This is a genomic window from Adhaeribacter terreus, assembly GCF_042657365.1.
Classification (GTDB): domain Bacteria; phylum Bacteroidota; class Bacteroidia; order Cytophagales; family Hymenobacteraceae; genus Adhaeribacter_A; species Adhaeribacter_A terreus.
On sequence record NZ_JBHSKT010000002.1, the window covers coordinates 57,672 to 288,357 of the forward strand.

Sequence of the window (230,686 nt, forward strand, 5' to 3'; positions counted from 1 at the left end):
GCTACGACGTTTTTGTTTCGGATATGGGCCAGATCAAGCCGGAATACCGCGAGCAATTAGAGCATGCCGGCATTTCGTTTGAAGAAGGTACGCATACCGAAAGCCTGATCCTGGATGCTACTGAAATTGTGAAAAGCCCCGGAATTCCGGAAAAAGCTCCTTTGATCAAAGCAGCACACGCCAAAGGAATTCCTGTTATTTCTGAGATCGAATTTGCGGCGCGTTACAGCAAAGCGAAATTCGTTTGCATTACCGGCACCAACGGCAAAACCACCACCACGCTTTTAACTTATCATTTGCTAAAAAGCGCCGGTTTGAACGTAGGTCTGGCCGGAAACATTGGTATAAGCCTTGCAAAACAGGTAACTGAAGATGCGTTCGATTATTATGTACTGGAGTTGAGCAGTTTTCAGCTTGATAATATGTACCGTTTTCGAGCGCACATTGCGGTTTTGCTTAACATTACGCCCGACCACCTGGACCGCTACGAATACAAAATGGAAAACTACGCGGCTTCGAAATTACGTGTAACCCAAAACCAGCTCGAAGGCGATTATTTTATTTACAACCAGGAAGATCCGCTTATCGCGCAATTCTTTAGAGCGGCAGTTTTTGCGGGCCAAACCATACCGTTTTCTTTAGAGAAACACCCACATAGCAAAGTCTGGTTCGAAGGTAAAAATGTGGTTATGGGTTTTGCGCCTCAAAACCCTACCGTTTCTACCGAAAAGTCGCCTTTAATTGGCAAGCACAATCAATATAATTCCCTGGCTGCTATTTCGGTGGCGAAGCTTTTAGGCCTTTCTGAAAACCAGATCGAAACGGCTTTGGCAACTTTTAAAAATGCGGAGCACCGTTTGCAGAAGATCGGCGAAAAAGATGGCGTGCTGTATATTAACGATTCTAAAGCCACGAACGTGGAAGCGGTTTGGTTTGCGCTCGAAGGTATTAAACAACCTATTGTCTGGATTGCCGGCGGCGTAGATAAAGGCAACGACTACGAAACCCTGAAGCCATTTGCCAAAGACCGGATCAAGGCGTTGATCTGCCTGGGAGCCGACAATGAAAAACTGAAGATTTCTTTCGGGGGCATTATTCCGGAAATTAAAGAAACGCAACGTGTAGAAGAAGCTGTGGAAATGGCAAAAACCTTAGCCGGCAGCGGCGATGTGGTATTGCTTTCGCCGGCCTGCGCCAGCTTCGATCTTTTTAATAATTACGAACACCGCGGCCACCGTTTTATGGAAGCCGTGCGGGAAATAGCTTTGAAATAAGCGTTGAAAAAAGTTGAAAGTTATGAGTTCAAAGTTTAAATTGATTTTTGCTCAACGCATAACTTTTAACTCTTAACTCATAACTGAATAAAAAAACGGTAGCAAAACTGGAGGAAAAAGTATGAACGGATTGAAATTGTGGCTCCGCGACAACCTGAAAGGCGACCCTGTTCTATGGGGAATTGTGATTGCTTTTTCATTGATCAGTATTCTGGTGGTTTACTCGGCTACCGGTACGCTGGCTTATAAAAAAATGAGCGGAAACACTGAGTATTTTCTTTTTAAGCATACCAGTCTGATCTTTGTCGGGCTGGCATTTATGTGGTTTGCGCACAAGCTCAATTATAAGTATTACTCGCGTATTTCGTTGCTGGCGCTCATTCTTTCGGTGCCGTTACTTTTATTTACCTGGCGTTTTGGTTCCAACCTCAACGAAGCTTCCCGCTGGATCATGATCCCGGTAATTAACCAGACCTTTCAGCCTTCCGATTTAGCCAAGTTAGCGCTTATCTCACATTTAGCCAGTATGTTAAGTAAAAGGCAGATGAATATTACAGCTATCCGGGAAACGTTGGTGCCGCTTTTATTATGGTGCGGCGGTATCTGCGGACTTATCATGCTCTCCAATATTTCTACCGGTTTGCTGCTTTTTGCTACCTGCATGTTGCTCATGTTCATCGGCCGCGTACCCATGAAATATATCCTGATGCTGGTTGTGGTAGGTGCTATCTTTGGCAGTGTGGCTTTGGCCGTTGGCCAGCGGATGGGTACGGCGATAAGTCGTATCGAAAAATTTATGGATAAGGATAAGCCGGTTTTTCAGCTGGAGCAATCTTACATTGCTATTGCTACCGGCGGGGTGGTGGGCAAAGGTCCGGGCAATTCCGATCAGCGTAATTTTCTGCCGCACCCTTATTCCGACTTCATTTACGCCATTATTATTGAAGAATACGGCATTATAGGTGGCGCCGTAATTCTGTTCTTATACCTTGCTTTGTTGTATCGTGGCATGATTGTAGTAGCCCGAAGTTCCGGCGCTTTCGGCGGCCTGCTTTCGGCGGGCCTCAGTTTCAGTCTCGTCATTCAGGCCATGGTAAACATGGGCGTAGCGGTAGGTTTGGGTCCGGTTACGGGTTTGCCTTTGCCGCTGCTTAGTATGGGGGGAACTTCACTTATTTTTACCGGAATTTCTATGGGAATTATTCTCAGCGTGAGCCGCAACGATTACGAAAGCAACCAGCCGAAAGAAAATTCCCTGCCGAAACCGAAACAAGTAGCTGAAAACGTATTGGCCCATGCCTGATCCGATAAAAACGTACCGATTGATCATTAGCGGCGGTGGTACCGGCGGACATATTTTTCCGGCCGTAGCCATTGCCAACCAGTTTAAACACGTTTTTCCAAACGCTGAAATTCTGTTTGTGGGCGCCAACGGCCGCATGGAAATGACGCGCGTGCCCGAAGCCGGTTACAAAATTGTGGGCCTGAACATTGCCGGCCTGCAACGCAGCCTGACTTTGAAAAACCTGAGCTTCCCCTTTAAGGTGATCAATAGTGTTTTAGCCGCCAAAAAAATAATCAAAGAATTTAAGCCCGATGCGGTGGTAGGAGTGGGAGGTTATGCGAGTGCACCGGTGTTATTTGCCGCTACTTCGCAGCATATTCCGGCCCTGATCCAGGAGCAGAATTCGCATGCAGGCATTACCAATAAACTGCTGGCCAAACGGGTGCATAAAATTTGCGTGGCTTACGAAGGCATGGAAAAATATTTCCCCTCCAGTAAAATAGTTTTGGCCGGTAACCCGGTGCGGAAAGATATTATTGGTTGTGCTGGAAAGCGCGCCGAAGCAGTACAATTTTTCAGCCTCGACCCAAATAAAAAAACGGTTTTGGTAATTGGCGGAAGTTTAGGCGCCCGCACTTTGAACGAAAGCACCGCGCAAAGCCTTAACAGATTGATCAACTCCGGTTATCAGCTGATCTGGCAAACCGGAAAAAGCTATTACCACACGGCCGTTGGCCTTACTACCCATTTAACCGACAATGGAATCCGGGTTTTCGAGTTTATTAAGAACATGGATCTGGCTTATGCCGCATCTGATCTGGTGATTTCCCGCGCGGGTGCATTGTCAATTTCAGAGCTTTGCCTGGCGGGAAAACCGAGCATTTTAGTACCGTCGCCGAATGTAGCGGAAGACCATCAGACGAAAAACGCTATGGCTTTGGTGCAAAAAAGTGCGGCCATTCTGGTAAAAGATACTGAGGCAAATCACGTTTTATACGAAGTGGCGCTCGAGCTTCTACAGGATGAAAAGAAACTGCAGGAACTGAGCACCAACATCGGCAAATTGGGTAAGCCAAAAGCCGCTGAAGAAATTGTAAACGAACTGATAAAACTGCTTTAGTCCCGAATTTTTGATTGGTCGGATTTGGATATTCGATCAAAAAGTAAGATCTGAAAACTGAACTTTGAAAATTCAAAACAAAACACTAGGGTTTTGAGCCCGAAAACTAACGAAAGAAGAAAGCGAAAATTCGAACCATCGGACTTCGGACGATCTTGAAAATGGAACCAACTATGAACAACCAGCAACCAGCAACGAACTACAAGTACATTTACTTTTTAGGTATTGGTGGAATTGGTATGAGCGCCATTGCGCGATGGTTCAAAGCGAATGGCAAACCGGTTTGGGGTTACGATAAAACCGATACTGTGCTCACCCAAAACCTGGCAAAAGAAGGCATCAACATTCATTTCGAAGACAATATTGACCTGATCCCGAAGGAGGTTTTGGAAAATAAAACCGAAACGTTGGTAGTGTTAACGCCCGCCGTTCCGCAGGATCATGCCGAACTGAATTTCTTCCGCGAGCAAGGTTATACTATAAAAAAACGTTCCGAAGTTTTAGGCATTATTACTGCCAACGCTTACACGATTGCAGTAGCCGGAACCCACGGAAAAACCAGCACCAGCAGCATGGTAGCGCATTTATTGCACGATGCAGGAATTGATTGCTCCGCGTTTTTAGGCGGCATTGCTGTTAATCTGAATTCGAATTTAGCCATTGGCAACGCTGAAAAAGACGGAAAACAAATTGTAGTAGTGGAAGCCGATGAGTACGACCGTTCTTTTTTAACGCTGCACCCGGATATTGCCATTGTAACGAATTCCGATGCTGACCACCTCGATATTTACGGCGACAAAGATCACCTTATTCATTCTTTTCAGGATTTTATTGGCCAGATTAAACCCGGCGGCACGCTTATACTCAATAAAAACACTGATCCGCGTTTAACCGAAAAAATGCAGAAAGGCGTGAATCTGATAACCTATTCGCTGGAAAACGGCGATCTGCACGCTTCGGAAATTCAGGTTAGCGGCCGCACGTTCGGTTTCGATCTGAAAAGTGTTGATAAAGATATTCCGGATCTGGCTTTAAAAGTGCCCGGTTTTCACAACGTTGAAAATATGTTAGCCGCTATACAGGCTTGTCTCATCCTGAACGTGCCGGAAAACGCTATCCAAAACGGGGTAAAAACCTATAAAGGCGTAAAACGGCGCTTCGAATACATTTTTGAAAATGATAGTAAAGTTTACATCGACGATTACGCCCACCATCCCACTGAAATTGAAGCCTTTATTCGTTCCGTTAAGGCGCTTTATCCCGGCAAAAAACTGAAGCTTATTTTTCAGCCGCATTTGTTTACCCGCACCCGCGATTTTGCTGACGGCTTTGCTGAAAGCCTGAGCCAGGCCGATGAAGTGGTGTTGCTGGAAATATATCCGGCCCGCGAAAAACCGATTCCCGGAATTACTTCAAAAATTCTGCTCGAAAAAATCACTTCTTCGCAAAAAACATTGCTGACCAAAGAAGAAGTCTTGCTAAATTTGCAGTCCGATAAAAGCTGGGATGTACTTGCCACTGTAGGTGCCGGCGATATTGACACCTTGGTGCAGCCAATAAAAAATATTTTAGAAAAACTTTAAAAAAAACATTGGTAATGCCATTGAACCGTAAAATAAAATCGCTAATTTTTGCCTTCTGTTGCGTGGCGGTTTTCGGTGCATTGGTAGTTTTTGCCGGCGAACGTCAACAGCAAAAAAACTGTGAAAAAGTAAATATTTCTATTGAAAATGAATACAATAATTACTTTATTAGCGAAAAGGAAGTTACCGAACTTTTAACCAGGGACGGAGCTGAAAAAATTGCCGGGCTGAACCGCAGCGAGATAAATCTTAAAAATCTTGAAATGCGGATCAAAGCCCATAAATTTGTAAAAGATGCCCAGGTATCGCGCGATCTGAAAGGAAATTTAAAAGTAAGCATAAAGCAGAACAGGCCTATAGCAAGACTTATACACGAAAACTCCGATAACGATGTTTACATCGACGATGAAGGAAACATCCTGCCATTATCGGAACGCTTTACTGCCCGCGTAATTCCTATCACCAAATCGGTGCAATCTCCAGCGCTTAATAACGCATTCTTTCAGGACTCAGTAGGCCATGCTTACCTGTCCCTTTTGCAGTTTATAGACCACGATGCCTTCTGGAAAGCGCAGCTTGCCCAGATGCACATAGAAGCAGACGGAAAAGTAACCTTCCAGCCTCAGGTCGGCGACCAGAAGATCGAATTCGGCTTGCCGGAAGACATCGAACGGAAGTTCAAAAAACTGATGATCGTTTATAAACAGGTACTGCCGCAAATGGGGTGGAACAAGTATAAACGGGTTAATATAGAATTCAATGATCAGATTATCTGTGAATAAAATACAGCTATGCAAAACGATAAAATAGTAGTAGGCTTAGATATAGGAACAACCAAAATTTGTGCACTGGTTGGCCGCAAAAACGAATACGGGAAGCTGGAGATTCTTGGTATGGGCAAAGCCGTTTCGGAAGGTGTAGTAAGAGGAATTGTAAGCAACATCGATAAAACTGTAGATGCCATTAAGAAAGCGATCCGTCAGGCAGAAGAGCAAAGTGGTATTAACATTGGCGTAGTAAACGTAGGCATTGCCGGGCAACATATTAAAAGCTTGCAGCACAACGGCTCCATTACCCGCGCTACGGTAGATAACGAAATCACCCTCGAAGACGTGAACCGTCTGACCAACGATATGTACCGTTTGGTAACGCCTCCAGGCTCCGAGATCATTCACGTAATGCCGCAGGATTATAAAGTGGATTACGAAGAAGGCATTATGGATCCGGTGGGTATGAGCGGCGTGCGCCTGGAAGGTAACTTCCACATCATTACCGCGCAAAGCAATGCCATCAACAACATTAACAAATGCGTAACCCGCGCCGGCCTCGAGATCGATAACCTGATCCTGGAGCCGTTGGCATCTTCTATGTCTGTGCTGAGCGAAGAAGAAAAAGAAGCCGGTGTTGCGTTGGTAGATATTGGTGGTGGTACCACAGATTTAGCTATCTTTAAAGATAATATTATCCGTCACGCGGCGGTGCTTCCTTTTGGCGGCAACATTATTACTTCCGATATTAAGCAGGGCTGTATGGTAATGCAAAACCAGGCCGAAGCGCTGAAAGTGAAGTTTGGTAAAGCCATTGCCGAGGAAGCCTCTGAGAATGAGATCGTTTCGATTCCAGGCCTGCGCGACCGGACTCCGAAAGAAATTTCTTTGAAAAATCTTGCATATATTATAGAAGCAAGAATGGAAGAAATTATTGAACTAGTTTATTCAGAAATTGTTCGGTCAGGGTACGCCAATAATTTAGCGGCTGGTATCGTGATCACGGGTGGTGGCTCGCAATTGCAGAATCTGGTGCAGCTGGTTGAATACTTGACCGGCATGGATGCCCGCATTGGTTATCCGAATGAGCATCTTGGTAAAAGCAAGATAGATGCGGTGAAAAGCCCCATGTATGCAACCTCTGTTGGCTTGGTTCTTGCTGGTTACCAGTCTCTGGACGACCGTATGAACCGGTACATGGAAAACCGCAACGAAGAAGGCGTACGACGCGAAGAGCCTCGCAACAATGCGAAAGCCACTAGCAGCAGCCACAGTGGCGGTGGCGATTTCTTCAAGAAGATCATCGACCGTACCAAAGGTTTGTTGATAGACGATTTCGACGATAAACAACAGAATTACTAATTTACTTTTTAAGCGGCAATCATTATGAGTTTTTCTCCTTCTTACAAATTCGATGTTCCTTCCCAGTCCAAATCCATCATTAAGGTGATCGGAGTTGGGGGCGGCGGCAGCAATGCTGTAAATCACATGTTCGGGCAAGGAATTAAAGATGTGGAATTTGTAGTCTGCAATACTGATGCTCAGGCTTTGAAAAGCAGCTCGGTACCAAACAAACTGCAAATTGGGGTAGACCTTACAGAAGGTTTAGGTGCTGGCGCCAACCCGGAAAGAGGCAAACAAGCCGCAATTGAAAGTAAAGAGCAGATCCGTGAATTATTAGGCACCGATACCAAAATGGTGTTCATTACGGCAGGAATGGGTGGTGGTACCGGAACAGGTGCTGCGCCGGTAATTGCCAAAGTTGCCAAAGATCTGGATATCCTTACCGTTGGTATCGTTACGGCGCCTTTCATGTTCGAAGGCCGTAAGAAACGTACTGCTGCTGATAATGGTATCAAAGAACTTTCTGAGAACTGCGACACCGTACTGGTAATTCTGAACGATAAGCTGCGCGAAATTTTCGGGAATCTGCCGATCCGTTCTGCTTTCGCAAAAGCCGATAACGTATTAACGACCGCTGCTAAAAGTATTGCCGAGATCATTACGGTAACTTCCGAAGTGAACGTTGACTTTGAAGACGTGAAAACGGTAATGAAAGACTCCGGTGCCGCCGTAATGGGTTCTGCTATTACCGAAGGGGAAAATCGTGCTCTGCGTGCCGCCGAAGAAGCGCTTTCTTCACCATTGCTGAACAACACAGATATTCACGGTGCACAGAAAATTCTTCTTTCTATCATGTCCGGCGACCAGGCGGAACTTGAAATGGACGAACTGACCGAAATTACCGAATATATCCAGGAACAGGCGGGCGAAGAAGCGGAAGTGATCTTCGGTCACGGAATTGATCCGGACCTGGGCCAGAGCATTAGAGTAACGGTAATTGCTACCGGTTTTGCCAGAGAAGGTAACAGCATTGTGCAGATGCCCGCCATTAAAAAAATAATGGAAAAGGAAGCTCCGGCTCCGGCGCCGCAAAACGATATTTTCAATACAGATTATAATATGGTAGCGGAAGCGCCGGTAAAACCCGTAACGCCGCAACCAACTTTTACGCCGCCAGCGCCACAATTCCAGGCACCAGCTCCGGAGCCGGTTCGTGCACCGCAGCAGCAATATGTGCAGCCAGTTCAGCATCAGCAAGTTCCGCAGCAGCCGGTTCAGCCGCAAGCTCCTGCTTATCAGCCTGAGAATAACATTTATTCGGAGCCGGTACCTGCGCGTGTAATCTACGACTTAGGTGTAAGCCAGGACGTTGTGAATCACGATGTACCGAATCTAGGTCAGCCGCAGCCGCAATACCAGGTGCCCAATGCCCCGGTTGCGCAAACCGTAGATATTTACGAAACGCAGGAGCGTATTCCCAGCCTTGAAGAACGTCGCCGACGTTTACGCCAGTTAAGCAGCGAAATTTCTAACGATGCGATAAAGGAAAAACTGGAAGTGCCGGCTTATCAGCGTCGTAACGTGGTTTTAGAAAATGTAGTGCCTTCGGCAGAGCGTAATATTTCCCGTTTCAGCCTGAACGACGACAACGAAATTTTAGGCGATAACCGCTTTCTGCACGATAATGTAGACTAAAACGGTAGCGTTTTCAGCATAAAAAGTAAAAGCCTTCTGTAGCAATGCAGAAGGCTTTTTTATTTACATATTTCACCAGAAAAACAGGTAAAGGGTACGAATACTCAACCCGATAATTACAAGCCCAACCACGATCATCAGTTTTTTAGGATTAATTTTTTTACACAGATAAGCGGCAAATGGCGCCGCAATTACGCCGCCTGCAATCAACCCTAAAATAACGTTCCAGTCCGGAATACCCATAAAAATGGTAAAAACGCTGGAACTGGATAACGCTACAAAAAACTCGGCCAGGTTTACGGATCCAATGGCAAAACGCGGATGCTGGCCTTTACCAAGCAAGGTGGAGGTAACCACCGGCCCCCAGCCGCCACCGCCAACCGAATCTATAAAGCCCCCGGCCAGACCTAGTAATGCCATATTCTTTATTTCACTTTCGGGCTTAATAATGCCATAAGCTTTTTTAATGATCAGTAAACCCACAAAAATGAGATAGATAGCCACAAACGGCTTAATGATTTTCATATCAACAGAGCTCAATAAATAAGCACCTGTAATCGCACCAGCCACGCCCGGTATTACTAATTTCTTGAAAAGATCCCGGTGAATATTGCCAAACCTGATGTGTGAAAGTCCGGAAACGCCCGTTGTAAAAACTTCGGCTAAGTGCACGCAAGCGCTGGTTATAGCCGGTGGAACGCCAAAGCTCATTAAAAAACTCGCAGCACTTACGCCGTAAGCCATACCCAAAGCACCATCAATTACCTGGGCCAGGAATCCGATCAAGAGGAATTTGAGAAACTCTTTTTCCATCAGATTCGCAAAAGCAATGTGAAAAGACCATTCGCCGTAAACCTTTCTGAAATCGTGAAAAAGCATGATCAGCAGCGTAAAAAAAAGCAGACAAACTAATGTTAATACCAACCATTTTATGAAAGGTGGCAAGCTGTAAAGGTCTGGTTTCATTATCATCGGATTTTTCCTGCGCCGCAAGTGGCCCCGTAATCTCATTTAACGGTTATTTCCGGAATATGGTAAGGCATTTATATTCAGTTGCATAAATTTATTCAGGGCTTATTTCTGAACAATTGTTGTGAAAATTTCCAAAGTGCTATGGCTTCGGGCCTGAAAAGTATGGGTGGTTGCTGGTACCAGTTTTGAAAATTCTCTGATAATTCAGTTCAAATTTCTGCCTTAAAATTTCAGGAATCCGTATGGGTGCTTTAGGTTAAACTGATTTTGAATTTCCTGCTTTTAAGCCTGGATCTAATATGAACAACAATAAAGAATTTGTAACCGAACCCCGCGTAGTTTTAATTGGGGCGGGCATTATGAGCGCTACTTTGGGCGTAATGATGAAAGAACTGGTACCAGACCTGACCATCGAAATTTTTGAACGCCTTGATATGGCTGCCGCCGAAAGTTCCGATGCCTGGAATAATGCCGGCACCGGCCACTCGGCTTTCTGCGAACTAAATTACACCCCGGAAATGCCGGACGGCTCCATCGATATTACCAAAGCCATAAAAATTGCCGAAGCCTTCGAAATTTCTAAACAATTTTGGGCTTACATGATTCACCACAACCACCTGGCGCTGCCCGATGCTTTCATTCGCAGCGTGCCGCACATGAGTTTTGTCTGGGGACCGGAGAACGTAAATTTTCTGCGGAAACGCCACGCGACCTTAACTCAAAATCCCTTGTTTAAAGGCATGGAATATTCCGAAGACCACGCCACCTTAGCTAAATGGATCGCGCTTATTATGGAAGGCCGCAATAATGCCCAACTGGTAGCCGCCACTTGCATGGAACTTGGTACCGACGTAAATTTTGGGGCTTTGACGCGCTGCATGTTCGATTATCTGAAGAAGGCCGGCGGGGTGAATGTACATTTCGGGCAGGAAGTGAGACGGTTGAACCAGGAAAGCGACGGCCGCTGGCGGGTACGTTTGCGCGATATGAAAACCGATGAACGCCGTGAAGTGGTGAGCAAATTCGTGTTTATCGGAGCTGGTGGCGGTGCCATGGGTTTGCTTGAGAAATCGGGTATTCCGGAAGGAAAAGGCTACGGCGGGTTCCCGGTAAGCGGACAATGGCTGGTTTGCAATAATCCCGAAATCATTGAAAAGCATCACGCCAAAGTTTACGGCAAAGCTTCAGTTGGCGCGCCGCCTATGAGTGTACCGCATTTAGATACCCGAATTATAAACGAGAAAAAAGCTTTGCTTTTTGGGCCGTATGCCGGTTTTTCCACCAAATTCCTGAAACAAGGTTCTTACTTCGATCTGCCTAAATCCATTCATTTCAGTAACCTGAAAACAATGCTTTATGCCGGCGCGCGGAATTTAGAACTGACCAAATACCTGATCGACCAGGTTCGCCAATCGCCGGAAGATAGGTTAGCCGCCTTGCGCGAATTTTTCCCGTATGCCAGAATGGAAGACTGGGATCTGGAAATTGCCGGCCAGCGGGTGCAGATCATCAAAAAAGACGTGGCGCTGGGCGGAATTTTGGAATTTGGAACGGAAGTAGTAAGCTCCGCCGACGGCACCATTGCCGCCCTTTTAGGTGCGTCGCCGGGGGCTTCTACGGCGGTTTCCATTATGCTTACCTTGCTGGATCGTTGTTTCCCGGAGCGTTTCCGGAGCGAAGCGGCGCAAGCCAGAGTAAAGCAAATGATTCCATCTTATGGCAAATCGCTGGCGCAAAATCCGCAACTGTTAGAGGAAATCAGGACTTTTACCAGCAGTGTGCTGGGCCTGAAAAGCGTGGAATCGAAGTTGTAGAACCAGGGCTGCAAACGCTATGGTTAGAGCCCGAAAAAGTCAGGAGCTTTTAAAAGCCAACCCGGCAGTTGCCAGCGCGTCCCGCAATTTCGGCAACGAGGTTTTTCCTATGCCGTGAAGCTCCAGTATCTCTTTTTCGCTAAATTCCGAAAGTTGCTGCAAGGAAGTAATGCCCTTGTTTTGCAAAGCCCGTCGCGCCGGCGCCGCTATTGCCGCCATAAATCCGGATTCCGGTTTATTTTCTTTTTCACAAACCGGGCAGGTTGGGCACTCAGAAGATTTGTAAAACTGGTGGCCGTTTTCGCAGGTTTTGAGTTTTGGTGTGCTTGGCATAGGCTTAGAAGTTTGGCTTCAATTTATCAAATTATGCAAAAAAGTCCCCTTCGGATGGAAAATGGTAGGACCAGCTTTATTAATATTTTCAATCGCTGGTGCGAGCCTCCCGGCTCGTATCGGATTTAGCTGATCGAATAAAGTGAGGTACGAGTTGGGAGGCTCGCACCAACGCATGAGGATCACAAAATGATATCGCTGTTTAGGAAATCTGTGTTCGGAACTAAACCTAAACCTGCTGCGGAAATCCTTGTCTTCGTACCCAAAATGAGGATATGGATATCCCGGCAGAATGATTCCGGACACAGATGTCCGAAAGAGCTTTAGCGAATTTAATATATCAGCTTTGCTTTTTACTTATTTTCTTCGCCGGTTTTTCAGAATTTCCTTTTATCAGAAACAACACAATTTTAGTGATCAGATCCAGCGGTATTGGTTTATCTAAGGGAAATTGCACCGAGCCTTTGCCGGTTTTATAAGCAGCAAACGCATTTTCAAATGCTTCCATGCCTACGGGTGTAGGATAAAAACCGATATGATTGGCGAAGGCAGCAAAATGAACGAGGTTATGACCGCGCAGCTTGAAAGTTGGAATGGCATAGCTGATCGCTTCTTCCGCTTCCGGCGCCAATTCTTTTATCGTTTCCCGGATCTGTGTGAGTGCCCGCTGCGTTTCCGCGGGAAACCCTGCAATGTATTCGTCTATGTTGCCTGGTTTAGCTGTTGCCATACAATTCTGATTTAACTTTAAAAGTCGGGTTAAGATTTCAGGTTAACCTGATTAAATTGATTAGCGGTTATATTTACGCGCGTGTAAGATGCTTATCTCCCTTCCCGAGCTGAATTTTTTACTCTAAATTCCTGGCGATCCGGAAGCCGAGATCGTCTATTTTGAAGGAAACGGGGTGGCTGCGGCGGCGGTTGGTGGCTAAGATTCCGCGTTCCTCATCTGCCCAGCCGCCGCCGCGAAAAATGCGGTAGGAGCCGTAAACTTCTTCGTCGTAAATATCGGAGCACCATTCCCAGACGTTGCCCAGCATGTCGTACAAACCCCAGGCGTTGGATGCTTTTTGCCCGACGTCCTGCGTGCTGCCGCCGGAGTTTTCTTTGTACCAGGCAATGTTCGTTAGTTCGCCGTAACGGGGTGCCGGGTTGCCGGCTTTGCAGGCATATTCCCATTCGGCTTCGGTGGGCAGGCGGTAACCGTTGGCTTGCGGGTTAAAAGTTATGTTTTCGAAGTTGGCAGGAATGTGGTAGCAGGGTTGTAGTTTTTCCTGCGAGGAAAGGGCGTTGCAAAACTGCACGGCTTCTACCCAGGAAACGGTTTCTACGGGTTTTTGCGGGCCTGGAAAGGTGCTCGGGTTTTGCTGCATCACCGCGGCATAAAGCGCCTGCGTTACCGGAAATTTCGCCAGCAGAAAGGGTTTGATGGCTACCGTCCAGGTTAGTTTTTTCCGGTCGTCGCGCAGTTCAATCTGGCCGGCGGGGATGGGGGTGAGGGTAATCGATGGCAATGGAGTAGCAATTTAAAATTGGTGAAAAATGATGTTAATTTTAAAATGCTTTATTGATTTGTCTTAGACTCTTTCTGAATTAAATAGTTTATGAAAGCACTACATGCTATAAGCATGAATTTTGCATCTTCCTGATTTAATTTATCTTCTTCTAATAAAGCGTGTCTTATTCCATTGGCATCACTTGTGTAACCATAAAGGCTGCTAAAGGAACTTCTTAAAGCCGTATGTAAATTGTGGGCTTTTTCAATTTGCTTTAGTGCTTGTCCAAGAGTTGCTTTGGGGTTACCTGTTATAATGGAACAATATGATTCAACAGCGCTTATTGATTCCTTAATTGAATTTCTATAATCTGGCGATTTTTTATCTGAATACAATTCCAATGCCCTATTTAAATGAGTTTTTACAGGTTTGAGATAATCAGTGTTTGCTAGTGCTTCTTCAATTGCTTCAATCTCAACCTTAGAACTTATTTGGGTTAATAATTTATTTACAAACCTGTAAGCTGATAACTCTCTCTCTAAAATTATATTGCAGTATTCAATAAAATCCTCATTTACTTGATCATAACCCTTAGAGTGATAGCTATTAGGAACAAATTCAATAAAATTATAGATTTCGAACCAATCAGCTTTTAAGAAGAATTGCTTTATATTCTGGTGAAGTTGTTCAAAATACATAGGCTTTTCATCTAATCGTTTTTTGAAAAAACTCCCCCAAATTGATAAAAGCAAAACCTGAACTTCATGAGTATTGTCAGTAATCCTATCATATTTAATCAGGTTTTTCCAATAATAAATTGTTAAACCATTCCAAAGAGCGTTCTTTAAATCTTCGTCAATAGATTCTAATTGAACTATGTTCTTAATTGGAGTTATGCCAATTCTTTGGGAAAATGAAAGCATTTATAAATTATTAGAGTTTTAAGTTTAATCACAATTTAGTATAAAACTCCAGATAATACACATATTACAAACAAAAAACGCTACCATTTTCCCCCTAAAAACTACTCAAAGCTAAACTCCCAATCCGAGCTTTCTTTCTTCGCTTTTTTCTGTGCTTCATTCGCCCGCAATTCCACCCGCCGGATCTTCCCGCTGATGGTTTTGGGCAGTTCTTCTACAAACTCGATGAGGCGCGGAATTTTGTAAGGTGCCAGGTTTTGCCGGCTGAACTGGTAAATTTCCTGCGCCAGTTCGCGGCTCGGTTGGTGCTCCGGCGCCAGAATGATGAACGCCTTTACTTGGTAGCCTTTCACTGCGTGCGGACTGCCAACCACTGCCGATTCAACCACAGCTTCGTGTTCAATTAAAACGCTTTCCACTTCAAACGGGCCCACGCGGTAATCCGAAGCTTTTATCACATCGTCGTCGCGGCCGATGAACCAGATGTAGCCGTCGCCGTCTTTGTAAGCTTTGTCGCCGGTGAAGTAGAGGTTGTGTTTAAAAACGTCCTTCTTCTTTTCCGGATCGCCGAAATATTCCTTAAAAATGCCGTTTGGGCGGCCGGTATCGGTGCGCACGCAAATGTGGCCTTCTTCATGCAATGGCAGTTCGTGGCCTTCGTCATCGGCAATAATAATGTCGTAGAGGAAGGTGGGTTTGCCCATGCTCCCGAATTTCAGTTCGTCGCCCACCAGGTTGGCCACCATGCAGGTGCTTTCGGTCTGGCCGTAGCCGTCGCGGATCATGATGCCGGTGCCTTCGTGCCAGGTTTCGATAATTTCGGGGTTCAGCGGTTCGCCGGCCGCCACGCATTCCCGGAAACTGAAGTTAAACGCTTTCAGATCTTCCTGAATGAGCATGCGCAAGGCCGTTGGCGGCGCGCAAAAGGTGGTAATTTTATGCTTTTCGAGTTGCTCTAACTGCGCTTTGGCGTTGAACCTGCCGGTTGGATGATAGGCAAAAACTGTCGCGCCCACGTTCCAGGGGGCAAATACGCAGCTCCACGAAAACTTGGCCCAGCCGGGCTGCGAAATGTTGTAATGCACGTCGCCTTGTTTCAGCCCGATCCAGGAAGCCGTGGAAAGGTGCCCGAACGGATAACTCAGGTGCGTGTGCGTAACCACTTTGGGTAAACCCGTAGTGCCGGAAGTGAAAAACAAAAACAGCGGATCGTCGGCTTTAGTTTGGGCAGCTTCGGCAGTTTTGGGCTGGTTTTCGATAGCGTTTAAAGGCTGCCAGCCGGTTTTTTCGCCGTCTACAATTATTTTGAGCTTTACGTTTTGGCCCAAGCTTTTTTCAGCTTCATCAATTTTACCGGCATTTTCCAGGTCGGCAAGTACCACGTTGGGCAGCAGCTTTTCGAAACGGTATTTTATGTCCTGCACGCCCATGATCGTAGCCACCGGTACCATTACCAAACCACCTTTCATGGCCGCGAAATACGCAAACCAGTTGGCCGGCAGCAGCGCCAGTTGCAGAAACATGCAATCGCCTTGCTGCAAGCCGTTCGCCCGGAAAAAGTTGAGCAGCTGGTTTCCTTTTTCGGCTATTTCGGCGTAGGTGTAGCGTTCCTCTTTTTCGCCGTCGGTCCAGAGCAAGGCTTCGGCCTGCGGGTGCTGCTTTAAATTTATGCCTTCAAACACTTCAGTTACCCAGTTAAAATATTCAGGTTTTTCTAGAGGCAGTTCGCGCAGTTGCTGGAATTGGTGGCTGGCAATTAAATTCCGGACGTTTTCGAAATAGGAGGTAAGGCTCATGGCAGTAATGGTTTGAAAGTGATGACTTTTTAGCCGGAAAAGGATAGCGTTTTTTCGGGTTGAAAAGGTTGAATAAGTTACGAAAAGCTAAGGGAAAATGCGAGCGGAAATTTGACCCCATCCACCCCCCTAAATCAGGGGAGGGCTTTTATCTGTAGGAGTATCGTTAGTTGAAGCAGACGGAGATGGATTTGCTTATGTCGCAAGTTTAGCGCAGCGTAACTTGTGAAAGGATTAGCCAGTTGTAACTGGCGGAATCATTGCTACTTTTTTGCTTTAAAACCCTATCGTTTTTCATAGAAAGCTTGTCTGTTGCCTTGCAGGCAAGGTCAATTGCAAACTGACCGAATGATTACCCACAACTTACGCTGCGCTAAACTTGCGGGATAATAAAATATTGCGTCAAAAGTCCTGCCTTGTTTTTAGGGGAGGATTTAGGTGGGGTTAAGCTACCATCATTCTTTCCCTTCTTTCTCGCAGCCTTTCCAGTTTTTCTTGCTGATACAGATATTTCCGGGCAGCTTGCGCCATGGTTGCAACACTCGCACCAAGCATGATCACATCTTTTATCACCAATCTGCCGGAGCCGCTTAAATACGGAAAACCGTGGTGGGCATCACCGAGCGGTTGTACCCAGGTTTCGGGCGTGGTTATCAGGAACGAAAGCGTAACCAAACTCATGCCGAAGGCCAGGAAACTACCGAAGGCGGAAACGCCCGGCCAAACCGGATAAGTGGCGATCAGCAAACCGATCATGACGATGACGAAGCCCAGGCCGTAGGAAAACGCGTAGGTGTGGTTTTGTTCGTGCCAGGCTACGTTTTCGGGTTTTAGTTCGCCTTCTTTGTTCATGTGGGTTTTGTAGTCGGGAGCCTCGTATTTGTAAAAGAAACTCATGAACGGACTGTTGGCTACAAAGGGTACAATGCCGTGCGCCTCGTAAGGAAATGCTTTTAAACCGCCGATCCAGACGAGTACGATGATAAGGCCGAGGCGGGCCAGATGCAGGCCGGTTTCCTGGAGATTCGCCGCGAATTGAAAGAATTTATGCATGGTTCCGAAATTTGGTTTCCTTCAAATTTCGCGCTTTTAAGGCCGGCACACCATGCACCAAAGGGCTTAAGGAATAGACAAAAAGCCGCTCCGCATGTTCCACTCCGTTTGCCGGAAATGGCTGGGAGAGAGGCCGATGTGTTTTTTAAAGAAGCGGCTGAAGTAAAATTCGTCTTTGAAGCCGAGGCTGGAAGCTACGGCTTTAACCTGTGCATCGGTGTGCAGCAATTCCCATTTGGCTTTCAGAATGATCTTTTCGGCAATGAGCAGCGATAAGCTTTTATGGAAATGTTTTCTGCAAAGGTTGCTGAGCGTTTTTAAAGGGAAATGCAGGGCTTCGGCGTAAAAAGCGGGTTGGTGCTGTTTAGTGAAGTTTTCGTTTATTAAGTTCTCGAGTTGCGTTAGAACAGCCGGAAGCTTTATGCCTGGGTTACAACCCGGGGTTTGGGCGGTTTTGAGGCGGGTGAGTTTTACCAGGAAGATCTTAAGGTAAGAGAAAACCAGTTCGCCGGTAGCCAATTCGCCGCTTTTCATTTCCGACTGCATGTTTTTCAAGAGTTGGCTTAGTTCGGAAGCGGTTTCAGAGTCAACATTAATGGCTTGCGCATTGTAAACCTGGTTGAAAAGTACGCCGTTGCAGCCCACTTCGTGCTGATACGTTTCGATGCAGAAGAAATTCGGATGGAAAAGCAGAAGCTGGGCCTGGGTTTCGGATTCCGGATGCAGCGCAAAAGCCTGGTAAATATTGAAGCAGAAAACCTGGTTCGGGGCGTATTCGGTTGTAGAAAAATCGGTTTCCAGCAGGCCCTGGCCTTCGATTATCCAAAGCACGCTGAAGTAATTCGTATGGTTTTGCCAGACCTTCTCCCGCACAGCTACCTCCGAAATGAGCAACGGCGCAACTTCCTGGTTGGCTTTGTAAACGTGTAAGGGCAGTTTTCCGGTGAGCATGGTGCAGGTGTTGATTTAGTTACCTTTAAATTAAAGGTTTTGCATGTAGAGACTATATTACGTCTCCTTCATGATTTTACGCTCTATTCGGGCTACCCATATTTACTTTTAAATGAAAATGTATTTTCAAGCCTGAAACTAAACCCGACCATTTAAAACAATGCTTTGAAAATTGAAACAATTTGTCGCAATGCTGTAAGAGCCGCAATATATTACGTCTCTACGGGAGAACCAAATAACTTCAATCCTGAAAAACGCTATGCCTAAAAGCTCAAAAACTGCCCGGCTTGCGCTTCCATCAGTTCGAGATAAAACGGCGTAACCACGCGGCCATCCTGAAAATGATTTTGGATTTGTGGAATGCGGACTTTATTGGCCAGCACATGCATGCCGAGGTAATTGAAAATATCGGTTAGATGGCTCATGGCTAAAAGTCCGCCTTGCGTACCGTTGCTGATGGCTACCATGGCGGCTTTTTTGTTCCGGAACGTGTTGGGATATGCCAGGCCGTCGATGAACGCTTTGAGAACGCCTGGAAAGGAACCGTTGTATTCGGGTAAAACAAAAATGAGTTTTTCGGAATGGGATATGAAGTTGGAAACGGCGTTGAAGGCTTCGTTTTTGCCGGTGTGTTCATAAAGCGCAGTGCTGATAAAATCCACGGGTAATTCCTGCAGATCGAGTAATTGCGCGGGTTGCCCGAATTTTTGTTGCAGCATTTCGGCGTACTGTTCGGCCAGTTTTCGGGAAATTGCGTCCGGGCGGTTTGTGCCTACAATAATCGTAATCATGCTGAAAAGTGGTTTTGCTGTGCCAAAGTTACTTTAAAATTCCTGTTCGGGCTGAAATTTTGGTTTAACAGCTTTTAGGGCGAAAAGGATATCGTTTTTTTTAATAAGAGAATGATTGAATGCGAGAATTGGTGAATAAGGAATTGCAGATTGCATGATCGTCTCTGCTACTATTGTCATTCTGAAAGAACCTTATGGGCTAATAGCACAGAATTCAGAAGTTTCTTCCAGAATGACAGGGAGGGAGAAAGGTTTTAAAATTTCGACATAAAAAAACCTGTGAGGTCTTTAATTCCTCACAGGTTTCTCTGCTTCTGAGTTTCAATTTCTTATAACCAGTTGCTCCACGGCAGACGGCATAAAATAAAGATCAAACCGAGCGTGAAGAAAATGAGGATCTTTTTGTAGCGGGCGTTGCTATCGGTTAGTTTTTTGGCTTTGGAATAACCGATGGTAACCAACACAGCGGCGATGATCATGGTGAGCGGGTGCTCCAGCATGAGTAAACGGGCAGAGCCATCTTTCATGTTTCCGCCGGAAAAATTGCTGATGCCATACGGTGAAACGAAATACAGGATCAGGCCAATAAGCACCTGGATATGTGTGGCGATCAGGCCGATGAGGGCTACTTTGCGGTTTCCTTCGGTGAAAGGTTTGTTGCCTATAAACCCGATCAGGGTGTAAACAATAGCAAAAATAATGGCGGCCAGTAACACGTAGGCTAAACCTGAGTGCGCATGCAAAAGTCCGGTGTACATAGTTTTAAAGTTTGTTTGGTGTAGCGGCCGGGTTTCCGGCGTTTCATTTACTGGCTAAATTAAGCAATAATTGCCGATTCCGAAGCAAAACTCCGGTTTAAATTTAAGCTGATGAAGACTGTTTCCTGAACCATATATGCGAAAAGTCAGGAGGATAATTTCTGAGTTTTTAGGCCGGAATCCCTATCGTTTTTATTTAGAATGTTAGAATGTTCGAGGTTCGTAGGTTCGATTTAAATTAGAAAGTTTTTTGGGTTTATACCCCTAGCGTTTTCAGCATAAAATTAGTTTGACTTTTGGAGCCCAAACCCCTAGCGTTTTTGCATAAAAAAACCTGTGAGGTCTTTAAGACTTCACAGGTTTCTGTAAAAAAGTCATCCCCTGAATTAGGGGAGGATTCAGGGGGGGTTATACGTTCTGCGACGTCATTTTGGCGCCTAGATATTCGCGGTTCAGGATCGCAATGTTTTCCAGGGAAATGCCTACCGGACATTCTGCTGCACAGGCACCCGTGTTGGAGCAAGCACCAAAACCTTCGATATCCATCTGGGCAACCATGTTTTCGGCGCGGGTTTTTGCTTCTACTTTACCTTGTGGCAACATGGCCATCTGGCTTACTTTAGCCGAAACGAACAGCATAGCCGAAGCATTTTTACAAGCTGCCACACAGGCGCCGCAACCAATACAAGTTGCCGCATCGAACGCTTTATCTGCTACTGACTTCGGAATTGGAATAGCGTTCGCATCTGGTACACCACCGGTATTAACCGATACGTAACCGCCAGCCTGCTGAATACGGTCGAAAGCGGAACGGTCAACGCTCAGATCTTTGTGGATCGGGAACGCAGTTGCACGCCAAGGCTCAATCACAATGGTATCGCCATCGTTGAATTTACGCATGTGCAGCTGGCAAGTGGTAGTGCCTTGCTCCGGACCGTGCGGACGGCCGTTGATGTAAAGCGAGCACATCCCGCAGATACCTTCACGGCAATCGTGGTCGAAAGCAATCGGATCTACACCTTTGTGCGCCAGGTTTTCGTTCACTACATCCAGCATTTCCAGGAAAGACATTTCCGGGGAAATATTTTTGGCTTCGTAGGTTTCCAGGGCACCGGATGCCTTATTATTTTTTTGCCGCCAAACCTTTAAAGTAAGGTTCATGGGCTTAAGATTCGGGTTATTACCTGCCATATCTTTTATTTCAATTAGAAATTAGAAATTAAAAATTAAAAATTTTTGAAATTGTAAATCCGACTTTTTGAGCCTTAAACCCTACCATTTCTAATTTCTAATTTTTAATTTCTAATTCACTGTACATTTCTAATTTTTAATTTCTAATCTTTAATTAGCGCTTACTTGTAGCTACGCTGCGTCAGCTTCACGTTCTCGAACTTCAGTTCTTCCTTGTGCAGGTTGGCTGGCTGGTTCGGGCCGGTGTATTCCCAAGCGGCTACGTAGGCATAATTCGCATCGTCGCGAAGCGCTTCGTTTTCCGGGGTCTGGTATTCTTCGCGGAAGTGACCACCACAAGATTCGTTACGATTCAAGGCATCGTCAACCATCAATTCACCTAGCTCCAGGAAGTCAGCTACGCGGCCGGCTTTCTCTAAAGTCTGGTTGAATTCTTCGTTTACGCCCATCACTTTCACGTTTTTCCAGAAATCTTCGCGTAGCTCACGGATCTTACCTTTTGCATATTTCAGGCCTTCGGCGTTACGGGCCATACCGCAGTAATCCCACATCAGCAATCCAAGCTCTTTGTGATATTCATCTACCGTTTTGGTACCGTTAATTGAAAGCAGGCGGGAGATCATGCTTTTCACATTGTTCTCAGCTTCAGTAAAGGCCGGGTGAGAAGTTTCTACTCTTGCAGCAGGCATTTGCGCCAGGTAATCGCCGATGGTGTAAGGAATTACGAAATAACCATCTGCTAAACCCTGCATCAGCGCCGAAGCACCTAAACGGTTCGCACCGTGGTCGGAGAAGTTACACTCGCCGGTTGCGTATAAGCCTGGAATTGTAGTCTGTAAGTTGTAATCTACCCAAAGGCCACCCATGGTGTAGTGAACCGCAGGGTAAATGCGCATTGGAGTTTCGTATGGATTTTCGCCGGTAATTTTGGCGTACATATCGAACAGGTTACCGTATTTGGCAGCAACTTTGGCTTGCGTATCGCGCTTAATTGCATCAGCAAAATCTAAGAATACCGCTAAACCGGTCGTTCCTACGCCACGACCTTCGTCGCAGGCTAATTTCGCGTTACGCGAAGCTACGTCGCGTGGTACTAAGTTACCGAAAGCCGGGTATTTTCTTTCCAGGAAGTAATCGCGATCCTCTTCTTTAATATCAGAAACGCGGATCTCGTTGCGGCGCAGTTTTTCCGCCATTTCCTTGGTTTTAGGAACCCAAACACGACCATCGTTCCGGAGCGATTCCGACATCAGCGTCAGTTTAGACTGATAATCGCCGGAAACCGGAATACAGGTAGGGTGGATCTGGGTGAAGCAAGGGTTTGCAAAGAAAGCACCTTTTTTGTGTGCTCTCCAGGCCGCGGTAGCATTACAGCCCATCGCGTTGGTAGAAAGGAAGAATACGTTACCGTAACCACCGGTTGCCAGAATTACTGCGTGTGCAGCATGTTTCTCGATCGCGCCGGTTACCATGTTTCTGGTGATGATACCACGGGCTTTACCGTCAACCATTACCAAGTCCAGCATTTCGGTGCGTGGGTACATTTTTACTTTGCCGTAAGCGATCTGGCGGTTAAGCGCTGAATAAGCACCTAAAAGCAACTGCTGTCCGGTTTGGCCACGGGCGTAGAAAGTACGGCTAACCTGCGCGCCACCAAAAGAACGGTTGGCTAAAAGTCCGCCGTATTCACGTGCAAAAGGAACACCCTGCGCCACGCACTGGTCAATAATATCTACAGAAACCTGCGCTAAACGGTAAACGTTGGCTTCGCGGGCGCGGTAGTCACCACCTTTAATGGTATCGTAGAATAAACGGAAAACGGAGTCGCCGTCGTTCTGGTAGTTTTTAGCGGCGTTTATACCACCCTGGGCAGCAATAGAGTGCGCACGGCGCGGGCTGTCCTGGTAGCAGAAAGCGTGCACGTTGTAGCCAAGTTCGGCCAGAGAAGCAGCAGCAGAAGCGCCGGCCAGACCAGTTCCAACCACAATTACATCGTATTTCCGTTTGTTAGCCGGGTTCACCAGCTTTACATTGAATTTATGCTTGTCCCATTTTTCGGCTAAAGCACCTTCCGGGATTTTAGAATCTAATATCATATCAAAAAAGCGAATGAATTACTTGAAAAGGAAGAAATAAAGCGGCATGGCAGCAAAACCAAGGCACACCACAATAGAAAACACATATCCGAACGTTTTAATAGCAGGCGTGTATTTTTTGTGGTTAATACCCAAAGACTGGAATGCGCTCTGGAAACCGTGGATTAAGTGATAAGCCAGCGCAATCATAGACAGCACGTACAGGGCCACATACCACCAGATCTTGAAAGATGCGGCAACGCGGGTATAAAGATCGTCAATCAGCATACCGTCTACCGTAACCTGGTCAAGACCACCGGTTTTGGTTGGCAGAAAGAAGTTGTATAAGTGAATGATCAGGAAAACTAAAATCACAGTTCCGAGTAAACCCATATTGCGGGAAGACCAGTTGCTGTTATCCTGCGGGCGGCTGTAAGCGTAACCTACGGTGCGGGCTGCTTTGTTGCGTCGGGTCAGGGCAACGGCATCCCAGATGTGGAACACGAAACCAGCCAGGAGTACAAATTCTAAAACCCGGATAACCGGATTGTGACCCATAAAATGCGAGTAAACGTTGAAGGCAGCGCCTCCATCGTCTTTGAATAGTTGAAGGTTGCCGATCAGGTGAATAACCAGAAAGGAGCAAAGAAAAAGGCCGGTGATCGACATCACGATCTTGCGGCCAATGGTACTGGAGAACGTTTTAGTAAACCAACTCATTTGTAGTTTTTAAATTTTAGGAACAGGTAGCGTAAAGATTGAATAATTGCCAAAGGTAAGGGCAGTTGTGGTATAAAGCAATTTCAGATACATATTTTGAATAAATCTAAATAGCATAGCAACACTGCCTTTTGGAGGCCGGTATAAGTACCAGTCGGAAAAATGGTTAGCGGGAATTAGCAGTTTTTTTTAAGTCTGCTTTAATTTCTCCCAATACATTTGTTATTTGCTATATACATTGACTTTTATGAAGAGAATTGATACCGTTTGGTATAAATATTTAACGTTTTTTCTGGCTTTCATATTGTTACTGGCTTGGGTGCCTGAAGCTTCGGCAACCCACATCCGGGCCGGGGAAATAACGGCTAAAAGCGATACCACTGCCAACCCGAATCCATTGCGTTATCATTTTAAGTTAGTTACTTACGTGGTTACCGCTGCCAATATTCCGGATCTGGAGGCTACTTTTTTCTTCGGCGATGGCCTGAGTTTCAATGCGCAAAAGGCTTCTGAAATTCAGTTGCCTAATAATATTACCCGGCGGGTATTTTACGCTTCGCATACATATCCGGCGCCCGGCGTTTACAGCGTGGGTTACAGCGAGCAGAACCGGAATTCCAGCGTTATTAATATGAGTAGTCCGGGCACTACCAGTTTTCACGTTCGCACCATTATCAGTATCAATCCGCAAATTGGCATTAACCGTTCGCCGCAATTCACCGTGCCTCCCATAGACGTGGCCGCGCAGAACCAGATATTTATTCACTTTCCGGGCGCTTACGATTTAGACCAGGATAGTTTGTCTTATAAAATGCGGATCCCGCAGCAAAATGTAAATACTCCTTCCGCGCCGGTTTCGGGCAACGTTTCCGGTTACCGTTCGCCTGAGTCTTTTGGGGGAACTACCGTGGCCGATCCTTTAAAAGGAACGCCCGCCGGTTTGCCAACAACTTTTACCCTGAATGAAGTTACCGGCGAAATACGATGGAATACGCCTAACGTAACCGGTGAATATAACATTGCTTTTGTGGTGGAAGAATGGAAAGTGATTCCGGGGCGATCGCCGGTAAAGCTGGGAGAAGTATGGCGCGATATGCAGATAAAAGTGGAAGCCACCCTGAATATAAGGCCTACGCTTATTATTCCGAAAGATACGTGCGTGGTAGCTAAAACCTTTTTGCAGGCAATTGTAAGCGGCACCGATGGTAATACGCCGCAGGATCCTTTAACTTTCAATGCTTTTGGCGGAATTTTTCCACCAGCCACCTTTGTGCAGAACGGCCCGAATACCGCGCTTTTCCGCTGGACTCCGCAATGCACCGATATCAGTGAACAACCTTACCAGGTAATTTTTAAAGCCACTGATACCCCGCCGGCCAATACCAACGAACCCCGCCTGATCGATATGCAGGCCTGGAACATAACGGTGGTGGGGCCTAAACCAACGGGACTAACCACAACGCCTTTACCCGGCAAACAAATGCGCCTCAACTGGGACCCGTATTTACAGAATGGCTGTGGCAATGCACAAAAAATAAGGATATACCGCCGTGAGAACCGGGCTAATTTTATTCCAAGTGCCTGCGAAACCGGTGTGCCGGCCTCCACGGGTTATGTGTTTATTGCTGAAGTTGACCCTAATGTTACCACTTACACCGATACCAATCAGGGACAAGGTTTAAATGCCGGCGCTGCTTATTGCTACCTGATCTATGCAACTTTCCCGGGGCCGAAAAATGGCGAAAGCCTGGCTTCAGATGAGGTTTGTGCGGAAATACCTTTAATTTCTTCGGTGCTTACTAATGTTTCGGTAACGCAAACGAGCAAAACTGCCGGCCAGATCCAGGTGCGCTGGACCAAACCGGTAGGAGGGATCAACAACTTTCCGGGGCCACACGAATACCGTTTATACCGGGCTACCGGTTTTAAAGGCGTAAATGGTTTTCAGCTGGTTCACAGCACTACTAACCCGGACGATACCCTTTTCACCGACCAGAACCTGAATACCCAGGATAGTGTGTATCGTTATAAAGTAGAATTTTACTTTACGAATAACGGTGCGTTGCAGCTGCTCGATTCCAGCCCGATCGCCTCTAGTGTGCGGTTAGATGCAGTTTCTAACGGGCAAAACATGGAACTTACCTGGCGATATAATGTGCCGTGGAATAATGAAGGACGCCTGCATATTATTTACCGGGAAATTAACGGATCTTTTGTGGCGATAGACAGCGTGGAAGCCGGCCGGGAATTGGGAGTTTATGTAGATAACGGCACTTTCAATAACGAACCGCTGAAGTTTGGCCAGCAATATTGCTACTTTATTGAAACGGTGGGAACGTATACGAACAGTAAACTGCCGCCGGTAGTGCACAACAATTCCGAGATATTCTGCCAGATTGTGCGCGATACTACGGCTCCTTGTCCGCCGGTGCTTAGTTTAACTTTGCTCAACTGCGATTCTCTGGAACGCACGCCGTTCAAAGCGCCTTTCCAAAATAAACTGAAATGGCAACCTGCTACCGGAAACGGCTGCGGCAACGATGTGAAAGAATTTAATGTGTATTACCGCCCGACCGATGATGCTGCATTTACATTAGTTGGCACGACGCCGGGAACTTCTTTTGTGCACCAAAATCTGCAAACGCCGGCGGGCTGCTACGTGGTTACGGCCGTAGATTCTTCCGGGAACGAAAGCCGCTTCAGTAATATAGAATGCCAGGATGTTTGTTATTTCCTGGAGCTGCCCAACATCATTACGCCAAACGGCGACCAGTTGAACGATACGTTCCGGCCAAGAAATTCGGCTTTTATTAAGAGCGTGAAATTTACGGTCTATAACCGCTGGGGCGTAAAAGTGTTCGATAAAACTACCGGACCGAATATTGACTGGGGTGGAGTAACTGATAGCGGCGACCGGCTTTCGGATGGGGTTTATTATTATTTAGCTGAAATAGAATTTGCCGGCCGCAATCCGCAGGCGTCGCGGCGCACGTTTAAAGGCTGGGTAGAAATTGTAAGCTCCAAACCGAGCGGAAAGTAAGCTTTACCAGATCTCGGAAAAACGGTAGGGTTTAAGGCCTGAAAACTAAAAGTCCGGTTTGCAGAAGCAGGCCGGACTTTTTTGTGCCTGAAACATAGCGTTTTTATTTCTGGTATAGGAGAGATGTATAATGCGTGGTTTCGCACGCGATCTTTCAACCATTAATCGTTTTTACTATGAAAAAAGCAATGCTACTTACCCTCAGTTTCTGTTTTGTGGCGGTACAGCTGGTGCTGGCTCAAAGCGATAAAGATATTCCGGCCGCTGTAAAAAATGCCTTCAATGCCAAATACCCCAACATGAAAGTAACCGACTGGGATTGGGAAGAAGATAAAGATGCCTACGAAGCCGAGTTTAAAATGAACGGGCGGGATTCGGAAGCTTATTTTTCGCCGGATGGCACCTGGAAGAAAACCAAAACCGACCTGAAGCGCGAACAATTGCCTGCTGCGGTAGGCAAAGCCTTAACTTCCGGCGAATACAGTGCCTGGAGTATGAGCGATTATGCCGAAATGGATACGCCGGAAGGCAAACGCTACAAAGTAAGAGCCCGGAAAGGCGTAGATTTTGTGTACCTGAAATATGATTCCAACGGCACGCTGCTGGAACGGAAAGATAAAAAGAAGTAAAGCTAACCGGAAGCAGCAATTTGCCTTCAGTTACCTGCTTGCATAAAAAAAAGCCGCCATGTATAAAACGGGCGGCTTTTTTTTGTGAGAGTCTGATGATATGTACTGTATTACAAAACTTACGCTTTTTTCTGGTTCTATCTGCAGGAAATACGTGCCGTTGGGTTACTGGCTTACGTCTATCGTATTGGCAGCTTCGAAATATAGAAAAACAATAATATTTATACTGCCGGACTTCGGAAAGTTAATTTGGGTAAACGCCCGTTTATTTCCGTGAAGGAAAATTATGGCCTAAGTTATTGGTTTACATGGTGTAACTATCCAATACTTTCCAGGAAACCTTGCCGCTTTCTACAGTATATTTTAAGATCATGTTGCCTCCGTTGTGCCCGTCTTCAAAGTAAGCCAGCGCATAACGGTCGTTCAGAATCCGGATGTCGCGGAAGGTCATGGTGCCGCCGGCGGTACCTTTTACCGGGATCAGGTTTGGGCTGCGCATCAGGCTGTTTTTCAGGTCCACTTCCGGATTTTTCAGGCCTTTTTTCTGCAAACGGTTCACATCGGCTTCGCTCAAACTTCCCAGTTCATCCATAAATTGCGCGGAAGGCGGCGTTACCAGTTCTATCGTGTCTTCATCGGAAACGGTAGTTGGTTCGCCGGAAAGTTTTTTCTGCAGGGAATCTACCAGTTTATCCTGTTTGTAAATGCGGGTGTCGCGGTCGGTGATGCGCTGGTTTTGCAGGGCCAGTTCGTTTTTTGTGGTATCGAGTTTCCAGTAAAAGAAAATGGCCAGGAACGCAAAAGCCGCAATGAGTAAAATAAAAAGCAGGTTTTTCATAATTGGGAAGGAGTTTTTTCAGGGAAAAGGGTAGCGTTTTTAGAAAGCCGAATTTAGGAAGAGTTCAGGAATTGCGGGTATAAATGCCGGAAAATAAAAAAGTCTCCCGAAATGCATCAGGAGACTTTTTTGTATCAAAACGATAGCGTTTTTTGGTTAAAAACTAGATCGTGGTGTTCATGTCGAAGGCTTCTAAATAATCAGCAACTTTGCGAACGAACATGCCGCCCAGGGAACCATCTACCACGCGGTGGTCGTAAGAGTGGCTCAGGAACATAAACTGACGGATACCGATCAGGTCGCCTTGCGGAGTTTCGATAACCGCTGGTTTTTTCTTAATCGCACCCAAAGCCATGATTGCCACCTGCGGCTGCATGATGAGCGGCGTACCCATTACGTTACCAAACGAACCTACGTTCGAAACGGTGTAAGTAGGGTTGGCCAAATCGGCAGGGGTTAATTTGTTTAAGCGGGCGCGGTTGGCCAGGTCGTTCACTTTTTTGGTCAGGCCGTTCAGGTTCATCTGGTCGGCGTTGTGAATTACCGGTACAATTAAGTTTCCGCTTGGCAAAGCTACAGCTACACCAATGTTGATGTCGCGTTTCTTGATGATGCGATCGCCGTCTACGCTAACGTTGATCAACGGGAAGTCTTTGATCGCTTTCACGATGGCTTCGATGATGATCGGGGTGAAGGTCAGGTTTTCGCCTTCGCGTTTCTTATACACGTCCTTCATTTTGTTGCGCCAGTTCACGATGTTGGTCATGTCGGCTTCTACGAAAGAAGTTACGTGCGGCGAAATGCGTTTGGTATCTACCATGCGTTGCGCGATCATTTTGCGCATGCGGTCCATTTCGATGATCTCTACATCGCCGGAGTAAGAAGCAGCCGGGGCAGCAGAAACCTGTGGCGCCGGAGCGGCAGCAGCAACCGGAGCAGCTTGGGCCGGAGCGGCCTGCGGAGCCGGAGCTTGGGCAGCACCATTTACCTGCGGCGCATTACCACGGTTGGCAACAAAATCGAGAATGTCTTTCTTAGAAACGCGGCCTTCTTTACCAGTTCCCGGAATGTATTCCAGTTCCTGCATTGAAATGCCTTCTTCGCGGGCAATGTTGAGTACCAGCGGCGAATAGAAACGGCCTTCAGCAGGTTTATCTAATTTAACAGCCGTAGAAGTTGCAGCAGCAGCCATGGCCGGAGCTGCAGCAGGAGCTGATTGAGCCGGAGCCGGAGTTGCAGCAGCAGCCGGGGCAGCAGTAGCCTGACCGTTGTCGCCGCCAGTGCTGATGATGGCAATTGGTTTACCAACCGCAACCACTTCGCCTTCCTGGGCCAGAATTTCTTTTAACACACCTGCCTGAATGGCCGGCACTTCGGTATCTACTTTATCGGTTGCAACCTCCAGTACCGATTCGTCCTGTTCGATGGTGTCGCCAACCTGCTTCAACCATTTCAGAACCGTACCTTCCATGATACTCTCACCCATTTTGGGCATCAGCATTTCTACAAGAGCCATATATTTTTGTTATTCGTTAATCGGTTTTCGTTATTCGAAGGAAATCAGAATATTGGCGCAAAGGTAATGATTTTAGCTAATTAACCTCGGGTTAGTAGGTTCGAATTTTTGAGATTCGATGGTTTGAGTTTTTGGGACGGGAGGGATAGCGTTTTGGTTTTGTTGGAATAACTAAAAGATAACTGAGTTTTTAATGCCAAAATGATAGCGTTTTTCTTATATTTAGGAGTTGTTAAGGTTTTGCTATGAAAAAACTATTGTTTTTTGTTTTCAGCTTCTGCTTTTTGCTTCAGGCTCATGCCCAGCAAATCGTTCGGGAATGGGTATATAAACCAGATAATACAAGCAAGAGCTTTACTGCAAGCTTACTTACTAGAAATGGAGATGTATTGCTCACAGGAGCTTACGGTCCTAATGTTGTTGGTGCAATTTACCAAAAAATATACATGCTGGTTAAGCCCAATCTTGACACTATCTGGGTTAAGAATGGATCCTCAATCTCAAGGGGTGGAAATGATGGTATTATTCAAACTCCGGACAATGGTTTTGCTTATTATGGCGGCCAACAGTATTCCAATCCTAATGCCGCAGGCCCCAGCCTACATCGATTAGACGCAAATGGAAATACCAGATGGACTAAGCAATATCCTACTGGTTATTGGGAATTCGGGCAAAAGATTTTATTGGCACCGGATAGCGGTTTCTTCTTTGGCGGCTGGAGCCAAATGGCTGGCACTCCCAGGTCTTTTACTTTAGCGCGGGCGGATAGTTTAGGAAACTTAAAATGGCGGAAGCATTACAACTGGCACCTCAACGATAATCTGTCTGATATTCAACATACCCGAAATGGTAATATCATCATGTATGGGACGACAATTACCAATACAGAGCGAATAAAATTGTTACTCGTGAACCAAAATGGCGATTCTGTATTAGGACGGACATTATCCATTATTGGAGACCCAAACCGACATGAAAGGATATTTTGGGACCGTTGTACTATAACTTCTTTATCTGATAATGGTTTTTTAATAGCGGCTGAAATTGATACCATTCCAGCGACAGGGCAAAAATTAGGCATGATGGTTAAAGTAAATGCCAATCTACAACCGCAATGGCATTACATTCATCGCTCTATGCCCAATAATGTTTTATTCATTAAGGCAAAGGAATTAACAGATAGTTCAGTTGTGGTATTAGGGTTTTCGAGACAAGTCGCAGCGGGAACAACTCCAAACAACCAATTCTTTCTCTATCATTTGGGTAAAAAGGGGGGATTACAAAATATCTATACCTTTACAAGTGCATTAGGCCAGAAAATATTTCCCATAGTTATGGAAGCACTACCTGACAGTAGTTTTATTATTGGAGGCTATGCTATAATTACTTCTCAATCATATCCTATGGCTTTTTATTTGGCCAAAGTGAAAATCCCAGGATTGCCACCTGCTATGCCTGCACCAGCAATTGTATCAGGTATTAAACCTGATTTTTCTCTTTATGAAATTAACTTAGGCCAAAGCTATCCCAACCCAACAGCTTCCGAAGCTATTATTCCTTATTCCCTGCCGAAAAATTACAACCAAGCCAGCATTACAATTAAGGAAATCGCAACCGGTAAAGAGATACGGAGATACGAACTGAAAAAGAATAGCAATTCTTTAACTATTGATATCAGTAATTTAAGCAATGGTTTATATTTGTACAGCCTGGAAATAGATGATAAACCGGTGGCTACAAAGAAGCTGGCCGTAATGAAATAGCTTAGACTTTTTTACCCTGAAAGAATAGCGTTTTTTAATGGAAAAATTCACCTTGTTGAATTAAAGTGCTTTCCTGAAATGCACCTTGGAAATTTCTTCTTTCATTACTCTGCCATTTTCGCCTATCGTAATATGCGTTATAATGGAATCGCCTTCAATTGTTTCATTGCTTTCCAAACCGATAAGTTCGCTTTCAGATTCTGCACTTTTAATTTCGAATTTGTTCTTAGCCAGTAATTTTCCGGAAGATTCGTAACCCCAGCCTCCGTCTCCGCAACGGGAAGCGATGATGAAACTGTCGATGGCCTTGCCATTTTTGTCGAAAATGCAATACTGCAGTAGATCGCAGTAGCTGCTTTCTTCTTGGGTAAGGATTACAAATTCTATTCTATCGGGCGTTTTTGTTTGCCACGAATAAAGGTAATCCCGGTTATTTCCTTGCCCAATGAATTTCCTTTTTGTATGCTGCCAGACCAGTTTGAACGTTTGAGAATCTAGCTCAACATAATTGCCAGGCCTGGTTTCCCAGTTAAAAGTGTCTATTTCAAATGCAGTTAAATGTCTGAATTTAAAGTCCTTTTCCAGCTTTACCAAAGGACTTTGCACTTCTATTTTTTCGACGGGTTTTTCAGCTTTTTCTTGTTTGGATTCGTGTTTATTACAGCCTGAGAAAACCAGAGTAATGAAAAGAAAGCGGAGTAATTTTCTCATTTTAACTTTTTTTCACATTTAACAATCAAACCCTGAACAATCGGACCTATGAACTACGGCAAACTCTGGCGCACTAAATTCAGCAACGTAACAGCGGTAAACTCAATGTTCAGTTCGCGGCCTTTGTTGAAAAAGAGTTTTTTGCTGATGGTTTTGGTAGCGTCGGAGTAAGCAATGCAGAGCGTGCCGACCGGTTTGTCTTCGGTTCCGCCATCCGGGCCGGCAATACCGCTGGTGGCAATTCCTACGTCAGTACCCATTATTTTACGCACGTTTTCGGCCATTTCACGCACTACTGCTTCACTCACGGCACCGTGTTGTTCTATGGTTTCGGGTTTTACGTGCAGTTGTTTGATCTTTACGTCGTTGTCGTAGGCAATAATGCTGCCCATGTAATACATAGAGCTGCCCGGAATGCTGGTAAGTTTGTGCGCTACGTGGCCGCCTGTGCAGCTTTCGGCGGTGGAAATGGTCAGGCTGCGGGCATTCAGCAACATGCCAATAGTTTCTTCTAACGTAACTTCGCCGTAGGCATAAATGAATTTGGAAATGAGGCTGGCGACGGCCGTAAGTTCTTTCAAAAGCTGGTCTTCCAGTTCGTCGGCATTGGTTCCGTGGCCGGTTAAACGCAGCCGCACCCCTGCCAGATGTGGTAAATACGCCAGCTTGATATTGGCCGGTAAAGCATCTTCCCACTCTGTAAGTTGCTCCGCCAGGAAAGATTCGCCGATGCCAATGGTCTGAATTACTTTATGAATGATAACCGGAAACTCGAATGAAGCCTGGATCTTTGGAAGCACTGTTTCCGTCATCATGTGCATCATTTCGTAAGGCACGCCCGGCATAGAAACAATTATTTTGCCTTTATGCTCAAACCACATGCCCGGCGCCGTACCCAGGTGGTTGCGGACCGGGGTGCAATTTTCCGGCAGAAAAGCCTGCTGGCGGTTCAACTCAGTCAGTTCGCGGCCGCGTTTCTGAAACAGGTCGGCTACATCTTCCAGCGATCGCTGATCCAGTTTCAAACCAACGCCGAAATATTCGGCCAGCGTTTTCTTCGTAATATCGTCGCGGGTTGGGCCCAGGCCACCGGTTATCAGGATCAGATCGGCTCGGGTTTGCGCTTCAATTAATGCCTGCGTAATGGCTTCGGCATCGTCGGCAATAGACGAAATTTGTTTAATGCGAACCCCGATCTTTCCGAGTTCGGTACCTAACCAGGCAGAATTTGTATCTACGATCTGCCCGTAAAGGATCTCGTCGCCAATGGTAATAATTTCAGCTAAAACCGGTTTCATAATCTGGCAGGGTTTGTGCAAAGCATTGCGTAATATTGCGCTTAATATTTTACATCAAAGTTAACGACCTGAATACGTATGAAAAAGTTAAGTTTCTACAGTTTTCTGATTTTTTTTGGATTTCTCACTTCCTGCGCCTCCGGCCAGTTCCCGAACCTGAGTAATTTACCCAATCTGCCAACCACCGTGGGAAGTCCTTCCGGTGCCCGACCAACCGACGCCGAAGTGGCCAACGGCTTAAAAGAAGCCCTGATCCAGGGCACGACCAAAGGCACGGCCCAAGCTTCGCAAACCAATGGTTATTTCGGCAATTCGCTTATTCGTATTCCTTTTCCGCCGGAAATTAAAAAAGTGGAAACCACGCTGCGCAACGTAGGCATGGGCCAAGAAGTAGATAAATTTGTTTTAAGCCTGAACCGCGCCGCCGAAGATGCCGCCATCAGCGCCAAACCCATTTTTATTTCTGCCATTAAAAGTCTAACCATTAAAGATGTATGGAATATTTTAACCGGCGAAAAAGACGCGGCTACGCAATATTTAAAACGCACCACTTCTTCACAGCTAACTACAGCTTTCAAACCGATCATTCAGAAAAGCCTCGATAAAGTGAATGCTACCAAATATTACGGCACCGTCATTACGAGCTACAATAAAATTCCGCTGGTGCAAAAAGTGAATCCGGATCTGAATGCCTATGCCACCGATAAAGCTATTCAGGGTTTATTTACGCTCGTAGCTCAGGAAGAAGCCAACATCCGCGAAAACCCGATAGCTCGAACCACCGACCTGCTGAAACGCGTATTTGGTTATAAAGGCTAGTTTAAATAATTAATAATTCCGTACTGCAAACCTGTGAGGTTTTTAAAACCTCACAGGTTTTTTTGTGCCCAAACGGTAGGGTTTTTAGGTAGAAAATTATAGCGTTTTTCAGGCCGAAAATGCTATGGTTTGGGGCAGAAAAAGTGCTTGGCTGTAAGTTTCATAAATCTTATTGCGGCTGTTTTCAGTACAAAGTCAAATATTAGGTTTAAACTATTTTATGGAACACGTTTTTGAATGGCGGCGCATTTTTTTTAACGATTTGCCGCTCATTTTTTTAGCCGAAGTGGTTTTTCGTACGCTGGTCATGTTCTTTTTTCTGGTGGTAACCTTACGGTCGGCTGGTAAAAGAGGCGTGAAGCAGCTTTCTATTTACGAAGTGGTAATTATCGTGGCACTGGGCTCGGCGGCCGGCGACCCGATGTTTTACGAAGACGTGGGAATTGTGCCGGCTTTGCTGGTTTTCCTGATCGTGATCGGGCTTTACCGTTTCATAACCTGGCTGGCGGCGCGCAACCGCTGGTTCGAAAAAGTGGTGGAAGGCCTGCCGGTTTACCTGATAGAAGACGGGCAATTTGCCATTGAAAAGTTTGGAAAAGAACACCTCAGCCAGGACGAATTCTTCAGCGAACTCCGCGAACAGCACGTAGAGCATCTGGGGCAGGTGCGCGTGGCTTTACTGGAAGCCAGCGGAGAAATGAGCGTGTTTTTTTACGCAGATAACGAGGTGAAACCCGGCCTTCCCATTTTACCCAACCTCTACGATGAACAATTCCAGACAATTCCGGCAACCGGTATTTATGCCTGTGCTTTTTGCGGCAACATAGAAGAAATACCGGCCGGCATCAGCCCCTGCGACCGCTGCGGCAAAACTTCCTGGGTAAAAGCCATTAATACCCGCCGCATAGCCTGAGAAAAGACCCACCTAAATCCTCCCCTGATTCAGGGGAGGACTTTTCTTCGCAGGTGTAATCTGTCAGCTAAAGCAAACGGCAATGAATATTTTCTGAACGGTAATTTATTTGATTCTTGTGATTCTTGTGATTTTCTAAAATATGATTTCACAATTCCGCCAGCGCAGCGTCACACGAAAATCACGTTTGCTAGAAAGCTAAACTAAAAAAAGAAGCTGACTACGAAGGGAAACTGACACCAGTTTCTGTGAGAGCGGCCTCCAAGCTTACCGGTTCCGTCAGGAAAGCCGCCATGCGGCTAGGTAAGGTTGCAGCCGCGAATGCAGAAACGAAGCCCACCCGGTTTGAGGGTGAAGATTGCCGATGGAAGTTAGAAACCAGATGCTTAGCAAAAAGGTGTTTCAAAAAACGCTAGCACTTTTGGTTAAAAAACTGCTGTCCGCCGACAAGGTCTTTCAGAGCTACGCTCGCAATCTTCGCGCTCCCGCGCTCAATTGTGCTCAGGATGATAAAAATGGTATGCTTTTGAACTAAAAAACTCAAAATGCGGCTTCATAAGTTTCCTCGACTTCGCTCAGAATGACGAAAAACGGTATCCTTTTCGGCCTGAAAAGTCAATAGCCAACGCAACTACCAACCCAAAGAGATCTCTCCTTACGTCGAGATGACAAAATAGAGTTTATAAAAACAACTCACATTAAAACATCGCTATTAAAATATATATAACCCTGTAAATAAGCGAGTAAAACCAATTTCGGCTAGAATAGTATGTAAGGTGTGCCACCCATAAAACCCTGAAAGCTATGAAAAAGATATACGAAACTCCTTTCCGGCATTATCCCCTCGAAGATGCGCAAAGCCTGGACCCGTTAATGGCGGCCATTGGCGATGCCCGGTTTGTACTTTTAGGCGAAGCTTCGCATGGAACATCTGATTATTATACTTGGCGCACGGCTATATCCAAACGCCTGATCCAGGAAAAAGGCTTCAATTTTATTGCTGTAGAAGGCGACTGGCCCGATTCGTACCTCGTAAACCGCTACATAAAAGGCTACCCCGATGGCAGTAATTCGGTGCAGAAACTTTTACAGCATTTCAACCGCTGGCCAACCTGGATGTGGGGAAACTGGGAAGTGGCTGCTTTGGTAGAATGGCTGAAAGAATACAACGAAATTCAGCCGGTGCAGAAGAAGGCCGGTTTTTATGGCCTCGATGTGTATAGCTTATGGGAAAGCCTGGACGAAATTCTGAATTACCTCGAAAAACGCGACCCTGACCTTACCGAAGCGGCCCGCAAAGCCTTTAAATGTTTCGAACCTTTTAATAACGATCCGGAAGAATACGCCCGTTCGGTAGCATTTGTGCCTGAAGATTGCGAACACGAAGTGCTGGAAATGCTGAACCGCATCCGCGCCAAAGCCAATGCATTTGAACAGGACGCCGAAGCTCATTTCAATACCGAACAGAACGCCTTGGTAACCGTAAACGCCGAAAAATATTACCGGGCCATGGTACGCGGCGGCTCAAGTTCCTGGAACGTGCGCGATGAGCACATGATGGAAACCCTGAACCGCCTGATGGATTTTCACGGGCCCGAAAGTAAAGCCATAATCTGGGAACATAATACCCACATTGGCGATGCGCGCTACACCGATATGGCTCGCAGCCGCATGATAAATGTAGGCCAATTGGTACGTGAGCAGCACGGCCGCGAAAATTGCTTTCTGGTAGGTTTCGGGTCGTATAAAGGCAGCGTAATTGCCGGTAAAAACTGGGGCGCGCCCATGCAGAAAATGGACGTTCCGGAGGCCGAGCCTGGTAGCTGGGAGCATTATTTACACCAGATAAGCGAAATGGATAAACTGATTCTTTCGGATGATATCCGGAATATCAGCGAGCTCCGCGACGTGATTGGCCACCGGGCTATTGGCGTGGTTTATAACCCAAAAACCGAACGTTTCGGAAACTATGTGCCATCGGTAATTCCGGAACGCTACGATGCCTTCATGTTCATAGACGAAACCGAAGCCGTACACCCAATCCTGACCCAGGTTGCCGGCAATATGCCACCAGATATGTATCCGTGGACTTTTTAGTGAATTATTGATTTGTTGAATGAGCGAATGATTGAATAACGTTACTACTTCACTCATTTATTTTAGATTTCTGAATTTCAGGATCAGATCGGTTTTGAGTTGGTGTAAGTTTGCTTCGAGACCAACGGGATAGGGGTGCGGATTCAAGAACCGGCGGATGCTGGGGTCTAAAGATTGCAGTTGCGATTGCGTACGCTGTTGAATTTCCGGGAGAGTAGGTAAGCGGTAAACGAGTTCCCCATTTTTGAAAACCGGCTGAAGCAGGTCTTCGAAGGGCGTTTCGGGGGCAATCGGTTTTTGTTTGGTAATGTCAAGCGGGTGCACAATTTTCATGTTTTCCGGCAGGTTTTCAGCTTCGTTATAGATCATATCAGCCACAAATTTTCCGTTCCCATCCAGAAATCTTCTAACCTGTTGCACACCGGGCGTAGAGGTTTTAATTAGCTGTTCTGAAAGTTTTAATTTGTATTGCCAGTTGCCTTTTTCGTCTTTTAAAGCTCCAAGTTTATACACACCTCCCAAAGCCGGCTGGTCGTAAGCGGTTACGAGCTGGGTGCCGATTCCCCAGGTATTTATTTTAGCGCCCTGCTGTTTTAAACTGGCGATCAGATTTTCGTCGAGGTCGTTGCTGGCTACAATATTTACTGCCGGAAAACCGGCTTCGTCGAGCAATTTCCGGGCTTCAATGCTTAAGTAAGCCAGATCGCCGGAATCGAGGCGGATGGCGGACAATTCTGAACCGTTTTCGCGCATTTTCCGGGCAACTTTTATCGCGTTTCGCACACCTTCCAGCGTATCGAAAGTATCTACCAGGAAAACAGAATCGTGCGGGAAGGCTTCGGCATATTTTTCAAACGATTCCTCCTCGCTGGCAAAGGTCATTACCCAGCTGTGCGCGTGCGTGCCTTTTACCGGAATGCCAAAAAGTTCGCCGGCCATTACGTTACTGGTTGCTTGTACACCGCCAATAAACGCCGCACGGGTAGCACTTAAAGAACCATCTACACCCTGCGCCCGCCGCATACCGAATTCCATTACCAGGTCGCCTTGCGCGGCTTCGGTAATGCGGGCAGCTTTAGTGGCAATTAAGGTCTGGAAGTTTACGAGGTTCAGTAAAGGTGTTTCTACCAGCTGCGCCTGCAATAGTGGTCCCGAAACCCGGATCAAAGGTTCATTCGGGAAAACTACCGTGCCTTCCGGAATGGCTTCTACGTGGCAGGTGAAATGTAAATTCCGGAGATATTCTATAAAATCGAGGTCGAATAATTCGTCGCCTTTGGCATTGCGCAAGCTGGTTAAATATTCGATGTCGTTATCCGAAAATTTCAGGTTCTGCAGAAAATGGACCGCGTATTCCAGACCGGCACAAACTGCATAACCGCCTTCAAACGGGTTTTTCCGGAAGTATAAATGAAAGACAGCTTGTTGTTCGGCACGGCCGGTTTTCCAGTAGCCATAGGCCATGGTAAGCTGATAAAGATCGGTGAGTAAACTAAGCGAAGTACCGTAAAGGTTGCGGGTAAAATCCATGCGGAAAGGGTTGCTGCTGCTGCTTTAACGGCAAAGAAATCGGTAACGTTTTACGTTGTTCTTTGATGACTTTTTCGGGTGGAAACCCTACCGTTTTTTAGGTATCTGTTTGCTTAATCGGTTATTTCCGGGGGTAAAAATACAGGTTCACCGGTGCATTGATAAAACCTTTTTCGCTTAAAGTAAAGAAACCGGAATTGTTGCCGGCAAACGTAACGGCTTCGCCCTGGGGCTCCACTTTATACGGAATGTCTACGGGCTGCTGCTGCAGAAAACTTTCGAGCGGTTCGCCGGCTTGTTGTTTGTAGTAATTTAACCCGGAATAAGTTTTCAGAATGGCTTCAGTACCGTCTGGCGAAAGGGCGGCGCTTACCACTCCTGTAAAGGTAATTTGCCCAACGAGCTGCGCAGTATCGATGGTAGTATATTTAAATGGAGCCGAAATTTTATAAATACGCGAAGGATCGTCTTGTTTGGTAATAATCAGGATGTCGTTAGTTTTAGGATCTACGAGCAGCGCTTCGGCATCGTGCGAACCATCCGGGTACCGGAAACGGATCTGCTGGATCGTATGCACGGTATCGGTTGTCGGAGATGGCTCGGTGAACTGGTAAATGGTGTAGGAAGTTTGCTTTTTGTTGTTGTCGCCTGTGTCGGCTATATAAAGCTGGTTGCCGGAAAGCGCCATGTCTTCCCAATCGCGGTTCTTAATGCCTTTCAGATATACTTTTTTCGAAAGATTTCCGTCGTGCCCGATCAGATGCAATTGTGTAGGGTTACCGCTGTCTTCATGCGCCCATAAAAATCCCGGATTAGATTTGCTATCAGCAATGCCGGAAATCTCTTCAACTCTGGGGTTTAGCGTTCTGCTCTGCGGATCGGTGCTGAAAGGCTGACCGTTTACAGATGGCGCTGCATCGTCGTTTTTGTTACAGGCGGCAAATAAAAGCAGGAACAGTAAATAAAACGGAATTCGGAAGAGTCGTTTCATTGGGCTGGCATGGTTTAGAGCGCGTAGAAAAGTTTAAAAAACTCTTACGGGTTTCAGGTCATGCTGTTTAAGAATGAAAGCTTTTATAGGTAAACTACCGTATCTGAAAAGCCGAAGGAAGTTTTTTAGGTGGAAAGGATAGCGTTTTTTCTAAAATAAGAATTAATGCTAGGGCGAGCTTCGATGCTAATAAATTGATTTTTTGCAGGGCTAAATGAAATGATTCTTAACCTTTTCTTGCTTCAGATACCTAATTAGCAGAATAATTGGTACAGACCAAATCAAAGCGCCGATTATATGATCTATTCCTAGTTTCCCATTATCGAAAAAATTATGAGGTGCAATAAATATTGACTGACACCACACAGAAACAAGGTATAGAGTGGCAACTACCTGAAGCAATACTCTGGCCCAATTTCTATAACGAATTAAGAAAACCCCAATTACTAAAAATGACAAAGCAAAACCTATTGAAATTATTGCAATAGGTTTTACAAATTCAACCGTTTGGTCATAGAAATGACTCTTTTCTATATTGTATTCCACTTCAATTAAGTAGTCAAACATGAATAGGCCACTTATGGTACTTAGTATTTCTAAAGTCGAAATTATAATAAGTACAATTCCGATGATTTTTATTGTTTTAGCTTTGCTTTCCACCATATTTTTTGTCCTTCCCATTTGTTAATTTACTAATGACGTAACTAATCTATTGATATAGAAGAACAAATCTAGTTTCCAAAAAAGAACCAAAAACGCTATCCTTTCCGCCCCAAAAACTATTTTTTCGGAGCCGGATGGTAATCGGTAATATGCAAACGTTCGTCGGCGAAGCTGTATTCGTGAGAAATGTTGGAACCGATGATGACGATGCGGTCTTTTTTGTTCAGGCTGAGATGTTCGAGGTACCAGTCAATGCCTTCCTGATCGAGGTTGGTGGTGGGTTCGTCTAAAAGCAGGAGGGGAGCCTGGGTGTAAAGGGCCATGCCAAGCTTTAAACGCTGTTTCATGCCGCTGGAAAAATCCTTTACAAACTTGTTGCGGGCTTTTTGCAGGCGCATACGGTCAATTAATTCCGGCACGGTTACGCCATTCAGCTGCTTGAACTTCATGTGAAATTCCAGCACTTCAGTGAGCGTAAATTCTTCTACGGTTTCTAAATAAGGCGCGGCGTAGGAGAGGTAGCGGTAAATTTCTTCTACCGGAACGATATGGTTTTGAAGGGAAAAAGTCAGTTGGCCTTCGCTGGGCAGCAGAAAGCCGGAAATAGTATTCAGCAACGTAGATTTTCCGGAACCGTTATGACCAAGAATGGCGTACGTATTGCCCGCCGTAAATTCGTAAGTCAGGTTCCGGAAGATCCACTCAAAATTGTAGCGTTTTCCGAGGCCGGAAAGCTTAACCTGCATCGCGGCCTTGTCCTTTTATTACGCCTCTTTCTGAACTGCGGAAGAAATTCAGGATCTCGTCGCGCTCCATGCTCGAAGGCATTTCCATTTCGATTTTCTCTAAAGCCGCAGTATAGTTCAACCCGCTTAAGAAAAGAATGCGGTAAACCTGCTGAATTTCGTTGATCTGCTCGTTTGTATAACCGCGGCGGCGCAAACCAATAGAGTTGATACCGGCGTAAGAAAGTGGTTCACGCGCAGCTTTAATGAATGGCGGCACATCTTTCCGCACCAGACTTCCGCCCGAGATCATGGAATGCGCGCCAATTTTTACGAATTGGTGCACTGCCGTAGTACCGCCAATAAATACATGGTCCTGAATTTCGATATGGCCGGCCAGCTGCACGGAATTGGCAATAATTACGTTATCGCCGATAATGCAGTCGTGAGCAATGTGCACGTAAGCCATAACCAGGCAGTTTTTGCCTACGGAAGTCGTGTTTTTATCTAAAGCCGTGCCCCGGTTCATGGTTACGCACTCCCGGATAATAGAATTATCGCCGATCACGGCCGTGGAAGCTTCGCCCTGGTATTTCAGATCTTGCGGCGGCGCCGAAATTACCGCCCCCGGAAAAATTTTGCAATTCTTGCCAATGCGCGCGCCTTCCATAATGGTTACGTTCGGACCGATCCAGGTGCCTTCGCCAATTTCCACGTCTTTATAAATGGTGGTAAAAGGCTCTACTACCACATTCTGGGCAATTTTAGCTTCCGGATGAATATATGCTAACGGTTGAGTCATTAGACTTTGGGTTAATTAGAAATTAGGAATTAGAAATTAGAAATGGGTTTTTATGCTTAGAAGACTTTATAAAAACCAACTCCGTTGCTGGTAGATAAAATAAACTTTGAAACTGAATCTGATTTAAGTCGCCAGGTCAATTTCTAATTCATAATTTCTAATTTCTAATTAAAATTTAAACGTTCTCTTTTCTTACAATACTGGCGCTCATTTCAGCCTCCATTACCACTTTGCCGCCTACAAAAGCCTGGCCTACCATTTTGGCAATACCGCGTTTTACCGGGGCTAACAGCTCGCATTTAAAAATAATGGTATCGCCGGGAAGTACTTTTTTGCGGAAACGGCATTTTTCAATTCCCAGGAAGTAAGTCCAGTAGTTTTCCGGATCCGGAACGGTATTTAAAACCAGGATTCCACCGGTTTGCGCCATAGCCTCGATCTGCAAGACGCCTGGCATAACCGGGTTACCCGGGAAATGACCCTGGAAGAAGGGCTCGTTCATGGTTACATTTTTTATACCCGTAACCGTATTTTCGTCCAGATGAATGATCTTGTCAATAAGCAGAAAAGGGTAACGGTGCGGAAGGGTAGCGGCAATTTTGTTGATGTCCATTACCGGCTCGCGCTTCGGGTCGTAAACCGGCACGTTCTTGATGGCGGCTTCGTTCATCGCTTTCTTGATCTTCTTCGCGAAAGCAACGTTGGCCGCGTGGCCCGGGCGAGCTGCCAGGATCTGACCTTTCAACGGACGGCCAACCAAGGCAAGGTCACCTATTAAATCTAGAAGTTTGTGGCGGGCCGGTTCGTTTTTGAAGCGCAGTTCGGTGTTGTTCAGAATGCCTTCTTTCTTAACTTCTACTTTCGGCTTGTTCAGTAGGGTAGCCAAATGGTTTAATTCATCGTCCTGCACTACGCGGTCTACCACCACAATGGCATTGTCCAGGTCGCCGCCTTTTATCAGGTTTTGCTTGAAAAGCATTTCCAGTTCGTGTAAAAAGCAGAAGGTGCGACAAGGTGCGATCTGCTCTTCAAACTGGCTTATATCGGTAATAGAAGCGTGCTGCGAACCCAGCACCGGCGAATTGTAATCTACCATTACGGTTACGCGGTAATCGTCTAAAGGCAAAGCAGCTAATTCTACTTCGCGGCCGGCATCTTTAAAACTGATACCCTGAGGAATTTCGAAAAAGTTGCGGAGTGCGTTTTGTTCTTCAAAACCAGCTTCGCTCAGTGCTTTCACAAAATCTATCGAGCTGCCATCCATGATCGGCGGTTCCGGACCATCGAGCTGAATAAGTACGTTATCGATCTGCAAACCAACCAAAGCGGCTAAAGTATGTTCCACGGTATTTACGCGGGCGCCGTTTTGCTCAATGGTAGTTCCTCTGGAAAGGTCTACTACGTTATCTACGTCGGCATCTATAATGGGCTGGCCTTCCAGGTCTATGCGCTGAAATTTATAACCGTGGTTTATCGGTGCCGGCACAAACGTCATATTGGCTACAACGCCGGTGTGCAGGCCAATGCCCGAAACCGTTACCGGCGCTTTGATGGTGTGCTGTTTTTCGTTCATTAATAAGTTCTTAATAAAAAGAATGCGCGAAATTAGCGCTTTTCTTTTAGTTCGTCTATTTCTTTTTGGAGTTCAGGCAGTTTCCGGAAAACGGTAAGCGCCCGCAGGTTTTGCTTGTAATCGAAGGCCGGGGAACCCTGAATAATAGTGCCTTCTTCTTTTATAGATTTGGAAACGCCGCTTTGCGCGCCAATAATGGTTTTATCGGCAATAGTAATGTGGCCTACAATACCCACCTGACCAGCCACGGTGCAGAAATTACCCACTTTAGAAGAGCCGGAAATACCGGTTTGCGCCGCAATTACGGTGTGCTTGCCAATTTCTACGTTGTGCGCAATTTGTACGAGGTTGTCTATTTTGGTGCCTTCGTGAATAATGGTTGAACCCATGGTGGCGCAATCGATGGTCGCGTTGGCGCCGATGCTCACGTTATCTTCCAGAATTACGTTACCTATTTGTGGAATTACTTTGTAGGTGCCGTCTTTCTGCGGGGCAAAACCAAAGCCATCGGAACCAATTACCGCGCCTGCGTGAATGGTGCAGTTGTTGCCAATTACGGTATCCGGGTAAATTTTAGCGCCGGCGTAAATAATTACGTTGTCGCCGATCTTAACATTATCGCCGATGTAAACATGCGGAAAAAGGCGGGCGTTAATACCTATTTTACAGTTCTTGCCGATATAAGAAAAAGCCGCGCGGTAGAAATTTTCGCCAATGGTTGAATTTTCGCCCATAAAAGCCGGTTCTTCCACGCCGGTCTTAAAAGCGATCAGCGCTTTCTGATATTCTTCGAGCAGTTTGGAAAAGCTGGTATAAGGATCGTCTACGCGGATAAGCGAGGCATCAGTGTGTTGCTTTAACTGCAGATTCTTGCCCACAATTACAGCCGCCGCACTGGTAGTATATAAATAAGGTTCGTATTTCGGGTTCGATAGAAAGGCCAGGGTTTTTTCGCCGGCTTCTTCTATTTTGGCTAACGCGCTGATCTTCCGGTCGGGGTTGCCCTCCACGGTTCCGCCCAGCATGTCGGCTATCTGTTGAACAGTAAATTCCATGATGCAAAAATAGGGAATAATTTAAACCGTTATTTTTTTAAGCGCGCAAAGATGGAATAAATTTCCGGATGTTCTGAAAGGAGGGAAGATTATAAGATAGGTTTGCAGTTTTTGGAGTGAAAAGGATAGCGTTTTGGTTAATTGTAGAGACGTAATATATTACGTCTCCCTGGAAAGCACAGAAATGATCTGCAGTTAATGGTAACCGGAATGTAGCAATATCAGAAAAAAGAAAATCGTGAAATGTAAAAACGTACAATATGAAAATCGCGAACGTGAAAATCTTAATGCGTGAAAGAGACGTAATATATTACGTCTCTACAGTTTTATCCCGCAATTTCCTTCGGATAGCAAACAAAAAACTTTTCTACTTTATTGCTCAGCGCCCGGATGTTTGGCAGATCGGAAGCTTCGGCTAATTCTACTACTTTGCCGTATTTGGTGAGCACGTTAATGGCTTCGTTGGTTGTGTTGTAGGCGTTATTGCTTATTTTCCCGGAAATCATGATGTAAGGCAGTTCTTCTTCGGTAATCCCGAATTTTTCCATGACCAGTTCGGCAATACCCAGGCGGAAATCTTCTTCCAGCGGCTCTGTGGTAATGATGATCTTGAACAGTTTGCGGTCGATGATGCTGGAAGAAAGGAAGGCCAGAATTTTATCTTCGTGGAAAACCCATTGCTTGATCGCGGCCCAAACATCCATATCGTCCAGAGCTACGAAATTGCGCATGATCAGCGGATCTTCCTGAAAATCAGAAAATCGGATGTTGTTGGCCAGGAAAAGTTTCAGCGACGGACTGGCGGCTACGTCAATTCCCTGCAGCATGAGTTGGCGGGCGCGTTCTACGGCTTTTAAAACCATATTTTCGGCGCTTAAAACCGTTTTGTGCAAATAAACCTGCCAGTACATCAAACGGCGGCTTACCAGGAAATTCTCGATGGAATAGATGGCTTTTTCTTCCACCACCAGTTTTTCATCTACCACGTCCAACATTTTCAGCAGGCGGCTTGCGCCAATTTTGCCTTCCATTACGCCGGTATAAAAACTGTCGCGGTTCAGGTAATCCAGGCGGTCTACGTCAAGCTGACTGGAAACCAGTTGATGGAAAAACGGCCGTTCATAATCGCCTTTGAAAATTTTTATAGCCAGATCCAATCTTCCGTGAAATTCCTGGTTCAGCAACTCCATGATGTAGGAAGAAATATCTTCGTGGTGCACTTCCTTGAAAATGGCGGTTTCCAGGGCATGTGAAAGCGGACCGTGACCAATGTCGTGCAGCAAAATGGCAATTAAAGAAGCTTCGTATTCGGCATCCCAAATAAAAGTACCCTTCGCGCGCAGCGTATCCAAAGCCGTACTCATTAAGTGCATGGCACCTAAAGCATGATGAAAACGCGTATGCAAGGCTCCGGGATAAACAAAATCGGTGAGGCCAAGCTGCCGGATGCGGCGCAAACGCTGGAAATACGGGTGCTCGATTATTTCGAAAACCAGGCCCGAAGGAATGGTGATGAAACCGTAAACGGGATCGTTGAAGATTTTTTTCTTGCTCAAAATGCTGTTCGTAATGAAAGTGCAAAGATGCGGAAATGGTACGGATTTGAAGGGAAAAAGTGCTCGTCTTTTCAGTCACCTCCGGCTTGAAAATAACCACCCCCGGCCCCTCCTTGAAAAGGAGGGGAGCTGCTCACTGCTCCACGTTGAACTTGTACTTAATAGAGAACAGTAAAAAAACGGTATGGTTTCAGCCTCAAAAAGTTAAATAGAAGCAGGAAAGAAAAGCTCCCCTCCTTTTCAAGGAGGGGCCGGGGGTGGTTGTTTTTTAAGTGCGGTTGAATTTTCTTAACAACGCCATTCCATAGAATGATCTAAATATTCGTATTTTTGAATTCTTATTTCTTTGCAATAAAAAGTAACCTTTCGCGTAATTAAACGTGCTTAAGGCAGTGCCCGGATGATCCGGATTTTTACTGAAAAAACGGTAGCGAAATAGCACCAAAAACCCGATAAATAATTAACATGCAACGATATAGTATTCTGTGGGCCGATGATGAGATCGATCTTTTAAAACCGCATATCATGTTCCTGCAAGACCGTGGCTACGATGTAACGCCGGTGCCGAGCGGAGCCGATGCCATTGAGAAATTCAACGAACAGAATTTCGACGTGGTTTTTCTGGATGAGAACATGCCCGGAATCAGTGGTCTGGAAACGCTTAACGAACTGAAAGCCAGCAAGCCAACCATTCCGGTTATCATGATAACCAAGAGTGAGGAAGAGCATATTATGGAAGAGGCGATCGGTTCTAAAATTGCCGATTACCTTATTAAACCTATTAACCCGAACCAAATATTGCTTTCTATTAAGAAAATTCTGGATAACAAACGCCTGGTTTCCGAACGCACCAATATCAGTTATCAGCGCGATTTCCGGCAGCTGGGCATGGCTTTCGGCGACCGTCTGAGCCCGAAGGAGTGGGCAGATGTATATAAGAAACTGGTTTACTGGGAGCTGGAAATTGACGAGACCGAAAACAAAAGCATGAGTGATGTGATCACGATGCAGAAGGACGAAGCCAATTCCAATTTCTCGAAATTCATTATCGATAATTACGAAGACTGGCTGAATAATCCGGATGACGAAACGCCGCTCATGAGCCACCAACTGTTTAAGCAGCGCGTTTTTCCGCTCATGAAAGAAAGCAACGTGCCGGTTTATTTCGTGCTGATCGATAATTTGCGTTACGACCAGTGGAAAATTCTGGAGCCGATCATTGCCGAATATTTCACGGTAGATAACGAAGAAATGTATTATTCCATTTTGCCAACCACTACGGCTTACGCGCGGAATGCCATTTTTGCGGGTATGATGCCGGGCGAAATTCAGAAGAAATATCCGAATAAATGGGTTTGGGACGACGACGATGAAGGCAAAAACCTGAACGAAGCTGACTTTATGGAGATCAATCTTCAGAATAATAAGATCAGCGATAAATTCAGCTACAACAAAATTACCAACTTAACGGCCGGCAAAGAGCTTATCAGCAAGTTTAATAATTTGCAGAATAACAAGCTGAACGTGATCGTGTATAATTTCGTGGATATGCTTTCACATGCGCGGACCGATATGGCCATGATCCGCGAACTTGCTTCCGACGAATCGGCTTACCGGTCGTTAACGCGTTCGTGGTTTTTGCATTCTCCCTTGTTCGAAACCTTGAAAATGATCTCGGAGAAAAAAGGGAAACTGGTTATTACCACCGACCACGGCACCATCCGGGTAAAGCGTCCGTTCAAAATTGTGGGCGACCGGAGTACCAATACCAATCTGCGTTACAAGCACGGTAAGAACCTGGGTTTCACGGAGAAAGATGTGTTTGTGGCGCGCAAGCCGGAGCATTTGGGATTACCGAAAGAGAATATTTCTACGGCCTACGTTTTTGCGCAGGAAGATTATTTCTTTGCATATCCCAACAATTATAACTATTATGTGAACTATTACAAAGATACTTTCCAGCACGGAGGTATTTCTTTGGAAGAGATCATTATTCCGTTTATAACTTTAAGCGCGCGTTAAATGGCTGCAATTGCCGAAACCGGTAAAACGCTGCACGTGGCTTCGCTGGAGAATTTACCACAAGCTGCGGCAGCTTTTCATACTTTTTTAACCGAAAACCCTACCGTTTCGGTGGTGCTATTTGAAGGCGAAATGGGGGCGGGAAAAACCACCTTCATTAAAGCCATTTGCCGTGAACTAGGCGTAACCGAAGCGGTGAGCAGTCCTACTTTTTCGCTGGTGAACGAGTACGAAGGCCGCGACGGAAAACGCATTTATCATTTCGATTTTTACCGCCTGAACGAAGAACGCGAAGCGCTGGACATTGGCATTTACGAGTACCTCGATTCCGGAAATCTGTGTTTAATAGAGTGGCCTTCCAAAGTAGAAAACCTTTTGCCCGAACACGTACTTTTGGTGAATATTGAAGCCGACGCCAACGGACAACGCACGATTACCTTGAAACTTACCTGATTATGACCAGTAAAACGCCGCCGGGTTTTGCCGCCATTGCTGCTAACCCGGTTCTCAGCCCGAAAGAATCGATGCTGGCCGTGGAAACCAAACGGAAACGCCTTTTTATTGGCATCCCGAAAGAATCTTCGTTGCAGGAAAACCGCATTGGCTTAACGCCCGCAGCCGTAAAACAACTCACCGATCAGGGCCACGAAATTATTATTGAAAGCGGCGCCGGCGAACCCAGCAAATACTCCGACCACGATTTTTCGGAAGCCGGTGCGCAGGTGGTTTATTCTACCAAAGAAGTGTATGAGGCCGATATTATTCTGAAAATTGCGCCGCCTACTTACGATGAAATGGAATATCTGAAAACCGGGCAAACCTTAATTTCGGCGCTGCAATTCGGGAGTTTAACCGCCGATTACGTGCTGGCGCTTTGCCGCAAAAAGGTAAACGCCATTTCGTTTGAACTTATAAAAGACAAATCGGAAACCAAGCCCGTAGTGCGCGCCATGAGCGAAATTGCCGGCAGCACGGTTATGCTCATTGCCGCCGAATATTTAAGTTCCAGCAACGAAGGCAAAGGCGTAATTTTAGGTGGCATAACCGGCGTTCCGCCCAGCAAAGTAGTAATTATAGGCGCCGGCACGGTGGCTGAATATGCCACACGCGCGGCCATTGGTTTGGGTGCCGAAGTTAAAGTTTTCGACGATCAGATCTACAAACTGCGCCGTTTGAAATACAACATTGGCGCGCAACTTTTCACGAGTACCCTGGATGGCGTAATTCTACACGATAAGATCAGAACCGCCGACGTGGTGATTGGAGCGTTGAGTCCGGAAGATAATCGCGCCAATTACATGGTTCCGGAAAGTGTGGTGGCGCAAATGCAGCCTGGTTCGGTAATTATTGACGTAAGCATTGATCAGGGTGGTTGCTTCGAAACTTCAGAAATGACTTCGCACAGCCGGCCGGTTTACCGCAAATACGACGTGATCCATTACTGCGTACCGAACATTGCTTCGCGCGTGCCGCGCACGGCTACCAATGCGCTGAGCAACATTTTTACGCCTATTCTGCTCGAAATTTCGCAGTACGGTGGCATTAACGAGGTGCTGTTTACAAACGAACATTACCGCAGCGGCGTGTACATTTATCGCGGCAGCTTAACCAATGCGGCTATTGCGAAGAAATTCGGGATGCGGTATAAGGAACTGGGGCTGATGATTGCGGTGCGGAATTAGAAAACGCTATGCTTTTAAGGTGAAAAAGTGCTGTGATGGAAGTCACAGCACTTTTTTCGCTGAAAAAGATATCGTTTTATTCGCCGGCGTTATACCATTTTAACGTTTTTATGTTTTCTAGTTCAATGTTTTTTATTTTCATGCTATTTAAAACATTCATTGCTTTTTCAGTACACAAAATATGCATTGTTGATCCTGTTATAAAAAAATCACTCCCATCCCAAGTTGAAATGTCAAAGCTATAGCCAGTAATAAAACCAGTTTGCTTAGGTTTAAAAGCAGGACCACATTTTCCTATACATTGGAAACCATAATACTTAGTTGGCAAATCTTCAGATTCTACCTGGTAGGTTTTCCAACCAGTAAGGTTTGCATTTTCTAGTGCGTTTTTTAATTTCTCAGAGATTAGAAAATTCCAACTGTCCTGAAGGCGTACAACATCATAAGCTTTTTTGCCTTGGCTCTTTTTAACCACAATTTTATCAGAGGAAAGGTTGCCGGTTTTTAAAAGTTCATAATCATAAACTCCGGAAACTTCAACAAATAAATCTATATTATTTGATTTAAAGCCGAAGCTAAAAAACTCTTGGTTCATTAAGGTATGGTTAATTTATGTAAATCAATATCAGTAAAGTGGCTTCTTAATCCCAGATCGCATTCATAGCCGTCAGAATGATTGGCTCGTTGTCAGTGATGACAATGGTATGTTCGTGCTGGGCCATAAATCCACCTTTGTTTCCAACTAAAGTCCAGCCGTCTTTCAGCGTGTTGGTATAAGTAGACGTGGTGGAAATAAAAGTTTCGATGGCTACCACGGAATTCTTTTTGAAGCGGCGCCGGTCGAAGGTGTTTTTGTAGTTGAGCAACTCATCCGGTTGTTCGTGGAGGCTCCGGCCGATGCCGTGACCGCCCAGGTTTTTGATCACTTTGTAGCCCATACGCTTGGCTTCGGTTTCCATTAAATACCCGATATCGGCAATGCGCACGCCGCCTTTTATGTTGCTGATGGCTTTTTTTAAGATGGTTTTGGAAGCGTTTACCAGGTTCTGGTGGTTGTGAATGTCTTCGCCCAGCACAAAAGAATTGCCGTTATCCGACCAGAAACCGTACAGTTCCGCCGAAACATCGATGTTCACCAGGTCGCCTTCCTGTAAAATGCGTTTGTCGGAGGGAATGCCGTGGCAGAATTCGTTATTCACGCTGATGCAGGTATAACCGGGGAAACCATACGTAAGAAAAGGAGCAGATTTTGCCCCGAAATCAGCCAGAATTTTAGCGCCATGCTCATCCAGTTGTTTGGTGGTAATGCCGGGCTGCGCAAATCTGGTCATTTCTTTTAAGGTATAAGCAACCGCTTCGCTTACCCTTTGCATTCCCTCTAACTCGGCTTCTGTAGTTATAGACATGGTTCTTTTTCAGTTTCAAAATTTATTGTCAAGCTATTTTTTACCTGACCGTTAATTCCCGGTAAACAAAGTAATTTTAGTTATCAGCGCTTAACGGGAAGATCTTTCATGAATTCAACAAAATGGATCAGGCTTCGGTTCTAAGCACTTTTTCTGCCTGAAATCCTAGCGTTTTTACTTGCCGGTGGTATAGGTTTTGGCATCTTTGGTGGCGCCCCAATATTGCAGCAGTTTGCCTTGCGCTTCAGAATTGCCGGGCCAGGTTATTTTTTCCCAGAACATAACTGTACAATCGGTTTCCAGGGAAACGTGTTGCTCCGGCGAATTAATAATGGTTTCGAGGGCCGCTTTTTCGCAGTTATAAGCGGTATGGTCGGGCGTTTCTGCACTACTGAAAATGATGGCAAAAAGTACCAGGCCCGCTATGTAGAGTTTCTTATAACGGAAGTTCAGGTTTAAAAGAATATGCCAGCAGGTTAGCCCGAAGAAATAAACAAGTACCAGATAAGCGGGTAAAAACGTATGGTTTACAATAATGTAAGGTCGGTAATGGCGGTAGCCGCCTAAGGGAAGCAGTAGTACGTAGATCGCACAGAAGATGAGCGCCACACCCAACATTTTCAGTATCCGTTTTCCGGTAACCAAATCCTGACGGAGTAAAATTGCATTCACGATCAGGGTTAAGAAAATGAGAGAAAACGCCGGGCCAAATTCATGTCTGAAGCCATAAAACAATTGTTGATTCAGGCCGGTCGGAAGCAATTTATAACGCTGTAGTAAAGGTACACTGTAATCATTTTCAATATTGAAAGTGCCCAGGTAAAATGAGTAGAGACTTACCAACGATATAAAAATGAAATAAAACAATACCGGTTTCGGAATGGCTTGAATTGCTTTTAAGGTTTTGGAGATTAAGTTTTTAGCTTCATTTTTACGGAAATGCTGCCACCATAAATAAAGCAGTACCGAAGGACAGATGATGAGGACCAGCGGAGCATTCAGCGGACCGTTCAAAGGCACAATTAGCGTTAAGATAAGCAGAAGCAAATGGTGCCAAAAATTAAATTTCAGTGGTTTATTGTGATAAAAAGCGCGGTAAAACGGTAGGAAAAACAGCATTAAAACTGCTACCGCAAAGGCGTAGAAGAACATGTAGGTAATGGAACCGCTTATAATACTCAACCGGTAGAAAGCACCGTGCGTCTGAAACAACGGAACTATAATTGCGGCTGCCAGAATAAATTTCGGTTTCCAGAATTTGCCGGTGCCGGTAATATAAGTGCCCAACAACCAAAGCAGCAATAAGTGTGTACCCCAACGCGCCAGCGCAGAAGCCAGGTAAGACGCAGAAAGCGGATCGGTGAAATGCTGCAGAAAAAATGGCACCGTTTTAAAATACGTGCTCATCGACCAATGCACAAAGAAACGGTTGGGGGCAGCATATTTTTCGCCGGAAGTAAACACGCTGAATCCCAGCGGATCTTCCAATACCCGGGCATACCACTTCACCGGTAAAATTACCGGAGCCATATCGCCATCGTGGGGCAGATAATAGAGCTGATAAAAGGTGTAAGCAGCATCCAGGATCAGGAAAAGCGCCAGCAGGTACGTTAGCTTTTTATTCAGTTTCACAGCCGTATTATCGGGGGGTAAAGCAGTTTTTGTGGTTAAAAGCATACCGTTTTATAAAATAAACCTCACAGATTTTGTGGTCTGTGAGGTTCTGGGTAAGATTTTTTCTGTAGCACTTTTCAGGGCAAAACCATAGGGTTTTTACTTCACTTCGCCGGCCAGAAGCAACACTTTCCAGGCTTCGGTTACTTTGTTTTCTTCCAGCATTTTTTTGCCGAGTGTTTCCAATTGATTCCGAAGTTCCATAGGCTGGATTTCAAACTTGCTCCAGATCTCAGAAACCTGCGGATCAGATTTGAAAGCATGTGCATCTTCCTGCGTTGGAACCTGTTCTTTTTCGGTGTTGCCTAAGCGGCCTAAGTTATTGCCGGTTAGTAAATTGCTGCAACGAATGTGTTCCGGAAGCTGATCTACGCCAATACCTTTGTTGCGTACCGGTTTCGGAAGTTCGAAAAGGCAATCGCCGTTGGCGCGCAGGTACCAGTCGCCTCCTAAACGAGCTACGGCATCGAGCTTGAACGGATCGATGGTTTTGCCGTCAGCGCTAAGCACATTTTCGTTTACATGCATTAAAAGCACTTCGCAGATAATCAAATTCGCCGCGCCTCCCTGGTCGCCGATGGAAATTACTTCGCGCACTTTGCACTCAAAAGAAGCCGGTGCTTCGGCCACACGCGGCGGTTTTATCATTACCGAAGGCACAGGCGTCAAGCCCGATTTTGTGAATTCGTTAACGCCTTTATCATATTCTGTGCTGGCCAGCGAAAGCTGCTCCACCATGTTGTAATTCGCAATGTTGATCACCACTTCGCGGGTTGCCAGCGCATTTTCCAGCGTGTGTTTGGTGGTATTATCGCGCACCCGGCGGGCCGGCGAAAAGATGAGAATTGGCGGATTGGAACCAAACGCATTGAAAAAACTGAAAGGGCTCAGGTTCACGTTGCCATCGGCATCTAAGGTACTCGCAAACGCAATGGGCCGCGGCGCAATGGCCCCCAGCATATAACTATGAAATTCGCCCGTCGGAATTTCCTGCGGGTTTATAGTTTTGATCATAATGAATTAATGTGCTAATTTTTTAATGTGCTAATGTGCTATCTTTTAATGTGAAATGAGCTAATTCAGAATTAAAATTTATGAATTAAGAATTCATTCAAATGCCCGGTAAAGTGAAACCATTACCAGGCACAAATTATCTGAAATAGCACATTAGCACATTAAAAAATTAGCACATTACTAAAGCGCTGGCAAAACTTTCGCGGTGCAGTCGCCGAAACCGATGCGGATGCCGTTTTTCTCGGCGTAGCCACGCATGGTTACCGTGTCGCCGTCGTTGATGAATTTACGTTCGGAGCCGTCGGGTAATTGCAGCGGTTTTGTGCCTTTCCAGGTCAGTTCCAGCATGGAGCCGTAAGAGGTTTCATCTTTGCCGGAAATGGTGCCCGAAGCGTACATATCGCCGATCTGTAAATTACAGCCGTTGCTGGTTTGGTGCGCCAGTTGCTGGTTCATGTTCCAGTACATGTATTTGTAGTTCGAACGGCAAATAGTGGTTTCCTGTCCGCCTTCCGGTTTCAGTAACACTTCCAGGTTAATGTCTAAGTTCTTGTTGCCTGAATATTGCAGATACGGTAAAACCGCCGGTTCCTGTTCCGGACCAGCCACACGGAACGGCTCCAAAGCATCTAACGTAACCACCCACGGCGAAATAGTAGAAGCAAAGTTTTTGGCCAGGAACGGACCAAGCGGCACATATTCCCAACGCTGCATATCGCGGGCGCTCCAGTCGTTGAAAAGTACCATTCCGAAAATGTAATCTTCGGCTTCGTCTGGCGTAACGGTGCTGCCTAACTGGGTTTCGCGTCCGGTAATAAAAGCAACTTCCAGCTCAAAATCCAGCTCTTTAGTAGGGCCGAAAGTAGGAGCGTTGTCGCCAACTTTGGTCTGGCCGTTCGGACGGATCACATCGGTGCCGGAAACGGTGATGGACGAAGCGCGGCCGTGGTAACCAACCGGCAAATGTTTCCAGTTCGGCAGCAACGCATTGGCCGGATCGCGGAACATCATGCCGACGTTGGTAGCGTGTTCTATAGAAGAATAAAAATCGGTGTAATTCGGAACGCGCACCGGCATGAGCATTTCCACTTCGCTGCGTTTAATCAAACATTCGCGCACCGCTTCTTCGTTATCGCGGAATTCGCCGTTATCGTTGCGCAGCAGCTCGGAAACGCGTTCGCGGGTCTGGCGCCAAACCGGTTTGCCCAAGGCAATAAAAGCATTCAGCGTATCGCGGAACAGCACAGTATGATCCGGAATATTCACTTCTTCGAAATAACCGAACTGGCTCAGCGCATACAGATCGAGCACGTATTCGCCAATGGCCACGCCCACGCGCGGATCTTTAAAACCCGCTTTAAAAATGCCGAAAGGCAGGTTCTGGATAGGAAATTCGCAATCTGGCGCAATGGTGATCCAGGAATGCAGGTTCGGGTCGTTGGCTTTTATCATAGTGTTTCAGAAATTCTAAATTAGCAATAGGCAAATATAAAGAATCCGCACCGGAAAGCCCGAATTTGCTTGCAAGCTTTGAAAAAACGATAGGGAAATTAAGGGAAAAAGTCAGAAGAGAAGGGGAAAGCGGTAGGGTTTTGAGGTGAAAAAGTCGATGAAAGGTTGTCGGAATAATTATGGCGGAAAAACTTTACCTCGGTCTGTGCCCTCACAGACCGAAGCAGGGCAGTAAAAATTTAGCAGTGAATTTGACGCTGCAACAAGGTGGTCTGTGCGCCACAAACCACGGTAGAAGGTAGCAGAAAAACGATATGGTTTTGAGGCTAAAAAGTCAATTAAAGGTCGTCGGGAATATCAAAGGAAAATTGTAGAGACGTAATACTTTATGTCTTTCACAGCATTGCGACAAAACGGTAGATGAGGGTAACAAAAAAAGGAAATTTATCCGGTCATCCTGAGCTTGTCGAAGGAACTATCGCATACCGAACCCGCACGATAGGAATTTATCGCTCAGTCGCTCAAAATTCCATAGTAGTATGTATAAGTTTCCTCGACGTTGCTCGGAATGACGCAAAAAATTTTGTTTAGCCGGAAAGTTAATTTAAAAATGCAAACAAACGCAATCAACCCAAAAATCAGCGAAATCCTTTAATCCGATTAATCCGCGAATCAGAAACGATATCATTTCTGGATCAAAAACCGGCTGGTTTCGGAAAAATTTTCGCCGGTGGCTTTTAAAATGTAAAAGCCGCGGGCCAGGTCACTTACTTCGAAACCGGCTTCCAGCACTTCTGTTTTTTGAAACGATTTCACTTTCCGACCGAGCGCATCGTACATGGTCAGTTCAAAATTCTTCACCGGAGCTTTCAAACGGAAATTCACTTTGTTGGTGCCTGGATTCGGGAAAACGGTGAAATTGTTGTGCGCTTTTTTAGTTGGATTGGAAAGCACAAAAAGCCCGTATTTCATATCCGAAGCGATCAGATTTCCGGAAGGGAGGAATGGGTAAACGCCCCAGTTGCCATCCCAAGCGCCGTTTTCGTAGCTGTTGCCGTTATCCGGAAACGTATCGAAATAACCTACGCGGCGAATGTTGCTGGCATCGGAAATATCGAAAAGTTGCAGGCCGTCTTTGTAATAAGCCACCACTGCCAGATCGTTGCCCACAATAAAACAGTTATGCGGCGTAGCCCCAGGGTTCGATTCGAAAGAAGCGCGGTAAAGTGGCGCGGCCGGGTTGGTGAAATCGAACAATTTTACTGGCTGACCGTCGGGCATTTCATCGGTTACGATCAGCTTTTTAGAATCTTCGGAAAGCCAGGCAGAATGGTTGTAGCCAGCGCCCGGATAGTTTCTTAACGAACTGATGAATTTTATAGCAGCCGGGTTTTTCACATCGTAAACCGCCAAACCTTCCCAGGCCGCCGAAAGATATGCCGTATCGTTTTTCACGAATAAAGCATGCGAACGCCAGAACGTGGTGTCCTGCAAAGTGCCCATCAATTTCGGCCTAACCGGGTCTTCCAGCGACAAAATATCCAGCGAATGTCGTTCGGTGGCGCGGGTGTTGGAAACGAGGTAAAGTTTGCCATTCTCGATAAAACAGGTGTGTGAACTGGTGGTCAGTACATCAGAATCATACACTTTTACCACTTTTTCGGGCAGGTATTGCAGGTCGAAAATTTGCAGGCTGTGGTCGTTGGAACCGCCATCGGCCATGCCGTACGCATAATGGCCGAAGGTTTTAAAATCGCGCTGCCCTTCGCCGCGGCCTTGCTGCCGGGAAATAAGTTTGGGCTGAAACGGATCGGTTACATCTATAAAATACGTGGCAAAACGGCTTCCGATAATGGCATATTCGCGGCCGTTGGCAGCGTAGCCCCAGATATCGTTGTAGGTAAGGGAATGATCCGGATCGCGCCAGGTAGAAAGCAAATGCATGTTTTCGGACTGCTGCTGCGCAAACAAAACGCTATGCAGAAGCAGGAAAAAACTAAAAAGGAAGGTTCTTTTCATGCGCGCTCCGGAATTGGTTTTCAGAAATAAAAAAGCCGGAGTCTAATTTAATAAACTCCGGCTTAAAAATCAAGTTTTCAGGTAATTAGAAAGTTGACATTGGCGCTACATTCAGCGCTTCCACGGCTTTAATTTCCGGCACGGCTTTCAGAATGGCCTGCTCTACGCCGGCTTTCAGCGTCATGGGAGACATGGGGCAAGTGCCGCACGCGCCAACCATTTCCAGTTTCAGCACCATTTCCGGGGTTACTTCCAGCACTTTTACGTCGCCGCCATCGGCCTGCAGATACGGGCGTATCTGGTCTAAAGCCGCTTCGATGCGCGCTAAAAATTCCGGATTGATATTCATTTCTTCCATGCTTAAAATTAAGTTCTGGTAATCTCTACAACCTTGGTCTGGGCCAGCTCCGCGTTGCGCACCGAAACCTGACGGGCCACTTCCTGGGCTATTTCCTTGAAAATGGCCGCGCTAGGCGAGTTTTGCTTCAGTACTTCCGGCAAACCGGTGTCGCCGCCTTCGCGGATGGATTGCACCAGCGGGATCTGTCCGATAAATGGAACGCCTTTTTGAGCCGCTAAGTTCTCTCCGCCGCCTTTTCCGAAGATAAAATATTTATTTTCGGGCAGTTCTTCCGGAGTAAAGTACGCCATATTTTCGATAACGCCCAAAACCGGCACGTTAATTTGCGGCTGCTGGAACATAGCCAAACCTTTCTGGGCATCGGCCAGGGCTACTTTTTGCGGCGTAGTTACAATAATAGCGCCCGTTACCGGTACGGTTTGCACCAACGTTAGGTGAATATCGGAAGTTCCAGGAGGAAGATCGATCAGTAAATAATCAAGATCGCCCCAGTCGCATTCGGTAATGAACTGTTTTAAAGCCGACGAAGCCATTGGTCCGCGCCAAACCACGGCGTGTTCGGCAGGCGTAAGGAAACCGATGGAGATCAGCTTTACGCCGTGACTCTTAATGGTTTCGATCATGTTTTTGCCGTCGGCCGTCTGGAATACGCGCGGTTTGGCATCTTCCACGTTGAACATTACCGGCATGCTTGGTCCGGAAATATCCGCATCGATCAAACCTACTTTCGCACCAGACTGTGCCAATGCAATTGCTAAGTTCGCTGTAACGGTAGATTTGCCTACGCCGCCTTTGCCGGAAGCAATTGCAATGATATTTTTAACGCCTTTCAGAACCGCCGAAGCATCCTGACGACCGGAGGTAACGCGCGAGGTCATGTTCACGGTAACTTCGGCTTCTTTATCTACCATGGTATGGATGGCGCGCTCGCAGGCGGTACGGATCAGGTCTTTCAGCGGACAAGCCGGGGTGGTAAGAATTACGGTAAAGCTTACTTTTCTACCATCAATCGCCACATCTTCAATCATATTTAACGTAACCAGATCTTTGCCCAGATCGGGTTCTTCTACGTAGCTCAGGGCACGTAAAACGTCTTCTTTGGTAATTGCCATAATGTTAAATGCAAGTTTTTTGCTATGCAAAGATAGCGTTTTATGGCGGGAATAGAAAGTGATAAATGGCAGCGGAATTGGTGATAAACCCCACCCAACCCTCTCCTGATTCAGGCGAGGGCTTTTGATCGGAAGGAGTTTTGTCTTGAACAGGATTTTCAGGATTTTCGGGATGGGCAGGATTTTTTTTATTAGATAAAGTAATCAACCACCCCCAACCCCTCCTGTCCAGGCGGGGAGTTGCTGCAGTGCTTATTTCTAATTTCACTGCCTATAGAAAACGATAGGGTTTGGAGCCCCAAAAGTCAAAACAAATGCTGCTTTCATTGTCGTCTGCTTCAGTTGCCGGTTTCCACAGTATCTAAATTCATGCATTTCGCCAGCGCAGCGCCCTTGAAACGCTATAGCCGATAAAAAGCCAGCTACGAAGGAAAACGTTCCCAGTTTCTGCGTGCGCGGCCTCCGCACTTTCCGACTTTTGCGCAGCAAAATTGCGCAAGCAAAGGAAAAGGTGAGACGCGAACGCAGAAACGAAGCCACCCGGCTTGAGGGAATAAATTGCCCATGAAAGTTAAAAGTCAGCTGTTTAGCAGAAATGGCGTTTCAAAAACGCTAGCACTTTTAGTTAAAACAACTGCTGCCCGGCGACAAGGTCCTTCGCTAACGCTCAGGATGACAAAAAAACGATATGCTTTCAAGCCTAAAAAGTCAATAGCCAACTTCACTACTAACCTGATGAGATCTCTCCTTACGTCGAGATGACGTAGAAAAAGATTTTTTGTGCCATAAACCATATCGTTTTTTCTATTAAAATCCTTCCGGAGGAAACCTTATCTTTGTAATCCTCAATTCCTCGAACCATGGCTTTAATCAGTAAAGAAACCGTCGATCAGATCATGCATGCGGCCGATATTGCCGAAGTGGTGGGCGATTATGTAACGCTGAAACGAAAGGGCCAGAATTTGTGGGCGCCGTGTCCGTTCCATAACGAGAAATCGCCATCGTTTTCGGTGGCGCCGGCCAAGGGTATTTATAAGTGTTTTGGCTGCGGCAAGGCGGGGAATTCCGTGAATTTTATCATGGATCTGGAAGGCGTGAGTTATGTGGAAGCGCTGAAGCACCTGGCCAAAAAGTACGGGATCGAGATTGCCGAAGAAGCACCGAGTCCGGAAAAACTGCAGCACCAGCACGAGCGCGACAGCCAGTTTATTATCTCTGATTTCGCTAAAGATTTTTACCAGCATAACCTTCACAACCACGAACAAGGCCAGAGCATCGGTTTGCCGTATCTGAAAGAACGGGGTTTGAGTTTGAACACCATCAAGAAATTCGAGCTGGGTTATAGTTTAGAGTCCTGGGATGGGTTAACGAAAGCGGCGCTGGAAAAAGGTTTTCAGGAGAAATTTCTGGAAAAGACCGGCCTTACCATTTTCAAGGAAGACGGCAAAAAATACGACCGTTTCCGCGCCCGCGTGATGTTCCCGATCCATAATATTTCCGGCCGGACCATTGGTTTTGGGGCGCGAACTTTAAAAACCAACGATAAAAGCACGCCGAAATACCTGAACTCGCCGGAGTCGGAAATTTACCACAAAAGCGATGTTTTATACGGCATGTATCAGGCGAAGCAGGCGATTCGTATGGCCGACGTTTGCTACATGACCGAAGGTTACCTGGACGTAATTTCTTTGCATCAGGGCGGGATCGAGAACGTGGTGGCCAGTTCCGGAACTTCGCTCACTGAAAACCAGATCAAGCTTATTTCGCGCTACACCAAAAATATTACGGTGCTTTACGACGGCGATGCAGCGGGTATTAAAGCTTCTTTGCGTGGAACGGACTTAATTCTGGAAGCCGGCCTGAACGTAGATGTGGTGATTTTCCCTCAAGGTGAAGACCCGGACAGCTATATTCAGAAAGTGGGCGACAATGCGTTTCGGGAGTACATAAAAAACCAGGCGAAAGACTTTGTTTCCTTCAAAACTGAACTTCTGGCAAAGGAAGCGAAAGACAATCCGGTGAAAAAAGCCGAAGCGATTCGGGAGGTAGTGCAGAGCATTGCCAAAATTCCGGATTCCATTAAGCGGTCGGTGTTTTTGCAGCGCTGCAGCAGTTTGTTTGGTATTGATGAACAGGTTTTAATTTCGGAATACAATAAAATTGCGCTGCAGGAAAATAAAAAGCAGCAAAACCAACAGCAGCCATCTACTAAACCTTATTCCGGAAACAAAAGCAATTTCGCGCCGCTCGATGAATTCGATATGGCGGCTTTGGAAGCCGAAGCGGAAGCGGCAGCTTATGAAGAAGCCGAGGAAGAAGTTGATCCGGATGTTAAAATTCTGCATCGCTACGAGCGGGAAATACTGCGTTTGCTGCTGAATTATTCCGATCAGACTTTGCCGGAAGGGCAGAACCTGGCGCACTACATTTTTGAGCAGCTGGAAGATATTGAATTTAAAACGCCGGGTTATGCCAGTTTATATGCCCTGATCTCCGAAAAAGTGCAGCAGGGGATTTTAAACATCGCCGATTATTTCATCCGCGAAGAAATCGACCAAACGCTGAAAACCGAAGCCATCGACCTGCTCACCCAGAAATACGAACTCAGCGAAGCCTGGGCCACGCACCAGATCTTCGTGCCGAAAGAAGTGGACCTGTTGCAATACGCCGCCGATACCTCTATTCTGCGCTTAAAATGGCGTAATGTACAAGCTATGATCAAGGAAAATCAGGACGAACTGCAGAAAGAAACGAACGTAGATGAGATGATGAAATTGTTGCAGGTGGCTAAGGCGCTGAAACAATTTGAAATGGAGATTGCCGGTGCGCTGGGGATTGTGGTGGCGCGGTAGCTTGGTTGTTAGTTGCTGGTTGTTCGTTATTGGTTTTTTGGAGTTCAGACTTTTTCAGCACAAAACCCTACCGTTTTTCAGGAATTTAGTTTCTTTGTAGTAAAATTAAACTCCTGCCTATTTTAGTCACCCTCACCTGAACCAGGGGAGGGCCGGGGTGGGGTAATCCTTTTGCCTTGAAAATACTTCAGCTTTGTCCGCGCATTCCGTACCCGCCTCACGATGGTGGCGCCATTGCCATGTACGACGTTACCAGCAATCTGCACGCGGAAGGGCACGAAGTAACAGTGCTGGCCATCAACACGCCCAAGCATTTTCAGCCGGCGCAGGTGCTGGAAGATAAAGCGCACGTCATTGCCGTTCCGGTAAACACCGATCTTTCCAAGCACAAGGCTTTTTTCAACCTATTTAAGGCCGTTCCTTACAACATTGAGCGGTTCATTTCCAAGGATGTGGAGCGCGCTTTAACCGAATTGCTGCAAAAAGAAACTTTCGATATTATTCAGGTGGAAGGCTTGTTTGTGGCGTATTACGTAGACTTGCTGAAGCAATTGAACAAAGCGCCGGTTATCATGCGGTCGCATAATGTGGAATATTTGATTTGGGAAAGACTGGCCGCGAACGAGCCAAATTTGCTGAAGAAAATTTACCTGAAATACCTGGCAAACGGTATCAAAAACTTCGAAAAAACCTACCTCAATAAGTTCAGCGCCATTGCCGCCATTACTGAAGAAGACAAAAACCGGATGCGCGAATTGGGCTGTACCGTTCCAATAGAATTTATTCCGGCGGGCGTAGAGATTTCGCGCTTTCAAACCAACCCGGAAATTAAGCCGAAGTCGCATAGTTTGTTTATTATCAGTTCGTTGAATTGGTTGCCGAACCTGGAAGGCATTGACTGGTTTTTGGAAAATGTCTGGAAAACGGTAGCCAAAACGCTGCCAAAACTCGAGCTGCATATTGCCGGAAAATCGCCGCCCAAACATTTGCTGGAACTGAATTTGCCGAACGTAACGGTACACGGTTTTGTGCCTTCCGCGCCGGAATTCATGCAGCAATATGACCTGATGCTGGTGCCTTTGTTAAGCGGCGGCGGCATGCGCATTAAAATTATTGAAGGCATGGCTTTGGGCAAATGCATTTTAACCACGCCGGTTGGCGCCGAAGGCATTTTCTGCGAAAGCGGCAAAGACATTCTCATTTCCGAAAAACCGGAAGCCTGGGTAAAATTCATAACGGACTATTACGAAGGTAGTTTGCCGGTAAAAACGGTAGGCGAAAACGCTCAAAAACTAGCCGCGCAGGTGTACGACAACAAGCGCATCATCCGCAAATTCCTGAAACTTTACGAACAGCACCGCGCATGATCCTGATCGGAATACTTTTCTGGGTTTCGGTTTTGCTAGTGCTGCACACGTACCTTTTTTTTCCGCTGCTGTTAAAAATGCTTTCTGCCGGGAAAAAACAGTACCAATTGGTATTTTCAGAAACGGATGAACTGCCGGAAGTTGCTGTTTTGCTGGCCGCTTATAACGAAGAAGCCGTGATCGAAGAAAAGATCCGCAGCACGTTCCGCACCAATTATCCACGCCTTAAAATTGCGCTTTACATCGGCTCCGATAATTCTACCGATGCCACAAACGTTATTGTAGAACGCTTAAAAACCGAGTTTCCGGAAATTCAGTTTTTCCCGTTTGCGGCGCGCACCGGTAAAATTGGCATCATCAATCACTTAGCGCAGGAAACCAAAGCGTCCATCCTGATCCATACCGATGCCAACGTTTTCTTCGATGAGCACACCATTTTTCAGCTGGTAAAGCATTTTAAGAATCCGGAAATTGGTTTGGTGGGCGGCAATATTCTGAACCAGGAAGTAAAGCGCGAAGGCATTTCGGTGCAGGAAAAAGCGTATTTGCAGCGCGAAAACCTGATGAAATACCAGGAAGGCGTGCTTTGGGGAACCATGATGGGCGCTTTTGGCGGTTGTTTTGCCATGCGCCGCGCCAACTTTGTGCCTACGCCGCAAAACTTTATTGTCGATGATTTTTACCTTTCACTCAAGGTGTTGGAGCAGGGCAAAAAAGCCATAAACGAACTTCAGGCCGTTTGCTACGAAGACGTTTCGAACCAGCTTTCCGAAGAATTCCGCCGCAAAGTGCGCATTTCTACCGGTAATTTTCAGAACCTGCATACGTTTCGACATTTGCTCTGGCCGCCGTTCACAGGGCTGGCTTTTTCCTTTCTTTCGCACAAAGTGATCCGCTGGTACACGCCATTTTTGCTGCTCCTGATTTTTTTCAGCAATTTTGCATTACTTTCCGAAGGCTGGCTTTATAAGTTGACCTTTGCGGGGCAACTGTTGCTGCCGGCAACTATCCTGCTGGATTGGTTGTTGAAAAAAAAGAATATACACGTCCGGTTGTTCCGGTTTATTACGCACTTCTACGGCATGAACCTGGCCCTTTTGCAAGGCTGGCTCCGTTACCGCAGCGGCGTAAAGACCAGCGTCTGGACCCCAACAAAACGTAACCAATAATACAATGCTCAATACCATAGAAGAAGCCATTGAAGATATTAAGGCTGGAAAAGTTATAATTGTGGTGGATGATGACGACCGCGAGAACGAAGGCGACTTTGTTTGCGCAGCCCGTTCGGTAACCCCGGAAATCATCAACTTTATGGCAACCCACGGCCGCGGCTTGATTTGCGCGCCGCTGGTAGAAGAACGCTGCGAAGAACTGGGATTGGAGCTGATGGTTGGCCGCAATACCGCTTTGCACGCCACGCCTTTCACCGTTTCTATAGACCTGATCGGCCACGGCTGCACCACCGGTATTTCCGCTTCAGACCGCGCCAAAACCATTCAGGCGCTGGTAGACCCGAATACCGATCCGGAAAGTTTAGGTAAGCCGGGCCACATTTTCCCGCTGCGTGCTAAGAAAGAAGGCGTTCTGCGACGTGCCGGCCACACCGAAGCAGCCGTAGATCTGGCGCGTTTAGCTGGTTTCGAGCCGGCTGGTGTATTGGTAGAGATCATGAACGAAGACGGCACCATGGCGCGTTTACCAGACCTGGAAAAAGTAGCCGAACGTTTCAACCTGAAGCTGATCTCCATTAAAGACCTGATCCAGTACCGTTTGCAGCAGGAAAGCCTCATAAACCTGGAAATTGCGGTTCAAATGCCAACCGAACACGGCAACTTCGATCTGTATGCTTTCACGCAGAAAAACAACGGTGTAAAACATTTGGCTTTAGTAAAAGGCACTTGGGAGAAAGACGAACCTGTAATGGTGCGCGTGCACTCCAGCTGCGTAACCGGCGATATTTTCGGTTCGTGCCGTTGCGATTGCGGCCCTCAGTTGCACAAAGCCATGGATATGATCGAAAAAGAAGGCAAAGGCGTAATCGTTTACATGAACCAGGAAGGTCGCGGCATTGGCTTGCTGAATAAACTGAAAGCCTACAAACTGCAGGAACAAGGCCGCGACACCGTAGAAGCAAACCTGGAACTTGGTTTCGGGATGGATGAACGCGATTACGGCGTGGGTGCCCAGATTCTGCGGGAGCTTGGGGTTAGTAAAATGCGCTTAATTTCGAATAATCCGAAAAAACGTACCGGCCTGGTGGGTTACGGCCTAGAAATAGTGGAATCGCTGCCAATCGAAATTAAACCTAACGAGCATAATAAAAAGTATTTAGCTACGAAGCGCGATAAACTGGGCCATACCATTTTAGGCGCTTAAATTTTTGTACAAGGAAACACTTCAAACTGATGGCACTACTTTTTGAAGCGTTTTTCCTAGCATTTTGTATTGTATAATTTTTTTGAATTGCCCCGGGTTTTTACCTGGGGCTTTCTTTTTTCGCTATATTCAGATTACTGTTAAGAACTAAACAAGAGCCATAAAAGTTAGTAAATAACAGGTAAGAATCAGCCGGATTATTCGTTTATTGAAAGAAATTCAGATTACTATGCGATCCAGAACCTCAGATATTTATAAGATACTTTTCTTACTTTTTGCCGCGTTTTTCCTACCGTTTTCAGGAATAGCGCAGCAGAATCAATATGAAATAACGTGGCGTACCGGAACCTTGGTTTTAAATTCCGGCGATACCATTCAGGGCCCGATTACCCTTACTTTACCGAACGATATTGTGCGGATCACGCAGGCTAATGGCAGTGTGAGTACCTTTACAGCGGTGAATGTAAAAAGCTTTGCGGTGGAAAATGAACAGGAAACGAATCGGTTTTTTCGCCGTCGGAGAAACAGCCCGCTGGATTTTAAGCGCGAATACCGGAGCTTGATGTGGAATCACGACAAAGATTACAGTAATTTTAAGTCGCCGGCGTTTTTTGTGGCGCTGCAACCTGGCAATAAAACGCTGCTGCTGCGCGAACAAATAGAGCGGCGGGTCGATAATTTTTCGGCGTATGCCAATTATCCGGGTACGCGACAGGCGGTAGAAACCAGGGTGGAGAAATTTTATCTGCTCACCGCCGATGAACGCATTATTCCGCTGCGTAACCCCAAAAAGGACCTGCCGGCCGCTTTCCCGAAAAAGGAAAAACAAATTACCGCTTTCGCTAAAAGCAACAAACTTGAATTTAACGATCCCATTGATCTGAGCCGCATTGTGGCGTATGCTAACAGCTTGCCGTAGCCAAAAAAAAATTTAATTCCCATCAGAGTTATCTGTTTTTCTGGGTATTTTCTGCTGTTCTTCATTATTTTTCAGAGCCCGCTCAAAAAGCAGAAGATTTTCTTTCCGGCCGAATACATAAAACAAATCGCCGGCTTGTACTACCGTATCACGGTTCACTTCTTCTATTAAGGCATCTTTTCGTTTTATGGCCAGAATGGTAATGCCGTAGCGCGTCCGTAAGTTTAATTCTTCGACGGTTCTGCCAATGATCTGTTTGTTTTCCGGGGAAGTTTTCAGGGCGGCTGTGGTCATGCCGGACAGATCTAGAGAGGAGATGAAAGGTAAAAATTGCTCCGTTGCAAAAGAACGCATCATGCTATAATTCCCCGACCGGATGCGTTCTATAAAAGTTATGATCTCATCGCGGGGCACCAGGTATTTATCGAGCACGCGGGTAAAAATTTCGATGGAAGTTTCTAGTTCTTCAGGAATCACTTCGTCAGCGCCCATCCGTAAATTTTCAGTCATTTCCGATACAAATGAAGTGCGCGCAATAATATGAACGGTACTGCTCAGGCTCCGGATATTGGCAATGGTTTGCTTCGTGGCTTTAGGATCGGAAATGGCAACTACTGCTACCCGCGCCCGCTGAATACCCAAGTGGTTAAGGATAATGGCATGGACCGCATCGCCGTAAAAAATGGGTTCGCCTTTTGCCCTTTCGCGCCTTACCGTTTCTGAATTCAGTTCTAAAATATTGTAGGGAATACCCACCTGACGTGCCACCCGCGCAATGTGCTGGCCGGTAAGCCCATACCCGATGATCACAATATGGTCGTTGTACTCGTCGGCCATGCTGGTTTGTTTTTCGGGGCGAGCCCAGCCTTTGGGTAAATGGCGCAGCACCCAGGTAGCAAACGGATTGGCTTGCGAAATTACGAACGGCGTAAAGGCCATGGTCAGCACCGAAACGGAAAGAAAATACTGGTAGCTCAGGCTGTCCATCAAGCCATTTTCAAGACCTACTTTCGATAAAATAAAGGCAAATTCCCCCACCTGAAACAGCGAAAAACCAACCAGAATAGTAGTGCGCGTCGGGAAACCGAGTACGAAAGCTGCAATGCCGCCCATAAAGCTATTTGTCACAAAGGTTAAAACCGTAAAGAAAAGTACCCAACCAATGTGATCGGCCAAAAAATGAAGATTGAGCAGCATACCGATGGAAACAAAGAAAAAGCTGCTGAAAACTTCGCGGAACGGAATAATGGTGCTGGTAGCCTGGTGGCTGTATTCAGATTCGGAAATAATGAGACCGGCCAGAAAAGCCCCCAACGAAAGCGAAAGCCCCATGCTGGAAGTAAGTCCGGCTACGGCCAGGCAAATTACAATGGTACTGAGCAGAAAAAGTTCTTTGCTGCGGGTTTTGGTGATTTGGAAAAGCAATTTCGGGACGATGTAGCGTGCAGATACATATACAATTGCTACGATTAGTAAGCCTTTCAGTACCAGGAAGATAACGGAAAAAAGAATGTTGTCCGATTTGCCGGCCATGAGCGGCGTTACCAGCATCATGGGTACCACAATAATATCCTGAAAAATAAGAATGGCCAGGATCATTCGTCCGTGCGGACTATTTACTTCCCGGCGATCCTGAAGAAGTTTAAGGACAATGGCCGTGCTGCTAAGCGAAAATAAAAAGCCCAGAAATAACGCTTCGGAAGTTGAAAAACCAAGTGCGTAGCCAATGAGATTTACTACCAGAATAGTGGAAAAAACCTGGGTTGCGCCCCCGATCAGCACATATTTCTTAATGGCCATCAGTTCTTTGAGCGAAAACTCCAGACCAATAATAAAGAGCAGCAGAATGACGCCGATCTCCGAAAGCATTTCTACTTCGTGCGATGCTTTTACCAGGTTGAGGCCCGACGGACCCGCAATTAAACCGGTAATGAGCAAGCCCAGGATGGTTGGCATCCGTAGTTTCTGAAAGATCAGAATTACGAATACTGCCAAACCCAGAATTACAATAATATCGCCTAGTAAAGGAATTTCCATATAGTATGCAGGAACAGGAAAATTACCGGCCTTGCTTAAAACTGATGAGCAGGCTTAGACTTTTTCCTTCTTTCCCGATACCGTTTTTAGGCATTACAGGTTAGGGTTGTGCAGAAATAAATCGCAAAAATCAGGAAAATATTTTTTTCAGGATTTTCAGGAAAAAAGGTAGCGTTTTGGTGTTAAAAACTCAATTTATAAGTCGCGGGATTTGAGCAGGAAATAAGACGCGGCTACCAGCAAAACGATATACAAAACGGCCGGGAAAATGGCTTGCTGGGGCGTAAGTGCTGTCGTTGTAATTCCAACCGCCGAATCGATGAGAGATTGGGTTGGGTTAGGAGCGAGGCTGTTTAAAACTTTGCCCGGAAAATACTGGTTCACGGAATCGTCAACTTTGAAACGAATGATCCATTCTACGAAGAAATACAGCAGGAACGCGATGATGGCCAGGCCGTTTTTCTTTACCAGAAAGGCTACGAACATAGCCAGCGTCATATAACCCAGCGTTTGAGCGAAGTAGTAAATCAGGTACATCATATTGCCGGTTATCTGCTGCGCCGATGCGTTTTCTGTAGCCGAAACCCCGAAACCCAGCCCAAGCGAAGTAACCACCAGCGTTGCAAAAAGCGCGATGGAAAGCAGTACCAGCAGTTTGGAAGCAATCACATCCGTCCGGAAATAACCGTCTATAATTTGCTGCCGGAGCGTGCGGAAACTGTATTCGTCGGTAATGAGAATGATGACCAGGATGCCAAGCAACAAATTGAAGTAACTCGCAATATACGTGAGCCGCTGCCAGATATCGGGGAAGTTGTAAAGCTGCGGACCTGCCGTTTGTCCGTTTATGGTAATGCTGGCTGCCGAGCGCACGATCAGGAAAAGCAAACCCGTGAAAATGCCGAGAATGACCCAGAAAGTACGGTAAGGCAACAGTTTCCGGTATTCGGTGCGGAGGAGCGTGAGCATAGTTTTAGGATGTTAGATTAGGAACCGGAAGTTCGTAAAAAAATGCTTAGCGGCAATATCTTTTTATGTAGCCATCGGCTTTTTCCAGGCCTAATTCCTTCGCTTTCCGCCAATCGGCGCAGGCGCCCGGCGCATCTACCACAATGCGTTTCAACACGCCGCGGTTAAAATAAGCTTCGGCTAAAGAATTATCCAGTTCCAGCGCTTTGTTGTAATCGTTCAGCGCCGGCCGGTATTCTTTATTTTTGAATTTGATGTTCGCGCGGTTCATGTACGGGTGCGCGTAGCCCGGATCGGCTTCAATGGCTTTGTTGTAATCGGCCAGCGCGCCTCGCGTATTGCGCATGCGCAGTTTGCACAAACCGCGGTTATTGTAAGCCGCTTCGTAATTCGGTTTCAGAGAAATAGCTTTGTCGTAATCGGGCAGGGCTTTTTTATATTCTTTGTTTTTAACGTGAATGTCGGCGCGGGTTTTATAAGTTTCGGCATCGGCGGCGTTGTACATTTCCGCGGAATTCAAATCAGAAAGCGCACCTTCCAGGTCTTTCAGTTCAAATTTGAGCATGCCGCGTTTACGGTACAGATCACCGTCTTCGCGTTTCAGTTTTATGGCCCGGTCGAATTGCGCAATTGCGCCTTCCGGATCGTTGGCTTCCAGTTTGGCTTCGCCTTTTTCTTCGTGTACTTTAGAACGGACCCGCGCGCAGCCGGCCAGTTGCAGGGAAATGAGGAGGAATAATAGTGTTTTTTTCATGCGTAAGGAATGGCTCCTTTGGTTTGAGCTATTTACCTGAAAACGCTGAATTTGGTTATTTAATGTGCTAATTTTTTAATGTGCTAATATGCTATTTGGAAATGCATCAAAAATAAATTATCTCATAAATCAATTTTTTCCTGTAGCGTCCTGTAGCAGGATGCTACAGGAAAATTAAAAATTCTCAATTGACTTTTATAAACCTAAAGTCTACCATTTTCCAGATGAATAGCACATTAGCACATTAAAAAATCAGCACATTAAACTACTTCCCCACAATCTCCAAAAACTGGCTTTCCAGGCTTTTCTTACGCACGACCAACTGGCTGGCTACGAGGTTGTTTTCGAAGAGCGAACGGTTTACATCGGCGCTGGAAAAACCTTGTTTCAGGGTTAGTTTCAGCCATTCGCGTTCCGGAATAATGTTCTCGACAAACGGTAGGGTTTTGAGCAAAGAAAGTGCGATTTCAGTCTGTGCCACCGAAACCAAAACCTGATCCTGCTGCGCGAGAATTTCCGAAACCGGGCCGGCAGCTTTTAAAACACCTTTCTGCAAAACGGCTACGTGCGAACACACTTTTTCAACTTCGTCGAGCAAATGGCTGGCAATGATGATCGTTTTTCCTTCCGAAGCAATTTTCCGGATCAGTTCGCGCACATCGGCAATTCCCTGAGGATCGAGGCCATTCGTAGGTTCATCCAAAACCAAAACTTCCGGATTTCCGAGCAAAGCTGCCGCCAAAGCCAAACGCTGTTTCATGCCCAGCGAAAAACTTTTGAAAGGAGAATTCCGGCGTTGCAGCAAACCCGTTATATCCAGCACTTTTTCAATTTCCCGGTGGTCGGCTTTTTTAATATCGGCCACGATCTGCAGATTTTTGTACGCCGACAAATACGGGTAGAAATTAGGCGTTTCCAGAATGGCGCCAATACGACGTTTGCTGGCCGAAGAATACGGTTGCCCGAACCACTGAAAACTGCCGGAGGAAGCGTTCAGCACGTCGAGCACGATGCCGAGCGTGGTGGTTTTGCCGCTGCCGTTCGGCCCCAGCAAGCCATAAATGCTACCCTGCGGCACCGAAAAACTGACGTTCTGCAACGCCGCCACCGATCCGTAGTTTTTCGATAAACCCTGAATTTCTAAAACGTTTGCCAAGTGAGTTTGTGTTTTTTGCAAAAGATAGTTTTTCTGGTGAAAACGCTATCGTTTTTGGGTGGAAAAGTGAGTAATTTAAAAGGGGATTTATTGCGTCATCCCGAGCGAAGCCGAGGGAACTATCGCATACCGAACCCGCACGAAAACTAATCTCAGATTTAAAGCGATAGGAATTTCTCGCTCAGGCGCTCAAAATTCCATAGAAGTACCCATTAGTTTCTTCGACAAGCTCAGAATGACGCAATAATTTCTTTTACCTAATGGTTTTGAAGATTTTTTTCCTTCTCCAATTCATCATAAGGAATACATCTAGATTCTTTAAAGTCATATCTACCTCCACCTTCTGCGCATGCGTACATCAGAATTACCTTCGGCATTAAATAATATGCACCTATACCTAAAGTAAAAAGAATAAAAAGAAAAATTAAAAGTTTCTTCTTCATTTCAACCGAAACTTTTCCTACCCAAAGCGCTACCGTTTTCCTCCTAAAACCTGCCGCAATTCCGATGCTTCTTCTACCCGAACCACCGGATAACGGAGGTGCGTATTTTCGTAATGTTCGGAGCGCTGGTATATGAAATCGAGTTGGGCGTAGGCGTCGGTTTTGAGTTCCGGTTTTTCGGCGATCGCTTTTTCCAGTTCGGCTTTCAGTTGCGAATTCTTTTGCAACAATTCGGCGGCGGTGTCTTCAAAAATGTAGGGAGAAAAATATTCCTTGCGGCCTAAAATGCTGTCGAAGAAATTCCAGGCGAAAAACGAATCGGAAGCCTGAGGTTCAAGCGTTTCCAGGAGGTAGCGCACGTTTTGCTGATCGGTGAAAACCACGTAATCGCCTTCGTAAAATTGCCAGTTCTGATCTGTGGTGCGCACCTGCACGTTGTAGTTCAGGTAATGCCCTTCAAACGGACGTTTCAGGTTTTCGTAGCCGGTTATGTAGTAAGTTTTTACCGCCAAAAACCTATCGTTTTTCAGTTGCTGCATTTTAATGCCGTTGCGTTTCAGGCGGTCAATTACCTCGGGCCAGGCTTGCGGAATAATGTAAGCTTCTGGTTTGGAAACGGTTACATTCGGCTCGTAGGTGTTGAAATAAGAGATCTTGCGTTCGAAAGGTTGGTTGCGGTCGTAGTACAAACGGTTCTGGCCGGAAACGTCGCTTTTTTTGTGGCCGGCTTCAAAACCTTGAAACGGTATCTGCTCCGACTTTTGCTCGTTCAGTTTCCAGTTCAGCGGGAATTGCGTTTGCTTCAGCGTTTCAGCCCAGGCTTGCGCGCGCAGTTTGCCGATTTTTTCGGCGTCGCGGTTCACCATTTTGATGTAGATCTCCAGCAGTTTGTACGTGCTTTCCACGCGCTGTTTGAAGGGCTTGAGCATGTGCGTTTCCGGCATAAACCCAATGGTGTTGAACAGCGCAGCATAACCCGTGCTGTATCTTGGGCTTTCCAGAAAATCTACGATCCCGCTTTCCGGCGTTTCGGCTTTAGAATTCACGTACGGGATCATCGGGAAGCCGGCTTTCTGCATTTCGGCGTAAAGTTCGGGTAGCATTTCGTTATGCATGTAATTGCCCAAAACCGGTTGCAGTTTGTCTTTCTGCGTGGCAATTAAAGTCATCACGTACTGGTAATCGGCGCCGTTGGAAGTGTGCGTTTCCACGAAAATATCGGGCTGCCATTCCTGAAAAATTTCCTGAAAAGCCTTCGCGTTGCCCGATTCGGTTTTAATGTAATCGCGGTTCAGATCCAGGTTTCTGGCGTTGCCGCGGAAGCCGTAACTTTCTGGCCCGAGCTGGTTGGCGCGCGTGCCCGAATTGCGGTTCAGCATGCCATCGATATTATAAACCGGCGTTACAATAATGACTAAATTCTGCAAATGCTGCTTCCACTCAGGCTTTTGCAACAGGTCACGGAGCAGCATCATGCTCGCATCAATGCCTTCGGGTTCGCCGGGATGAATGCCGTTCTGAATAAATAAAATGCGCTTGTTCTGCTTCCGGATCTTTTCCGGCTCAAACACTTTTTCCGTGGATAAAATAACCAAATGCAGCGGTTTGCCCACGTCGGTTTTGCCGTATTCGCGCAGCTTTATTTCCGGAAAAGCCTGGTCGAGTTTTTTGTAATAGTCAATGCATTCGGCGTAGGTTGCGGTCTGGTTGCCGTTGCCTTTTTCGTAAGGCGTTTTCAGGTCAGGTTTTTTAGTAGCGTCAGCCATAAAGGGTAGGGAAATGCAGGTGAAAAGTAAAAGCAGTTGCCATTTCATGGCCGGAATTTACGAAAAAACGATAGGGTTTTGCGTGGGAAAAGTCAGGTATAGCCATTTACAGAAATATTTGAGCAAGATTTTGTAGATAAATTAATTTTTAGATTGAAAAAGCAATTCCCGCCATCCTTAACGTGGATGATTTCTTTTTTCCAATTATGGTCTAATGGATCGCAAAATCCATTTATCCAAACTTCTTTCTCCCCTTTATTATTAACTACAGCTACGTATTGCAATTTGTAGTTGTAATTTTTGAAATCGATTTTGTAAGATTTTTTTACAATTTCTTCAAGCTGTTTATTGTAGTTATTAGCACATATATGAAGGAGGCTGTCAATTACAATAAGTTCGTTTTTTGAAAGTGAAATGGGTTTACAGCTATTATCGAATGGCCAATTTCCTGTTTGATCAAATTCTATTACTGCAATTTTTGACGTATCAATTGGTGATTGCTTTATTGGCGAAGGTATCTCAGTGATATCTTGCTTAGCATAAGTAGCTTCGTTCTTACTCTTCTGTGTGCATGAAATTATTAAAAGACTTAGTAGTCCGAAGAAGAATTTGAATTTCATAGAAAGAAGTAGTTTAATTAGATTATTGAAGGAAAAATGATAAGGTTTTAGATAGAAAAAGTATGAAAGAATACGAGAACATAAATCCGATACGCGTAGAGACAAGGCATTGCCTTGCCTCTACGTTATCTGATCATTTTTCTATTCCCGATCAATTTATCTACCGCAACGGTTCCCCTGGAAAATATTTCGCATCTAAACTGATCCTGCCTGGTCCAATGAAATACAAGCTGAAAAACAAAATGCCCAGTTCTACCGCGTGTGAATAACCTTTAAAACCATCGCCGGCGGCGCCGTGTTTCAGTGCAGCCACAATCATAGTAATGGTAAGCAAAACGGTAACCGGCCGGAAAAACAAACCCAAGATTATGAGCGCGCCGCCAATTAATTCGGCGAAAGCCGCCATAAATCCCCAGAACGCAGGCATAAAATCAATGCCCACCGTTTCCATAGAGCCGCCAATAGCTGTCCATTTTTCCAGGCCGCCGGTCATTTTGGGCAAGCCGTGCAGCATGAACATGATACCGATACCGATCCGGAGAATGAGCAAACCAAAATCGCGGGCAGGGTAGGAGTTGCGGAGGAGTTTCATGTTTTCTGAATTGTTTAAAACAGCATAATACTCGTAACCTTCGTAGAATCCGGAATTTCATCTTGCGAAATGCGGTCCAAATGTTTGGGAGGGAAATTGGTAATATCGAGCGTAAAGGTCATTTTATTCGCATCGGAAACCGCCACAAAATCCGTTTCACCCAAGCCTACGAACGACAGCGCATACGCATTTTTCACTTCAGCAAATGTAGAACCCACCCGTATTCCTTTTTCGGTTTTGAATTTCGGGCTCAGCACCCGGATCCGGAAAATGGTGCATTTGTCGTTGGCGCAACTTTCTTCGGCCAGCAATAACAGGTTATCGCCGGTTTTGGGGTTGCGCAATTCGAAAGCCGTATAAGGCACGCCTTCCAGTTCACGCTGCACCGCTTTCAGATTTTCGGCCGAGATCATTTTTTTCAGCGAATCGGAAGACATATTTACCTTTATTTTTCCGGCCCTTCCCGGTGCCAGCGAATATTGTTCGGCTTCAATTACTTTCGGGTCAATGGCAGGAGTTTCCGGAACGGGTACCGGTTGGGTTTTAGAATGATCTATTTTAACGGTTTCGACCTTTTTAGAATCTGTTGAGCAGGAGAAAAGCAGGGAAAAAGGTAAAAATAGAAGCAAAAATTTGTGAAAACGCATTTTTTCGGAAGTAAAAGGGTAATTATAACGGGTTCGGGTAAATATAGGTCTTTCGTTGTTTTTTAGGAAATTGATTGCGGAATTAGCACCCTCATAAATTGAAAGTACGCATATCTGGCCGGCTGGTTTGTTTGCTGTTGCCCTGCTCCGTTCACTTTTTCACCTCGAAACCCTATCGTTTTTACAGTCTCAGTTTTATTGGAAATTTTTAACTGTTGTTCTTTTATTGCTGTTCCGGACAAAGATGTCCGGAAGAGCCTTCGGGCAGAAGTTTAAAATGGACGGTAATGACTTTTTCACCACGAAACCCTACCGTTTTTTTGCAATTTTAATACCAAACCTTACCAGCCGCCCAAAGCAGGAAGATCTTGTTTTTGGCGTATTTGGCTTTCAGTTCATACAGTTTTACTTCGTTGGCCAGCAAACTCATTTCCCGCGAATTGGTAAAGAAAAGCGAGCTTTCCCCGGCGGCAAAACGGGTTTCTTCGGCGTCGCGCAGTTGCTGCGATTGGTTTACGAGCTGTTCCTGCTGTCTGATCTGTTGCTCCAGCAACTGCCATTGGTTGTAAGCGGCCAGCACCTGGTTTTGTACTTCGCGGCGCGTTTGCTGGGTTTCCAGTAAATTATCCTGCAGTTTTAGTTTGGTAAGCTGGTATTTGCCACGCTCGGCCCGCAACAAAAGCGGGTAACTGAAATTCAGTCCGAATTTGTAATTATCCAGCAGGTAGCCGTTGCTGAACATTTCCGGATTATCGGTGAGGCGACGTCGGAGCGCGTAATATTCGGCATTCAGTTTTGGTTTGAATTTATCCGCGGCCAGTTTTCTGTCGAATTCCAGTTGCTCGCTTTTGGCTTGAAGTTTTAGCAGGTCGGGATGCTGGTTCTGGGCCAGTTGCATGAGGCGCTGCAGCGAATCAGGCGCCAAGGGTGTAAGGGTGCTGCCCAGGTCGGCGGGCAGCGCATTTTCGGGTAGCTCGGCTGGTACTAAATTTTCGCGCCACAAATGGTTGGAAACCAGCAGCCGCGCATTCTGTAAAGCTACTTCCGCTTCCTGAAACATAATTTCCCGTTTCCGGGCTTCTATGGATGCTTCTACGGTATCGATGGCCGCCAGATCGCCGGTTTGGGCGCGTTCGGTTACGGCTTTTAATCGGGTGCGGGCAAAGTCTAAACCCCGGGCGTACAAATTCCGCTGCTGGTAGGCAAAAAACCAGTCCCAGTAATCTTTTGAAGCTTGTAGCAGCAGTTTGTTTATGGTTTTGATGCGTTCGGCTTCCAGCATGCCTTGCGTCAGTTGCGCCTGCCGCAACGTAGCCCGTCGCTGGTCAATGAGCAAACCCTGGCCAATTGGCACCGAAAGCCCGGCATAAAGCAAACCTTCTTTCGGAACGTAATTCTGTGGGTTGAGGTACTGGCCGCTGTTGTCTTCAAATCCGGCTTTTATTTCCGTTCCGAACCAGGTTGGTATTTTCAGGTTGCTGTCCCAGAGTTGGTAGTATTCTTTGCCGGTGTATTCCTTATTGTTGTAGTAACTGCTAAGGCTCGGGTCGAAGTTTCCGCGGGCGATGCGTATTTCCTGGCGGGCCTGTTCGGGTAAAAGCGCGGCCTGCCGGGCAACCGGGTGGTGGCGCATGATCTGATCAAAAAAAGCATCGAGGGTAAAAACCAAAGCAGTTTCTGAGGCCTGCGCCCTACCGTTTTCTGCCCTGAAAAACAGCAAAGACCAGACAAATGCAAGGAGCAGATATGCCTTTTTATTTTTCATCATCCTTTGCTTCTTCGTCTTTTTTAGGCTTTAGTTTTTCTTTGTAAGGGTCGGTTTGCGGACCGTTACGCGGGAAGTCTGCCGGGAAACCGTTCAGCTGCCGCCAGATCTCGTACCAGACCGGCACATTGCCCAAAAGCGCCCAGCCGTAAACTCCCGAGCCCACGCGCAAAGCTACCGGCCATGCTTCTTTTTCCGGATCGGGCGTAACCAGAATGCGGTATTTGCCTTGCGTATCGAGGTTATCTATTACGGCTACTTTGCCCGCAAAGGTACCGGTGCTCACTGTTGGCCAGCCAGAAAAAACCAGCGTAGGCCAGCCTTCGAACTGTAACCTTACGGATTGGCCAATACTTAACAGCGGCAAATCCAGTGGATTTACATACAATTCGGCGGCTAAATGCGGTTGGGCAGGAACGATGGTTGCCAGTGCTTCAGCTTCTTTTATGATCTCGCCAATACCGGCTTTCAGGGTTTTTACCACGTAGCCCCGCTGCGGCGCCGTGATCTGGTAGAAAGAACTTCTTACAGCTGTGCTGCTTAATTCGCTTTGCGCTTTGGCAATATCGGAGGCAGTGCTGAAAGCGTAGGAACGGGTGGCATTCTGTTCGGCTTCAGCTTTGGCAATTTTATCGGCGTATTCGGCTTGCAAACTACTGAGTTCCAGGCGGGAATTTATGAGTTCGTTCCGTGAAGTACCCAGTTTGTTTTGCGTGGAAACGAGCTTGGCTTGGGTTTCCTGTTGCTTCAGCTGGGCAGATTCTACTTCCGTCAGCGATTTTAAGCCCTGCCGGTATAGCGTTTCCTGGCGCTCGAGGCGGGCAGCGGCAATCTGTACTTCGTTGCGCATGGCAATTACGTCGGCACTGTCGCTTTGCACTTTTAAGCGGGTTTGCTGCACTTTGTTGCGGGCTTTGTTCAGGCTAACCTGCAAACCCTGGCGCAAGGCTTCCAGTTGGCGGCCCATGTCAGCTGCTTTCTGATCTGTGGCTTCCAGCGCTTTTTCTTTGGCGGAAAGTTGTTCCCGAAGCCGGTTCAGCAAAGCAGGGTCCATGTATTTTTCTTTCACTTCGGTAAGGCTTACAATGGTGTCACCTTTTTCTACGAGCTGGCCTTCGCGCACGTGCCATTTTTCGATGCGACCGGCAATGGTGCTGTTAATGGTTTGCGGGCGTTCTTCGGGGCGTAGAGTGGTTACGGTGCCGTAGGAATTGATATTCTGGGTCCAGGGAAGGAATAGCAGCAGGAAGAGCAAGCCGAAAATACCGGCACACCAAAGCGCCAGGGTTTTGCCCCAGCGGGGTGTGCGGGCCAGTTCCAAAGCCTGAAAACCGCGGATAGGCGCATTTTCTTTTTCTGTAAGTTTCATCAGCTTAGCGGTTTTCCAATTAATTCCTGAAACAATTTATTTTCGCTGATCTGGCTGAAGGTGCCTTCGGCGGAAACGGTGCCTTTGGTAAGCAGCAGCACGCGGTCGCAGCGTTTCATTACTTCGGGGTCGTTGGAAATGAGCAGTAGGGTCCAGGAGCGTTCCGGCGAAAGCAGCAAATTCAGCAAACGGTCTTTTTCGTGTTTGTCGAAGCCGGTGATCAGTTCGTCCAGGATCAGGAATTTGGGGCGTAAAACCAGGCTCCGGGCTACAATTAATTTCCGGGCCAGCGACTGCGGCAACTGGTAACTGCCGGCGCTTAAATAGGTGTTCAGGCCATCTGCAGATTGTTCCATAAAATTTTGTAGACCAGCGTTTTCCAGCGCCCAGAGCACATCTTTTACGGGTACCTGCCTTCCCAGCGTTAAGTTCTCGAGCAGCGTGCCGTCAAATAATTGTTCGTGCGAAAGGTTATCGCCGATGTGGCGGCGCAGGTTGGCTTTGTTCAGGTTGCGCAACGGCAGATGGTTGTAGGCAATGCTGCCTTCGTAGGAAGAGTATAGTCCCAGAAGCAGGTGCAGCAAGGTGGTTTTTCCGGAATCGTTGGCGCCGGCCAGGCAAACCCGTTCGCCGGGCTGCAGGGTAAAGCTTACATCTTTGAGCACCGGTTTTTTACCTTCCGGATAACCGAATTTCAGACTTTTTACGGCTACCAGCATACCGTTTTGGCCCTGCAGCGGCTCCAGTTTAAAGCCCGAAGCATTTTCGATGGGCAGGTCGGTAACAATGCCAATTTTATCGAGGCTGGTCAGTACATCGTACACGTTTTCCAGCTTAATAATGATCTTTTCCACCGCCGTCATGATCAGGATGATGATAATTTCTGAAGCCACAAACTGCCCGATGTTTATTTCCTGCTGAATTACCAGCACGCAACCCAGAATTAAAAGGCTGCCGGTAATAAAGGTTTTAAAACCCACAAAACTGAAATACTGGGTCATGAGTACGCCGAAGTGTTGCCGGCGGGCATGCAGGTAATTGTTCACGAAGCCGTTGGCTTTATCTAAAGGCAGATTAGAGTAACCCGAAAGCCGGAACGTACTTTGCGTGCGGGCCACTTCTTCGAGCCAGTTCACCAGCTTGTATTTGTATTTCGATTCGGAAAGGCTGCTTTTGATGCCTTTCGGGCCGGTAATGCGCAGAATTAAGCCCAGCACGAAGATCAGAATTATGCCCAGGAAAATAAAATACGGGTGGTAAAACGATAGCAAAATCAGGCCAAAAACTATCTGAATTACCGCCGTAGAAAAATCGACCAGGATCTTGGCAAAGCCTTTCTGCAACGAAATGGTATCGAAAAAACGGTTTACGAGTTCCGGCGGATAATACTGGCGCAAATATTCCAGTTTCAGGCGCGGAATGCGGAAGGCAAATTCAAAGGCGGTTTTGGCAAAAATGCGTTGCTGAATGAATTCTACGAGCCAGAGCTGCATAACCTGCAATCCGCCTGTTATCAGAATACCCAGAATCAGCAGGGAAATCAGCAAAACCACCGAAGCCGAAACCTGGCCTGTAGCAATAAAACTCACAATACTTTGAATTCCCAGCGGCAGCGACAAACTGATCAGGCCCATGAGCACCGCGTAAATATACAGGTAACCAATGGCGCTTTTTTCGGAAGCAACCAGTTGCAGGAAACGGGTAAGCGGTTTGGTTTGTCCGGGTTTTCGGGTGTTTTCCGGTGTGTACAACGACCGGTGCGGAAAGCAGAGCGCAAGCGTTAGTTCCGGGCCGGTTTCGGTATTTTCGGTTACCAGCTTGCTCAAAAAATCCTGTACGGTGGCTTCGGTAAGGGTTTGCAGGATATTTCCGGATGGAGCAATGCTGTGCGCGAGTACATTTCCCTTTTTCGGCAAAAGCACTACGGGCGTAAATTTCCCTTCCACCGGCAGAAAACCCAGCAAAGGCATTTGTTCCTTCAGTAGCAATCGGCGGGCTTCGGTGTGCGGTACGTTTTGGTGAAAATATGAAAGTTCCAGCGCGCTGCCGGTTTCGGCCAGATCGAGCATAAAGGCCGGTATGTTGCTGACCAGCGGTGCTTCCGGCGTAACGGCAGTTGCTGAAAACTCATCTTGGGAATAAAAACCGGAATGTTGCCTGAACAAGTGGTGGATGCGTTGTAGCAATGGTGTGTACATAACGGTTCTTTACTTTGACCCAATTGCGAAGGTGGCTTCTAAAGATTAAAACCAGATTAAAGCCCGGTAGTTTTTTCTTTGCGACCTTAAAATATCCGTTTCAATTCAAGGCAATTACTGGCTAGTGCAGAAAACCAAACAAACCCGAGTTTGTTAACTCTGGCAATTAATTTTACTTTTACAGCTCAAAACCATAGCATTTTCCCATGGCCAAACCTCTTATTTTAGTTTCGAACGACGATGGTATTACCGCTCCGGGAATCAGGACGCTGGTAAAAGTGATGAAGAAAATCGGTGAAGTGGTGGTAGTGGCGCCAAATAGTCCGCAATCGGGCATGGGGCATGCTATTACCATCGGCGAATCGTTGCGCCTCGATAAGTCAATGGCTTTCGATAAAATTGAAGCCTGGGAATGTTCTGGTACGCCAGCCGATTGCGTAAAACTTGCCAAACATCATGTTTTAAAAGACCGCAAACCAGATCTGGTAGTAAGCGGCATCAATCACGGTTCAAATTCCAGCATCAGCGTGTTGTATTCCGGCACCATGTCGGCGGCAATTGAGGCAGCCATAGAAGGTTTACCGGCAATCGGTTTCTCGTTATGCGAATTCGGGCACGACGCAGATTTCAGCCACACCGAAGAATTTATTGAGCAAATTGTGCGCGAAGCCCTGAAAAAAGGCATTTTACCGGGTGTGGCGCTGAATGTGAATTTCCCGAAAAAAACGAAGCAGGCTTTAAAAGGCATCAAGATCTGCCGCCAGGCGCGCGCCAAATGGCAGGAAGAATTCGATGAACGCATTGACCCGCACAACCGCAAATATTACTGGATGACGGGCTCTTTCGTGAATTCCGACAAAGGCGATGATACCGATGAATGGGCGCTGGCCAACAATTACGTTTCGGTGGTTCCCTGCCAGTTCGATATGACCGCCAGCCACGCCATTGCCCTCATGAACAACGAATGGGACCTGGAACCCGAAGTGAAACTGAATCCGAAAGTAAAAGACAACTAACCTTCAAAAAACGCTATGCTTTCAGGGTCAAAAAGTCTGAAGCATACAATTTTGAACAAAATTTATTTCGGTTTGGCAGTATAATTATTTCGGATCAGGTAAATTAAACTGCAATTTTTCAGGTAACCGGCCATTTTTATGAGTTTTACTTCCGCAATTTTTTTACGCCGTGCAATTTTTGCGGCATCACTTTTTTTCTTCCTCAGCAGTTTTCTCCCGGTGCAGGCACAGCAGAAATTCTGGGTTGTGCTGAAAGATAAAAAAGGCGTTTCCTTCGATCCGTACCAGTATTTCGATGCCAAAGCAATTGAACGCCGTCAGCGCCAGCATCTGCCTTTGTTCGACGAAACCGATAAACCGATCAACGCAAAGTACCGGCACCAGATAATTTCCCTTTCCGATTCTGTTTCCGGTGAAAGTCGCTGGCTGAACGCCATTGCCTGTTTTGCTAAACCTGCTCAAATTGAACAACTCCGGAAACTGGATTTTGTGCGCGAAATAATACCGTTTCAGCAGCAACCGGCAATTCTGGCCGAAATTCCGGAGAAATATAAAGTAACGCTGAAGGCCGATGAGCTGGAAATTCTGCAAAACCAGACGGCGAGTTTAGGCGCTGCCGTTTTCAAAGAGAAAGGCCTGAACGGTAAAGGAATAAGAATTGCTATTTTAGATGCCGGTTTTAAAGGAGTGAATAATACCGCTGCTTTCGAACATTTATACAAAGAAAAGCAGCTCATAAAAACCTGGGACTTTGTAAAACGAAACGAATATGTTTACAGCTACGCCACGCACGGAACCCTGGTTTTAAGCTGCATAGCCGGTAGGTTAAATGGCCATGATATTGGTCTGGCAACGGGTGCTGAGTTTTTGCTGGCCCGCACCGAACGCATGCATTCCGAGCGTTTTTCGGAAGAAGAAAACTGGCTGGCTGCTATGGAATGGGCCGATAAAAATGGCGCCGACATTATCAATTCTTCGCTCGGTTATACCAACGACCGTTATTTCCGGGAGCAAATGGATGGCCGCTACGCTTTTGTAGCCCGCGCTGCCAATTTAGCTGCCCGCAAAGGTATTCTGGTAGTAAATGCCAACGGAAACGACGGCACCGCTGACTGGAAGATCTTAGGCACGCCCGCCGACGCAGACAGTGTATTAGCCGTAGGCGGCATCGATCCGAAAAGTTTATTTCATGTGAATTTCAGCTCTTACGGGCCAACCGCCGATAAACGCATGAAACCAAATGTAAGTGCGTTCGGCATTGTGGTTGGGGCAGGGCCGAAGGGTTTTGAAAATACGCAGGGAACTTCGTTTGCGAGTCCGTTGGTGGCAGGTTTTGCGGCTTGCGCCTGGCAGGGCAACCGGGCTTTAACCAACATGCAGCTTTTCCGGGAAATTGAAAAATCAGGCGACTTGTATCCGTATTTCGATTATGCACACGGTTTTGGTATGCCGCAGGCGGGTAATTTACTGAACGGAAAACCTACGGATCTGAAACCAACCATGCAATTCGAACCTGGCAAGGAGGAGGTGAAAATCGTGATAAAAACCGAATTTATGCCCGATACAACCGGCCCTGTTTTAACCGATACAACTGGCCATGGTAAAAATGGTGTTTACCTGTTAAAAGCCAAAAATCCAGCCGCCAATTATGTCTATTACCACATTGCCAACCCGAAAGGATTTTTAGATCGCTATTACGTAGTTGAAGTGCAGGACGATCCGGAGGTGGCAGTTGTAAAGTTAGAAGCGCTCCGCCCGGGCTCCATTATCCGGGTTTTCTACAAAGGTTACACCGGCTTTTACGCACATTAATTTCAGATTCAGAATTTTATGAAAAAATATATACTGTTTTTCGGATTGCTTGCTGCTTGTATCACAAATGTTCCGGCCCAGAAAGTATTGCTGGCTCAGGACGTTACCAAAGATACGGTTGAAGAGAAATTCGGCCCGAATAAAAAATATTTTGGCCACATGTATGTGGGTTATGGCTTAGTGGCCGGCCCGGCAGAAAATAAAGGCAGCGCCGTGGAATACGGAGATTCGCACGAATGGCTTTTTGGCTACCGTTTTAAATACAAAGTAGGCAATGTTTATGCACTGGGTTTTGATGTAACTGTAAACCCAATCACGTATTACATGAAGCAAAAGGAAGGAAAAACGCTGCCTAATTCTTTCCTTTTCGACGAAGAAAAATTCAAGTTTACCAATTTCGGCTTAAACGTTTACCAGCGCTTTAACTGGGATAAACGCGGTAATTATGTCGGCAATTTCGTGGATATGGGCGCTTACGGAAACTGGATGCCCGTGAAAGTGCACATTTACGAAGACGATGACTTGTTAGGAACGAACGGTTGGTTAGCTGGCGTAAAAGACGTGAAAGTGCGGGAAACTGGCCTGCGCTACGTTTCAGATTTTAATTATGGGGCATTGCTGCGCGTAGGTTTTAACCGCTACGTTTTCTACGGTTCTTACCGTTTGTCCGATCTTTTCAATACCGGTTATACGGTTACGGATGGCAACGGCGAAAACATGTTCGACTTTGCCGAATTACCACGCATCATGGTTGGTTTTCAGCTAAGCATGCATAAGTAATTTCAGTATTTGTAATGCGAAGTGAGCCGGCCGAATTGCAACCCTAAAAGTGCGCCGCCATAAGGCTCTTTCGTGTTCAGGTTACCAAACGCATAAACCCCGATGCCGAAGTATCGCGTTGGCGTCCAGAAGATCTGGCTTTCCAGCGGAATACCTACCGTACCAAAATCGGAAGGCGGCCCCACGTACCCTAAACCAGCCGAACCCGAGATCATGGCGTTCCGGGTTTTGTAACTGCGGCCGTAAAGTACACCAACATCCCAGGCCTGCGTGCCGCCACCGTCAAAATCGTAATTGCGAACGAAACGTGCGGTTAAAATATGTGGCCTGAACTGATGCGATAAGCCAAAACCTACCGAACCGCCCTGGGTGCTCAGACCGCCGCCGCCAACCACCCACCATAAATTCCGGGCTTTATTGGTTTCTACAGCCTGGCCATGCACAGCCGAAAAGATCAGGAAAAAGAACAGCAGAAATGGTATGGTTTTCAGCTTAAAAAGTAAGGCTCCCGGTTTCATAAGCAAACATTAAGTTTCGGTAATATAGCCTTACGAAAAACAGCCAATTGCAGATAAATAATTGCTCTAAATTACAACGGGTTTTCAGGTCAGTTTAGAAGTCAGTTTCCGGGAATAATTTTATTTGGTCGGTTTAAGAGGAAATTCAAAAGTAAAGCAGATGTAGGAAGCTCAAATAAAAACGGCCGGAATAACTTTCCGGCCGTTTTTTTATAGAAAGGATAATTGTAATGGGTTTACTGTATGATCTTTAACGCACTCAATTTATAAGGAGTAGCTAACCAGCGTTCTTCGGGTTTTATTTCCTTTACATCGCCGCTGAACTGAATTTTCATACCGTCTTTCTTGATCGATTGGGGCATGTTGCAAGCTGAGAACCGGCGGTTTTGTTCCGGTATTGTGATCACATACATAATGCCATCCGGTTCGGTAGCATTGGGCAACGCCATGATCTGACCGATCTGGTTCTGATGTTTTTCTACCGTAACCCGGTCATCGAAACCACAAGGCAAAGCAAGCATTTCGTTATTGCTCGCATCAGAAACAGTGGCTTTTAACGAGGCTTCTGCATCTGTGGCGTTAGAGGTAAGATCGAAACAACCTGAAAGGGAAAAAGCAGAAATGGTAAGTATTGCGAACGTACTTAAGACAGAGTTTTTCATAGCTTTAGCGTTTTAGTTTAACAAGAATGTGCGTATCTGTTTTACTATACGCCTGCCTTTTTCGCAAGTGCCTGAATATTAAATTTGTATTATTAAAGTGCTATTATTTTATTTTAATTTTTATAAAAAAGCAGGTAATAAACCTTAAAGTGCAAATTGAACATCTGTTTTTGGCGGCCTGATTCTTTAAAATATAGTTGATGCTTTTCAGTTATAAATTAAGATGTTATCCATTTCTGAAAACTAAAAATAGCTACCTTTACTACCTGTTTTTTTCAAATTGAATACATGAGAAAATTTTTTACCCTTGCCGTTTCCATATCACTTTTTGGCGCAATGCAAACCGCATCGGCCCAGGTTACTTCCGATAGTCTTGTGATCCGGAAGATTTACGATGAAGCCCTCCGCAACCGCACCAGTTACGACCAGCTAGCCTATTTAAGCAACAAGATCGGCGGACGTTTGAGCGGCTCTCCGGAAGCAGAAAAAGCGGTGAACTGGACTAAAGCTGAAATGGATAAAATGGGGCTGGACCGCGTGTACTTGCAGGAAGTGATGGTGCCGCATTGGGTTCGGGGCGAAAAGGAAGTTGGAAAAATGGTAGGGAAAAAAGGCAAAAAAGTCGAAGTTGCGGTTTGTGCCTTGGGTGGCTCGGTTGGAACGGGTAAAAAAGGCATTACTGCCGAAGTAATAGAAGTAAAAAGCCTGGAAGAAGTAGGGAAACTGGGAAAAGATAAAGTTGCCGGCAAGATCGTTTTCTTCAACCGCCCGATGGAGCCTTCGCACGTAAACGCATTTCACGCGTACAGTGGCGCGGTAGATCAACGCAGCCGTGGCGCGATAGAAGCTGCAAAATTTGGCGCCGTTGCCGTTATTGTCCGTTCCATGAACCTGGCGCTCGACGATTTTCCGCATACCGGCGCGATGCGCTACGATGAAAATGTAACCAAGATTCCGGCAGCCTCCATCAGTACCAACGGCGCCGAATTGCTGAGCCACCGTTTAAAAGACGAGCCCAGCCTGCAATTCTATTTAAAGCAAAACCCGCAAACCCTGCCCGATGCAAAATCTTATAACGTGATCGGCGAAATTAAAGGCTCCGAAAATTCCGATGAAATTATTGTAGTGGGCGGCCATTTAGATAGCTGGGACTTAGGCGACGGCTCGCACGACGATGGTGCCGGTTGTGTACAAGCCATAGAAGTGCTCCGCATCATGAAAACACTGAATATCAAACCAAAACGCACTATCAGAGCTATTATGTTCATGAACGAAGAGAACGGCGTGCGCGGCGGTTTTAAATATGCCGAAGAAGCTAAAACGAAAAATGAAAACCACGTTGCGGCCATCGAATCGGATGCAGGTGGCTTTACGCCGCGCGGTTTTGGTATTGCTGGCCTGCCCAAACATGTTTCCCAGATCCAGCAATGGAAGCCTTTATTGGAGCCTTACGGCCTGCACGATATTGGCGCCGGTTACGGTGGCGTAGATATCGGTCCTTTAGCCAAGAACAGCAACGAAACCGCCTTGATTGGCCTGGAACCAGATTCACAACGTTACTTCGAAATACACCACGCCGCTTCCGATACTTTCGATAAAATAAACCAGCGCGAACTGGCTTTAGGTGCCGCTTCCATGGCTGCCTTAACCTATCTGCTCTCCGAATATGGTTTGTAATCCTGAAAGCATTTAAACAAAAAATGGTGCACCGAAATTTTGGTTTCGGTGCACCATTTTTTTTGTCATCCTGAACGAAAGTGAAGGACCTTGTTGAGTTTTTAGTAGGAACTTTTCTACAAGAATACAACAAGCCAAAATTAGGCTTTCCCTTTTCCCTTGGTTTGTGGCGCACAGACCAACCTACTGCTGTTTGCCTTTATACTACTTTCAGCACCAATGCACCGGTCTGTGCGCTACAGACCGGTGAAGGGAAGAGAGCCATAGACCAGTGTAAATGCCGGCAACCTTTGAAGGTTTAGAATTGGAAAACGCTATGCTTTTAATGCCTGAAACTCATGCAAACCAAATTACTTCCGTTTCCAGAGCGCGCCGTTTTTGCTGTTGAATTTTTCGATCTTGCCGGCTTTTTCCAGTTCCAGTAATTTCGCTTCAGAAGTTGCTTTCGAATAATTTCCCAGTACGGCAAACTCTTTCAGCATCAGCGTCGGGAATAAACGAAACAGGTTTTCGCCGTCGGTATTGATCGGCTTTTTAACGCTGTTCGGTACCAGTTTTTGCACCACGCTTTCGTAGCTGTCGTACGGTTTGGAACCGTAAACCAACGTGCGGTTATTATCCTGATCGTAGAAGAAAATGGTGGGGAAACCGCGCACACCTGACTGACGGGCCAGGGCCAGATCGTCTTCAAACAATTGTTTACCTTTGCTGCTGTAATCATTTAATAACTGGATCGGGTCGAGGCCAACCTGCGAAGCGGCGTGTTCCAAATGTTTCCATTTCGTGATGTTCTTCTTTTCCAGGAACAGCATTTCGCGCATGCGGCGCAGGAAATTTACGGCTTTGTCTTTGTCCTGAAGCTGCGCGGCTTTAAAAGCAATGGAAGGCGGGTACGAAGAGCTCAACGGGTCTTCCAGCCACACGTCACCATCTATCGGAACCTGGTAGTAAGCACTTGCTTCGTCCCAGTGATGCGCCACATCGGTAGGATTGGAAACATCACGGCCACCATACGAAGCCCAGCTTTTCAGCAGGCCGCCCATGTGGTATTCAATTTCCAGGTATTCGCCGTATTCGTGTTTCAGCTTGCGTAGTTCCGGCTCAATTCCCCAGCACGAAGAACAGATCGGGTCGGTAAAATACACCAGGCGCACCGGTTTCCGGGTTTTTACGGGTTCAGCTATAGCGTTCTCGGTGGTTGCAAGACCTGGAATTTCGCAGGAACCAGCGGCTGTGTCGCATAAAAGTGGGTTATTATGTTGGGCAACTATGTCGGTTTTATTGGTTTGTGCGTTCATACAGTTAGTAAGTAAAAGGTTAAAAAGAATAAGCGTAAGCGTTTTATGAATAACTTGCCTCTTTGTTCCGGTTAATGATTGAGCCACTAAAATTCTCATTATAAGGTTTTTAGCTGTTGTAATTTATTTAATACAAAGGTCGGGCAAAGAAGAACGCTTGTCAATTAGTCAGAAAAATATGACCACCCTGAACGATTTTTCGGAGCCGGAAAGCTGCCCGGCTACCAACCTGCTGAAACTGCTGGCCGGCAAATGGAAACCGGAAATTTACCGCCTGGCTTTGGCAGGACCGTTACGCTTCAACACACTTTTGCGACAGTTGCCAAGTTCTAACAAACAAAGTGTAGCGGTGGCTTTAAAAGAACTGGAAGAAGCCGGGCTGTTGCAGAAAACCGTGGTAAAAGAGAAACCGCTGCACATCGAATACGATCTCACTGAAAGAGGGCTTTCGCTTGTACCGGTTTTTAAACAATTGGAAAACTTTTCAGCGAAATAGACTTTGCCGCAATAAAAAAAGCAGCCTGAGAATAACGCAGGCTGCTTTTTTTATTTATTATGCAGGAATATTTCAGAACCGAAATTAAAAAACGCTAGGGTTTTCAGCTTAAAAAGGCGATTAAAACTGTTGCTGCGTTCTTCTATTCAATATCGCAATTTCAGATGAAGAATTTATTCGCTGAGATGATCCCAGTCAATGTCATCGATCATGGCCAAGCCTTCGCGGAGCACGCCGTTTAATTGAGCTTTATTTTCTGCTTCCAGGTTTTTTTCGAATAATTCCAGAATGGCTTCGCGGTCTTTGTTCACAAAAACATCGGTATATAGATTGTCGAAAGCAGCTACGCCATCGTGCATGATCTTATCAATTTCCTCAATCGATTTTGCTTCCAGCGCTTTTAAAAGCAGATCTGTTACCTGCTTGCTTTCCGGATTTTCTGATAAACGCACAAAAACCTGGATCAGGGCCACGCCAATTCCCAACCGCAGCCGCTCAAAAGCAAAGGCCAGGTTTTCGTCGAAATCTTGGCTGGTGCGTTGGCGGTGTTTGTCTTCGGCGGCAATAAAATTTTCGTACAGGTTTTTCTGTTTGATCTTTTTGGTTACCGCGTCTTCCGGTCCAAAAGCGTTTTCAAGGATATATTCGAAGCTGGCTGCTGACATTTTTTGCTGATTTGAGAGTTTGGAGATTTGAAAATCGGGCAATGAATTTTCAAACGGGATTTACCTGCGAAAGTAGCGATTTTTAATCTGCTTTTGAGTTTTTCAAGCTAAAAGCCTACCGTTTTTCAGCTATTTTCCGGCATGCCAATGTAAATACCATCGCTACGATTTTCTACCGGAAACGTTTGTGCGTCGCGCGTCCGGTTTTTGCATTCTGCTCCGGAAATTAAATGATAACGATAGCTATGCCACGGACAAACCACTTCGTTCAGGTAATTGGTAGTGCCTTTGCTCAGGCTTTCGCCTAAATGTGGGCAGGCATCAGCCACCGCATAAAAGCCGGTTCTGGTATGCGCCAGACAAATTTTCCGGCCATTGAGCTCAATTTGTTTCGCCTTGGTTAATGGCAATTCCCGGGCAGCTTCCTCCTCCGAATCAAAGATCTTTATCCAATCCATTTTTTTAGTGATTAATGATTATTGATTACGGTGAAGGCTTTTTTTAAGTCGTGTCATCCTGAATACAATTGAGCGCGGGAGCGCGAAGATTGCGAGCGTAGCTCTGAAGGACCTCATCGGCGGACAGCTGGAAAGCCAGAAATAACTGTACAGCAAATCGCCAACAAGGTGTTTCGCTATCACTCAACATGACAATCCGTTTTTTTACAGCTCAACAATTTACCAATTTAATCTTTCATTAAAAGCGAACTATCGCCGTAACTCAGGAAGCGGTAATTATTAGCTAAAGCGTGTGCATAGATATTTTTCCAGTTTTCGCCAACCAGTGCGGCTACCAACAATAAAAGCGTGCTGCCCGGCTGGTGGAAATTGGTAATTAAACCAGCGCAAATTTTAAAATCATAGCCCGGCGCAATAATAATTTGCGTAGAAGCCGGCAGAAAATCGGTATCGTTTTGGGCTAAAAAAGTCAGGATGGCCTGCAGCGTTACAGTAACCGGAAAAGCTTTTTGGGTTTCGTAGGGCTGCCATTGGCTCACTTCCAGTTCCGAAATTTTAAGATCAGGATTTTGCAGCAATTTTACGCCCAGCCAATACAAGCTTTCCAGCGTACGCATAGAAGTAGTGCCCACCGGAATTACCGGATTCGGAAAATGCGCCAGCAATTGTTCAATTAAGGCTTTCGAAACGATGATCTGTTCGGCGTGCATATCGTGGTCGGCCATTTTTTCTGCTTTTACCGGTTTGAAAGTACCGGCGCCCACGTGCAAGGTCAAATAAGCGGTTTTAATGCCTTTTGCCGAAAGCTTTTCGAAAACCTTGGGCGTGAAGTGTAAACCAGCCGTAGGAGCCGCTACGGCGCCTTCCTGTTTCGCATACACGGTCTGGTAACGGCTTTGGTCGGCTTCGGTCACGTCGCGTTTAAAATAGGGGGGGAGGGGCAAATTTCCGGCTCCGGACAATACTTCTGCAAAAGTCAGTTCTGCCGGTTCCCAAGTGAATTTTACGAGGTAGCTTCCGGCTTCCTGGGCAGTTTTTTCGGCCTTCAGGGTAGCGTTTTGTCCGTTAAAAGTAAACTGCAATTCCAGTTCCGGCTCTTTCCATTTCTTCGCATTACCAACCATGCAGCGCCACACACAACTGCTGGTTTGCTGCATCGCCTGCTGGATTTCCGAAGTAGGTGCCACCGGTTCCAGGCAGAAAACTTCAATTACGCTTCCGGTTGGCCGAGTGAAAAACAAACGCGCCTGTACCACTTTGGTGTCGTTGAAAAGCAGCAAACTGTTTTCCGGCAGCAATTCCGCAATTTCCTGAAAGGTATGATCGGCTATTGCGCCCTGCTTAAAATAAAGCAATTTCGATTGGTCGCGTTGCGCCAACGGAAACTTCGCGATCCTTTCGTCGGGCAGGTCATAAACGTAATCGGCAATTTTCAGGTCTTTGGGGTGTAGCAGCATGGTTTCAATTTCAAAAGCTTCCAAAATTACGGCCTATTGTGTAATAAATCAGTTTTTTGGCCCGAAAGCGTAGCGTTTTTTACCTGAAGCATCTAAGATCAGGAAATTTCTATATAAAAGTTTGCGGCGCTAAGTGCAATTACGTTCTTCTAAAATTTATAAACGCAGTCTCCAATAGGGGCGTTAAAGGATTATAAATTGCAGGAAAGACGAATTTCAGTGCAATTTTTAAGAAAGCATTTTAAGTATCATTTAATAAATTATTATGAAAAAGATTTTCCAAATTTCGCAGGTGTGGGTAGTGGTAATGATGTCGGTTTTCCTGTTCTCTTGTGAAAAATCTGAAATGGACAGCATCGTGCCAACGGCCAATGCGGAAGCAAAAAAATTTAATAAACCAACGCAAATGAACTTGCCTGCTTCAGCCGCTCAAACCGCCGATACGGCTTATATTGTTACTTTTTACGGCTCTACGCCGAATTTAAATACCGAAACCGACGTGCAGAATTTAGCTACCAGCATTGCCGGAGCCATCAATTTCGACATCACTTTTTTTGAAGACACCAAAGGATTTGCCGCCCCACTCACTGTAAATCAGGCCAATGCGTTCCGCAACGATTCCCGCGTAGAATTTGTAGAAATCGATGGTCCGATATATCCTGTTGGGTCAAATTAGAGTATAAAGAATTTTCATTGTGTAGTAGTTATTGAGGACCATCTCCGGTAAGGCCGAGAGATGGTTTTCTTTTTTACGCCGGATCAACATCTACCACGACCCGCAAATTTTTAAATTCCTTCTGCTGTTTTATTTGCTCAATCGCCTGTATAATTTGCTTCTTCGTTTCCTTGGCAGCCGTATGGTTGCGCGGCAGTTTAATATGAATTTCGTTCAGAAAATAATTCCGGATCTTGAAAATATAAGGTGTTTCTGGCCCCAAAACCACTGGACCAACCAATCGGTTTTTCAACTCAGCCGCCAAATGCAAAGCGCCTTCATCCGCCGTTTTTTCATCTAAATGCTTTACCGTGATCTTGATCAGTCTCACGAAAGGCGGAAAACCGTGCAGCTGCCGTTCCGCAATTTCCTGCTCATAAAGCGCTTGGTAATCATTCTCTATTACTTTCTGAAAGATCGGTTGTGCTACATTTCCGGTCTGGATTATTACTTTGCCTTTCTTACCTTTTCTACCCGCTCTTCCTGAAACCTGCACAAACATACTGTAAGCCCGCTCATGCGCCCTGAAATCTGGGTAATTGATGATGCTATCAGCATTAATAATTCCTACCAAGCTCACGTTCTCAAAATCCAGGCCTTTGGTTACCATTTGTGTTCCTACCAAAACATTGGTGCGGTTCGCTTCAAAATCGGAAATGATCTGGTGGAAAGCGTTTTTGTTTTTGGTCGTGTCCAGGTCCATCCGCTGAATATTGGCTTCCGGCAGCAGAATTTTCAGTTCGTCTTCTATTTTTTCGGTGCCAAAGCCTACCGTTTTTAGATCGGTAGAACCGCAGGCCACGCAGGAATAAGGCATCCGTTCGTGGAAACCGCAGTAATGGCAACGCAGTTCGTGGCTGAATTTATGGAACGACAAACTAACCGCACAGCTTTTACATTTTGGGATCCAGCCGCAATCGTTGCAGTTAATATAAGGCGCATAACCACGGCGGTTCTGAAACAAAATAACCTGCTCTTCGCGCTTCAGCCGTTCCTGAATTTCCTCCAGCAGCTTGGCTGAAAAGTGGCTGTGCATGTTCTTACGTTTCTGCTCATCGCGCGTATCTACCAATTCGGTTTCCGGTAACGTGGCAGTTCCGAAACGCTGGTTCATGGTTACTAAGCCCCAACGACCATTTTTCGCATTATAAAAACTTTCCACGGAAGGCGTGGCCGAACCAAGCAACGTTTTCGCGCCGTGAAAATTAGCCAGCATCAAAGCTACTTCGCGGGCGTTGTAGCGCGGCGCCGGGTCGTATTGCTTGTAGCTCGATTCGTGTTCTTCGTCAACAATTATCAACGACAGATCGTGAAACGGCAGGAAAATGGAAGAACGCACGCCCACCACAACCTGAAAACGCCCGCTCAAAATGCCATTCCAGACTTCCACACGTTCATTATCCGAGAATTTCGAATGATACACGCCCAACCGGTCGCCGAAAACTTTCATTAAGCGGCCTACAATCTGTGCAGTTAACGCAATTTCCGGCAGCAGATACAAAACCTGTCCGCCGCCTTCCAGTGCATTTTTAATGAGGTCAATATACACTTCGGTTTTGCCCGAACCGGTTATGCCGTGCAGCAAAACGGTATCCTTTTCAGCAAAAAAACTCAAAACCTGGTTGCGCGCATTTTGCTGGTATTCCGACAGCGGGAACGCCAGCTGCTTCACCGAATCATCGACCGGAAACCGTGAAACGATCTGCTCAAATTGCTCTAAAATGCCTTTTTTCAGCAACGAATTAATAGCCGAAAGCGAAAGCCGCGGATTAGAAGTCAGCAGGTTTTTATCGAGGCCTTTGAAGTTCAGGTTGGGGTCTTGGTGCACCGGCGCTTTCTGCAAATAATACATCAGCACATCCACCTGTTTCGGTTTGGAAGCCAGTTCATCGAAAAGCCGTTCCAACGATTCCGGTTCGTTTACCAGTTCCTGGTTCAGGCGCACTTTTTTCACCACTTTCGGGCTGTACTTCTCCGCAATTTCCTCGAAAATAATGATGATCTCCTTTAGCAGCAGCGATTTGATGTACTTGTGAAAATGGCTGGTCTGCAACAAATTCCCAACTTCGGTAAACGTAAGCGTAGGGTTCTGGGAAAGGGCGTACAAAATAGCTTCTTCCGGACCGGAAAGCGGCCACTCGTTTGTTTCGTCCTGGTAAGCCGGGTGCAGCTGGATACGCGATTCCGAGCTTAATTTCAGAGCCGCTGGCAAGGCCGCATTGATCACTTCGCCCAACGTACACATATAATATTCGGCCATCCAGGTGAAAATGCGCAACTGCGGCGGCGTAACTACCGGCGTCTCGTCGATCACTTCCATCACGTACTTGGCCTGGTAACCCACCGGCGGATTTTCGTGCACGGCGGCCACAATGCAACTTAGTACTTTTTTCGCCCCGAACTGCACAATTACCCGGCCGCCCACAAAAACCTGGTCGTTCATTTCGTACGGCACGCGGTAGGTGTAAAGCTTCGGCAAGGGCAAGGGCAGAATCACATCCACGAACAGCGTAAGCCGGTCGGCGGGTAATTCTTCTGGGGAAAAAAGCAAGGGAGAATCCAAGGAAAAAACGCTAGGGTTTGGCGGCTAAAAAGTAAAACAGCGCTGCAAAGGTCGGAAAAGGAGGGGAGAATTCCTTGTGGGAATGGATGCTACAATATACTAACTTACATATTTGAAATGATAATGTTTTTTAGGATGTAATAATAGTTAAAGCACTAACTAATTATGTTCAGGCGAATAGTTCTAATAAATGATTTTGGTGTAAAATGTTTTTTCTGTTTAGACAAAAAGCACCATATTTACAGGCAAAATAAAACTTTATGAAAAAGATATCTTCAATTGTTCTTCTATTCTCGTTGTTATTGACAAGTTGTAAAGCATGGGATCCTTCTATGCTTTCTGTAAAGAAAGAGCCAATTACTCCAAAGCTTCTAACCCTTGAAAAGAGAATGGAAGATATGGCAAACACCACTGTCGTATCAAGTGGTGATGAAATGAAAATTTTTACACAAGAAGTTGAAGAAAATCTAATGGATCCTTATGGTGATAAGTATGGTTACATTGCTTTGAAAAGGAATGTAGTTGAACTTAAAAGTGGTGCACTTTATCCAATTGTTTCTGGTTTATTTTTATTTACACCAAATTTACTTGGGTTCCCAATGGGTAAGTTTAATTTAAAGCTAGAGGTTGAGTTAAGAATTTTAGATAAGAATAATAAATTAATCGGAAAGTACTCGGCTATTGGAGAGTCGAATACAACCATGGCTCTTTATTATGGTTACGGAATGACAAGTGCTGGTAGAAAAATTTATCCTGATGCATTAAATGATGCTTTGAATAAAATTAGGCCTCAAATTCAGGCAGATGCCTCAAGAGTAAATGCTAAGCTTAAGGAAGCAGGAACATTACAGTAAATTGTAATAGTTAAGTTTTTTTGACATTTTAAAGAGGTATAGTTTCAGCTATACCTCTTTTGTTTATATGTTACTTAAAGTAGTTCGTTAAAACTATTATGCAAATCTCTGAAACTACCACCCTGGAACCCCTTTCCGAGCACCACACAGAACCGGTTTTCAATCTCATCCAGCAGAACCGCGAACAATTAAGGATCTGGCTACCATGGGTAGAAAACATGAATGAAATTACCGACTTCCAGAATTTCCTGAACGGAGCCCGGCAGCGCGTAGCCGATAAACTGGCGGTAGCATTTTTCATCCGTCACGAAGGGAAAATTGCCGGCAACATCGGTCTATACCACATCGATCATCAGAATAAAATTGCGGCTATCGGCTATTGGTTAGGCGAAAAATTTCAAGGGAAAGGCATTATTACCATCGCCTGCCGGAAAATCACTGACTTCGGTTTCAACGAGCTTAACCTGAACCGGATCGAATTAAAATGCGGCACCAGCAACCATAAAAGTCAGGCTATTCCGGAACGTTTAGGTTTTACCAAAGAAGGCATTTTACGGCAGGCAGAATTGCTCAATGGCAATTTTCACGACTTGTATCTGTACTCCATGCTTAAGCAAGATTGGGAAAAGCGTTTGTAGCCATATTAGCTGGTGAATCTAACTGCGCCAACGCTTCCGGCACCGTTTTAACCGGCAACTGACAGGTTTTATTGAAGCACACATAGATCAGCGTTTCCAGATTCATATCCAATCGGCCTTCCAGCAAAGGTAAAGTACTTTCGGTTTTTTCGCTTCCAGCCAGAATGGCATTCGGTAAGAAATGCGCGCTTAATTCCTCCCGTAATGTTTCTGCTTCCGTGCCGGCAATCACAATCTCAGCGGCAGGTTTTAACTGCTGCAAATAAAACGAAGCCCAATTAGCCAAATAACCCGGTTCTTTCACCACCAATTCCTGCACTTTTTTAAGCATGTTTACGGCGCGTTCCGTGTATTCCGGCTTATCGAAAAATAAACCGAGTTGACACAGATTTTGCGCCATTACTGAGTTGGAAGCTGGCATTACGTTGTCGAAAACTTCTTTTTTGCGGGCAATCAGTTTTTCGGCACTTTGGTCAGTGTAGTAAAAATGATAGTCTTTTTCGTCGGAAAAGTGCTTCAATACATATTCAGTTAGAGCCTGCGCTTCCAGCAAATATTTTTCTTCGAAAGACGCTTCGTAAACGCCAATCAGAGCCTTAATAAAAAGCGCATAATCTTCCAGAAAAGCCGGAATGCTGGCGTTGCCGCGTTTGTAATTCCGGTAAAGCTGCGGCCCGATCTTCATGTTTTGCAGCAGAAATTCCGCGTTCACAATGGCCAAATCCAGAAACTCCTTTTCGCCGAAAGCTTTGTAAGCATCGGTTAAACCACGCAGCATCAGCGCATTCCAGCCCAGCAAAATTTTATCATCCAGACCCGGACGGATGCGTTCCATGCGCGCCAGCAGGATCTTTTTCTTCCAACTCTTCACCAATTCCTGCAAAACCGGAAGTTCCAGCTCATTTTCCTGCGCAAAATATTCATCGCTCTGGCGCCGGTGCAGAATATTCTGGCCGTGTTCCCAATTCCCGGCGGCCGTAACATTGAAATATTTCGAGAAAAGCGGTTCTTCGTCGCCTAAAAGCTGTGCCAGTTCGTCTTTGGTAAACACGTAGAATTTACCTTCCACGCCTTCGCTATCCGCATCTAAACTCGAGAAAAAGCCGCCTTCGTGGTCCATGAGTTCGCGCTCCACAAAATTGATGGTTTCATAAACCACATCCTTGTAAAGCGGATCTTTGGTAACCATGTACGCTTCGGAATACAAACTTACCAGTTGGCCGTTGTCGTAAAGCATTTTTTCGAAGTGTGGTACCAGCCAGTTTTCATCGGTGCTGTAACGTGCAAAACCGCCGCCGGCCTGGTCGTAAATACCGCCGTAAGCCATTTCGGTGAGCGTTAAATGAAGCTGCTTCAGCGCTTTTTCGTCTTTGGAATGATAGTAATAGCGCAGCAAAAACTGGTAATTGACCGGCATCGGAAATTTCGGTGCCTGGCCCATGCCACCAAGTTTCAGGTCGAATTTTTTGCAGAAAGCGCGGTACAAATGCAGCATTTCTTCTTCCGAAAAGCTACTTTCTTCGGAAAATTGCAAACCGAATTTTTCCAGTTCATCGGCGTTCAGGTGCTGCACAAATTGCTCGGCGGTAGCATCCAATTCTTCCCGCTGCTTGTAGTACGCATTTGCCACGTTTTCCAGCACCTGGATCCATTGCTCCGGCGGAAAATATGTGCCGCCGTAAAAAGGTTTCGCCTCCGGATTCAGGAAAACGTTCAGCGGCCAGCCGCCCTGCAAACCCATAGCCTGCAGCGCATCCATGTACACTTGATCCACATCCGGCCGTTCTTCACGGTCCACTTTAATGCACACGTAACGCTCATTCATTACCTTTGCTATCTGCTCATTTTCAAAACTCTGGTGTTCCATTACGTGGCACCAGTGGCAAGCCGCATACCCGATACTCACAATGATCAGTTTATCCTCGTTTTTGGCCTTCTCCAGCGCTTCTTTACCCCACGGGAACCAATCTACTGGGTTGTAAGCGTGCTGCAGCAAATATGGGCTCGATTCGTGAATTAAACGGTTGGATTTTTTCTGAGCGTGAGGCATAATGCTGAATTTAAGGGCAGATAGTTTTACGGCTTTTTACTTTTCAGGTCCGAAAATATACCGTTTTTAAAAAGAAAAACCTCACCGCTTATAAAAACAGTGAGGTTTTGTTGTTGGCTGCAAGGCTTAAGCTTCAGGTATGGCCTTTTTCTTCCGTGCTGGTTTTTCTGTGGTTGCTTTTGTTCGGCCTGTAGTTTTCTTTACCGGTTTCGCAGGCTTTTCTGACTTGGTTCCCGGCTCACTTATCACATTTTCAGCTAAAGTTTCAGGTTTAGCTGCTTTTGTTCTGGCTGGCCGTCCCCGTTTTTTACCATTATCTGCAGGAATTGCAGGCGCTGTTTCCGGCGTTTCCAGTTCGGAAACCGGTAAAAATGGTACAGCTATCGTTCCCGATTCATCTAATGCCGTAGCAGGCAAAAAAGGAACGGCAATCGTTTCAGCAATGGTCTCTTCAGATTTAAAGAGTTTTACCGTTTTAGTTCTGCGACCAGCGGGCTTGGGTTTTGCAGTCTTTTTAGCTACCGTTTTCGAAACTGGTTCATTAGCGCTTTCCAATGCAGTTTCTGGTAATGTTTCTGCCAATGTTTCAATGGTTTTCTCCTCTGGAACTTCAGCCGTTAAAACAGGTTCAGCAGATATTTCCGGAGCAAATAATTCCGGGAAAGCATTTTTCTTTTTCCTGCCGCCGCCCTTTTTCTGCTTAGGTTTTTCCTCCGGAATTTCTTCCGCTTTAACTTCCGGTATTTCAACTGCGACTCCCACAGTTTTTTCTTCCGAAACCATAGCGTTTTCTGCAGCAAAACTTTGTTCAGGAATGGCAATTTCTTCCGTTAAAGCGGGTGCATTTTCTTCCTGAATCGGCGCAGCTTTAGCCTGTTCAAGTGCTTCCAACGCTTTTTTCCGGCGACGGCTTTCACGGCGTTTAGCTGATTTTGAAAGTGGCCTTTTTATTGGATATTCAGCAAGTGTTTCGCCGTAATGCGCTATGTTATGATCCGGATCCGCCAAAATTTCGGCTAATTCTGCCGCAGGTTCCGATGGTTCTTCTGCAACTTCAGGCGTTTCTGATACGGCCGCAGAACCAACTTCCGAAAGTGAAACGTCTTCTGTAATTCCCGGCTTTTTCTTTTTGCGGCGCTGCTTTTTCTTGCGTTTGCGCTGTTCAGCCTGCTCAGTGGTTTCGGGCGTTTCTACCCACAGGCTGGATTCAGCAATTTCTTCTGCTTCCTGTTCTTCTATTTCTTCAGTAAAATATCCTGGAATTACTTCTTCTTCGGCAGCCGCTTCTTCTAATTCTTCCTCTTCTTCATCTTTTGGCTCCGGCAAGACTACAACCTGGTTTTCGAAGTAAGCAATTTCATCGGTTACGTTTACTTTTTCCTGCAAGGTCTGCAGCTTTTCCAGTATATTCTGGACAAAAGCCTGATGTTGAGCTGATTCCGGATGAAACGGTTTGTGAGCTTTGGCGCGTAAAACGGTATCCCATTCGGCCGTAAAAGTCATAAAACTGTCTTCAAAGTAGGCACCGGTAAATTTCTCCCAGATATAGTTTTCAGCTAAAGGGGTAGGGTGAAGCAGGTCTTCCTGGTAAAAACGGTAATCGCGCAGATCGTCCAGCAGCAATTCGTATGCCGGGAAATAAGTAATATCGGGCAGGCTTTGCGTTAAAAAATGCGTGGCCAGTCGCAGAACCGATTTGCTTACGCTGTTCAGTTCTAAAGTATCTTTTAAATGTCGTACCGGGCTAACCGTGAGTACCAGTTTCAGATTCGGGTTAAGCTCGCGCAGCAAACTGTGCGTTTCGGCAACAGCCGTAATAATTTCTTCGGGCAGCAGTGTTTCGCGCGTAAAATTAGCTGCAGGCAATTTGTGGCAATTAGCTACCGTTTCGCCGGTAATATTCAGCCGGAAAATATTGGCTGTGCCCAGCGTAAGGATCAACACATCGGCTTTCTTCAGGAAGCGACGGGTTTTTACAATGGCTTCGTCAAGCTTCTCATAAAGGTCTTCTTCGGTTTCGGCTGAAAAGGAAGAATGAAAATCGTAGGAATACCAGCGGCCGTTATTTTCTACAAAAGATTCAGCCAGTTCCACATCGGCACCGGCGCAGATCTGCAGTAATTTACAAGCCGAAAGCGGGTTGAAAAGTGTGCCAAATGGGTTCTTAAGCGTTTCAACCCTGTATTTTTCCAGTTGGCTGCCTATTACATCCGAAAAGCAGGAGCCTACCGTAACTACTTTCGAAGCCAGGTTTAGTTTATATGGGGCGGGCTTGGGGTGCAATTCGGTTCTAAAATTCATGCGCAAACGGTATGGTTTCGGGGCGTAAAAGTAAAAAACTGTTATTAATCTTTCGGATAAAACCGGCTTAAAGTTACCTTAAAAAACAAAAAACGCCCTGTTTTTTAACAGGGCGTTTTTTATTTATACTGGTAAATGCTTATTCAGCAACCACGTTAAATTTAACCTGGTGTTTAACTTCTTTGTGCAGTACAATAGAAGCAGTGTATTCACCGGCAGTTTTAACTTCGCTGTCGAAAGAGATTTTCTTACGATCAACGTCGATGCCTTTGTTTTTCAGGGCTTCAGAGATCTGCAGGGTAGTTACAGCACCGAAGATCTTACCGGTTTCGCCTACGCGGGCCGGAATTTCCAGGGTCATATCGCCAATTTTATCAGCAATAGCCTGTGCTTCAGTTTTGATCTTTTCAGCTTTGTGAGCAGCCTGACGAATGTTCTCAGCCACTACTTTTTTATTAGACTTGTCAGCAATAACAGCCATTCCTTGCGGAATCAGGTAGTTACGGCCATAGCCAGGTTTTACAGTAACGATATCGTTTTTAAAACCTAAGCCTTTCACGTCATCTTTCAGAATTACTTCCATTTCTCTTAGATCTTCTTATTTTAACGAATCTGTTACGTAAGGTAAAATTGCCAGGTGACGGGCACGGGCTACTGCCTGAGATACGCGACGCTGAAATTTCAGGCTGGTGCCGGTAATACGACGTGGTAAAATTTTACCTTGCTCGTTTACGAACTTCAGTAAGAAATTACCATCTTTATAATCGATGTACTGGATACCGTTTTTCTTGAAACGGCAGTATTTTTTGCGATTGTCCTGTTTGTGGACTCTTTCGTTTACTAAGCTCATGCTGGTTGTGATTCTTTTTGTTGTTTTGCAGCTTTTTGCATGTTCATTTCACCATTGCGGCGACGCTCGTTGTAAGCAACAGCGTGCTTATCCAGAGCAGTTGTCAGGAAGCGTACAACGCGCTCATCGCGGCGGTAAGCCAGTTCCAGGGTATCTACAATGGTAGATGGGGCTGCAAATTCCACGAGCATATAGAAACCGGTAGATTTCTTCTGAATTGGGTAAGCCAGTTTTTTAAGGCCCCAGTTCTCTTCGTGAATAATGTCGGCGCCATTTTCCTTAAGCACCTGTCTGAACTTCTCGACCGTTTCTGTCACCTGAGCCTCGTTCAATAACGGGGTCAGAATGAAGACCGTTTCGTAATTTTTTAATACCATTTTATTTAAATGTGTATGGTTATGGTTATAAGGGTGCAAAGATAAAAGCTTTTTTTATTTTCTGCAAACAATAAAAGGTCTTCCTTAAGCTATTACTTTTTTTTCGCAAAACCATACCGTTTTTATTCGCCGCAAAACTATAGCTTACTCCTTATATATATAAGCTGTAAAAAGGAAGTTGTATTGAAAGTGGAGGGTAAGAAAGAAATATCGGAAGATATATAAAGGCAGGGGAGGGCACAACCAAGCTATAACGAAAAACAGGGTTGAAATGTTTTAAAACTATTCCGGTGAAAATACTTTTTATGAAAAATCAAAACGCTTAAAACAATTCAAAAACAAGGATTTTTTAATTTAAAAACATTCTAAATAAGTGAATTGATTCTATGTAAATTATTGTATTTCAAATTGTTACTTCATTGTTTTTGCTCAATATTAAATAGCTGCTAAAAATCAGAAATATTAAGTTTGAATAATAAAAAAGGGGTAGTAGATTTGTGCCCGTATTGAAGTTTCAAGTTGCCAAATAATAACAAATCGAAGCTATGATTAGCTGTACCCTTAGAATGAAGTACAAGCCCCTTTTTTCGTTTCTCATTGCCCTCTTCTTCGCGTTCACTGCTTTCGCCCAGGGCGAGCAGGCTGAAGTTGCTAAAGAAGGCGTAACCGCTGCTCCTGCAGCCGGTGGCGATGCTGCGCTGGCCTCTGCCGGCGATGCTCTCTTTAAAAATAACTGTGCTTCCTGCCATGCTTTAGATGAAGTAGTGGTAGGTCCGGCCCTGAGAGGAGTTGATAAAAAGCATTCCGAAGCCTGGTTGATCAACTGGATCCGGAATTCATCGAAAATGGTGCAAGCCGGCGATAAAGAAGCTGTAAAGATCTTTAACGAATTCCAGAAGCAGCAAATGCCAAGCTTCGCAATGTCAGATGAAGAGATCAAATCGATCCTGGCATATGTGAAAACTGCACCTCAAGGTGGTGCAGCCCCTGGAGATAAGCCTGCAGTAGAAGGCGCTGAAGGTGCAGATACCGGTGCTTCCAACGAAGCAGGTAAATACCTGGATCTGTTACTGGTAATTCTGGTAGTAGTGCTTATCGTAATGGTAATTACTTTGGTTATCATCGCTACAGTATTAAGCAACTATCTGAAAAAGAACCGTCAGCTGTCTGAAGAAGATGAAGAAGTGCTGAATCAGCGTTTCGATATCGGTAAGATCCTGAAATCGAAAGCAGTTCGTGGTTTAGCGTTGGCTATTTTTGTAGTAGCACTGTTAAATATCACGCTCGATAAAGTAATGGGCGTAGGTGTTCAGCAGCATTATCAGCCGAAACAGCCAATTGCATTCTCGCATAAACTGCATGCCGGAGATCATAAAATTGACTGTAACTACTGCCATACTTCGGTTTATAAAGGCAGAAATGCCAATATCCCTTCGGCAAACATCTGTATGAACTGCCACAGCCAGATCAAAAAAGAGTCTCCGGAAATCAAAAAGATCTACACTGCTATCGAGAAGAATCGTCCGATCGAATGGGTGCGTATTCATAACCTGCCAGATCTGGCTTACTTCAACCACTCCCAGCATACCAAAGTAGGTGGCGTAGAATGCCAGACCTGCCACGGACCTATCGAAACTATGGATGTAGTTTATCAATATTCTCCGCTTACCATGGGCTGGTGTATCAATTGCCACCGCGAAACTCCACTGAATACGCAAGGCAATGCCTATTACGATAACCTCGTGAAACTGCACGATAGCGAGAATAGCGGCAAACCATTCACAGTGTCATCTAACGGTGGTACAGAGTGCTCTAAATGCCATTACTAATTAATTTTTAAAACTGTATCTGAGAATTCTATATATAGTATGCAAGAATCTAAAAAATACTGGAAAGGATTAGAAGAGTTAAATAATACTCCGGAATTCGCCCAAGCTGCTCATAATGAGTTTGCTGAATTCCTTCCGGTAAAAGAGACTTTCGGCAGCGATGCCATGGAGGCGGAAGTTGCTCCCCGTCGCGATTTCTTGAAATTGCTTGGTTTTGGTTTGGCTGCGGCTACTCTGGCATCCTGCGAAGCGCCTGTTCGTAAAGCAATTCCTTATCTTAATAAACCAGAAGATGTTGAGCCGGGCATTGCTAACTGGTATGCTTCTACCTATTTCCAGGGTGGTGACTACAACAGCGTATTGGTTAAAACCCGCGAAGGCAGACCGATCAAATTAGAAGGTAACCCACTTTCTAGCGTTACTAAAGGCGGTCTGAGCGCGAAAGCGCAGGCATCTGTGCTGAGTCTTTACGATAATAATCGTCTTTCTGCTCCAATGAAAGCTGGTAAAGCTAGTAACTGGAAAGATATTGACAGCGAGATCATGAAACGTTTGTCTTCTGTAAAAGGCAAAGTGGTTCTAGTTTCTTCTACTATCATCAGCCCAACCACTAAAAAGGCTATTGCAGAATTTGGTGCTAAAACTAACAGCTTTGAACACGTTGTTTACGATGCAAATTCTGCATCTGGCTTAGTTAAAGCCAACAATGGTGTAATTCCGGGTTATGATTTCAGCAAAGCAAAAGTTATTGTTTCCGTAGCGGCAGATTTCTTAGGTACCTGGATCTCTCCGGTAGAGTATGCGAAACAATATATTCAGACCCGTAAGATCACAAAAGATAAGTCAGACATGTCGCGTCACTTCCAGTTCGAGAGCAACCTCTCGCTTACTGGTTCTAATGCTGACGTTCGTGTAGCTATCAAACCTTCAGAAGAAGCTTTAGTTGTTGCAGCTATCTACAATAAAATTGTAGGTGGTTTAGCTGCACCGGCATATTCAAATAAAGCTTTAGATAAAGCTATCAGTGAATTAACAGCTGCTCGTGGTGCTGCAATTTTAGTTGCCGGTTCAAACGACCAGGGTGTCCAAACATTAGTTCGTGCCATTAACCAGGCTTTAGGTGCAGAAGGTACAACTATTAATACCAATGCCCCATCTTACCTGCGTCAGGGTGATGACGCTCAGATGATCCGTCTGATCAATGACATGAAAAATGGTCTGATTGGAGCAGCATTCTTCTACGAAGCTAACCCGGCTTACGATCATCCAATGGCTGAAGACGTGGTTAACGGACTGAAGAATGTGGAGTTAAAAGTTTCTTTTGCAGACCGCATCAACGAAACTGCTAAACTTTGCGATTTTATCTGCCCTGATAATAACTTCCTGGAAAGCTGGAATGACTACGAACCGAAGAAAGGCTTCTTAAGCTTATCACAGCCGGCTATTTCTCCTATTTTCAAAACCCGTCAGGCGCAGGAATCCCTGCTGAAGTGGAGTGGTAACAATACCGATTACTATACTTACCTGAAAAATAACTGGTCTGGTTTTACTGGTGGCGGTTCAGGTTGGGACAAAGCAGTTCATGACGGTGTTCTTGAAAATGTAACGACTACTGGCCAGGCAATGCCGAATGTAACGGCAGTAGAAGCAGCTTCTGTAGGTGCAGCGTTAAAAGGTGCTCAGAGCGGAATCGAATTAGCTATTTACGAAAAAGTTGGTTTAGGTACTGGTTCAATTGAAGCTAATAACCCTTGGCTACAGGAATTACCAGATCCGATCACTAAAGCTACCTGGGATAACTATGTAACTATTCCGATTTCCATGGCGAAAGAAAAGGAGATCGAACAAGGTGATTTAATTAAATTAACTGCCCGTAACGGTCAATCAGTAACCTTACCAGCGCTTATTCAGCCAGGTCAGGCAAAAAATACTGTTGGTGTTGCAATTGGTTACGGCCGTAAACTAGCTGGTAAAGTTGCCGATAATCTTGGCGGGAATGTTTACCCGTTAGCTACAGTAACAAAAGAAAGTGTTGTTTATAACAATATTGTCTCTTTAGATAAAGTGGGTGGAAGCAGAGAGATCGCACAAACCCAAACTCACCAGACGGTGATGGGCCGTATTGTAGTGCAGGAATCTACTTTGGATAAATACAAAAAAGATCCTAAATCAGTAACTGAATACGTTAAGATTGCTACTCCTGCTGGTCCTAAAAAACCGGCTGCCGTATCGCTGTGGCAGGATTACGAATACAAAGATCACCACTGGGGTATGGTTATTGACCTTAACTCTTGTATTGGTTGTGGTAGCTGCGTAATTGGTTGTAATGTTGAGAACAACGTAGCCATTGTAGGTAGACAGGAAGTAATCAACCGTCGTGAAATGCACTGGATGCGGATTGACCGTTATTACAGCACCGATGCTACTCGTGAAGATGGCTTTACTGAAATGGAAAACCCTGCTGAGAACCCTTCAGTTATTTTCCAACCAATGCTTTGCCAGCATTGTAATCATGCTCCTTGTGAAACAGTTTGCCCGGTATTAGCAACTACGCACAGCACTGAAGGTTTGAATCAGATGACTTATAACCGTTGTGTAGGTACCCGTTATTGCGCAAACAACTGTCCATATAAAGTTCGTCGTTTCAACTGGTTCTCTTACCCTGATAATGAGAAGTTTACTGACGTAAACACTCCGCAAACTACAGATTTAGGCCGTATGGTTCTGAATCCGGATGTAACGGTACGTGCGCGTGGTGTAATGGAGAAATGCTCATTCTGCGTGCAGCGTATTCAGGCTGGTAAGCTGGATGCTAAGAAAGAAAAGCGTCGCGTGAAAGATGGCGAAGTTGTAACTGCTTGTGCCCAGTCTTGCCCTACTAATGCAATTGTTTTCGGTGACCTGAAAGACCCAAACAGCCAGGTTCGTCAGATTATGGCACGCGAGCAAGGCGAAAGAGCTTTCACTGTTCTGGAAGAGATCAACACACAGCCGAATATCAGTTATTTAACTAAAATCAGAAACCTAGCTTAGATTACTTAATTATAGAATTATGCAGCACGTATCTCCTATAAGAGAGCCTTTAGTAACCGGCGGGAAAACGTACCATGACATTACGCACGACATTAGTCGTCACGTAGAGTCGAAGCCGAATATGCGCTGGGCTGCCGCCCTGGCCGTATCGCTGTTTTTCCTGGGCGTTTTCATTTATTCCGTTTACCGCACCCTTTGGTATGGAATCGGGGAGTGGGGTTTGAATAAAACCGTAGGCTGGGCCTGGGATATTACCAACTTCGTATGGTGGGTAGGTATTGGTCACGCAGGTACTCTTATTTCTGCTATCCTTTTGCTTTTCCGTCAGAAATGGAGAAGCTCTATTAACCGCGCAGCAGAAGCGATGACCATTTTTGCGGTTATCTGTGCAGCGATGTTCCCAGTACTTCACATGGGCCGGCCATGGTTAGCTTACTGGGTACTTCCTTTACCAAATACTTTTGGTTCTCTGTGGGCAAACTTTAACTCCCCGCTGCTTTGGGACGTTTTTGCGATCTCAACTTACTTTTCAGTATCATTAGTATTCTGGTATATTGGTTTAGTTCCTGATTTCGCTACTATTCGTGACCGTGCAAAAGGACCAATTGCTAAAACTGTTTATGGTATGCTTAGCTTAGGCTGGGTAGGTTCAGCCAAACACTGGTCTCGCTACGAAACAGTTTCCCTGATCTTAGCAGGTGTTTCTACACCACTGGTACTTTCGGTTCACACAATTGTATCAATGGACTTTGCAACTTCAGTTATTCCAGGCTGGCACACTACAATTTTCCCTCCTTACTTCGTTGCGGGTGCGATCTTCTCAGGTTTCGCAATGGTACTTACGCTGATGATCATCACGCGTAAAACTTTCAAACTGGAAGATTATATTACTTTGGAACACGTAGAGTCAATGAACAAGGTAATTATCCTTACCGGTTCGATTGTAGGTGTAGCTTATATTACTGAATTCTTTATTGCTTGGTACTCAGGTGTAGAATACGAACAATATGCTTTCATTAACCGGGCAACTGGTCCTTACTGGTGGGCATACTGGAGCATGATGACCTGTAACGTAATTACGCCTCAGCTATTCTGGTTCCGTTCTATCCGTCGGAGCTTAACAGCAACCTTTATCATTTCGATCTTCGTGAATATTGGTATGTGGTTCGAGCGTTTCGTAATTATCGTTACTTCGCTTCACCGCGATTACCTGCCTTCGAGCTGGGCAATGTTCTCTCCAACTATTATTGATATTGGAGTATACGTTGGTACCATGGGCTTATTCTTTACTTTGTTCCTGTTATTTGCTAAATATTTCCCGGTAATTAACATGTTTGAAGTTAAAACAATCCTGAAATCATCTTCCGGCGTTGCACATCCAACGCATCATACCTCGATGCATGCTAACGACCCTCAACACATTAACCATCCAAAACATGACTAATAAAAAATATGTCCTCGGCGTTTTCGATGATGAAGAAGTTTTGCTTCACGCGATACCGAATGTAAGGGCTGCCGGAACAAAAATTTACGAATGCTATACGCCGTTTCCGATCCACGGTATAGATGATGCTTTAGGCATTGAACGTTCAAAATTACCTATAGCAGCCTTCTTTTTAGGTTGCTGCGGTCTGGCTTTCGCCTTATGGTTACAGATCTACACATTAGGTGTTGACTGGCCAATGATTATCGGTGGTAAACCACATATTGCATTACCGGCATTTATTCCGGTTTCTTTTGAGCTTACTGTTTTCTTTACTGCTCATGGTATGGTAATCACATTCCTGACTATATCCGGGTTGTATCCTAAAATTAATACGCCGGTAATGGATCCCCGCTCAACAGATGATAAATTTGTAATGGCTATTGAAGTAAAAGAAGGAAAAACGGATATGGCACAATTAAGCAACCTGCTCCGCACGAATGGTGCAGTAGAAGTTAACGAGAAGGAGGTAATAGCATAATGAATAAGTTTTATAAAACAGGCCTCCAGGTATCTGCTATTCTTTTTTCTTCTGTTTTAATGGTTGCCTGCGATATTAATGCGCAAGCTGACCGTGATATGAGTAACGATCCGGGTTCGGAATATGCACCCCAAATGTATAATTCTATCCCATACGAATCGCTAAAGCAAGAGGAAGATAATAAATATAATCCGGGTGGTATGAATATGCGGGTTCCGGCTCGTAACACTATTGCTCGCGGGAAAATGGCATTTATCGACCATTCTGCAGATTCAAGTAATATGGATGTAATGGGAGCTGGCCTGGTAAATCCAGTGCACTCTAACGCTGCTGTTCTTGAAGATGGTAAGATTCTTTATACACGCATGTGTGCCCACTGCCACGGTGAAAGTGGTGCAGGTGATGGTTTAGTTGCTCCTAAGTTTAAAGGTGTTGCAAACCTTACTTCCGCCGGTATCAAAGTAAAATCTGAAAGCCATATTTACCAGGTAATTACCAAAGGAAAAGGTCGGATGATGCCACACAACACGCAGGTGAATCCTGAAGAACGTTGGAAAATTGCCATGTATGTAAAACAGGTAATTCAAGGCGAAGGTGCTCCAGCTGAAAGTGTTGATCAGGCTGGTTCTGCTGATAAAACAAATGCTTCTGCGGATGTAAATTCCAATGAATCTACTAACCCAGTTAAGTAATTAGAAGGATAAACGATTTTAATAATGATTGCAGAAGAAAGACTCATTATTCCAAAAAAGACAAGTAACCGGTTCCTGATGATGATCGGTCTGGGGCTTGTACTCTTGGTGCTTGGTGTAATATTAATGATGACGGCAGGTCCTGCGCATCACGATGCTCATGGGGCAGCGGCTTCGGGCCATCATGCAGTTACCTGGTACGAACGTTTGATGTCCAACCTTTGGTTAAACAGCGTTTATTTCACAGGTATTGCAGTAGTAGGTTTGTTTTTTACTACAGTACAGTATGTAGCTTATGCCGGTTGGTCTGTATTGATTAAGCGTGTTTTAGAAGCTTTAGCATATTTCCTTCCTGTTGGTGGGGTGATTATGATCCTGGTATTTCTTTTACCAATTGTTTTTACAGGTCACAACCCACTTTTTCACTGGACAGACCATACTTTATATGAAGTAGGTCATGAAAATTACGATCCAATTATTGCTGGTAAAGCAGGTTTCCTGAACTTGCCTTTTTACGCGATCCGGATGGTTGCATATTTCGTTCTCTGGATCTTTTTTGCCTGGTGGTTACGTAAGCAATCTGTTGCAGAAGATCTTAATGGAGGTTTAACTTATTACGATAAAAGCATCCGTATTTCTGCAATGTTCCTGGTAGTATTTGGTGTGACTTCATCATTATCAGCCTGGGATTGGGTACTTTCAATTGATACGCACTGGTTCTCTACCATGTTTGGCTGGTATGTATTTGCAAGCTGGTTTATTTCTGGTTTAGCTGCTACTACGCTTACTGTAATTCTGTTGAAGCAGGCTGGTTACATGAAAATGGTTAATGCTAACCACTTACATGACCTTGGTAAATTTGTGTTTGCTTTCAGTATTTTCTGGACATATGTTTGGTTCTCACAGTTTATGTTGATTTGGTATGCAAACATGCCGGAAGAAGTTGGTTACTTTACCGAACGCTTAGGAGGTTATGGCGGACATTATACCTGGATCTTCTTCACGAACCTGGTTGTAAACTTCGCTTTCCCATTCCTGGTATTAATGACTCGTGATGCTAAGCGTCAGATGATCATGCTGAAAATTGTATGTATAGTGGTTCTGTTTGGTCACTGGTTAGATTTCTACCTGATGATTATGCCTGGTACTTTACGTGGCGAAAGCGGTTTCGGCTTGATTGAACTGGGTACTGCATTAACGTTCTTAGGTTTATTCCTGGTTCGTTTCACCAAAGGCCTTACCAGTGCTTCGCTTGTTCCGGTTAATCACCCATTCCTGGAAGAAAGTATCCATCATCACGTTTAGAATAAGATTTAAAGCGATATATAATGATTAACTTAGCTGTAGCCATATCAGTACTCTTAGTAGTAGTGGTATTAGTTTTACTGTTTAGAATTCAGACTCTGGCTTCCATTTTTACGGGTAGTTCGCAAAAACGCGTTAGCCATAGCAATAAAGTAAATGCATTATTAATGCTGTTATTCCTGTTGGTTGGCGGCGCTGCATTTATTTGGTCCTGGGTTAAAGATCAGGATAAATTTATTCTTCCGGTTGCATCTGAACACGGTGTATGGATAGATGAAATGTTCTGGCTGACCATGGTGATTTTGGGTATTGTGTTTGTAATTACCCAAATATTACTTTTCTGGTATTCTTACAAATTCCAGCACCGCGATGACAAGCGCGCTTACTTTTTCCCGCACAACAATAAGCTTGAAATTTTCTGGACAGTTATTCCAGCAATTGTAATGGCTATATTGGTTTTCAGAGGCTGGAAAACCTGGACTACTATTACCAATCCTGCTCCTGAAGATGCTGTTGTTGTTGAAGTTGTTGGTAAGCAATTTAACTGGATGGTTCGTTACCCTGGTGCTGATAACAAACTTGGAAAAGTAAAGCACACGCTGATCGATGGTACCAACGAACTTGGTATGGACTTTTCAGATAAGGCTTCAATGGACGATTTCATTGTGAATGAGATCCATATTCCGAAAGGCAAGCCGGTTCTGTTCAAAATCAGATCACGCGATGTAACGCACAGTTTCTACATTCCATATTTCCGCGCCCAAATGCACGCTGTACCAGGTATGCCAACTAAATTCTGGTTAGTACCTACTAAATCTACAGCAGATATGGCAAACGAAGTTGGAAATCCTGATTTTAAATACGAATTGGTTTGTAACCAGATCTGCGGACGTGGTCACTTTGCAATGCGCGCAGTGATCGTGGTAGATGAGCCGGAAGATTACGAAGCTTGGGTTGCTAAACAGAAATCTTTCATTGAGTCGAACCCAGATTTATTGACTAACATGAAAGGCTCTGTGCCAGCTTTAAAAGCTGCACCGGCAATAGAAACTGAAACACCTGGCGATAAAGCTGCTGAGAATGCAGAAGAAATTGTTAAGGAAGAAGCTACTTTATAAGAAATAATTACAAGTATTATGGCGAATACAAATATTACAGCAGATACAGACGTGCACGCGGCACATGCTCATCATGAGCATGATGATCATCACGATGAGCACTGGCTTTTCAAATACGTCTTCAGCCAGGATCATAAAATGATTGCCAAGCAATTCCTGATCATGGGTATTTTCTGGGCTTTCATTGGTGGTTCTTTATCAAGTTTATTCAGAATTCAGTTAGGCTGGCCTGAAGCATCTTTCTCATGGTTAGAGCCAATTCTTGGACAGTGGGTTGAAGGTGGTAAACTTAACCCTGAGTTTTTCCTGGCTTTGGTTACGATGCACGGTACCATCATGGTATTCTTCGTATTAACTGCTGGTTTGAGCGGTACTTTCAGTAATTTCCTGATTCCGTTACAGATCGGTGCCCGTGATATGGCTTCCGGTTTTATGAACATGCTTTCTTTCTGGTTCTTCTTCCTGTCCAGCATTATCATGTTCTTTTCCTTGTTCCTGCAAACTGGCCCAGCTGCAGCTGGCTGGACGATTTACCCGCCATTAAGTGCTTTGCCTCAGGCTATGCCAGGTTCGGGTGCAGGTATGACCTACTGGCTGATCTCAATGGCTTTGTTCATTATTTCACAGTTATTGGGTGGCGTAAACTATATTACTACCGTAATTAACTTGCGTACCCGCGGTATGTCTATGACGAAGATGCCTTTAACAATCTGGGCTTTCTTCCTTACCGCAGTTTTAGGTTTGCTTTCTTTCCCGGTTTTATTCGCAGCAGCGTTATTACTTATTTTTGACCGTAGCTTTGGTACCAGTTTCTATCTATCTGATATCTATGTTGCCGGTCAGGCTTTATCAAACACTGGTGGTAGCCCGATCTTATTCCAGCACTTATTCTGGTTCCTGGGTCACCCGGAAGTTTATATCGTAATTCTTCCTGCTATGGGTATCGTATCGGAAGTATTAGCGACCAACGCCCGTAAGCCAATTTTCGGTTACCGTGCTATGATCGGTTCTATTTTCGGTATTGCGGTACTTTCTCTGGTTGTATGGGCTCACCACATGTTCGTATCAGGGATGAATCCGTTCCTAGGCTCGGTATTCATGTTCTTAACGCTGATTATTGCGGTTCCTTCGGCGGTTAAAGTATTTAACTGGCTGGCAACGCTGTGGCGTGGTAATATCGTCTTCACTACGGCCATGCTTTATGCTATTGGTTTCGTATCGATCTTCATTTCCGGTGGTCTGACGGGTATTTTGCTGGGTAACTCAGCTGTAGATATTCAGTTACACAACACTTATTTCGTAGTAGCTCACTTCCACTTAGTAATGGGTAGTGCTGCTTTCTTCGGTATGTTCTGTGGCGTTTACCACTGGTTCCCTAAAATGTTCGGCCGGATGATGGATGAGAAACTGGGATATGTTCACTTCTGGTTAACTTTCTTAGGTGTTTATCTGGTATTTATTCCAATGCACTATGTGGGTATTGCTGGTTTCCCACGTCGTTATTATTCATTCACCGCTTTTGAAACTTTTTCTCAGTTTGCTGACCTGAATACATTCATTAGTGCGGCGGCTATCCTGGCGTTCTTAGGACAGTTTATTTTCCTATTTAACTTTATTTACAGCATTTTCCGTGGCAGACGCGCAAGCATGAACCCATGGCACTCAAATACGCTTGAGTGGACTACTCCGGTTATTCCGGGTCACGGAAACTGGCCGGGCGAAATTCCAGCTGTTTATCGTTGGCCATATGATTACAGCAAGCCGGGTGCAGCCGAAGACTTTATTCCGCAAACGGTACCGTTCTCACAAACGGAGTCTTCTAACCTGCCAAACGAAAGAGATTTTGAATAATCCTTCAGGCATTTTATTGAATTTTTAAGCGAATGACAGACTTTGAACTTGTTTCGAAGTCTGTCATTTGACTGAATGGGCTTTCGGTTTTCTGACTTTTAGAGGTAAAAAGCATACCGTTTTTCGGTAATTGTCTGGACAGTTGGTTAATTCTAGCATTTGAGGTTATTGTTTTTTACCATTGACTTTTTAGGCTTGGAAGCGTACCGTTTTAGCGGATTGTATTGGATTGAGCATGTACCTGAAGCAGGTCAGTGAACATGCTTATTTTGCAGATTGTATAATAGTTCATTGGTATTACCCGGTTGCTTCGATCTTAATAGTAAGTTTTTTGAAATACTGTTGTAATATTTAAACCGGTAGGGATTTTTAATGGATTGTTTGCAGTAAAGAGTTCAGATTTACAATTTTATAACGTAATTTTACGCCACGAAATTTATTGCAGAAATGCCGGTAGAGCCCAAGAGAAAGATATGTTGACGCAGCGAATAGAAGAGGAAGTTTCCGTTTCAGGTTTTGGACATAAAGCAATCGCTTATTTTCAATTATTGAAGTTCCGATTGTCTCTTACAATCGCTTTTTCCTGTGCGATCGGTTATTTGCTTGGTAGCCCGGAAAGAGATTGGTTCCAGGTTTTTCTTGTTGTGATCGGTGGCTTACTGGTTACGGGAGCTGCAAACATTATCAACCAGATCATTGAGAAAGACCATGATAAGTTGATGAAGCGGACTGCTAAAAGACCGTTACCAACCAACGCTCTTTCCAGAAAAGAAGCCGCTATATTTTGCATTTTTCTTGCTGTAAGCGGCTCCGTATTAATGGCTGTGAATTTTAACCTCATCAGCGCCGTTTTTTCTCTGCTTTCCCTGATTCTTTACGGTTTTGTTTATACACCGCTTAAACGTATTTCTCCGATCTGTGTATTTGTAGGTGCATTTCCTGGTGCTTTTCCTCCCCTGATTGGCTGGGTGGCAGCAACCGGCGTTCTTTCTACTGAAGCCTGGGTGTTGTTCGGAATTCAATTTATCTGGCAGTTTCCGCATTTCTGGGCAATTGCCTGGGTGTTGGATGATGATTATAAAAAAGCAGGGTTTAAAATGCTGCCCATGGCAGGAGGAAAGAACCTGAAAACGGCTTTTCAGATCATGATCTATACGCTGCTTCTAATTCCTTTGGGAATGTTGCCGCTACAGTTAGGAATGACGGGAAAAACTTCAGCCATAATTGCAGTAGTTTGCGGGGTTCTATTTCTAATGCAGACGCTTTACTTAATGCAAACCTGTTCCAAGAAAGCAGCTATGAATATTATGTTTGGTTCGTTTTTATACTTGCCGATCGTGCAGATTGCTTATGTTTTAGATAAAATTTAATGACCATGATGTCTCAATCTTTAGATCATACATTAGCGGCAAATTTTGCTGCGAAACCTGTTGACAGAACGCTTCCGCTCAGAATGCTTACCTGGCTTTTGATCGTAAGTGTCATTATGTTGTTTGCAGCTTTTACCAGTGCTTACATCGTACGTCGTTCAGAAGGTAACTGGCAGGAATTCGAATTTCCGGCTGGTTTGCTTTGGAATACAATTGTTATTGCGTTAAGCAGTGTTGCCATGCAAATTGCTTATTTTGCGGCTAAAAAAGATAAATTTGGTACTCTAAAATTTACTTTGTTTCTTACTTTTGCATTGGGTATCGTTTTTCTGGCCGGTCAATGGTTTGTGTGGGAAGACCTGGTTGCGAATAAGATCTTTTTTGGGGGGAATAATGCTAATCCTTCCGGCTCTTTTATTTATGTATTAACCGGCGTGCATGGTTTTCACCTGATCACCGGTTTAGTTTTCCTTTTGATTATATTACTTTCGACCTTTAAATTTAAGGTACATGCTAAAAATATGCTGAGCATAGAATTATGCACTACGTATTGGCATTTTTTAGGAGGACTCTGGATTTATCTTTACGTTTTTTTAACCATCTTTAAATAATTAACAGCCGTAAAACATAAAATTTTAAAACGAATACGAATTACTAAACTATGAACACAACAACACTGGAGCAGCCACGCACAGGAACCTGGGACGGCGGCAACGAGCCATTCAAGGCCAGCTACGGAAAGCTAATGATGTGGTTTTTCCTTTTATCGGATACCTTCACCTTTGCGGCTTTTCTTACCACTTATGGCTTTATCCGTCACAGTCACCATGCTTTTACCGGAAGCCACGATACCTTTAAATTTTCTTTAGATTACTGGCCTGTTCCTGATAAAGTATTCAATGCTTTCCCTGGTTTACACGGTATGGATCTGCCACTAGCTTTCGTAGCTTTGATGACCATGATCCTGATTTTAAGTTCGGTAACCATGGTACTTGCAGTGGAAGCTGGTCATCGTATGGATCAAAAAGATGTTCAGAAATGGTTATTATGGACTATTTTATTTGGTACCTGCTTTATTGGTAGCCAGGCATGGGAATGGACCCACTTTATTCATGGTACGGATGCCGGTATGACCCTGATTGATGGCACAAAGATCTTTGGCGCTAATCTGGTTCAAAACCAATACGGACCTCCATTGTTTGCTGACCTGTTCTTCTTCATTACCGGTTTCCACGGTACGCACGTATTGTCTGGTATTGTATTGCTGATCATCATTTTCATTAATACTGTAAACGGTACGTACGAACGTCGCGGACATTATGAAATGGTTGAGAAAGTTGGTTTATACTGGCACTTTGTAGATTTAGTGTGGGTATTTGTTTTTACCTTCTTCTATCTGGTTTAATTTTATTAGTAATTAAAAATTAAGAATTAGAAATGAATTAATGATTAAGAATTAATAGTACCAAAACGATAGGGTTTCAGGTTGAAAACTCAAATTCTCCGGTTTAGAAGATTATTAATTCTTAATTATTAATTCTTAATTAATAAGACTATGGCTTCACATTCCCATCACGATTCACATCATGAGCCAGGCGTTATTCCGCCGGCTCAGACCAAAGCGATCTGGCGTACATTTATTGTGCTTTGCGTTTTAACGGCTATCGAGTTTGCTTTTGCTTTTGCAATGGAACCTAGTATGCTGCGGAACAGTATTTTTATTATTCTTACTATTTTTAAAGCCTTCTTTATTGTGGCTGAATTCATGCACTTAAAGCATGAAACAAAAAGCCTGATCTGGACGATCATGATCCCAACTTCTTTGCTGATCTGGTTACTGATTGCCCTGATTACTGAAGGTACTTCTGTAGGCGATTATATTTTTACTTATTTTAAATAACTATGAATACCAAAAAGGTACTGTTTTTAGGGTTACTATTAATAGTACCTGTTTTGGTGTTTTTGTTACTGAAAGGCTTAGGATCTAATCATTACGATCTGCGTTATTTTTATCCGGAAGTTACGGATGAAGGTGAAGCCCTGGTTCAAAAAGGCGATACTGTTTTCCGGAAAGTTCCTGATTTTAAGTTAATATCGCAGGAAGGAAAAACCGTTACGCAACGCGACCTGGATGGTAAAATCTATGTCGCTAACTTTATTTTTACATCCTGCCAGGGCATTTGTAAGAAAATGACTTCCCAAATGACCCGGGTACAGGATCGTTTTAAGAATGACTCTTCTATAAAGATCGTTTCATACACAGTTGACCCCGAACGGGATTCTGTAGAAACGCTTCAGCAATATGCTTCCCTGTATAATGCCGACCCTAAGATGTGGTATTTCCTTACAGGACCTAAAAAAGAAATTTACGATCTGGCCCAGCACGGGTATTTATTACCGGTACAGGAAAGTAGCGACGGTACTGTTGATTTTGTTCATAGCGAAAAATTCATGCTTATAGACAAGGATAAACACGTGCGCGGTATTTACGATGGTACCATTCAGAAAGACGTGGACCGCCTGATCACTGAAATTACGGTGCTGCAGCATGCGTATAAACAAAATGAAAAATAACGATTCCCGTTACCTCGCTTTAATTGCCGTTCTTTCCATTGCTGTACCGGTTTTAGTGGCTTATTTGTTTTACATGCCTAAATCGGGCGATACTACACCGGTAAACGTTTCTTTTCTTCCGAAACTTCATGCCATTTTAAATTCCTTAACGGCATTAGCGCTTATTACGGGGTTCTATTTTATAAAGAAAGGGAATCAGGTTGCACACCGCGCCGCTATGTTCACCGCTTTTGTACTTTCATCCCTTTTCCTGATCTCTTACGTAACCTATCATTATTTCGGGCAATCTACGGCTTATGGGGGAGAAGGAATTATGCGGAGTATTTATTTCTTTATTCTTTTAACGCATATAATTCTGGCGGCGGTAATTGTGCCACTTGTTTTGCTTACTATTTATTTTGCCATATCCGGTCAGTTCCGTAAACATACCCGTTTTTCCCGCTGGACATTTCCAATTTGGTTATATGTGTCGGTTTCTGGAGTTCTGGTTTATTTAATGATCTCGCCGTATTATAATTTTAATTAGCACTAATTTTTATAGAAATTTTTTAAAAGGTCGATTATGAAAAAGTATATTCAGGCGGTTTTTTTTAGCTTATTTCTGGCCGTTTCTTTAAGCTTATTTTCAGTGGATGCTAATGCTCAGGGTTGCGTAATGTGCCGGGCGCAGGTTGGTGAGAATAAAGATAACGACCATGCCAAAAAGGTAGGAACGAGTCTTAATACCGGTATCCTTTACCTGGTTTCCATTCCTTATATATTGGTAGGAACCGTGGGCTTTTTATGGTACCGTCAGAATAAGAAAAACCAGGCTGCTTAATTCTTATTAAGTTAACCTTTACTTTTCAGGACTAAAACCATAGCGTTTTCTATTCGTTTTTCGTTTGCAGTTCAGGCTGTTTAGGAAAACGAATAGAAAACGCTATGGTTTTTCTGTGTAAAACTGCTTGTTTCTTAAATTAAGCCATTGTTTTTACGAATTGCATGGTTTTTGTTTAACTTGGCCTGTAACTCATTTCCTGCGCGTTGAATCTTACTCCCAAAACTTTTATTCTGATAATCAGCGTTCTGCTAAGCTTGATGTTTGGCTCGCTTTTTCACCGGCCGTCCGGCGTAGGTTTACTTACTTCTGAAGAATCGGTATCGAAGGTGGAAGTGAAGATCGATTCTGTGCTGGCCCGCGCAAATCGCAGCGCTAAACATTTAGAAGGTGAGTTACTGGCCGGTAATCATGATTTCAAAAATTTACTGACACATACGCAATACCCGACGTTTATTTTTGAAAGCGGTAAACTGCTTTTCTGGTCCGATAATTCTACGCTTTCTGATTTTGAGAATATTTATGACCTGAAAGAAGAACAGTTGGTAGAGAATAAATTCGGGAAATTTCTGGTGGTAAAGCACCCCGTGGAACCTGATTTTTTAGTGCTGGTTTGCGTTCCGCTGGAGATAAATTATGGCATTAATAACCGCTACCTGGTTTCCGGCCTGAATCCAGATATTTTCGGCGACCTGAAAACGAGCCTGGTAGTGGATCTGGCGGCAAAGCTTCCGGAAATTTATTCGCCGCGCGGTAATTACTTATTCTCTATTCTCCCGATCAAAGATGATGTTGTAGCAGTTCAGCGTAATTTGCCGGCTTTTTTTCTTTTTTCAATAGCCGTGATTTTTACGGTTAGTTTACTGCATTCTTTCCGGAAACAATTGTGGGCAAAAGGTAAGCATTTGCGCGCGGTACTGTTTTTTATCTCCGGCATTCTGGTGCTCCGGATCGTACTGCTATTTTTTAATTTCCCTTCAGATATGCTGCGAATCGGGCTTTTTGACCCGAAATATTATGCTGCTTCTTTCTGGTCGCCTTCCATCGGTGATCTTTTGCTGAATGCGTCGCTGGTGCTGCTTATCGGTATTGAGCTGATAGGTTTGCAACGCAACAAAACGGATTGGTATACCAAACTTAAACTCAATGAAGAAAGTGCTATTTGGCTGAAGATCGTTACGTTGGTAGCATTTTACTTTCTGCTTTGGCTCATGTATCAATTTTATGTGAGCATTTACACTAACTCCCTGCTTGTGTTGGATATAACTCAAAGCCTGGATTTCGATTTTTATAAAATTGCGCTGCTTACCGGCATCCTGATCAATACAGCGGCTTTCATGTGCTTCAGTTATTTGCTCATGATCGCTTATTTCAGTTTGCCGCGCTTTTCGTTTTATCCGAGTTTGTTTGTGCTTTTCGGTTTGGCTTTCGTGTTCACGATCACCAATTTTATGGAGCTATCAGGTTCTTTCCTGGTATTTGCAGCGTTGCTTTTCACGGCCATTCTGCAGGTTTGGGAAGCACGCGTTACTAGTGATACACTTTTACCAGACCGCCAATACTTATTCGGGATCCTGATCGTGGCACTTAGTGCCTGGATCGGGAGTATGGCGCTTTTCCGGCATTACCATGAGCAGTTACAGGTACACAAACAGCAATTTGCTAAAACGCTGACCCAGGAAAACGACGTAGTGAGCGAGTTTTTGCTTGAAAAAGTTGCTACCGAAGTTCTGGCCGATCCACTGATTCGGAAGAAAATGTCTGGCGCGTTGGTAGATCCGGAATTCATTAAGCAGAAGATCCAGAAATATTACCTGCGCAATGATTTTGAGAAATACGAAACCGTAGTGAAAATATTCGACGTTGCGGGTAAACACATTGGTTCGGCAGATTCTATCAATTCGGTGGTGAAGCAGCGCATGTTGCTCGTTACCCGCGCTGAAAGAACCAGTTACCCGAATTTGTTTTTGTTGCGGTCTAATAACGAACTGAACAGCCGCAGCTACGTGAAAATTATTTCGGTGCCGGTTTCTAATAAAGCCAAAGCCACGATCATTATTGAATTGCATCCGAAAAAGCTTACGCCGCGCAGCGTAATTCCGGAATTGCTCGTCGATCAGAAATCTATTCAGCCGTTGCAATCTAAATCGCTGAGTTATGCCATTTATAAAGACAAGGAATTGCGCACCAGTGTCGGCGATTATGATTACGGTTACCAGTTCGACCCGACCTGGCTGGAAAGCGAGCGTATTTTTACTACCGGCCGCGAAGGCAAACGTCGCGATCACCTGGCAATCCGACAGGTGGAAAATACTGTGCTGGTTATTTCTACCAACAAGTATCTGCTAAGCGATATCTGGTCGAATTTTTCGTTTTTGTTCCTGCTGCATTTAGCCTTTTTCCTGACCGTATTAAGTATTTACCTGCTGGCAAGAGGCGAATTTTTTATGCGTTTCCGGTCCAATTTCAGTACCAAGATCCAGATATTCCTCAACTTCGGGATCTTTGTGCCCTTGCTGCTCATCAGTATTTCCATTGGCAGTTTAATTACCGATTCGTATCAGAAAGACCTTTCCGAAACCTACGAGAAACGCGGCCAACTCATTCAGGATAACTTAACAGCGGCCTTGAAAAACGGTACAGATTTTACCGATAAAACTCGTTTGGAAGGAATTCTGATCGATTTTTCGAATCTTTCGGAAGCGGATATCAACTTTTACAGCGCCGACGGAAAGCTGCAGGCCTCGAGCCAACCGCTTATTTTTGAAGCTGGCCTGCTTTCTAAACTCATTAATCCGCAGGCTTACGCGGCGCTTACCGAAGATAAAAAGAAGCATATTCTGGTAAACGAAAAAGCAGGCTTGCTTAATTTCAGTTCGCTTTACCTGCCGGTTTATGGCAACGGCAGCCAACGACTTTTAGGCTTCATTTCCCTACCGTTTTTCGATTCTGAAAAAGAGCTGAACATTAAACTGATCGAGCTGGCTACCACCATTCTCAATATTTTCACGCTCATGTTCATTGGGTTTATGGTGCTCACATATCTGGCGGCCCGCGTACTTACCGTGCCACTTAACCTGATAACCGAAAAACTGAAGCAAACTACTTTAACCGGCCAGAACGAACGCATTATTTATAATTCCAACGATGAGATCGGATTACTGGTGAAAGAATATAACCAGATGATCTCGAAGCTGGAAGAAAGTAAGGAAGAGCTGGCTGTAAAAGAAAAAGAAGCGGCTTGGCGTGAAATGGCGCGGCAAGTGGCTCACGAAATAAAGAATCCGCTAACGCCCATGAAGCTTTCGCTCCAATATCTGCAGAAAGCTATTGCCGAAAAACGGAATAATGTGGATGAGCTGATCAGTAAAATTTCCCAGACGCTTATTACCAATATTGATATTCTAAGCGATATTGCAACTTCATTTTCGTCGTTTACGGCTTTGCCGGAGCTTAAACCGGAACGCATAAACCTGGCCACCGTACTGAAGCGCAGCGTAGATCTGAACCATGACCCGTTAACGGCGAAGTTTGAAACCAGCCTGGCGGTGGATGATGTTCACGTAATGGCAGATGAAAAACTGTTGATGCGTACCTTTAATAATTTGTTTCTGAATGCGCTGCAGGCAATACCGGCGGGCCGCGAACCGTTTATTCAGGTAAGCCTGCGCGAAGTTCCGGGAAATAAAGTGCTGGTAAGCATAAAAGACAACGGTAGCGGCATTCCGGCGGAAGTGCAGGACAAAGTTTTTATTCCGAATTTCAGTACCAAATATTCAGGTTCGGGCATTGGTTTGGCAGTGGCTAAAAAAGGCATTGAAGGCGCCGGTGGCCGGATCTGGTTCGAAACCGTAGAAAACGAAGGCACCACATTCTTTATTGAACTACCTTTGGCGTGATATGCAAAAGCGGCTTAGCTTATTTTTTTTTCTTTTCCTGCTAAGTCAGTTCGCAATTGCCCAGATCTCGAGCCGGCGCTGTAAATGGGTGAAGGTTACCGAGAAGAGTTTTGCGCTCGATTCCCTTACCCTTTTACCCAATTCCGTTACGTTTTTCAACAACGCGCAGGAAGTCCTCGATTATACCTACGATGTAAATACCAACCAGTTCACGTTTAAAAATGTGCTCTGGGAAGACTCCATACTGGTTTGCTACCGGGTTTTGCCGCTTAATTTAGGCCGCCCATATTTCAAGCGCGATCTGCTCCGCATGGATTCCGTTTCCTTTGAAAGGGCTTATGCCTTTGAAGATTTTTCGGTGAAAGAAGAGCTTTTTAAAACGCCCGGCCTGAATAAAAGCGGTAGTTACACCCGCGGACTTTCTTTCGGCAATACCCAGAACGTTTTCGTGAATTCTGCGCTGAACTTACAACTGGAAGGAAAACTATCGGAAGACATCAACATCATTGCTTCGGTTACCGATCAGAATATTCCATTTCAGCCGGAAGGCAATACGCAGCAATTGCAGGAATTTGACCGGGTTTTTATTACGCTGCAACACAAACGCTGGGCACTTACCGGCGGCGACGTGGTTTTGCGGAATAAGCCATCCAACTTTCTGAGGTTCTATAAAAATGTGCAGGGCGGCGCGCTGGAAGTTTTTTCGGAACCGAACGAAAAGAAAAGCTCTACCACGACCATTGCCGCGGCAGTTGCTAAGGGAAAGTTTTCTTCGCAGAATATTACACCCATAGAAAGTGTGCAGGGACCTTACCGGCTCAATGGCATTGGCGGCGATAAATTCATTATCGTTCTGGCGAATTCGGAGAAAGTTTATCTGGACGGACGATTGTTGCAGCGCGGTTTCGATTATGATTACGTGATCGATTACAACCAGGCCGAAATTACCTTTACGCCCAAGTACCTTATTACCCGCAACACCCGCATCCGGGTAGATTTTGAATATTCGGACCAGAATTACAGCCGCAGTGTAACGCACGCCAGCCATTACCAAAGTTATAAGAATCTGAAATTTCAGCTGAATTATTATAACGAAAGCGATAACCCGAATAATCCGAACCAGGTAGATCTGAAGCAAAATCAGAAACGGCTGCTTTCCCAGATCGGCGATGATCTGAGTCAGGCGGTAGTTTCTGGCTCCGATTCGGTAGCGTTTGATGCCAAGCAGGTTTTATATGCGCGCCGGGATACGGTGGTGAACGGTGAAGTTTTCCAGATATTTATCTTCTCCCAGGATCCGGATTCGGCGCATTTTACGGTTCGGTTTTCTGATTTCGGAATTGGGAATGGTGATTATGTGCAGGAAAACACCTCGATAAACGGTCGGGTTTTTAAATGGGTAGCCCCTATAAACGGTGTTCGGCAAGGCCGATATTTACCGGTGCGACAGTTACCGTTACCCATTAAAAAGCAAATGATCACGGCGGGCGGCAGTTACCAGGTTACCAAAGAAACGGCTGTTTTTGCGGAATTTGCTACGTCGCAGTTCGACCGGAACCGTTTTTCGGAGCTGGATTCCGAAGATGATAAAGGGCGCGCCATGAAAGTTGGCTACGAAATGCTGGATAAAGTTATTCCGGCTTTAAAGAATTACCGCCTGCGCAGCACCCTCAATTACGAATATACCGACGCCGATTTTGAAGCCATTGACCGTTACCGGGACATAGAATTTGACCGCGACTGGAGTGTGAACACAGATACGGCGCGCCGCAACGATAATATTCTGAATTTTTCGGCGGGCCTTTTTAAAGACGAAAAGAACCTGGTGAACTACCGTATTTCGCGGCGCTACCGGCAGGGGCAGGTAGATGGTTTGCAGCATTGGGCCGATGTGGCGCAGCAATTTAATAAGCTGGAACTGAAAGGCAGTTTTTTCCTCCTAAACAATACCGTTTCGGAATCGAAAAGCGATTGGGTGCGCGGCGATGCGGGTTTTAAATACAATATGAAATACGTGGTGCCGGGTTATGTTTATCGTTTCGATAAAAACCGGCTTTCCTTAACCAGTGCGCCGGATTCGGTGATCGGTTCGGCAAATTTTTTCGATGAGCACGTATTTTTCCTGCAAAGCAACGATACTTCTGCCATACGCTACCGGCTCGATTATACCCGCCGCGACGACCGCCAGCCTATAAACGGTGAACTGCGCCCGCGCGATCTTTCGAACACGTACAATGCAACTTTGAACACGAGGTTGGGTGAATTTAATGACCTGAATTTGCTCTTGACCTACCGCGATGTAACTACCAGCGACACGATCAACGAGAATACAGTTTTATCGAAGATTGACTGGACCGGCGATTTCCTGGACCGGCATTTACGATCGGAATTGAGTTATGCGGTGGCCACCGGAAGGGAGCAGAAGCGGGAATATGTTTTTGTGGAAACGGTTCATGGCCAAGGCACGCATTACCTGCGTGAAGGCGGCGACCCGAAAAACCTGAACGATTATTTTGAAGCCCAAAGCCCGGAAATTGACCGCCGCACGCACATTAAAGTTTACCTGCCCACGGATGAATACGTTACGGCTTATTCCAACCAGTTTTCTTACCGTTTAAGCGGGTCGATGCCGCGGAACTGGGAAGGGCAGAAAGGCTGGCGGGATTTTGCTTCGCGGTTTAACTCGCTGACTTACATTAGCATCGATAAAAAAACGACGGATAAAAATATTCTGAACCGCCTGAATCCTTTCAGCCTGGATATTGAAGATCTGTTCCTGATCTCGCTGGCAAAATCTTTCCGGAATACGCTTTATTTTAACCGCAGCAACCCGAAATATGGTTTGGAATTTACTATGCAGCAAAGCCAGCAGAAAGTTCTTTTAAGCAACGGCACCGATACCCGCAACCAGAATACGCAAAGTTTTACGGCCCGGAATAACCTGAACGAAGTTCTGGCTTCGAAGGTACTTTTAGAGAGGAATATCCGCGAAAGCCAGTCGAGTTATTTAACTACCAAGAATTTCAAGATCGAAAGTTATACTGCCACGCCGGAATTAGCGTATCAGCCCACCACGAAACTGCGTTTCACGGGTAACTATTCGTTCTCTAGAAAGCAGAATTTGTTTGCACCTCAAACGGCTCCCGGCCAGGAACCCGGCGAACGGGAAGAAGCGGTTTTCCATGAATTAGGGCTTGATTCACGCCTGAGCCAGGTTAGCAAACGCACCGTAACTGCCACTATAAAATACATCCGCATCGGTTTTACCGGCGACGAAAATTCGGCGGTTGGTTACGAAATTCTGAATACGCTGCGGCCGGGAAATAATGCTACCTGGAATGTTTCGGTGCAGCAGCGTTTGAGTAATGGCCTGAATATTTCGCTGATCTACGATGGGCGGAAACCGAACGCGGTGCGCGCCGTGCATACCGGCCGGGCGCAGGTTTCAGTATTGTTTTAAGCGGCCGAAAAACGGTAGGGTATAAGCCTGAAAAAGTCACAGTTCTGTCAGATCCTCACTGCGGTTGATCAAATGAACATGAGAAAAAATTGCTCTCGCTGACTTTCAATTATTGTTAAGTTAGAGTTGGGATATTGTATTCGCCACGAAATATATAATAGTTATTGAATGTTAATTTTCGTTGGCGGATAATGCTTGATGTTATCTTAAATTTTTCCTGAAAAGAATAAATCCCTTTTCTACCTTTGAACCGAAATTCAAATGTATACCAAACGGATATTCTGAATAAATTTAAATAATACCTGTTCCCGCGATCAACCTGGTTTTTAAGGATAAACCAGTTTGCAATTAGTCTGGATAAGTGCCTGAAGTACAAAGGCATTTTAAAAAATAGCACCAGAATCTACCAGTAATCGCTTCGGGAAGCCATCTATGTTCCACTTCAACTCCATTTCTTTTAGCCTGGAAGTTAGCCGCGAAGTACGGTTAGCCCGCTAAGATATTGCTCAAAAAAATAATCTCTCACAAACCAATTTAATAATGCTTAAAAAAATTACGTTCTGCTTTACGCTAGGAGCGCTGCCTTTTATGGCTGTGCAGGCACAAGATGAGGCACAGCAAGGAGATTCTCTGCTTAGCCGTTTAGAAGAATCAAGAGGTGCGGGCAAACTGCTGAACGAGGTGATCATTCAGGAAAACCGCATTCAGTTGCCATTTGCGCAGCAGAACCGCAACATCCGCATCATCGATCAGGCTATGATCAAGACGTTGCCGGTACGTTCGGTAAATGAATTACTAAGCTACGTAGCCGGCGTAGATGTGCGTCAGCGCGGCCCGAAAGGCGTTCAAACCGACGTAAGTTTAGATGGAGGAACCTTCGACCAGACCTTGCTTTTGCTGAACGGCGTGAAAATTTCCGATCCGCAGACCGGCCACAACATGATGAATATTCCGGTGCTGCTGGATGCCATTGAAAGAATTGAAATTCTGCGGGGTTCGGCGGCCCGGATCTACGGTGTAAATGCGCTGACCGGAGCCATCAATATTATTACCAAAACGCCGGAAAAAACCGGTGTTTCTGCCCAGACTTATGCCGGAAGCAGCTTTAAGAAAGACGAAAGTAACGGCGATACTTATGCCAGTTACGGCGTGCAGGCTACCGGCGCATTTGTAAAAGCGAACAACAACCATGTATTGTCGCTGAGCCATGATGCCGGAAACGGGTACCGTTACAATACGGCTTATAAAAATCAGAAAGCGTTTTACCAGGGCAGTTTTTCAACCAAAAACCATAGCGAATTAGGCGTTTCCGGCGGGTTTATACGGAGTAATTTTGGCGCCAATGCCTTTTATGCCGCGCCTGGCGATAAGGAAGCAGAAGAAACCGTGGAAACTGCTTTGGCAGCTATTTCCTACAAAACCCGGATCAATGATTTCTGGATTTTGAAACCGCGCATTAGCTACCGCCACAATCAGGACGATTATCTGTATATAAAGCAAATGCCTGATAAATTTCACAACAACCATAAAAGCCAGACGCTGAACGCAGAACTGAATAATACGCTGGAAACCGGGATCGGAACGTTTGGTTTGGGCCTGGAGGCGCGCAAAGAAGATATTAACAGTACCAATTTAGGCGAGCGGGAACGAACCAATCTGGGCGTTTTCAGTGAATATAAATTCGATAAAGTAGAAAAACTGCTGGTAAATGTAGGAGCTTATACCAATTATAATTCCGATTACGGCTGGGAAGTTTTCCCGGGAATGGATGCCGGTTACGATGTTTACCAGAACTGGAAAGTATTTATGAATGTTGGTTCCGGCCAACGTTTGCCGACCTATACCGACCTCTATTACAAAGGCCCGACCAACATTGGGAACGACCAGCTAAAACCGGAAACCTCGAAATATGGAGAAGGCGGATTGAAATACAACAACCGGTTTTTATTCGTAAACGCCAGCTATTTTTACCGCCGCATCGATAATTTTATTGATTGGGTACGTAACGATCTCAGCCAGCCGTGGCAGCCGCAGAATTTTCAGCAGATAAACACGCAGGGCTACACGTTCAGCGCCGATTACCGTCCTTTTGGTGCAGAGCAGAATAGCCGTAATTTCAATTTTACCGCAGGCCTGGCTTACACGTATCTCGATCCTGAATTCCGGAAAACCGGAGAGCAATCGCAGAAAATATCGCGGTATGCGCTGGAAAGTTTACGAAACCAGCTTACAGCAACGGTTAATCTTGAATTATACCGTAATTTTAACGTAACGCTGGCTGCCCGCCATTGCGAACGCATCAATTACAAAACGTATACGCTGGTAGATTCCCGCCTGGAATTTAAAGCGAAATATTACAGCATTTATGCCGATGCAACCAACCTGATGGATGTAAGTTACATAGAAGCAGGCGCAGTGCCGATGCCGGGCCGTTGGTATAACCTGGGCTTACGGTTTTCGATGTAATTTCCAACATAAAAACGGTAGGGTTTTAAGTAGAAAAAGTGCTTTCAGGTAATGCTGAAAGCACTTTTTGTTTTATGAACTTCAGCTAACGAAAGGAAAACCGGTTAGTTGAAAAATTTCAGATAAGGAATTAAAAATATATTGCTGCTATTAGTTTTCAGGCTGAAAACCATACCGTTTTCTGACCAGAATTTTGAAAAAGCTTCTGAAATCAGAAAGGCTGTTCTGAAGGTGAATTGCTATCTGTTGGCGCAGTTTTTTCGGCTACTGAATTAACTTCGGTATGCCGGATCTCACCGCCTTTTTTTCCGGTCCAGGCCATTAAACCGCAGGCAAACAAGTTACCGAAAAGCACTAATAAAACGACCAGCCAGGTTTTAGCAGCGTTCTTCCGGAACAGATAAAGTGCAACTGCCGCGCCAATTCCTGTGGCCAGCATCAGCCGGAAAGCCCATTCGGCCATTTCTTCGTGGTCATGGATCGCATCGTGCGAATAACCGGCCATGTGTTCCACAAATTCTTCTGCTTCTTCGCCGGTATGGTTAACTACAATGGTAACCAGGGCCAAAGCTACCAGCAGATAAAGCGCCGCCTTCGTAATGCCTTCATTTTTCTGAATATAACCCGAAAACAAAAGTACCAGGGCAATAAAACTACCCACTATGGGGAAGTGCGTGAGCGTGAGGTGGAGATAGGTATCGTTCATGGTTTGGCGTTCGTTGAGCGGTGAAGAATGCAGAGGGAATTTACCGGTTTATTCTGAAATATAAAGTGATGTTTGTCATTTTTGAAAATCTTTTTTCAGTTGAAAATACGAATAACCAAAAAGCTTAATCTAAAACGGTTAAAACGAAAGATCGCGGGCAGAAAGGTCTATTATAACCTTGCTGCCCGCGATCTTTTGAAGCGGCAAGTATGGCTTATACCTTTTTCATGAATTCGGTTTTTAAAACAATTACGGTGCCGCCAACTTTGCCTTCAATTTCGTTTGGGCTGTTAGTCAGGCGGATATTTTTTACAACCGTACCGCGTTTAATGGTAGAAGAAGAGCCTTTCACTTTCAGGTCTTTGATCACGGTTACCGAATCGCCTTCGTTCAGAATATTGCCGTTGCTGTCTTTTACTTCCATAGAGATTTTGATATTAGTAATTATAAAAAATGGTGCATTCCGGTTTTACGGGGCATTTTATTCCTAAAAAAATAAAATGCTGATTCCCGGCGGTACCGGTAGAAGCGCGAATTTAACTTTTTTCTGCAACTTCTTTAATCTGCACTAAAATCGGATTCCAGCCTTCACCGTTGTTGTAGCTTTCCTGGTAACGGCGTTCGCCTTCCGCAACGGTGTTGTAATCGCCTTGCGTTACTTTCAGCAGCGTTTGGTTGTTTTCCGGCGTTAGTTCATAGGTTACAGTCAGGTAGTTTTCCGGAATATCGGCCATGCTGGAATTTGGGTCGAAAACGGTATAGGCCAGGAATTTTTCCGGCTGAATTTCTTTGATGTTTCCTTTTACGGCTACAAAATCCTGGCCTTCGTGTTCCATGCGCCAAAGCAGTGAACTGCCCGGTTTCCAGTCGGAAACGGTTTCGCAGCCGAACATGTATTTTTTGGTTTGCTGCGGGTTTACCAACGCATCCCAGACTTTCTCCGGCACGGCGTTTATGGCAATGGTATTCTGAATTTCGAGTTTTTCCATGGTTTTGGGTATCGTTTTGAAGCTAAAGTTTGAAAGTGCAGCCGCCTTACTTGTTTAGTTTGGCCACCTGAATGGCAATAAGTTCGGGTAAATAATTGGGTGTACAGTTTCTGGGCACCATATCGTCTTTGTACAAACCTACGCGTTCACCGAGCGCAATGCAGCGGGAGCGGTGTTCAGGTTGAAAAATGCCGATCTGTGCCGCCGTAAAATTCATGGCCCATTGCACTTCCGGTACTTCAGTTTCCAAGCCATTTTCGATAGCGTTTAGCAGAGTTTCGGTATTAGGTGGCGGCGTTTGCCCTACCCAGCGCAAGCGGCCCTGGTAATACCAGAAAATGCGCCGTTGCAAAGCTGAAGGACTATTTTCCCACGATTCCATGAGCGCAACGGTTTTCTTGTCTTTGGAAAGCTGGTTAGCCATAAGCCAGTCGATCAGTTGCGTTTGCTCTTCCTGCGGGTGGCGCTGAATGTCCTGATCCAGTTTATCGATCACTTCCTGCGTGAGCAGTTTTTTATCCATGATCAGGATGGCCAACTGCCGCGGAAAATATGCTCCAGTACGCCACAGTTCCATCGCTAATCCGTGATCTTGTTTGATATCTTTGGCCAGGTTGCGTAAATCGCCCAACTTGGTTGTTTGGCTGATTTGGGATAAGATATTTTCTGCTTTGGAAGGGAGGTGCATTTAGTTTAATATTTCCTGAATATTATTAACGTTTAGTATAAACGACGGGCGAGGCCGTCGGCCGAAGGCTGACGTTTATGTCTTGTTGGCTATTGTCTTTTTCTTTCTTCTGCTGTTCCTTTTATCCATTTTGAGGTTCTTTCAGAAATTCGGTTGCCAAGTTCCAATCCTTCTTGGCCAGCAAAATCATCCCAAGCCCCTGTCGGTAAAAACCATTTGTGAATTTGGGTCAAGTCGGTTTTATTGTTGTATTCAATCCAGTCTATTTCATCTTCTAACGCCTCCCTGAATTGCTCAACTGAGTCAAAGTCGCCCGAATATCCGCCAGTTTTATTCTTAAGAATTCTTTCGGCTATATGAAGGTCGTCTAGTAGTCCGTAAAAGTCCCACTTTTCATAATATTCAAATTTGGTGAGTTGCTTCTGTTTCTTACCAAAGAGCCAATTAAACATTTTTCATTACAGATTACACCAAACTACTGAATAAAAAGCTGATTTAAGATTATTTACTTTATGGGCGTAGTTTACCCTAATAATACTTCCCCTCCAGCAAATAATTCTTCACATAATCCTGCACGCCTTCTTCCAGCGTATGGAACGGTTTATCGTAGCCAATGCTGCGGAGTTTCTGCATGTTGGCTTCGGTGAAATACTGGTAGGTGTCGCGGATATCGGCGGGCGTATCTACAAAATCGATTTCGGCTTCGCGGCCCATGGCCTGGAAGGTTTGGAAAGCCAGATCGAGGAAGGTGCGGGCCTTGCCGGAACCCAGGTTGTAAATACCGGAATTTTTGCGGTTCTGCATTAAAAAGTAGCAAACTTCCACCACATCTTTCACATAAATAAAGTCGCGCATCTGTTCGCCGTCCTTAAATTCCGGGTTGTGCGAGCGGAAAAGTTTCAGTTTGCCGGTTTCTTTTATCTGGTTAAAGGCATGTAGAACTACCGAAGCCATGCGGCCTTTGTGGTATTCGTTCGGGCCGTAAACGTTGAAGAATTTCAGACCAACCCAGAAAAACGGTTTGGCAGTTTGCTCCAGCACCCATTTGTCGAAATCGTTTTTGGAATCGCCGTACGGGTTGAGCGGGTGCAGCAACGGGATTATGGCTTCCTCGTCGTCGTAGCCCAGTTTGCCGCTGCCGTAGGTTGCCGCGCTAGAGGCATAAACCAGCGGAATCTGGTATTCGGCGCAGGCGTTCCACATTTGTTTGGAGTAGTTCAGGTTCAGCAAGTCGAAAATATCCTTGTTGAACTCGGTGGTATCGGTGCGGGCGCCGAGGTGAAAAATGAATTCCACTTCCTCGTAGTTTTTCTCCAGCCATTCGAAGAATTCCATGCGGTCCACGTATTCCCTGATCTTTTTGCCTTTCAGGTTGTTTTCCTTTTTGGCAATCGAGAAATTATCTACAACAACAATATCGTTGAAATTGGCTTCGTTGAGGCGGGTTACTAAACAGCTGGCAATAAAGCCGGCCGCTCCGGTTACTACTATCATGGGTGCGTTTTTAGGTGCCTGTTAAAATTTGCCTAAATTTACGAAAATTTAAAAGCCTGACTAAGGTAATCTTTACGCGTCATCCCTCAAGGTTGCTCGGGATGACGCAAAAAATAACTGTCATGTTAAGCGCTAGCGAAACAACTTGTCAGCTCTTTGTAGATACGTTTCTACTGGCAGCCAACAAGGTCCTTCGCTCTCGCTCAGCATGACAAACTGCTGACTTTTTATGCCCGAAACCCTATCGATTTTCCGAAGCTATTTCAGCAAAATGTTGCTGCTGCTTTTCCTTTTCGGCTGCGGCGGAAATCCCGAAAAAACGGTATCAAATTCAGTTCAAAAAGCCGGAGCAGACAAAATAACCGTAACCGACGATTTGGGCCGCAAACTCGGAATTCCGGAAAACCCGCAACGCATCATGGCGCTTTCCGCGGCTATGACCGAAATGCTTTACGCCGTGGTTCCGGATTCTGTGATCGTGGGACGCACGCAGGTTTGCAATTTCCCGGAAGCGGTTTTGAAGAAACCGATCGTGAATTCGTATCCGTTGGATCTGGAAGGTTTGCTGGCGTTGAAACCGGAAATCGTTTTCACCGAAGACGGCATTACGCCCATGGAAACCGCAGCTAAAATTGAACAACTCGGCATTCCGGTTTATTTTCAGAAGTACGAAAGAGTAGCTGATATTTTCCGCGGTCTGAATGATATTGGCCGAATCATGCACCGCGAAACCGAAGCCAGAAAACTCACCGATTCGCTGCAAACCGAACTAAACGCTAACCTAAACGAGGTAAAAACCCACGAACGGAAACGCGCGCTGGTCATCATCAACACCGATCCGATCTACGTGTACGGCCGCAACACCCTCATGACCGATAAACTGGAAAAAGCCGGCGGCGCGAACGCAATTCAGGAAATTTTCCCGCAGCAATCGCCGCAACTTACCCGCGAATATGTGTTGCAACTAAACCCCGATTTTATTTTCGGTACCAGCAAACCACAAAACGAAACTTTTTTCCGGCTTTATCCCGAACTGCAAAAAGTGAACGCCTTTAAAAACAAGCGCATTTTTATACTAAACGACGACCTGGCTTCCCGCCCCAGTCCGCGTGTGGTAGAATCGATCCGGGAAATCAGAAATTACCTGCAAAAGTGAACCGCCCGCTGCTCTATATATTTTTAATGTTGTTACTCATTTTCGGGGTAACCGTGGTCGGCCTCAAACTGGGCAGTTTTGAGACCGATTTCCCTACCGTTTGGAACGCCCTTTTCAATCACAATCCCGAAGATCCGGCGCATTTTGCGGTGCTGCATTTGCGTTTGCCGCGCCTACTTTTAGCGCTATGCGTGGGCTCATCGCTGGCTTTTTGCGGTTACCTTATGCAGGCCATGGTGAACAATGCGCTCGCCGATCCTTACATTTTAGGCACGGCTTCGGGCGCATCATTCGGAGCTTCGTTCTGCTTTTTTGCCTTTACCAACCTCACCGTTTTCGGAATCTATTTACCACCGTTTGCCGCGTTGCTCGGTTCGTTTGTGGTAACGATTATCGTCGTAGCGCTCGGCACCCGTTCGGGGCAACTTATTCCTTCGCAAATGTTGCTTGCCGGCATTGCCTTAACTTCGCTCATCGGCGCTTTAACTTCGCTCATTACCTTTCTTTCTTCTTCCGAAGGTAAACTGAAATCGGTTATTTTCTGGGCGATGGGCGGTTTTGAGAAAGCGAACTGGGAATATCTGCCTTACCCGGCGGTGGCATTGTTGCTGGCGTTGCTGGTTTTCATGTTCATGCAAAAGCGCCTGAACGTGTTGCTGCTCGGCCCCGAACGTGCCCGAATGCTTGGCGTAAACATAGCGCAAACCCGCTGGATCATCTTAATTACCGTTTCGGTAGTAACCGGTTTTGCCGTAGCGCTTTCCGGACCGGTTGGTTTTGTAGGCCTCATTATTCCGCACGTTACCCGCGGCCTGCTGAGCATAACCGGAAAATTGAACCTGCTTTTCTGCGCCTTAACCGGCGGTTTGTTCATGCTCATCTGCGATCTGCTGGCCCGCATCGTTTTTCCTCCCGCCGGATTACCGGTTGGCGTAGTAACTTCGCTGTTCGGGGTGCCTTTTTTCGTATATTTGCTGCTGAAAAAGAATTATAAATTCGGTTAATGTGCTAATTGTTTAATGTGTTGAGGTGCTAATGAATTTTGGAAAATGCGTTTTTGAGCTTTCAGGTCAGTTTCTGCTGACTTTTTCAGCCTAATACCCTAGCGTTTTTTCGGAAGAATCGGCACAAATTATCACATTAAATCATTCAGAAATAGCACATTAGCACATTGAAAAATTAGCACATTAAATTAAATGATCTACGTAAGCCGGACCGAGCATTTTAACGCCGCCCATAAATTAAATAACCCAAACTGGTCGCAAGCCAAGAACCAGGAAATTTTCGGTCCCTGCGCTAACGCCAACTGGCACGGGCATAATTACGACCTGATCGTAACCGTAAAAGGCAAACCCGACCCGGAAACCGGTTTCGTAATAGACCTGAAAAAGCTCAGTACCCTGATCCGCGAAAACATCATCAAAAAAGTAGATCATAAAAACCTGAACCTCGACGTAGCTTTCATGGAAGGCAAACTCGCCAGCACCGAAAACCTGGTGATCGAATTCTGGAACATCCTGGCCCCAAAGATCGAAAAGATCGCGTCCCCGGCTTCCGGCGCTAAACTGCACTGTCTCAAGCTCTACGAAACGCCACGGAATTTTGTGGAGTATTACGGTGAGGTTTAATTTACGAATTACGATTTTAGATTGTAGTTGATAATTGGTGATAGGTAATTCTAAATATTCCTGTCATCCTGGGCGATAGCGAAGGACCTCGTTGGCTCACAGCAGAAACGTTATTTTCCTGCAGTAATTTTTAGAGCCAATTAGGTAACGATTTACTTCATATAGCTAATTTTTATGCTGCCCGCCGACGAGATCCTTCGCTGCGCTCAGGATGACAGAATTTATTATTCAATCATTCAATAATTCATTCACTCACTCAACAATTCAATCATTAACCCTTGAAATACTACCTCATAGCCGGCGAACGTTCGGGCGATATGCACGCTTCCAATTTGATGAAGCAACTCAAACTTCAGGATCCGGAAGCGGAGTTCCGGTTTTGGGGCGGGGAGCAGATGCAGGGCGTGGGAGGGGAGCTGGTTACTCACTATCGCGAAATGGCCTTCATGGGTTTTGTGGAAGTAGCCAAAAGTATTTTCAAGATCAGCCGTTTCCTGAAGCAATGCAAGCAGGATATTCTGAACTGGCAACCCGACGTAGTGATTCTGGTAGATTACGCCGGTTTCAACATGCGCATTGCGAAGTTCGCCAAGGAAAAAGACTTCAAAACCTTCTACTACATTTCCCCGAAGATCTGGGCCTGGAACCAGGGGCGCGTGCACGGCATTAAAAGATCGGTAGACCGCATGTTTGTGATCATGCCCTTCGAAAAAGATTTTTACCAGCGCTTCGATTACCAAACCGACTACATCGGCAACCCCGTTTCCGACAGCGTAAATGCACACCAGGTTTCTGCAGATTTCCTGCAAAAAAACGGCTTAGGCGGAAAACCGATCATTGCCGTTTTACCGGGCAGCCGTAAGCAGGAAATAGAAAACATGCTCCGCATCATGTTGCAGGTCATGCCTGATTTTCCGGAGCACCAGTTTGTAGTAGCCGGCGTTTCAACTTTCAGCGAAGAATTTTACGCGCAATTTACGCAAGGCACCAACATCAGAATTCTCTACGAACAAACCTACGACTTGCTTTCTCACGCCGAAGCGGCTTTGGTTACTTCCGGCACGGCCACCTTGGAAACCGCTTTATTCAACGTGCCGCAAATTGTCTGCTATAAAACCAGCTCCATTTCCTACGCCATCGGCAAAATGGTGATCAAAGTGAATTTCATTTCGCTGGTGAATTTAATTGCCGGCAAGGAAGTCGTAAAAGAACTGATCCAGGAAAACCTGAACCCGCAGCAAATTTCCGCAGAACTGAAGCGCATTCTTTTCGAAAAGGAATATCGGCAGGAAATGCTGAATGGTTACGCTGAAATAAGAGCTAAATTAGGAACTGCCAATACCGCCGAGCAGGCTGCGAAATTAATGGTAGGGTATCTGAAGGAAAAGTAGGGTAGGGAAGCGTAGGTTTAAACTCTATGCTACATTTTTTATACTTTTTCTGCTCAAAACGCTATCGTTTTTCGATTGGTAAGTCAGAATTTCTGCGTCATCCCGAGCAACGCCGAGGGAACTATCGCATACCGAACCCGAACGAAAGGCAATTTTAGCTTCTCGTAATTGACATAGCAGTACCCAATAGTTTCCTCGGTGTTGCTCGGAATGACGCGATAAATCTTTAAATCCAATCATCTGACGAATCCAAATTCAGACAAACAAAAAAAGCTCCGGATCTCTCCAGAGCTTTCCATCGTAAATCTAAAATCGTCAATATTACGCTACTTTCAGCTGTTTCAACGCCGATTTCTCGAATTTCTCCCGGGCATAATCCAGGTCAATGATCAGTTCTTTGGTATCAGCTTCCGAAGGCAGGTCGAACATGGCATCGGTCATAATGCTTTCGCAGATGGAACGTAAACCACGGGCACCTAATTTATATTCCGATGCTTTTTCTACGATGTAATTCAACGCATCTTCTTCGAAGGTAAGCGCAATATTTTCCATTTCGAACAAGCGTTTGTATTGCTTCACAATGGAGTTTTTCGGTTGCGTTAAGATCAGGCGCAACGTATCTGAGTCGAGAGGATTCAGGTGCGTTAAAACCGGTAAACGACCGATCAGTTCCGGAATTAAACCAAACGCTTTCAGATCCTGAGCCGAAATGTATTTCAGGAAATTATTCTGGTCTGTTTCTTCTAAATGCGTTTTTGCAAAACCAATTGGCTTCGTATTTAAACGACTTTTGATGATTCTATCGATGCCTACAAAAGCGCCACCGCAAATGAATAGAATATTTTCGGTATTGATGGAGATCATTTTCTGCTCCGGGTGTTTGCGGCCGCCTTGCGGTGGTACGTTCACGGTAGAACCTTCCAGCAATTTCAGCATGGCCTGCTGCACACCTTCCCCGCTAACGTCGCGGGTAATGCTTGGATTATCGCTTTTACGGGCAATTTTATCTATCTCGTCAATATATACAATACCGCGTTCGGCTGCTTCTACATTATAATCGGCGGCTTGCAAAAGGCGGGTTAAAATGCTTTCCACGTCTTCGCCTACGTAACCGGCTTCGGTTAAAACGGTAGCATCGGCAATGCAAAAAGGCACTTGCAGCATACCAGCCAGCATTCTGGCTAAAAATGTTTTTCCGGTTCCGGTTTCGCCAACCATAATAATGTTCGATTTCTCAATCACCACATCGTCGGCTTTCGGAGTCTGCATGAGGCGTTTGTAGTGGTTGTAAACCGCCACGCTCATCACTTTCTTCGCTTCATCCTGACCCACCACGAACTGATCGAGATACTCTTTCATATCGCGTGGTTTTACCAGGTTGAATTTAGGGGTTTTATCTTTCGAACGGATCTTATTTTCCTCGTTCAGGATCTGCTGGGCCTGGCCAACGCAACGCTCGCAAATGTGCGCGTTCACGCCCGAGATCATTACGGAAACCTCTTTTTTCTGCTTGCCGCAAAAAGAGCAAATAATTTCTGCCATATAAAAACGTGGTATTTTAGGGCATTTTTTTAACCCTTAGTTTACAAAGGTAATAAATTGAAGAAGTATCCGGTTATAAAAAATTTCAACATGCTGTTGATAACTCACTGCAAAAATTACTATATCTGAAAATAAAGATGAAAATATATAAGTTACTGTTGCATTGTAGGCGCATATTTGGATGAAAACTTTAATTGAAAAGCCTGATACAGATAAGCATATTTTTTTTTGAAAACGCTATGCTTTTACCTTCTAAAACTAAAATCAAAATTCTATAACTGCTAAAATTGAGCCGTTCTGCAGATATTTATCTGGTTACCCTTTGAATGATTCGGATAAAAAATTGCAGCCTTGTAATAGATTTTCTCCGAAGCTCTATATGGCCATTCCCAGTTTTTTCTGTCTACTTTATCTTCTCTCAATCCTGTCTTTTTCAAATACATCGTGCCGCCGCGCTCAAAGCTTAGGCTTGAAATAACGCCGGGCCATATTCTAAACCATCACGAAATAAATCATATCCCGGAAAATCTGTTGTGGCAATATAGAAAGGTCAAAGTTGTATTGTATTTATTGTGTTAAAACTAAAATTGTATTTAGGCATGTTTAATTTATTGCTTTTGCTGCCTTTGTACAAATGAAAAACCATAAAGAATAAGAATTTTTTTATCGAAAGCTTTTAATAGTTCGTCGAGTAAAACCGGACTTTGGTCGAAATAAAGAAAAAATTGAACAGTAGCGCGGTAATTTTAACTGAAATTTAAGACTAAAGCATATGAATTTATTTCCTGTAAAGAATAAACGGGGGAATTTTAAGAAGGCTTGGGAAACCATTGCCTTACTGGTTTTGATCACTTTCACCCAACAATTCCATGCTTTCGGTCAAACCAAAGGCCTGATTGTAAAATCTGCTTCTGCCGCTACAGCAGGTGTGGGCAGAGCAGTATTAGATCCGGATGGTGATGGCTACGTTTCTGTTAAAACCAATGGTATTCAGCGCGGCTTTCAGAGCAACGATCTGTTGGAAAGCGAAATCCCGTACCGGCCTTTGCCGGTGCCAACTGCCGAACCTATGAACGACCTGAATCGTGGCCCAGGCGGTGGCTTTTCCGATTTTGCTGACATGAACAGTACCGTTTACCCGGTTTCATCTTACCTTTCGCCAGCGGGTAATTTAATGTTCCGTTTTCGTTTAGGTAACATTGCGCCGAATTCCAAGGGTTACAGTGTGTTGGTAGATGCCGACGGAAAGTTTGGTTTTTCCGGTGCCAATGCCGATCCGGAAGCCAGTGTAGATAATCCGGGTTTTGAGTTTGAAATTGTGCTTGCTACCAATTTTGGGGTGCGGCTTTATGATGTAAACAATGCTACCGGTACCGCCACACAGAAAGGAACAGATGCCGATCTGCCTTATTCAGTTTATGCGCAAAAAGCTATAGCGTTTACCACCAACTCCGGTGATGCCGATTACTTTTACGATTTCTACATCCCTTTTTCCAAGATCACCCAATACTTTCCGACCGTTACAACTTCTACGGCTTTAAGAATGGTAGCCAATACCGTTATGGCCCCGCAGAGCTCCGTTAAAGGTCCTATTTCTGATATCAGTGGCATTGATGCTTCATACAATACTGCTTCCGCCTGGACCAAGATCATTTCCGGTTTCGTTCCTACTCCGGCTTCCGGCACCACTTCTTCCAACTTTCCGGCAGTGCGCTCCGATGCTCCGGTGGTTACCAGTCCGTTTTTTGCCGGTACATCCATAAGCGGAACTTCCACAGAAGCAGCGGGAACGGCAATTAAAGTTTACAAAAACGGTATCATTTTAGGTAATACAACCGTGCTTTCGGGCGGAACCTGGACGATGAATGCTGTATCTGTAGCATTGAACGATCATATCACGGCTACCGCTACGGCTTCTTCTGAATCAATTTCCGATCTTTCCAATTCAGTTATTGTAATTGAAAACTGTACTTATAGCAGAACCCCGGAGTTAGCGTGTGCTTCCGATAAGGGTTTTTCGGGCAGAGTAATAGGTGTGGCTGCAAATACCCGCATCAATCTTTATAAGATCGGCGATCCGAATACCATTGTAATAACTGTTTATACCGGGGCAAACGGAATGGCGGCAGACGAATTTAAATATTTGTGTTCCGGAACTTACAACAATACTTCTTACACCAACTGTAATCCGGGTGGTGGTTGTGTGGGTGTTTCCTTAGGAACCGGTTCATATTATGCCCGCGCGGTAGAAACTGTAAACGGCGTTACTTTGTGCGAGTCGCCAAGATCTGTTCCTGAATGTGTAGGCAACAGCGGTAACTCTACAGCTCCGACACTTACCACAAACCCAATTAAGCCGGCAACAACTTCCATTTCTGGTACCGGTATTGCAGGTTCCCGTATTGTAGTTTTAGCCGATAATATGTTTATTGGGGCCGTTAATATTCCGGCAACCCCAACCGGAACAGCCATAAGCTGGACGCTTTCCGGCATTGCAGTTGGTGCCGGTAAAACCATTCAGGTACAGCAAGTAGAGGCCGGAAAATGTGCTTCCACATTTGTATCCAGAATGGTAACCGATCCAACTACAACGCCGGTCGTAAACGGCCCGATCCATTCAAACTCTACTTCAATATCCGGTACTTCAATAGAACCTGCCGGCACAGTAATAACGATCTATAGAAATGGTACCTCCATCGGTACGGCAACTGTAATGGCTTCCGGAACCTGGACATTGACTGGAGTAACGGGGCTTGCTGCCACAAACACAATAACTGCAACAGCTTTAGCCGCAAATAAAACCATTAGTGCTACTTCCAATTCGGTAACGGTTGCTGCCGCGCCAGCTGCAACTCCGGCAGTACCAAATGTAACCCTGATTGGCGGCGTAGCTTATAAGGAAGGCGGAACCACCGTAAACGTAACTGTGCCTGCCAATATTCCAACGGGTACCAATGTTAACCTGTACATAGATGGCTATTTGTTGCGCACCATTTCTACTACTTCTACCAGTGCAAGTCCGGCGGCTTGGGCGGTAAACGGTTTAAGTGCGGCCGAATATGAACTTTATACCGGAGGAAAATTAACGGCCACTTTAGGTACCATTGGCAGCAACGAAAGTGCACAATCTAATAATACCGCCGGAACTTACGTGATCGTAACGTGTGTGCCGCCGGTAACTAAAACAGCTACGGTGGTAACCCCTTTGGTTTGTGAAGGTTCGCAGGCGCAGTTCCAGGTTGCGAATTCTGAAGACGGCGTAATTTATACCCTTAAAAACGGCACAACAGACCGCGGCTCTTCGGTTTTAGGCACGGGTGGTACCATATCTTTCTTTACCTGGGAATTAAATGCTACTGAAACTTTTACTGTAACCGCGCAGAAAGTTTCCGGTGGAACCTGTAGCCCAGTTTCTTTTACCGGTGGCACCATTACCGTAAACCCGAAGCCCGATGCAACAAAAACGGTAAGCGCTCCGGTTGGTATTTCCGATGGTTCTTCAACCAATGTGCAGGTACAGGGTTCCCAGTTGAATTATTTGTATCAGCTTCGGAAAAACGCGGTAAACATTGGTAGCCCGGTTACCGGAACGGGAGGGAATATTAACCTGCCAACCGACCCTATTTTGGAGGAAAGTATTTATGAAGTGCAGGTTACCGATATTACCCGCTCCACAAATTGCACCGTTATGCTGAACCAGACGGCAAAAATTGGTCTCACTCCGTTACCGGTAACACTTGTAAAGTTCACGGCTAAAGTCCAACCAAATGCTAATTTGCTTGCCTGGGCTACTGCCAGCGAGAAAAACAACGATCATTTCGAAATTCAGAAAAGCTTCGATGGCCGCGCGTTTACGACATTTGGAAACGTAAAAGGCGTCGGAAATTCTTCAACCATTAAAGAATATACTTTTGAAGATCGTCAGTTAACTACCGGCCTGGTTTACTACCGCCTGAAGCAAATAGATACCGATGGCCAATTTGAATTCAGCAAAATAGTTGTGCTGGACCGTAAACCGGAAAGCATGCAGCCTGTTCTGTTCCCGAACCCGGCCAGCAACAATTGCTTCTTAAAACTACAAGCCAGCCAAAAGGGAGAAGCAGTAATTGAAATTTATGAAGCAAACGGTAGGCTTTTAAGCCAAAAAACTGTGAAACTGGCTAACGGCGAAAACAATATTCTGCTAGAAACAAAAACGTTACTGCCTGGTTTCTATGTGGTTAAAATAAACGGAAACGCGTTGCAGTCAACTTTAAAGCTGCAGAAAATTTCGGAATAGAACTTTGCTAAAACGCTATCCTTTTAAGCCAAAAAAGTCGGAGATCATCAAAAGGTTTCCGACTTTTTTTATTTTCAGTTGTTTACAAGGCAGTTGTAAAAAAAAACTGCCCTGAAAACGCTATGGTTTTCAATCAAAAAAGCCCGATAGAATTTCTTCCACCGGGCTTTTCAAATCAATCAACAATCAACAAATTACTTCGCTGGTCTTACCAGAACCTCATCGATCAAACCATATTCTTTGGCTTCGTCGGCGCGCATCCAGTAATCACGGTCAGAATTATCGTGCACTTCCTGGTAGGTTTTACCGCTGTGGTGCGCAATAATGTCATACAATTCCTTCTTCAGTTTCAGAATTTCACGCGCCGTAATTTCAATATCTGAAGCCTGGCCTTGCGTACCGCCCATTGGCTGGTGGATCATTACGCGGGAGTGAGGCAAAGCAGAACGTTTACCGGCCGCGCCACCGCATAATAAAACGGCACCCATCGAAGCAGCCAGACCAGTACAGATCGTAGCCACATCCGGACCCACGTATTGCATGGTGTCGTAAATGCCTAAACCGGCGTAAACCGAACCGCCCGGCGAATTAATATAAAGCAGAATATCTTTTTTTGCGTCCGCCGATTCCAGGAAAAGCAGCTGCGCGGTAATGATATTGGCAATAAAATCGTCTACCTGCGTGCCCAGGAAAATTATGCGGTCCATGATCAAACGGGAGAAAACGTCGATCTCACGGAAATTCGTTGGGCGCTCTTCAATTACCGAACGGGTCATATTGTTAATGCTGTGCAGCGTCTGGCTTTCTACGTGGTGCAAATATTGATCTACACCGAGTCCGCTCAAGCCCTGGCCTTTCACGGCAAACTTGCGGAATTCGTCTCTGTTCATCATATCGTATTTTTGAGTTTTTTGCGTTTACCTTTTTATAGAAACAAGGTTACACAAATCGTGCGAAAATAAAAAAAGTCCGGCCTTGTCAGCCGGACTTTTTCTTAAAACGCTATGTAAAACAGCTTAGAAACTCATGTTACGGAACTCTTCGGCCGTTACAGTTTTTTCTACTACTGTCATTTTTTCCTTCAGCGCTTCGATCACTTTTTCTGCCAAAATGGCTTCGTATTCGTTCATGTAGTTTTTACCGTTGTCCTGACGCAGGTAAGAATCCGCGAACTGGTTCATGCTCTCCATCATTTCTTCCGAAACTTCCGGCATGTTGAACTGCGCCAGCATTTTCTCTTTGGTGCGGTTCACAACTTCTTCGTTGGTAACTTTCAGACCGTTCTCTTCAACAACTTTGTTGCGGATCATCGACCACTTCAGTTCTTTCTCGTAGTTCTCAATGTTCTCTTCGATCTGCTCAGCGGTCAGTTTACCTTCGTTAGCGGTCAGTAACCATTTTTTCATGAACTCACGCGGAACTTCGATCTGGGTTTCGTTCACCAGTTTGTCCACAATTTTGTGGTTCAATACTTTCTCGGCTTCTGCTTTGTAATTCTCTTCGATAGTTTCTTTCACTTTCGCATCGAACTCTTCACGGCTTTTTACGGCTTCTTTACCGAAAATTTTGTCGAAGAAATCCTGGTCGATCGGAGCAGCTTCAGTGCGGGAAATATTGTCTACTTTGAATTCGAAATTACCTTTCAGTTCAGCCGCTTTTTCTTTGCCGGCACCGGTTACGTTTGCAACTGCGTTCACATCGTCACCGAAAGCTTCCATCAGGTTGAACGTAATTACATCGTCTTTTTTCTTACCGATGAAAAGGTCCTGGTTTGCTTTCAGTTTGTTTAAAGGCAGCAGGGTAGTGGTTTTGAAATCGCCATCCAGTTGCTTCAGTTCACCGAAAATATAATCGTTGGCTTCAGAAGTTTCCGGGTTTTCGGTTTTGCCGAACTGGCGCTGCATGTGCTCATAAGCTTCGTTAATGGTTTCGTCATCAACTTCTACTTTGTAACCTTCTACAGAAGCAGTTTCGCCTAAGTTCAGTTCAAATTCCGGCAATAGACCCAGTTCGTAAGAAAAATCGAATTCTTTCTGAGTATCCCAGTCAATATTTTCTACGCGTTCCGGAAGCGGCTCGCCTAAAATCTTGATCTTGTTTTCTTTAATGTAGTTGTTTACAGATTCGTGCAGCAATTTATTGATCGCATCTACCAGCAGGCTTTTGCCATACATTTTGCGGATCATGCCAGCCGGCACTTTGCCCGGACGGAAACCTTTGATCTGCGCTTTTTTGCTGTATTCTTTTACCTGTGCTTCTACGCCCGGAGCGTAATCGGCTTCAGCAAGTTTCACGCGCAAACGGGCGCTGGTCGGGTTTTGTTTTTCTAATGTAATATCCAAGGCTGAAAATTATTTTAAGTTTAAAACTAATTTCGGGTTAAAATTTAAAAACCCTCAACAACCGGGGCTGTTGAGGGTTTCTTTCAATGTGCGGATGGAGGGACTCGAACCCCCATGCCTCGCAGCGCTAGATCCTAAGTCTAGTGCGTCTACCAATTTCGCCACATCCGCGGGTATTCTGCTTTTCCTTTGAAAGCGATGCAAAGGTAAAACAGATTTTTTTTCTATGCAATACCGTTTCTCAAGTTTTTTCTATAAAAATGACGTCGTTTTGGTAAGCGGTTTAAAACGAGCATATTAAAATGTAGGGACAGGTCAAGCCCTGTCCCTACAGAATATATCTATTTGAGTTTTTAATTTGAATTATATACCATTTTATTCATTGCCGTCTGCTTTAGCTGAGGGTTGCCAGCAGAATTTCCCATCTTCCAAAAAAACAGTATCCCTTTTTTCATAAAAACTCGCGTATAACCTGATATCTTTACCGAATTATTTTCCCCGAACCAATTCTGCGTAAGCAGAACCGAATACTTATATTTAGGAATGATCGATCCTGAAGCTGAACGCAAGGAAATTCTGCGCCATTACCGCCGGATTTTAAAATACGCCAAACCTTTCCTGAAAGGCAACGACGCCAAGCTCATTAAAAAAGCTTTTAATACCTCCGTAGAAGCGCATAAAGACATGCGCCGCAAATCGGGCGAGCCTTATATTCTGCACCCGCTTGCCGTGGCGCAGATCGTAGTGGAAGAAATTGGTCTGGGCCCAACCGGCATTGTGGCTGCGCTGCTGCACGACGTGGTGGAAGATACCGAAATGGAAATCTCCGACATTGAGCGCGAGTTCGGGCCGAAGGTTGCCAAAATTGTAGAAGGCTTAACTAAAATTTCCGGCGTTTTCGATTACGGCACTTCGCAGCAAGCCGAGAACTTCCGGAAAATGCTGCTCACGCTTTCCGACGACGTACGCGTAATTCTGATCAAAATAGCCGACCGTTTGCACAACATGCGAACCCTGGACAGCATGCCGCGCGACAAGCAGCTCAAAATTGCTTCGGAAACCATGTATCTGTACGCGCCGCTGGCCCACCGTTTGGGTCTGTATGCCATAAAATCTGAGCTCGAAGATCTATACCTGAAATACACCGATACCGAAACGTATAAAGATATTTCGAACAAGATCCGGCAAACCCGCAGTTCCCGTACCAAATTCATCCGCGATTTTACGTTGCCTATTGAGGAAGAACTACACAAGCACGGTTTCGATTTTGAGATAAAAGGCCGCCCGAAATCCATTTATTCCATTCTGAAAAAGATCAAAAAGCAAAACATCACCTTCGATGAAATTTACGATCTTTTTGCGATCAGAATTATTCTGAATGTGCCGCACGAAAACGAAAAAGCCGCCTGCTGGCAGGTTTATTCCATCGTAACGGACCATTACCAGCCCAACCCCGACCGCCTGCGCGACTGGGTGAGTACGCCAAAAGCCAACGGCTACGAAAGTTTGCACACTACTGTAATGAGCAAAACCGGGCAGTGGGTAGAAGTGCAGATCCGGAGCAAACGCATGGACGAAATTGCCGAAAAAGGTTACGCTGCGCATTGGAAATACAAAGCCGGCGGTCCGAGTACATCTGAAAGTGCTTTGGAGCAATGGATCAACAAGGTGCGGGAAATGCTCGAAACCAACGACTCGAACGCGCTGGAATTCATGGACGAGTTCCGGAAAAACCTGTTCGTGGAAGAAGTTTTCGTGTTTACCCCGAAAGGTGACCTGATCATTCTGCCCGATAAATCTACCACGCTGGATTTTGCCTTTGAAATTCATACCCAAATCGGTTTGCAATGTTTGGGCGCGAAGGTGAACCAGAAACTTGTGCCGCTCAGTTACCGCCTCAAAAACGGCGACCAGGTAGAAATTCTGACTTCAATGAAACAAAAACCGGCTGATGAATGGCTGAATTTTGTTTCTACTTCCAAGGCCCGCGCTAAAATAAAAGACTTCCTCCGCGACGAGAAAAAGATCCGCGCCGAAGAAGGACATATTCTGGTAGAAAGCCAGTTGGCCAAGCTCGGCATTGAAAGCAATCATCACAACCTGAACCGTCTGCTGATCCATTTCAACGTGCATAGTTTACCGGAGCTTTATTACCGTGCGGCTACAGATAAATTGGATCTGAATGAAATTAAGGAAGATATTTTCGATCCGCAAAGCGAAGCTTCCAAAGCCGTTTCTAATAAACTGGAACCCAAACAATTTGAACTGGAAGTACAGAAAGCGCGCGGCCTGAACACCGATATGCTCGTGATCGGGGAAAATACCTCCCGGTTCGATTATAAAATTGCCACCTGCTGCAACCCGATTCCCGGCGACGATGTGTTTGGCTTTCAGACGGAAGAAGAAGGAATTATCATTCACCGTACGTCGTGCCCGGTTGCAATAGAACTACTGGCTAACCACGGAAACCGCATTGTAAAAACCAAGTGGACCGATCAGCAGGAACTTGCGTTTCTGGCTGGTATCCGCATAAAAGGTTCCGATCGCGTAGGTCTGGTAAACGACGTAACCCGCATCATTTCCAACTCCCTGAAAGTGAACATGCGCTCCATCACCATCGATTCCGAAGACGGTTTCTTTGAAGGTAACATCATGGTTTTCGTGAACGATACCGCGCATTTAGATAAACTCATTCAACGGTTAAGCAAAGTGAACGGCGTGTTGCTGGTAGAAAGGTTTGATTAGAATATTTCGTAACGTAGGGTTTAAACCCTACGCTACGAAATAAAATACATTTAAAAAAAACGCTACCCAAAACCACAAAAAAAGTCTGGCTCTACAACCAGACTTTTTTGCTTTAAAACGGTAGCAGTTTCAGGTAAAAAACTGCTTATAAAGTCGCCAGGAAAGCCAGTGTATCTACACCATCGGCATAATCCCAAACCATCGGGCATTGGGCTTGACCAAACGAAAAACTTTTCGGGTACCAGCCCGCAGAAGAAACCACGCATTGCGTTTTATGTTCCGCTTCCGTCATTTTTCGGTAAAGATCGGGCAGGCCATTAAAGGTTTCGTAATGAATAACCGAAATAGGGGAGACCGGTTGTGGATTTTCGGTTAAAAGCAGGAAGCCATTATCGAAATGCGGCACGCCGTTCACCAGCAGAATAGATTTGTTGTAGTCGTAATTATTCTGGTAGCGGTGGTGGTCTAAAACGGTTTTGTAGCTTTCAATGCTCTCAAAAAATTTATCAAAACGGTAGCCTTCGGGCACAAAAAACTTGGAAATGTTGCGGCAGCCCAAACCATAATACTGGAAAATATCCTGGCCAAGCTGGTGCAGTTCTTCTTCGGTTTCAAAGCCGCTTAAAATGGCCACGCTGCTGCGGTTCTTGCGGATGATGTGCGGGCGGCTGGCAAAATAATATTCAAAATAACGCGCTGTATTGTCCGAACCCGTAGCAATGATGGCTTCCGATTCCTTCAGCAGATCGGCAAACGTAATGTAATAGCCAAACCGCGGCTCAATTTTCAGCAGTTCATCTACCACAAATTTTACCAAATGCGGATCGTCGGAGCTGGTTTTTACCAAAGCATGGTGCCCGGAGATCAATACGCTCAGCAGATCGTGAAAACCAACCAGCGGAATGTTACCAGCCATTACAATACCTACTTTTCTCGGCGAAGTCTGCGGAAAATCGTACACGAAAAGCCACTCGTGGAGATACTGTTCTTCCAGCAGATTGGCAATGCCCTGAAAAGCAGCGGTTACGTTGGGCAGATCGAACCAGGAATTGGCGTTCCGTGCACGGGAAGCCAGGTATTGCAGTTCGTCTGGCGAAAGGCTTTTTAAGCGTTGGCCTAATTTTGCAAAAGCTTCGATCCGGTTCTCTAAGGTCATATTTTCTGATTTGAAGATAGGGAGATTTGAAAATTGTTTTTCGCAGCTCCGGTTAAAAATGGTACTGAAAATGATGATAAAAGTCATTTTCGCGGGAATAATAACTCCCGAAATTTGATTACGTAGGAGATTGTTCCTACTTTTGCGCCGCGAAATTACGGATAATAAACTTTAAAAATATAAAACAGGAGATACGATTATGGCGATAATGATCACAGATGAGTGTATTAACTGTGGCGCCTGCGAACCGGAATGCCCGAACACCGCCATTTACGAAGGTGGTGCCAAGTGGACATGGGGCGGCGGAACAAGCTTAACCGAAGTAGAAATTGACGGCGGCGAAGTAATAGATGGCAAAGCCCCGCAAACCCCTATTTCGGAAGAATTCTACTACATCGTTTCCGATAAATGCACCGAGTGCGTAGGTTTCCACGAAGAGCCGCAGTGCGCCGCCGTTTGCCCGGTAGATTGCTGTGTAGACGACCCGGATTACCGCGAAACCCAGGAAGAGCTGGCCGCAAAACAAACCTGGTTACACGCCAGTTAATTCGTTGAAATAGTTGAAAATTTCTTTAAGTAGAAACCCGCTCCGGCGGGTTTCTTCATTTAAAAGCATGCCGTTTTTAAGCAAAATCCGGAATTCAAAATTTCAAAACACACAAAAAGCAATTTATTAGAATTTTCACGCCTATCGCCAGCGCAGCGCAGCACGAAAATCACGTTACCAAAGAAAGCTAAACTAAAAAGAAGCAGACTACGGAGGGAAATGATCCCAGTTTCTGTGAGAGCGGCCTCCGCACTTTCCGACTTTTGCTTTAGCAAAATTGCGCAAGCAAAGGAAAGGGTGAGACGCGAACGCAGAAACGAAGCCCGCCCGGCTTGAGGGAGAAAATTGCCGATGAAAGTTTAAAGTCAGCCTTTTAGCAGAAATGGCGTTTCAAAAAACGCTAGCACTTTTAGTTGAAAAACTGCTGCCCGCCAACGAGGTCCTTCAGAGCTACGCTCGCAATCTTCGCGCTCCCGCGCTCAATTGTGCTCAGGATGACAGAAATGGTATGCTTTTCAGCCAAAAAAGTCAATAGCAAGAATTTCTACCAACTTGACGAGATCTCTCTTCACGTCGAAATGATAGAAAAAACGGTATGTTTTCAAGCAGAAAAACTCAGAAATGCGGTTTCATAAGTTTCCTCGACTAGCGCTCAGAATGACCAAAAACGCTATGCTTTTCGATCAAAAAACACCTTGAAACAAAATCCCTTCCGCTACATCTGAAAAAATCCCTAATTTTGCTTTTTACAGAAAACCGCCGGTTTAGCCGGTATGAACCCGGAATAAGAAGACTCTCTTTTTCAGATCTTCAGATTTCCAAATCTTCAAATTGCAAAACAGATGTCGATAGCCAAAACCTATAACCCCAAAGAAACCGAAGAGAAGTGGTATAAAACCTGGATGGAAAACGGCTTTTTCCGTTCCAAACCCAATCCGCGCAAGCAGCCATATACTGTAGTAATTCCGCCGCCAAACGTAACCGGTGTACTCCATATGGGCCACATGCTCAATAATACCATTCAGGATATTCTTGTTCGCCGCGCGCGCATGCAGGGTAAAGAAGCGTGCTGGGTTCCCGGCACCGACCACGCTTCTATTGCAACAGAAGCCCGCGTAGTGGCTATGCTCAAAGAAAAAGGCATTGCTAAAACCGACCTCACCCGCGAAGAATTCCTGGAATATGCCTGGGAATGGAAAACGAAATACGGCGGAATCATCCTCGATCAGCTCAAAAAACTCGGCGCTTCCTGCGATTGGGACCGCACCCGTTTCACCATGGAGCCCGACCTGACCGATGCTGTAATTAAGGTTTTCGTAGATCTTTACCGCAAAAATAAAGTGTACCGCGGCGTGCGCATGGTAAACTGGGACCCAATGGGCCTTACTGCTATTTCCGATGAAGAAGTAATTCCGAAGGAAACCGTAGCCAAAATGTACCACCTGCGCTATTTCCTCGAAGGACCATCGCAGACCATGGGCGCCGATTATATTACCGTTGCCACGTCGCGCCCGGAAACCATTATGGCCGACGTAGCCGTAGCCGTGAACCCGAACGACGAACGCTACAAATACCTGATCGGCCGCAAAGTAATGATCCCGTTGCTGAACCGCGCCATCCCGATCATTGCCGACGATTACGTAAGCATGGATTTCGGAACGGGCTGTTTGAAAGTAACTCCTGCGCACGATCTGAATGACTACGAACTGGGGCAGCGCCACAACCTGCCGGTAATCGATATTCTGAACGACAACGGAACGCTGAATGAAAAAGCCGTGCTCTACGTTGGTCAGGACCGTTTTGCCGCGCGCCGGAATATCGTAAAAGATCTGCAGGAAGCTGAATTACTGGCCGATGTAAAAGAATATCCAAGCATTCTGCAAACTTCCGAAAGAACCGGCGCCGTAATTGAGCCGAAACTTTCTATGCAATGGTGGGTGAAAATGGACGCTATGGCAAAACCTGCGCTTGATGCCGTAATGAACGACGACATCAAACTGCACCCGCCGAAATTCAAGAACATGTACCGTTCCTGGATGGAAAACGTGCGCGACTGGTGTATTTCCCGGCAGCTGTGGTGGGGACAACGGATTCCGGCTTATTATTTACCGGATGGCACGTTTGTAGTAGCCCAGAATATTTCCGAAGCCTTGGATCTGGCCCATACGCAAACCGAAAATCCGGACTTAACCGAAGCCGATCTACGTCAGGATGAAGACGTTCTGGATACCTGGTTCTCGTCGTGGCTGTGGCCGATCTCCGTTTTCGATGGTTTCAAAGATCCGGACAACAAGGATATTAATTATTATTACCCGACCAACGACCTCGTAACTGCTCCGGAAATCCTGTTTTTCTGGGTGGCGCGCATGATCATGGCTGGTTACGAATACCGCAAGGAAATGCCGTTCAAAAACGTGTATTTAACCGGTATCGTACGCGATGCGCAGGGCCGCAAAATGTCGAAATCATTGGGCAACTCACCCGATCCGTTGGACCTGATCGAAAAATACGGCGCCGACGGCGTGCGTACGGGTATGCTTTACAGTTCACCGGCCGGAAACGACTTGTTGTTCGATGAAAAACTTTGCGAACAAGGCCGTAACTTCAGCAACAAGATCTGGAATGCGTTCCGTTTAATCAGCAGCTGGGAAGTTGACCAAACGCTGGAAAACCCGAACGAAACCGCCATTGCCTGGTTCGAAGCGAAATTCAACCAGGGCCTGAGCCAGATGGAAGAACATTTCGAGAAATTCCGGATGTCGGATGCGCTCATGACGGTTTACAAACTGGTTTGGGACGATTTCTGTTCTTCATATTTAGAAATGATCAAGCCGGCCTACCAGCAACCGATCGACCCGCACACGCTGAAAGCCACGCACAATTTCATGGAGAATATCCTGAAAGCGTTGCACCCGTTCATGCCGTTCATTACCGAAGAGATCTGGCACGAATTAAAAGAGCGCCCGATAAAAGATTGCTTAATCGTAGCACCATGGCCGAAAGTTGGCAAAGTAGACGTAATTCTGCTCGAAAAAATGGACCGCGTGTTAGACGTAGTAGCCGGCATCAGAAACATCCGGAACCAGAAAAATATTCCGAACAATAAAGCTTTGCCGCTGCACATTAAAACCCAATCTGCGCACTACTACGAAGGTTTTGTAAGCATCATCACTAAACTGGCCAACCTCGAAACAGTAAATTACAGCGAAGATTCTCTGGAAAATGCCATCAGTTTTGTAGAAGGTCCGGATGAGTTTTTCGTGCCGATGGAAGGCAATATTGACCTGGCTGCCGAAAAAGATCGTCTGGAAAAAGAGCTGGAATACGCCAAAGGTTTCCTCGATGCAGTTAGCAAAAAACTGAGCAACGAGCGTTTCGTAAACGGTGCGCCAGCCATTGTGCTGGAAAAAGAATACCAGAAAAAAGCCGACGCCGAAGCCAAGATCAAAGCTCTGGAGCAAAGCTTAGCTTCATTGGTTTAAAAACGATATAGTTTTCGGCTCAAAAAGTCGAAGCTGCTAATATTTTTAAACCTCACAGGTCTCCAAGACCTGTGAGGTTTTTTGTTTAAAAACGCTATGGTTTTGGCATCAAAAAGTCAAAAAAAATCAACTGGCGCAAGTGTGAAGCGAAAGTGTCACTTGTGTCTTTTACACCTTGGAAGTCTCCAGACTTCCGTGAACCAGATTTCATATTCATGCACACGCAAGTCTGGAGACTTGCTTTTGTCTTAAAGTCACAAGTGACGCTTTCGCTTCACACTTGCGCCAGTTAAAGTTGCTGCCAAAAAACGCTATGCTTTCACCCCAAAAAAGTCAAAACCTTCAAAATCACAGTTGTTTACCAATCGGATTCCCGCTTTTTCAGAATTATGCTGTATCTTTCGGGCCAAAAATCTGAAACCGACATTAACCTTTTTGTATGAAAGCATATATTTTTCCGGGCCAGGGGGCGCAGTTCGTGGGCATGGGCAAAGACCTTTACGATAATTTTTCGCTGGCTAAAGACATGTTCGAACAGGCCAACGAAATTCTGGGTTTCCGCATCACCGACCTCATGTTCAGCGGCACCGACGAAGAACTGAAGCAAACCAAAGTAACCCAGCCGGCCATTTTTCTGCACTCCGTAATTCAGGCTGCCGTTATGCCGGATTTCAAACCCGATATGGTAGCCGGTCATTCTTTAGGTGAATTCTCGGCTTTGGTTGCCAATAAAGTGCTGAAGTTTGAAGATGCCCTGAAACTGGTTTCGCAACGTGCGCTGGCCATGCAAAAAGCCTGCGAACTGCAACCTTCTACCATGGCTGCAATTTTAGGTCTGGATGATGAAAAAGTAGTGGATATTTGTGCTTCTATTGAAGGCGAAATTGTGGTTGCCGCAAACTTTAACTGCCCGGGCCAATTGGTAATTTCCGGCTCTATTAAAGGCGTTGAAATTGCCTGCGAATTGATGAAAGCAGCCGGTGCCAAACGTGCTTTAATTCTGCCGGTTGGTGGTGCGTTCCATTCGCCATTAATGAAAAGCGCCGAACAGGAATTAGCGTTGGCCATCGAAAATACCGAATTCAACAAAGCCATTTGCCCGGTTTACCAGAACGTAGATGCCCGTCCGCACATAGATTCTGAAGTAATTCAGGAAAACCTGGTAAAACAACTTACGGCTCCGGTTCTCTGGACGCAATCTGTGCAACAAATGGTTGCCGACGGCGCTTCGTTGTTCATTGAATGCGGACCGGGAAAAGTGCTGCAAGGCTTGGTAAAAAAGATCAACAAAGAATCGGAAGTTGCTTCGGCGGTAGTTCCGGCTCCAACCGCTTCGTAATAAAAATGGTAGCATTTTAAGCTAAAAAAGTAAAGCCGCCCGGAAATTTTTTCGGGCGGCTTTTTTTTAGTTACGTTGCATTACAGGTCAATTCTGCCGTGATGATAAAGATGGGCTTCCAATTTATCGGGGCAGGATTGCAGGAGTTCGTAAACTGATTTACGAAGTGTAGGATGCACCAGATCGGGCGCAATTTCGGCTAAAGGCAGCAGCGTGAACCGGCGCAAATGAAGTTGCGGGTGCGGCACCGAAAGGTTTGGCAAGTTCACCCGTTGGTCGCCAAAAAACAGAATGTCAATATCGAGCTCGCGCGGTCCCCAATGTTCGGTTCTGATGCGGCCGGCGGCTTTTTCTATCTGGTAAATTTGCGCTAAAAGTTGCTCGGGCAGGAGGGAAGTCTGCAGTTCTAAAACCTGGTTCAGAAAAGCCTGTTGTTCCGTATTTCCCCAGGCCGCCGTTTCGTAAACCGACGAAAGATTTTTGATCTCGCCTGCGCTTTTTTTCAGCGAAGAAATAGCCAGATCCAGGAAAGCCAGGCGGTCGCCGATGTTGCTGCCTAAAAGTAAGAATGCGTTGGTCATGGCTATATGTTTTCGCGGAAAAAGGCTATCGTTTTTGCAACCACTTTTTGCAGATCTGCGGGCATTTCGGGTTTATCGTAAGGGTGGCAAGCTCCGAAACTATGATCGGCATTTTCTACTACAAACAATTCGGAATTTGGTTGTTCGCGGTGCAGTTGTTCGGCGCAGGCCAGCGGCAAAACTTCGTCTTCGGAACCGTGCACAATTAAAAGCGGCTGTTGCAGTTTACTGGCGGCCAAGCTTACGTTGTAACGATCGCCGTTGGCCACGTAATCTTCGTAAAGCTGGTATTTGAGCGGCATTTGCACGTTGGTGCGGCCATTAAGGTTATACAAAACGCCTTCAGCTTCCCATTTTTTCAGAATATCTTCGCCCCAGCCCGGGTTCATATCGCATACGCTGGCCCAGGTTGTTACGGCTTTTATGCGCACATCTTCGGCCGCTTTCAGCAACACCAATCCGCCCCCGCGACTATGCCCGATGATGCCTGTTTTATCCAGATCGAGCTCATTTCTGAACGAACAGGCATCACTTTCCAGAAAATTCAAAAGCGTATCCACGTCTTCCATTTCCAGCGAAAAATTGTTGTTCCCGAACGCTTCCAGGTCGTGCAGGTCCGAGTCATCTTCGGGAGAAGTGCCGTTGTGCGAAAAATTCATTTTGATGAACGCAAAACCTTGCCCGGCAAAAGTATCAGCCACTAAATTCCAGCAGCCCCAGTCTTTGAAACCTTTAAAACCATGCACAAAAACGACGACCGGTTTGGGTTTGCCATCAGAAAGAAAACGGGCATCGGCGGAGTACCGGCGGCCGTGCGGAGGGTGCAAAACAAGCGAATGTTTGTGAAGCGGAGCCATAAGGGTAGAATGTAGGGTGGAAATAAGAGAAATAATCCGGGTTTTACAAGCGCCCGTTTGGAATAAATACGGAACCGTGGTAATATTGTGCTACCAAGAAAATGAAGATCAGTTTAAACCAGATCCAGGCCCCCATTGCCGCCGAAATGGAATTGTTTGAGAAGAAATTCCGCAGTTCCATGCAAAGCCGCGTACTCTTGCTCGATAAGATCATGAGTTACATTGTAAAGCGCAAAGGCAAGCAAATGCGGCCCATGTTCGTTTTCTTCACCGCCAAACTCTGCCGCCACGGCGAAATTACCGATGCCACTTACCGCGGCGCCGCTTTAATTGAACTGCTGCATACTGCTACTTTGGTGCACGACGATGTGGTGGATGATGCCAATTACCGTCGCGGCTTTTTCTCGGTAAATGCGCTCTGGAAAAACAAAATTGCCGTTTTAGTTGGCGATTACCTGCTTTCCAAAGGCCTTTTGCTTTCGCTCGAAAACAACGATTTTGACTTGCTGAAACTGGTAAGCAATGCCGTGCGCGAAATGAGTGAAGGCGAACTGCTGCAAATTGAAAAAGCCCGTCGTCTGGATATTACCGAAGAAGTTTATTTCGATATCATCCGTCAGAAAACCGCTTCGCTCATTGCTTCCTGCTGTGCCGTTGGCGCCGCTTCCGTAAATTCTTCGGCAGAAGTAATTGAAAAAGCGCGTTTGTTCGGCGAAAAGGTAGGCATTGCCTTCCAGATAAAAGACGATCTTTTCGACTACGGCACCGCCGAAATCGGCAAACCCGTTGGCATCGACATCAAGGAAAAGAAAATGACCTTGCCGCTGATCTACGCTCTGCAAAACACCGATTGGCTCACCAAGCGCAAAATGATCTACCTGGTAAAGAACAACAACGGCAAAAACGACCGCGTGCAGCAGGTTATTGATTTCGTGAAAAGCAGCGGCGGCCTAAACTACGCCATCGAACGCATGACCCAGTTCCACCGCGAAGCCCTGGAAATCCTGCGCACCTTCGAACCCTCGCCATCCCGGACTTCCCTTGAACAACTCCTGGCCTACACCATCGAGCGCGAAAAGTAAAACTCCTGAGTTTTTTGGCTTACATCCCTACCGTTTTGGGGCGGAAACGTTATGCTTTTCTAGTTGAAAACTAACTACTAGAAGCTATAAGTTCTGCTTGCAGTTTCTCTTTTTGGTAAGCTAAATTTCCACGAAATCCATTGATCCGCTTCATCCGAGATCAGAAACGCTATACTTTTTGCTCTGAAAAGTCGGGTTGTTGGCTGAGTTTTTTTCGCAAGTCCCTGGCATCGAATTTTCTTCGGATGTATTGATTTACCGGTTCTTCGAAGAAGTAGTAAATAGCAATGGAACAAGCTATCAGAAAAAAGAAAGCTGAAATACGGCTGGCATGTACGTGAAAGTAAAACGCTTCGAAAAACCATCCCAAATGAATTAGATAAAAGGCATAAGAACTTTTGCCAAGCACCTGAAATAATTTTGAGCTCAACAGTTTGCTGAACAAAGTTCGTTCAGTAAGCAAGCCGTAAAACCAACAGGTTATAGCGATCGGGAAAATGAAATTATTGAATAACAGGAAAGGGGAAAACGGAAATTCAAAAATAAATTGCTGCCCGATAGCATAACCGATAATTATTAATCCGGTAATTATTCCCAGACTTCCCAGCCAGGTAAATTTGCTGCCTTTTCTTTCATGGTTTTCCTCAGATTTTAAACGTTTCGAGAGCAGGTAGCCGTAATAAAATTCAAAAGCTCTGCCAAAGATCGACCAGCCTAACATGAGTTCATAACTACTCAAAAATGATGTTGTACCAGCTTGTTTTGCCAGAAAAACGAATATACAGCCTAGACCAAGAAGCAAAATAATTGTAATGAACCCAATTCTTCTGAAAGCCAGAAAAAGTAGTGGAGCCAGCAGGTAAAAACTTTCTTCCACCGTCAACGACCAGCCTTGCAGAATGCCGGTATATTTCTCATTTTCAAAGAAGGCTTTCAGCAAACTCAGGTTTAGAAACCATTCCCAACCCGAATAATTCTTCTGCCACAGCAGCATAAAAACCGAAAGCACCAGGTAAAGCGGGTAAATGCGGGCAAACCGACGCAGCATGTAACTACCGAACGCTATGGTTTTTTGCTGTAAAACTGCTTCATACCGATACGCAATTAAAAATCCGCTTAGCACGAAAAAGATCGTTACGCCTGCGCCTCCACCAGTTACCAGTTTTTCCGCAAGTTCGGGTAAATTCCAGCTGTCTTGCCTTACATGATGTACATAAACCAGATAAGCCGCCAATGCCCGCACGCCCGTTAAAGCCGGGAAATAAGCGGTTTGCTGTTGCATCAGGGACGGCGTGGTGGAATTCAAAACGGTAGGTTTATTGGCTTAAAAAGTGAATTGTAGTTTAAAAACGCTATGCTTTTTGCTGCAAAAAGTCGGGCTGTTTCATCTTTTTTCGCAATTCCCGGGCATCGAATTTCCTTCTGAGGTATTGGTTTGCCGGTTCTTCGAAAAACAGGAAAATAGCAACCGCCGCTGTGCTTATGAGCAGGAATGAAAAGAGTTTATTGGTGGTAATATTGAAGTAGATGAATTTGTAAAATACGCCGGCATGAATAAGGTAAAATGCGTAGGAACTTTTGCCAAAAATCTGCACCGGATTTAAACTCAAAAACCGGCTGAGCAAGGTTTTTTCTGTAACTAATCCAAAAAATAGAAGCGCAATGCCAATTGGTAAAACAAAGTTATTAGCAAGGTTTTCGGGGGTGGCTGGAAATGGAAATGTAAATTTTTGGGTATGGGCAAAAGCGACCAGGCTAAAAGCTGCCAAAGCAGATAATACACCAATTATTGTGAAAAAACTGCTTTTTTTATCCATATCCGGATTGTTTTTCAAATAAACAGCAAGCCAGTAACCGCAGTAAAATTCGAAGCACCTTCCAAAAAAAGTATATTCCATCATGAAAGGGAAATTATTCATGAAAGATAATCCGCCTGCCTTTTGCGATAGCATTACCAGGCCTATTCCAAACAGTAAAATTAAAAATACCATAACCACACTGAGTTTCCGGAAGCCCAGGAAAAGCAGGGGAGCGCTAACGTAAAAAACTTCTTCCACGGTAATAGACCAGGCCTGAGCAATACCGGTAAATTTTTCCGCATCGAAAAAGCTCTTTAACAAGGTCAGGTTTAAAAACCACTCCCACGCCGAATCATTCCTTTGCCAGATCAATACTATAATAATTAGCGTCAGGTAAAGCGGGTAAATACGGGCAAACCGCAGGAACATATATTTGCTGAAACGTATGGTGCTGTTCTGAAATGCCGTTTCATACCGATATGTGATCAGGAAACCGCTAAGCACAAAAAATGCCGGTAAAGCCACGTGAAACGTGTATAATATCAGGTCAAGTATCTCGGGAAGTTGCCCCGCTTTAGGCCGGTAGTGTTGCGCAAAGATCATGCAGGCCGCCACCGCCCTTACGCCCGTAAGCGCCGGGAAATAGCCGCCAGGCTGGTTTACATGAGAATTTGCAGGAAAAGCCAACGTGAAAAAAAATCTGAATCGGGGTGTAATAACCAGCAATTTAACAGGAAGCAATGGTATTTCAACTTTTTTCTGTCGGAGCGGTTAAAACGGTAGCATTTCAGGCCTGAAAAGTGCCGGAAGGAGGGTGCTTAATTAGAATAGTTTTAAACAACTTTCGTTATACTTAAAATTTTGTTAATAAAAGCACATATTCCTTACATTTGCAATTAATAGATAGAAAATTAACTATAAACCCGAATATACAAAAATGGCATTCGATTTAGACATGATCAAGGCGGTTTACGCCGGCATGGGCGATAAAATCGCAGCGGCACGTACAATTGTAGGTCGTCCGCTTACCATGACTGAGAAAATTTTATACTCCCATTTATTTGATGGTAAAGCAACGCAAGCCTTCGAAAGAGGAAATTCATACGTAGATTTCGCTCCGGACCGCGTTGCCATGCAGGATGCTACTGCCCAGATGGCCTTGTTGCAGTTCATGCAGGCTGGTAAAGCCAAGGTTGCCGTTCCTTCTACCGTACACTGCGACCACTTAATTCAGGCTAAAATTGGTGCCGAGCAGGATCTTCAGATCGCAAATACTGAAAACAAAGAAGTTTACGATTTCTTAGCTTCAGTTTCTAACAAATACGGCATCGGTTTCTGGAAGCCAGGCGCTGGTATCATTCACCAGGTTGTGCTTGAAAACTACGCATTCCCGGGTGGTATGATGATCGGAACCGACTCACATACACCAAATGCTGGTGGTCTGGGTATGGTTGCGATTGGGGTTGGTGGCGCCGATGCGGTAGACGTAATGGCAGGTATGGCCTGGGAATTGAAATTCCCGAAAGTAATTGGTGTGAAACTGACCGGCAAAATGAGCGGCTGGACTTCTGCCAAAGACGTAATCCTGAAAGTGGCTGGTATTCTGACCGTGAAAGGCGGAACCGGCGCTATTGTAGAATATTTCGGCGAAGGCGCCAACAATCTTTCTTGTACGGGTAAAGCAACGATCTGTAACATGGGTGCCGAAATTGGCGCTACTACGTCGTTGTTCGCTTACGATACTAAAATGAAAGATTATCTGAACGGAACCGAGCGCGCTGAAATTGCTGCTTTAGCCGACCAGGTTGCCGAACATTTACGCGCTGACGATGCCGTTTACGCAGATCCGGCTTCTTATTATGACCAACTGATCGAGATTGATCTAAATACCTTAGAGCCGCACGTAAACGGTCCTTTCACACCAGATGCTGCGTGGCCGATTTCCCAGTTTGCTGCTGCAGTTCGTTCGCACGAGTGGCCTGCTAAACTGGAAGTAGGTCTGATCGGTTCGTGCACCAACTCTTCTTACGAAGACATTACCCGTGCGGCTTCCGTAGCTAAACAAGCTACTGACAAAGGCTTAATGGTAAATGCTGAATTTACGGTTACGCCAGGTTCTGAATTGGTTCGTTACACCGTAGAGCGCGATGGTTTATTAGATACATTTGCCGAAATGGGTGGTGTAGTTTTAGCCAACGCTTGCGGACCATGCATCGGCCAGTGGGCACGTCACACCGACGATCCGAAACGTCGTAACTCTATCATTACTTCTTTTAACCGTAACTTCGCGAAGCGTAACGATGGCAACCCGAACACGCACGCTTTCGTGGCTTCTCCGGAAATTGTAACGGCGTTTGCTATTGCCGGCGATCTTACTTTCAACCCGCTTACTGATACGCTGAAAAACAAGAACGGCGAAGACGTAATGCTGGATGAACCACAAGGCGTAGAAATGCCGGTTAAAGGTTTTGCGGTAGAAGATGCAGGTTTCGTAGCTCCGGCCGCCGATGGTAGCCAGGTGAGCGTGATCGTAGATCCTGCTTCTGACCGTCTGCAATTACTGGAAGGTTTCCAGCCTTGGAATGGCCAGGATCTGACCGGCATGCGTCTGCTTATCAAAGCGCAAGGCAAGTGTACTACTGACCATATTTCTATGGCTGGCCCGTGGTTGAAATACCGTGGTCACCTGGATAATATTTCCAACAACATGCTCATCGGTGCGATCAACGCATTCAATGGCGAAGCAAACAAAGTGAAAAACCAGCTGGTAAGCGGCACACCATATGCAGAAGTTCCTGCAGTTGCCCGTACTTACAAAGCTGCCGGTATCGGTTCGGTAGTAGTTGGCGACGAAAACTACGGCGAAGGTTCTTCAAGAGAGCACGCTGCTATGGAGCCACGTCACTTAGGCGTTCGCGCGGTACTGGTAAAATCGTTTGCCCGTATTCACGAAACCAACCTGAAAAAGCAAGGTATGCTGGGGCTTACGTTTGCCAACAAGGAAGATTACAACAAGATCCAGGAAGACGATACCATCGATATTGTTGGTTTAACCGATTTCCAGCCGGGTAAAGCGCTGAAAGTTGTATTACACCACGCCGATGGCTCTACCGATTCTTTCGAAGTGAACCATACTTACAACGAAGGTCAGATCGCCTGGTTCAAAGCCGGTTCTGCTCTGAACCTGATTCGTTTGCAAGGCGCCACCGCATAAGCAAAACGGTATCCTTTTTAACGAAAAAACCTGGCTGGAAACAGCCAGGTTTTTTTGCTTTTCAGGGTTCTGAATTACAAAGGTTAAATTGAAAACGCTATGCTTTTGAGGTGAAAAACTCCAAAGGCGAAAAAAAAGCGCAACCGGTTCAAGTTGCGCTTTTCATTTATAAAGAGTTTCAGCAATTATCGCACTATCTGAATTTTCTGCGTTTGTATCATCCCGTTATTCCGGACTTTCAGCACATATAAACCAGTAGCAAGCCCCGAAACATTTAAAGTAGATTTCGATCCGGGTTTTAGGGTTTTAAAAGCTACCGATTTTCCTACAGTATTTATAAGTTCCAGGTGCGTTTCGGTTTTAGAAAAGTGCGCTGGCAATTCAAGCTGCAAAAGATCGGAAGCCGGGTTTGGATAAACTTTGATGGGTGGCGTTACAAAGCCAGGTTTTATGCCGGTATTTGGTTTAGCATAATATTGCAGTTGAGCGGCTTGTGCGCTTGCCTGCAGATCGGCTAAACTGTCGCCGGCTAAAATTGCGAGGGCAATAATAGCGGTATCGGCAGGAGCGAGGTCCGGTAATTTTTCCCCGATCACAAACGAAACATCGTTACCGGAAGCCAGCGTGCCAGCCGTTTTGCGTGCAACACCTCCCGCCAAAGCCTGGTATTTTTCGGCGTTGGTAAAACCATTCGAAATATCGATGGTACCGGCTGGTGGCGTCGCAAAATCAAAAGCATAGAACGATGGGGCGCCCGGCGTAATTAATTTTATGCCGGCAAAATGCGTGGTTTTGGTTATATGATGTGCGTACCCCATTTTGTTCACCGAATCCCAGGCGGCTACGTTGCGCGCAGCGTCAATAATATCCCAGTCGGCATACATACCAGCATACAGGTTTTGCAGCGTGTCGGTGCTCTGGTTTATTACCTGGTATTCCATGATCACGAATTTATCATTTGGTGCATTTTCCCAGGCCAGCCCTTTATAAAACACTTTCACACCAACAGTAGTAACGCGTTGCGGAAAGGAATCCTGCATCATGCCTTCGGCCATCTGATCGGCACGTGGTAGCGCATTTACAAAATGAACGTTGTTCAAAGAATAGAAATCTCCATCCGGGTCGAAGTTCTCATTGCGCACATTATCGGAAACCTTGGTTGGGGAAGTTCCTACCATAAAGCCGCCTTCAGCCAGTAAATTCTGCAGTTTGTAACGCACGCCATTTCCCTGTTCCGGGTTCATATCGTTGTAACCAATATTGCCGCGGCTGGTAACTGTAACGTCTACTTCATTTATATCGATGGTTACAAAATCCGGGTTCAGGAACATTTCATAATATTCGGAATCGGTGTAAGTACCATCGGTATAATCGAAGCGGATCGCAATTTTTTCGTTTACCGGCGTATTGGCGGCTAAAACAAAGCTGAAAGGAATAGTAGTAGTTTTACTGCTCAAAGTTGCCATAGCACCAGCCGGAAAATTTCCCTGAAACACGGTTAAATATTGGGAGGAGGAACTTACCACTACATCCAGGTTAGCAAGCGGCGCCAGGTAATTTTTAAACTCTACCGTTAAATACAAGGTGTCGCCGGGGTGATGTACGCCTTTTTTATTAGTATTTATCTCCGTATAGCGCACCGATTTGGCATTGATTGTGCTTAACGCTTTGGCTACATCCAGCAAACCGTGGCCTAATTGTCCGGTGAAAGCAGCATTTGCGGGTAAACTGTAAATATCGGCATCGGCAGTAGTGCGGATCTGTTCCGCTATTTGCAGCGCATTAAACTGCGGGAATTTCTTTTTGACCAGCGCCGCTGTTCCAGCCACCATCGGGCAGGCATAAGACGATCCATTTCCCTGCACGTAGGCGCTGTCGTGGTTGTTAGAGGTGGTTAAAATTCCTAATCCGGGTGCCACAACATCTACTTTATGCCCAAAAGTCAGGGCTTTGATATTCTGTTGATCCGTAGTACCCACCGAAAGCACGTTTTTATAAGATGCCGGGTAGAAATCCAGTTTCGCGCTATTATTTCCGGCGGCAGCAATTACCACCCGGTTTTTATTGATTGCCGCATAATTTATTACGTCCTGTTCATAGAGCGAAGGCGGATAAACGCCGCCCCACGAAAGGTTGATCACATCGCAACCATGGTCGGCAGCAAAAACAATGGCTTCGTAACCGGCAAAAGTGCCGGTAGGAGTGGTCGGGTAAATTTTGATAGGCAGGAATTTACTTTTGAAACCAACACCTGCAACGCCTTTATTATTCTGCGTAACGGCAGAAGCCACACCGGTAACTCCCACGCCATGGCCGCTGGCATCAGCGGTAGCATTGTTATCGTTATCAGCCATGTCCCAGCCCCGGAAATTATCTACGTAGCCATCCTGATCGTTATCAATTCCATCAATTGGATCAGCGTAATTGTATTTCAGGTTGCCTTTCAGATCTTTGTGCGAATACCGGATGCCTGTATCCAGAATCCCGATCACAATGGAAGTATCTCCTTGTTCAAAATCCCAGCCGCGGTAAGCTTTAATATTCTTTAAATGGTATTGCTTTACAGTTGCAGTAGAATCGGAGAGCGGGTCGTTGGTCTGGAAAAGCGGTTCTAAAGCATTCAGCGTTTCGGCATAAGCCAATACACCAGTTTTAAGCAGCATTTTCTTAGCGTTTACCAGCGAAGCATTTTTATCCAGTTTTACTTCGTAGATCAGCGTCAGGTCTACAGCTCCGGGTTTATCGGCCGGCAAGGTTGCTTTCGGGTATTTCTGTTGTACGCTGCCGGCTTTTATAGTAGCAAGTGCTTGGTTTAAAGCACTTAATTGAATGGTGTTGCCTTTGGCGTAAGTTTTATATTCGGGCTTCAGCTTAAAAACCAGTTTGCCGGGAATGGATTTAACCGGCGCCGGATTTTGGCCCAGAACTGTTTTTATGCTAAAAAATGGTAGCAAAAAAAGCAGCAAAAAGTAAAAACGTTGCATAAAAACGGAATTGAAAATCGGTTTAGAAAAGCTTTAATTTCAGTTGAGTAAATAAAGATCGGTAAAAATCTGGTAAGGGGTGGTAAGTTTAATACTAATGCCTTAATTTTAGGTTTCAGAATTTCTATTCTGGAGCAAGTTAGTAATTAAATTGCTTAACAACACCCGAAATCATTTCTGTTCTTCAATAGCAACATGACCAACCTGAAAGAAAAACACCAGTCTGCGCTCGATGCCGCGATCAAAGCTTTGCACGAACGCAAATTCTTTACGTTATACCCGGAAAATCCGTCGCCGGAAATTTACGGTGAAACGGCTGATAAAGAAGGCCGCGATAAATACAAAACCTATTTGAACAACAACTTTGCGGAGTTGCTGCAGGAAAACCCGGAGAAATGGGTTGGCCAGGAAGATTCGCCTTATACGCAGGAAAAACTGGGCGTAAAATACCCGTATTTCTCGACCGAAACCCTGATCAGCCGTGCTGAAAATGCGTTTCACCAGTGGCGTAAAGTATCGCCGACCGACCGGGCTGCGGTTTTAGTAGAATCTTTGGAGCGTTTGAAAAGCCGTTTCTTCGACATTGCTTACGCTACCATGCACACCACCGGCCAGGCTTATATGATGTCGTTCCAGGCTTCGGGCCCGCACGCTGCCGACCGCGCGTTGGAAGCCCTTGCAGCCGGTTTCGAGGAACAAACCCGTTTCCCGAACCAGACCGAATGGGAAAAACCGATGGGTAAATACAACCTGAAACTGAACAAGATCTGGGTAGCCGTTCCGAAAGGAATTTCCCTGGTAATTGGCTGCTCTACCTTCCCGACCTGGAATACGGTGCCGGGCATGTACGCGAGTCTGGTAACTGGCAACCCGGTAATTATCAAGCCGCACCCGAAAGCAGTTTTACCAATTGCCATTGTAATTGCCGAAGTTCAGAAAGTGCTGCAGGAAAATGGTTTTGATCCGAATATCTGCCAGTTAGCCGTAGATGCGGAAGATCATTTAATCACCAAAGAACTGGCTGAAAACCCGAAAGTGAAACTGATCGATTATACCGGCGGAACTACTTTTGGTAACTATGTGGAAAGCTTGCCAGGCAAAACGGTTTTCACCGAAAAAGCCGGCGTAAATTCCATTATTTTAGATTCTATGACCGACCTGGATAAAGTAGCGCAGAACTTAGCGTTTTCTGTTACTTTATATTCGGGCCAGATGTGTACCGCGCCGCAGAACTTCTTTATTCCGGAAACCGGCGTAATGGTAAACGGCGAAAACGTGCCTTACGAAACCGTAGCGCAGAAACTTGCCGAAGCCGTAACCGGCCTGGTAAATAACCCGAAAGCTGGTCCGCACGTGCTCGGCGCCATTCAAAACGTGGCCACTTCTGACCGCGTGAAAGATATGGCAGCTATGAAAGGCAAAAGCGTTTTAGATTCCTGCCAGATCCAGAACCCGATGTTCCACGAGGCACGTACCTGCAGCCCGGTAATTTACGAGGTGAATGCCGAAGACAAGGAAGTGTACAGCAAAGAACTTTTCGGCCCGATCGTGCTTTTGATCAAAACCAAAAACACCGACGAAAGCATTGCCCTGGCCAAAGAAATGGCGATGGAGCACGGGGCAATTTCCTGCGGCGCGTACACGACAGATGCTGCCGTAAAAGAAAAAATTATGGATGAAATGAGCTTGGCCGGAACTCCGGTTAGCTTCAATTTAACCGGCGGTATTTACGTGAACCAGAACGCCGGTTTCTCCGATTTCCACGTTACGGGCGGAAACCCGGCTGGTAATGCTTCTTTCACGAATCCTGAATTCGTGATCAAACGCTTTACCTGGGTTGGTTTCCGGGAGCCGATCGTTGGGTAGTTTTTGAGCTTAAAACCATAGCGTTTTTAATAGAAAAACCCTGAAGCATAAGCTTCGGGGTTTTTCGTTGTTGAGCTAAAAATTTGTAATTGATATTTTTATAATGTTATTTATCAATAATATTTCGAGAAAAACTAAGGGCAATGAAAATAACATCCCTATTATCAATACTAATCTTTTTAAGTATTTCCTGCAAGAAGAAAGATCCAGAACCGGATGGCCCATCCGTTGTGGGAGAGTGGAAGGCTCAATACCGTAAAGAAGGTATTTTTACTTATCCCCAAATGGAGCCTGCTTTTCCAACCAATTTCTCGCAAAATTATCCCTATCAGGATGAGATCTTATTTAATTTTCAGCCTGATATGACTTTTAAGGAGTCATTAGCGAACATCTATGCTCCTTCCGGCTATTTCTCTATGACTTACAATTATGCCTTAGAGGGCAACAAGATCATTTTCAGTAAATATGATAGTACCTCCAATTTTTTCCCTTCCGGAAAAATATATATTGATAGTTTAACTTAAAACAGACTTGTATTTAGGGACACAGTAGTTAATACCATGTTCCAAAGTTTAGGTGTCCGCATAAATACTGCAACCAGAAAGTAAAAATGTGTTACGAGGTCTTATCCTTGATCTGTGGCGCACAGACCAACCTGCTGCCGTTAAAAGTTCCTGCTAATTTTTACGCTACTGCTTTGGTCTGTGCGCCACAGACCAAGGAAAGGGATTTTAACACCCAGAAACGCTATTCTTCCAAACCGAAAAACCCGGCTGTTCCACAGACCGGGTTTTTATTTTTCAATCAATCAACAATCAACGAAATTTACATTTTCCCGCCGGCAATCAAACCGCGCAGATCATCACCCAAATTATCGATTTTCTTTTTGATCTCATCCCAGGCGCTTTGGGTTTTGGTTTCCGGCGAATTCAGCTTTTCGGCAATTAGGGCGCGTTTGGCTTCCAGGGCGGTAATATGTTCGTGGTAGGTATGGTTCGAATCTGCCGTGGTAGCCTGTACTTTGGCTTTCAAGGTTTTAATTTTATTGTCGAGTTCCTCCAGGCTTTTCTTGATCTCAGTTTCAGATAAATGGGCCGGAGCACGCATGTTTTCGGGTTTCAGGTTGTAAGTATCCATTGCGGTTAGGGTTTAGTTTTCAGCGCTAAAACGATACCGTTTTTGCTTTAGAATTTTAATACTGCCAAATGCCCGAAAAAGATATAGCAAGCAGCACTATTTTAAGCTAACATCCTTGGTTTAGTGTTTTCCTTTTCAATTTAACGCCTGCATTTTTAATTTAAAAACGGTAGGGTTTTCGGGCGCAAAAGTGCTTTAGAAAAAATGGTAAACCTTAATTTGAAGATTATTGTTTTTTGTTATCTTTACAAACAGCGCAGGCAAATATGGTAAGTTCAGACGCTGATTCTAATAGCGATACACATGCAGATTATAGTTGTAATTTGTGCTTTTCTTTTGCAAGTTCTGCTGCCGGCGCCGCAACAAACGTTATTTATTACCAAAACCGGAAACATTCAGTTTAAATCGGAAGCACCGCTGGAACTCATCGAAGCACGTTCTGCTAAAATGAAAGGCGTGATCAATCCGGCCGAGCAAACTTTTGCTTTTTCGGTGGCCAACAATTCTTTCGAAGGGTTTAACAGTGCCTTGCAGCGCGAACATTTTAACGAGAATTACATGGAAAGCAATAAATTTCCGAATTCATCTTTTTCCGGAAAAATTATTGAAACCATAGATTTTACTGTTGATGGCACGCACACCGTTCGCGCGAAAGGAAAATTACTGGTGCACGGCGTAGAACAGGAACGCATTATTAAAGCAACGTTGCAGATCAAAAAAGGCGTAATTTCGGTTTCTTCCAGTTTCACAGTGCCGCTGGCCGATCACAACATTACCATTCCCAAAATTGTGTACCAGAAAATTGCCGAAGAAATTCAGGTAGATCTAAACGCCGTTCTGCAACCGCAATCTTAAATTCCCGATGCCGGTTTTTCGCCTGTTCTTGTTCCTGACTTTGTTCCTGCCATTTTTGGTTTCGGGCCAGAATCTGCATTTTAACGCGCGCACTTTTGAGCACAATAACGAACCGCTGAAAATTAAAAAGCTTTACCAGGATGCTGCCGGTTTTATTTGGCTGGGCACCGCGCAAGGCCTTTTTCAGTACGATGGCTTTGAAACCAAACCTGTTTTTTTAGAAAATGCAGCTAAACCAATTCCGCCCGTTTCTTCCCTTTTTCAGGATAAACATAAACGCCTTTGGATTGGCTGTGAAAACGGAGAAATTTACCGCCTTAGCAATCAGAAATTAACACCCTTTAAACCACAAAGGAATGCACCGCAATCTGCCATTTTAGCCATTCAAGAAGATACACAAGGCAGTATCTGGCTGGCAACGTACGGCGATGGTTTGTATTGCTGGAAACAGAATTTACTCTATCAATTCAATACCAAAACCGGCTTGCCCGACGATTACGTGTACGCGCTCACGGCCGATAGAAGCGGGAATATCTGGGCCGGAACCGACCGTGGTATTGCCATCTGTAATTTCAGTGCTCATAAAAAGCAGGTTTCCAGGATCGGAACCGCGCAGGGCCTGCCCGATAATATTGTAACGTCGCTGGCTATTTGTCCGGGAAAGGAAACGATCTGGGCGGGAACATATTCCGGCGGTTTCTGCCAGATAAATGCCGAAACCCGGAAAATTACGAAGCTGGAAATAGCCGAAAACTGGCCTTACAGCGTGATTTCGGCCATATTGCCCACAACCGCCAGCGCCGCTTTGATCGCAACGTATAACCACGGCCTTTTCGAATTCGATCTGGCGGAGCCGGAAAAATTGGTAGCGGTTGAAGATAATAAACCGTCCGGCTTTAAAATTTCTGACTTGCTTTACGATGCTGAGGGTTTGGTTTGGGTAGCCGGCAATACTTCCGAAATCCGTTTAGCAAAGCCAGCCCTTCGTTTTCTGAAATTCCCGGAAAAGCAATCGGCAACGGGTGTGCTGGCGGTTTTGCCCGATACGCACGGTAATATCTGGTTCAGCACCGACGATGGCCTTTTCTGCGCACAAAAACAAAACGATGGTTTCAGCATAAAACCCGCTTTTGCAGCCCTGCCTTTTCAGAAATTTAAGGTGATAAGTTTATACGAAGATACGCAGGGCTTTATGTGGGTGGGAACCTTTGGCGGCGGCGTTTTCAGAATTGATCCGGCTAGCGGAAGAGAAACCCAATACACGGAAAAGAACGGTCTGGTAAACGATAACGTACTTTCCATCGACGGTTCCGGAAACGAGATCTGGCTGGCTACGTTGGGTGGAGCATCGTGGTGCAAACTTAATACCAACGACGAAACTTCGCTACAATTTCAGAATTTTAACCAGCGCGACGGCATTGGTTTCAATTATATTTACCAGGTTTTTATAGACCGTAAAAAGCGCGTCTGGTTTGCAACCGATGGCAAAGGTTTAACCAAATTAGAGCACGGCCGATTCACCAATTATTCCGGAAAAGAAGGCTTAACTTCCCGCACCGTTTATTCTATGGTCGAAACCCAGGATGGAAATTTATGGGTTAGCACGCCTAAAAACGGACTTTTTAAATTCGACGGGAAGCAGTTTGTAAATTTCAGCAGCAAGCAAGGTTTGCGTGACCTGAATATTAACGCTTTGCAAACCGATAAATTTGGCAACCTGCTTATTCTGCACCAGAAAGGTCTTGATATCTTAGATCCGAAAACCGGGAAAATGCGCAACTTAGGCTCGGAAAACGGCTTGCAAAATATGGGTCAGGACCTGAACGCCATGGCAAAAGCAAGCGACGGAACGGTATGGTTTGGGGCGCAAAAAGTGCTGGTTGCTTACCAACCGGTTTCTATGCAGGTGGCCGCTCAACCCAAAACCAACATTACCAGTCTGCAGCTTTTCCTGAAACCCATTTCTACGGAACCTAACCATGCATTTAAGCACGACGAAAACCACATTTCCTTCAATTATGCAGGGCTTTGGTTTCAGCAACCGGAGGAAGTAAGTTACCGGCTAAAGCTGGAAGGTTATGACCGCGAGTGGATATTTTCGAACAACCGCAGCATTACGTATCCAAAACTTCCGCCCGGAGAATACACTTTCAAAGTCAGCGCTTCGGCTAATGGTAACTTTCAAAACGCGCCAATAGAAACCTATCATTTTCTGGTGCAGCAACCTTTCTGGAATACAACCTGGTTTTACCTGTTAAGTTTTGTGGCCGCTGGAAGTTTGCTTTTCGGGTTTATTAAAAGCCGTGAAAAACGCCTGAAAAAAGCCGAACGCCTGGAAAAAGATAAAGTAATGTTCCAGTTCGAAACGCTTAAGAACCAGGTAAATCCACACTTTCTTTTCAACAGTTTTAATACGCTCATCGGCATTATTGAAGATGATCAGGAAGCGGCGGTTGCGTACGTAGAAAAGCTTTCCGATTTCTTCCGGAACATTCTGGTTTACCGCGAAAAAGATACGATCACGTTGGGCGAAGAACTGGAACTGGTGCAGCGCTATTACTTTTTGCAGCAAAAACGATACGGTTCTAATCTGGCTTTAGAAGTTCTGGTGCCTGAAAATGAACTGGAATTGCTGGTTGCGCCGCTTACTTTGCAGCTGCTCGTAGAAAATGCGATCAAGCACAACGTGGTTTCTCGCAGCAAGCCTTTATTGGTTCAGATTTTCACCGAAGCGGGGGCTTATCTGGTGGTGCGCAATAATCTTCAGAAGAAAAAAATGCCCGAAAGTTCTACTGGTATCGGGTTAGCCAATATTGTTAAACGCTATACTATATTAACCCGAAAACCGGTGCAGGTTATAGAGAACGCTATGGTTTTTGAGGTAAAAATTCCCTTAATTTCTGAACTATGAAAGTATTTCTGATAGAAGATGAAGAAGTTGCGGCTGCCCGCATGGAAAAACTTTTACGCCAGCTCGAGCCCGGCTTGTACATTGCCGGCGTGGCCGATAGTATTGAAAGTTCGGTGGAGTGGCTGCGACAGAATCCGGCGCCGGACCTCATTTTTTCGGATATTCATTTGGCTGACGGATCGAGTTTCGAAATTTTTAAGGAAGTGGAAGTTACCGCGCCGGTTATTTTTACCACGGCCTTCGACCAATATGCGCTGGATGCTTTTAAAGTGAACAGCATCGACTATCTGCTGAAACCGGTAAAACAGGCCGAGCTTGAAAAAAGCCTGGAAAAATGGAAAAGGTTACGTTCGCAAAACACAAATCCGGTGATCGATTATCAGCAACTTTTGCAGGCTTTAAAACCCGCGCAGCAGCATTTTCAGAAACGCCTGGTTATTCGCTACGGTCCGCACATAAAAACCGTGGAAGTGGCTGATGTGGCTTATTTTTTCACGCAGGAGAAAGTTACCTTTCTGTGCACTTTCGAAGGAAAAAAACTGCCGGTAGATTCCACGCTTGACGAGCAGGAAAAAGAACTCGATCCAACCGTTTTTTTTCGCATCAACCGCCAGTTTATCATCAATGTAAAAGCCATCGGCAACATGCTAAGTTACTCCAAATCGCGCGTGAAAATTGAGCTGAATCCGCCATCGGAAATTGAAACAATTGTAAGTACAGAGCGGTCTGCAACATTCAAAAACTGGCTTACCGGCAAATAAGAGATTTAGAAAATTGAAAGGTAATTATTACGTTTCCAAATCTTCAAACTACCAAATCCCTTTCCAATTCAGGTTACAGAAAACTGGTTCAGCATTCACTTTTTCCCGTTCGGCAATATTTGTTTCTGTTGCTTTAATAAAGCATGCTTATTTGTCGTAGAAATCACCATGAATGGTTTCTGAATGATGATGATGGATCTCAGAATCCGGCGGCTGTCCGAATGATCAGTCGCCGGATCTGGGAAACTTTCTTTCGGTAAAAATTAAGTAAATTAGAACTCGCCAACACGCAACCCGGAAACTCCCGATGAAAGAGATTTTTCAGCAATATACCGGTTTTATAATGTTGTTTGGGCTTGGGTTTTTTATGGCCTGCAAACACGAAATTCCGGTGCAGCCGGCGCCTGAAAATCCAAGTAATAATAACCCAGTAGATACCGGCCAGCCATGCGACCCGAACACCGTTTACTTTCAGCGCGATGTATTGCCGATCCTGCTTTCGAACTGCACCATGAGCGGCTGCCATAATGCAACTGACCGCGAAGATGGTGTGGTGCTGGATAATTATGCAAACGTGATGGCCACGGCTGATGTAAGACCCGGAAATGCCGGTGGCAGCGATCTTTTTGAAGTGCTGGTAGAAGACGACAAAGATAAACGCATGCCATACGGAAGAAATTCGCTTACTGAGGCCCAGATCCAGATCATTCAGACCTGGATTAACCAGGGCGCTAGAAATGAAATTTGCGGCACCAGTACCTGCGATACAGCTTCGGTAACGTATTCGGCGGTTATAAAACCTTTGGTACAGAACAATTGCTCTGGTTGCCATAATAATAGTTTAGCTTCCGGCGGTTATAATTTCAGTACGCATGCCGGTTTGGTGGTAGCAGTAAATAATGGCAGACTGGTTGGTGCGGTTTCGCATGCGGCAGGTTTTGTACCGATGCCTCAGGGCGGGAAATTAACCGATTGTCAGGTTTCCCAGATAAAAAAATGGGTGAACTTTGGTGCGCTTAATAATTAAATGAACTTCATGAAGAAATATATTTTTGGTTTTTTGGTAAGTGGGACGTTCTTTTTTTCGGGCTGCTATTACGATGTGGAAAGCGAGCTGTACCCCAAAGATCCGAACCAAACCTGCGATACGCTGAATATTGGTTACCAGGCACGCATTGAGCCGATCGTAAAAAATAATTGCGTTACCTGCCACAGTGGTAGCGGCGCTAGCGGCAATGTAAGTCTGGATTCTTACCAGGGAGTAAAAGACGCTACGATAAGCCGGAATTTGTACGGTGCGATATCGCATACTTCCAGTAAACCCATGCCGCAAGACGGAAATAAACTGCCCGACTGCGATATAATAGCAATAAAAAAGTGGATAGACAGCGGCCATCCGCAATAGTTTGAAGAAGAAACATGAACAAGAGAAATTACCTGATCGCTTTCGTTTTGCTGCTGGCAGTGTTGGTTTCATACTACTTATACAACAAACCAACCCGCAACCTGACCAATGAAACCGCCGATCTGAGTTTGCCGGCTCCGGAACTTTACCGGCAGTTTGCTGAAAATGAAGCGCACGCCAATCAGCAATACCTGGATAAGGTAATTCAGGTGAAAGGCGTTTTACAGAACGTAAGCCGCGGCAACGATGGCTCCCTCAATCTAACGCTTGATGCAGGTAACCCGATGGGCGGCGTTACCTGCGAAATACCAGGTAGCAATATTCCGGAAGGTCTGAATTTGAAAACCGGCCGTGAAATGACTGTGAAAGGGCAGTGCACCGGTTTTCTGATGGATGTGGTGTTGGTGAAATGCGTGGTGGTGCCATGAGTTTTTCAGCTTAAAATGATACCGTTTTTTATTCGCCTTTTTAAATTTAATTTTTTATGAAAAAGTGTGTTTTAACCTTACTTTTTAGCGGCATTTTAGCCGTATCGGGTGCTTTTGCGCAGGATAAATATTTTACCAAAAACGGTCAGGTTACTTTCTTTTCCAGCACACCCATGGAAAACATTGAAGCCAATAATAACAATGCTACCAGCGTGATAGATGCCAAAACCGGTAAAATGGAATTTGCCATTCTGATGAAAGCTTTCAAGTTCGAAAAAGCTTTGATGGAAGAGCATTTCAATGAGAATTACGTGGAATCTGGCAAATATCCAAAAGCTACTTTTGCCGGCAATATTACCAATATAAGTGCGGTAGATTTCAGTAAAAACGGTACGTATAAAGTAAACGTGAAAGGCAAAATGACCATTCATGGCGTAACCAAAGAGGTGGAAGCACCGGGTACTATTACCGTAGAAAACGGCAAAGTAAAAGCCCATTCGGTTTTTAATGTGGCGCCCGATGATTATAAGATCGAGATCCCGAAACTGGTGCGCGAGAAAATTGCGAAGGAAATTAAAGTAACCGTAAATATGGATTATCAGGCCTTGAAAAGCTAACCGCCCCTCATGAAGATCTTCCGGAAATATTTTTTGCTTGCCCTTACTTTTTTTGCCGTTTCGCCTACCGTTTTTGCGCAGGATGATCTGCTTTCTTTAATAGAAGACGAAAAACCGACCACCGAATTTGCCAAAGCCAGCTTTAAAACCACCCGCGTAATTAACAGCCAGTCGTTGGAAAATACGGCACCCGGCGTACTCGATATGAAAATTTCGCATCGTTTCGGGCCACTGAACGGCGGCGCTTACGAACTTTTTGGTTTAGATGCGGCTACTATTCGCATTGGCCTGGATTACGGTATTTCGAAGCATTTAATGATAGGGGTAGGCCGGAGTTCGGTGCAGAAAACCTATGATGGCTTCATGAAAATGAAACTGTTGCGGCAAAGCAGCGGCGCCCGCAACATGCCGGTTTCGGTTATCTGGTTTTCGAGCATTGCGCTGAATTCTTTGAAATGGCAAAACCCGGAACGCAACAATTATTTCAGTTCGCGGTTGGCTTACACGCATCAGCTTATTTTTGGCCGGAAATTTTCCGAAGGCTTTACGTTACAGTTTATGCCAACTGTGGTACACCGTAACTTAATTGCCACCAATGCCGAAAAGCACGACGTAATTGCGTTTGGAGTAGCCGGCCGGCAGAAATTAACGCGCCGCCTGGCCATAAACGCCGAATATTATTATGTGTTGCCTGATCAGATAGCTGAAAATATGCGCAATTCCTTAGCCATTGGTTTTGATATTGAAACCGGCGGCCATGTTTTCCAGCTGCATTTTACTAACTCAACGGCCATGGTAGAAAAAGGCTTCATTACCGAAACCGATGGAAACTGGTTCGATGGAGACATTCGTTTCGGCTTTAATATTTCCCGCGTATTTACCATTAAGCAAAACAACAAAGATTAATTTTAAGCAGAAAACGTTATCTTTTTGAGCGTGAAAACTAAAATGCCTGACTAAGAAATTGGTCAGGCATTTTAGTTTATTTGTGGTTCAGTATTTTTCTGCAAGAGCCAGTACATGCCCATCCGGATCTGTCACGTAACCAACAGTATGTCCCCAATCTCGCGGCTGCACAGTACTGATCATTTTGCCGCCATTTTTTACGGCGCGTTCACACACTTCAGCGGCGTTTTCTTTAAATAAATAAAGTTCGCAACGCGGAATGCCGTTGCCGGAAGCAGGGTGGGGAAGGTGTTCGCCCAGAATCTTTGCAATTCCGTTTTCGGGCATCAAACCGAGTTTGCAGGTTTCACTCAGGTCAAATTCCGTCATACCGGGCACATCTAAAGTTGGTGTTTGTTGTAGTACGTTTGCGTAAAACGTTTTGCTGCGGCTTTGGTCAGCAACATAAAGAATGAATTCTATCATGCGTCAGGGTGGAGTTTTTAGGGCTGAAAAGGTAGCGTTTTTTTCTTGCCGGTGGTTATTTTTCGTGCACAATAGTTGCCCAGAAACCAAGGCCGGCCGGCACTTCAAACCAATCTCCCTGGCTGGTTTTGCGGGCATAACTATCGGAATTGAAGAAACCGGCGCTGAAAAATAAACCGCGTTTGCCATAATCTTTTATCCATTCCAGCGTGAGCAGGCAATCGGAACTGATGTAAATGTCTTTGTCGGAGAGGTCTAAAGTATGCGTGCCGGAGTCACCGGTGAAATCGGTGTAAAGTGGTTCTTTTAGCAGGTTTTCGCCGATTTTACCGTTTTTATAATCATATAAGTTAACCCGGAAAAGCACGTTGTGGTAGCTGTTGCTGGCAATATTGAAATTTACGTTTTCTAATTTGCCGGGCTTTTTCTTGTTATACCGCAAAACCGTTCCCACTTCCGAACCCAGATCGTTAGAAGTAAATCCCGCCGTCATAAACTTCGAATCGGTGGTATTGCCGGCTGTAATGGTTTTGATTTTTCGGGGCTTAATTACAACTTCCTGCAAATTGCGGGTTTGTGGTTGCAGCGCAATAATGCCGTTTTGCCGAGCCAGCACATTTGCAAAATCACTTGCCGGAAATAAACGGCTTTCATAACCCAGCATCGAAACTTTTATCGTATCTCCGGGGCGGGCTTTTTCAATGTTCAAAACGAAACTGCCTTGTTCATTGGCCACGGTTCCGGCATCGCGGTGCAGAATACCAATACTGGCAAATTCAATGGGTTGCTTGGTTTGTGCATCCAGAATCCTGCCTTGCAAAGTTTGGGCCTGTAACTGAAGCGTAAACAGCAAAGTAACTAATATCACAGCAAATAGCTTTTTCATGAACGTGGCGTTTAGAGAATATACTTTGCAAGCAAGATGCTGTTTTTGTTGGTTTGGTTGTATAAGTTAGAAAAGTTTGTTTGAAACGCTATTGTTTGCGGCGTAAAAAGTGATTTAGTCCTTTTTTATTGGAGGGGTGAATTTAATCGTTTTCCTGACTGCGGGAGGAATAGGTTCAATTAACAAGTTGAATTTGTCGTTTTTACCTATAAATTGAGCGAGGCTATCATCTTTAAGATCGGTTTTCCGAAAAATTGTATCTTTTATTTCATCTCGTCCGAATGTGCTTAATCTGGAAATAAATGGCCCGAAATCACTTGGTCCTACCTGGTAAATAAAATACCTGGTTAAAGTATCGCGTCTGTATTGAATTATATGTCTTTGTGGTCCATCTAAAATAATTCCTAATAAGGAAGTATCACTCAGAAATGCTTTCCCATTTTGGAGTTATAATGCTTCCTAAATGAATCGTATAGCCAAGCTGTCTTTTGTGTAATCATATTTTCCCGCCCAAATTTTAATGTATCCAGGCGAATCTATAAAAGTAGAATTCCGCTTTATATAAAAAGAATCGTTTAGTAAATCGAATTTCCAAAATTGATTAAAACCATACTCTAATTTGCCATCAATATTCCGGAAACTTAAGCCGGTACCAATGTTAATCTCATGCACCTTCGTTGGCTCAGGCAATTTCTTCTCAGCTTTCCTGCAACCGAAAAACGGTATCAAAATCAACGCAAAAAGTAAAACCGTTTTCCTATTCATAGCAGCTTTAAACATTCCTTAACAAGTTAGAAACTTTAGCTGAAATAAAAACAAAAAGCCTTCCCGGTTTCCTGGGAAGGCTTTTAAAAATGGTAGGCTTTTCAGCGTAAAAACTACACTAATGTGCCTTCAATTACTTCTTTCACTTTCTGAGCAGCTTCTTTCAGCTGTACAGCAGAGTAAACTTTCAGACCAGACTCGTCGATGATACGGGCGCCTTCTTCAGCGTTGGTACCTTGCAGACGAACAATGATCGGAACTTCGATGTTGCCGATGTTTTTGTAAGCTTCAACCACACCGTTAGCAACGCGGTCGCAACGTACAATGCCACCAAAAATATTGATCAGGATCGCTTTCACGTTCGGATCTTTCAGAATAATGCGGAAACCAGCTTCTACGGTCTTTGCGTTTGCTCCACCCCCTACGTCCAGGAAGTTAGCAGGCTCACCGCCAGAAAGCTTGATGATATCCATAGTTGCCATCGCCAGACCAGCGCCGTTTACCATACAACCAACGTTTCCGTCCAGTTTTACATAGTTCAGGTTGTGCTCGCCCGCTTCAACTTCCAACGGATCTTCTTCGGTAATGTCGCGCAGGTCTGCCAGATCTTTGTGGCGGTACAGTGCGTTATCATCTAAGTCAACTTTAGCATCTACTGCTAAAATTTTATTGTCAGAAGTTTTCAGAACCGGATTGATCTCGAACATCGAAGAATCGGTTTCTACATAAGCTTTGTAAAGTGCCGTGATGAATTTCACCATTTCTTTAAAAGCCTCGCCTTCCAAGCCTAAGTTAAAAGCAACTTTACGTGCCTGGAAACCCTGTAAACCTACAACCGGGCTAATATATTCTTTGAAGATCTTATCTGGCGTGTGCTCCGCAACTTCTTCAATGTCCATACCACCTTCAGTAGAATACATGATCACGTTCTGGCCGGTAGCACGATCTAATAAAATAGAAACGTAGAATTCTTTGGTTTCAGAAGCGCCTGGGTAATAGACATCCTGCGCGATAAGCACTTTATGTACATTTTTGCCTTCCGGACCGGTCTGGTGCGTTACCAGGTTCATACCAATGATCTGACCGGCAATTTCTTTTACCTGCTCCAGGTTTTTAGCCAGTTTCACCCCGCCGCCTTTACCGCGGCCACCAGCGTGGATCTGCGCTTTTACAACATGCCAGCCAGTACCGGTTTCTTCGGTTAAGCGTTTGGCAGCTTCTACGGCCTGTTCCGGCGTTTCCGCCACAATGCCTTCCTGAATGCGAACGCCGTAGCGTTTCAGAATTTCTTTTCCCTGATATTCGTGTATGTTCATGGGTACAGTTTAATGGTCGCACGAAAGTAAGGTTTTCCGGTTTTATTTTCAAATTCCTTCGCTTTTTTAATCTGAAAGTGCCGGTTATTGTCCAAAGATGTTTAAATTATAGCTCCTTTTAGATCTTTCAAAAAACGTTACTTCAATTTTAAAGCCTGTTCACCATATTTTACATTGACCATTGCCAAAATAGCCTTATTTTGCATAATTGTAAATAGCACCCTATGTTTAAACAGATATATTTTTCTGTCGGTCTTGTAAAAGGGCTGATACTCTCTTTGGTTTTTTGCAGCTCAGCAATCGTGGCAAATGCAGCTTTGCCTTCCAAAGAAGTACAAAAAGGCAAAACGCTATTGGTTCAGGGCGAAAAACTGATTCAACGGTTGGCTGCCGACAGTGCTTACCTGGCCTTTTCTGAAGCCGCTACCTTACTAAAAGATAAATCTCCTTCAGATTATATGCTGGCCCGGATCGGGCTTGCCACTTCCTTGCTGCAAATGAAAGCCACATTTACCTGTTATCAGCAGATGCAGGAAGATGAACGGTTTTTGATGAAACATGTGAAGCCAACCGACGAAGCTTATAGCCAGTTTTACCGGTTAAAAGGAGAATTACACTTTAGTAACCGCGAAGTAGAAAATGCGCTTGCCGCCTGGTACCAGGCCCGTCGTTTAACCATTAAAAAGCACGGGAAGAATAGCTTGGAAGCTGCCCGGGTGTATGCTGATTTAAGTAAATGTTATTTCGCCGGCGGCCGTACAGATTCTTCATTTATGTACGTTTCCAAAGCGCTGCAGATTGTAAATAAACAAGCCGAACCATTAAGAACGGAGGGAGCCCCAATTATTTATAGTCTTTACGGCATGCACTTCAGAAGCTTTCAGTTTGAAGAAAAAGACAAATTTAAGAAAGAGGTTGTTTATAAAGGAAAGAAATACCCCACCAATACCCATGTTAACTTAGCTTATCAGGATAGTGCGGAGCAGGCAGTGCTGAACCTTTATGGAAAAGATAACCAGTATTTAGCTAAGGTTTATACTAATAAGGCGTTTGCTTACAGCGAGTTAGCGAGTATTACTGAGGACGTTGAACTCAGAAGAGAATTAATAACGACAAAAGTAATTCCTTATCTAAAAAAAGGGATCGGAATTTATAAAAAGTACCATAATCCGGAAATTGCCTATCTGTATGTATCGCTTGCCGGTACTTATTCTGAAAGTTTAATATTAAATAAAAAGCTAAGCGAGGAAAACATTTTACTGGCTTTAAAAGCGTGTTTGCCTGGTTATAAAGGAACGAATCTTTACCAGGTTCCAGCTTTAACGAATATTCAATCTGAAAATCATTTGGGGTTGATTCTGGAGCATGTTAGCTATTATTTCCTTGGCCAGTATTATGCTTCCAAAGATCTGAAAGATCTGGAAACCTTTAATCAGTACGGCCTCAAAAGCCTGGAGCTGGCCGAATTTATCCGGAAAAAGAAGGCAATTTATGCAAACGAGAACGATGCTCCCGCCATCCTTTTCCAAAACTGGAACTATGGCCTTTCAATCGAGTCTGCCCATATGCTTTACGAAAAAACCGGAAATGAAAAGTACAAACAGCAGGCATTCAGGAATATCGAAAAATTAAAGAATGCCAATTTATTACATGCTGCGCTTGGCTATCAGCTAGCTAACACTCTGCAAAACTATGATAACCTGGATAAGAACCTTAAACGCTTAACCGCTAAAACTTTACGGGAAGAAGAGCAAACGGAGATAGCCCGCCGGTTCGCAAGCCTTCGGAATAAATCTCCTTTTAGAAATGCTAAAACGCAACTGGCATCAACCCGCCAGGAAATGCAGCAATTGGCCAGCGAAGCTAAAACAAAATATCCGGCGTTCTATGGTGCCAGAATTGAGCAAAACAACGCTTTAAGCATAGAAGAAGTGCAAAAGAGGCTGCCAGATAATAAAACTGCCAAAATAAGCTATTTCTTAAATGTTAATTACGCTTTCGATCGTGAAGTTTACATGCTGGTAGTGCAAAAAAAACGTACAGATTTTATCCGGACGACTTTGCCGCAGGATTATGAGCTCAAGATCGATTCGCTGGTTCATAGTATAACGAATTCTGATTTGCCGGTTTACCGGAAATTAGCCAGCCAGTTTCACGAGTTACTGGTAAAGCCAGCCGATAAAGTGCTAGGCAAACAAGTAGAAAAACTCATGATCATGCCCGACGGTTATTTGTGGCAGATCCCTTTCGAAACGTTGCTTACCAACCAAACCGCTTCGTCCGATTATCGGAAATTGCCTTACCTGCTCAATAAATATCATATCAGTTATCAGCATTCTTCCACTTTAAATAAACTTAGTAAAGAGCTGACCCGAGCGCAGGATCAGAAGTTCGAAAAACCTATTTTGGCCATGGCACCTTTTGCAGATAAAAGCCTGGCCGGGCAAATTGCTTCCGGAAAAATAAATCTGATGGGTGGTGAAATGATAGCCGGAACCTACGCAAAATTGCCTTATACTATAGACTTGTTGCTGAAGCTACAGCAAAAAGTGAAAGGTATGTTCCTGATAGACAAAGAAGCCACCGAAGAATACTTTAAATCGCATGCGAGTAATTTCAGCATTATTCACCTGGCTACGCACGCCGAAACGGATATGGCTAACCCGCTGAATTCAAAGTTTTTGATGGCGAAAGGGGAGACGGAAGACGGAGAACTGCACATGAGCGAATTACTCAACCTGAATATCAGGCCAAATCTGGCTGTGCTAAGCGCCTGTGAAACCGGAAAAGGTATGATAGATAACAGAAACGATGCAATGACGAGCTTAAGCTGGGGATTCTATTATTTAGGTTGCCCAAGCACACTTTCTACCCTCTGGAAAGTGGATGACCGCCAAACCAGCACGGTACTTTCCAGTTTTTACGAATACCTTTTCGCCGGAAAAACCAAACAGGAAGCCCTGCAACAAGCCAAAGTTGATTTCATTTCCAAGGCCCGTAATTCCGAAGAAGCAAATCCGTTTTACTGGAGCGGCCTGGTACTAACCGGCGACGAAGGACCGCTGCCGGTAGGTCTTGAACCGTGGTGGAAACAAACCTGGTTTCTTGCAACTGCAATGATGCTTGCTGCACTGGCTGGTTGGCTTATCTGGAAAAAACAACGCAGTGCCGGTAAGTTACAAAAGCAATTTGCTTAACAGTTTAACTTCCGTTTTCTATAGTCTGGAATAAAAAAAACTTCCGCAGCGCTGAACTTGATGTTTACGCTGCGGAAGTTTTTTTATTGGCTAATCTGTAAAAGAAAAACGCTATGGTTTAGGACTTAAAAACTGCTTCCCAGAATTTCAGCAGAAATATCGTGGAAAGGATGTTGCTCATTTGCAGCCATTTTTTTGAAAGCAGCCTTGGCTTCCGGTTTTTTGCCGGCTTGCCATAACGCCATAGCGCTGTAATAATCGGCTTTATGTTTAAAGGCAGAAGTACTTTGGTTCCGGACCGGATCTAAATAACGGAAAGCAGAATCGGAGTTTTGTAGTTTCAGCCAGAAAATGCCGCGGTAAAAAGTGGTGGTATCGGAAGTAGTAGTTGGTAAGCTATTTAAAGCTTCTTTAAACTGGCCCTGACGGTAAAAATTCATGGCCTGGTTGTAAGCGCTTTTATTATTACTCATCAATACGGGTAAACCTGGGTCGTCAATAAAAGCAGCCTGCCAGTTATTTGCTTGCTTGCTTTGCTGGTTCCACAGAAAAATACCCGCGCCCAATACAGCCGCAACTGAAGCCGCAATACCAAGTTTACGGAAGGAAAAACGCTGGTAAGATGGTTGGGTTTCCTTTTGAAGTTGTGCTTCGTAAGCAGCCATTTGCCCTAAAAGGCGTTCCCGGTGAAAAGACTTAATACCAGCTTTTAAAGTCCGGAAAAGCTCAAATTCAGCCATCAGGTCATTATCTACAGCCAGGCGCTTCCGGAATTCCGAAACTTCTTGTGCAGTCATCTGACCACCCGCAAAACGCTCAATATCTTCCAGATGTGATAGTTCAGGATTCAAAACGGTATCTTTTAGCAATGAAAAACTAAATTCCTATAGAAAACAATAAGCCGGAAATTTATCTGGATTTAAAAATGGAGGCCAGTTTACGCATGCAATTCGCTTTTTTTACTTTGGCTACGTTGTCGTTTTTATAATTCAGAACCTGTGCAATAGCAACCATGCTCAGTTCCTGAAAATAAAATAACTCCAGTATTTTCTGGCAATCGCCGCCAAGTTTGTTTAAAGCTGCATGCACTTTGGCCTGTTGCTCTTTTTCCAGTTCCGGTTCGTTATCGTTTTCTAACATGTTAATATCCGGAAGGTCGTCGAGGTTAGCGTACATAACCGCTTTTTTTTTGTCCCTCAGAATTTTGTATTTCCCGATCGCAAAAAGGTAGGTGCGCAAACTGCTGTTCAGGGTCTGGAGTTTGCCATTGGTTACGTTTTCGTAAAAGCTTATGAGGGTAACCTGGAATATATCGCGGGCTTCTTCCTGGTCTAAAGAAAACTTCCGTTCGGCCCAGTCAGTAAAATCCCGACGGTAAAGTGTATAGATTTCCTGCAGGCAAGTTTCGTCGCCACATTTTAATCTTTCTATGTAATCACTGTCGTTTGCCAAGAGATGTGCTGAATGTTTAGAACCTTGAAGTGCTACGTTTTTCTACGAAAGGATTTTTAGCAGGTTTTGTTGTAAGATTTTTGGAAGGTATTGAAAATTCCTGGCGAAATATACTAACCTTTTTCAAAAAAAAAGTATTAACCTGTTATTATACTGCCGCTCAAAACCTAACTCATTCACTACTAAACTACAACCCGAATGCAAATTTTATACGCCGTTACCTTCCGCGCTAAAAACAATCCAGGTTCTGGCTTGTTGCAGAAAATAAAACTGGTTGCCGGCGACCAGGTACAAGCTGTTGAATTTGCTTCTCAACAGGCCGAAGCACTGAATTTAGAAGTGATACGGGTTGAAGAATTACAGCCAGTTGAACAAGGAGCATTTCCGTTGTTCACCAATCTCCAATTTCAGGATGATTTAAGACAATAAACGATTGTTAAACTTCCTAAAAAGAGTTTATATGAAAAAGTGGAAAGTAAAGTTCTGGCCGACCCGGCAAACCGTACAACAACAGAATCAGTTGAAAGAAGTAGTGATAAAAGTTGATAAGATCGCGGAGATCCGCCCGCAGTTACAGGTCCACTTTCCGCAGTGCCAGATCAATTCTGTAGTAGAAACGGCATAATTTCGGACAAAGAAACATTGCCGCGCTTTCCGGCCGATTTTTTTTAGTAAGTTTGCCAGCATGACAACGCCGGAGACCCTGCTGCAAGCCACCAATATTTTTAAGAACTACGGTACGCTGCCTGTACTGAAAGGCATAGATCTGACCATTGCCAAGGGCGAAGTTGTGTCTATTGTAGGCGCTTCCGGGGCTGGTAAAAGTACGTTGCTGCATATTTTAGGTACTTTAGATGCGCCCGATCGGGGCGAAGTGCATTTTTCGGGTCAGGATCTTACCAAAATGAATAACGGCGATCTGGCGCGTTTCCGGAACAAATACATCGGTTTCATTTTCCAGTTCCATAATTTATTACCCGAGTTTACCGCCCTTGAAAATGCCTGTTTACCGGGTTTCCTGGCTGGCCGCCCAGAAAAAGAAGTAATAGCGCGCGCTACCGAATTACTGGAAATGCTGCACTTAGGCCACCGCTTAGAACATAAACCTTCCGAAATGAGTGGTGGAGAACAGCAACGCACTGCTGTAGCCCGGGCCTTGATCAATTCACCGGAAATCATTTTTGCCGATGAGCCCAGCGGTAACCTCGATTCTAAAAACGCGCACGAACTCCACGATATTTTCTTTCGTCTGCGCCAGGAACTGAACCAGACCTTTGTAGTAGTAACCCACAACGCTGAATTAGCCGGTATGGCAGACCGCAAACTGGTTATGAAAGACGGCCACATTGTCTCGTAAATTGCTTAATTGTTATATTGCTGATTGATAATTGTTGATTGTTCAGATATGAAATGTAGAGACGCAAAATTTTGCGTCTTTTTTTTGCGCGAAATTCTGCAACCAGTCAACCATCTGTTTCCTTTCCATTAATTGATCCGGTTGGGTTTAACTGTTGCAAATACATTTCTTCCCTTGCAAATAATCCAGCATTCATTAACATAATTTAAAGCCCTTTTTAGGTTAGAAAAAGCTAATGGTTTTAGCGTTGTTCTTTTGTTTTGTAACTCCCTGATATTCAGGTATTCCTGTTAGATTAGTAAATGTTTTAAAATTATTTGTAACTATCTGATTATCAGTGCTAAAAATTACTAAAAAAGTGTAGGAAATTTGCACTTTTCAGTATGCCTTCCTGTTAAGAAGTAACAATCAAAAACTAGTAAAATGAATCAGGAAATGAAGGAAGAAAAAATGGTCAGAAAAGCGAAGGTAGAAAGTTATGACATTTCCCGTTCGGATGAAACCATGCATTTGGCTGTTGATTTAGCCAAATTTATCAAAGAAAATAAACTATATCAGAATATTCAGGGCAAAGAGTTCGTGAACGTGGAAGGCTGGCAATATGCCGGTTCGCGTTTAGGTATTTTCCCGGTGGTGGAGCACGTAATTAATTTCAGCAACGAAACTGAAATGAAATACGAAGCCAAAGTAACGTTGCTGAACGTGCGTAGCGGCCAGACCGTAGGCGCGGGTTTTGCAATTTGTTCAAATAAAGAAAATGGCAAGAAATATTACCAGGAATTCGCGATAGCATCGATGGCGCAAACGCGGGCAATTGGTAAAGCGTATCGAAATATTCTGGCCTGGATCATTCGCGCAGCGGGTTATGAACCAACCCCTGCCGAAGAAATGGATTATACTGGTGCTTCGGAAGTGAAAGTGGTAGCCCAACCTGCAGCAAAAGCCGAAAAAGCTGCTCCAAAAGTAGTTGCCAAAACGCAGGAAGTTGCCATGAAAGCCAATTCGGAAGAAGTAACTTCGGCGAAACCTGAAGCTGCTGCCGTAATTGAAGAACCAGCCATGAAATATGCAACGGCTAAGCAGAAAGAAGAAATTATCCGCCTGCTGAACAACGTGGTAATTACCCGTCAGGAGAAAACCAAAATGTTGCTGAATATCAATAAACTGGACGAAGAACGGGCCGCACAGTCTATTCAGAAGCTGGTAAAAGTAATTGAAGAGCGCGAAGCGCAATCGAAAGCCGCTTAATTTTAATTGCTGAAAAATTTAATAGCGCAGGGCACAAGCTCTGCGCTATTTTTTTGCCTTAAGTTTTTGAAATAGAATACTTTTTAACTCAAAAACGGTATTGTTTCGAGCCAAAAAAATCACGTATCAAACCTCACAAGTTTCAAAGACCTGTGAGGTTTATTTTTTCAAAAACGCTATGCTTTTAGCCCCAAAAACTCACGGCCGGAATTCCTGCAGAAATTCGTAGTTTTGAAGTCCAAAATCATAGCGTTTTCCTTTGCCCGAAATTCACCAGATCTTAAAGCAATATTGGGGTTACGACCAGTTCCGGCCGTTGCAGGAAGATATTATTAATGCTGCATTGGCCGGAAAAGATACGTTGGCTTTGCTTCCAACCGGTGGCGGAAAATCCATCTGCTTTCAGGTTCCGGCAATGGCTATGGAAGGAATTTGCCTGGTCATTTCGCCGCTGATCGCGCTGATGAAAGACCAGGTAATGCAGTTGCAGAAACGCGGTATTTCTGCCATTGCCATTCACACGGGCATGAACCGGCGGGAAATTGATATTGCGCTGGATAACTGCGTATATGGCGGCGTAAAATTCCTGTATCTTTCGCCGGAACGCTTGCAAACCGATATTTTCCGGGAGCGGGTTAAGAAAATGAACGTGTGTCTGCTAGCCGTAGACGAAGCGCATTGTATTTCGCAATGGGGTTACGATTTCCGTCCTCCGTACCTGCAGATTGCCCAATTACGTGAAGTTTTACCCGATATTCCAATTCTGGCACTAACTGCAACGGCCACCGAAACGGTAAAAAAAGACATTCAGGAAAAGTTAGCTTTTAAGCAGGAAAACGTTTTTCAGAGCAGCTTTGCCCGAGCCAATCTTTCGTATTCCGCCCAACCTGCCGAAGACAAAATAAACCGGCTGGCGGAAGTTATTAAAAGCGTTCCGGGCACTGGCATTGTATATGTGCGCAGCCGCAAACGAACTGTAGAAATTGCCAACGAACTGCTGCGCCGTGGTTTCAAAGCTGCTCCTTACCACGCCGGACTTTCTTTCGAACAACGCAACCAAACCCAGACCGCCTGGCTCGAAAACCGCGTGCAAATTATGGTGGCCACCAATGCATTCGGAATGGGAATTGACAAACCCGATGTGCGATTAGTGGTGCATGTTGATTTGCCCGACAATCTTGAAGCGTATTACCAGGAAGCCGGGCGCGCCGGAAGAGACGGACGTTATGCTTACGCCGTGGTTTTATTTGCGCCGAATGATCTGCTGGAGGTGCGTGAAAAAGTGGAAGAAGCGCATCCGCCCATGGAAACCCTACGCAAAACCTATCAGGCCCTCGCTAATTTTTACCAGATAGCAGTAGGCAGCGGCGAGTTCGTTACTTTCGATTTTAATCTGGAAGAACTGGTAAAAACCTACAAACTGAACCCGCTGGAAACGCACCACAGTTTGAAAAAACTCGAAACCGAAGGTTTCCTGCAGCTGAACGACGCCTATTTTTCGCCTTCCAAAGTTTATATTCCGGCGGGCAAAGAAGAGCTTTATAAGTTTCAGGTGGCCAACCGCGAGTTAGATCCGTTGCTGAAACTGCTTATCAGAATGTATGGCGGCGAATTGTTTACCAACTTCGTGAAAATTTCGGAACACAGTCTGGCACTTAACCTGAAAGCTACGCAGCCCCAGATCGTAAAAATGCTGGAGTTTCTGGATAAATCGGGCGTAATTGTGTATGAACCGCAGCATGATAAACCGCAGGTACTTTTCACTACCCCGCGTTATGATGCTACCACTTTGCCCTTAAACCAGAAAAAGCTCCGGAGTTTTCGCGGACTTGCACTTGAAAAAGCCGATTCTGTGGTGCGTTATGTGCAAACCGAAAACCGCTGCCGCACACAATTACTGCTCGAATATTTTGGCGAAATTTCCGATGAAAGTTGCCGTATCTGCGATTTTTGCCTGAAGCAGAAAAAACGCAAAAAACAGCAGGAAGAATTCGCACAACTGGAAAAACAACTTCTGGAAATAATTGCCAACGAACCGCTTTTACCCAAAATGCTGGCCGAAAAATTCCCCGCCAAACAACGCGAAACACTAACCGATTTGCTCAGAAAAATGCTCGATTCCGGAAAATTGAAATATCTGGAAAGCGGCGAATTGGTGGTAAGGAAGTAATTTTCTATTGTTGTAATTTTTCTTTACAAAGAGTTGCAATAAGGTTACCGCAACAAATAAAGTTTTACCGTAAAATGAGGTGATCAGTTTTTTATCTTGAAATTTCGCTTATGAGATTTACTTTGTCCCTTATTGGTTCTCTTTTAATTCTTAATTGCTTTGGGCAAGATTTTTCAGGTTATACTTTGCTTCCAAAAGAGAAACTAAAGCATTTTGTTCCCTTTGCAATCGATTCCATAAACAACAAAATGTCCTATGCAGCTGAAAATTTCACCATCCAGGAAATTCAAGCAGAAGATATAAATGCGTTATCGCACACAAGCAATTACACTTGGGTAGTACTATGGGCTCCTTGGTGTGCAGGCACTAAAGAAATTGCTCAGGAATATATTAAATATGAAAAAGCCTTAGCCGATAAAGGTATAAGGTTAGTTTTTGTTTCCGTGGGCTATGGTCCAGAAGGAATAAAGAAAGTCCTTAATGAATTACACTATGAGAAACCAACCTATGTAATTAGTTATCTTCCTGATAAAGACAACAATAAAGTCTTCAGAAAAAGTCTAAACGATAAGTTTAAATACCGGCATGCCAATCACTATTTATTCGAAAAAGACAAAGGGCTAATTTATACAGCCAGCGTAGACAAATTTCCATTTCATAAATTACAAGAATTGATTGATAGCAGCCAGCCGACTGATCATAATTCATCTCATATTGGTAAGGAGAAAAAATGACAGCAAAACAGAAGAATTGCAACATATCAGGTTTAAAATTTTGGCAGCAATAAAAAAAGCCCCGCCGTTTCCGGCAGGGCTTTCTAAAACGCTATACTTTTCGGGTTAAAAACTATACCGTTTGGGTTTCTAAAGCATGCACGCCCGGTAGGGTTTTACCTTCCATATACTCCAGCAGCGCGCCGCCGCCGGTAGAAACGTATGAAACCTGGTCGCCGTAGCCGAAAAGGTTTACCGCAGCTGCAGAATCGCCGCCGCCAATTAAAGAGAAAGCACCGTTTTTAGTCGCTTCTACCACGGCATCGGCTACGGTTTTGGTACCTAAAGAGAAGTTCGGCATTTCGAAAACACCCATCGGGCCATTCCACAGAATGGTTTTGGAGTTGCGGATAACCGTTTCAAAAGCTTCGCGGGCTTCCGGTCCAATGTCCAGGCCCATCCAGTTTACCGGAATGTGGTGGTTATCAGCCAGGTCTACGTTCGCATCATTGCTGAATGCATCGGCAATTACCGAATCTTGTGGCAACAGTAAATTCACGCCTTTGGCTTTAGCTTTTTCAATTAAGCTCAGTGCCAGGTCCATTTTATCGGCTTCCAGCAAAGAATTCCCAATGTCGCCGCCCTGCGCTTTTGCAAACGTATAAGCCATACCGCCGCCAATGATCAGGTTGTCCACTTTATCCAGTAAACGCTCGATGATCATGATTTTGTCAGAGATCTTCGCGCCGCCCATAATAGCTGTGTACGGGCGCTCTACATTGTCAAGCACCTTTTTAGCATTGTCCAGTTCAGCTTGCATCACATAGCCGCATACACGGTCGTTCGGGAAATAACGGGCAATTACGGCAGTAGAAGCGTGTTCGCGGTGGGCAGTGCCGAAAGCATCGTTCACGTACACATCGCCCAGGCGGCTCAGTTTGCGGGCAAATTCGGCGTCGCCTTTTTCTTCTTCTTTGTAGAAACGCAGGTTTTCAAGCAGTAAAATCTGGCCTGGTTGTAAATCTTGTGCCATGTGCAGCGCTTTTTCGCTCATGCAGTCATCGGCAAATTTTACGTCGGTATTGAACGTTCTTGAAAGGTGATTTACCAGGTGCTTCAGCGAATATTTTTCCTCCGGACCGGTCTTCGGGCGGCCCAGGTGCGACATTAAAATAACCGAACCGCCATCTTTAAGAATTTTATTGATGGTAGGAATGGCAGCGCGGATGCGGGTATCGTCAGTAATTCTGAAATCTTTATCCAGCGGAACGTTAAAATCTACGCGGATAAGCGCCTTTTTACCGGCAAAATTATACTGTTCTACAGTTTTCATAAGATTTTATTTTGAAAAATGAGGGGGTACTTGTTCACGGAAATATCAGACAAAGTTATCAGTTTTTTAAAAGCAGGCAAGGTGCGATTTTTAATCATGCGAAAGATTATTACGAATTACCGCATCGGGGTTAAAATTTGCCTGCTCAAATGAAACTGTTTTGAAAACGGTATCCGTTTTAGCATAAAAACCCACGTAAATGGCAAAGCAAAATTTACTAACTTTGCGCTAACTGTACCCATATAGAATGAGAATAGGCATTATTTTCGGTGGCCCGTCGCGTGAGCGCGAAATTTCCTTTGCCGGCGGCCGCACCGTTTTCGATAATTTAGATAAGACACTTTTTGAAGCTATTCCAGTTTTCGTGGATAGCATGGGCAATTTTTTATTGCTGGACTGGCACTTTATTTACAAAGGCACCATCCGCGATTTTTACCCGCCCGTAGATACCGTTCCGCATTCGGCGCATCATTTGCAGATCTACCTCGAATCGTTGGGCGAACTGGAAAAGGAAGAACTCGACGAGATCATTACCAAAGTTGGCAAGAAAATTCAGCCGCATAAATTTAAAGAGCATTTCGATTTTGCGTTCCTGGCGCTGCACGGACCTTACGGCGAAGACGGCAACATTCAGGGACTTCTGGAGTGGTACCGTATACCGTATTCCGGTTCAGGCATTCTGGCTTCGGCCATTGGCATCGATAAAATTGTGCAGAAGCAATTCATGCAGAACAATGGTTTTGCTTCGCCGAGCTATAGCGTTATTCCTGCCGAACTCTGGGCCCGCGTTGAAGACCGTCCGGCCATGTTCGAGCAGCTGACTTATGAGCTTGGTTTGCCGTTGGTTTTAAAAGCGCCGCACCAAGGTTCATCCATCGGGGTTTCGGTTTTAAAAGATCCAAATTTCGACGAATTTGAAACTGCCGTAAACAAGAGTTTCTTTACCAAAAATATTTCCAAAGATACCTGGCAGGAACTTGATAATGCCGGCAAAGTGAACCTGGTAAAACAGCTCACCGACATCCGCGAAGGCATTGGCTTGCCGGTAATTGCCGACGACGAAACCGAAATTTACCATCCGGAAGAACTGCTGAAGCACCTGCAATCCGTTTTCACGCTTACCGATACCGAATTTGTGAGCCTGACGAACGTAGAAACCGAGCCGGCCGTTTTGGTTGAAAGCTTTATCCGGGGCAAGGAATTTTCGTGCATTGTGGTGCAGGATGCCGATGGAAAAGCTGTAGCCTTGCCGCCAACTGAAATTGTGAAAGGCAACGAAGTTTTTGATTACCGCTCCAAATATCTGCCGGGCTTAAGCCGAAAAATTACGCCTATAGATCTGCCTGAAGAACAAATTCAGAAGATCCGCCAGGAATGTGTGCGTTTATTCGAAGCTTTCGGATTTAACGTGTACGCGCGTCTCGACGGTTTTTTCTCTGAAAACGGTACCATTTTCCTGAACGATCCGAACACCACTTCGGGCATGTTGCCTTCGTCGTTCTTCTTCCATCAAGCTGCCGAAATTGGCCTGAATCCGTCGCAGTTCCTGACTTACATTATCCGGACCTCGGTAGCAGAACGAATTAAATCGGGGAAAAACGTGCTGGCTTTAACGCAGATGCTCGACACCCTGGACCGCGCCATAGCCGGTAACCGCACTGCGCGCCTCGATAAAATGAAGGTGGGTGTAATTATGGGCGGTTATTCTTCCGAGCGTCATATTTCCGTGGAAAGCGGCCGCAACATTTACGAAAAACTGGCTTCCAGCGCGAAATACCAGCCAATTCCGATCTTCCTTACCGGTTCTTCCGAGGATTATAAACTCTACGAAATTCCGGTAAACATTATGTTGAAAGACAATGCGGATGATATCAAGGAAAAAATAGAATTCTACGAAAACGGCGGCCATGCGCACCCGGTTTTAGAAAAGATCCGCCAAGAAGCCGAAAACATTACCTCTACGTTTGCCGGCAATGTATTGCAGGAGCCGCAGCAAATCTCCTTCAGCCAATTGGGCAACATGGTAGATGCGGTGTTCATTGCGCTGCACGGCCGTCCGGGCGAAGATGGTGCTTTACAGGCCAAGCTGGAAGAATTTGGAATTCCATACAACGGTTCCGGTATCGCTTCTTCGCAGATCACGATCAACAAATACGATACGAACGAAATTCTGCGTCAGCACGGCATGCACGTGGCCAACCACGCCTTGGTTTCCAAAGCCGACTGGCAGCAAAACGCTATGGAATTCTACCAGAAAATCGAAAGCATGTTCAGTTATCCGTTCATTGCCAAGCCTTCTGATGATGGCTGTTCTTCGGCGGTGAAAAAGATCAAGAACCGCGACGAACTAGTGGCTTTTACGAACCTGATCTTCCGCGAAGGCGAGGATCTGATTCCGGAACATGCGCGCACGCTTTCACTTAACTACAAAGAAGAATTCCCGAACAAGCAGGTTTACCTGATCGAGAATCTTATTTCTGCCGAAGGCGCGAAGCATTTCCTGGAAATTACCGGCGGTCTGCTCACCAGATTTTTACCGGATGGCAAGGTTTCGTACGAAATATTTGAAGCTTCGGAAGCGTTAGCGGTAGGTGAGGTTTTATCGTTGGAAGAGAAATTTTTAGCGGGCGAAGGCCAGAACATTACGCCGGCGCGCTACGATGCCGATCCGGAAATTCGTCAGGAAATTTCGGATAAAGTAAAAGCCGACCTGCTGAAAGTTGCCCAGATCCTGAACATTGAAGGCTACGCGCGCATTGATGCTTTTGTACGGGTGTTGGAAAACGACGAAGTGGAAACGATCATTATAGAAGTAAATTCGCTGCCGGGCATGACTCCAGCCACTTGTATTTTCCATCAGACCGCGATAAACGGTTATAAGCCTTACGATTTCATTGATAAGATCTTAACTTACGGCATGGAAAGAAATCATAAAAAATCGCAGGTACATTAATGTAGTTGTTGGTTGTTCATTATCGGTTCTGAATATTTCTGATAAATTTTTCTGACTTATTTCCTGGCTGAAACGAACAACTGACAACCAATAACGAACAACCAAAACATGAGTTTTTTCAAAGCAAATTCTTTTGCCGATGTGCTGAAGCACGTCTTCATAATACTGGTAGTTTTTTTTATGCTGCTGGGTTTCTTCTTTTTCGTGTATCTGCCGAACACCACCAACCACGGCGAAACCATTTCGGTGCCTAAAATTACGGGCATGACCCTGCCGGAAATTGAGGAATACCTTGACGATCAGAACCTGCGCTACTACGTTTCCGATTCGAGCTATAATCCGGGTATAAAACCATTCGTGATCCTGACCCAGGACCCGGCTCCGGGCTCGAAAGTGAAAGAGAACCGCAAAATTTACATCAGCGTAAACATGAAGAACCCGCCGATTATTAAAATGCCGAAGCTGATCGATGGTTCTCTGAAAAATGCGCAGATGATCCTGAAAAGCTACGATCTGATGGTAGGTGAAATTACCTATGTGCCGGACCTGGCGCAGAATGCGGTTTTAAAGCAGTTGGTTAAAGGCAAAGAAATTAAGCCCGGCGATCCGGTAGCCAAAGGTTCGGTGGTAGATCTGGTGGTTGGAGATGGTGAAGGTAATACGGAATTCGATGTTCCTAACGTTGTAGGTATGCCGGTAGATGAAGCCAGTGTATTGTTGGTAGGGCAGGGTTTGCAGTTAGGCAGCATTAATTACGTGCAGGAAGCCGGAAAACCAAATGGCTCGGTGGTGCGCCAGCGGCCGGTTGCAGGTGGTGGTGCTAAAATTAAAGTCGGGCAGCTGGTAGATATCTGGGTAAATGGCCCGGAACCGGTGAAAGGGTTGGAAGAATAAACATATAAATTTTACTTTTTATGCGGAAAACGATACCGTTTGCGTTGCTTTTTTTCTTGTTTCAGGTAAGAGTTTTTGCCCAGCTTTCGCTACCGTTTTTCGACGATTTTGCCCGCTACAACAACCGCCTGGATGCTACGAAATGGGAGCCGAATAGCAGCGTTTACGTAAACGATCGTTTCAGCAAAGACCCGGTTTCCAAAAATATGGTAACCTTTAACGGGTTTCTGGCAGATGGAAGAATAAATGCCAGCAGCAGCCAGAGTATTGTTGAAGTAGATACCCTCACCTCGCAGCCTATAAATCTGAGCAACCGCAATGCCACCGATTCGGTTTATTTAAGCTTTTTTCTGCAAACCGGTGGCATAGGCAATAATCCGGGTTCCAACGCGAGTTTTAAACTCGAATTTAAGACGAACGCTGGTGTTTGGGAACAGGTTTTCCAGCGCAGCGGTAGCCCAACGCAGGCAGCTTTGCCGAATTTTACACCGTTTTTCGTAGCCATTAAGGATGCGAAATTCTTTCATGCTAATTTTCAGTTCCGCTTCCGGAGTACGGGCCGTACCAGCCTGGTCCGCGATACCTGGAACCTCGATTACGTTTTACTAAATAGCGGCCGGCAAAAGAATAATGCGTTGATGGTGGACGATGTAGCCATAATTCAGCCACTCAATTCCATGCTCCAGCGTTACAGCGCCATGCCGGCACACCAGTTTATAGGCCACGTAGCTACCGAGTTGAACGATTCGTTATATACTGTTCTTAAAAACCTTTCCGGCCAGCCCCGCGCCGATAGTTTGCTGGCTTTTGTAAAAGTTGGCAACAATGCTCCGGTGCGCTTCGATAACTCCAGCGTGGCAATTAATGCTTTTCCCGCTACCTATCTTTATGCTGCTACGCCAACAGCCGCTCCGTTCAGTTCGGTGTCTGGTCCGGTAAATATTAAAAGCATAATAGTAGTAGAAAATAACGAAACCTCGCTGGAAACTCAATACAACGATACCATTTCCCGCATTACGCCCCTGCAAAATTATTACGCTTACGACGATGGCTCCGCGGAAAGTGTAACCAGTATTGAACAAGGATTATCGGGGCAGATCGCGCATAAGTTCACGGTTAATAAGTCCGACATGGTAGAAGCGCTTACGTTTTATTTACCGAAAGTACAGAACCGGAAAGGCACGTTTGTAAATTTCCGGATCTGGGACGAAGTGAATAGTAACCCAGCGCCAAGCCATCGTTTTAACTACGGATTTACCGTGCCCGATATTGAGAAGCTCGATACTTTCATTACCATTCCGGTAAATCCGCCGGTTACGGTTTCGGGTTCATTTTATGTAGGCTGGAGCGCCAGCAACCAATATTTCTTCTCGGTTGGGGTAGATAGAAATGAATCTTCCCACGGAAACACCCGCTCTCTGGCTGCGGGTAGCAATTGGGTAGGTTTTGATCCGGGAGCCATTATGCTGCGTCCGGTTATGAACAACAACATTGTGGGCATAACTGAAAATCAGCTGGCAGCGCAAAACGTACAGATTTATCCGAATCCGGCCACTTCTGTAGTAAATATCAGGGGCAATTTCGATTCGCTTCGTCTGATGACCATTACCGGTCAGGTTGTTCTTGAAAAAGCTAGTACAAATTCAGAAATGCAACTCAAAACAAATGATCTGAAACCGGGTTTATATTTATTGCAGGTAATTCAGAATAACCGTATTCAAACGCATAAACTCATCATTCAACCAAACTAATGAACCAGGACATTACACCCGCCGAACTGAAAGAACGCCTTGCCAAAGGTGAAAAACCATTTATTGTAGATGTGCGCGAAGACTGGGAATACCAGGAACAAAACATCGGCGCTTTAAATATTCCACTCGGAGCCTTACCCGACCGACTGGAAGAACTGGAAGACCACAAAAACGACGAAGTAATTGTACATTGCCGTTCCGGTGCTCGGTCAGCTTCCGCTAAAGCATTTTTACAACAGCAAGGCTTTACAAACGTACGCAACTTAACCGGCGGAATTATGGCTTACAACGGCTAAAACAACGTAGCTACCAATAAAAAAAGAGCAACTTTTAACGGTTGCTCTTTTTTTATGTAAAAGTTGAAAACGCTATGGTTTTAGCCTTAAAAAGTATACATCACCTCGACATTTAATTTTTTATTGCCGGCTGTTTTAAAGGTTTCGTTTCCAGATAATGACAACCCACGCTTTCGGTTCTATGCAAAGCTGCATCGGTAATAAGTAAACCAACCTGCGCCAGGTTCTGCAATTCCTGAAGCTCGATTGAAAAAGCAAATCGGTGATGCAACTGGGTAATTTTCGAAAGCATTTGTTCCAGTTTTTCACGGCATAAAAGTAAACCCGGAATGGTGCGCACAATGCCTACGTAATCCCACATCAGTTTCTGAATTTCCGCTTTCTTGTTCTGAATTATATCAACTGGAAAAATACCAGCATTCCGGGAATTTGCATTTTGGTCTTCGCCGGAAATTGCTGAAAACGCTATGTTTTTACTACCAAAAACTGCCGCTTCAGCTGCTTGGCTTGCAAAGATCCAGGCTTCCGGCAGCGAATTACTGGCTAGCCGGTTTGCCCCATGAATGCCGGTACAAGCCGTTTCGCCGCAGGCATACAGGTTTTCGATGGAAGTCCGGCCTTCGGAATCGGTAACTACGCCACCGCACATATAATGCGCCGCCGGCACAACCGGGATCAGATCTATGGTCATATCCAGTTCACTATCCAGACACCGCGCATAAATTTTCGGGAAACGGGTTTTAATTTCTTCGGAAGGCAAATGTCGCAGATCTAAATATACGCACGGCGAACCGGTTTTCTGCATTTCTTTCTGAATGGCTCTGGCAACAATATCGCGCGGCGCTAAACTTCCCAACGGATGATAGTTTTGCATAAACGCAATTCCATCGGAATTCACCAGTTCGGCCCCGAAACCTCGCACCGCTTCGCTGATCAGAAAAGTAGGTTTACCCGGATCGTATAACGCGGTTGGGTGAAATTGCACGAACTCTACATCTTTGATTTTTGCTCCGGCTCGGTATGCCATGGCAATGCCGTCACCGGTTGCTACTTTTGGGTTGGTGGTGTGTTGGTAAACTTGCCCGGCACCGCCGGTTGCCAACATTACCGCTTTCGCATAAATGGGAAAAACGCTATCCTTTTCAGCTGAAAAAGTCTGAACACCAACGCATTTTTGCTGGCCGTTGGTACTATTTGAGAGCAGCAGATCTATGGCAAAGTGTTCTTCCTGTAGGGTTATATTCGGATGGCTTTTAACCTTTTCTATAAGCGCTCGTTGTACGCTGAAACCGGTATAATCGTGGGTATGTACAATGCGGTTTTTGCTGTGTCCGCCTTCCCGGCCGAGGTCTAAATTTCCTCCCTCATTTCTGGTAAAGTTTACTCCGAGCTCTTGCAATTCCTGAATGCACTGCGGAGCTTTTTCGGCTAAAAGTCGTACTGTTTTTTCTTCACATAAGCCGGCTCCGGCAGTTAAGGTATCAGCAATGTGAATTTCAAAAGTATCCCTAGGATCAGTTACTGCAGAAATTCCGCCTTGAGCAAAACTGGTATTGGTTTCGTTTGCTTTGCCTTTGCAGATTACGCCTACGGTGCCATGTTTAGCAACTTTCAAAGCAAAACCCATACCGCCAATGCCGCTGCCAATTACCAGAAAATCGAAGGAAAGCATGTTGGGGAAACTAATTTAAGAATGCTGTGTTTTAAGTCCCCCTTTGGAGGGGGTAGGGGGAGGACAATGCATTTCTGATCAGCTTTTTACAAATTTAATATTGTGAAAATCCTCCCCCTGCCCCCTCCAGAGGGGGACTTATCTGATGCTGCGATGAACTTGTTAAAACCCTTAACTAAAAGCCAGCATCCGTTCAATCGGCGCGTAGGCTTTTTGGCGGATGGTTTCGTCGAGTTTGATCAGGAAAGCAACTTCTTCAGGATTACCTAAGGCACGGAGTGAGGCCAGGGTGCGTTCCAGCGAGATTTGTTTCATGTGCGGACATTTGATGCAGGGTACAATGAATTCTTTCTGTGGATACATGCCGCGTAGCGTTGCACCCAGATCGCATTCCGAACCTAAAATAAACTGGTGTGCCTTGCTTTCGCCTACGTGCCGGATAATGTCTGATGTGCTACCTACGATGCCGCCGCCGCGTTCCAGGGATTCTGAAACGGTTTGGTCTGGAACCTCCCAATGCACCAACACTTCCGCGCCTGGGTATTGCAGTTGCAGGCCTTTTATGCGTTGTGGGGTGAATTGTTCGTGCACTTCGCAGGCGCCGCTCCACAGGATCAGGTTTTTGCCGGTTTCTTCTTTTATGCGGGCTTGCAGGTTTTTGCCCATAAATTCGTCGGGCAGAAAGATCAGCTTGTCGCCTTCAAACGATTTCGCAATTTCTAGGGCATTCCGCGAGGTGCAGCAAATATCCACTTCGGCTTTGGTTTCGGCATAGGTGTTTATGTAGGCAATAACGGGCACGCCGGGGTGTTTGGCTTTCAGTTGGCGCACGTCTTCGCCGGTAATGCTTTCGGCCAACGAACAACCGGCCAGCATGCTGGGCAGCAATACGTTCTTGGTCGGGTTCAGAATTTTGGCGGTTTCGGCCATGAATTTTACGCCGCAGAAAATAATATTATCGGCCTGCACTTTGGTGGCGGCCACGCTGAGCGCTAAAGAATCGCCTACGAAATCGGCCACGCCGCCGTCGGCTTCGGTTATTTGTAGTTCGGCGGGCATGTAAAAATGCGCCAGCACCACCGCGTTCTTTTCCTTTTTCAGCGCCCTGATCTCATCCACCATTTCCAGCATGTGCGCATCCGGTTCGGCAGAGCCCGGCGGCAGCATCGACATTAATTTATTGGTGAATCGGGCGTTTTCAATTATAATTTCTGACATGATGAAGGTTTGTTTTTAGCAACTTTTGGGCGGAATAAGATTGGCGGGCATTTCGAGGCTGGTCAGGAACGCTTTGCCTGCTTCCAGGTTATCGACAAGGTCTTGCAAGGTTCGTTTCCGGAAGAGTTGGGCCAGGCCGTCGCGGTACACTTTAAAATCCTGGTGCAGCGGGCAGGGGTGGAGGTTGGAACATTGTTTCAAACCCAGGCCGCAGCGTTTAAAAGCTTCGAGGCCGTCAATTTCCCGGATCACGTCTAAAATGGTGATGCTGGCCGCCGGAAGTTCCAGAAAGAAACCGCCGTTGGGGCCTTTGGTGGATGCAAGCAAGCCTTTGCGCACCAGTTCCTGCAGGATTTTGCCAATAAAAGCCATCGGAATATCCAGCTCGGTCGCGATCTCTTTGATCCCGACCTTGTTTACCGGCGAGGCGTGCAGCGCGATGTAGATCATGGCGCGCAAAGCGTATTCCGTGGTTTTTGTAAGCATTTTTCTTAAAGTTTAGCAGGCAGTTTCCGTGAGTTTTTGGCCCCGAACCCCAAGCGTTTTTTACTCCTAAAACGCTTTTCCGTTTGCTTATTCTATCCCAAAATTCTGGAAAACTTGAGGGTGAAAAAATGAGAATAATCAGTTTTGGAGATGATGGTTTACGGGGTTTTTATGCTTAAGATCGTAGCGTTTTTCCGTCATCCCGAACAACGTCGAGGTAACATATGAAGCCGCATTTTAGACTTTTTTGTTGTACTCTAAGCGTTTTCTTTTTCGTCATCTCGACGATAGGAGAGATCTCATCAAGTTGGTAGTGAAGTTTGCTAATGAGTTTTGAGGCTTAAAAGGATAGCGTTTTTATAGCCAACTTTTAACTCATAACTCTGAACTTTTAACTCTTATAGTTTGCTTTCGCCCTCTTCCGCCGGGCGGGCAGCGTTTTTGCGTTCGCGGCTGCAACCCTACCTAGCCGCATTGCTGCTTTCCTGGCGGAACCAGTAAGCTTGGAGGCTGCTCTCACAAAAACTGGGAGCTTTTTTCCTTCGAGCTGGCTTTCTTTTTAGGTTAGTTTTTCGGAATGCGTGGTTTTCGAGGGCGCTGCGCTAGACGAAATGCGTGAATTGTGGTTTGTGAAATTTTAGAAATTAAAGGAAGATAATTTTGATAGTGAACTTTCAGAGTCTTTTGCCCGAAAATTATATCGTTCTTTGATTAAGCGCTTTTACCATTTCGTGCGTTAAGCTGCTGCTAGAAGGGCCGTAGCCGTTTACGAGGGTGCCTTTTACGTTGTGCTTCTCGGAGGAAATAGCATAGATAATGGCTTCGTCGCTGGGGTCGGTCATGCCTTCAAAACGGTAGGTTTTATCTACTGAAAACTCACTTGGGAAGATCTGCAAGAAGTTGCCGTGGCACTCGATGCAGTTGTCTTTCAGGTTGAAATCGGTGGTATAGCCTTCGCGTTGCAAATGGTCTAAAACTTCTGTTAAGGTGGTCATCTGGATCATGGCGGGTGGGGTTTTAGGTTGAAATTTTATGCAGAAGTTGGCTGGTTTTTTTTGTCCCCCTTTGAAGAGAGTATGGGGAGGATCACATTATCTGATTTACGCGTTATCTGATACTCTCCCCTCGAGGGGAGCCGGAGGGGTGTAATCGCTTGAAGAATTAACCGCAGATGTAAACACCCCTCTAACTCCTCTCAAAGGGAGAAACTCCACAATACTCATCTTCGCAATGCGTATTTTCAATACCGTAAAATTTCTCCCCCAACCCCTTCCAAAGGGGACATTTTTCTCACAAAATCAATTAAAAAACCGGTCCCAGATGCTGGTGGATTTTTCTTCTTTTTTCTTGCCACCGAAAAAGCCACCGTCGAGTTGGCGCTGGCCTTCTTCGGTTATCATTTCGGGTTCCCAGGCCGGAAACCAGACCAGGTTCACTTTTACCGAATATTCGGGCAGGTGGTGGTTCAGGAGCTGGGTTACGTTGTTGGTAATGGTGTTGCTCATGGGGCAGCCGGGCGTGGTAAGCGTCATGGTAACTTTTATCTCCTTGTCTTCCGACAAACAAAGTTCGTAAACCAGCCCGAGGTCCACAATATTCACCCCAATTTCGGGGTCTATGATGTACTTTAAAAGTTCATGGACCTGCTGTAAAATTTCACCTTCATTTTTCATGATAAACTTCTTTTGCGGAGCTTACCGTTTGGTTTGCCCCGATTGTATTTTCTATTAATTTCGGGCTGCTGAAGCTCATAAACAACATTTTAAAAACCTGACCGCAATACAGCAGCGCGGTAAAAAACAGCAAACTTCCGCCGAACAGGATCAGTTTCTGGTGGTACAAAGCGGTGCCAACAAGCAGCACTACAAAGCCGCCCAGATAGGTGTAATTCTGCATTTTCACGAGGCCATCGGAGTATAGATCTTTGGGTTGCGGCACGGGTTGTTTTCCAACTAAATGCTGGTATTGGTGCATCCAGATTATGAACGGCAAAGTCTTGAAAGTCTGGCCCAGAATGAGCGCCGAAATGAAACCCATAAAAATGGAAATGCCATACACTAAGTACAGATGTAGCCGTAGTTTTTCAGGCATGTTCACGAGTTCGCTTACAGCCACCACCATTACAATAGGAAGCGCCATTAAAACCACCGCCAGCAACGATTGTTGCATACCGGCGTCTTGGTTTTTGCGCACGCGTTTCCGGTAGGCATCCAGCACAAAAAGCGCAAATAAAACCATTCCTAGTCCTACCAACAGACCGTACACAAAATAGTAAGGCGTATGGAAAAAAAGATGGTCGGCGGCGAACAAAACCAGGCCCAGATTGATGAGGTAATAACTGATGTGCAGCTTTTTGGTACCTACATGGTGGCTGAGCAGAAACATGGGCAGCAACTTACTTCCCACACCAATAATGAGCAGCAAAAACCAGCCGGCCATGCCCACGTGCGCGTGCAGTTTTAAGTAATGCAAATGGCTTTCCGGCAGGAACGGGAATTGGAAATTGATGGCCATTAACAAACCGATCACACCGGTTATGAAAAGCCAGATACCGGAGGTGGAAATGAAGTCGGTTTCGATGGCCCATTTTTTCACTTGTCGCACCGTAAACATCACGTTCAGGTTGAAAAGCAGAAACGCCAAAACCAGCGCGCAACCCGCAACATGCAGTGGCCAGTGCACCTGAAAATTCCAGAAAGCCCAGGCCAGTAAAACGGTTCCGGAAGCCAGCAACGTGAAGGTGATTTTAGCAAGTTTGGCGCTATACAAAGGCACTTCCAGAATTACCGGCAAAAGTTGGTAAAGGGCCCCGAAAATGATCATGGTTCCCCAGCCTAATGCGGCTATATGCGTAAGCGTGAGGAGTTTGGGATGGAAGAAATGGCCGCCGAAAGCATCAGTGGAGAACAGCAAAAGTACGTTCAGCGCCAGAAATGCCAGCGCTGCGAAGGCGTAATGCGGCAGCACTACCCATTTGCCGGTTTGCTGCGTTTTGCTGATCATATCCATGGCGGTTTCAGTTTTTATAGATGAGCAGTTTTACCTCGTTGGGCGCCGCTTCGTTTACGGACCAGGCAAAACCGCGTTCGGCTAATTGCGGCAAAAGGTACTGCGGCACGCGCCGATGGTGCACAAACAACGCTTCGTTTTCCTGCAGTTTCGGTAAGCTTTCCAGAATGGTCATCATGGGCAGCGGCATTTCCAGATCGCGCACATCTACTTCCTGCAAACGGCCCTCAAATTTCTCCAGCGCTTCCGGAAAGCTTAAACCAATTTTCTGACTTTCAGCAACGGATTTTTCCGCGACTTTTTCGGCCGTTTTCCCTATCGTTTTATACAGATACGTATGCACCAGATCAGGCCCCAGATTCTTCACATAATTGCTGAAACCGCGCTTGGCCACAATGCTGAAAAGCGGTGTCGGCTCAAAGGTATTGATGATCAGCAGAGCCTGGTTTGCTTCCAGTTTATCAAGCGCATCCATAATTAAATTGAATGGATCGTTGCCTGTAGCCAGGTCTTCGCGCACATCCAGTTTCACTACCTTTTCAGGCAGATCAGCTGGTTTATTTTTAGATTCAGCGGCAGGAATTTCCACACTTTTTACCGCCGAAACGCTATCGTTTTCGGGCTCAAAACCCAGCGGCTGCAGTTTATTAAAAAAATCAGCTACGTCTGCATTTCCAATTCGCGCAGCATCGGCAATGGTAACCCGGCTCGCCAGAATTTTCCGCAGAATGGGGTTGCGCAATTTCTCGAAATGCGGATTGATAGACGCAATGGCATCGATGGCTTTCGGGTTCTCTTTTATGAGCGACGAGATCTTGGTTTTTGCACTGATTTTCATAGCGTTTTTGGTTTTGTTTTGCGGAAATTTTGATCAGCTAAACTGTCCTCCCCCTAACCCCCTCCAAAGGGGGACAATCGTAAAATGCGTGTTTAATATTTTGTAAATTATCTGATAAAAGTCCCCCTTTGGAGGGGTAGGGGGAGGACCACTTTATCCGAAAAATTCTTTCGCTTTTTCGGATATATTTATCCGAAAATTCTCTGTAGCGGATTAATCAATCTGCGTTTTTAATCAATTTCCCACGCGGGGCAATAGACCCGATTCAGGCCGCTTCCGGATTTAAAAATCCGAAAGAGCATTCTGGTTTTTAGAAAAATTCACTTCTTCCCAGTCCAGAATTCCGGTAGAAAATTGTCTTCTGGTTCGGCATGTTCTTCGGTTAAATGTTTGCCAATTTTGGCGAGTTGTTCGGCGTTGGCTTGCTGCTCCAGGTAGGGGAAAAATGTGCGTTCTTCGTAGCGGATATGGTCGGTTAAAAAGCTTTGCAGTTTCTCGATTACCGTTTCCGAAATTTCGGTTTTCTGCTCGATCCTGCCTATGAGGTTGCGTACAATTTCGTGGTCTTTTAAAACCTTGCTCCGCTGCGCATCGGTGGCCGGCAGAATGTTTAACAGCAGATCCTCTTCCGCCAGAAAATGTTCCTGCAAACCGGTTTCCCAGAAATAAAGCACGTAATCGCGCATGGTTTGAAGGCTGGCATTTTTCGCTAAACCCTGCTTCAGTTTCCAGGCAAAAAGCAGCCCGAAATGATGTTCGCGGCTCAATGGAACCAGGTTCGGATCGCGCTTTATCGGTTTTTTTTCGGTGGCAGTTTCCATAACGCTATGGTTTTAAGGGTAAAAAGTCAGAATAAAAATTCCGGGTAATGAAAGAAGGCAGGACCAGCCGCACCCGGCCCCGCCAACCACTCTCTCACTTCATCAATTGCTTAGCTCGCTACGCAAAAAGTTCTTTCTCCAGGGCAATTGCTTTCGGGAAGAGAATGTTGTTTTCCAGGTGAATGTGGTTGAAAAGATCGTCCTCAAACTCCTGCAGTTTAGAGAAGGCTACGCGGTAGGTGGCGCAGGAATCGGCCGGTAATTCGTAGTTATTGGTCAGTGTCCGGATGGCTTCCATGTCAGAACCGGCGGCGGTATGCTCCATTTCCATCATGTTTATCGGGCCCTGAATGGTGCCAAATGCGGGGCGTTGCATGGTTGTGCCGTTCTTTTTGGCTTCTTCCATTTGCTTGATGTATGGGAACAAAATGCGCTCTTCTTTCGGCATGTGCGAGGTAAGTTCGGCGGCAACCGCAGCAAAATGGTTCGCCACTTCCAGCAATTCCGGGTGACGGCCACCGTGCACGCGGGCAATTTTATTGGTATATTCGGTCAGCGCCGGAATGCTCTCCACAACGTAAGCGTGGTGTTTATTCACGATGTAATCGCTCAGGAAACCGAGGCCCCAGTTGTCGTAATTTTCGGTTTTCGGCGCTGGCGTTTCGGTAAATGCATTCAGTTCAGCCTCTACTTTTTCTGCATCAATTCCTTTTTCTTCGCAAGCCGCTTTCACCGATTTCTTACCGCCGCAGCAAAAGTCAAGACCATACTTTTTGAATACTTGCGCCTTGCGGTAATCTTTCGCTACCAGCTCGCCAATCGTTTCGCCTTCTTCCGCAGTATTTTTCGTGATCCGCACTTCCCAGATCTCCGGACCTTGCTCTAAATATTGCCATTTAAAAATGTTGCCACGTTCGCCAAGTAACTGATAATAAACCGGTTTTGGGTCGTGGTCGTTATGAATGATCAAGCTTTCGCCGCCCTGCAACTCGTCGAAACGTGCAAAAATAGTAGGGTGCTTCATGCGCGGCTCAAGAATGGTTACGTCGATAAATACTTCTGTAGTTTCCATGTTAGATCTGGGTTTTTTAATGATGATTTTTTCTGTTTTCTGAATAAAAGATGTTTTTGTCTTTTATTATTCGTCAGGTTCCAAAACAAGCCCGAATTCCTTCCGACCTCCATTTTTTCTTCCCGACAATACAAAAGTAGCAGCTGAAAACGCCATGCAGAATGATGCGCGTCAAACCGAAAAGTGATAGATGTCAGCGGAAAAAATATATTTTCTGATATGAAGGTTTAGGCTGTGGATTTCTTTTTTGGAAGAAAAATTTACCTTTCAGCAGTGGAAGTTGAAGGCTGGAAAACAAGGTTTATTTTCAAGTTTACACCTTAAAAGAATGGAAAAATATATTGCGTCATTCCGAGCTTGTCGAGGAAACTTATGGGAATTACAATGGAATTTTGAGCGACAGAGCGATAAATTCCTTACGTGCGGGTTCAGTATGCAATAGTTCCCTCGGCTTCGCTCGGGATGACGCAAAAACTACCTTAAGTTGAAGCATTAGATTCAATTACTTAGCTGAAGTAAACATCTTTAAATTCCTTAATAAATAATGAGTTGAATTGCCCTTGGCTTCAGCCAGGGGATTACCAAATGTGCTGAACGGCTTTAGCCAAATCAATTTATTTGTTCCGATAATTCAGGTTAGGCTAAAGCCAAAATTCTTAAAATCCGGAAACCCCTGCCTGAAGGCAGGGGCAATTGAATCCGCAAAATATTGCCTGAAAAGACAGCAAAAAACGCTATGCTTTTTACCTCCAAAACTCACGCATTTCAGAATCCCACAACCTGAAAGGAACAATCAAAATTCTCAAATCAAAATATCCATTGCCGTCTGCTTAACCTGACGGTTTAAAAAGCTTCACTATGAAAAAAGAACCTACTACCAAACCAACCGGCCTACAGATCAGGCGCTTTTTCACCACTTCTGCCAAACCAAATCCGCTGGAACATTTCAAATTCACAACCCGCACTTCCGCCATTAAAAACCCGAATGGCGAAACGGTTTTTGAAATGAACAACGTAGAAGTTCCGGAAACCTGGTCGCAGATCGCGACGGATATTCTGGCGCAGAAATACTTCCGGAAAACCGGCGTACCGCAACCCGATGGCACTTTGGGCTCCGAAACTTCCGTGAAACAAGTGGTGCGCCGGCTGGCTTCCTGCTGGCAAAGTTGGGGGCAGCGCTACGGCTATTTTGCTTCGGAAGAAACAGCCCAAACCTTTTACGACGAAGTGGTTTTCATGCTGCTTGGCCAGTACGCCGCACCGAATTCGCCGCAATGGTTCAACACCGGTTTGCACCACAGCTACGGCATAAAAGGCGAAAGTCAGGGGCATTTTTACGTCGATCCGGAAACCGGAAAACTTAGAGAATCGGAGTCGGCATATGAACGGCCGCAGCCGCACGCTTGCTTTATTTTATCGGTGAAAGACGACCTGGTGAACGAAGGCGGCATCATGGATCTGTTTGTGCGCGAAGCCCGCATTTTCAAGTACGGTTCTGGCGTGGGCACCAATTATTCCTCTATTCGCGGCGCCAACGAAAAACTTTCCGGTGGCGGCCAGTCTTCCGGTTTAATGTCGTTCCTGAAAGTAGGCGACCGGGCAGCCGGCGCGATCAAATCCGGCGGCACCACGCGGAGGGCCGCTAAAATGGTAAGCCTCGATCTGGACCATCCGGAAATTGAAGAGTTCATAAACTGGAAAGTGGAGGAGGAGAAAAAAGTTGCCGCTTTAATAGCCGCTGGTTACGCCTCCGATTATGAAGGCGAAGCCTACCGCACCGTTTCCGGCCAGAATTCGAACAACTCCGTGCGCGTGCGCGATAGTTTTTTCGCTGCTTTAGATACCGATTCCGACTGGGAACTGAAAGCCCGCACCGACGGCAGTATCGTAAAAAAAGTGCCCGCCCGTAAACTCTGGAACCAAATTAACGAAGCTGCCTGGCATTGCGCTGATCCCGGTTTGCAGTTCGACACCACCATCAACGACTGGCACACCTGCCCCGAAGGCGGCCGCATAAAAGGCTCCAATCCCTGCTCCGAATACATGTTTTTGGACGATACGGCCTGCAATTTAGCCTCGCTGAACCTGCTGAAATTCTACAATTCTGAAACCGGAATTTTCGAAACCGAAGCCTTTAAACACGCTTGTCGCTTGTGGACCATCGTGCTGGAAATTTCGGTTTTAATGGCGCAATTCCCGGCCAAGGAAGTCGCGCAACTTTCTTACGATTACCGCACCATTGGCCTCGGTTACGCCAATTTAGGCGCCATGCTCATGGTTTCTGGCTTGCCTTATGATTCCCAAAAATCGCGGAAAATTGCCGCTGGCATCACCGCCATTATGACCGGCACAGCCTACAAAACTTCCGCGGAAATGGCTTCGGTTTTAGGCCCGTTTGCGAAGTTTGAAACGAATAAAAACGCAATGTTGCGGGTTATCAAAAACCACCGGGCAGCGGCTTACGAAGATCAGGAATTTGACAAGCTTTCCATAAAACCGCAGAAAATTAATGCAGAAATTTGTCCGGATTATTTACTGAAAGCTGCCCAAAAAAGCTGGGACGAAGCGTTGGAACTCGGCGAGAAATACGGCTACAGAAATGCCCAGGCCACGGTTATTGCGCCCACTGGCACCATCGGTTTATTAATGGACTGCGACACCACCGGCGTAGAACCTGATTTTGCCTTGGTAAAATTCAAGAAACTTTCCGGCGGCGGTTATTTCAAAATTATAAACCAGGCCGTTCCCGCCGCGCTGCAAAAATTAGGGTATTCCGAAGGGCAAATTGAAGCGATTGTAACCTACGCCAAAGGCAGCGGCACCCTGAAAAATGCGCCCCACTTAAACCACCAGTTCCTGCAGGAAAAAGGCCTAACCGAAGCTGAAATCCAGCAGATTGAAAATGCCTTAACTACAGCCTTCGATATCCGGTTTGCATTCACGAAATTCGTTTTAGGCGAAGCAGTTTTTGAGCGGTTAGGCATAGCGTTTTCCGAGTTTCAGAAGCCCGATTTCGACTTGCTAAATTACTGGAAATTAACGCCGAAACAGGTAAACGAAGCCAACGCATTTGTAGCCGGCACCATGACCGTGGAAGGCGCGCCTTTCCTGAAGCCGGAACATTACGCCGTGTTCGATTGCGCCAACCGCTGCGGCGAAACCGGCACCCGCTACATCAAACCGCTGGGCCATTTGCAGATGATGGCTGCCGTACAACCCTTCATTTCCGGAGCCATTTCAAAGACCATAAACCTGCCTCACGAAACCACGGTAGAAGAAGTTGCCGACTGTAATCTTCAGGCCTGGAAATTGGGCTTAAAAGCCTGCGCTTTGTATCGCGATGGCAGTAAACTTTCGCAGCCGCTCATGCAGCAGAAAAAGGAAAATGAGAGCGAAAAATCAGAAGAAAACGCTATGGTTTTTGCCTCCGAAACTGCCGCGCCCGATGCCCCGAAAATGCTGACTGAAGACCAGGTTCTGGAGGCCGCCATGGCCATCATTTCCGAATCGAAAGATACGAAATTTAAGCGGGCCTTAAGTGAGATCGTAAAACGCAAACGCCTGCCCGACAAACGCAACGGTTTCACCCAGAAAGCCAAAATCGACGGCCATGCCATTTATGTTCGCACCGGCGAATACCAAGACGGTACGCTCGGCGAAATTTTCATCGATATGTACAAAGAAGGCGTGTCGTTCCGGAGTTTGCTTAACTGTTTTGCCATTTCCGTTTCATTGGGTTTGCAGTACGGCGTGCCGTTAGAGGAATACGTGAGCCGCTTCACCTTCACCCGTTTCGAGCCCGCCGGCCGCGTAGAGCATCCCAACATCAAGCAAGCCACCTCCATTTTCGATTACATTTTCCGCTTGTTAGCTTTTGAATATTTGGAACGCAAAGATCTGGTGCATGTGCTGCCGGAAGATTTGCCCGAAGAATCCCCGCAGCAAACCGTTGAAAAAGTAATGTCGGAAAATGCTGTTAACGTAACTCCCGGCGCAAACGGAACGTCGGTAATTCTGGAGCAAAAGCAGAGCTTCATTTTTGAGCAAACCCAACAGGTTTTAGCCAGCATGATGGGAGATGCGCCGGCTTGTCCAACTTGTGGGCATATTACTATCCGTTCCGGAACTTGCTATAAATGTTTGAATTGCGGAAGTAGTTTGGGGTGTAGTTAGAAAGTTAGATTAGAAGCAAAAAAGGATAGTGCAGGGTTAAAACCCTGCGCTATCCTTTTTTTTATTGTCATCCTGAGCGTGAGCGAAGGACCATGTCGGCTGGATGCACTAATATTAGCTATGAAAAGCAGAGAAAATTATCCAGTAGTTAACACTTCTGAAGCCCGCTAACGAGGTCCTTCGCTATCGTTCAGGATGACAGCTGTGTAGTTAGCTTTTTCTGGAAAGAAATATTTAAAAAAAGCATCAGCAACCCAGCCGGCAACCCCACACTCAATCCAAACATCCACCAATCATAATGCGGGATCATACCCAACTTCGCCCAGTAAAAAATACCCTGCAAAAACAGCAAACCTTCGGTTAAGAGAAAAGCCAGCAAAAACGCCACAAGTCCAATCTTTGCCATCCGGTTTCTCAACGATATCCAACCCAATTGCAGGAACCAGCCAAACAGAAACAAACTCACAAACCCGATCAGCACCAAATGCAGATATCCGATAATAAAGTGCCGCAGTTTGTAAGTGAGGTCCGCAAAGTAAGGAAAAGCAGAAACGGCCTGCATTAGAATTTTCAAACTAAAAGCGGTGAAAGCCAGCAGCATTAAAGCGCGACTCCAACTGTTTAATTTTCTGAAAAGTTGCGGCCAAAACGATAGGGAAATTCGAGTAAAAAGTACTAAAGCAATAACCTGCATCAACGCGGAAATTCCGGCTATTATATATATCCAGGCATCGGGTTTAATCCAGAGTACGGATAGGAGGTAAGCTGGCAAACAAGCCCTGAAAATCAGTTTGAAAAAAACGGTAGCTTTTTGGCGGTTAAAAGTGATCTGGTAATGTTCTAAAAGCCAGAAAAATAAACCCAGTGCCGCGAAGGTAAACCAACCGTTGTACTGAAAATGAAGGTAAAAATAAATAGCGTTGTAATAGAGCTCAGTAAAGCTATTTCCGGTAGCCATAATTGGACCCATCACCCACGGACCTAAACTGGAAAGCGCTAGAAAAAACAGCGATGCTTTAATGAATCTGAAAGAAAGTTTATGTTGCGTTTTTACCAGTTCTGAGCTTTTACAATCTTTCAGAAAACGGTAAATAAAGGCGTAACTGAAAAGAATGTGCAGCGTGGAAAAAGTGATGGAGAATAGCGCGTAGCCTTGTATCGGGAAGCTGATGAGCATTCCTAAAACCGAAGTTTGCGCCAGCCAGAAAAGCCAGGAGTAGATCTTTTTTCGGGCATGGTTTTCCGGTAAATAGGTTGGTAAAAATGCAAGGTAAAAAGCCGAAAAAAGCCAGCCTAATAAGGCTACGTGGCTGTGCGCGTGCAAGAAATTTTTGAAGTTAATGCCTTCAGTAGGTTGTACGAATTGCCAGCGCAGAAACAAACCTAGCAAGGCCACCACCAACAAATTCAGAAAAGCAATTTTAAGCCAGGTAGGTTTCAAGGTATTTCCTTTTGTAGATACGTAATATATTACGTCTCCCACGATATTGCGTCATTTTCCGGTTAACATTTATTGCATTTCGTACCCTAATACAACGCCTCTTATTATGTTTTCCAAACTTTCGAATTTCGCCTTTTCATAGCAAATCCGGATGTAAAATTAGCTGCGGTGACCAGAAGGGAGACGTAATATATTACGTCTCTACAGGGTTATTCAAAAAATGTCTGGTAAATGTTTAACCTGTCTTTCAGGCGTAATTGTGCGGCGGTAGAAGCTTCGATGTTACTTCCCTGCAAAATTTTTACGTCTTTCATAATGGGCGTCAGGAAGGTGTGGAGTTCGTCGTGGACAGGGCCGGTCATGGTGCATTGGCGGAAAAGGGTGTTCAGTTCGCCGTTCAGGGTTTTGCCTAATTCCTGGAATGCCACAATATCGCCGGCGTTTTTGCCGGTATCAAAGGCATCCATGAGTTGCTGCATGTTTTCGATGCTGGCGGTGGTGGCTTCGTCGGCGCGCCATTTCTGGTTGTTTGGGTCCAGTTTTAGGTCGGGTGCGATGGCGGTTTCCTGAATTTCGGTGGTTGGAATGCGGTCGGCTTCGTTGGTACAGGAATAGATGGAACCTACGAGCAAGAGTAAAATGAAAAGCTGTTTCATGGCTTTGGGTTTTAGCTTTTTAAACCAAGGAATTCCGATTAATGGCTGTTTTTATCAGGTGTAAAAGGTCGTGCTGCAAACTTGCGCTGTTGTCTTTGGCGTACCACACGGCCAGCTGTTTGTGCAGTTGTTCTTTGGTTGCGTAAGGGTTTTCGGCCTTGAATTCCTTTACTTTCTGCTGAATTTCTGTTGGCCGCGGCCCCCAGGTAAAAAGCGTTTCGTCGGTTTCGGCGTTCATGCAAATTAGTTTCGGGATGGCGCGGCCGCCGTTGGTCAGGTACAGATCCATGAATTCCGGATTTTCGTCGCGCAGCAAAATAGTGAGTTCAATATTAGGAGCTGCAGCGGCAATTTCGGCGATGGCCGGTACCAGTTGGGCGCCGTCGCCGCACCAGCTTTCGGTTAATAATAGCCAGCTCCATTTTTCCGGAATTTGATGCAGCGTTTCCTGAAGTTCGGGCAAGAGTTTAAACATCTTATGGACCCGCTTGGAACGCTGCGCATTTAATTTGGTGAAAGCAATTTTTTCTTCGGTTTGCTCCGAACCGGTAGTTTGTCCGGCCGCAACCAGCGCTTCTATCAGTACCGAATATAAATTGTAAGTCAGTGGGTTAACCAGCGTTGGGCTTAATTCGAAGGCAGTTTCCATGGGTTTATTTTTTTCTACAAGTTTAACCCAAACTCAGCCGAATAAGAATGATCCAGGTCAGGAAAAAAGATGCTTTTATAGCTCCTTTTGAAACTACATGAAGCTATTAGTGGCAGAGGATTTTTGTCCCCTTTGGAGGGGGGAGGGGGAGGACCACATTATTGCGTCATCCCGACGACAGGTGGGATCTCTTCAAGATAGTACTATCTTCTATTCTGGCTTTCTACCTTCCTCGGGAGATTTCTCCTTGCGTCGAAATGACAATGCGTGAAATCCTCCCCCAACCCCTCCAAAGAGGGACTTTTCGCATAATGACCAAGGTCATTTTTCGGGCTGACTTGCATCATAGCTGAGGCGGGGAATCAGCTCTAATTTCGGGTCGATGAAATGCCGGGTTTTCCGGTCATTTTCCCTAACGTTTTCTGCTTATGCCCGAACGCAATTTTCCCCGCCACCGCCTTATTTATACCGTGCTGATTATCGTGTTCGCTGTGTTTTCGGGCTTTGTTTATACGCAGGCTGTGCCGGAAACTAATGCGGTAAATCCGAAAGCGGTGCACGGAAAAACGCTTTGGCAACAACACAATTGCAGTTCCTGTCACCAGCTTTATGGTTTGGGCGGTTACCTCGGTCCGGATCTCACCAACACGCTTTCCACCAAAGGAAAAGGAAAAAATTACGCCGCGGCCATCATGAAAAACGGTACGCAGGTTATGCCCAATTTCCACCTGAACGACACTGAAATTGAAGCGCTTTTGGCTTTCCTGGAACACGCCGATGAAAGCGGAAACAACCGCGTGCATAGTTACCAGATCGGGCTCGATGGCACTATAACTTCGGAAGGAGAAACGCAGAAATGAAACGCAATCCGGCCACATTTTTTATTGCAACTGCATTAGCGGTTTTACTGCTGGGCATGTTCTTTGGCATGCTCGCGGCGGCGCAATACGTGTTGCCCGGTTTGTGGCGCGAATCTTTACCGTTTACCAAGCTGCGGCCACTGCACGTTTCCATGGTGGTTTTTTGGTTGCTGCTCGGGGCTTCGGGTTGCGTGTATTACTTTCTAGGTGCCGAAAAACTGCTGAAACGCCGCACCAGAAAATGGATTCTACTACATTTCGGTTTGGTTTGTTTTGTGGCTTTGGGCAGCGCCATTGCATATTTTACCGGTAATTTTGGCGGACGCGAATACTGGGAATTTCCGCCGTATTTAGCCGTTCCGCTGGTGCTGGCCTGGGTAGTTTTTCTGAGTATTTTCTGGCGGTCGGTTTACGGAAAGGTCCAGCGCTGGCCGGTATATTACTGGATGTGGCTCACCGGCATTTCGTTTTTCATTCTTTCCCTAGCCGAATCGTATTTGTGGCTGCTGCCTTATTTCGGCAACGATCTGGTGCGCGATATGGCCGTGCAGTGGAAAAGTTACGGCGCCATTGTAGGTTCCTGGAACCAGCTTATTTACGGCGCGGCCTTCTTTTTAATGGCCAAAATAAGCGGCGACAACAGCTTTGCTTTTTCCCGCAAAACCTTCTTTTTCTGGTTCCTGGGTTTAACGAATTTAATGTTTAACTGGGGGCACCACATTTACGCGCTGCCGGTTTCGCCGTTCATCAAACACACGGCCTATTTAATAAGCATGACCGAGCTGCTCATCTTCGGCAAAATTCTCTGGGAATGGAAACGCAGCGTAAGTGAAATGCAGCAGTTTTTCTACCAGATTCCCTACCGTTTTTTAGCCGCCGCCGATGTCTGGGTTTTTCTGAATTTGGGCGTAGCGATTCTCATGTCTATTCCGGCGCTGAACCTGCACACGCACGGTACACATGTAACGGTAGCGCACGCCATGGGCACGACCATCGGTATCAATTCCATGATCCTGCTGGCGCTGGCTTTCTACATTTTTAGCCAGATTTTCGGGGCGCTTTCTGTTAAAAATTTAGCGAAAGTGAAGTTCGGATATTGGCTGAGCAACGGAAGTTTGCTGGTTTTCTGGCTGGCTTTAATGGGCGCAGGTTTAATGAATGCTTGGTTTCAATGGTACGAACCGGAACTCCCTCACGCACTTTTAATGCAGAAACTGATACCGTTTTTCGCGGTTTTCATCGTGGCCGGAATTTTCCTTTTCCTCGGATTTGTTCTGGTCATTTTCCCGCTTTTACTGCAATTCATTTCCGGTAAAAAACCGCTTCCGGAACCCGAAGTTATTTCACCTTCAAACGAAATTGAACCTTTTAAAAATAAGGAATATGCAACCGAATACGCTTAATCCGAACCCCACCGCGCAGCCCGATTTTAACAATCTGGTACACGCTTTTGCGCACAAATCCGATAACGAACTTCGGTTGGCATACTGGCTTTTTAAGGTCGTGAATATTCCGGCGCTCATGAAGTTTTCTACCACTGCCGCTAAGTGGAGTCTGAGCTTAGGTTTGCCGGTGAAAAACCTGCTGAAAAGCACTATTTACCGACATTTCTGCGGCGGCGAAACCGTAGAAGAAGCGCTGAATGTGGTAGAAAAACTCCACAATTTTCAGGTAAACACCGTACTCGATTATGCCGCCGAAGCTGAAGTAACGGAAGCCGGTTTTGAGTACGTGAAAAACCAGATCCTGAACAACATCAAGCTTGCCAAAAAGAACCCGGGAATCGGTTACATTTCGGTTAAAATGACTGGCCTCGGAAACCCGGAAATTTTTGAAAAAGTAACTTCCGGCAAGAAGTTAACGGACGCCGAAGATTACTCTTTAGAGAAAACCTTTTACCGCCTGCACGAGATCTGCAAACGCGCTTCCGAAGCTGGCATCAGCGTGTACATCGACGCCGAAGAAAGCTGGATCCAGAAAACGATCGACGACATTGCTGAAAAAATGATGCGCATGTACAACCAGCAACGCACCGTGGTTTTCAATACGCTGCAAATGTACCGCACCGATCGCCTGGCTTACCTCAAAGATTTTATTCACCGCATGGAAGACCGCCCCGGTTTGCTCGGCATAAAACTGGTGCGCGGGGCTTACTGGGAAAAAGAACGCGAACGTGCTGCGCAAAACGGCCAGCCATCACCGGTTTTCGATACCAAAGCCGGCACCGATAAAAGCTTCGACGACGCCATTCTGCTTTGCCTGCGTCACCTACCCAAAGTACACCTTTGCATTGCCACACACAACCAGAAAAGCACCGAACTTTTAGTAAACGAAATCCACAAAAGCAACATTCGTTTCCACCACAAAGTGCTGCATTTTTCGCAACTCTACGGCATGAGCGACAACCTCACTTTTGCGCTGGCCAAAGCCGGTTTTTCCGCCTCCAAATACCTGCCCTATGGCGAAGTGAAAAAAGCCATGCCTTACCTCATGCGCCGCGCCGAAGAAAACACCGCCATTGCCGGCCAGATGAGCCGCGAACTGAACTTGTTAGAAGCTGAAATGAAGCGGAGGAATTTGTAAAAACGCTAGGGGTAAAGGCTAAAAACTCGTAAAAAAGATAGGGTTTTTGGCTTGAAAAGTTGAAAAAAATGATAGGGATTTGAGCCTAAAAAGCTTTGCTGATTCGGATTTATTAATCCGAATCTTACCTATTGCGGGTCTATTGACCCTCGTTTTTAATCAAATATGGGGATTGATAAATCCCCAACAGGAAATTTCCGGATGAATACATCCGGAAAAGCATTCACAATTAGAATGACGCAATAAAAACCGCAAAACGGTACTTGAACCGCAATAAAAAGTAACCAAATAATAGTCCGGCTGACAACCTATAAAACAGCCACAATTTTTAAAATATGATGATGCAGCAAACCAATCTTCACACGTTTCACATCCCGGTAATGGGCCTCGCATTTTCCATCGATTCGCCGCTCAAAGTGGGGCCGTACGGCATCAGTTCCGTTGTTTCGCTTTCAGACGATACCCTGATCGAGCAGATGCGCGAACATTACAGCCATAAGTTCAGTGAACCGTTCGAAGCCATTACGCCTGACCAGCCCGATTACCGTGCCCGTCGCATAAACGCTTATCTTAATTTGCTGCATAAATACGTGCAAATTTTAACCGGCAAGATCCGCGAAGAAGCCTTTGATGCCACGTCCCGAATCAGCAAATATTTCCGGATGTTGCCCGAAAGTTCGCCGCTCAAAAAGCTGTACAACCAAATGCTGCAAACCGAAGATGAAACTGAAAAAACTGCGCTTCAAAATCAGTTGCGCGAAGCGGTTCAACCCGGTGCTGTGGACGTTAATATCATGACCAAACTTGACAAAACGAACTATGAAAAAGACGGTACACCGCTGCCTTCTGTGTTCTCCGATGCCTTGGCAGGTTTGCGTGGTTTTGCTACTTCCGATGGCGTTTCTTCGGTGGTTTTTTCGGCGGGCATGAACATGCGTTTGTACGGCTACATGGAGCAATTTCCGGAGGCTTTTCAGTACGGCGAAAACGGTTTTAAGAAGAAGATCATTATCAAAGTAAGCGATTATCGTTCGGCGACCGTGCAGGGCAAAATCATGGCGAAAAAAGGACTTTGGGTTTCCGAATTCCGCATCGAATCTGGTTTGAATTGCGGCGGCCACGCCTTTGCTACTGATGGCTTTTTAATGGGCCCGATCCTGGAAGAATTCCGGCAAAATCGAGAAGCTTTGCGGCAGGAACTTTTCGGCTTGTACAAAGCTGCCTGTGAAGCGAAAAACTGGCCTGTTCCAACGGAAGCACCTGAAACCAGATTAACGGTACAAGGCGGCATCGGAACGGCTGAGGAACAGAGGTTTTTAATCGAACATTACAGTGCCGATGCCACCGGTTGGGGTACGCCGTTTTTGCTCGTTCCGGAAGCCTCTACCGTAGATGAAAATACCCTGCAAAAACTGGTGGATGCCCGCGAAGAAGATCTTTATTTAAGCCCGATCTCGCCGCTGGGTGTGCCGTTCAATTCGCTGCGAAACACTACTTCCGAAGAACTGAAATTAAGCCGCATTGCCAAAGGAAAACCGGGCAGTCCGTGCGTAAAAAAGCACCTCGTATCCAACACCGAATTCACCGATCAGCCCATTTGCACGGCGTCGCGCAAGTACCAGGTGCGCAAACTGGAAGAACTGAAAGCGGCCAATTTAGCGCCGGAAGTGTATCAGAAAGAAGTAGATAGCGTGCTGGCCAAAGAGTGTTTGTGCGAAGGTTTGGCGCATACCGCTCTGGTGGTGAACGACATCAAAACCAAGAATCGCAACGCCGTTGCCATTTGTCCGGGACCGAATTTAGCATGGTTTTCCGGCGTATTTTCTTTGGAAGAAATGGTAGACCACATTTATGGCCGCCACGATATTCTGAACGAAGCGTATCGTCCGCACATGTTCGTGAACGAGTTGAAAATGTACGTGACTTACTGGCTGAAACAGAAGAATACGCAGCTCGAAAACCCGACAGATAAACAGGAAAAATACCTGCGTAGTTTCCGCGAAAACCTGTTGCAGGGCATTGCTTATTACCGGCAGTTGCTGCCAACCTTGTTCCCGGAAAATGCCAACGGATATTTCCTGATGGAAGAAGAATTATTCGAAGCTGCCGATGCCTTGATGATCGATGAAAATGCACTTGCCGGCGCTTGATTTTTAAGATGGAAAAGATACGTTTAAGCCGCAGATTCACCTTCGAAACCGCGCACGCGTTGCTGGGTTACGACGGCGCGTGTCGGCACATTCACGGGCATAGTTACAAGCTGGTTGTAACTATAATCGGAACGCCGCTACAGGACGAAAACCACCCGAAAAACGGCATGGTCATGGATTTCGGCGACCTGAAAAAAACGGTAGAGTTTTCCGTGATAAAACCCTTCGACCATGCCTTGCTACTGAACGAAAAAGCACCGGTAGGTTTTGTTGAACAACTGGAAAAGAACGGCGAAAAGCTGGTGCTTTTGCCTTACCAACCCAGCTGCGAAAACATGCTCCTCGATATTAAAAGCCGCCTGCAAAATCAACTTCCGGAAAACATTGAACTTCACAGTTTAAAGCTTTCGGAAACGGAAAATTCTTATGCGGAGTGGTTTGCTTCGGATAATGTTGGAGCTAAGAATTTTTCAGCAGAAATGGCGGAAGCGCTGCTTAACTGAGATTCTGAAAGTAGGGGTAAAGGAAGTAACAGCGAGTAGGTTTTGGCCTGAAAGGCATAGCGTTTTCGGATTGGTTCCGGCACATTTAAGTGTTAAAATCGATCCAGAAATGCCTAAAAATACCAACGTGCCTTCCTGTGATTTTCCGGTTCGGAAACGCTGTGCTTTTTGGTTTTAAACTTAAATGTAACGATCATGCGCGCTACCTTAACTCCATTTCAAAAACTGCTTCTGCTGCTCGGGTTTTTGCTTCTGAGCATGCACCTGAATTCCTGTAAACATACGGATCCGGAAGAAGTTCCTGAGCCATTTCCAATCTTTGAAACTGGCAAGATCTACGTTGCGAATGAACACGCCGGAACCATTTCGGTGATCGATGCGGCTACGAACAAAGTGCTGAAAACCATCAACATAAACGAAGGAAATTCCAACGCTTTGATGGCACACAACGTGCAGGTTGCGCCCGACGGAAACACGGTTTGGGTAACCGGCGTGCCCATGGATCATACCACCGACGAAAAGCTGGTGATCATCGATGCTAAAGCGGATTCTGTGATCTACCGGAAAAATATGGGCGTACATCTGCACATGGCGCATGTGGTGCTGGACTCCCAATCGAAGTTTGCGTACGTAACCGGAACCGAAGCCGGCTTGGTGTTGCAAATTAATACGCAAACCTTCCATACTTCCAACGTTTACACGCTTCCGGCTAATCACCAACCGCACGGCCTTCGCTATTATAACGGCAAACTTTACGTAGCTAACCTGGAAGACAAAAGTATTTCGGTTATTGATGTTTCAACCGGCCAGATCACGGAAATTCCGGTAGGAGGAATGGCAGTGCAAACGGCAATTTCTCAGGATGGAAAATACGTTTTCGCTTCGCTTTTCGATACCAAAGAAGTAGTGCGCTACAACCTGCAAACCCAAACCTTAGACCGCATTTCGTTGCCCGCAATCGCTCAAGGCCCGATCCAGCTTTACCCAACACCCGACAGCAAAAAATTCTTCGTTTGTGATCAGGGCGTTTTGCTGAATCGCCCGGTTTCCGATAAAGTTTTTGTGATCGATATTGAAAAGGCTGCCGTTACGAATACCATAAATGTAGGAAATGCGGCGCATGGCGTTGTGGTGAGCAAAAGCGGTAAAACGGCTTATTCTACCAACACTAACGATGGTACTGTTTCGGTGATTGATGTTGCGTTGGAGAAAGTAATTGCCACCATTCCGGTAGGTTTTACACCTAATGGTATCAGTTTTTTGTCGGAAACTGGTGGGATGCCGTAATTGCATGACTTGGATTGAATTGAGTTTTTCGGGTTAATACCCTAACGTTTTTTCTACATTTCATCCTGCAAGTTTAAGCACAGCCGTAACTTGTGGTTTTTTTATTTAGCCAGTTTGTAACTGGCGGAAGCATTGCGACTTTTTTGCTTCAAATCCCTATCGTTTCAGCAAAGTTTTAAAGCAAAATTATTTTTCAACGTGACTTTTAGATGCCAAAACCATAGCGTTTTCCATAGCTGGCTTTGTCAATTGCCTTGCAGGCAAGGTCAGTTACAAACTGACCAAATAGAAACCCACAAGTTGCAGCTGCGCCTAAACTTGTGGGATGAATAAAAAAAAGGTAGCGTAGGGTTTAAATTCTACGCTACCTTTTTTTAAAGCTCCTTCCTCTGAATTAGGGGAGGGGCGGGGTGGGGTCACAGGTCCTTCTTCACAAACTTCCGCTGCGCAAAATACAGCGGAATTACCGCCCAGAGAATCATCAAGCCGAAAGCCAGCGCAATACCGGTCCAGTTGCCGAAGAAGCTTTTGTATAAGGCACCGGTATAACCCATTAGCGCGGAAATATCTACGTTTAGCAGCACCAAAACGCGGCCCAGATCTATGGGGTTCAGGGAAAGTAAGGCTAGGGTAACGTTATCCAGTGGGTAATCGGCGAAGTAGAAAAGAATGAACATGACCAGGCCGTCGTATAGCAGGCTGAAGTAGAACCAGAGCATTAAGGCAATACCTATTCCTTTGGCTTTGTCGCGGGTTAATACGGAGGAAAGAAAGGCCAGCGAGGTGAAAATAAAACTCAGGAAAACGCCTGAAGTTACCAGGTAAAGGGAAGTAGGTCCGGGGTTGAAAAGCATGGCCGGAATGCCTACGCCTACTACAAAAGCCATGGCCAAAGAAAGCGCGACGCCCAGGTATTCGCTCATGAAAATCTTACGGCGGTTTATAGGCTGCGCTACCAGTAATTCAATAAATTCGGTGGAGTTGTAAAAGTGGATCGTTCCAAAAATAATGCTGATGAGCGGCACAATTAACAGCACTACGTTCAGCAAACTGAGTACGGCTTTGGTCGGGTCGTTTTCCAGGTTGAATAAGCCGAACGACATGAGCAATAAAAACGCGGTGTAACCAATAATGGTGCGGCTGCGCAGGATGTCATAAAGTACGTATTTGATGATCTTGTTCATGATTTTCAGCGGTAATTAAACGGCCATCATTTTGGCAATGGCTTTTCCCAAACGGGTTTCCTGCGTAACTTCTTTTATCGATTCTATGCTCTGGTAAAAGCGGAAATTGCCGTCTACGAGGCAGAAAATATCATCGGCTAGTTCGTCAATTTCGCTCATGATGTGTGAAGAGATCAGGATGAGTTTGCCCTTGCTTTTTTCCTTCAGAATTTTCGTTTTCAGGATCTCCGAACTCAGCGGGTCGAGGCCGGCAGTTGGTTCGTCTAAAACCAGAATTTCGGGATCGAAAAGACAAGCCAACGCAGCGCTTACTTTCTGTTTGTTGCCGCCGGAAAGCGAGCCTAAACTTTTCTCGCACATGGCCCCAATGTTGTACAGATCATACAGTTCGTGGTCCGGTTTTTTGGTGGTTTTCCGGATGTCGCGCATCATATCGAAGAGCTGTTTCACTTTCATGTTTTCCGGAAAACGGCTGATCTGCGGCATGTAACCAATTTTGTTGCGGTATTCCCATTGCCTGATAACCGGCTGACCGTCAACTAAAATGCGGCCGGAATCCGGAATTACCATGCCGAGCAGACACTTGATCATGGTGGTTTTGCCGGAGCCATTCGGACCGATTATAGACACAACCTGGTTGGTGTTGAATTGCGCGGAAATATTATTCAGTACCTGTAATTTGCCGTAGCTTTTACTCAGGTTTTCAAACGTGATCATAAGCGTATTTTCTTAAAACCGGACTGTCATCTTTCAGCATTTCGGGCGTGAACGACGGAATCACTTTTTCCATCCGGTCCATTAAATCTACAATAAAACTGCGCAGGAACATAATGGAACTCGGCACCCGTTCCACCACCAGAGAATACAAACTCACCGGCCGGTATGGCACATCGCCGATTTTGTCTTTGTTCAGGTCGTAGCCTTCGTATTTGTCCCAGTAATTATGGCCGAAAAAGTTGCTCGTGCTGCTGGCATTCGTAGAAACATCGAAGGTGTTGCTCATAAAATTATTCAGCCGAAAGGTATCTTCCGAACAGCTCGAAAGCACGCGCAACGCCCAGCCATTTCCCTGAAAAGTATTCTTTTCGATGTGCAGATACGACGAACCTTCCATGTAAATGCCGGCAGTATTTTTAATGAAGCGGTTGTTGGAAATGGTGCTCCGGCTGATGTCTTTCAATAGCAAACCATACGCCGCCGGACCCCAGTTGTGCTCAAACGTATTGTGCTGCATCACGATGTCGCGGGTGTACATTACGGCCACGCCGGCGCCGTTGTTTTTGAAAGTATTGTGCGTGTAAGTATTGCCATCGGAAAACATGAAATGCAAACCGTAACGGATATTCTTAAAACTCAGGTTATCTTTTATGGTGCAGCGTTTCGCAAATTCCAGGTAAATGCCATCGCGGTGGCCACTGGTTTTGTTGTCTGAAATCTGAATAAAATCGGAATACCAGAGGTGAATGGCGTTGCCGGATGTTGTTTCAGTTCTCGCTTCGCCTTCAATTAAATTCCGGGCCACGGTGCAGCTATCGGTGCGTTGCAGATAAATACCGAAGAACGCGTTTTTAATGTGATTATCGGTAATGGTAACGTGCGCGCCTTCGTACACTTTTATGGCCGCAAAATCGCGCAGGTAACTTACTTCCACGTTGCGCAATTCAAAACCTTTTATGGTTACGTTCCGCGTTTCTACCTGAAAAATGCCTTTTTTATTCTGCGCATCGATCACCGGTTTTCCCACGCCAATTAGTTGCAGCGGCTTTTTAATTTCGATGTTGTTTTCCGCGTAATAACCTTGCTGCACCAGAATTTTATCATAAGGTTTCGCAGCTTTTACTGCCGAACTTACCGTTTTAAAATCGCAGGTTTTGCAGACTTTTAGTTCGGCAGCGGAAGCGGAATTTGCAGCAAAAAAAGCTAGGGAAATGAAGAGAAAAAGTGCTTTACAATAGCCATTGGCTGAAGCCAACGGAAATACATAAAGCGGCTTAAATTTATAATCGGGAATATCCATTACTTTTGTTCCTTCCAACTTATAACCAGAAGCAATTCTGTTATCCTGAGCGCTAGCGAAGAACCTTGTCAGCTCTCAGTAGAAGCGTTTCTATAAACCGCCGACAAGTTGTTTCGCTTAAGCTCAACATGACAAAACTTTTATGAAATTGCTCCAAAAACGATATGCTTTTCAGCCGAAAAACTCGGAGAATTTTACTGCGGTTTTTCGTTGTTCTTTACAGCTTGCACAGCTTCGTTCCAGGTTAAAATGCGGCCGCCTTGCTGCTCCTGCATTTTGGTAGCAGCGGCCCGGTTCTGGAAGGCGGTCAGGAACATGCCCATCGGGCTCGGCAGGTTTTTGCTTTGCAGGAAAATGGCATCTTCGGCGTCAAGCAGGTCTTCGGGTTTGTCGAAATTGGTAACCAGAAACATCTTGCCTTTTGCTTTTTCGTCGGGGTTTTCTTCCAGGTATTGTACAAGACATTCCGCGGAATCGAAGAACAAAGCTTTGCCGGTTTTTAGCACCATTTCCGCGCCGTAACGTTTATCCGAAACGGTCATTTGGCAATGGGCGCAGTTGGTCTGGCCGTAAGCAATGGGTTGTTTTTTAGCTTCGCAGCTTGTAAAAAGCAGCGCGAAAAACGCTAGGGTCAGAGGCAAAAAAAGTGGTTTCATATGTGCGGTATGAGTTGGTTCAGAAATTCAGTTTAAACTGGTAGCGGAGAAGTGATAGGTTTGCGCTTTTTTCGGTGAATGAATTCAATGTAAATGGCAACAAAAGCCAGGATCATCGGGATAATTATGCCCAGCGCACCTTCGGCGGGGAGCGATAAAGCGCTGAAGTTAAGCAATTGTTTGCTGCCTAAAAAAGGCGGTATATAAGTCATGCCCGGTACTTTAATGGGCGCTTGCGGATCTAAGTTTGTACCGAATTTCACGAGCCATAAATAGAAATCTATCAGGCCAGCAGCTCCGGCAAATATCAAAGCTATAAACCAGGTCATTACTAAACTGCGGTGATTCAGAATTGCAGTTAGTACCCCAAAAGCCATCATAAAATAAACGATATATGGCATGTATTTCAGTTCAGCAAAAGAATCGGCGTTAATTTTTTCCATACCGATGTAGTGGTTCAGAATGTTGAAATTCTGGAGGGCGTATTCGGAGTTTCCCCCGAGTTTGTTTACCCAAATGTGCATTTCCAGTCCTTCCGGGTATTGCGGGGCTTCCAGAAATATTTTCCACATTGGGAACATAAACAGGAGGCTCATAGAAAGGGCCGCCAGCAGCATCAAGATTTTTGAAATTTTGCTCATGGCGATAAGATTTTAAGTTTGTTTTCAGCCTGAAGTTTTCAGGCCTTTTTGTCCCCTTTGGAGGGGGGGAGGGGGAGGATAAGCATTTCTGATAAAAATCAACTAACGTAAAAATCCTCCCCTAACCCCCTCCAAAGGGGGACTTTTTATCAGCAATTGAAATGTTTTTAAAAGATCGGAGCGGTTTTTTAGGCCGCTCCGAAGGTCATTCATGAATTACATCGCTTTCTTTTTCTCGCCGGTAGAGAAGGCTATCGGAACGTTAGAACCTTTAGCAGAAACCCTGGCGTAACCCTGCATTTCCTGGTGCAAGGCAGAGCAGAAGTCTGTGCAATAGAACGGGAACACACCGGTTTTGGTAGGCACCCATTTAAAGGTATTTGTAGCGCCTGGCATAATTAACAACTCGGCATTTTGAGCACCCATTACCGCAAATCCGTGCGGTACATCCCAGTCTTGTTCCAGGTTGGTTACGTGGAAGTAAACTTCGTTGCCCACTTCAATGCCTTCAATATTATCCGGAGTTAAGTGGCTTCGGATTGCGGTCATGTACACGTCTACGCGGTTGCCGTTTTTAACCACTTTGGTATCGGCTTCTTTCTTGGTGGCGTACGGGTGTTTGTTGTCGTCCAGCTTGTACATTTTTGCACTTTTCGGCGCAATTTTGTCGGCAGCAATGCCTTGGGCGTAGTGTGGTTCGCCAATAAGCGGGAAGTCTAAAAGCATCTTCATTTTCTCACCGCTGATGTCGATCAACTGACCAGCTTGAGCTAACTCAGGACCGGTTGGCAGGTAACGGTCTTTGGTGATCTTGTTCATGGCCAGCAGGTATTTGCCGTCTGGTTTTCTGGTGTCGCCACCCATTACCAGCAAGTGACCAATAGAGTAATAAACCGGAATTCTGTCTTTCACTTTAAAGTCTTTCAGGCTCCATTTTACCACTTCCGAAGACACGAACATAGAGGAATACGCATTGCCTTTGTCGTCGAACTCGGTGTGCAGCGGACCTAAGCCCACATCTTTCACTTCGGCCTGCAACACAGATTCGTATTTCAGCACCGGAATACCGTTAATATCGCCGATGTAGTCTTTGTTTTTGATGGCATTCTGCATTTTCTCGAAAGAGTGAACCGGAACCACCGAAGCAAGTTTGCCACTCACGCACATGTACTGGCCGGTTGGGTCTACGTCTATACCGTGCGGCGATTTAGGCACCGGGATCAGGTACAGCATATTCGGGCAATCTTCTGGAAGCAGAATCCGCACCTTTTTCTTCATGGTAGAAGTAGCGGTATGCGTTTCGTGGTTCATTTTGTTGTGCGCGTAATTGGCCGGAATTTCTTTGGCCTTGCCTTCGGAAGCATATTTTGCCGCCAGTTTCCAATTCACGCACAGCAGGTAATCTTTGTCGTTCTGAGAAGCGCCAACTTCTTTTAAAGTTCCGGCTTTCTCGGTGTTGTAGGAAGTAAAGAAGATCCAGTCGTTAGAAGGGCCTTTTCCGCCGTTGGCTAAATCGTAGTCAAAACCAGGCACCATGATCTGGAAATCCAGGTCCATATCGCCGTGTTCTTTGTCCACTTTCAGGAAGGAAATAGTGCCGCGGAATTTGTCTTTGTATTCTTTCAGAGAAACGTCCTGCAATTTACCTTCCGGCGTAACCGGTACCGAGAAACGCGTACCCGCCACTACGTATTCGTTGTTGTTGGTTGGATATGGCGAGCAGTGGTTACCGGCGGAGTTCGGAATTTCAATAATTTCAGCTGTCTCAAAAGTTTTAAGGTCTACACGGGCAATGCGCGGCGTATTGTTACCATTCACGAAAAGCCAGCGGCCGTCGGTCATGCCGTCTTCGCGGCTCAGTTTCGGGTGGTGAAGATCGTCCCAAGGCACAAAACCGAACGATGTGTTGAGCATGGCCTTTGTGTTCTCGTTGTAGCCGTAGCCGTTTTCCGGGTTCTGCGAGAAAACCGGGATCACTTTCAGTAAGCGGCCTGACGGAATTCCGTAAACCGCAACCTGCCCGCTGAAACCGCCGGAAAGGAAAGAATAATATTCATCGTGTTTACCCGGGGCTACATAAACAGCCGAGGCAGCATCCGAAGCTAAGGCCGAACCTGTTGCACCACCGGTAGCTTTATTATCGGTTTTGCTGCAACTCTGCAGGCCAGGTACTGCTGCCAGCGCCAGCATAAAAGCAGCGGCCGGCAGCAATTTTTTGAAAGTGGATCTTGGGTCCATGGTTTTAACTAATTATAGTTATTAATGAAAGTTAAATATGCGCATGTTTATTTCGCCCCGTCGTTCTGACGCAGGAATTCAAGCAAAGCGCGGGCATCCGGCTCCTGAATATCTTGGTTCGTCATCTGGGTCAAGTGTTCGGCAAGCAACGCTTTGGCTTGCGGGTCTTTCTGGGTCATTTCTGTTGGGTTGATGATCATGTTCATAATCCATTCCGGTTTGCGGCGTTCGGTTACCCCTTTAAGGCCAGGGCCGACAATTTTCTGATCGGATAACTGGTGGCAGGCAGAGCATTTTCCTTCAAAAATGGTCTTGCCTTTATCGGCCAAAGCAGCATCGAATTTGGAAACATCAACGGTTTTAACCGGGCCAATGCCCATGCCGTTATCTTCAACTTCTACCGGAGCGTTCGGATCGTCGGCTAGTTCTACTTGTTCTTCCGTTTGAGCGGTTTCCTGTTTGGTATCGCCGCCGCAGCTTACCATAAAAAAGCAGCTGGCACCTAGCAACGTGGTTCTGAACCAGGCTGGGCAAATTGCGGAAAGTTTGAGTTGTGCGGATGTAGGTTTCATTTTGGTCATGATGGGTTAAGTGTGTTAGGACGTTTTAGTGGTTTTGGGCCTCCAGAAACAATTCATTTACAATACAAAGGAACTCGCTGATGGGCGCATATTAAAAGATGTTCATCTCTTTAATTTATGACCTTTATCAGTTTTTTATAATATAGTAAAGATATGCAGACTGAGGAATGATGCGAGAACGCGCCTGCTTTTTTGAAGCAGGTTTTTAACAATTGAAAGAAAGAAAAATATAGGGTTTACTCGGTTTCCGGAGCAGTAGAAATGGTGTCAACTTGCAGGCGAACTGCAGAATCCTGAATGCCTTCGAGTTGAGGAGAAATTTCAGAACCGGCACCTTCCTGAACAGACTCTGAGGGAGTATTTTCTGTTCCGGTACTATTTGTACTGTGGTTCGCATTATCGCAACCGAAAATGAAAAGGCCTAAAGCCAGAAGAAGCATTCTGTTCATAGTTTTCGGGTTTAGATTTTGCGCTTTTATTACGCCTTCCGTACTGTATTGTTTTCCGGGTTATTGGAAATTGCCGTAAAGCAAGTTGTTGAAATTGTACTTGTTATAGAAGTGTACTTCGCAACATAGAAGATAAAAAGCCAATTGAAAAACGATAGGGTTTTACCCCGAAAAGGTACTTGTTAATGCGTTTCGCTTATTTTTTTGCAGCGATCTGAACTATATAGCAATCTGATTTTTCAGGGCAAAAAGCATAGCGTTTTTTTGTGCCCGAATATTGCCGATTTGGAATATTCCTGAATGGAAATATTGCTATGTTTTTAATGAAAGTTTTCCCGGAGGAAATTGTAGATCGCAGAAAATTTCCGAGACATTAAGTTTGAAAATAGGGAAGGAAGGGTTTTACGCCGTGCGGGCCAGATCTTCGGTTAAAGAATTGGTGCTTTTAAAAATCGAAATTCCGGCTTCGTTGCCCAACGTTTTTACTTTTTCAGTATCCGGAAGCCAGGTCTGGAACTGCGCAAAAGTAGTTTCCGGCGGCAGACAAATTACCGGCATTCCGGCTTTTTTCAGCACTTCGGCGCAGATCTTTCCTGGTCCGGATTTTATTCTTTTGCCCGCGCCTTCGGTACCAATAACCAGCAGATCGGCTTTTACTTTTTTGGCTAACGCCAGCATTTCATCTACGGCAAAACCCGGTTTTAAAACCCGCGTTACCGAAAGACCAAATTTCAGGTGGAGTTCGCGCGCCAGCTGGTCCATTTTTTCCTGCACTTCGCGTTCTAATAGGTCCGGGTCGGCCCAGATCGTTTCTTCTTCCAGCAAAATGCCCGGGTGATAAGCATGGAACAGTACCAGGCGGGCCTTGGTTTGCCGGGCCAGTTCCGCCGCAAAAACAGCCGCCGTGTAAGCAGGCTGCGAGAAATCCGTAGAAACCAGAATATTTTTCATATTAGGTGCAATCTTATGGGTTATGGAAAAAGCAAGGCAACACTTTCTGCTTAAATTTTGTACATTTAAACCAACACGTTTTAGCTTTGCCCGCCTATAATTCCGGGAAATACAAAATTACGGAAGCCAGCCGGCCAACAGAATGATGAACGGCAACCGCCCGAATGATATTTGTCATGAATCTAAACGGGGCAGGCAGTATCTTTGCAGATTACTAAAACGGTATCTTTTTCAGCTTAAAAAGTAGATTTGGAACAAAATTTAGAGAACCAGCAGCGCCTCAAAGCCATTATTGAAACGGCCATAGACGGCATTATTACCATAGATGCCAAGGGAATAATTGAAACCGTAAACCCGGCGGCCGCGCGCATTTTCGGCTACCAGCCCGAAGAAATGATCGGGAATAACGTGAAAATGCTCATGCCCGAGCCCGACCACAGCCAGCACGACCAATACATTGAAAATTACCACCGCACGCACGTTGGCAAAATTATCGGCATTGGCCGCGAGGTGATCGGTTTGAAAAAAGATGGTACGAAGTTTCCGTTTTTGCTGAGCATTTCGGAAGTAAAGCTGAAAGACAAGCAGATCTTTACCGGCATTGTGCACGATATTTCTACTTTGAAACGCGCCGAAGATGCCCTCCGCGAAAGCGAGAACAAGATCAATTCCATTATTCAGGCGGCCGTAGATGGCATTATCACCATCGATTCGTACGGCATCATGGAAATGGTAAATCCTTCGGCGGCTAAACTTTTCGGGTATGAAATTGACGAATTGCTGGGGAAAAGCATCAACATGCTCATGCCGGAGCCCGATAAAAGTCGCCACGACGGTTATATTCACAACTACGAAACCACTGGCCGCGAACGCATTATTGGCATTGGGCGGGAAGTTACCGGTTTGAAAAAAGATGGCACCATTTTTCCGTTCTTCCTCAGTGTGAGCGAAGTAAAAACGCAGGGCAAACGCATTTACACCGGTTTTGTGCACGACATTACGCAGCAGAAATTAAACGAAGAACGCCTCCGCCGCTACGCCGCCGAACTGGAACGCAGCAACCTGGAGCTTCAGGATTTTGCTTACGTTTCGTCGCATGATCTTCAGGAACCGTTGCGGAAAATTCAGGCTTTTGGTGATCGTTTGCAATCTAAGGAAAAGGAGAACCTGAGCGAACAGGGCAAAGATTACGTAGACCGGATGCTGAACGCGGCCAGCCGGATGCAGAATTTAATTAACGATTTGCTTTCGTTTTCACGGTTAACTACGCAAAGCAAACCATTTGTACCTACTAATCTGAATCAGGTTTTAAGTGAAGTTTTATCGGATCTGGAAATTACCATTGAGCAAACGCACGCCGAAATTATCCGGTCGCCGTTGCCGACCATCGAGGCCGAACCGACGCAGATGCGCCAGCTTTTTCAGAATTTGATCAGCAACGCCATTAAATTCCGGAAGGAAAACGAGAATCCGGTAATAAATATTTACGCGAAGCACCATCAGAAAAAAGCGCACTTAACTGCTACGCCAGGCGACGAAGTAACCGAAATTTACATTGAAGACAACGGCATCGGGTTCGACGAAAAATACCTGGACCGGATCTTCAATATTTTCCAGCGCCTGGAAGGGCAGAAGTACGAAGGCAGCGGCATTGGCCTGGCTATTTGCCGGAAAATTGCCATCCGCCACGGCGGCGATATTACCGCCAACAGTCAGCCCGGCGTAGGCACCCGATTCATCATTACGTTAGCCCTGAAACAACCCAAACAAGAACAAGACCCCGCATTATAATTATGAGCCCGAAACAAAAATCAATCGTGATCCTGATTGCCGACGACGACGCCGAAGACCGCATGCTCGTGAAAGACGCCCTGGACGAAGGCCGCCTGAAAAACGACATCCACTTTGTAGAGAACGGCGAAGAACTGATCGACTACCTGCACAACCGCGGCCGCTTTTCGGATAAAGACAAATTTCCCACACCCGGCCTCATTCTCCTGGACCTGAACATGCCTAAAAAAGACGGCCGAGAAGCGTTAAAAGAAATAAAAAACGACCCGCATCTGCGCTTAATTCCGGTAGTAGTTCTCACAACTTCCAAAGCCGAAGAAGACATTTTGCGGACGTATGATATGGGCGTAAGTTCGTTCATTACCAAACCAGTTACGTTTACCGCGCTGGTAGATGTAATGAAAACGCTGAGCAAGTACTGGTTCGAAATTGTAGAGCTTCCGAAGATTGATTAATGTGCTGATGTGCTAATTTGGA

The 230,686-nt window shown here is 45.5% G+C and carries 190 protein-coding genes and 1 tRNA gene (1 of these 191 running past the window's edge); 89 read left to right on the forward strand and 102 right to left on the reverse strand.

Annotated elements, in window-relative coordinates:
* The 7 genes from murD to ftsZ all read left to right on the forward strand — a co-directional run.
* Positions 1-1,274 carry the 3' portion of a UDP-N-acetylmuramoyl-L-alanine--D-glutamate ligase gene (gene murD, locus ACFPIB_RS03210; protein WP_378015984.1) on the forward strand. The gene continues 67 nt to the left of window position 1, outside the view, so 1,274 of the gene's 1,341 nt are visible here — the last part of the coding sequence; the start codon falls outside the window, past its left edge; its stop codon occupies positions 1,272-1,274.
* Between the two features lie 121 nt (positions 1,275-1,395).
* The gene (locus ACFPIB_RS03215; protein WP_378015985.1) at positions 1,396-2,577 is read left to right on the forward strand and encodes an FtsW/RodA/SpoVE family cell cycle protein; all 1,182 of its coding nucleotides are present in this window, start codon (positions 1,396-1,398) and stop codon (positions 2,575-2,577) included.
* Complete coding sequence (gene murG / locus ACFPIB_RS03220; RefSeq protein WP_378015986.1) at positions 2,570-3,679, forward strand: undecaprenyldiphospho-muramoylpentapeptide beta-N-acetylglucosaminyltransferase; 1,110 nt, start codon at positions 2,570-2,572, stop codon at positions 3,677-3,679. Before ACFPIB_RS03215 ends, murG begins: the two co-directional genes overlap by 8 nt.
* Positions 3,680-3,840: 161 nt before the next feature.
* On the forward strand, positions 3,841-5,262 hold the full coding sequence (gene murC, locus ACFPIB_RS03225; RefSeq protein ID WP_378015987.1) for a UDP-N-acetylmuramate--L-alanine ligase: 1,422 nt from the start codon (positions 3,841-3,843) through the stop codon (positions 5,260-5,262).
* Positions 5,263-5,276: 14 nt separating this feature from the next.
* Positions 5,277-6,044 (forward strand): cell division protein FtsQ/DivIB, encoded by a 768-nt coding sequence (locus ACFPIB_RS03230; RefSeq protein WP_378015988.1) that lies wholly within the window; start codon positions 5,277-5,279, stop codon positions 6,042-6,044.
* A gap of 9 nt (positions 6,045-6,053) precedes the next feature.
* Complete coding sequence (gene ftsA, locus ACFPIB_RS03235) at positions 6,054-7,391, forward strand: cell division protein FtsA (RefSeq protein WP_378015989.1); 1,338 nt, start codon at positions 6,054-6,056, stop codon at positions 7,389-7,391.
* Positions 7,392-7,415: 24 nt separating this feature from the next.
* Positions 7,416-9,068: a cell division protein FtsZ gene (gene ftsZ / locus ACFPIB_RS03240; protein WP_378015990.1), complete on the forward strand. Its 1,653-nt coding sequence runs from the start codon at positions 7,416-7,418 to the stop codon at positions 9,066-9,068.
* A gap of 72 nt (positions 9,069-9,140) precedes the next feature.
* On the opposite strand, the gene ACFPIB_RS03245 is transcribed toward ftsZ, so the two are convergent.
* Positions 9,141-10,034, reverse strand: a complete 894-nt coding sequence (locus tag ACFPIB_RS03245) for a sulfite exporter TauE/SafE family protein (RefSeq protein WP_378015991.1) — start codon at positions 10,032-10,034, stop codon at positions 9,141-9,143.
* Between the two features lie 305 nt (positions 10,035-10,339).
* On the opposite strand from ACFPIB_RS03245, the gene ACFPIB_RS03250 reads away from it, so the two are divergent.
* Complete coding sequence (locus tag ACFPIB_RS03250) at positions 10,340-11,854, forward strand: malate:quinone oxidoreductase (protein WP_378015992.1); 1,515 nt, start codon at positions 10,340-10,342, stop codon at positions 11,852-11,854.
* 39 nt (positions 11,855-11,893) lie between these two features.
* Here ACFPIB_RS03250 and ACFPIB_RS03255 read toward each other — a convergent pair whose 3' ends face one another.
* The 12 genes from ACFPIB_RS03255 to ACFPIB_RS03310 all read right to left on the reverse strand — a co-directional run bounded on the left by ACFPIB_RS03255 (position 11,894) and on the right by ACFPIB_RS03310 (position 23,941).
* Positions 11,894-12,187, reverse strand: a complete 294-nt coding sequence (locus tag ACFPIB_RS03255; protein WP_378015993.1) for a helix-hairpin-helix domain-containing protein — start codon at positions 12,185-12,187, stop codon at positions 11,894-11,896.
* Positions 12,188-12,527: 340 nt separating this feature from the next.
* Positions 12,528-12,917, reverse strand: coding sequence for an iron chaperone (locus ACFPIB_RS03260; RefSeq protein WP_378015994.1), 390 nt, complete (start codon positions 12,915-12,917; stop codon positions 12,528-12,530).
* A 118-nt stretch (positions 12,918-13,035) separates the two neighbouring features.
* On the reverse strand, positions 13,036-13,701 hold the full coding sequence (locus tag ACFPIB_RS03265; RefSeq protein ID WP_378015995.1) for a formylglycine-generating enzyme family protein: 666 nt from the start codon (positions 13,699-13,701) through the stop codon (positions 13,036-13,038).
* 50 nt (positions 13,702-13,751) lie between these two features.
* A complete protein-coding gene (locus ACFPIB_RS03270) occupies positions 13,752-14,606 on the reverse strand; it encodes an AbiJ-NTD4 domain-containing protein (protein ID WP_378015996.1) in 855 nt (284 codons plus the stop codon).
* 101 nt (positions 14,607-14,707) lie between these two features.
* Entirely contained in the window at positions 14,708-16,402 is a 1,695-nt protein-coding gene (locus ACFPIB_RS03275; protein WP_378015997.1) for an acyl-CoA synthetase, read from the reverse strand.
* 444 nt (positions 16,403-16,846) lie between these two features.
* Positions 16,847-17,455, reverse strand: a complete 609-nt coding sequence (locus tag ACFPIB_RS03280; protein WP_378015998.1) for a DUF417 family protein — start codon at positions 17,453-17,455, stop codon at positions 16,847-16,849.
* Between the two features lie 66 nt (positions 17,456-17,521).
* Positions 17,522-18,406 carry an AraC family transcriptional regulator gene (locus tag ACFPIB_RS03285; RefSeq protein ID WP_378015999.1) on the reverse strand — a complete coding sequence of 295 codons (885 nt, stop codon included), beginning with the start codon at positions 18,404-18,406 and terminating at the stop codon, positions 17,522-17,524.
* A gap of 263 nt (positions 18,407-18,669) precedes the next feature.
* The gene (locus ACFPIB_RS03290) at positions 18,670-19,197 is read right to left on the reverse strand and encodes an NADPH-dependent FMN reductase (RefSeq protein WP_378016000.1); all 528 of its coding nucleotides are present in this window, start codon (positions 19,195-19,197) and stop codon (positions 18,670-18,672) included.
* A 329-nt stretch (positions 19,198-19,526) separates the two neighbouring features.
* Positions 19,527-19,955 (reverse strand): hypothetical protein, encoded by a 429-nt coding sequence (locus ACFPIB_RS03295; RefSeq protein WP_378016001.1) that lies wholly within the window; start codon positions 19,953-19,955, stop codon positions 19,527-19,529.
* Between the two features lie 408 nt (positions 19,956-20,363).
* Positions 20,364-21,116, reverse strand: coding sequence for a succinate dehydrogenase/fumarate reductase iron-sulfur subunit (locus ACFPIB_RS03300; protein WP_378016002.1), 753 nt, complete (start codon positions 21,114-21,116; stop codon positions 20,364-20,366).
* 191 nt (positions 21,117-21,307) lie between these two features.
* Entirely contained in the window at positions 21,308-23,242 is a 1,935-nt protein-coding gene (locus tag ACFPIB_RS03305) for a fumarate reductase/succinate dehydrogenase flavoprotein subunit (RefSeq protein ID WP_378016003.1), read from the reverse strand.
* A gap of 18 nt (positions 23,243-23,260) precedes the next feature.
* Entirely contained in the window at positions 23,261-23,941 is a 681-nt protein-coding gene (locus ACFPIB_RS03310) for a succinate dehydrogenase cytochrome b subunit (RefSeq protein WP_378016004.1), read from the reverse strand.
* A gap of 247 nt (positions 23,942-24,188) precedes the next feature.
* Between ACFPIB_RS03310 and ACFPIB_RS03315 the strand changes: the two genes are divergently transcribed.
* Together ACFPIB_RS03315 and ACFPIB_RS03320 are read left to right on the forward strand one after the other, a co-directional pair.
* Positions 24,189-26,981 carry a T9SS type B sorting domain-containing protein gene (locus ACFPIB_RS03315; RefSeq protein ID WP_378016005.1) on the forward strand — a complete coding sequence of 931 codons (2,793 nt, stop codon included), beginning with the start codon at positions 24,189-24,191 and terminating at the stop codon, positions 26,979-26,981.
* Between the two features lie 176 nt (positions 26,982-27,157).
* Positions 27,158-27,610, forward strand: coding sequence for a PepSY-like domain-containing protein (locus ACFPIB_RS03320; RefSeq protein WP_378016006.1), 453 nt, complete (start codon positions 27,158-27,160; stop codon positions 27,608-27,610).
* A 304-nt stretch (positions 27,611-27,914) separates the two neighbouring features.
* On the opposite strand, the gene ACFPIB_RS03325 is transcribed toward ACFPIB_RS03320, so the two are convergent.
* The gene (locus ACFPIB_RS03325) at positions 27,915-28,448 is read right to left on the reverse strand and encodes a hypothetical protein (protein ID WP_378016007.1); all 534 of its coding nucleotides are present in this window, start codon (positions 28,446-28,448) and stop codon (positions 27,915-27,917) included.
* A gap of 163 nt (positions 28,449-28,611) precedes the next feature.
* Positions 28,612-29,964, reverse strand: a complete 1,353-nt coding sequence (locus tag ACFPIB_RS03330; protein WP_378016008.1) for a dihydrolipoamide acetyltransferase family protein — start codon at positions 29,962-29,964, stop codon at positions 28,612-28,614.
* A gap of 245 nt (positions 29,965-30,209) precedes the next feature.
* Between ACFPIB_RS03330 and ACFPIB_RS03335 the strand changes: the two genes are divergently transcribed.
* Positions 30,210-31,727 carry a T9SS type A sorting domain-containing protein gene (locus tag ACFPIB_RS03335; protein WP_378016009.1) on the forward strand — a complete coding sequence of 506 codons (1,518 nt, stop codon included), beginning with the start codon at positions 30,210-30,212 and terminating at the stop codon, positions 31,725-31,727.
* A 60-nt stretch (positions 31,728-31,787) separates the two neighbouring features.
* On the opposite strand, the gene ACFPIB_RS03340 is transcribed toward ACFPIB_RS03335, so the two are convergent.
* Together ACFPIB_RS03340 and ACFPIB_RS03345 are read right to left on the reverse strand one after the other, a co-directional pair.
* Positions 31,788-32,438 carry a hypothetical protein gene (locus ACFPIB_RS03340; protein ID WP_378016010.1) on the reverse strand — a complete coding sequence of 217 codons (651 nt, stop codon included), beginning with the start codon at positions 32,436-32,438 and terminating at the stop codon, positions 31,788-31,790.
* Between the two features lie 53 nt (positions 32,439-32,491).
* On the reverse strand, positions 32,492-33,736 hold the full coding sequence (locus tag ACFPIB_RS03345; RefSeq protein ID WP_378016011.1) for a competence/damage-inducible protein A: 1,245 nt from the start codon (positions 33,734-33,736) through the stop codon (positions 32,492-32,494).
* Between the two features lie 78 nt (positions 33,737-33,814).
* On the opposite strand from ACFPIB_RS03345, the gene ACFPIB_RS03350 reads away from it, so the two are divergent.
* The 3 genes from ACFPIB_RS03350 to ACFPIB_RS03360 all read left to right on the forward strand — a co-directional run bounded on the left by ACFPIB_RS03350 (position 33,815) and on the right by ACFPIB_RS03360 (position 37,565).
* On the forward strand, positions 33,815-34,555 hold the full coding sequence (locus ACFPIB_RS03350) for a DUF4197 domain-containing protein (protein WP_378016012.1): 741 nt from the start codon (positions 33,815-33,817) through the stop codon (positions 34,553-34,555).
* Between the two features lie 220 nt (positions 34,556-34,775).
* A complete protein-coding gene (locus tag ACFPIB_RS03355) occupies positions 34,776-35,468 on the forward strand; it encodes a DUF421 domain-containing protein (RefSeq protein ID WP_378016013.1) in 693 nt (230 codons plus the stop codon).
* Positions 35,469-36,272: 804 nt separating this feature from the next.
* Entirely contained in the window at positions 36,273-37,565 is a 1,293-nt protein-coding gene (locus ACFPIB_RS03360; protein ID WP_378016014.1) for an erythromycin esterase family protein, read from the forward strand.
* A gap of 57 nt (positions 37,566-37,622) precedes the next feature.
* Here the strand turns inward: ACFPIB_RS03360 and ACFPIB_RS03365 are convergent, their stop codons facing one another.
* From ACFPIB_RS03365 to ACFPIB_RS03400, 8 genes are all read right to left on the reverse strand, one after another.
* Positions 37,623-39,095: a nicotinate phosphoribosyltransferase gene (locus tag ACFPIB_RS03365; RefSeq protein WP_378016015.1), complete on the reverse strand. Its 1,473-nt coding sequence runs from the start codon at positions 39,093-39,095 to the stop codon at positions 37,623-37,625.
* Between the two features lie 121 nt (positions 39,096-39,216).
* Positions 39,217-40,086 (reverse strand): hypothetical protein, encoded by an 870-nt coding sequence (locus ACFPIB_RS03370; protein ID WP_378016016.1) that lies wholly within the window; start codon positions 40,084-40,086, stop codon positions 39,217-39,219.
* A 210-nt stretch (positions 40,087-40,296) separates the two neighbouring features.
* Entirely contained in the window at positions 40,297-40,767 is a 471-nt protein-coding gene (locus ACFPIB_RS03375) for a hypothetical protein (protein ID WP_378016017.1), read from the reverse strand.
* A 98-nt stretch (positions 40,768-40,865) separates the two neighbouring features.
* The gene (locus tag ACFPIB_RS03380) at positions 40,866-41,495 is read right to left on the reverse strand and encodes an ABC transporter ATP-binding protein (protein WP_378016018.1); all 630 of its coding nucleotides are present in this window, start codon (positions 41,493-41,495) and stop codon (positions 40,866-40,868) included.
* Positions 41,485-42,276, reverse strand: coding sequence for an acyl-ACP--UDP-N-acetylglucosamine O-acyltransferase (gene lpxA, locus ACFPIB_RS03385; RefSeq protein ID WP_378016019.1), 792 nt, complete (start codon positions 42,274-42,276; stop codon positions 41,485-41,487). The genes ACFPIB_RS03380 and lpxA overlap by 11 nt, the downstream gene beginning before the upstream one ends.
* 175 nt (positions 42,277-42,451) lie before the next feature.
* Positions 42,452-43,849 (reverse strand): bifunctional UDP-3-O-[3-hydroxymyristoyl] N-acetylglucosamine deacetylase/3-hydroxyacyl-ACP dehydratase, encoded by a 1,398-nt coding sequence (locus ACFPIB_RS03390; protein ID WP_378016020.1) that lies wholly within the window; start codon positions 43,847-43,849, stop codon positions 42,452-42,454.
* A 32-nt stretch (positions 43,850-43,881) separates the two neighbouring features.
* Complete coding sequence (lpxD, locus tag ACFPIB_RS03395; protein WP_378016021.1) at positions 43,882-44,904, reverse strand: UDP-3-O-(3-hydroxymyristoyl)glucosamine N-acyltransferase; 1,023 nt, start codon at positions 44,902-44,904, stop codon at positions 43,882-43,884.
* Between the two features lie 326 nt (positions 44,905-45,230).
* A complete protein-coding gene (locus ACFPIB_RS03400) occupies positions 45,231-46,460 on the reverse strand; it encodes an HD domain-containing protein (RefSeq protein ID WP_378016022.1) in 1,230 nt (409 codons plus the stop codon).
* A gap of 465 nt (positions 46,461-46,925) precedes the next feature.
* On the opposite strand from ACFPIB_RS03400, the gene porX reads away from it, so the two are divergent.
* From porX to ACFPIB_RS03415, 3 genes are read left to right on the forward strand one after another with little or no spacing between them, the layout of a single operon-like run.
* Positions 46,926-48,482, forward strand: coding sequence for a T9SS response regulator signal transducer PorX (gene porX / locus ACFPIB_RS03405; RefSeq protein WP_378016023.1), 1,557 nt, complete (start codon positions 46,926-46,928; stop codon positions 48,480-48,482).
* Positions 48,483-48,935 carry a tRNA (adenosine(37)-N6)-threonylcarbamoyltransferase complex ATPase subunit type 1 TsaE gene (tsaE, locus tag ACFPIB_RS03410; RefSeq protein WP_378016024.1) on the forward strand — a complete coding sequence of 151 codons (453 nt, stop codon included), beginning with the start codon at positions 48,483-48,485 and terminating at the stop codon, positions 48,933-48,935.
* 2 nt (positions 48,936-48,937) lie between these two features.
* On the forward strand, positions 48,938-50,164 hold the full coding sequence (locus ACFPIB_RS03415) for an alanine dehydrogenase (RefSeq protein ID WP_378016025.1): 1,227 nt from the start codon (positions 48,938-48,940) through the stop codon (positions 50,162-50,164).
* Between the two features lie 76 nt (positions 50,165-50,240).
* Here ACFPIB_RS03415 and ACFPIB_RS03420 read toward each other — a convergent pair whose 3' ends face one another.
* From ACFPIB_RS03420 to ACFPIB_RS03460, 9 genes are all read right to left on the reverse strand, one after another.
* Positions 50,241-50,759 carry a hypothetical protein gene (locus tag ACFPIB_RS03420; protein ID WP_378016026.1) on the reverse strand — a complete coding sequence of 173 codons (519 nt, stop codon included), beginning with the start codon at positions 50,757-50,759 and terminating at the stop codon, positions 50,241-50,243.
* Between the two features lie 46 nt (positions 50,760-50,805).
* Positions 50,806-51,570 carry a type I methionyl aminopeptidase gene (map, locus tag ACFPIB_RS03425; RefSeq protein WP_378016027.1) on the reverse strand — a complete coding sequence of 255 codons (765 nt, stop codon included), beginning with the start codon at positions 51,568-51,570 and terminating at the stop codon, positions 50,806-50,808.
* Positions 51,571-51,744: 174 nt separating this feature from the next.
* Positions 51,745-53,247, reverse strand: coding sequence for a hypothetical protein (locus ACFPIB_RS03430; protein ID WP_378016028.1), 1,503 nt, complete (start codon positions 53,245-53,247; stop codon positions 51,745-51,747).
* 96 nt (positions 53,248-53,343) lie between these two features.
* Positions 53,344-54,258 (reverse strand): flavin reductase family protein, encoded by a 915-nt coding sequence (locus ACFPIB_RS03435; RefSeq protein ID WP_378016029.1) that lies wholly within the window; start codon positions 54,256-54,258, stop codon positions 53,344-53,346.
* 180 nt (positions 54,259-54,438) lie between these two features.
* Positions 54,439-55,710, reverse strand: coding sequence for a fumarylacetoacetase (fahA, locus tag ACFPIB_RS03440; protein ID WP_378016030.1), 1,272 nt, complete (start codon positions 55,708-55,710; stop codon positions 54,439-54,441).
* 684 nt (positions 55,711-56,394) lie between these two features.
* Positions 56,395-57,729 (reverse strand): choice-of-anchor B family protein, encoded by a 1,335-nt coding sequence (locus tag ACFPIB_RS03445; protein WP_378016031.1) that lies wholly within the window; start codon positions 57,727-57,729, stop codon positions 56,395-56,397.
* Positions 57,730-57,814: 85 nt separating this feature from the next.
* The gene (locus ACFPIB_RS03450; protein ID WP_378016032.1) at positions 57,815-58,087 is read right to left on the reverse strand and encodes a NifU family protein; all 273 of its coding nucleotides are present in this window, start codon (positions 58,085-58,087) and stop codon (positions 57,815-57,817) included.
* An 8-nt stretch (positions 58,088-58,095) separates the two neighbouring features.
* A complete protein-coding gene (locus tag ACFPIB_RS03455; RefSeq protein ID WP_378016033.1) occupies positions 58,096-59,202 on the reverse strand; it encodes an Mrp/NBP35 family ATP-binding protein in 1,107 nt (368 codons plus the stop codon).
* A gap of 40 nt (positions 59,203-59,242) precedes the next feature.
* A complete protein-coding gene (locus ACFPIB_RS03460) occupies positions 59,243-59,470 on the reverse strand; it encodes a hypothetical protein (protein WP_378016034.1) in 228 nt (75 codons plus the stop codon).
* Between the two features lie 592 nt (positions 59,471-60,062).
* Between ACFPIB_RS03460 and dnaG the strand changes: the two genes are divergently transcribed.
* The 5 genes from dnaG (at position 60,063) to ACFPIB_RS03485 (ending at position 66,716) form a co-directional block, all read left to right on the forward strand.
* Positions 60,063-62,054, forward strand: a complete 1,992-nt coding sequence (gene dnaG / locus ACFPIB_RS03465; RefSeq protein WP_378016035.1) for a DNA primase — start codon at positions 60,063-60,065, stop codon at positions 62,052-62,054.
* Positions 62,055-62,230: 176 nt separating this feature from the next.
* The gene (locus tag ACFPIB_RS03470; protein WP_378016036.1) at positions 62,231-63,421 is read left to right on the forward strand and encodes a glycosyltransferase family 4 protein; all 1,191 of its coding nucleotides are present in this window, start codon (positions 62,231-62,233) and stop codon (positions 63,419-63,421) included.
* Entirely contained in the window at positions 63,418-64,590 is a 1,173-nt protein-coding gene (locus tag ACFPIB_RS03475; protein ID WP_378016037.1) for a glycosyltransferase, read from the forward strand. The genes ACFPIB_RS03470 and ACFPIB_RS03475 overlap by 4 nt, the downstream gene beginning before the upstream one ends.
* 4 nt (positions 64,591-64,594) lie before the next feature.
* Positions 64,595-65,797, forward strand: coding sequence for a bifunctional 3,4-dihydroxy-2-butanone-4-phosphate synthase/GTP cyclohydrolase II (locus ACFPIB_RS03480; RefSeq protein WP_378016038.1), 1,203 nt, complete (start codon positions 64,595-64,597; stop codon positions 65,795-65,797).
* Between the two features lie 229 nt (positions 65,798-66,026).
* A complete protein-coding gene (locus tag ACFPIB_RS03485) occupies positions 66,027-66,716 on the forward strand; it encodes a hypothetical protein (protein ID WP_378016039.1) in 690 nt (229 codons plus the stop codon).
* Between the two features lie 12 nt (positions 66,717-66,728).
* On the opposite strand, the gene ACFPIB_RS03490 is transcribed toward ACFPIB_RS03485, so the two are convergent.
* From ACFPIB_RS03490 to ACFPIB_RS03545, 12 genes are all read right to left on the reverse strand, one after another.
* Entirely contained in the window at positions 66,729-68,753 is a 2,025-nt protein-coding gene (locus ACFPIB_RS03490; protein WP_378016040.1) for a monovalent cation:proton antiporter family protein, read from the reverse strand.
* 195 nt (positions 68,754-68,948) lie between these two features.
* Positions 68,949-69,722 (reverse strand): ABC transporter permease, encoded by a 774-nt coding sequence (locus tag ACFPIB_RS03495; protein WP_378016041.1) that lies wholly within the window; start codon positions 69,720-69,722, stop codon positions 68,949-68,951.
* A gap of 46 nt (positions 69,723-69,768) precedes the next feature.
* On the reverse strand, positions 69,769-70,476 hold the full coding sequence (locus tag ACFPIB_RS03500; RefSeq protein WP_378016042.1) for a tetratricopeptide repeat protein: 708 nt from the start codon (positions 70,474-70,476) through the stop codon (positions 69,769-69,771).
* A 265-nt stretch (positions 70,477-70,741) separates the two neighbouring features.
* Complete coding sequence (locus tag ACFPIB_RS03505; RefSeq protein ID WP_378016043.1) at positions 70,742-71,632, reverse strand: ABC transporter ATP-binding protein; 891 nt, start codon at positions 71,630-71,632, stop codon at positions 70,742-70,744.
* Positions 71,633-71,889: 257 nt separating this feature from the next.
* A complete protein-coding gene (locus tag ACFPIB_RS03510) occupies positions 71,890-72,075 on the reverse strand; it encodes a hypothetical protein (protein ID WP_378016044.1) in 186 nt (61 codons plus the stop codon).
* A gap of 29 nt (positions 72,076-72,104) precedes the next feature.
* Positions 72,105-73,889: a M14 family metallopeptidase gene (locus ACFPIB_RS03515; protein WP_378016045.1), complete on the reverse strand. Its 1,785-nt coding sequence runs from the start codon at positions 73,887-73,889 to the stop codon at positions 72,105-72,107.
* A 44-nt stretch (positions 73,890-73,933) separates the two neighbouring features.
* Positions 73,934-74,461, reverse strand: a complete 528-nt coding sequence (locus ACFPIB_RS03520) for a hypothetical protein (protein ID WP_378016046.1) — start codon at positions 74,459-74,461, stop codon at positions 73,934-73,936.
* A 160-nt stretch (positions 74,462-74,621) separates the two neighbouring features.
* Positions 74,622-75,053, reverse strand: a complete 432-nt coding sequence (locus ACFPIB_RS03525) for a DoxX family protein (RefSeq protein WP_378016047.1) — start codon at positions 75,051-75,053, stop codon at positions 74,622-74,624.
* A gap of 14 nt (positions 75,054-75,067) precedes the next feature.
* The gene (locus ACFPIB_RS03530) at positions 75,068-75,700 is read right to left on the reverse strand and encodes a hypothetical protein (protein ID WP_378016048.1); all 633 of its coding nucleotides are present in this window, start codon (positions 75,698-75,700) and stop codon (positions 75,068-75,070) included.
* A gap of 328 nt (positions 75,701-76,028) precedes the next feature.
* Entirely contained in the window at positions 76,029-77,468 is a 1,440-nt protein-coding gene (locus ACFPIB_RS03535) for a TolC family protein (protein ID WP_378016049.1), read from the reverse strand.
* Positions 77,455-78,834 carry an HlyD family secretion protein gene (locus ACFPIB_RS03540; protein ID WP_378016050.1) on the reverse strand — a complete coding sequence of 460 codons (1,380 nt, stop codon included), beginning with the start codon at positions 78,832-78,834 and terminating at the stop codon, positions 77,455-77,457. Before ACFPIB_RS03540 ends, ACFPIB_RS03535 begins: the two co-directional genes overlap by 14 nt.
* Positions 78,834-81,032: a peptidase domain-containing ABC transporter gene (locus ACFPIB_RS03545; protein ID WP_378016051.1), complete on the reverse strand. Its 2,199-nt coding sequence runs from the start codon at positions 81,030-81,032 to the stop codon at positions 78,834-78,836. Before ACFPIB_RS03545 ends, ACFPIB_RS03540 begins: the two co-directional genes overlap by 1 nt.
* Positions 81,033-81,238: 206 nt before the next feature.
* Here ACFPIB_RS03545 and surE point away from each other — a divergent pair, with 206 nt between their 5' ends.
* The 3 genes from surE to ACFPIB_RS03560 all read left to right on the forward strand — a co-directional run bounded on the left by surE (position 81,239) and on the right by ACFPIB_RS03560 (position 84,640).
* Complete coding sequence (surE, locus tag ACFPIB_RS03550) at positions 81,239-82,048, forward strand: 5'/3'-nucleotidase SurE (protein WP_378016052.1); 810 nt, start codon at positions 81,239-81,241, stop codon at positions 82,046-82,048.
* A 138-nt stretch (positions 82,049-82,186) separates the two neighbouring features.
* Positions 82,187-83,860, forward strand: coding sequence for a S8 family serine peptidase (locus ACFPIB_RS03555; protein ID WP_378016053.1), 1,674 nt, complete (start codon positions 82,187-82,189; stop codon positions 83,858-83,860).
* A gap of 18 nt (positions 83,861-83,878) precedes the next feature.
* A complete protein-coding gene (locus ACFPIB_RS03560; protein WP_378016054.1) occupies positions 83,879-84,640 on the forward strand; it encodes a hypothetical protein in 762 nt (253 codons plus the stop codon).
* A 2-nt stretch (positions 84,641-84,642) separates the two neighbouring features.
* Here the strand turns inward: ACFPIB_RS03560 and ACFPIB_RS03565 are convergent, their stop codons facing one another.
* Together ACFPIB_RS03565 and ACFPIB_RS03570 are read right to left on the reverse strand one after the other, a co-directional pair.
* On the reverse strand, positions 84,643-85,158 hold the full coding sequence (locus tag ACFPIB_RS03565) for a hypothetical protein (RefSeq protein WP_378016055.1): 516 nt from the start codon (positions 85,156-85,158) through the stop codon (positions 84,643-84,645).
* A gap of 236 nt (positions 85,159-85,394) precedes the next feature.
* Entirely contained in the window at positions 85,395-85,820 is a 426-nt protein-coding gene (locus ACFPIB_RS03570; protein WP_378016056.1) for a hypothetical protein, read from the reverse strand.
* Between the two features lie 288 nt (positions 85,821-86,108).
* Here ACFPIB_RS03570 and ACFPIB_RS03575 point away from each other — a divergent pair, with 288 nt between their 5' ends.
* Positions 86,109-87,497 carry a M20/M25/M40 family metallo-hydrolase gene (locus ACFPIB_RS03575; protein ID WP_378016057.1) on the forward strand — a complete coding sequence of 463 codons (1,389 nt, stop codon included), beginning with the start codon at positions 86,109-86,111 and terminating at the stop codon, positions 87,495-87,497.
* Between the two features lie 350 nt (positions 87,498-87,847).
* Here ACFPIB_RS03575 and ACFPIB_RS03580 read toward each other — a convergent pair whose 3' ends face one another.
* Entirely contained in the window at positions 87,848-88,795 is a 948-nt protein-coding gene (locus ACFPIB_RS03580) for a ClpXP adapter SpxH family protein (RefSeq protein ID WP_378016058.1), read from the reverse strand.
* A gap of 178 nt (positions 88,796-88,973) precedes the next feature.
* Between ACFPIB_RS03580 and ACFPIB_RS03585 the strand changes: the two genes are divergently transcribed.
* Positions 88,974-89,291, forward strand: a complete 318-nt coding sequence (locus ACFPIB_RS03585) for a winged helix-turn-helix transcriptional regulator (RefSeq protein ID WP_378016059.1) — start codon at positions 88,974-88,976, stop codon at positions 89,289-89,291.
* A 173-nt stretch (positions 89,292-89,464) separates the two neighbouring features.
* On the opposite strand, the gene ACFPIB_RS03590 is transcribed toward ACFPIB_RS03585, so the two are convergent.
* From ACFPIB_RS03590 to ACFPIB_RS03600, 3 genes are all read right to left on the reverse strand, one after another.
* Entirely contained in the window at positions 89,465-89,956 is a 492-nt protein-coding gene (locus ACFPIB_RS03590; protein ID WP_378016060.1) for a hypothetical protein, read from the reverse strand.
* A gap of 125 nt (positions 89,957-90,081) precedes the next feature.
* Positions 90,082-90,414, reverse strand: coding sequence for a Rieske (2Fe-2S) protein (locus tag ACFPIB_RS03595; protein WP_378016061.1), 333 nt, complete (start codon positions 90,412-90,414; stop codon positions 90,082-90,084).
* A gap of 227 nt (positions 90,415-90,641) precedes the next feature.
* A complete protein-coding gene (locus ACFPIB_RS03600; protein ID WP_378016062.1) occupies positions 90,642-91,871 on the reverse strand; it encodes an S-adenosylmethionine:tRNA ribosyltransferase-isomerase in 1,230 nt (409 codons plus the stop codon).
* A gap of 265 nt (positions 91,872-92,136) precedes the next feature.
* Here ACFPIB_RS03600 and ACFPIB_RS03605 point away from each other — a divergent pair, with 265 nt between their 5' ends.
* Complete coding sequence (locus ACFPIB_RS03605) at positions 92,137-92,547, forward strand: hypothetical protein (RefSeq protein ID WP_378016063.1); 411 nt, start codon at positions 92,137-92,139, stop codon at positions 92,545-92,547.
* Positions 92,548-92,620: 73 nt separating this feature from the next.
* Here the strand turns inward: ACFPIB_RS03605 and priA are convergent, their stop codons facing one another.
* Positions 92,621-95,137, reverse strand: a complete 2,517-nt coding sequence (gene priA / locus ACFPIB_RS03610) for a replication restart helicase PriA (protein WP_378016064.1) — start codon at positions 95,135-95,137, stop codon at positions 92,621-92,623.
* Positions 95,138-95,409: 272 nt separating this feature from the next.
* On the opposite strand from priA, the gene ACFPIB_RS03615 reads away from it, so the two are divergent.
* Positions 95,410-96,003 carry a hypothetical protein gene (locus tag ACFPIB_RS03615; protein ID WP_378016065.1) on the forward strand — a complete coding sequence of 198 codons (594 nt, stop codon included), beginning with the start codon at positions 95,410-95,412 and terminating at the stop codon, positions 96,001-96,003.
* A 98-nt stretch (positions 96,004-96,101) separates the two neighbouring features.
* Positions 96,102-96,641, forward strand: a complete 540-nt coding sequence (locus tag ACFPIB_RS03620; protein ID WP_378016066.1) for a GNAT family N-acetyltransferase — start codon at positions 96,102-96,104, stop codon at positions 96,639-96,641.
* On the opposite strand, the gene ACFPIB_RS03625 is transcribed toward ACFPIB_RS03620, so the two are convergent.
* The 5 genes from ACFPIB_RS03625 to rpsF all read right to left on the reverse strand — a co-directional run bounded on the left by ACFPIB_RS03625 (position 96,613) and on the right by rpsF (position 102,219).
* Positions 96,613-98,691: a thioredoxin domain-containing protein gene (locus tag ACFPIB_RS03625; RefSeq protein WP_378016067.1), complete on the reverse strand. Its 2,079-nt coding sequence runs from the start codon at positions 98,689-98,691 to the stop codon at positions 96,613-96,615. The two genes, ACFPIB_RS03620 and ACFPIB_RS03625, sit on opposite strands and share 29 nt — an antisense overlap.
* Before the next feature lie 126 nt (positions 98,692-98,817).
* Positions 98,818-100,992 carry a GSCFA domain-containing protein gene (locus ACFPIB_RS03630; RefSeq protein WP_378016068.1) on the reverse strand — a complete coding sequence of 725 codons (2,175 nt, stop codon included), beginning with the start codon at positions 100,990-100,992 and terminating at the stop codon, positions 98,818-98,820.
* Between the two features lie 139 nt (positions 100,993-101,131).
* Positions 101,132-101,575, reverse strand: coding sequence for a 50S ribosomal protein L9 (gene rplI / locus ACFPIB_RS03635; RefSeq protein WP_378016069.1), 444 nt, complete (start codon positions 101,573-101,575; stop codon positions 101,132-101,134).
* 15 nt (positions 101,576-101,590) lie between these two features.
* Entirely contained in the window at positions 101,591-101,842 is a 252-nt protein-coding gene (gene rpsR / locus ACFPIB_RS03640) for a 30S ribosomal protein S18 (RefSeq protein WP_200505052.1), read from the reverse strand.
* Complete coding sequence (rpsF, locus tag ACFPIB_RS03645; RefSeq protein WP_378016070.1) at positions 101,839-102,219, reverse strand: 30S ribosomal protein S6; 381 nt, start codon at positions 102,217-102,219, stop codon at positions 101,839-101,841. The genes rpsR and rpsF overlap by 4 nt, the downstream gene beginning before the upstream one ends.
* Before the next feature lie 566 nt (positions 102,220-102,785).
* On the opposite strand from rpsF, the gene ACFPIB_RS03650 reads away from it, so the two are divergent.
* From ACFPIB_RS03650 to ACFPIB_RS03735, 18 genes are all read left to right on the forward strand, one after another.
* Positions 102,786-104,048: a c-type cytochrome gene (locus ACFPIB_RS03650; protein ID WP_378016071.1), complete on the forward strand. Its 1,263-nt coding sequence runs from the start codon at positions 102,786-102,788 to the stop codon at positions 104,046-104,048.
* A 39-nt stretch (positions 104,049-104,087) separates the two neighbouring features.
* Positions 104,088-107,081 (forward strand): TAT-variant-translocated molybdopterin oxidoreductase, encoded by a 2,994-nt coding sequence (locus ACFPIB_RS03655; RefSeq protein ID WP_378016072.1) that lies wholly within the window; start codon positions 104,088-104,090, stop codon positions 107,079-107,081.
* 19 nt (positions 107,082-107,100) lie between these two features.
* Positions 107,101-108,525, forward strand: coding sequence for an NrfD/PsrC family molybdoenzyme membrane anchor subunit (nrfD, locus tag ACFPIB_RS03660; RefSeq protein WP_378016073.1), 1,425 nt, complete (start codon positions 107,101-107,103; stop codon positions 108,523-108,525).
* Positions 108,518-109,045 carry a DUF3341 domain-containing protein gene (locus tag ACFPIB_RS03665; protein ID WP_378016074.1) on the forward strand — a complete coding sequence of 176 codons (528 nt, stop codon included), beginning with the start codon at positions 108,518-108,520 and terminating at the stop codon, positions 109,043-109,045. The genes nrfD and ACFPIB_RS03665 overlap by 8 nt, the downstream gene beginning before the upstream one ends.
* Positions 109,045-109,737, forward strand: coding sequence for a c-type cytochrome (locus ACFPIB_RS03670; RefSeq protein ID WP_378016075.1), 693 nt, complete (start codon positions 109,045-109,047; stop codon positions 109,735-109,737). Before ACFPIB_RS03665 ends, ACFPIB_RS03670 begins: the two co-directional genes overlap by 1 nt.
* A gap of 78 nt (positions 109,738-109,815) precedes the next feature.
* A complete protein-coding gene (locus ACFPIB_RS03675) occupies positions 109,816-111,042 on the forward strand; it encodes a quinol:cytochrome C oxidoreductase (RefSeq protein WP_378016076.1) in 1,227 nt (408 codons plus the stop codon).
* A gap of 23 nt (positions 111,043-111,065) precedes the next feature.
* Positions 111,066-112,160: a cytochrome c oxidase subunit II gene (locus tag ACFPIB_RS03680; protein WP_378016077.1), complete on the forward strand. Its 1,095-nt coding sequence runs from the start codon at positions 111,066-111,068 to the stop codon at positions 112,158-112,160.
* Between the two features lie 18 nt (positions 112,161-112,178).
* Positions 112,179-114,011, forward strand: a complete 1,833-nt coding sequence (locus tag ACFPIB_RS03685) for a cytochrome c oxidase subunit I (protein WP_378016078.1) — start codon at positions 112,179-112,181, stop codon at positions 114,009-114,011.
* A 473-nt stretch (positions 114,012-114,484) separates the two neighbouring features.
* Positions 114,485-115,381, forward strand: a complete 897-nt coding sequence (gene cyoE / locus ACFPIB_RS03690; protein ID WP_378016079.1) for a heme o synthase — start codon at positions 114,485-114,487, stop codon at positions 115,379-115,381.
* On the forward strand, positions 115,381-115,992 hold the full coding sequence (locus tag ACFPIB_RS03695; RefSeq protein WP_378016080.1) for a cytochrome c oxidase subunit 3: 612 nt from the start codon (positions 115,381-115,383) through the stop codon (positions 115,990-115,992). Before cyoE ends, ACFPIB_RS03695 begins: the two co-directional genes overlap by 1 nt.
* A gap of 50 nt (positions 115,993-116,042) precedes the next feature.
* Positions 116,043-116,786: a cytochrome c oxidase subunit 3 gene (locus tag ACFPIB_RS03700; protein WP_378016081.1), complete on the forward strand. Its 744-nt coding sequence runs from the start codon at positions 116,043-116,045 to the stop codon at positions 116,784-116,786.
* A 150-nt stretch (positions 116,787-116,936) separates the two neighbouring features.
* Positions 116,937-117,281: a cytochrome C oxidase subunit IV family protein gene (locus ACFPIB_RS03705; protein WP_378016082.1), complete on the forward strand. Its 345-nt coding sequence runs from the start codon at positions 116,937-116,939 to the stop codon at positions 117,279-117,281.
* 2 nt (positions 117,282-117,283) lie between these two features.
* On the forward strand, positions 117,284-117,955 hold the full coding sequence (locus tag ACFPIB_RS03710) for an SCO family protein (protein ID WP_378016083.1): 672 nt from the start codon (positions 117,284-117,286) through the stop codon (positions 117,953-117,955).
* Positions 117,945-118,481 (forward strand): DUF420 domain-containing protein, encoded by a 537-nt coding sequence (locus ACFPIB_RS03715; protein WP_378016084.1) that lies wholly within the window; start codon positions 117,945-117,947, stop codon positions 118,479-118,481. The genes ACFPIB_RS03710 and ACFPIB_RS03715 overlap by 11 nt, the downstream gene beginning before the upstream one ends.
* Positions 118,482-118,517: 36 nt before the next feature.
* On the forward strand, positions 118,518-118,775 hold the full coding sequence (locus ACFPIB_RS03720) for a hypothetical protein (protein ID WP_378016085.1): 258 nt from the start codon (positions 118,518-118,520) through the stop codon (positions 118,773-118,775).
* A 206-nt stretch (positions 118,776-118,981) separates the two neighbouring features.
* Entirely contained in the window at positions 118,982-122,674 is a 3,693-nt protein-coding gene (locus ACFPIB_RS03725; RefSeq protein WP_378016086.1) for a sensor histidine kinase, read from the forward strand.
* Between the two features lies 1 nt (position 122,675).
* Entirely contained in the window at positions 122,676-126,134 is a 3,459-nt protein-coding gene (locus tag ACFPIB_RS03730) for a hypothetical protein (protein WP_378016087.1), read from the forward strand.
* A 540-nt stretch (positions 126,135-126,674) separates the two neighbouring features.
* The gene (locus ACFPIB_RS03735; protein ID WP_378016088.1) at positions 126,675-128,600 is read left to right on the forward strand and encodes a TonB-dependent receptor plug domain-containing protein; all 1,926 of its coding nucleotides are present in this window, start codon (positions 126,675-126,677) and stop codon (positions 128,598-128,600) included.
* A gap of 211 nt (positions 128,601-128,811) precedes the next feature.
* Here the strand turns inward: ACFPIB_RS03735 and ACFPIB_RS03740 are convergent, their stop codons facing one another.
* From ACFPIB_RS03740 to rfaD, 6 genes are all read right to left on the reverse strand, one after another.
* Complete coding sequence (locus tag ACFPIB_RS03740) at positions 128,812-129,306, reverse strand: DUF2231 domain-containing protein (protein WP_378016089.1); 495 nt, start codon at positions 129,304-129,306, stop codon at positions 128,812-128,814.
* Between the two features lie 214 nt (positions 129,307-129,520).
* Positions 129,521-129,730 carry a zinc ribbon domain-containing protein YjdM gene (locus ACFPIB_RS03745; RefSeq protein ID WP_378016090.1) on the reverse strand — a complete coding sequence of 70 codons (210 nt, stop codon included), beginning with the start codon at positions 129,728-129,730 and terminating at the stop codon, positions 129,521-129,523.
* A 112-nt stretch (positions 129,731-129,842) separates the two neighbouring features.
* A complete protein-coding gene (locus tag ACFPIB_RS03750; protein WP_378016091.1) occupies positions 129,843-130,295 on the reverse strand; it encodes an SRPBCC domain-containing protein in 453 nt (150 codons plus the stop codon).
* Positions 130,296-130,341: 46 nt separating this feature from the next.
* Positions 130,342-130,983 carry a DNA alkylation repair protein gene (locus tag ACFPIB_RS03755; protein ID WP_378016092.1) on the reverse strand — a complete coding sequence of 214 codons (642 nt, stop codon included), beginning with the start codon at positions 130,981-130,983 and terminating at the stop codon, positions 130,342-130,344.
* 89 nt (positions 130,984-131,072) lie between these two features.
* On the reverse strand, positions 131,073-131,435 hold the full coding sequence (locus ACFPIB_RS03760; RefSeq protein WP_378016093.1) for a hypothetical protein: 363 nt from the start codon (positions 131,433-131,435) through the stop codon (positions 131,073-131,075).
* Positions 131,436-131,511: 76 nt separating this feature from the next.
* Positions 131,512-132,477: an ADP-glyceromanno-heptose 6-epimerase gene (gene rfaD / locus ACFPIB_RS03765; protein ID WP_378016094.1), complete on the reverse strand. Its 966-nt coding sequence runs from the start codon at positions 132,475-132,477 to the stop codon at positions 131,512-131,514.
* A 229-nt stretch (positions 132,478-132,706) separates the two neighbouring features.
* On the opposite strand from rfaD, the gene ACFPIB_RS03770 reads away from it, so the two are divergent.
* The 4 genes from ACFPIB_RS03770 to lpxB all read left to right on the forward strand — a co-directional run bounded on the left by ACFPIB_RS03770 (position 132,707) and on the right by lpxB (position 136,652).
* Positions 132,707-133,633, forward strand: coding sequence for an ABC transporter substrate-binding protein (locus ACFPIB_RS03770; protein WP_378016095.1), 927 nt, complete (start codon positions 132,707-132,709; stop codon positions 133,631-133,633).
* Positions 133,634-133,659: 26 nt separating this feature from the next.
* Positions 133,660-134,637 (forward strand): FecCD family ABC transporter permease, encoded by a 978-nt coding sequence (locus ACFPIB_RS03775; RefSeq protein ID WP_378016096.1) that lies wholly within the window; start codon positions 133,660-133,662, stop codon positions 134,635-134,637.
* Positions 134,638-134,829: 192 nt separating this feature from the next.
* Positions 134,830-135,261 (forward strand): 6-pyruvoyl trahydropterin synthase family protein, encoded by a 432-nt coding sequence (locus tag ACFPIB_RS03780; protein WP_378016097.1) that lies wholly within the window; start codon positions 134,830-134,832, stop codon positions 135,259-135,261.
* 278 nt (positions 135,262-135,539) lie between these two features.
* Positions 135,540-136,652: a lipid-A-disaccharide synthase gene (lpxB, locus tag ACFPIB_RS03785; protein WP_378016098.1), complete on the forward strand. Its 1,113-nt coding sequence runs from the start codon at positions 135,540-135,542 to the stop codon at positions 136,650-136,652.
* 321 nt (positions 136,653-136,973) lie between these two features.
* Here lpxB and clpX read toward each other — a convergent pair whose 3' ends face one another.
* Positions 136,974-138,194, reverse strand: coding sequence for an ATP-dependent Clp protease ATP-binding subunit ClpX (clpX, locus tag ACFPIB_RS03790; RefSeq protein ID WP_378016099.1), 1,221 nt, complete (start codon positions 138,192-138,194; stop codon positions 136,974-136,976).
* A 772-nt stretch (positions 138,195-138,966) separates the two neighbouring features.
* On the opposite strand from clpX, the gene ACFPIB_RS03795 reads away from it, so the two are divergent.
* The gene (locus ACFPIB_RS03795) at positions 138,967-142,473 is read left to right on the forward strand and encodes a T9SS type A sorting domain-containing protein (RefSeq protein WP_378016100.1); all 3,507 of its coding nucleotides are present in this window, start codon (positions 138,967-138,969) and stop codon (positions 142,471-142,473) included.
* 194 nt (positions 142,474-142,667) lie between these two features.
* On the opposite strand, the gene ACFPIB_RS03800 is transcribed toward ACFPIB_RS03795, so the two are convergent.
* The 3 genes from ACFPIB_RS03800 to ACFPIB_RS03810 form a co-directional block, all read right to left on the reverse strand.
* The gene (locus tag ACFPIB_RS03800) at positions 142,668-143,366 is read right to left on the reverse strand and encodes a ClpP family protease (RefSeq protein ID WP_378016101.1); all 699 of its coding nucleotides are present in this window, start codon (positions 143,364-143,366) and stop codon (positions 142,668-142,670) included.
* Between the two features lie 123 nt (positions 143,367-143,489).
* Positions 143,490-144,815 carry a trigger factor gene (tig, locus tag ACFPIB_RS03805; RefSeq protein WP_378016102.1) on the reverse strand — a complete coding sequence of 442 codons (1,326 nt, stop codon included), beginning with the start codon at positions 144,813-144,815 and terminating at the stop codon, positions 143,490-143,492.
* A gap of 89 nt (positions 144,816-144,904) precedes the next feature.
* Positions 144,905-144,986 (reverse strand) — tRNA-Leu (locus ACFPIB_RS03810).
* Between the two features lie 372 nt (positions 144,987-145,358).
* Here ACFPIB_RS03810 and ACFPIB_RS03815 point away from each other — a divergent pair.
* Entirely contained in the window at positions 145,359-147,560 is a 2,202-nt protein-coding gene (locus ACFPIB_RS03815) for a RelA/SpoT family protein (protein WP_378016103.1), read from the forward strand.
* A gap of 145 nt (positions 147,561-147,705) precedes the next feature.
* On the opposite strand, the gene ACFPIB_RS03820 is transcribed toward ACFPIB_RS03815, so the two are convergent.
* The gene (locus tag ACFPIB_RS03820) at positions 147,706-148,716 is read right to left on the reverse strand and encodes an acyl-CoA reductase (protein WP_378016104.1); all 1,011 of its coding nucleotides are present in this window, start codon (positions 148,714-148,716) and stop codon (positions 147,706-147,708) included.
* A gap of 199 nt (positions 148,717-148,915) precedes the next feature.
* Between ACFPIB_RS03820 and ACFPIB_RS03825 the strand changes: the two genes are divergently transcribed.
* From ACFPIB_RS03825 to fabD, 3 genes are all read left to right on the forward strand, one after another.
* Entirely contained in the window at positions 148,916-149,263 is a 348-nt protein-coding gene (locus tag ACFPIB_RS03825) for a 4Fe-4S binding protein (RefSeq protein WP_378016105.1), read from the forward strand.
* Between the two features lie 842 nt (positions 149,264-150,105).
* Positions 150,106-152,745: a valine--tRNA ligase gene (locus ACFPIB_RS03830; RefSeq protein WP_378016106.1), complete on the forward strand. Its 2,640-nt coding sequence runs from the start codon at positions 150,106-150,108 to the stop codon at positions 152,743-152,745.
* Between the two features lie 439 nt (positions 152,746-153,184).
* Positions 153,185-154,084 (forward strand): ACP S-malonyltransferase, encoded by a 900-nt coding sequence (gene fabD, locus ACFPIB_RS03835; protein WP_378016107.1) that lies wholly within the window; start codon positions 153,185-153,187, stop codon positions 154,082-154,084.
* A gap of 80 nt (positions 154,085-154,164) precedes the next feature.
* Here fabD and folK read toward each other — a convergent pair whose 3' ends face one another.
* Both folK and ACFPIB_RS03845 read right to left on the reverse strand, forming a co-directional pair.
* Positions 154,165-154,665 (reverse strand): 2-amino-4-hydroxy-6-hydroxymethyldihydropteridine diphosphokinase, encoded by a 501-nt coding sequence (gene folK, locus ACFPIB_RS03840; RefSeq protein WP_378016108.1) that lies wholly within the window; start codon positions 154,663-154,665, stop codon positions 154,165-154,167.
* Positions 154,666-154,667: 2 nt separating this feature from the next.
* A complete protein-coding gene (locus ACFPIB_RS03845) occupies positions 154,668-155,522 on the reverse strand; it encodes an alpha/beta hydrolase family protein (protein WP_378016109.1) in 855 nt (284 codons plus the stop codon).
* Between the two features lie 101 nt (positions 155,523-155,623).
* On the opposite strand from ACFPIB_RS03845, the gene ACFPIB_RS03850 reads away from it, so the two are divergent.
* Positions 155,624-156,604, forward strand: a complete 981-nt coding sequence (locus ACFPIB_RS03850; protein WP_378016110.1) for a polyprenyl synthetase family protein — start codon at positions 155,624-155,626, stop codon at positions 156,602-156,604.
* 169 nt (positions 156,605-156,773) lie between these two features.
* Here ACFPIB_RS03850 and ACFPIB_RS03855 read toward each other — a convergent pair whose 3' ends face one another.
* Entirely contained in the window at positions 156,774-157,910 is a 1,137-nt protein-coding gene (locus tag ACFPIB_RS03855; RefSeq protein WP_378016111.1) for an acyltransferase family protein, read from the reverse strand.
* Between the two features lie 46 nt (positions 157,911-157,956).
* Positions 157,957-159,090, reverse strand: a complete 1,134-nt coding sequence (locus tag ACFPIB_RS03860; RefSeq protein WP_378016112.1) for an acyltransferase family protein — start codon at positions 159,088-159,090, stop codon at positions 157,957-157,959.
* Positions 159,091-159,340: 250 nt separating this feature from the next.
* Between ACFPIB_RS03860 and ACFPIB_RS03865 the strand changes: the two genes are divergently transcribed.
* Positions 159,341-161,617 (forward strand): aconitate hydratase, encoded by a 2,277-nt coding sequence (locus ACFPIB_RS03865; protein ID WP_378016113.1) that lies wholly within the window; start codon positions 159,341-159,343, stop codon positions 161,615-161,617.
* Positions 161,618-161,802: 185 nt separating this feature from the next.
* Here the strand turns inward: ACFPIB_RS03865 and ACFPIB_RS03870 are convergent, their stop codons facing one another.
* Positions 161,803-164,571 carry a S8/S53 family peptidase gene (locus tag ACFPIB_RS03870; RefSeq protein ID WP_378016114.1) on the reverse strand — a complete coding sequence of 923 codons (2,769 nt, stop codon included), beginning with the start codon at positions 164,569-164,571 and terminating at the stop codon, positions 161,803-161,805.
* Positions 164,572-164,796: 225 nt separating this feature from the next.
* On the opposite strand from ACFPIB_RS03870, the gene paaN reads away from it, so the two are divergent.
* Together paaN and ACFPIB_RS03880 are read left to right on the forward strand one after the other, a co-directional pair.
* Positions 164,797-166,467, forward strand: a complete 1,671-nt coding sequence (gene paaN / locus ACFPIB_RS03875) for a phenylacetic acid degradation protein PaaN (RefSeq protein WP_378016115.1) — start codon at positions 164,797-164,799, stop codon at positions 166,465-166,467.
* A 143-nt stretch (positions 166,468-166,610) separates the two neighbouring features.
* Positions 166,611-166,991, forward strand: a complete 381-nt coding sequence (locus tag ACFPIB_RS03880) for a hypothetical protein (protein ID WP_378016116.1) — start codon at positions 166,611-166,613, stop codon at positions 166,989-166,991.
* A gap of 301 nt (positions 166,992-167,292) precedes the next feature.
* On the opposite strand, the gene ACFPIB_RS03885 is transcribed toward ACFPIB_RS03880, so the two are convergent.
* The gene (locus ACFPIB_RS03885; protein WP_378016117.1) at positions 167,293-167,604 is read right to left on the reverse strand and encodes a sll1863 family stress response protein; all 312 of its coding nucleotides are present in this window, start codon (positions 167,602-167,604) and stop codon (positions 167,293-167,295) included.
* Between the two features lie 303 nt (positions 167,605-167,907).
* Between ACFPIB_RS03885 and ACFPIB_RS03890 the strand changes: the two genes are divergently transcribed.
* The 8 genes from ACFPIB_RS03890 (at position 167,908) to ACFPIB_RS03925 (ending at position 175,487) form a co-directional block, all read left to right on the forward strand.
* Positions 167,908-168,459: a YceI family protein gene (locus ACFPIB_RS03890; protein WP_378016118.1), complete on the forward strand. Its 552-nt coding sequence runs from the start codon at positions 167,908-167,910 to the stop codon at positions 168,457-168,459.
* A 7-nt stretch (positions 168,460-168,466) separates the two neighbouring features.
* The gene (locus tag ACFPIB_RS03895; RefSeq protein ID WP_378016119.1) at positions 168,467-171,370 is read left to right on the forward strand and encodes a two-component regulator propeller domain-containing protein; all 2,904 of its coding nucleotides are present in this window, start codon (positions 168,467-168,469) and stop codon (positions 171,368-171,370) included.
* Positions 171,367-172,131: a LytR/AlgR family response regulator transcription factor gene (locus tag ACFPIB_RS03900; protein WP_378016120.1), complete on the forward strand. Its 765-nt coding sequence runs from the start codon at positions 171,367-171,369 to the stop codon at positions 172,129-172,131. Before ACFPIB_RS03895 ends, ACFPIB_RS03900 begins: the two co-directional genes overlap by 4 nt.
* Positions 172,132-172,438: 307 nt before the next feature.
* Complete coding sequence (locus tag ACFPIB_RS03905) at positions 172,439-173,158, forward strand: hypothetical protein (RefSeq protein WP_378016121.1); 720 nt, start codon at positions 172,439-172,441, stop codon at positions 173,156-173,158.
* Between the two features lie 9 nt (positions 173,159-173,167).
* Entirely contained in the window at positions 173,168-173,536 is a 369-nt protein-coding gene (locus ACFPIB_RS03910; RefSeq protein WP_378016122.1) for a c-type cytochrome, read from the forward strand.
* 14 nt (positions 173,537-173,550) lie between these two features.
* On the forward strand, positions 173,551-173,964 hold the full coding sequence (locus tag ACFPIB_RS03915) for an OB-fold protein (RefSeq protein ID WP_378016123.1): 414 nt from the start codon (positions 173,551-173,553) through the stop codon (positions 173,962-173,964).
* Positions 173,965-174,020: 56 nt separating this feature from the next.
* A complete protein-coding gene (locus ACFPIB_RS03920) occupies positions 174,021-174,581 on the forward strand; it encodes a YceI family protein (RefSeq protein WP_378016124.1) in 561 nt (186 codons plus the stop codon).
* Between the two features lie 9 nt (positions 174,582-174,590).
* Positions 174,591-175,487: a DUF5777 family beta-barrel protein gene (locus ACFPIB_RS03925; RefSeq protein WP_378016125.1), complete on the forward strand. Its 897-nt coding sequence runs from the start codon at positions 174,591-174,593 to the stop codon at positions 175,485-175,487.
* 87 nt (positions 175,488-175,574) lie between these two features.
* Here the strand turns inward: ACFPIB_RS03925 and ACFPIB_RS03930 are convergent, their stop codons facing one another.
* The 3 genes from ACFPIB_RS03930 to sucC form a co-directional block, all read right to left on the reverse strand.
* Positions 175,575-175,952 (reverse strand): VOC family protein, encoded by a 378-nt coding sequence (locus tag ACFPIB_RS03930; RefSeq protein ID WP_378016126.1) that lies wholly within the window; start codon positions 175,950-175,952, stop codon positions 175,575-175,577.
* A gap of 55 nt (positions 175,953-176,007) precedes the next feature.
* A complete protein-coding gene (locus ACFPIB_RS03935) occupies positions 176,008-176,838 on the reverse strand; it encodes a carboxypeptidase-like regulatory domain-containing protein (protein WP_378016127.1) in 831 nt (276 codons plus the stop codon).
* Positions 176,839-177,716: 878 nt separating this feature from the next.
* Entirely contained in the window at positions 177,717-178,919 is a 1,203-nt protein-coding gene (sucC, locus tag ACFPIB_RS03940) for an ADP-forming succinate--CoA ligase subunit beta (protein WP_378016128.1), read from the reverse strand.
* Positions 178,920-179,221: 302 nt separating this feature from the next.
* Here sucC and ACFPIB_RS03945 point away from each other — a divergent pair, with 302 nt between their 5' ends.
* Positions 179,222-182,116, forward strand: coding sequence for a CHAT domain-containing protein (locus tag ACFPIB_RS03945; RefSeq protein WP_378016129.1), 2,895 nt, complete (start codon positions 179,222-179,224; stop codon positions 182,114-182,116).
* A gap of 125 nt (positions 182,117-182,241) precedes the next feature.
* On the opposite strand, the gene ACFPIB_RS03950 is transcribed toward ACFPIB_RS03945, so the two are convergent.
* Together ACFPIB_RS03950 and ACFPIB_RS03955 are read right to left on the reverse strand one after the other, a co-directional pair.
* A complete protein-coding gene (locus ACFPIB_RS03950) occupies positions 182,242-182,967 on the reverse strand; it encodes a hypothetical protein (protein ID WP_378016130.1) in 726 nt (241 codons plus the stop codon).
* Between the two features lie 58 nt (positions 182,968-183,025).
* Positions 183,026-183,568: an RNA polymerase sigma factor gene (locus ACFPIB_RS03955; protein ID WP_378016131.1), complete on the reverse strand. Its 543-nt coding sequence runs from the start codon at positions 183,566-183,568 to the stop codon at positions 183,026-183,028.
* 198 nt (positions 183,569-183,766) lie between these two features.
* Between ACFPIB_RS03955 and ACFPIB_RS03960 the strand changes: the two genes are divergently transcribed.
* The 6 genes from ACFPIB_RS03960 (at position 183,767) to ACFPIB_RS03985 (ending at position 189,077) form a co-directional block, all read left to right on the forward strand.
* Positions 183,767-183,997, forward strand: a complete 231-nt coding sequence (locus tag ACFPIB_RS03960; RefSeq protein WP_378016132.1) for a hypothetical protein — start codon at positions 183,767-183,769, stop codon at positions 183,995-183,997.
* A gap of 31 nt (positions 183,998-184,028) precedes the next feature.
* On the forward strand, positions 184,029-184,193 hold the full coding sequence (locus tag ACFPIB_RS03965; protein WP_378016133.1) for a hypothetical protein: 165 nt from the start codon (positions 184,029-184,031) through the stop codon (positions 184,191-184,193).
* 60 nt (positions 184,194-184,253) lie between these two features.
* Positions 184,254-184,925 (forward strand): ABC transporter ATP-binding protein, encoded by a 672-nt coding sequence (locus tag ACFPIB_RS03970; protein ID WP_378016134.1) that lies wholly within the window; start codon positions 184,254-184,256, stop codon positions 184,923-184,925.
* Between the two features lie 435 nt (positions 184,926-185,360).
* Complete coding sequence (locus ACFPIB_RS03975) at positions 185,361-186,173, forward strand: hypothetical protein (protein WP_378016135.1); 813 nt, start codon at positions 185,361-185,363, stop codon at positions 186,171-186,173.
* 259 nt (positions 186,174-186,432) lie between these two features.
* The gene (locus tag ACFPIB_RS03980; RefSeq protein ID WP_378016136.1) at positions 186,433-188,343 is read left to right on the forward strand and encodes a RecQ family ATP-dependent DNA helicase; all 1,911 of its coding nucleotides are present in this window, start codon (positions 186,433-186,435) and stop codon (positions 188,341-188,343) included.
* 110 nt (positions 188,344-188,453) lie between these two features.
* Positions 188,454-189,077: a TlpA family protein disulfide reductase gene (locus ACFPIB_RS03985; protein ID WP_378016137.1), complete on the forward strand. Its 624-nt coding sequence runs from the start codon at positions 188,454-188,456 to the stop codon at positions 189,075-189,077.
* 112 nt (positions 189,078-189,189) lie between these two features.
* On the opposite strand, the gene ACFPIB_RS03990 is transcribed toward ACFPIB_RS03985, so the two are convergent.
* Entirely contained in the window at positions 189,190-190,389 is a 1,200-nt protein-coding gene (locus ACFPIB_RS03990) for a phosphoglycerate kinase (protein ID WP_378016138.1), read from the reverse strand.
* A 247-nt stretch (positions 190,390-190,636) separates the two neighbouring features.
* Here ACFPIB_RS03990 and ACFPIB_RS03995 point away from each other — a divergent pair, with 247 nt between their 5' ends.
* The 4 genes from ACFPIB_RS03995 (at position 190,637) to ACFPIB_RS04010 (ending at position 196,283) form a co-directional block, all read left to right on the forward strand.
* Positions 190,637-193,342, forward strand: coding sequence for a D-alanine--D-alanine ligase family protein (locus tag ACFPIB_RS03995; protein ID WP_378016139.1), 2,706 nt, complete (start codon positions 190,637-190,639; stop codon positions 193,340-193,342).
* 108 nt (positions 193,343-193,450) lie between these two features.
* A complete protein-coding gene (locus ACFPIB_RS04000) occupies positions 193,451-194,236 on the forward strand; it encodes a PASTA domain-containing protein (protein ID WP_378016140.1) in 786 nt (261 codons plus the stop codon).
* 20 nt (positions 194,237-194,256) lie between these two features.
* Positions 194,257-195,987, forward strand: a complete 1,731-nt coding sequence (locus ACFPIB_RS04005; protein WP_378016141.1) for a T9SS type A sorting domain-containing protein — start codon at positions 194,257-194,259, stop codon at positions 195,985-195,987.
* Positions 195,987-196,283: a rhodanese-like domain-containing protein gene (locus ACFPIB_RS04010; protein WP_378016142.1), complete on the forward strand. Its 297-nt coding sequence runs from the start codon at positions 195,987-195,989 to the stop codon at positions 196,281-196,283. Before ACFPIB_RS04005 ends, ACFPIB_RS04010 begins: the two co-directional genes overlap by 1 nt.
* 112 nt (positions 196,284-196,395) lie before the next feature.
* On the opposite strand, the gene nadB is transcribed toward ACFPIB_RS04010, so the two are convergent.
* From nadB to ric, 9 genes are all read right to left on the reverse strand, one after another.
* A complete protein-coding gene (gene nadB / locus ACFPIB_RS04015) occupies positions 196,396-197,955 on the reverse strand; it encodes an L-aspartate oxidase (RefSeq protein ID WP_378016143.1) in 1,560 nt (519 codons plus the stop codon).
* A 171-nt stretch (positions 197,956-198,126) separates the two neighbouring features.
* Positions 198,127-199,173 carry a quinolinate synthase NadA gene (nadA, locus tag ACFPIB_RS04020; RefSeq protein ID WP_378016144.1) on the reverse strand — a complete coding sequence of 349 codons (1,047 nt, stop codon included), beginning with the start codon at positions 199,171-199,173 and terminating at the stop codon, positions 198,127-198,129.
* A 15-nt stretch (positions 199,174-199,188) separates the two neighbouring features.
* Positions 199,189-199,659, reverse strand: coding sequence for an RrF2 family transcriptional regulator (locus ACFPIB_RS04025; RefSeq protein WP_378016145.1), 471 nt, complete (start codon positions 199,657-199,659; stop codon positions 199,189-199,191).
* Positions 199,660-200,354: 695 nt separating this feature from the next.
* Positions 200,355-200,663 carry a phosphoribosylpyrophosphate synthetase gene (locus tag ACFPIB_RS04030; RefSeq protein ID WP_378016146.1) on the reverse strand — a complete coding sequence of 103 codons (309 nt, stop codon included), beginning with the start codon at positions 200,661-200,663 and terminating at the stop codon, positions 200,355-200,357.
* 294 nt (positions 200,664-200,957) lie between these two features.
* Entirely contained in the window at positions 200,958-201,332 is a 375-nt protein-coding gene (locus ACFPIB_RS04035; RefSeq protein ID WP_378016147.1) for a metal-sulfur cluster assembly factor, read from the reverse strand.
* Complete coding sequence (locus ACFPIB_RS04040; RefSeq protein WP_378016148.1) at positions 201,322-202,668, reverse strand: cytochrome C oxidase subunit I; 1,347 nt, start codon at positions 202,666-202,668, stop codon at positions 201,322-201,324. The genes ACFPIB_RS04035 and ACFPIB_RS04040 overlap by 11 nt, the downstream gene beginning before the upstream one ends.
* Before the next feature lie 7 nt (positions 202,669-202,675).
* Positions 202,676-203,506 carry a DUF2249 domain-containing protein gene (locus tag ACFPIB_RS04045; RefSeq protein WP_378016149.1) on the reverse strand — a complete coding sequence of 277 codons (831 nt, stop codon included), beginning with the start codon at positions 203,504-203,506 and terminating at the stop codon, positions 202,676-202,678.
* 320 nt (positions 203,507-203,826) lie between these two features.
* Positions 203,827-204,327 carry a hemerythrin domain-containing protein gene (locus tag ACFPIB_RS04050; protein ID WP_378016150.1) on the reverse strand — a complete coding sequence of 167 codons (501 nt, stop codon included), beginning with the start codon at positions 204,325-204,327 and terminating at the stop codon, positions 203,827-203,829.
* Between the two features lie 118 nt (positions 204,328-204,445).
* Positions 204,446-205,399: an iron-sulfur cluster repair di-iron protein gene (ric, locus tag ACFPIB_RS04055; RefSeq protein ID WP_378016151.1), complete on the reverse strand. Its 954-nt coding sequence runs from the start codon at positions 205,397-205,399 to the stop codon at positions 204,446-204,448.
* A gap of 858 nt (positions 205,400-206,257) precedes the next feature.
* On the opposite strand from ric, the gene ACFPIB_RS04060 reads away from it, so the two are divergent.
* Positions 206,258-209,572 (forward strand): vitamin B12-dependent ribonucleotide reductase, encoded by a 3,315-nt coding sequence (locus ACFPIB_RS04060; protein WP_378016152.1) that lies wholly within the window; start codon positions 206,258-206,260, stop codon positions 209,570-209,572.
* Positions 209,573-209,762: 190 nt separating this feature from the next.
* On the opposite strand, the gene ACFPIB_RS04065 is transcribed toward ACFPIB_RS04060, so the two are convergent.
* The 3 genes from ACFPIB_RS04065 to ACFPIB_RS04075 all read right to left on the reverse strand — a co-directional run bounded on the left by ACFPIB_RS04065 (position 209,763) and on the right by ACFPIB_RS04075 (position 212,318).
* Positions 209,763-211,055 carry a hypothetical protein gene (locus ACFPIB_RS04065; protein WP_378016153.1) on the reverse strand — a complete coding sequence of 431 codons (1,293 nt, stop codon included), beginning with the start codon at positions 211,053-211,055 and terminating at the stop codon, positions 209,763-209,765.
* 167 nt (positions 211,056-211,222) lie between these two features.
* Positions 211,223-211,669, reverse strand: coding sequence for a hypothetical protein (locus ACFPIB_RS04070; RefSeq protein ID WP_378016154.1), 447 nt, complete (start codon positions 211,667-211,669; stop codon positions 211,223-211,225).
* A gap of 19 nt (positions 211,670-211,688) precedes the next feature.
* Positions 211,689-212,318, reverse strand: coding sequence for a thioredoxin family protein (locus ACFPIB_RS04075; RefSeq protein WP_378016155.1), 630 nt, complete (start codon positions 212,316-212,318; stop codon positions 211,689-211,691).
* 428 nt (positions 212,319-212,746) lie between these two features.
* Between ACFPIB_RS04075 and ACFPIB_RS04080 the strand changes: the two genes are divergently transcribed.
* The 6 genes from ACFPIB_RS04080 (at position 212,747) to ACFPIB_RS04105 (ending at position 219,701) form a co-directional block, all read left to right on the forward strand.
* Positions 212,747-213,178: a c-type cytochrome gene (locus ACFPIB_RS04080; protein WP_378016156.1), complete on the forward strand. Its 432-nt coding sequence runs from the start codon at positions 212,747-212,749 to the stop codon at positions 213,176-213,178.
* Positions 213,175-214,581 carry a cbb3-type cytochrome c oxidase subunit I gene (locus tag ACFPIB_RS04085; protein WP_378016157.1) on the forward strand — a complete coding sequence of 469 codons (1,407 nt, stop codon included), beginning with the start codon at positions 213,175-213,177 and terminating at the stop codon, positions 214,579-214,581. Before ACFPIB_RS04080 ends, ACFPIB_RS04085 begins: the two co-directional genes overlap by 4 nt.
* A complete protein-coding gene (locus ACFPIB_RS04090) occupies positions 214,562-215,761 on the forward strand; it encodes a proline dehydrogenase family protein (protein ID WP_378016158.1) in 1,200 nt (399 codons plus the stop codon). Before ACFPIB_RS04085 ends, ACFPIB_RS04090 begins: the two co-directional genes overlap by 20 nt.
* Before the next feature lie 335 nt (positions 215,762-216,096).
* Complete coding sequence (locus ACFPIB_RS04095) at positions 216,097-217,911, forward strand: nitronate monooxygenase family protein (RefSeq protein WP_378016159.1); 1,815 nt, start codon at positions 216,097-216,099, stop codon at positions 217,909-217,911.
* A gap of 8 nt (positions 217,912-217,919) precedes the next feature.
* Positions 217,920-218,414, forward strand: coding sequence for a 6-pyruvoyl trahydropterin synthase family protein (locus ACFPIB_RS04100; RefSeq protein ID WP_378016160.1), 495 nt, complete (start codon positions 217,920-217,922; stop codon positions 218,412-218,414).
* Positions 218,415-218,609: 195 nt separating this feature from the next.
* On the forward strand, positions 218,610-219,701 hold the full coding sequence (locus tag ACFPIB_RS04105) for a YncE family protein (RefSeq protein ID WP_378016161.1): 1,092 nt from the start codon (positions 218,610-218,612) through the stop codon (positions 219,699-219,701).
* 416 nt (positions 219,702-220,117) lie between these two features.
* On the opposite strand, the gene ACFPIB_RS04110 is transcribed toward ACFPIB_RS04105, so the two are convergent.
* The 9 genes from ACFPIB_RS04110 to ACFPIB_RS04150 form a co-directional block, all read right to left on the reverse strand.
* Positions 220,118-220,885, reverse strand: a complete 768-nt coding sequence (locus ACFPIB_RS04110) for an ABC transporter permease subunit (RefSeq protein ID WP_378016162.1) — start codon at positions 220,883-220,885, stop codon at positions 220,118-220,120.
* Between the two features lie 15 nt (positions 220,886-220,900).
* Positions 220,901-221,602 carry an ABC transporter ATP-binding protein gene (locus ACFPIB_RS04115; RefSeq protein ID WP_378016163.1) on the reverse strand — a complete coding sequence of 234 codons (702 nt, stop codon included), beginning with the start codon at positions 221,600-221,602 and terminating at the stop codon, positions 220,901-220,903.
* The gene (locus tag ACFPIB_RS04120) at positions 221,589-222,920 is read right to left on the reverse strand and encodes a nitrous oxide reductase family maturation protein NosD (protein ID WP_378016164.1); all 1,332 of its coding nucleotides are present in this window, start codon (positions 222,918-222,920) and stop codon (positions 221,589-221,591) included. Before ACFPIB_RS04120 ends, ACFPIB_RS04115 begins: the two co-directional genes overlap by 14 nt.
* A gap of 176 nt (positions 222,921-223,096) precedes the next feature.
* The gene (locus ACFPIB_RS04125) at positions 223,097-223,558 is read right to left on the reverse strand and encodes a nitrous oxide reductase accessory protein NosL (protein ID WP_378016165.1); all 462 of its coding nucleotides are present in this window, start codon (positions 223,556-223,558) and stop codon (positions 223,097-223,099) included.
* Positions 223,559-223,590: 32 nt separating this feature from the next.
* On the reverse strand, positions 223,591-224,199 hold the full coding sequence (locus ACFPIB_RS04130) for a hypothetical protein (RefSeq protein ID WP_378016166.1): 609 nt from the start codon (positions 224,197-224,199) through the stop codon (positions 223,591-223,593).
* Between the two features lie 216 nt (positions 224,200-224,415).
* Complete coding sequence (nosZ, locus tag ACFPIB_RS04135; RefSeq protein WP_378016167.1) at positions 224,416-226,437, reverse strand: Sec-dependent nitrous-oxide reductase; 2,022 nt, start codon at positions 226,435-226,437, stop codon at positions 224,416-224,418.
* A gap of 47 nt (positions 226,438-226,484) precedes the next feature.
* Positions 226,485-227,009 carry a c-type cytochrome gene (locus tag ACFPIB_RS04140; RefSeq protein WP_378016168.1) on the reverse strand — a complete coding sequence of 175 codons (525 nt, stop codon included), beginning with the start codon at positions 227,007-227,009 and terminating at the stop codon, positions 226,485-226,487.
* Between the two features lie 245 nt (positions 227,010-227,254).
* A complete protein-coding gene (locus tag ACFPIB_RS04145; protein WP_378016169.1) occupies positions 227,255-227,467 on the reverse strand; it encodes a hypothetical protein in 213 nt (70 codons plus the stop codon).
* 402 nt (positions 227,468-227,869) lie between these two features.
* Positions 227,870-228,418 carry a universal stress protein gene (locus ACFPIB_RS04150; RefSeq protein ID WP_378016170.1) on the reverse strand — a complete coding sequence of 183 codons (549 nt, stop codon included), beginning with the start codon at positions 228,416-228,418 and terminating at the stop codon, positions 227,870-227,872.
* 249 nt (positions 228,419-228,667) lie between these two features.
* Between ACFPIB_RS04150 and ACFPIB_RS04155 the strand changes: the two genes are divergently transcribed.
* Positions 228,668-230,209 carry a PAS domain S-box protein gene (locus ACFPIB_RS04155; RefSeq protein WP_378016171.1) on the forward strand — a complete coding sequence of 514 codons (1,542 nt, stop codon included), beginning with the start codon at positions 228,668-228,670 and terminating at the stop codon, positions 230,207-230,209.
* 2 nt (positions 230,210-230,211) lie between these two features.
* Complete coding sequence (locus ACFPIB_RS04160) at positions 230,212-230,664, forward strand: response regulator (protein WP_378016172.1); 453 nt, start codon at positions 230,212-230,214, stop codon at positions 230,662-230,664.
* Positions 230,665-230,686 lie beyond the last annotated feature (22 nt).

Coding starts and splice junctions, on each gene's coding strand:
- ACFPIB_RS03680 (WP_378016077.1), top strand. CDS start 111,066: ATGATTAACTTAGCTGTAGCCATATCAGTACTCTTAGTAGTAGTGGTA.
- ACFPIB_RS03570 (WP_378016056.1), bottom strand. CDS start 85,820: ATGAAAAACTCTGTCTTAAGTACGTTCGCAATACTTACCATTTCTGCT.
- cyoE (WP_378016079.1), top strand. CDS start 114,485: ATGTTGACGCAGCGAATAGAAGAGGAAGTTTCCGTTTCAGGTTTTGGA.
- ACFPIB_RS03800 (WP_378016101.1), bottom strand. CDS start 143,366: ATGATGAACAGAGACGAATTCCGCAAGTTTGCCGTGAAAGGCCAGGGC.
- ACFPIB_RS03820 (WP_378016104.1), bottom strand. CDS start 148,716: ATGACCTTAGAGAACCGGATCGAAGCTTTTGCAAAATTAGGCCAACGC.
- ACFPIB_RS04010 (WP_378016142.1), top strand. CDS start 195,987: ATGAACCAGGACATTACACCCGCCGAACTGAAAGAACGCCTTGCCAAA.
- murG (WP_378015986.1), top strand. CDS start 2,570: ATGCCTGATCCGATAAAAACGTACCGATTGATCATTAGCGGCGGTGGT.
- ACFPIB_RS03495 (WP_378016041.1), bottom strand. CDS start 69,722: ATGCTCACGCTCCTCCGCACCGAATACCGGAAACTGTTGCCTTACCGT.
- ACFPIB_RS03320 (WP_378016006.1), top strand. CDS start 27,158: ATGAAAAAAGCAATGCTACTTACCCTCAGTTTCTGTTTTGTGGCGGTA.
- ACFPIB_RS04105 (WP_378016161.1), top strand. CDS start 218,610: ATGCGCGCTACCTTAACTCCATTTCAAAAACTGCTTCTGCTGCTCGGG.
- ACFPIB_RS03285 (WP_378015999.1), bottom strand. CDS start 18,406: ATGCTCACCGGAAAACTGCCCTTACACGTTTACAAAGCCAACCAGGAA.
- ACFPIB_RS03255 (WP_378015993.1), bottom strand. CDS start 12,187: ATGCCAAGCACACCAAAACTCAAAACCTGCGAAAACGGCCACCAGTTT.
- ACFPIB_RS03290 (WP_378016000.1), bottom strand. CDS start 19,197: ATGATTACGATTATTGTAGGCACAAACCGCCCGGACGCAATTTCCCGA.
- nadA (WP_378016144.1), bottom strand. CDS start 199,173: ATGTCAGAAATTATAATTGAAAACGCCCGATTCACCAATAAATTAATG.
- ACFPIB_RS03900 (WP_378016120.1), top strand. CDS start 171,367: ATGAAAGTATTTCTGATAGAAGATGAAGAAGTTGCGGCTGCCCGCATG.
- ACFPIB_RS03740 (WP_378016089.1), bottom strand. CDS start 129,306: ATGAACGATACCTATCTCCACCTCACGCTCACGCACTTCCCCATAGTG.
- ACFPIB_RS03575 (WP_378016057.1), top strand. CDS start 86,109: ATGAGAAAATTTTTTACCCTTGCCGTTTCCATATCACTTTTTGGCGCA.
- ACFPIB_RS03315 (WP_378016005.1), top strand. CDS start 24,189: ATGAAGAGAATTGATACCGTTTGGTATAAATATTTAACGTTTTTTCTG.
- ACFPIB_RS03890 (WP_378016118.1), top strand. CDS start 167,908: ATGCAGATTATAGTTGTAATTTGTGCTTTTCTTTTGCAAGTTCTGCTG.
- ACFPIB_RS03750 (WP_378016091.1), bottom strand. CDS start 130,295: ATGGAAAAACTCGAAATTCAGAATACCATTGCCATAAACGCCGTGCCG.
- ACFPIB_RS03745 (WP_378016090.1), bottom strand. CDS start 129,730: ATGGAAGTAAAAGACAGCAACGGCAATATTCTGAACGAAGGCGATTCG.
- ACFPIB_RS03815 (WP_378016103.1), top strand. CDS start 145,359: ATGATCGATCCTGAAGCTGAACGCAAGGAAATTCTGCGCCATTACCGC.
- lpxD (WP_378016021.1), bottom strand. CDS start 44,904: ATGGAATTTACTGTTCAACAGATAGCCGACATGCTGGGCGGAACCGTG.
- ACFPIB_RS03475 (WP_378016037.1), top strand. CDS start 63,418: ATGATCCTGATCGGAATACTTTTCTGGGTTTCGGTTTTGCTAGTGCTG.
- ACFPIB_RS03600 (WP_378016062.1), bottom strand. CDS start 91,871: ATGCTGCTACACCCCAAAGACCTGAAAATTGCCGATTACGTTTATGAC.
- ACFPIB_RS03365 (WP_378016015.1), bottom strand. CDS start 39,095: ATGGATTTTACCCGCAACCTTTACGGTACTTCGCTTAGTTTACTCACC.
- ACFPIB_RS04000 (WP_378016140.1), top strand. CDS start 193,451: ATGAGTTTTTTCAAAGCAAATTCTTTTGCCGATGTGCTGAAGCACGTC.
- ACFPIB_RS03565 (WP_378016055.1), bottom strand. CDS start 85,158: ATGAAACCGGGAGCCTTACTTTTTAAGCTGAAAACCATACCATTTCTG.
- ACFPIB_RS03555 (WP_378016053.1), top strand. CDS start 82,187: ATGAGTTTTACTTCCGCAATTTTTTTACGCCGTGCAATTTTTGCGGCA.
- ACFPIB_RS03915 (WP_378016123.1), top strand. CDS start 173,551: ATGAACAAGAGAAATTACCTGATCGCTTTCGTTTTGCTGCTGGCAGTG.
- ACFPIB_RS03665 (WP_378016074.1), top strand. CDS start 108,518: ATGACTAATAAAAAATATGTCCTCGGCGTTTTCGATGATGAAGAAGTT.
- ACFPIB_RS03910 (WP_378016122.1), top strand. CDS start 173,168: ATGAAGAAATATATTTTTGGTTTTTTGGTAAGTGGGACGTTCTTTTTT.
- ACFPIB_RS04045 (WP_378016149.1), bottom strand. CDS start 203,506: ATGAAAATCAGTGCAAAAACCAAGATCTCGTCGCTCATAAAAGAGAAC.
- ACFPIB_RS04070 (WP_378016154.1), bottom strand. CDS start 211,669: ATGAAACAGCTTTTCATTTTACTCTTGCTCGTAGGTTCCATCTATTCC.
- ACFPIB_RS03970 (WP_378016134.1), top strand. CDS start 184,254: ATGACAACGCCGGAGACCCTGCTGCAAGCCACCAATATTTTTAAGAAC.
- ACFPIB_RS03780 (WP_378016097.1), top strand. CDS start 134,830: ATGATCTACGTAAGCCGGACCGAGCATTTTAACGCCGCCCATAAATTA.
- ACFPIB_RS03715 (WP_378016084.1), top strand. CDS start 117,945: ATGAAAAATAACGATTCCCGTTACCTCGCTTTAATTGCCGTTCTTTCC.
- sucC (WP_378016128.1), bottom strand. CDS start 178,919: ATGAACATACACGAATATCAGGGAAAAGAAATTCTGAAACGCTACGGC.
- ACFPIB_RS03430 (WP_378016028.1), bottom strand. CDS start 53,247: ATGCTTTTAACCACAAAAACTGCTTTACCCCCCGATAATACGGCTGTG.
- ric (WP_378016151.1), bottom strand. CDS start 205,399: ATGGAAACTACAGAAGTATTTATCGACGTAACCATTCTTGAGCCGCGC.
- ACFPIB_RS03755 (WP_378016092.1), bottom strand. CDS start 130,983: ATGCACCTCCCTTCCAAAGCAGAAAATATCTTATCCCAAATCAGCCAA.
- ACFPIB_RS03295 (WP_378016001.1), bottom strand. CDS start 19,955: ATGTACACCGGACTTTTGCATGCGCACTCAGGTTTAGCCTACGTGTTA.
- ACFPIB_RS03330 (WP_378016008.1), bottom strand. CDS start 29,964: ATGGCTCTTGTAGAAATGCTGATGCCCAAAATGGGTGAGAGTATCATG.
- ACFPIB_RS03670 (WP_378016075.1), top strand. CDS start 109,045: ATGAATAAGTTTTATAAAACAGGCCTCCAGGTATCTGCTATTCTTTTT.
- ACFPIB_RS03435 (WP_378016029.1), bottom strand. CDS start 54,258: ATGATCAAAACTATAAACCCGCAGGAAATTCCGACGGGCGAATTTCAT.
- ACFPIB_RS03760 (WP_378016093.1), bottom strand. CDS start 131,435: ATGTTTAATTGGCTCTTTGGTAAGAAACAGAAGCAACTCACCAAATTT.
- nadB (WP_378016143.1), bottom strand. CDS start 197,955: ATGCTTTCCTTCGATTTTCTGGTAATTGGCAGCGGCATTGGCGGTATG.
- ACFPIB_RS03965 (WP_378016133.1), top strand. CDS start 184,029: ATGAAAAAGTGGAAAGTAAAGTTCTGGCCGACCCGGCAAACCGTACAA.
- ACFPIB_RS04030 (WP_378016146.1), bottom strand. CDS start 200,663: ATGATCCAGATGACCACCTTAACAGAAGTTTTAGACCATTTGCAACGC.
- ACFPIB_RS04035 (WP_378016147.1), bottom strand. CDS start 201,332: ATGAAAAATGAAGGTGAAATTTTACAGCAGGTCCATGAACTTTTAAAG.
- rpsF (WP_378016070.1), bottom strand. CDS start 102,219: ATGGTATTAAAAAATTACGAAACGGTCTTCATTCTGACCCCGTTATTG.
- ACFPIB_RS03530 (WP_378016048.1), bottom strand. CDS start 75,700: ATGCGTTTTCACAAATTTTTGCTTCTATTTTTACCTTTTTCCCTGCTT.
- ACFPIB_RS03795 (WP_378016100.1), top strand. CDS start 138,967: ATGAATTTATTTCCTGTAAAGAATAAACGGGGGAATTTTAAGAAGGCT.
- ACFPIB_RS03260 (WP_378015994.1), bottom strand. CDS start 12,917: ATGGCAACAGCTAAACCAGGCAACATAGACGAATACATTGCAGGGTTT.
- rplI (WP_378016069.1), bottom strand. CDS start 101,575: ATGGAAGTAATTCTGAAAGATGACGTGAAAGGCTTAGGTTTTAAAAAC.
- paaN (WP_378016115.1), top strand. CDS start 164,797: ATGACCAACCTGAAAGAAAAACACCAGTCTGCGCTCGATGCCGCGATC.
- ACFPIB_RS04025 (WP_378016145.1), bottom strand. CDS start 199,659: ATGCTTACAAAAACCACGGAATACGCTTTGCGCGCCATGATCTACATC.
- ACFPIB_RS03325 (WP_378016007.1), bottom strand. CDS start 28,448: ATGAAAAACCTGCTTTTTATTTTACTCATTGCGGCTTTTGCGTTCCTG.
- ACFPIB_RS03215 (WP_378015985.1), top strand. CDS start 1,396: ATGAACGGATTGAAATTGTGGCTCCGCGACAACCTGAAAGGCGACCCT.
- dnaG (WP_378016035.1), top strand. CDS start 60,063: ATGGCTTTAATCAGTAAAGAAACCGTCGATCAGATCATGCATGCGGCC.
- ACFPIB_RS03445 (WP_378016031.1), bottom strand. CDS start 57,729: ATGAAAAGAACCTTCCTTTTTAGTTTTTTCCTGCTTCTGCATAGCGTT.
- ACFPIB_RS03705 (WP_378016082.1), top strand. CDS start 116,937: ATGGCTTCACATTCCCATCACGATTCACATCATGAGCCAGGCGTTATT.
- ACFPIB_RS03560 (WP_378016054.1), top strand. CDS start 83,879: ATGAAAAAATATATACTGTTTTTCGGATTGCTTGCTGCTTGTATCACA.
- ACFPIB_RS04140 (WP_378016168.1), bottom strand. CDS start 227,009: ATGAAACCTACATCCGCACAACTCAAACTTTCCGCAATTTGCCCAGCC.
- ACFPIB_RS03825 (WP_378016105.1), top strand. CDS start 148,916: ATGGCGATAATGATCACAGATGAGTGTATTAACTGTGGCGCCTGCGAA.
- ACFPIB_RS03380 (WP_378016018.1), bottom strand. CDS start 41,495: ATGCAGGTTAAGCTTTCCGGCCTCGGAAAACGCTACAATTTTGAGTGG.
- ACFPIB_RS03775 (WP_378016096.1), top strand. CDS start 133,660: ATGTTGTTACTCATTTTCGGGGTAACCGTGGTCGGCCTCAAACTGGGC.
- ACFPIB_RS03450 (WP_378016032.1), bottom strand. CDS start 58,087: ATGGAAGAAATGAATATCAATCCGGAATTTTTAGCGCGCATCGAAGCG.
- ACFPIB_RS04160 (WP_378016172.1), top strand. CDS start 230,212: ATGAGCCCGAAACAAAAATCAATCGTGATCCTGATTGCCGACGACGAC.
- ACFPIB_RS03885 (WP_378016117.1), bottom strand. CDS start 167,604: ATGGATACTTACAACCTGAAACCCGAAAACATGCGTGCTCCGGCCCAT.
- porX (WP_378016023.1), top strand. CDS start 46,926: ATGCAACGATATAGTATTCTGTGGGCCGATGATGAGATCGATCTTTTA.
- ACFPIB_RS03590 (WP_378016060.1), bottom strand. CDS start 89,956: ATGTCAGCAGCCAGCTTCGAATATATCCTTGAAAACGCTTTTGGACCG.
- ACFPIB_RS04125 (WP_378016165.1), bottom strand. CDS start 223,558: ATGAAACCACTTTTTTTGCCTCTGACCCTAGCGTTTTTCGCGCTGCTT.
- murC (WP_378015987.1), top strand. CDS start 3,841: ATGGAACCAACTATGAACAACCAGCAACCAGCAACGAACTACAAGTAC.
- ACFPIB_RS03480 (WP_378016038.1), top strand. CDS start 64,595: ATGCTCAATACCATAGAAGAAGCCATTGAAGATATTAAGGCTGGAAAA.
- ACFPIB_RS04115 (WP_378016163.1), bottom strand. CDS start 221,602: ATGATCACGTTTGAAAACCTGAGTAAAAGCTACGGCAAATTACAGGTA.
- ACFPIB_RS03500 (WP_378016042.1), bottom strand. CDS start 70,476: ATGAAAAAAACACTATTATTCCTCCTCATTTCCCTGCAACTGGCCGGC.
- ACFPIB_RS03375 (WP_378016017.1), bottom strand. CDS start 40,767: ATGGGAAGGACAAAAAATATGGTGGAAAGCAAAGCTAAAACAATAAAA.
- ACFPIB_RS03905 (WP_378016121.1), top strand. CDS start 172,439: ATGAAAGAGATTTTTCAGCAATATACCGGTTTTATAATGTTGTTTGGG.
- rpsR (WP_200505052.1), bottom strand. CDS start 101,842: ATGAGCTTAGTAAACGAAAGAGTCCACAAACAGGACAATCGCAAAAAA.
- ACFPIB_RS04100 (WP_378016160.1), top strand. CDS start 217,920: ATGGAAAAGATACGTTTAAGCCGCAGATTCACCTTCGAAACCGCGCAC.
- fahA (WP_378016030.1), bottom strand. CDS start 55,710: ATGATAAAAGCCAACGACCCGAACCTGCATTCCTGGATCACCATTGCG.
- ACFPIB_RS03995 (WP_378016139.1), top strand. CDS start 190,637: ATGAGAATAGGCATTATTTTCGGTGGCCCGTCGCGTGAGCGCGAAATT.
- ACFPIB_RS03700 (WP_378016081.1), top strand. CDS start 116,043: ATGAACACAACAACACTGGAGCAGCCACGCACAGGAACCTGGGACGGC.
- ACFPIB_RS03695 (WP_378016080.1), top strand. CDS start 115,381: ATGACCATGATGTCTCAATCTTTAGATCATACATTAGCGGCAAATTTT.
- ACFPIB_RS03355 (WP_378016013.1), top strand. CDS start 34,776: ATGGAACACGTTTTTGAATGGCGGCGCATTTTTTTTAACGATTTGCCG.
- ACFPIB_RS03595 (WP_378016061.1), bottom strand. CDS start 90,414: ATGGATTGGATAAAGATCTTTGATTCGGAGGAGGAAGCTGCCCGGGAA.
- ACFPIB_RS03415 (WP_378016025.1), top strand. CDS start 48,938: ATGACCAGTAAAACGCCGCCGGGTTTTGCCGCCATTGCTGCTAACCCG.
- ACFPIB_RS03300 (WP_378016002.1), bottom strand. CDS start 21,116: ATGAACCTTACTTTAAAGGTTTGGCGGCAAAAAAATAATAAGGCATCC.
- ACFPIB_RS03930 (WP_378016126.1), bottom strand. CDS start 175,952: ATGATAGAATTCATTCTTTATGTTGCTGACCAAAGCCGCAGCAAAACG.
- ACFPIB_RS03830 (WP_378016106.1), top strand. CDS start 150,106: ATGTCGATAGCCAAAACCTATAACCCCAAAGAAACCGAAGAGAAGTGG.
- ACFPIB_RS03345 (WP_378016011.1), bottom strand. CDS start 33,736: ATGAAACCGGTTTTAGCTGAAATTATTACCATTGGCGACGAGATCCTT.
- clpX (WP_378016099.1), bottom strand. CDS start 138,194: ATGGCAGAAATTATTTGCTCTTTTTGCGGCAAGCAGAAAAAAGAGGTT.
- ACFPIB_RS03340 (WP_378016010.1), bottom strand. CDS start 32,438: ATGAGAAAATTACTCCGCTTTCTTTTCATTACTCTGGTTTTCTCAGGC.
- ACFPIB_RS03250 (WP_378015992.1), top strand. CDS start 10,340: ATGAACAACAATAAAGAATTTGTAACCGAACCCCGCGTAGTTTTAATT.
- ACFPIB_RS03935 (WP_378016127.1), bottom strand. CDS start 176,838: ATGAAAAAGCTATTTGCTGTGATATTAGTTACTTTGCTGTTTACGCTT.
- nrfD (WP_378016073.1), top strand. CDS start 107,101: ATGCAGCACGTATCTCCTATAAGAGAGCCTTTAGTAACCGGCGGGAAA.
- lpxA (WP_378016019.1), bottom strand. CDS start 42,276: ATGACTCAACCGTTAGCATATATTCATCCGGAAGCTAAAATTGCCCAG.
- ACFPIB_RS04130 (WP_378016166.1), bottom strand. CDS start 224,199: ATGAGCAAAATTTCAAAAATCTTGATGCTGCTGGCGGCCCTTTCTATG.
- ACFPIB_RS03510 (WP_378016044.1), bottom strand. CDS start 72,075: ATGAAGAAGAAACTTTTAATTTTTCTTTTTATTCTTTTTACTTTAGGT.
- ACFPIB_RS03605 (WP_378016063.1), top strand. CDS start 92,137: ATGAAAAAGATTTTCCAAATTTCGCAGGTGTGGGTAGTGGTAATGATG.
- map (WP_378016027.1), bottom strand. CDS start 51,570: ATGTCTATAACTACAGAAGCCGAGTTAGAGGGAATGCAAAGGGTAAGC.
- fabD (WP_378016107.1), top strand. CDS start 153,185: ATGAAAGCATATATTTTTCCGGGCCAGGGGGCGCAGTTCGTGGGCATG.
- ACFPIB_RS04040 (WP_378016148.1), bottom strand. CDS start 202,668: ATGGATATGATCAGCAAAACGCAGCAAACCGGCAAATGGGTAGTGCTG.
- ACFPIB_RS03615 (WP_378016065.1), top strand. CDS start 95,410: ATGAAAAAGATATCTTCAATTGTTCTTCTATTCTCGTTGTTATTGACA.
- folK (WP_378016108.1), bottom strand. CDS start 154,665: ATGACCAACGCATTCTTACTTTTAGGCAGCAACATCGGCGACCGCCTG.
- ACFPIB_RS03540 (WP_378016050.1), bottom strand. CDS start 78,834: ATGAAACTTACAGAAAAAGAAAATGCGCCTATCCGCGGTTTTCAGGCT.
- ACFPIB_RS03455 (WP_378016033.1), bottom strand. CDS start 59,202: ATGGCAATTACCAAAGAAGACGTTTTACGTGCCCTGAGCTACGTAGAA.
- ACFPIB_RS04090 (WP_378016158.1), top strand. CDS start 214,562: ATGCAACCGAATACGCTTAATCCGAACCCCACCGCGCAGCCCGATTTT.
- ACFPIB_RS03655 (WP_378016072.1), top strand. CDS start 104,088: ATGCAAGAATCTAAAAAATACTGGAAAGGATTAGAAGAGTTAAATAAT.
- ACFPIB_RS03845 (WP_378016109.1), bottom strand. CDS start 155,522: ATGGCTCCGCTTCACAAACATTCGCTTGTTTTGCACCCTCCGCACGGC.
- ftsA (WP_378015989.1), top strand. CDS start 6,054: ATGCAAAACGATAAAATAGTAGTAGGCTTAGATATAGGAACAACCAAA.
- ACFPIB_RS03230 (WP_378015988.1), top strand. CDS start 5,277: ATGCCATTGAACCGTAAAATAAAATCGCTAATTTTTGCCTTCTGTTGC.
- ACFPIB_RS03880 (WP_378016116.1), top strand. CDS start 166,611: ATGAAAATAACATCCCTATTATCAATACTAATCTTTTTAAGTATTTCC.
- ACFPIB_RS03620 (WP_378016066.1), top strand. CDS start 96,102: ATGCAAATCTCTGAAACTACCACCCTGGAACCCCTTTCCGAGCACCAC.
- ACFPIB_RS03390 (WP_378016020.1), bottom strand. CDS start 43,849: ATGAACGAAAAACAGCACACCATCAAAGCGCCGGTAACGGTTTCGGGC.
- ACFPIB_RS03280 (WP_378015998.1), bottom strand. CDS start 17,455: ATGCATAAATTCTTTCAATTCGCGGCGAATCTCCAGGAAACCGGCCTG.
- ACFPIB_RS03490 (WP_378016040.1), bottom strand. CDS start 68,753: ATGGAAATTCCTTTACTAGGCGATATTATTGTAATTCTGGGTTTGGCA.
- ACFPIB_RS03630 (WP_378016068.1), bottom strand. CDS start 100,992: ATGAATTTTAGAACCGAATTGCACCCCAAGCCCGCCCCATATAAACTA.
- ACFPIB_RS04080 (WP_378016156.1), top strand. CDS start 212,747: ATGCCCGAACGCAATTTTCCCCGCCACCGCCTTATTTATACCGTGCTG.
- ACFPIB_RS03585 (WP_378016059.1), top strand. CDS start 88,974: ATGACCACCCTGAACGATTTTTCGGAGCCGGAAAGCTGCCCGGCTACC.
- ACFPIB_RS03360 (WP_378016014.1), top strand. CDS start 36,273: ATGAAAAAGATATACGAAACTCCTTTCCGGCATTATCCCCTCGAAGAT.
- ACFPIB_RS03850 (WP_378016110.1), top strand. CDS start 155,624: ATGAAGATCAGTTTAAACCAGATCCAGGCCCCCATTGCCGCCGAAATG.
- ACFPIB_RS04110 (WP_378016162.1), bottom strand. CDS start 220,885: ATGAACAAGATCATCAAATACGTACTTTATGACATCCTGCGCAGCCGC.
- rfaD (WP_378016094.1), bottom strand. CDS start 132,477: ATGATAGTAGTAACCGGAGCGGCCGGCTTTATTGCCAGCTGTTTAGTA.
- ACFPIB_RS03580 (WP_378016058.1), bottom strand. CDS start 88,795: ATGAACGCACAAACCAATAAAACCGACATAGTTGCCCAACATAATAAC.
- ACFPIB_RS03675 (WP_378016076.1), top strand. CDS start 109,816: ATGATGATCGGTCTGGGGCTTGTACTCTTGGTGCTTGGTGTAATATTA.
- ACFPIB_RS03990 (WP_378016138.1), bottom strand. CDS start 190,389: ATGAAAACTGTAGAACAGTATAATTTTGCCGGTAAAAAGGCGCTTATC.
- ACFPIB_RS03975 (WP_378016135.1), top strand. CDS start 185,361: ATGAAGGAAGAAAAAATGGTCAGAAAAGCGAAGGTAGAAAGTTATGAC.
- ACFPIB_RS03485 (WP_378016039.1), top strand. CDS start 66,027: ATGCGATCCAGAACCTCAGATATTTATAAGATACTTTTCTTACTTTTT.
- ACFPIB_RS03735 (WP_378016088.1), top strand. CDS start 126,675: ATGCTTAAAAAAATTACGTTCTGCTTTACGCTAGGAGCGCTGCCTTTT.
- ACFPIB_RS03650 (WP_378016071.1), top strand. CDS start 102,786: ATGAAGTACAAGCCCCTTTTTTCGTTTCTCATTGCCCTCTTCTTCGCG.
- ACFPIB_RS03525 (WP_378016047.1), bottom strand. CDS start 75,053: ATGAAACTCCTCCGCAACTCCTACCCTGCCCGCGATTTTGGTTTGCTC.
- ACFPIB_RS03370 (WP_378016016.1), bottom strand. CDS start 40,086: ATGAAACGACTCTTCCGAATTCCGTTTTATTTACTGTTCCTGCTTTTA.
- ACFPIB_RS03920 (WP_378016124.1), top strand. CDS start 174,021: ATGAAAAAGTGTGTTTTAACCTTACTTTTTAGCGGCATTTTAGCCGTA.
- ACFPIB_RS03730 (WP_378016087.1), top strand. CDS start 122,676: ATGCAAAAGCGGCTTAGCTTATTTTTTTTTCTTTTCCTGCTAAGTCAG.
- ACFPIB_RS03310 (WP_378016004.1), bottom strand. CDS start 23,941: ATGAGTTGGTTTACTAAAACGTTCTCCAGTACCATTGGCCGCAAGATC.
- ACFPIB_RS04150 (WP_378016170.1), bottom strand. CDS start 228,418: ATGAAAAATATTCTGGTTTCTACGGATTTCTCGCAGCCTGCTTACACG.
- tsaE (WP_378016024.1), top strand. CDS start 48,483: ATGGCTGCAATTGCCGAAACCGGTAAAACGCTGCACGTGGCTTCGCTG.
- ACFPIB_RS04085 (WP_378016157.1), top strand. CDS start 213,175: ATGAAACGCAATCCGGCCACATTTTTTATTGCAACTGCATTAGCGGTT.
- ACFPIB_RS03350 (WP_378016012.1), top strand. CDS start 33,815: ATGAAAAAGTTAAGTTTCTACAGTTTTCTGATTTTTTTTGGATTTCTC.
- ACFPIB_RS04145 (WP_378016169.1), bottom strand. CDS start 227,467: ATGAACAGAATGCTTCTTCTGGCTTTAGGCCTTTTCATTTTCGGTTGC.
- ACFPIB_RS03535 (WP_378016049.1), bottom strand. CDS start 77,468: ATGATGAAAAATAAAAAGGCATATCTGCTCCTTGCATTTGTCTGGTCT.
- ACFPIB_RS03895 (WP_378016119.1), top strand. CDS start 168,467: ATGCCGGTTTTTCGCCTGTTCTTGTTCCTGACTTTGTTCCTGCCATTT.
- ACFPIB_RS03305 (WP_378016003.1), bottom strand. CDS start 23,242: ATGATATTAGATTCTAAAATCCCGGAAGGTGCTTTAGCCGAAAAATGG.
- ACFPIB_RS04005 (WP_378016141.1), top strand. CDS start 194,257: ATGCGGAAAACGATACCGTTTGCGTTGCTTTTTTTCTTGTTTCAGGTA.
- ACFPIB_RS03865 (WP_378016113.1), top strand. CDS start 159,341: ATGGCATTCGATTTAGACATGATCAAGGCGGTTTACGCCGGCATGGGC.
- ACFPIB_RS04095 (WP_378016159.1), top strand. CDS start 216,097: ATGATGATGCAGCAAACCAATCTTCACACGTTTCACATCCCGGTAATG.
- ACFPIB_RS03985 (WP_378016137.1), top strand. CDS start 188,454: ATGAGATTTACTTTGTCCCTTATTGGTTCTCTTTTAATTCTTAATTGC.
- ACFPIB_RS03770 (WP_378016095.1), top strand. CDS start 132,707: ATGCCCGAAACCCTATCGATTTTCCGAAGCTATTTCAGCAAAATGTTG.
- ACFPIB_RS03520 (WP_378016046.1), bottom strand. CDS start 74,461: ATGAAATTCAAATTCTTCTTCGGACTACTAAGTCTTTTAATAATTTCA.
- ACFPIB_RS03335 (WP_378016009.1), top strand. CDS start 30,210: ATGAAAAAACTATTGTTTTTTGTTTTCAGCTTCTGCTTTTTGCTTCAG.
- ACFPIB_RS03960 (WP_378016132.1), top strand. CDS start 183,767: ATGCAAATTTTATACGCCGTTACCTTCCGCGCTAAAAACAATCCAGGT.
- ACFPIB_RS03685 (WP_378016078.1), top strand. CDS start 112,179: ATGGCGAATACAAATATTACAGCAGATACAGACGTGCACGCGGCACAT.
- ACFPIB_RS04060 (WP_378016152.1), top strand. CDS start 206,258: ATGAAAAAAGAACCTACTACCAAACCAACCGGCCTACAGATCAGGCGC.
- ACFPIB_RS03275 (WP_378015997.1), bottom strand. CDS start 16,402: ATGAGCCTTACCTCCTATTTCGAAAACGTCCGGAATTTAATTGCCAGC.
- ACFPIB_RS03420 (WP_378016026.1), bottom strand. CDS start 50,759: ATGAACCAAGAGTTTTTTAGCTTCGGCTTTAAATCAAATAATATAGAT.
- ACFPIB_RS04050 (WP_378016150.1), bottom strand. CDS start 204,327: ATGGAAACTGCCACCGAAAAAAAACCGATAAAGCGCGATCCGAACCTG.
- ACFPIB_RS03925 (WP_378016125.1), top strand. CDS start 174,591: ATGAAGATCTTCCGGAAATATTTTTTGCTTGCCCTTACTTTTTTTGCC.
- ACFPIB_RS03245 (WP_378015991.1), bottom strand. CDS start 10,034: ATGAAACCAGACCTTTACAGCTTGCCACCTTTCATAAAATGGTTGGTA.
- ftsZ (WP_378015990.1), top strand. CDS start 7,416: ATGAGTTTTTCTCCTTCTTACAAATTCGATGTTCCTTCCCAGTCCAAA.
- ACFPIB_RS03625 (WP_378016067.1), bottom strand. CDS start 98,691: ATGCCTCACGCTCAGAAAAAATCCAACCGTTTAATTCACGAATCGAGC.
- ACFPIB_RS03720 (WP_378016085.1), top strand. CDS start 118,518: ATGAAAAAGTATATTCAGGCGGTTTTTTTTAGCTTATTTCTGGCCGTT.
- ACFPIB_RS03515 (WP_378016045.1), bottom strand. CDS start 73,889: ATGAAATGGCAACTGCTTTTACTTTTCACCTGCATTTCCCTACCCTTT.
- nosZ (WP_378016167.1), bottom strand. CDS start 226,437: ATGGACCCAAGATCCACTTTCAAAAAATTGCTGCCGGCCGCTGCTTTT.
- ACFPIB_RS03710 (WP_378016083.1), top strand. CDS start 117,284: ATGAATACCAAAAAGGTACTGTTTTTAGGGTTACTATTAATAGTACCT.
- ACFPIB_RS04075 (WP_378016155.1), bottom strand. CDS start 212,318: ATGGAAACTGCCTTCGAATTAAGCCCAACGCTGGTTAACCCACTGACT.
- ACFPIB_RS03545 (WP_378016051.1), bottom strand. CDS start 81,032: ATGTACACACCATTGCTACAACGCATCCACCACTTGTTCAGGCAACAT.
- surE (WP_378016052.1), top strand. CDS start 81,239: ATGGCCAAACCTCTTATTTTAGTTTCGAACGACGATGGTATTACCGCT.
- ACFPIB_RS03270 (WP_378015996.1), bottom strand. CDS start 14,606: ATGCTTTCATTTTCCCAAAGAATTGGCATAACTCCAATTAAGAACATA.